Here is a 230,686-nt window from a genome sequence, read left to right as displayed (position 1 = left end):
ACATGAAGCGCAACATGGACCGTACTTTCGGTCTGATCTACTCCCAGCAAGTGATGCTCAAGCTGATCGAAAAAGGCATGAGCCGCGAGCAAGCATACGACACTGTGCAGCCGCGCGCGATGCAGGCTTGGGAAGAGCAGCGCTCCTTCCGCGCCATCGTGGAGGAGGACGCCACTGTCAGCTCCACGTTGACCAAGGAAGAGCTGGATGAGTGCTTCGATTACCGTTACCACCTGAAGCATGTGGATACGATTTTCCAACGTCTTGGTTTGTTGTAATACTGCGATTGTTTGCGTGATCCGAGAAACGCTCCCGATGAATGCGGGGGCGTTTTTTTGTTGGGGGCGAGGGCAAGGATGGTTGTTATTCCTCCTATCATTTTTCCTATATAAGTGAGACGACAAATCAGCTACTGATTGGTTGTTAACTTAAAAAGGGTGATGTTAATGGCAATGAAAGTAATTCCTACCGGAACCAGTGAAATGTGATGGAAATCGAGACACTTACGTGCAGCTTAATCCAAATTCGACTGCTCCTGATCGGGTGCAAGCATTTGTAGACACCTTTAAACGTGCAGCGGAGGATGCCAGTGACGAGTGTTATGGTCTTCCGGTTAAACTAATTCTTGCCATGGGGGGGAGAGTCCGGTTGGGCAACTGGACTACCCAGCGGGATAACCAAAACTGGTCTAACATGAAGTATGTCAGTTCTACCAATCCCCCAGGAAACCTCGGTAAAGGTAAAAATGGCTGGGCAGTATTCTGCGGCCGAACTTCACATGCAAAATCGTTTGCCAACTTTTTTATTAAGAATGCTCGTTACTCCGGCTTGATTGACTACTTGCAATTCACTAATAGTCCAAGTCCAACCAAGTGCTTGCGTTTCATTGCAGATGCAGGTTATGGTGGGGCGGATGCTCTTCTACTACGATAAGGTCATAGGTTATTTGGACACGTTGTGCAACAGAAGCGACTTTTGCTAAGCCATGTTAGCTTTAGATCAAAACGGTTGCCTTCAAAGAGGCAGTCGTTTTGATTTTGGATTGGTCATGTCGGTCGAACGCAGTAAAGAGAAGATCAATCTATAATTGAAAGGCAGTGGCAGTCTAAGACTTACCATCTTAAACTGCTACTGCCTTTATTGGATTATAGACCTGTATTAAGCGAGAGGTATAAATCAATCTCTTTTTTCAACCAAGGACCGTATCCGCTGACCTTGAGAACTCGCCATTCATCCAGCTTTTCTGGATTTTGAATGGCTACAAATGCGTCATCAGGGCTCTGTGGATCTACGTAAAGAATAATATCTTTCCTAGGAAATTCATTGACTCCAGGATCAGGTAAAAATGGGGGCTTTACTAATCGAATATAAGTTCGCTCTTTTTCAACCGTACCACTTTCTTTGGGGCTCTCTATTGGAAATCCTAGCTCTTGGCTAGTTTTTATTCCGATTTCCTCTCCGCTTTTTCGATAAGCGAGCGTGTACAATTCATTTGCACTCGTGATGATCCCCAGGTTTAAAGGCGGATGCTCCTTTGTGAAGACATCTTGTCCACGCTGAACAGTCAATTGCTCCACTGCGTTTCCTTGATTTTCTGTTTCAGAATTTGGGCTATGATTGTTGACAGACGATGTCTCATGGCTGCCAGGTATCGTTCCACAGCCCGCTAGAATGACTGAAATCAACAGGGAGAAGATCCATTTTCGCATATTTGTAAACCTCCGTTTTAAGTACATAAGGCAATTAGCTGAAATTATCGAAGAGGCGGCATGAGCCTCCGGAGACAATGCCCCCCAACTTTTCTTGATACAACATATACACCAAAAAAGGAAAAAGTTTCGCGGACATACAGTGTAAGCAAGAAATTGGGTCTTTTGTACGAGGCGGGAGAGGGATATGAGCAAAGACCAAGGTAGCGGCCCGGCTGGTAATTCCAACGATTATTATGCAAGCAAGCAGACCGAAGTGTAACCAAATGAACCGGCTTTCCGTACCTACCTGTGCGAGAGCTTACAAGCAGCCTATAAGTACCTTACAAAAGTGTAAGCTTCTTGAAATATAACTCGATGGTTCCTGCTTCTGATCCGTCTTACAATGAGAGCAACTCATACGGATGACGAAATGGGAGATCGATCATGAATACTGCAATCATTTATCCGAAACCGAATCAACGACAAATTTACGAAGATTATTCCGCCAAAATATACCGCTATTTCCGCTACCGCGTGAAAAACGTCTGGGACGTGGAAGACCTGACAACGACTGTATTCATCAAAGTGTACTCCAAGCTCGACCAGTACGATGGCCGCCATCCTTTTGGCGCCTGGATTTTCCGGATTGCGCACAACGCGTTGATCGACTACATGCGCAAAAAAAGGGAGTGCCCGGTTGACCAGGAGACGTTCAGCACGCTGACGGCTACTGACAAGCTGCCGGAGGAATGCGTTTTGACACAGGAGACGACGGAAGGGCTGTGGCAAAAGGTACACACGCTGACGAAGGACCAGCGCAACGTCATCTCTTTGCGCTATCTCGCCGATCTGCGCATGAACGAGATCGCCGAGATTTTGGGCAAGACCGAAGCGTCTGTCAAAATCCTGCATTTTCGCGGAATCAAAAAACTGCAGCAAATGATGGAAGCAAAAGCGTGAGGGTGGAGGTTTCGTTCCACCCTTTTTGTATGGGAAAAAGCCGAACGAATCCATCTGGCAACGGGCTTTGGCGCAATTGGCGCAGCCCAGTTTTCTAGTGGTATAGTAGAAGGAGGAGTAGCAGGAGACGCACGAGGAGAGGAGTATGAGCGAATGTCTACGATCATGATTGTAGAAGACGACCCGAAAATCAACCAGCTTTTGCAGGAGCAACTGGAAAAATACGGATTTCAAACGGTCAATGTAGAGCATTTTGATCGCGTCATGGAAGTGTTCGTAAGCAAGCGGCCTGATCTGGTGCTATTGGATGTGAACTTGCCCAAGTTCGATGGCTTTTACTGGTGCAGACAGATGCGGCAGGAGTCCAACTGCCCGATTTTGTTCATCTCTGCGCGGGAGAGCAAGATGGACCAGGTGATGGCGCTGGAAAACGGAGCGGACGACTACATCACTAAGCCGTTCGATTACGATGTGGTGCTGGCGAAAATTCGCAGCCAACTTCGCCGCGCCTACGGCCAATACGCGCCGCAGGAAGGGGAGCGCACCGTGGAGGTCGCGGGGCTGAAGCTGTTTTTGGAGCGGATGGAGCTTTCCATGAACGATACGAAGATCGAGCTGAGCAAAAAAGAAGCGCTGCTGCTGGAAGCGCTGATGAACCAATACCCGCGCGTCGTCAGCCGCGAGCGGCTGCTGGAAAAGCTGTGGGACGAGCAGTTCGTCGATGAAAACACGTTGAATGTCTACATCACGCGTGTGCGCGGAAAGCTGAAGGACATCGGGCTGGAAGGCGCGGTTGAGACTGTGCGCGGCTCCGGCTACCGTCTGCGGGCAACATGGGAGGACGGACAATGAGGTTGTTCCTTCGGGATCAATGGGCATTTGCTGCCTTTTTTCTCGTTCAGCTCATTTTGTTGATTCTGATTTTTGCCATGGACGGGTACTGGAACGAATCGCTGATGATTTACGTCGTGTTTCTCTCCGTTTTTTTTGCCGGGGCGTTTTTGGTTGTCCGCTATTTGACGCACCGTCTGATTTACCAGCGATTGAGCAAGCCGGTGGAGTCGCTGGAGGAGCTGACGCAGACGTACGGCAACGCGGCTTTGTGCCGGGCGATGGATGAAAAAAGTCTGGAGCAGTATCGGCTCTACAAAGAGCAGCTTCACGCCTACGAGAACAAGCAGCGCGATTATACGACGTTTATCCAGCAATGGGTGCATCAGATGAAAACGCCGATCTCGGTCATCCACCTGTTGCTGCAAAACGAGGACGATCCGAAGTCCGAGAGCATCCGCGAAGAAGTCGACCGGATCAAGCGCGGATTGGAAACGGTGCTGTACATAGCGCGACTGGACCGTTTTGAACAGGACTTTTTGATTGAGCCAGTGTCGCTTCGCACGCTTGCGCAAAACGTGCTGGCTGAAAACAAGCGGCTGTTCATTCGCAACCAGGTGTACCCGGAGCTGAAAATCGAACAAGACTGGCGGGTGGAGTCCGACGACAAATGGCTTTCGTTTGTGCTCAACCAGCTTTTGACCAACGCCGTCCGTTATTCGGCAGGCAAAAGCAACAAGGTCACGATCCGCGCCTACGAACGCGGGTCGCATCTCGTCCTCGAGGTGCAGGACTACGGCATCGGGATTCCGGCAGAAGACATCCAGCGGGTGTTCAAGCCGTACTTCACAGGGGAAAACGGCCGCAAGTATCCGGAGTCGACCGGGATGGGGCTTTATTTGGTCAAGGAAATTTGCGGGCGGCTGCACCATGGCGTGGAAATGGAATCGAAAGTGGGAGAGGGCACGACAGTCCGCATCGTCCTGTCTGCAGTGGTGCCAACCTTACAAGAACGTAAGAATGATGAAAGTTAATTCGATAGCTGGAAAACGCGCGTCCTCGTATAGTGGATAGTGGGATGTCAGAGGAAAGGGGAAAGACGTATGGAAATGCTTGCGGTGAACAGTCTGAGCAAAATTTACGGAGGCAAGATCACATACCGCGCGTTGACGGATATCGATTTTTCGATTCGCAAAGGGGAATTTGTCGGTATCATGGGCCCATCGGGCAGCGGGAAAACAACGCTATTGAACATGATTTCGACCATTGACTCCCCGACATCCGGGACTGTTCTCTTGAATGGAACGAATCCGCACTTGTTGAAAAAAGACAAGCTGGCGCTGTTCCGTCGCCGCGAACTGGGCTTTGTTTTTCAGGACTTCAATTTGCTCGATACGCTGACGATCGGGGAAAACATCGTGCTGCCGCTGACGCTGGAAAACGTGAAGGTCCAGACGATGGAGGAAAAGCTGCAAAGCGTGGCGACGAAGCTGGGAATCCAGGATATTTTGGAGAAGCGTACATACGAGGTGTCAGGCGGCCAGCGCCAAAAGACGGCCATCGCCCGCGCGATCATCCACTCCCCTTCGCTGTTGCTCGCCGATGAACCGACAGGCAATCTCGATTCCAAGTCTTCGCGGACGGTCATGGAGACGCTGGAAGCGATCAATAAAACAGACAATACGACGATGATGATGGTCACGCACGATCCGCTGGCAGCCAGCTATTGTCACCGGGTCATTTTTATCAAGGACGGACAGTTGCACAACGAAATGTATCGGGGGGAGAACCGCCAGGCGTTTTTCCAAAAGATTATTGACGCGCTGTCGTTCTTGGGAGGGAACACGTATGACCTTTCGACAATTCGCGTGTAATAATGTTTTGCGCAACAAACGCACTTATGCTGCTTTTTTCATGAGCAGCGTGTTTTCCGTCATGATCTTTTTCGTGTACGCGATGTTCATTTTTCATCCGGGAATCGTCGGCGAGGAGATTCATGAATCGGTTGCAACCGGGATGATCGTCGCCGAATACGTCATCTTTTTGTTCTCTTTCTTTTTTCTCTTCTATTGCGTCGGCGCGTTTTTGAAAAAGCGCGAGAAGGAATTCGGGATATTGTTCATGCACGGCATGACGCCGCTGCAGCGAAACCTGCTGATTTTTATGGAAAACATGCTCATCGGGATCGTCGCGATCGCTTTTGGCATCGGGCTTGGCATGGTGCTCGCCAAGCTGTTTTTCCAGTTCGCGGGCTTCCTGCTGGATGTGAAGGCGCTCGGCTTTTACCTCCCGTGGAAGGCGATCGGGCTGACAGTCGTCGCTTTTCTCATCCTGTTCGCCGCCATCTCGCTGTTCACGGTGCTGCTGCTTAGAAGCCGGAGCTTGCTGGAGCTTTTGCAGGGCAGCCGGCGCCCCAAGCGGGAGCCAAGCGCGTCGATTGCGCTGTCGATTGTGGCAGTGGCGCTGCTTTGTATGAGCTATGCGCTGGCGCTGACGGCGGACGGCATATACGTGGTGGCGCTTGTGCTGCCTGTCACGGCTTTGACTGTCGTCGGGACGTATTTACTGTTCACGCAGCTTAGCGTGATCCTGATCGAGTTTTTGAAGAAGCGGCGCTTCATCTATTGGCGGCGCACGAATCTGTTGACGCTGTCTGATCTCTCCTACCGGATGAAGGATAACGCCAGAATGTTTTTTTTGGTCTGCATCGTGTCGACGGTCGCCTTTTGCGCGATCGGGACGCTGGCGGCATTGGCCGGGTCGATCCAGGAGACGGTCGTGAAAACGAATCCGTTTGCGTTCGAATACCAGACCAAGGCGGAGAATGCCGCCAAGGACGCGCATTTGCGGCTGATTGAAAACAGCTTGCAGCAAGGAGGCTTTTCCTTCGAAAAGTACCAGGTGTCGATGCGGGTGCTTCCGGAGCAGGTGAATGACGAGACGGTCGGGGTGGTCAAGCTGTCCGACTACAACCGTTTTGCGATGGCGGCGAACTCGCGCGAGCTGCAAATGGCCGACAACGAAGTGTTTATCCTGCTCAGATGGTTCGGCGATGCGGTTGAGGAGCAGACGTTAAAGGTCGGCGGGCAGGAGCTTGTGGTCAAAACGGACACGAAAATGAATCCATTGATTCACGGCATCGAGTTTGCACGGCTGGCGGTCGTGCCGAACAAAGTGTACGATCAGCTTCGCGACTTGCGGGAGGAGCAGCGCTTTGCCTACGATGTTCCGCGCTGGAAGGACACCCAGGAGATCAGTCTCAAGCTGGGAGAGGAAATCCAGCATTACACGGACATCTACTCGTTTTCGGCGCGCGCGCCCGTCTATCACCAGATGAAGCAGATGGCGAACACGGGGCTGTTTGTCGGGCTGTTCGTCGGCGTGCTGTTTTTCGTAGCGGCGGCGAGCTTCCTGTACTTCCGTTTGTACACCGATCTGGAAAACGACAAAAGGCATTACGGAGCGATCGCGAAAATCGGACTGACGGACGCCGAGCTGACGAGAATCGTGACGACCCAGATTGCGCTGTTGTTTTTCGTGCCGATACTGGTGGCGATCATCCACAGCATGGTGGCGTTCGTGTCGCTGCAAAGCTTGCTGAAAATCTTGCTCGTCGCATCCGTCGCCAAGCCGACAGCGATCGTGCTGTGCAGCTTTGTCATCGTGCAGGCGGTCTACTTCTGGATTATCCGCAATCGGTATTTGTTCCATTTGAAGCGCTCGATGAACCGGATATGAAGGGCGTTTCGCTTTGTTTCGCTAATGCCATCAGGCAAACTGGCATAGGATAAGGGAAGAGATGCGCGAGGAGGGAAAGGGATGGATCAGGATACGTGGATGGGGCAAGCCGTCAGCATTGCGCTGGACAATGTGAAGGAGAGCCGCGGCGGGCCTTTTGGCGCGATTATCGTCAAAGACGGGCAAATCGTCGGACGGGGCCGCAATGAAGTGACAGCGATGAACGATCCGACCGCACATGCGGAGGTGCAGGCGATTCGCGAGGCGTGCCGCAAGCTGGGCACTTTTCAGTTGAGCGATTGCGAACTGTACACGAGCTGCGAGCCGTGCCCGATGTGTTTGGGAGCGATTTACTGGGCGCGGCCGCGAGCCGTCTACTACGCCTGCACGAAAGAAGACGCAGCAAGCGTCGGATTCGACGACCATTTTATTTACGAGCAAATCATGCTGCCGCACGAAGAACGCAGCATTCCTTTCCGGCAAATCGAGCTGGAAAATCGTCAGAGCCCGTTTGTAGCCTGGTCGCAAGCGGAGAAGCGAATCGAATATTGAAACGCCGTTGTTAGCTATACAGCCGCTTCATTTAATGGAGCGGCTGTTTTTTTGTTTATATAGATCAAAAATATGATAAAGAAAAATAAAAAAATGAAAATGCTTTCAAAAAGAAACTTTCTGAAAAATGCTTGCATCAGGTCGTGATTCGTATTATATTAACAACAATCGTTACGTAATTCGACTAAGATATTAAAATAACAACCGCAAATAGGTTTGTTTTCCAATAAACAAGACGAATAAAGGAGTGTTTATATGGAGGAGAAATTCCGCCGTTCCCTGTATCCGGAGCTTGACGATACGGACTACGGGATTATCCGGGCGCTGCAGCAAAATGCACGCTTGCCTTTTACCCAGATTGCCAAAGACCTCGGGGTAACCGAAAAAACGATTCGCATGCGCGTTCAGCAGTTGCAGGATGAAGGAACGCTGAGTCTCGTCGGCATCGTCAATCCGGTCAAGGCTGGCTTGCACGTCCAGGCGATCATCCAGATAGCTGTCGAGGCGGAAAAGCTCGACGAAGTCGTCGCCGCGTTGAATGAGATCGTGGAAATCCGATTGATCGTGTTGACCTCCGGCGACTATCAGTTGTTCACGCAAGTATTGGTCAGAAGCTACGAAGAATTATCGGAATTTTTGATGAAAAAGCTCTACAAAGTGCCGGGCATCGTGCGGACAAACGTCATCAACGAACTGAAAATCTTGAAATCCAAATACAACTTCGTCCGCTAAGGCGAAGCGAAAACCTCGGAAGGGGGAATGCCATCGGACGAATGAGCCGTTGGGATTGTCGTTTCATTGCTTAGAGCCAACAAAAAAAGAGAAAAGGGGTCATTCTATGTTTTCGACCAAGATGAGCAAAGCAATGCTCAGTGCCGTGCTGGGGACGGTTTTACTGGTAACAGGATGTGGAGGAGGAAGCGGGACAGGAACTGCCGATAGCGGAAGCACAGCGACGGCGCCTGCCACTGGCAAAAAAGTCATCAACATCGGGCTGAAGGCAGATCCGCCTTCGATGGACCCGAGCATCTCCACTTCTCTCTACGATCGCCAAGTTTACGCGAGCCTTTACGATAAGCTGTTTGACATCGACGCAGAGGGCAAGATCGTCCCGATGCTGGCTGAATCGTACGAGGTTACGCCAGATGGCAAAACCTACACAATGAAGCTCAAGCAAGGCGTGAAGTTCCACGATGGCACCGAGTTTGACGCCGAGGCAGTCAAATTCAACTTCGACCGCAACATTTCCGGGGAGAAGTCCCGCCGCAAAGGCGAGTTGAAGTTCGTTGAGTCTGTGACGGTCGTCGATAAAAATACTGTCAAAATCCAGTTGAAAGAGCCGTTTGCTCCGTTCCTGTCCGTATTGACAGACCGCGCGGGGATCATGGTTTCGCCAAAAGCGGTTCAGGAGCACGGCGATCAATACTTGAACCATCCAGTAGGGACAGGCCCGTTCACTTTTGTTGAACAGGTAAAAGGCGACCACGTGACGCTGAAGAAAAACGAAAACTACTGGAACGGCGAGGTAAAAGTAGACGAAGTGAACTACAAAGTGTTCACGAACGGTACAGCCAAGGTGCAAAACTTGCGCTCCGGCACGCTGGACATCATCGACGATACGCCTGTGAAGGAAATTCCGGTTGTAAAAGGCGATACCAACCTGCAACTGATATCCGAATCCGGCATGGGCTATCAAGGGTTTTATGTGAACAACTCCCGCCCGCCGTTTGACAACAAGTACTTGCGTCAAGCTGTCGACCGCGCGATTGACCGGGAAGCGGTAGTAAAAGTGCTGTTCAACGGCTATGCGGCACCTGCGCGTACCGCGTTTGCGAAAGGCAGTCTGGCGTACAACGAGCAGTTGAACACGCCGGTGCCGCCTAACGCGGCTGAGATCAAGGACTTGCTGGCGAAGGGCGGCAAGCCGAACGGTTTTGACTTTAAGTTGTACATCACGACTTCTCCGGAAAACGAACAGCTTGGCGCTGTGCTGCAAAGCATGCTGAAGCAGTACAACATCAACGCGACGCTGGAGAAGCTGGAATACGGCCAACTGATTGAAACAGGCGAAAAAGGCGAATTCGATGCCCTGCAACTGGGCTGGTCCGGTCGTCAGGACCCTGACCAAAACTTGCATGACTTCGTAGTCACTGGCACTTCCAACAACGACGGCCGCATCTCTATTCCGAAGCTGGACGAGCTGGTTGTGGCGGCGCGCGGGGAAATGGACGAAGCGAAGCGGAAGGCGCTGTACGAGGAAGCGACCAAGCTCTTGCAGGAAGAAGCGGGCTATGTGTACCTGTACCATCAATATGTTTTGATCGGCATGAACAAAAAAGTAACAGGCTTCACCTACGTACCGGACGGGTTGATCCGTACCGCCACATTGGACAAGCAATAAGGCAAGTCACACACTATAACGGCAAGAGCAAGGAGGAATTGTCATGATGTTCGTGGTCAGGCGTCTACTGCTGACAATCCCGATTCTCCTGCTGGTGTCCATTATGACTTTCTCTTTGATCCACTTGATCCCGGGCGATCCTGCCCGGGTCATTTTAGGACAGGAAGCGACACCGGAAGCCTATCAGGCACTACGAACAGAGCTGGGGTTGGACCAGCCGATCGTGGTGCAATATTTTTCCTGGCTGGGAAAAGTGCTGCAGGGCGATTTGGGAATCTCGATTACGGACCGGGTGCCGGTCTCTCAATTAATTATGCAAAGGCTGCCCGCAACGGTGGAGCTTACGATCGGAACGTTTCTCGTGGCGATCCTGATTGCTTTTCCTGCGGGAATCCTGGCGGCTGTGCGCCGCGGGACGTGGATTGACTACACGAGCACCTTTACTGCGCTGGGCGGGATGAGCATCCCGAGCTTCTGGCTGGCTATGATGATGATTATCTTTTTTGCAGTGAACAACCAATGGCTTCCCGCATCCGGCTACGTGCCGTTTCTGGAAGATCCGAAGCAAAATTTGCTGGCGATGGTTCTCCCCTGTTTGGCGACCGGCCTTCGGGAGTCTGCGGTGCTGATGAGAATGCTGCGTTCTTCCTTGCTCGATGTGGTCAGCATGGACTTCATTCGGACGGCGAAGGCAAAAGGCTTGAATGAAGCGCGCACGATTTTGGGCCATGCGCTGCGCAATGCGATGGTGCCAGTCGTGACAACCTCCGGGCTGATGATCGCGGGCCTTTTGGGCGGTCTGGTCATTACCGAGTCGATCTTCTCGATTCCCGGCTTCGGCCGTCTGATTGTCGAGTCGGTCTTCAAGCGCGACTACGTGACGGTACAGGGAGCGATCCTTGTTTCGGCGGTACTGGTCGTCTTGGTCAACCTGGCTGTCGATATGTTGTATGCGGTCATTGATCCGCGCATCAAAGCTGGGAAAGGAGCGGGTGAGTGATGAAAACCGCGCGCAAATTCCTGCGAAATGGTCTTGGCGTCATCGGAGCGGTCATTATCCTTGCGTTGATTGTGATAGCGATTTTCGCGCCGCAGATCGCTCCTTTTGACCCGAATGCACAAGATTACAACAAAGTGATGATGCCGCCAGACGGCGAGCATTTGTTTGGCACAGACGACCTCGGTCGGGATATTTTCTCCCGCGTCGTCTACGGAGCGCGAATCTCTATCCAGGCTGCTCTCATTTCGGTAGGAATCGCCATGCTGATTGGCGTGCCGATCGGGTTGTTGTCCGGATATTACCGCGGCTTTTGGGATGAGTGGGTGGTCATGCGCAGCGTCGATGCGATGCAAGCCTTTCCGTTTTTGATTTTGGCGCTGGCGATCTCGGCCGTGCTCGGTTCCGGCTTCGGCAACGCGATGTTGGCGATCGGGATCGGTTTCGCTCCTGCCTTCATCCGGATTACTCGCGGTCAGGTTCTTTCTTTGCGCAACATGGAATATATTCAAGCGGCGCGTTCGGTTGGCGTGAAGGATGCCCGCATCATTTTCCGCCATATTTTGCCCAATGCGCTCAACCCGATCGTGATTCAGGCGACACTCGCGATGGCCTCCGGCATTATCGCGGAAGCTTCGCTCTCCTATCTGGGGCTGGGCGTGCAGCCGCCGACGCCATCGTGGGGAAGCATGCTGAACCAGGCGCAGACGCTGATGTCTGTCGCGCCGTATGCGACGTTTTATCCGGGGATTGCCATCTTTTTAGTCGTGCTGGGCTTCAACTTGCTGGGGGATGGATTGCAGCAGGTACTCGACCCGCGCGCGCGCAAATAATCAATGCCCTACGCAGGGAAAGGAGTGGAGCAGATGACGACCATCTTGGAAGTGGAGCAGCTAAGAACTCGGTTTCGCACGGACAGCGGTGTCGTCAGCGTTGTTGACGGCGTCGACTTCTCCATCCGTGCTGGTGAAACACTCGGCGTCGTAGGCGAATCGGGCTGTGGAAAGAGCGTCACCAGCCTGTCGATCATGCGGCTTTTGCCGCCAAACGGAAGCACAGGCGGCACGATTCGCTTCCAGGGGAAAAACGTGCTGGAGCTGTCGGAAAAAGAAATGCAAGGGATGCGCGGTAACGAGATCGCGATGATTTTTCAGGAGCCGATGACTTCGCTCAATCCGCTGCACACGGTAGGCAGACAAATTGAGGAAGCCGTCATGCTGCACCGCAAAGTCTCCAAGGCAGAAGCAAAGGAGCGGGCGATTGCGATGCTCAAGGCCGTCGGGATGCCGCGCGCAGAAGAAATCTACGGGGAGTTCCCCCATCAACTGTCCGGCGGTATGCGGCAGCGGGTGATGATCGCCATGGCGATGTCGTGCGACCCGAAGCTGATTATCGCCGACGAGCCGACAACGGCGCTAGATGTGACGATTCAGGCGCAGATTCTCGACCTGATGCGCGATCTGAAGGAAAAGACAGGGACCTCGATCATGCTGATTACGCACGATCTGGGGGTAGTAGCCGAGATGTGCGACCGCGTCATCGTCATGTACGCTGGGCAGGTTGTCGAGGAAACCGATGTGGATACACTGTTTGAAAGTCCCAAGCATCCGTACACGATCGGCCTGATGAACTCCATCCCGGAGCTGGACGAGGAGCGCGAATATTTGGAGACGATTCCGGGCGCAGTTCCTCTGCCGCACCAAATGCCGCCGGGCTGCCGTTTTGCCCCGCGCTGCTCCAAGGCGCTGCCGATCTGCCAGGAAAAGCCGCCTGAATTGATCCAACTGGACGGACAAAAATGCCGTTGCTGGCTGTACGCAGAGGAGGGAGAGCGGAAATGACAACACCTCTATTGGAAGTAAAAGGGCTGCAGCAGCATTTTCCGATCAAAGGCGGCTTCCTGAAGCGGACGGTCGGCCATGTAAAAGCGGTCGATGGCATTGACCTGACTGTCTACCCCGGCGAGACGCTCGGGATCGTGGGGGAGTCCGGCTGCGGAAAATCGACGACGGGCCGGACGATTTTGCGGCTTTTGGAGCCGACAGCAGGAGAAGTCTGGTTCGATGGCAAAGATTTAGCGAAATTGCCCAAAGAAGAGATGCGCCGGATGCGCAAGGACCTGCAAATGATTTTTCAGGACCCGTATGCTTCGCTGAACCCGCGGATGACGATCAGGCAGATTTTGCTGGAATCGCTCATGGTGCACGACATCGGAACCAAGGAAGAGCGGGAGCGCGTCATTGAAGAAATCATTCAGATTGTCGGCCTGCGAAAAGAGCACCTGAACCGCCATCCGCACGACTTTTCCGGCGGACAGCGGCAGCGCATCGGGATTGCCCGCGCGCTCGTGGTCAAGCCGAAGCTGATTATTGCGGATGAGCCGGTATCTGCTCTGGACGTGTCGATTCAGTCGCAGGTGCTGAATCTGCTGAAAGATTTGAAAAAGGAATTCAATCTGACCTTGATGTTCATCTCGCATGACTTGTCGGTCGTCAAGCATTTGTGCGACCGGATTGCGGTGATGTATTTGGGCCGTGTAGTAGAAATTGCCGATAAAAGGACGCTGTTCGACAACCCGAGCCACCCGTACACGCGGGCGCTGCTCTCGGCTGTCCCTGTGGCGAAACCGCGGCAAAAGCGCGAACGGATTTTGTTGACCGGAGATTTGCCGAGTCCGGCCAATCCGCCAAGCGGCTGCACGTTTCACCCGCGCTGCCCGTATGCGACGGAGGTTTGCAAATCGCAGGTGCCAAGTCTGGCAGATATCGGTGGAGGCCAGCTTGTCTCCTGTCATCTGGTGCATTCGGGTGAGCTGCTCCGCTAAGGCAAGGATGGAGGTACGAACAACATGGTTTACTGGCATTTGTTTCTCGCCTTTTTCCGCATCGGGATATTTGGTTTCGGGGGAGGACCTACGATGGTTCCCCTTTTTTATACCGAGTGCGTGAAAAAGTACAAGTGGGTGACGGACGAGGATTTTTCCGACAACCTGGCGCTCGCCAATGCCTTGCCTGGGCCGATTGCGACCAAGCTGGCTGCTTTTATCGGCTATCGGGTCAAAGGCTGGATGGGGGCACTGGTAGCGAACGTCGCGGTAGTCATGCCGATCGTTCTCGTCATGATCGGCTTGCTGCAAGTGATTTATCAATGGAAGGACGCGCCCGGCGTCTACGGCATGATCCAGGCGATCGGCCCGGTGATTGCGGTCATGACAGGCGTGCTGACGTGGGAGTTTCTCGCCAAGGGCTGGAAAGGCGCGTCGAGCAAAACGGGAGTGAGCATTTCGCTTGGCCTGTCGCTCGTAGCGCTGCTCTTTCTTGACTGGCATCCTGGCATTGTAGTAGGCATTGCGCTGCTCGTTTCCTTTGCCTACTCCACCTGGTCTGTCCGCAAGCGCAAGAAAAAGGACGGCAAGGAGGGAGCGGCATGATTTATTTACAGTTGTTCTGGGCCTTTTTCATCTCGAACATTTTGGGGTACGGAGGAGGGCCGCCGAGCATCCCGCTCATTCAAAACGAGGTCGTCGATCATTACCAATGGATGTCCATGAAAGAATTCGGGGAAGTGCTGGCAGTGGGCAATGCGCTGCCGAGCCCGATTGCGACCAAGCTGGCCGGCTACATCGGCTATCAGGTGGCAGGGGTGCCGGGAGCGACAGTTGCTTTGCTGGCGACGGTTGCGCCTACGGCGATTGCGATGATTCTGCTGCTCCAATTCATCAACTTGTTCCGCAATGCTCCGCAGGTAAAAGCCATGACACAATCGGTTCGCCCGGTCGTGACGGTCCTGCTCGGAACGATGACCTATCAGTTTTTGCTCGGAGCAGTCGAAGGGATCGGATGGATTCAGACAGGCATTTTGACCGTCGCATCGTATCTGCTGCTGGAGACATGGAAAGTGCATCCGGCCTTCGTAATAGTAGCGGCGATGGCGTATGGGTTCATTTTTATCGGGTAGCAACGCCAACCAGATACAAGGAGGCCTCAATCATGGTAAACTACGACGCAATGGAATACCCGTATGCATCGAAACGTGTCACGACATTTGCCAAAAACGGCATGGTAGCGACCTCGCAGCCGCTCGCGGCGCAGGCAGGTCTCGATATTTTGAAAAAGGGCGGCAATGCAGTGGACGCGGCAATCGCGACTGCTGCGTGCCTGACGGTGGTCGAGCCGACCTCCAACGGAATTGGCGGCGATGCGTTCGCGCTCGTCTGGATCAAAGACGAGCTGCACGGACTGAACGCCAGCGGACCAGCTCCGCAAGCGATCTCTATCGAGGCGTTGAAAACAAAAGGACTGGAAGAAATGCCGACTTACGGCTGGACACCTGTGACGGTGCCGGGCGCTCCGGCTGCCTGGGCGGCTCTGTCCAAGCGCTTTGGCCGCCTGCCGCTGACAGAGGTTTTGCAGCCGGCCATCGACTACGCGGAAAACGGCTATCCGCTTTCGCCGACGCTGGCCCATTACTGGAACGCGGCGTATAAAAAGTTCTCGCAGCTTTGCAAAGGCGAAGAGTTTGCCCATTGGTTCTCCACTTTTGCGCCAGAAGGCAAGGTGCCAAAAGCGGGAGACATCTGGAAGTCGCCGGGGCACGCGGCTACGCTGCGGCAGATTGCGGAGACGAACGGGGAGAGCTTCTACCGCGGCGAGCTGGCGGAAAAAATCGACGCCTTTTCCCGCGAGTGCGGCGGCTATTTGCGCAAAGAGGACTTGGCCGCTTATGAGCCGGAGTGGGTGCAGCCGATAAGCGTCAACTACCGTGGCTACGACGTGTGGGAAATCCCGCCGAACGGCCAGGGCATGATCGGCCTGATGGCGCTGAACATTTTGAAGGGCTATGACTTTGCGGCAAAAGACACAACCGACACGTATCACAAGCAGATCGAAGCGATGAAGCTGGCTTTTGCCGACGGTTTGAAATACATCACGGAAGCAAGCAAGATGAAGGTCGCGGTAAAAGACTTGCTGTCGGAGGAATACGCCGCCGAGCGCCGCGCCTTGATCGGCGACGAGGCTTTGACGCCGGAGCCGGGCCAGCCGAAGTCGAGTGGCACAGTTTACTTGGCAACAGCGGACGGCGAGGGCAACATGGTGTCCTTCATCCAGAGCAACTACATGGGCTTTGGCTCAGGAGTAGTCGTGCCGGAAACAGGAATCGCCCTGCAAAATCGCGGACACAACTTTTCGCTCGACCCGAATCACGACAACTGCCTGGAGCCGGGCAAAAGAACGTTCCATACGATTATCCCGGGCTTTTTGACCAAAGACGGAAAAGCGGTGGGGCCGTTCGGCGTCATGGGCGGCTTCATGCAGCCGCAGGGCCATGTGCAGGTGGTCATGAACACGATCGACTTCCACCTCAATCCGCAAGCGGCGCTGGACGCACCGCGCTGGCAGTGGATGGAAGGCAAAACGGTGGAGTTGGAGCGGCACTTCCCGGAGCATCTGGCGCAGGCGCTGGAGCGCAAAGGGCACACGATCAAGTGGGCGCAGCTCGGCAATTACTTTGGCCGAGGCCAAATTATTTGGCGGGATGAAAACGGCGTCTTGAGCGGCGGGACGGATATGCGCACGGATAGTAGTATTGCGGCGTGGTAAAGAGTACAAAAATTTGCGAAAGCATAATGCTGAAGCCTGGCTTCGGCATTATGCTTTCGTTTTGTCGTAGTAAGCAAATTTAGGGGCTGTCATGATGTAACGGCATTTTTGGACTCACGTTGACAATTGCGCGGAGCTGCTAACGCTTTAGCTCTCTCTGTGCTTGTTTGTTTTACCGTTGTAGCCGCTTTGCTTCACTTTTTCATCTATTCGATAATAGTATTTGGTTTCTTTTTCATCCGATAAAATGACCTGAGCGCTGTAATCGCCGAATTTTCTGGAGTATGTGACGTCAATGCTCGCAATGTCGGTTATTTTGTAGTTTTGCTCATTCATTAAATAATCTCGCACATTGCCTTGTATAGCTGATTTTGTTTGTGGATAGCCGCCGATGATCCATTCGAAGTTGTAAGAAACAGCAACGGCCAAGAATAGTATCATGCAGATGACAAGTATTTTTCTCACCATACCCCCTCCACTGTGCCGTTTACACAGTGCTCGTATTACCATAAAATTACAGTTTTTAGCACCCCAACTTCCTCCTGCCGCCAGGTTTACGCCAACTTGGCGAAGGGAGAAGTTGCATGGATGCTGAAAGTGCCTCATCAACAACTGGAGCCTGATATCATTGGTGGTTGTTCATGCGGACTCTGAATCGTCACTGTCTCCTACGCCTCTAGGCTCCACCAACAAGGCTCGCGGTCGAGGCGAGGGGGATGACAGGGACGGCATACACCGTGGACAAGCCGGGGAAAGGCCGCTTTTTCTGGCGGGTGCTCGTGCTGGACAGCAAAGGTTTCGGGCAAACCTCTTTTGATACCGACCACGTAGAAGGGGTGCGTTACAACGGCGTAAAGGAGTTCGTGCTGAAATGAAAGGGAGAAAAGGGACAGGGATTCCAAACGGCAACAAGCGATTGCGTCACGAGCTGAAATACTACCTTCGTCTGAACGATTACGAGCCGCTGCGACAAAAGCTGCGGCTGGTGACCGAGCTGGCCCCGTACTCGGTCGATGAGGAGGGGTACCATATCCGCAGCCTGTACTTCGACGATCTGCACGACACGGCTTTGCATGAAAAAAACTACGGCGTTTTCAAACGGCGCAAATACCGAATCCGCATCTACAACAAAAGCGACGCCGCGATCAAGCTGGAGCGAAAAAGCAAGTTCGGCGGGTACATTTGCAAGGAAGCGGCGTCGATTACGCGGGCTGACTACGAGAGTATCATGGCCGGGCAAGTCGACTTTTTGCAAGAGACGCCAAACAGCCTGCTCCGCGATTTTTATTACAGATTTTCCGAACGAGAAAGCCCGCTACGGTGCGATAGCACCCCCTTTAGGGGCGGGATGAGAGTGAGGTCAAAATACGGAGTACCACGAATAAACCGAAGGTTTGTGGTACTTCAAGTATTTGAAAATTCCACTCTTTTTTGTTGTTCATCTGTTGTAGTATATAAAACAAACTGATACGATAGGTGTATGAACGAATACAGAAGAACAAGCACAACCCTTTCATTATTAAACTACCATTTTGTGTTCTGCCCTCGGTACAGAAGAAAGATTTTTCTGCAAGCAGATGTAGAACAACGCTTCAAAGAGTTGGTACATGAAGGGTGTGAGGAACTGCAAATTGTGATTGTTGCTCTTGAATGCGACAAAGACCATACGCATATGTTTCTCAACGCACTCCCATTCTACCGCAGGAAATGTATCAAGTGAAACAATAAAGCGATATGTCGAACAACAGAAAACAGTAAGCGTCAAATCCAGCACACCTACGAATCAGAAATGTCCCGTGAGATAATCTTCCTCAGAACGATACGAGGAGGTTTTTTTATGACGCAAGCGGAGCTTCGAGAGGTATGGAGCACCCGAATCAATGACTACCGGGCTAGTGGAGAGCGCGTCGCGACCTGGTGCGAACGTCATCAGGTTACGCCGCGCCAGCTTTGGTATTGGATGCGGAAATTGAAAGGGGAAGATGAGCCAAAACAAGCAACCAACAAACCGCAGTGGGTTCCCCTTCAAGTGAAAGAATCGACATCCGACACAGCATCGCCCTTGCTTGTGAAAGTTGGTTCGGCAAGCATTGAGATCAGATCCGGCTTTGATCCATCCCTGCTTGCGGATGTGGTCAAGGTGTTGAAAACCTTATGTTAAGCGAGATTCAGGCAGATCGGGTGTACCTCGCTTGCGGCAGCACGGATATGCGCAAGTCCATTGACGGACTCGCTGTCCTGGTCAAGGAGGGATTTCATCTCGATCCGTTTTCATCTGCGCTGTTTGTCTTTTGCAACAGACAGCGAGACAAACTGAAAATCCTTTATTGGGAGCATAACGGATTCTGGCTCTACTACCGTCGGTTGGAGCGTGGCAAGTTCCGCTGGCCGACAGATGCGAGCGCTGCGCCGATGAAAATGACCCGACGTGAGCTGCGCTGGCTGCTCGATGGATTGTCACTTGAACAACACCAAGCACATCCGGAGGTGACGGCCCGCACAGTCATTTGAGCCTATTTTCCAAACAAGGGCACAGGATATTCCTGCTCAGTTGTCGAATCAAACAAGTATTGAAAAAAACAAGTGAAACGCCCCACATTACAATGGAACATCTGCAGGACCGTTGCCTCGAACTGGAGCAGCAAAACGCCGAGCTCATGGCCAAACTCAAATGGTACGAGGAGCAGTTCCGACTGGCCCAGCAAAAACGTTTCGGTGCCTCCAGCGAGAAGACGCATCCGGATCAACTGGAGCTGAACCTGTTCAACGAAGCCGAAGTGCTGGCGACTCCTGCCGCTCAGGAACCGGATGTAGAAACGGTTACGTACAGCCGTAAAAAGTCTGCTGGCCGCAAATCCAAGCTGGACCAGTTCCCCGTGGAAACGGTCCTCTATGAACTGCCGGAAACGGAGCAAGTTTGCGCATGCTGCGGAGGTCCTCTCCACGAGATGAGTACCGAGACCCGTAACGAAATCACGGTCATCCCGGCAGAAGTGAAAGTCGTGCGTCATGTTCGCCAGGTGTATGCTTGCCGCCGCTGTGAACGAGAGGAAATTCGCACACCCATCGTCACGGCTCCGATGCCAGAGCCTGTCTACCCCGGAAGCCTCGCTTCTCCTTCGAGTATGGCGTATGTCATGACGCAGAAGTACGTGGACAGCCAACCGTTGTACAGACAGGAGCAGCAGTTTGCCCGCATGGGTCTGACGATCTCGCGGCAGACGCTGGCGAATTGGATGATCTACGGGGCAGAGCAGTGGCTCTCCCTGCTGACAGACCGCATGCAGGAGCATCTGCTGAACCAGGATATTCTGCACGCCGACGAAACGACGCTGCAGGTATTGCGCGAGCCTGGCCGATCCGCAGAGACGCAGTCCTATTTGTGGTTGTACCGGACAGGCCGCATGGGTCCGCCCATCGTGCTCTACGATTACCGGACAACGCGCGGCGGTGAGCATCCCCGGAACTTTCTGACGGGGTTTGGCGGCTATCTTCACGTGGACGGCTATGCCGGTTACCACAAGGTGAAGGATGTCACCCTCGTTGGATGCTGGGCACATGCGCGTCGCAAGTTTGACGAGGCGTTGAAGGCGCTGCCCGCCTCCCAAGACAAAAACGAAACAGCAGCTCAGCAAGGGCTTCAGTTCTGCAACCAGCTCTTTGCCATTGAGCGGGAACTGAAGGACGTGACACCAGAGGAACGCTATACCGTCCGAATGGAGCGAAGCAAGCCCATTTTGGACGCTTATTTGGCATGGTTGCGTCAGCAACGCCCCCGAACGCTTCCCAAAAGTCTGCTGGGGCAGGCGATTGCCTACAGCCTGAATCAGTGGGACAAGCTGACGGCGTTTTTGCAGGATGGGCGGCTCGAGATTGACAACAACCGCAGCGAGCGGTCGATGAAGCCGTTTGTGATCGGACGAAAGAATTGGCTGTTCGCCAATACGCCTCGCGGTGCAAAGGCGAGCGCAATCATCTACAGTGTCATCGAAACAGCAAAGGAGAATGGACTGAACCCGTTCAAGTACTTGACGTACCTATTCGAACAACTCCCACAGCTTCCCGATCTGAAAAATCCAGAAACCCTGGATAGTTTGCTGCCTTGGTCGCCGTCGTTACCGCTAACTTGCAACGTGTTCAACTCTTGACCCCAGCATAGACCAGCCCTCATCTTGGCAACAAGGTGGGGGCTATTTGACGCTTACCTTGATTCTGAGGAGATTATCTCAAAGTGCGGTCTGTGTTTTGAAGGTGGGATTTATTTGACGCTTACATTTGCTGCAACATGTAAGCAATCAGCGCTCGGCGATCTCCAAGTACGCCATCTGCAGAGAGGAGAGCAAAAATACGATGATTTCTAGCGCGAGGAGATCATCAGCGACAACGAAACCACCAGCGACGGGCTGAACGTCCAGTTGAAAAAACTGAAGCATGCGCAAAATCCCTTTTCGACACTCTGGTTCGGGAAGGGATTTTTTTGTGCGATGGACGGGTGACCTGTGCGCTGCCAACAACAACTGCTTTGACGGGCGTCTCCTGCGTGACGGAGAAGCGATAGCCGATCGTCGTCAAGAAGCGGTCTGCTGAACCACTCTTTTTGGCGTACAGGCATTTTGTCCCCTGCACCATTCGACAGCAACAATCTGGCGGAAAAGGTGCCGGATACAAGGAAAATGGACCTGTTTACAGCAGAAAAAAGGGAGAGAGAAAAAAAGATTTTACTAAGATAAACCAAAAATTTTCTCGTTTGCGCAACAAAATTCCCCAAATGACCGTCTGTGATGGTGAAATTTTCCTCCAAAAGAAGGGGGGAGGAGCGAGCGTGCCGACTTTGTATGTCATCGTTCCCATTCTTTTCGTAATGGCGGTGGCTGTGTACACAGACCTACGCTACCGACTGATTTACGACTGGCTGACACTGCCTGGGATCGCCTATTTTCTCATCGCGCATGCAGTGCTTCGGCCGGAAGACTGGGTGGCGCACGTCCTGGGAGTCGTCGTGCTTGTCGGACTGTCGCTCGGGATGGCCGTCATTAGCAATGGGCAGGTGGGGGGTGGCGACATCAAGCTGCTCGCAGTGGTAGGAGCAGCGCTGGGCTGGCAGGCGGGATTGTTTGCAATGGGGCTTACCTACCTGCTTGCCGGAATCATCATGCTTCCTGTGTGGCTTGTCTCCAGGCTGTCGCGAAGGGTGACTTTTGATCGGGAAATCCCGCTGGCTCCATTCATTGCGGGGGGAACCGGGCTGTTGCTGGTAATGGTTATCTATTACTAGGCGGTGATTCTTGAGGAATAGTCCGACAATAACGGTGAGTATTTTTACTTATTATGGAGGGTCAGGCGCGTGCAGCATGATTTGACATCATTCTAGCTACAGAAAAAGAGAGGGAAGCTTTTCATGTTGGAATCGAAACGACGGGCAATCATTTTTCTGGTGTTATCCTTTTTGCTTGCGGCGCTGGCGGGTTTTCTGTTTTTGAAGAAAATCAAGGACATGAACGCGCAGCTTGGGGAGATGGTGGAGATTTACGAGGCGAATGTCGATATTCCCTCTCGGGCGTTGATCCAACCCGATCAATTGACCACAAGGCAAATTCCGAAAAAGTACGCGGATGACTCGTATGTCGTCGACAAGCTCAGTCTGAAAAATCAGGTAACGGTCGTTCCTTTGTCGAAAGGCGACGTCATTACGAAAAATATTTTAAAGCCGGCGAACATGGTCCGCGATCAAAACAATCGGCTGATTACGGTGTACGCGTCGGGAAACATCATGTTTGACCAGGAACTGGAGGCGCTGGACCGCGTCGACATCATCATTTCGACGACGAAGGGCGGCCAGCCTGTAACCGAGGTGTTCATGAAAGACGTGCCCGTCGCCATGGTTGCGAAGTCGGACAACAAATTCAAAGGCGTGGCGCTGGAGCTGCCGTTCGAGGATGTGCCCAAATTCATCCATCAGCAGCACTACGCCGAACTGATGCGCATTCTAGGACGTGTCTGAAAACTAAAGAAAATGTGGTATGATTTAGGAAAAACGAATGGAGCAACGAGCATGATTCAAAGACGGTACGAAATAAACGATGAACAGTGGGAACAAATTCAGGACATGTTCCCCCCCTATCGAACAGGACGTCCGTCCAAATTAAGTAATCGTACCATGTTTAATGCCATTCTTTGGATTGCCCGAAGTGGTGCGGCTTGGCGAGATTTGCCGGAAGAACGTTATGGTTCATGGAAAACGGTCTACAGTCGCTTCTGCAAGTGGAGAGATACCGGATTACTTGTCGCCATCTTCCAAGCTCTTCACGTAGAACCTGACTTTGAAAACTTGAGCATCGATTCTACATCGGTCAAAGCTCATCAACACAGTGCGGGTGCTAAAAAAACGCAGAAGGACACGAAGTAAATCAGCACATAGGCGTCAGCCGTGGCGGAAAGACAACCAAACTTCATACCGTCGTCGATGGATTAGGGAATCCCCTCGCTTTTCTTCTCACGGGGGGGCACGTCTATGATTCCGTTCCAGCGATCAATTTGCTTCAAGGGTTTGATCTTACGGGAAGCCATATTGTTGGTGACAAAGCCTACGGCTCAGAAGGCATTCGGCATTGGATTACGGCTAAGCAGGCAGCGTACACCATCCCGCCTAAAGCGAATAATAAAAATCCTTGGAAAGTGGATTGGTACCGCTATAAAGAACGGCACTTGGTGGAGTGCTTCTTCAATAAAATCAAACATTTTCGACGAATCGCTACTCGTTACGACAAGCTGGCCAAATCATTCCTAGCGTTTGTATATGTCGCGTCCATCTTTAAACTAACTCAATAATGAGTTTTCAGACACATCCTAAAAGCAAACGTCGGCAAAGGAGAGCTGGGGATTCCCGATCCGTTTACTACAACCGAGCCGGGCAAGACGGAAACTGCGCCAAAGCCTGCCGAAGCAAAGCCGCAGACGCCGCCAGCCTCTGCGCCAGCGAAACCGCCAGCGACGGCACCAGCGGCTCAGCCAGCCGGGCAAACTCAGCCAGCACCGACCAATCAGCAGCCGCCAGCCAAACCGCCAACTTCGGTACAGCCGCCAACCAATCCAGCACCAAAAACCGGAGGGTAAGTCATGAGCAAAGAAGTGAAAATTCTTGTCGTCGCAGATCAGGATTCGGTCAAGGAGATGCTCACGGAGTTTCTGGCCGGGTATGAGCCGGTACGCTATACGACGTCCAGCGAAGTGAAAAAAGAAATCGACCGGATCGGACCCGATGTCGTGTTGCTCGTCCAGCCCGAGGAGGGGGCCGGAGTCGAGCTGGTGCAGTACATACAGAGCGAGCTGCCAGAGGGAATTGTCATTTTTCTGACGGAAAAGCAAGATTTTGTCCTGCTGCGGGATGTCGTCCGCGCCGGAGCAGTCGAGTACATCGTCATGCCCGACGAGTTGAACCTGCTGACCGACCGCCTCGAAAAAATATCCGAGCTGTCCCAAATCCAGCAGCGCAAAAAAGGCGCGGATGCTTCCGGCAAAGCGTTTGTGCGCGGGCGGGGCAAGGTGTATTCGTTTTACAGCGGCAAAGGAGGAAGCGGCTGCACACAGCTTGCCACCGGATTTGCCCAGTCGCTGAAGCTGGAATCGACGGCCAGCGTGCTGTTGATCGACCTCAACCTGCAGTACGGGGGCGTCGAGACGTTCCTGTCGTTTGACAGCAACCGCACGCTGGGGGACCTGATTCCGGTCATGAACGAGATGAACGAGTTTCACATCCGCAACGTAGCGCAGCGCGAGGCTCACTCCAAGCTGGAAGTGCTGGTCAGCCCGCGTGACGCCGAGATCGCGGAAAACATGTCCGAGGCGTTCGTCACGCGCCTGATCCGGGCGAGCCGCCGCAGCTATGACTTTGTCATCATCGACTTGCCCAGCCATATGAACGAGCTGGTGTATGCCGCCTTGTCGGAGGCCGACATGATTTACTACGTGATGAACCTGGATACGCCGTCTGTGCAAATTTATCGGCTCGTGGAAGACTTGTTCAGACGGCTGCGCATTGATACCGAGGGCAGGCTGGAAGTCGTCGTCAACCAGGTGGGCCGGGATAACGAGTTGGTCGTATCCGATCTGAAAGGGCTGTTCAACGCTCCGATTACTGCGGAAATCAGGAGAGATCACGCGGGAGTGCAGGCGGCCGTCAATCAGGGCAGGCCGTTGCAAAAAGAAGCGAACGAGAAAAAACTGACTCCTGCGGCAAAAGACATCCGAAAATGGGTCCAAAGCAAACTGTCTTGAGGGGGGAGCTAGATGGCTTTATTCAAGCGCAAGCAAGAGCAGAAGACAGCAGAAGACGAGTCGCCACGAGCGACGCTGGCAGCGACACTTGCGGCTCCCGCCTTCAACCCGTACATTGACGAGCTGGCAGAGCATTACAAGACGCGGCTTTTGCGGGAAACCAATCTGGAGAGGCTGACCAGCCTTGGCTCGCAGGAAATGCGGGTGGCGATTGAGCGGCTCGTGTCGCAGTACATGTCGGAAGAAAAAGTAGTGATCCCGCGCAGCGAAAAAGAATTGCTGCTGACTCGCCTGATTAACGAATCGGTGGGGCTGGGGCCGCTGGAGCCGCTGCTTGCGGACCCGGAGATTACGGAAATTTCGATCAACGGGCACAACCTCGTCTACATCGAAAAGCGCGGGCGGCTGGAGCTGACCGATCTGAAATTTCGCGACGAGGAGCATTTGCGGCACATCGTCGACCGGATCGTGGCGCCGCTCGGCAGGCGGATTGATGAGAGCTCGCCGATGGTCGACGCCCGCCTGAAGGACGGGAGCCGGGTGAATGCGGTCATCCCGCCGATCAGTTTGAACGGAACATTGGTGTCGATCCGCAAATTCCGCAAAGAGCCGTATTTAATGGAGGATTTGCAACAATTCGGCTCGTTTGACGAGGCGATGTCGCGCTACATCCAGGCAGTCGTGGAAGCGAAAATGAACGTCCTGATCTCCGGCGGGACCGGGAGCGGGAAAACGACGCTGCTCAACGCGGCCGCGCGAGCGATTCCCCACTACGAACGGATCATCACGATTGAGGACTCGGCGGAGTTGAAGCTGACCCATCCGAACTGCGTCGGGCTTGAGGCGCGCCCGCCGAACATGGAGGGAAAAGGCGAAATTACGATTCGCCAGCTTGTGCGCAACTCGCTGCGGATGCGGCCTGACCGGATCATCGTCGGGGAGGTGCGTGGCGCGGAGGCATTCGACATGCTGCAAGCGATGAACACGGGCCACGAAGGCTCGCTCACCACCGTTCACGCCAACTCGCCACTGGACGCTTTCAACCGGCTGGAAGGGATGGTCGTCATGGCGGGGATGGATTTGCCCTCTGCCATCGTCCGCGAGTACATCGTCAGTGCGCTCGACATCATCGTGCAGGTCATGCGGCTGTCGGACGGGACGCGCAAAATCGTCTCGATCTCCGAGGTGGCGAAGTCGGAGGACAAACGGGTAGAGGTGCAGGAAATTTTCCGCTTTCACCGGACCGGAATCGGCAGCAATGGCGAAGTACTCGGATATTTTACGCCGACCGGAATCATCCCGCGCAGCCTGGAGCGGCTCAAAGTATTCGGAATTGATCTGGACGAATCAATGTTTACGGCGAAGGGAGGGAGCAGACGTGAGCCTAGCTATTCTGTTTAGTCTGGCGGTGCTGTTCGGAATTTGGGGCATGTACGAATACCTCGGATACCGCTCGAAGAAAAACGAGTGGAAAAAGAAAGCGGAAGACTGGTACGAGGTAAAGACTCAGCGCAAAAGCTTCATCGTCGTCTGGGGCGACTGCTTCGACCAGAAGCCGTACGCTCAGGAGATCGGCAAAAAGCTGAAAAAAGCCAACATTCCGCTGACCCCTTCCGAATTTTTCGCGGGCATGTTCGTCGGCACGATGGGGCTTGGGTTTTTCCTGCACAGTGTAGTGGCGATTCCGGCTCCCTACAACTTCATGGCGGGCGGAGCTTCGATGTATGTCATCCAGAAAGCCGTCTTTTTTGCCCGGCGCCACAAATATTTGGAGAGATTGAACGATCAGCTCTCGGAGGTGTGCCGCCTGCTTGCCAACTCGTTGCGCGCAGGGCTGACGCTGACCCAGGGGATCGCGATTGTGGCCAAAGAGCTGAATGCTCCAGCCGGAGAAGAGTTCAAGCGGATGTCGCGGGAGCTGGCGCTTGGCGTCAGTTTTGACCGGGCGCTGCTGGAGATGGAAAAACGGATTCCGACGCGCGATTTCCGCATTTTCGCGGCGACGCTGCTCATCCAGCGCAGGGCAGGGGGCAACCTGAGCGAAGTGCTGCAGGAGATGGCCGAGACGATGGAGGAGCGCCGCCTCGTCTCGCAGGAAATCAAGACGATGACTGCCGAGCAGCGCTACGTCTCGTATCTTGTCCCGATCATGCCCGTCGCCCTGGTGCTGATGATGAACATGATTAACAAAGGCTTTATCGATCCGCTGTTTACGCCGATGGGGCTGGTGCTGCTCGGACTGTTTTTGATCGGAACGCTTTTGTCCTACATCCTGGTAAAAAAAGTGACCAACATAAAGGTGTGAAACGATGGATGCACTAATCATCACCTGCCTGTTTCTGTTTTTATTGTTCTTTGCCATATTTTTAAAGGAATGGTATTTGTTTTCTGTGCAAAAACGCACGCTGATCGAGCATATGTACGAAGTGACGGGTCATCGGACGTACGATGTGCGCAAGCCGGAAACCGCCTCGGAACGACTGGTCAAGCGGCTGCTGCGCTACGGGGATGACTATGCGGTCCTGGGCCAGCGCTTCAATTTTTTCAGCGAATCGCACGAAGTGGAGGACTGGCTGCTCAAGGCGGGCCGCCCGCTCGATCTGACGGTAGCCCGCTTTCAAGGGGTAAAAATCGTGCTGACGCTGCTCGGCATCATCGTCGGGGCGCTGCTGTTCGTCCTGGGCTTTCCCTTCGCCCAGTTCGGGCTGATTCTGTGGCCGCTGGCCGGCTATTTTTTGCCGATCCTCTGGCTGAAGAAAAAGGCGAGCGAGCGCCAGCAGCAAATTCGCTACGATCTGCCCGAATTTCTCGACACCGTCAGCGTGACGCTACAGGCCGGGGTCAGCCTCGATCATGCCCTGCGCGAAGTCATTCGCTTTTTCAGCGGACCGATCCAGGAAGAGTTCTCGCGCTTCAACCAGGAGATCGACCTCGGCGTGCCGCGGGAAAAAGCGTATGAGCAACTGCTGCGGCGCAACGACAACCCGGAATTTCAACTGTTGATTAAAGCGCTGATTCAAGGGATGCGCCTGGGAGTGCCGATCTCGGTGACGTTCAAGGTGCAGGCGGACAACATGCGGCGAATGCGCAAAGAGCTGGTCAAGGAAAAGGCCGCGAAAGCCTCGCCAAAAGTGACGCTGATTACCACGCTCGTCGTCGCTCCGACCGCCATGCTGATGATCGGCGGCCTGATGGTGCTGAACATTTTGGAAAATGCCAAGACGTTTACCGGAATTTTTAAATGAATGATGGATCGGATGCCTGTAAGGGAGGTGATGCAGGCAGAGGCGTCCGGGAGTCATTTTTGTACCTATTAAATACATTCCCGTTTGGAGGAAAAAACGATGATGACAACAATGATGCAAAAACTGTTTGTAAAAGCAAGCTTTTCCCTGCGCAACCAAAAAGGCGCGCAATCAATCGAATGGATCGCACTGGCTGCGGTCGTTTTGGCGGTGCTTGGCGCTGTCGCAACCTTTTTCAGCAAAGACGAGAATGTGGGTAACGCCGTTTCCAACACGCTGTCGGAAGTCATTGGGCACATTGGTGACAAGATCACAGGTGACTAATGCCAACATGTTGATGCCAGTGCCGACGGTTAGTGGTGAAAGCTGGTTTTCACCACTAACTTCCCCGTTCTTCTGCCAGGCGAACACCAAAGCAGCTCTGATATGACGGAGGTACATACAGATGAAAGCTATCAAGGTACTGATTGCAGCCCTTGGGCTGATGGTCGTCTTGCATGGTTGCTCCAGCGACGAGCCGCCGAGCACGCAGGAGCCGACTGCGCCAGCGGAAGCGCCCAACGAGCAGGTCGAACAGCCGGCCAATCAGGAGCAGAAGCCGTCGCGGGAGGAGCAGATCGCTGCCCTGAAGGCGCTGCTTCCTGACGGGGCCACGAAAATTCCGGAGACGGCCGCCGAGATTGCCAGCTTTCCCATCGGGCGCTATGCCGGAACGAACTATTCCGAGCATGAACAAGAGCTTCAGACGTTTCTGAACGATTTGCCCGCGATTGAAAACCCCGATCAGGAAGTAATCGACCTGTACTACTTGGCGCTGCTCGGGCTGTTCGCCGAGGATTATCCTGACCCGGAACGGCTGATAGAAGACATCAAGATGGCTTCGTTTGGAAGTCCCGACATCGACGATCCGCGCTTTCAGTTCAAGGAGCAGTACAACGTGGAGATCATTCTCGACGCGAGCGGCAGCATGGCTGGGCAAATGGACGGCAAAACGAAAATGGATGCGGCCAAGGAAGCGATCAAAGCGTTTGCAGAGGCGTTGCCCAAAGAGGCGAATGTCGCCCTCCGCGTTTACGGGAACAAAGGGAGCGGTAAAGAGTCCGACAAGGCGCTTTCCTGCAGCAGCAGCGAGCTGGTGTACGAGTTGCAAAAATACGACGCCGGAAAGCTTGCCGCAAGTCTGAACCAATTTCAGCCGACAGGCTGGACTCCGATAGCCTATTCCTTGCAGGAGGCAGAAAAAGACTTGAGCCAGCTTGCTGGGGACAAGAACACAAACCTGATTTTTCTCGTCAGCGACGGAATCGAGACGTGCGGTGGCGATCCGGTGGCAGCAGCCAAACAGTTGGCTGACTCCAACATTACACCTATCTTGAATGTCATCGGTTTTGACGTGGATGGAGAGGGGCAAAAGCAGCTTAAGGCAGTCGCAGAAGCAGCGCGCGGCCGCTATGTGTCTATTCGCGACAAAAAAGGGCTGCAAGATGAATTTTTCAAAGCAAAAGAAATTGCTCTCGAATGGCACAATTGGAAGAGCAAAGAGTCCAGTAAAGCGCACTCCCGGAAAGTCAAGCAGCTCCTAAACAATACGCAATACAAGCTGAAGTGGAATTTTTTGGCCGACGATGAAAAGCGAAACATCGACTGGATGATTCGTCAGATCAAAAGGGATAAACGTTTCCCGCAGCAGCTTGCCGAAGAGTTGGGCCGCCTGCAGGATGAGCATAAACGAAACGTGGATAAGCGGGCGGACGAACTGGAAGATTTGCTCGATTCCCTGGCCAAAAAATCTTACAAGGAAACCATTGAAGCCATTTCTGAGCAGTACGGCACCAAGGCAGGCGGTAACTAGCGCCGCCGATCGGCGGTTTGCCAGGGACTAATGAAATCGGGGTGAATGCTGTGAATCGTCATGTAAGACGCACGAACTGGGCAGCGATCGTGGCCCTGTTCATTCTGGTGATGAATCTCTTCCCCTTTGCAGCTTTTGTGCATGCAGAATCTTTGGCGCCTGGGGACGTGCGTCCAGGCGCAGTCCAGCCGGGAGAGATCGGGCCGGGAAATATTTCGCCAAATGACATACAGCCCGGTAGTTTTCAGTGGGAAATAGGAGAGATTTCGCCCGGCGAGATCCAGCCGGGGAGTCTGGATACAGGAAACACACGACCTGGCAATGTGCAGCCTGGCAACGTCACGCCGGGCAATGTGAACCCGGGAGCTTTCCAGCCGGGAAGCGTCAATCCCGGTGATACCCAACCGGGGAACGTCAATCCGGGAGATACCCGTCCGGGCAGCTTGACTCCTGGAAATACGCAGCCAGGCAGCGTCACACCGGGCAGCTTTTCCGGCAAAGGCGATTCCAAAGCATACGACTATGTCAACTGGTCGATCAACAGCGTGTTCGGCGGCAGCCTCGGCATGGCGGCTGATCTCGCGGAAGGAAATGTAGACCCGGCTACTTTTGCCAACATGCGCAGCCTGTTCCTCGTCGAGTTGGGCGTCAAGGCAATCGACATCCATCTCAAGGACACTTCCTTCGACTGGGTGAGCGGCTTGCCTGTCGACGGCTTCGACGCTGCTTCCGCCTGGATGAATTTCAAGTTCATCAAAGACACGGCAAGCGGCCTGCAAGTGACAGGGCTGGTCAAAGGCTTGAACGTCGCAACGGCGGGGATCAGTCTCGTGTTTGACAGCATCGACACCTTCACGAACTTCCAGGATGCGTTTGATTCAAGCAACAGCCAGGATGAACGCATCGACTATGCTATCGACGGAACAGGCAGTTTCGGCAGCACGCTCATGGATGCCGGCGTCATCGCCGCGATGATTCCCGGAGGACAGACGGTCGCTGTCGTGCTTGTCTCGGTCGGCGGCGTTCTGTGGGTAGGCAGCAAGCTGGCGAAATGGGGCCGCAAGCTGTTCAAACTGTTTGCCTAGCGCCTGACGCTGGCTGTGACTGGTCGCCAAAACGTTAGATGGGAATGAGTCAGAGTGAAGCATCCGATCAAAGAAAGCTTCCTGTTTTACACGCGCAACATCGAGTCCATGCTGCTCTTGTCAGCAGTCGTCGTTCTGCCTTTTTTGCTCATTCACAATTTTACCGTCAACTATATCCACTTTATCGCTGCCTTGACAGGCGGGCAGGTGGTGTCAGCCTTTTTCAACATGTTTTTGCTGCTCGTGTTTTTGTCGGTCGTTCAGCTTCCGTTTGCCCAGTATGTGCAAAGCGAGCTTGCGGGAGAGGAGCGGCCGATTCGCCAGGCACTGCGCACGTTTTTGGATCAAAGCTTTGCCGTGTTTGTCTTCGGGATCGTCTACGTGCTTGCAGTGTCGTTTGGCATGCTGCTGTTTGTGGTGCCAGGGGTGGTCATCCTCGTGCTGTTTTACTTGACCCCGTACTTGACTGTCATCAAAAAACAGCCGGTGCAGCAGTGCTGGAAAAAGGCGTTTGCGCTGGGGAAAAAGCACTTTTTCTCCATCCTTGGCGTGATTCTGCTGATTAGCGCCATCGAGTGGGCCATCAGCGTGATCGGGCTGTTTACGGTCACGTACATTACGACCAGCTTTGGCGCAGTTTTCTTTACGCAATTGCTCTTGAATGTCATTTTCTTTCCGCTCATGGCGGTGATGCTGACGATGTACACGCACAAATGGATGAGCGAGTCAGCGAACGCGGAGAGCGTGGATACTGGGAGGAGGGACACGGCTTGACGACAAAAGAAGCGAAGAGGCAGCGGTTTTGGAACGGGATCGCGATTGTTTTGTACGGCGTGCTCCTGCCGCTCTGCTGCCTGCTCATGATAGTGGGGGAGACGATTCCTTATCCGTTGCTGCTTTTCTGGTTTGCGCTGCCCTATATTGAACAGTCTGGCATGGAGTACGCACGCCGCAAAGAAGTGAAGCGGTAAAGCTTGGCGCCAAGCGAAAAAGCATGGAGGGGGAAATGACATGTCCAAGCAGGAGAAAAACTGGCAGCGTTTTTGGAATTTCATGCTGCTTTACTTTTACGCCTTGATTGTGCCTGCGACGATCATCGGCGCCATTTACCGGGGAGATTTTCCGATCCAGCTAGTCATTTTGGCGATCGGGCTGCCGTTCATGAAAAAAAATCATCTGGCTTTTCTCCGGAAGAAACATGCGTCTGTTTAACCGTACGCCCAGGCAGTGGGTGATGCCGGGCGCAAGACAGGGGCGCGCCGACGCGAGGGACGCAGGGAAGCTGGCGCGTGCGCTGTCTGATGAAAAAGGCTCGGTCACGATTGAGTTTCTCGGGATTTTGCCGCTGCTTTTTCTCATCATGCTCGTATGCTGGCAATTTTTGATCGGCGTGTACGGGGTAATCGCTGCACAATCGGCTGCCAATGAGGCGGCAAAAGTATTCGCCATTACGGGGAGCGAGTCCAGTGCGCTCGCTGCGGCGGAAAAAGTGCTCGCCGGAGCGGGCGGCGGTATCGGCTTCAATAAAGGGGAGTCGTACATCGAGTCGACAAGTGACGGGTATTTCAAGGTCATGATCGGCGCGAACCTGGAAATCGCCTTTTTGCCGGATATTTTGACGCGGAACATGGATGAAGCAGACAAGACGATTTCGTTTCAGCGCGAGATTACGAGCAGGGTGGTTCACTAGATGAGAGACTGGCTTGCGTTTTTGCGGAATGAACGAGGGAATGTCACGATTTTTACGCTTACGATCTTCATGCTCATCATGCTCGTCCTGTTCATGGCGCTGTTTAACCTCTCGACTGTTTTCGTCGTCAAGGAGCAGGCGTCAGACAGTGCGCAGCAAGCGGCGTTGGCGGCGGTCAAGCCGATCTACGACGAGATGGAAAAGGCGCTTGCTCGCTACGATCAATCTCCTATGCGCTTGAAGGACGAGGCTTACATCAAGCCGTTCGTGGATCAGGCGGAGGCTTCCATCCGCGCGAGCCATCCGGACTGGGCCAGGAGCGAGGTGCGGTACGAAGCGATTGACCAGGTGCTCTCAAGCTGGCTGCCGGCAAACGTGGAGCTGCTGTTCTACGTGCAGACAGGTTTGGCACAAGCGGCTCCGAAGCTGCGGGATGTCGTCGTCACGATACTGGAGGCCAATCACGCCACAGTGCCCGGCTCGCAAATTGTCGTCACCGCGGATGAGCGCATCCAGGTGCAGACCTCTGTCCGCTTCCGCTCCACTACATTTGACTTTTCCTTCATGCCTGACCCAAAGCACGAGGAGGAAGTGTACCAGACGGGATCGAGCAGACAGATTGGCTTTCTCCATGCGGCAGGGGGCCTTTTTCTCAGTTCCATCACGCTGTAAAAGCAAAAACGGTTCATCTCGTCATATCCGATGATGCAGAACATACACACGACAAGGAGGCTATGACCGAATGCACGGTACGTACAGGCGAATGCTTGGCCTGGTAAACAGCTTGATGATAGCCCTGCTGCTGTGCGGCTGCACCCTTGGCGCATCTGGAGCAGGGCCGCGAGTAGGCGAGGTGAAATGGCCGCAAAGCACGCAGGAGTTGATCGCGGAGCAGCCCGGGCAGTTGGCGGGTACGCATTTTTACCTCGCCCAACACCCGCATCGGCCTGCCATCTCGGCTATTCTCGACAAAATGCCTACCGTGGTGGACGGGATGGACGAGGCGTATTTGCAACTGTACTGGAATCAGTTGCTCGGTTTGTTCTCCGAGGACTACCTCAGTCCGCAGATGGTTGTGGATCGCTGGAAAATGGCTTCGTTCGGAAGCCCGGACATCGGGGATGCGCGGTTTCAGTTTCGGGAGCATTTTAACGTCGAAATCATTTTGGACGCGAGCGGCAGCATGGCTGGCAAAATGGGAGACAAAACCAAAATGCAACTGGCCAAGGAAGCGATCAAGGAATTTGCCGAATCACTCCCGGAGGAAGCAAACATTTCGCTGCGCGTCTATGGACATAAAGGGAGCAATGCCGATGGGGACAGACAGCTCTCCTGCTCCAGCAGCGATCTGGTCTATCCGCTGCAATCGTACGAGCCGAAGCGGCTGGATCAGGCGCTTGCGCTGTTTGAGCCGACTGGCTGGACGTCGATCGCCCATTCTCTCAAGCTTGCCCAGCAAGATTTGGCCGCGTTTTCGGCAGATAAAAACACGAACGTCATCTACCTGGTCAGCGATGGCATCGAGACTTGCGGCGGCGATCCGGTGGCCGTAGCCAAAGATCTGTCCCAGTCGCAAATCATGCCGCTCTTAAACGTGATCGGCTTTGACGTGAACGCCGAAGGGCAGAAGCAACTGAAGGCGATTGCCCAGGCATCGGAAGGCTTGTATGCCAACGTGACGAACCGCGAGCAATTCAAAAGAGAGCTGGAGCGGGCAAAAGAAATCGCCCAGAAGTGGGAGCAGTGGAAGCGGGACGCCCTGACGGAAGTAGGCGCGGTGCTGATCGACCGCCGCAAGTGGATCGACGCCTACAACCGGGACTGGTACGACAAAAGCTGGCGGGAGAGCCTGAACCTCGGGACTGCAATCGAGTATTTGGCGGCAAGCGGCAAGATCGGCCATCAGGCCAAGGAGTATTTTACGAAGCAAAGACAGGCCAGGGAAGCGTTAGCCGCGCAATCGAAAGAGGAGCTTACCGATTACTTGGTGAACCTCACCAACAAGACGTATCAGGAAATGAAAGAAGAAATCGAGGAAAAATACAGTGGGAGCTAGTGGAAAAGTCCCGTTGCCTGAGTAAAGTGTCCTCTTTGGAATGGACATTTTTTCGCTTGTAATATTGAGAAATAAAAAGGAGAAGGAATTTTCTTCCCTCTCCTTTCACGACATTTTACCAATCAGGTTCAACTCGATAAGGCTCCGACTTCGGATCACACGCTTCCGATACTACAGGCGAGGAAAAGAACACCACAAGAGCAAAAACCACTAGTAGCTTCTGCATTAAACTCTCCTCCTTCTATATGTTACAAAATATTATCACATATGTTTTCGATTAACTCCATGTGTTCAAAGGTTAAATTTTTATTGTTGGTTCGATGATGGCGCAGGAAAAGTCGGATGCCTTCGATGACCTCTGTCGTTATGCCTATGTGCTTGTAATACTTGATACTTTCGATCAGGCTATGAAAACCCTGATCATATTTCTCCATGGAGATTAGGCACAGCGCCTTGCGTCTGTAGTATTGGGCCAGTGTCTTAATTCGGTACGGATGCTGCGGCATCTTCTCTGGCAGAAACTGATCCTCCGTTTCGAGCAAGAGCATGAGATCGTCTGTCTTTCCGGCCTGCAAATACGATTCCATGAGGTCAACGACGATGGAGATACGCCCTTCTCTGTCAGTCTCGTTTAAACAGACGTTGAACAAACTGATTGCGTCCTCATGCTGCCCTTTTTTCGCAAGCAAAGTAGCGCGAAAATGATTCTTTCGGAAATCAGCATATTTGCTGTTTTCGTACTCTTTTAGGTAGATGTCAGCAATATGGAAGTCTCCAAAATAAATACACGAGTTAAACAAGGAGATATATGCAGATGCTTTAGGTCTGCTATCTGACCGATCCTCTCGTAAACCGAGCCTGCATAAATCGATACTTTCGTCGTGTAAGTCGAGTATGTTGGCGTGAACACCCATTTTATAATAGTAGTCGATTCGATCTTCAACATAGAGATGCTCGACATAGAGAAGCAGTTCCTTCCCACGTCGATATGTTTCCTCGAAACGAGCGAAGTCGTCACGCTCAATCAAATACCTTTCATACAAGGCGTTTGCCAGATATGAGGGTATTCCCCTGCTTCTTGTGAAATTAATAATCGTATCCCACAAAATGCGTTTTATTCGTTTGTTCTCCGTATCCCTGGCAGTACGGTCGATATGATCTAACGCTCTAAATGTATCGACCTTGGGTGACTCTAAATAATGCGTAGCAACTTTGGAGACAAGAGCTTCCCATCCTTCGGTGATAACCTCTGCGAGAATGAGCTCTAATGTTCTAGGATGATGAGTAGTGTCTACAAATGCGTTAATGATGACGCTAGGTGCTATATCGATTGCCTCCGCTATCTTTCTCCAAGTGGCATAGCTGGGACGCTTGGTTTCTCCTGTTTCAATTAGCGATATGGTACTTTTACTGACTCCCGACATTTCCGAAAGGTCTGCTAGTGTTAGATTGCGTCGACTACGATGACTGCTAATTAGTGCACCTAGTGAAAGCGACACCTCACTGAGTCTCCCTTCTTCCAAAAAATGTATTTTATTTCACTTTACCATAAAAATCCGGTTGGGTATATATTTCTCCCGGAAATCCAAAAACTTTTGCTTTTTTCGTTTATACATTGTTCAATGTAAGACTATTGTAACGTTAATGAAACAAGCTGGCTCCAGGTGGGTACCGTCACCAGCTTGTTGCCCAGGGTTTACTATGTCCGTTAAATAGGGTCTTGGCCAGAGACGCTGTGTCTGGCACTACATGAGAGGCGGTCGGTCGAGTCTATCAGTCATAGGTGAAAGTGACGACCTGCTTCAACGCAGTGTCTACGCCAATCGCGATGGAGTTGTGGCCGTCTGAATAGTAAAAGTAGCGCTTGAGGTCATTGTCCGTCGGCTCTGACGTCCGAATGAGCTGAAAGTTTGCCGTTGCCAGCAAGTTTTGCGAGCGAACGAAGTCGGCTGCGGCTTTTTCCAGCTCCGCTTCGGCGATTGTTTTCGTCGCTTTTTCGCCGTCCTTGCCGATCACGTCAATCGAGAGCGAGAGAAGCTGCTTCGTCTTTGGCTCGATAATCGCGTGGTAGCCGGAAATATCGCCGCTTTTCGGCTCGCCGCGAAGCAGGGCGTGAACGGGCACTCCTTTGTAGATCGGCTCGCCAGTGGCGGCATCAATCAGCTTGGCAGGGTCTTCGAGCGTAATCTCCCGGTCGGCGGTATCTACGGAAACGTGGTAATATTGACGGACAGCGGCCGCAGCGATTTGCGCCGCTTCTTCTTTTCCCAGCCCCTGCACCTGTTCGGGCGTGCTGGGCTTGGAACAGCCTATGATAAACAACGCCAGGATCGTCGTCGCGAGTAAAAATGTTGCCAGTTTTTTCATCGGTCAAGCCTCCGTGCCTGTTGCGTAATCTTTTTTTATCCTAACAGGAATCGGGATGGAGAGATATTGATTTTCCTTTCCACTACCTTACGAAGTTGTAAGCTTGCAAAGAAATAGGGCGGACAGACAGGACATAGGTATAGAAAAGACGAAAAATTCTGTGTACGGATATTTTTGCGCGAGGCGAGTTTGTTTATTCGAGGAGGAGAGCGCTATGAGTACGAGTACGATTACCGCCCTGGAGCTGAACGAGGCTATTCAGACGTATGTGCGGACGGAAACGTTTCCCGTGGGCGTTTCGATCATGCGCGAGGAAGCGGCATTGCCGTCAAAGGCAAAGCGGCCGCAGCGGGACTTGGGGTATCCGATCACGATTTGCCAGGCGGTCGGCTTTTCGCGGCGTTATGGCTGGAGTATTGCCATGAACGGGGCAGACCTGTCCTGTCCGATCGCGCAGGTGGCGTTCGGCTACGAGGAACAGCCTGCGTACTACACCGAGGGCCATCTCGCCTGCGGGATGTACACGGATTCGCTGGAGACGGGAGCGAAAAGCGAGGCGGATGTCCCGAAATTTTCGGCGGAGGAAAGCGGCTACTACGTGTCGTACCCGTTGGAGCGGGCGCAGGTCGAGCCGGATGTGGTCGTCATTTACGGAAACGCGGCACAGGTGATGCGGCTGGTGGCGGGGATGCTCTACAAGCGCGGCGGCTCGATTCCTTCCACTTTTTCCAGCCGGGCGGACTGTGCGGATATCGCGATCAAGCCGATCCAGACCGGACAGCCGCAAGTGATCGTCCCCTGTTACGGGGATCGGCTGTTTGCCCAGACGCAGGACCACGAGATGGCGTTCAGCTTTCATTTTCGCGACGCAGCCGAGCTGGTGGAGGGATTGGCCGCCACGCAAAAAGGCGGGATACGCTATCCGATCCCGTCCTTCCTGCGCTATCAGGCAGAGTTTCCGCCGACCTACCAGAAGCTCGCTGGCCTGTTCGGGGAAAAAAGCTAGCCTTTCAGCCTGTTCAATTGGTGCAGATGGTGGCGATAGTGCATCTCGACTAGCGCAAACCATTCTTTGGCAGCGAGCGGGCCGAAGCCAGGGTGCTCGACTTTGTGGTGGGCCGGGATATCGTCCACCGTCGGCGCCAGCGCGTGCATGCGCTCAAGCACAGCCTGCATGCCGTTGACCAGTTGTTCCTTGCTCGCAGGCTGGGCAGGTGTGTATTCGGGCGAGGCAGGAATTTTGATGCGAATCGGCGGCAGAGAGCCTTGGGCAAAAATTCCTTTCCCGATCTCCCCCATCTCGGAACCCGGCATGTTAACTTCCGGACCGCCTGCCTGGCATTTTTCGATGTTGGGGATTTGCATGTGCAAGGCCGTCTGGATCAGGTGCACGTACATTTGCCCCAACGACCACTCGTCCTCGCTCGGCTTTTTGTGCAGTTGCTCCATGCTGAATGCTTCCAGCTCTTGCAAGTAATGAGCAGTTACCTTTTCCAGATTGCGTACGATTTCGACTGGATTCATGAAAAAATCAGCTCCTCTTCATTTGCTTAGCCCTAGCATACAAAAACGCTACTGACAGCAGTATGTCAGTAGCGTTTGAGCATTTTTTCCGCTTCCTCGCGAATTTTTTGGCGCAGCGATTCCGGTTCCAGAACAAAGGCATTGGCCCCGAGTCCCAGTACCCAGGACGATATTTCCTCAAGCTGCCGGACGCGCAGCGTGACCAGCACGCCGTCCGGATGATCGGCCATTTCTTCTATATAAAAGGACTTTGCTTCCAGCACCTGATCGGCTATCGCTGGCGGGATGAGCAAGCGGACTTCGAGTGTGCGGTCATCGGGAGGCTTGTAATCGTCAAACGAAAAGTGCTCCGGCAGGTCAAAGCTGTCTGCGAGCATGGTCAGCCCGCCCATCCGGGACAGGCGGAACCTGCGAATGTCCTGACGCAGATCGCAAAAGGCAAGCAAAGTCCACACGCCCCGCACCAACACAAGCCCGTAGGGAGCCACGTCGCGCACGCTCTCGCGGTTTCCGTCCGCTTCCGGGATGGTTTTGCGATAGCGAAAGCGGACCTTGCGGCGATGCAGGATGGCTTCGTGGAGCAGTTAGGCGTATTGTTTTTCCTGTTCGCGCTGGTTGGCTTCTCCGATGTCGAGCAGGCGAAAGGTCGAGCGAATTCGCTCTACTTCCCGGATAAATTCCGGTGACAGAATCGCTTCGACTTTGCGCTCGACGCCGCGGGCGCTGTGACCGTAATTTTTGCCAAACGCCTGCTCGACCAGGTCTGCGCCAATCAGCAGCGCGACGGCTTCTTCGACCGTAAAGCGAACGGGCGGCAGAAAAAAGCCTTCCATCAGCGAGTAGCCTTGCCCGGGCGAGCCGACGACGGGGACCCCAGCTTCGCTCAGCGCCTGCATATCGTGGTAAATGGTCCGCACACTCGTTTCGAATGTCGCGGCCAAATCTTCCGCTCGCAAGGTGCGCTTGCGCTGAAGCTCCAGCACAATGGCCAGCAGGCGGTCTGATTTGTTCATGGATAGCCCCCATTTCCCCAAAACGTGTCTTATCCTTATTGTATTTTTTGCGTCAAGCGAGAAAAAGCTGGAGATGAACTTTCTGCCGGCCGGTCGTCACGCCGCGCCATGTCGTGTCATGCCGGCAACGTTATCCCGCAAGTATTGCCATGCCGCCAGACTGGTCTATCACACCTTAACAGGCACACATATTTCGCAATAAGGATTGGTCGTGAGATCGCCCGTATATTTTTCCAGAATGGGTTTATCGTCCATCGTGTAGCCGTTGCTGTGGAGAGCAGGAAAAATTTCTGTATACGCCCGCTGGATGTCCTCTGCTGTATGCTTCACTTCGAAAACGAGGTAATTCCCGCCGGCAAGCTCGCCTTCGCGGATAGCTGAATCGGCAGCGTCCAACTGGGCATTTTCGGAGAGCACGATGCAAGCATCAAAGCGGCAGCGCTCAGGTGCGGTTGTCTGTGGGTTGTCTTGTGGAATGGCAAACAGGATAGCCGAATCCAGAAGCTGGTTCTTCCTCGCCCATTTTTTAAGCTCCTCCATTACTTCCACATTGGCAGGACCGTATGGACCGACTCGCCGCATATACGCAATGCGATAAGGGGGGAACGTTTCGAGTTTGCATTTCATAAAAAGTCGCTTCCTTTCTTCGTAGATTTGGTTGCCGTATTGAATGTAGCATGTTATAAAAAATTTTGCATAAATTTTTAGGGATTTTTTGTAAATTTTAAAATAATGATTTTTCAATAGATATGAGCATGAAAAAATGGATAGGGTTTCAGATGCTCTCTGAAGCCTATCCATTCTTCGTGCCAGACGTGCTATACGGTATGGCCCTACACCAGATTTTCCGGGTTCAAGCCTTCCAGCTCCGGCAGGACGAAGCGGCCGTCTTTGCGGATGAGCACGTCGTCGAACCAGATTTCGCCGCCGCCGTATTCAGGGCGCTGGATTTGTACCAGATCCCAGTGGACAGAGGAACGGTTTCCGTTGTCTGCTACTGTGTAGGCGTTGCCAGGCGTGAAGTGGAAGCTGCCTGCGATCTTCTCGTCGAACAGGATGTCGAGCATCGGGTGGAGAATGTGCGGATTGAAGCCGATTGCAAACTCCCCAATGTAGCGAGCGCCTTCATCCGTGTCGAGAATGTCATTCAGCGCTTTGGTGTTGGAGCTGGTCGCTTCCACGATTTTTCCTTGCTTGAAGGTGAACTGGACATCGGTAAAGGAAATGCCGTGGTAGTTGGAAGCCGCGTTGTAGTAGATGGTGCCCTCTACAGAGTCGCGGACAGGCGCTGTGTACACTTCGCCGTCCGGAATGTTGCGTTTGCCGTCGCATTTGACCGCGTTGATGCCTTTGATGGAAAAGCGCAGGTCTGTTTTCGGTCCGACGATGCGGACGCGGTCGGTGCGCTCCATCAGCTCTTTCAGCGGAGTCATGGCCTGGGACATTTTCGCGTAGTCCAGGTTGCACACGGAGAAATAGAAGTCCTCGAAGCCTTCCAGGCTCATGTTGGACAGTTGCGCCATCGATTTGTTCGGGTAGCGCAGAACGACCCAGCGCTTGTTTGGCACGCGTTCGTTTGTATGCACAGGCTGGTACAGGATGCGGGAATAAATGCCCATCTTGTCTTCCGGAACGTCGGCGAACTCGTTGATGTTCTCGTAAGCGCGGATCGCGATGTACGCGTCCATGTCTTTCATCCGCTCGTATTCGTACTTCGCCATTAAGGCCATGTGTTCTTCACTGGTGCCCTGGTAGAGCGCGCGCAAAACTTCCTGGTCTTTCAGCGTCACGAGCGGCAGAGCGCCGACCGCAAACGATTCGCGGACGAGTGCGCGTACAAGCTCGGGTTGCAGGCCAGTGTTTTCGATCAGGACCTTTTCCCCTTTTTGCAGGTTGAGAGAGTAGCGGACGAGACGGCTGGCCAGTTCGTTGATACGTGGATCTGCCATATGTACGACCTCCATATAGTAAAAAAATTTTTATTAATCGTATTATCGCACAGGAAAGAGCGGGCTTGCCAGTATGTTCGACGTTTACAAGCACGCTCGATAGATGGCGATGACGTCATCTGCGTTCAGCTTTTTGGCGCTGGCCAGGTAGCCTGCGCCGCGTCCGCCGATGGTGACGGCTTCTTCGGCCATTTTCGGCAAGGCGTCCTCGGTCACGCCGAAGTCGGAGAGTCGTTCGGTGATGCCCATGCTTTCGTACCAGCGTGAAACAGCGGCGATAGTCGCGCGCGCTGCAGCGCCTTCGTCTTCCGCGGTGACGCCGAAGCAGTGACGGCCCATGCGCGCCAGCCGTTCCGGGCGAAGCGGCAAAATAACCTGCTCGAAGTAAGGGATGGACAAAATCGCCAGGCCGCGACCGTGGGCCATGTCGTATATTCCGCTCAGCGGGTGCTCGATGCCGTGCAGAGGCATGCCTGCGCCGCGTCCGGCGTTTGCGAACGGACTGATGCCCAGCGTGCTCGCCCATAGCAGAGTGGAGCGGGCTTCCTCGTGATCCGGCTCATGAATGGCTGTGAGGGAATGCTCGGCGACAAGCCGGATGAGCGTTTCGGTAATCCCGTCCTGCACGTTTGTTTTGTCCGCGCTGATGAGATAGGTTTCAAACAGATGGGAAAAAATATCTGCGCAAGCTTCCGCTGTGACGCGCGCAGGAACCGTAAAGGTGATGGACGGGTCGAGAATGGCGATTTTCGGGAAGAGAGCCGGGCCGTTGATGGAAGATTTTTCGTGCGTCTCCCAATGGGTCAGGACGCTGATGTTGTTCGCTTCCGATCCGGTAGCGGCTACTGTCGGAACCGTCAGGAGAGGGAGCGCCTCCTGCACAGGTACCAGCCATTTGCCTGTGCCGCTCGGATTGCCGCGCATGTAGTCGTAGATCGGACGGCCGGAAAGCGCTGCGGCTGCAATCGCTTTGGCAGCATCCATGACCGAGCCGCCGCCGAGCGCCAGCACGAAGTCGCACTGTTCTTTCCGGGCGAGCGCTGCCCCGGCATCGACGGTAGCCGTGCGCGGATTCGGTTCGATTTTGTCAAAGAGAGCAAAGGCTACTTGCGCTTCTTGCAAAAGCGTAATCGCGCGGTCGAGAAGCCCCGTGCGCTTGGCTGCGCTGCCACCCGTGACGAGAAGCGCCTTGTTGCCGAGAGTTTTCGCTGCCTGGCCCAAACGCGCAAGTTCGCCCATGCCGAAGTAGATATGGGTAGGAAAAGATACTTCAAAGGGAAACATCTGATATTCCTTCTTTCACGTGTAGGTTGTACCAAAAACAGTGTAACACAAAGACGGCAAAAGGGTCTTCCGGCAGCGGGAAAACGGGGGACAGGCTGCGGAAAAAAGCATGAGCGGCTCTTCCAGCGACGGGGAACGGCCGCATAGAACGGGATGTAAAACTGATATGAATAACGCGTAAACGAATGTTAACGAAAGTTTAACATCCGATTATGCAACAATTTCCGAACGTTTGTCGAAGTCTGTTCACGCTTTTTTCGTTGATAAATGCGTATGTTTGTGTTTTAATGTAGTTGAATCGTTCGTGAATTAATCGCAACTCAACCTTTTTATCTGGGAAGGTGACTCCTACAGTGGAAAAACAGGAACAACTCTACGAAGGTAAGGCGAAACGTATTTATCGGACATCTGAGCCTGAGCAATACTGGGTAGAGTATAAAGACGACGCAACAGCATTCAACGGAGAGAAGCGGGCGCAAATCACCGGAAAAGGTGAGCTGAACAACCGCATTACCGCTATCTTTTTCACCATGCTAAAGGAGAAAGGCATCGACAACCATTTTGTCCGCCTGCTGTCCGCAACCGAGCAGGTTGTCCGCAAAGTGGAGATCATTCCTTTGGAGGTCGTTGTTCGCAATATCGCGGCTGGCTCGCTTGCCAAACGCCTTGGCATGGAAGAAGGCACTGTTCTCCCGCAGCCGGTTGTCGAGTTTTACTACAAGGACGACGCATTGGGCGACCCGTTGGTGAACCCGTCCCATATCAAAGTGTTGGGAATTGCGAGCGAAAGTGACCTGGCTACGCTTGAGCGCATGGGGCTGGCTGTAAACGAGGTTCTCGTGCCTTACCTGGCCGAGCGCAACATCACCCTGGTCGATTTCAAACTGGAATTTGGAAGAACACCGGACGGGGAGATTCTCCTCGCCGATGAAATATCCCCGGACACATGCCGTTTCTGGGACTCGGTAACAAAAGAGAAGCTGGACAAAGACCGCTTCCGTCGCGATTTGGGCAATGTAGAAGAGGCGTACCAAGAAATGCTGAAGAGACTGGGAGGAGACGTACATGTTTAAAGCTGTTGTTTATGTAACGCTGCGCGAGAGCGTTTTGGACCCGCAAGGCCACGCTGTAAAAGGGGCTCTGCACACCCTTGGTTTTGACGAAGTAAACAATGCGCGGATCGGGAAGTACATGGAGCTTACGCTGAACTCAGCGGACCGTGCGCAGGCAGAAGAGCGTGTACGTGAGATGTGCGAAAAGCTGTTGGCCAATACGGTGGTTGAAGACTATCGCTTTGAAATCGTGGAGGGCTAAGGACATGCGAGTAGCGGTTATCGTCTTTCCAGGCTCCAATGCCGACGTAGATTTGTATAACGCAGTTGAAGACGTAATGGGAGTGCCGGTCGATTACGTATGGCATTCCGAGACAGATTTGTCCGGGTATGACGTGATTCTTTTGCCGGGCGGTTTCTCCTATGGAGACTATTTGCGCTGTGGCGCGGTCGCTCGCTTTTCGCCTGTCATGGAGCAGGTGGTCAAGGCAGCGGAGGAAGGCAAGCTGGTGATGGGAATCTGTAACGGCTTCCAAATTCTCACGGAGGTAGGGCTGTTGCCAGGAGCGCTTTTGCGCAACCGTTCCCTCAAATTCGCCTGCAAGCTGTCCGGCCTGCGCGTAGACAACAACGACACCCCGTTTACCCGCGACTACGCGGCCGGGGAAGAAATTCAGATTCCGATCGCACACGGCGAAGGAAACTACTACTGTGATGAAGAGACGCTTGCGAAGCTGAAAGCAGGCAAGCAGATCGTATTCCGCTACAGCGGCGAGAACCCGAATGGTTCGATTGACGATATTGCAGGCATTTGCAACGAGCGCGGCAATGTGCTCGGCATGATGCCTCACCCTGAGCGCGCTGTCCACAAATGGATGACTTCCGATGACGGACGCCGCATGTTTACCTCGATCCTGAAGACGTGGAGGGAACAAAACAGTGTCACAACTCACGCATAAAGAACCGACCGCAGAACAAATTGCCGATCAGAAGCTCTATCGCGAAATCGGGCTGACTGACGAAGAATACCAACGTGTTGTCAATATTTTGGGACGCCAGCCGAACTGGACAGAGACAGGTCTGTACAGCGTGATGTGGTCTGAGCACTGCTCCTACAAAAACTCCAAGCCTGTCCTGCGCAAGTTCCCGACAAAAGGTCCTCGCGTGCTGCAAGGTCCAGGCGAAGGCGCAGGGATCGTGGACATCGGCGACAATCAGGCAGTTGTTTTCAAAATCGAAAGCCACAACCACCCGTCTGCTATCGAGCCGTACCAGGGCGCAGCGACTGGCGTGGGCGGCATTATCCGCGACGTGTTTTCCATGGGCGCGCGTCCAATCGCCCTGCTCAACTCGCTTCGCTTCGGGGAGCTGAAAACGCCGCGCGTCAAATATTTGTTTGAACACGTGGTGGCTGGTATCGCCGGTTACGGAAACTGCATCGGGATTCCTACCGTGGGCGGAGAAGTGAACTTCGACCCTACGTATGAAGGCAACCCGCTCGTCAATGCGATGTGCGTGGGCCTCATCGACCACGAAAAAATTCAAAAAGGGGTAGCCTCCGGTATCGGCAACCCTGTCATCTACGTCGGCGCAAGCACAGGCCGCGACGGGATTCACGGCGCAACGTTTGCGTCCGAGGAGCTGACAGAGGAATCGGAGAAAAAGCGTCCGGCGGTACAAGTGGGCGACCCGTTCATGGAAAAACTTTTGCTTGAAGCGTGCCTGGAGTTGATCGACACAGGAATCGTCGTCGGGATTCAGGACATGGGCGCGGCTGGCTTGACCAGCTCCAGCTCCGAGATGGCGTCCAAGGCAGGAAACGGAATCGAGATGAACCTCGACCTCGTGCCACAGCGTGAAGCGGGAATGTCCGCTTACGAGATGATGCTGTCCGAGTCCCAGGAGCGCATGCTCGTCGTCGTGGAAAAAGGCAAGGAAGCAGAAGCCATTGCTATTTTTGACAAGTGGGGCTTGGCGTCCGCTGTCGTGGGCAAAGTAACGGAAGACAGCAAGCTGCGCCTGCTGCACAAAGGCGAAGTCGTGGCAGAAGTGCCAGTAAACAGCCTGGCTGATGACGCGCCTGTCTACCACCGTCCATCCGCAGTACCTGCTTACTACGAGGCAAACGCGAATGTAGACGTGCTCGCTGCCATCCAGGAGCCGAAAGATTTGAACGAGACGCTGAAAAGCATTCTGGCACAGCCGACTGTTGCCAACAAGGCGTGGGTGTACGAGCAATACGACCACATCGTGCGGGCAAACACAGCGGTCAAGCCTGGCTCTGACGCGGCGGTTGTCATGGTGCGCGGTACGCGCAAGGCGCTTGCCATGACGACAGATTGCAACGGACGCTACGTCTACCTCGATCCAAAAGTGGGCGGCGCCATCGCTGTAGCGGAATCCGCTCGCAACGTGGTCTGCTCCGGTGCCGAGCCGCTGGCGATCACCGACTGCCTCAACTTCGGCAGCCCGGAAAAGCCGGAAGTGTTCTGGCAGTTCGAGAAAGCGTGCGAAGGCATGAGCGAGGCGTGCGTGGCACTCGACGCGCCTGTGATCGGCGGCAACGTATCTTTTTACAACGAACGCAGCGGTGACGCGATCTATCCGACTCCAACCGTCGGCATGGTCGGTCTGATTACCGATGTTGACCATATTACGACCCAAGACTTCAAAAACGAAGGCGACGCGATCATCCTGCTCGGCGAAACGTTCGCAGAGCTGGGCGGCAGCGAGTATCAAAAGCTCGCAACAGGCTCCATCTCCGGCCGTCCTCCGCAAATTGATCTGAACAAGGAAGCCGCTGTACAAAAGCTCGTGCTCACAGCGATCCGCAAAGGCTTGGTCAACTCCGCTCACGACCTGTCCGAAGGCGGTCTCGGCGTGGCTCTGGCAGAGTCTTGCTTCGGCAAAGGCATCGGCGCTCAAGTCGAGCTTAGCTCCGAACTGCGAAGCGATGTACTGTTGTTCAGCGAATCCCAATCCCGCATTTTGCTCAGCGCAAGCCCTGAGCAGGCGGAAGCGATCCTCGCATTGGCAGGTGAGCATGGCGTACCGGCTGAAAAAATCGGTACGATCGGCGGCGATCGTCTGGTAGTGAACGTGAACGGTGCAGAAGCGATCAACGCTTCGATTCAAGAGGTGAAAGCAGCCTGGAAGGATGCGATTCCATGTTTGATCGGGTAATCTGGGACAAACTTAACGAAGAATGCGGCGTCTTTGGCATCTACAACCATAAGGAAGCATCCCAACTGACTTATCTCGGTCTGCACGCCCTTCAGCATCGCGGTCAGGAGAGCGCAGGTATCTGCGCCTCCGACGGCGAGAAGTGGTATAAGCACCGCGGAATGGGGCTTGTATCGGAAGCGTTTGGCAAAGGCGACCTGGAAAAATTCCGCGGTCACATCGCCATCGGCCACACCCGCTATACGACTGCCGGCTCCAGCAAGATTGAAAATGCCCAGCCGCTGTTTTTCCGCTACGCGCAAGGCAGCATGGCTGTTGCCCATAACGGTAACCTCGTCAATGCGGCCGTCCTGCGCAAAGAGCTGGAAGCAAAAGGGTCGATTTTCCAGACGACCAGCGACACCGAGGTGATCGCGCATCTGATCGCACGCTCCGAGCGCCGCGACCTGCCAGGTGCGGTAAAAGACGCGTTGCAGCACATCAAGGGCGCGTATGCGCTGCTCGTCATGAACGAGAAGCAGCTCGTGATCGCACTCGATCCGAACGGCCTGCGTCCGCTGTCGCTCGGCCGACTGGGCGACGCGGTGACAGTCGCCTCCGAAACCTGTGCGTTTGACATCATCGGTGCCGAGTATTGGCGCGACGTGCAGCCAGGGGAAATGATCGTCATCGACCAGGACGGCATCACCGAGACGAAGCACACCGAGACGACACAACGCTCGATCTGTACGTTCGAATACATTTACTTCGCCCGCCCGGACAGCGACATCGACGGCATCAACGTCCACATGGCCCGCAAACGGCTGGGCAAGCAGCTCGCTCTGGAATCGGCAATTGACGCCGATGTAGTCACAGGCGTGCCGGACTCCAGCATTTCCGCCGCGATCGGCTTTGCGGAAGCGACAGGCATTCCGTACGAGATCGGCTTAATCAAAAACCGTTATGTAGGCCGGACGTTCATCCAGCCGAGCCAGGAGCTGCGCGAGCGCGCGGTGTACCTCAAGCTGTCGGCGGTTCGCAAAGTAGTCGAAGGCAAGCGCGTCGTCATGATTGACGATTCCATCGTGCGCGGCACGACGAGCAACCGCATTGTCCGCATGCTGCGCGAGGCTGGCGCCAAGGAAGTACACGTGCGCATCAGCTCTCCGCCTGTCATGAACTCGTGCTTTTACGGCATCGACACCTCCACGCGTGACGAACTGATTGCCGCGACCAAATCGGTAGAGGAAATTCGCCAGATCATTGAAGCCGATTCCTTGGCCTTCCTGTCTGTAGAAGGCATGATCGAAGCGATTGGCCGCCAGGATTCCGCTCCGAACAAAGGGCATTGCCTCGCCTGCTTTACCGGAGAGTATCCGACCGAGATTGAATTTGAAGAGGCGCTACCAGCGTCCAAGTGCTAATACAAGCAACCTCTTGTAAGGGGGAGAAACGATGAGTGAAGCATATAAACAAGCGGGTGTCGACATCGACGCGGGGAACGAAGCCGTCGAACGCATGAAAAAACACGTGAAGCGGACATTCCGCCCCGAAGTGCTGACCGATTTGGGCGGCTTCGGAGCGTTGTTCCGTCTGGACACGAAAAAATACGAAAAGCCGATTCTGGTATCGGGTACCGATGGGGTAGGCACCAAGCTGAAGCTGGCTTTTGCCATGGACAAACACGACACGATCGGGATCGACGCCGTCGCGATGTGCGTCAACGACGTCGTGGTGCAGGGCGCGGAGCCGCTCTTTTTCCTCGACTACCTGGCAGTAGACAAGGTGATCCCGGAAAAAATCGAAGCGATCGTAAGCGGGATCGCAGAAGGCTGCGCCCAGTCCGGTTGCTCGCTGATCGGCGGGGAGACGGCGGAAATGCCAGGCATGTACGCTGAGGGCGAATACGACATCGCCGGATTTACCGTAGGGGTTGTCGACGAGAGCAAAATGATTACGGGTGCGAACGTAGCAGCAGGCGACGTGCTGATCGGGCTGGCGTCGAGCGGCGTGCACAGCAACGGCTTCTCGCTCGTGCGCAAGGTGCTTTTGGCCGACAAGGGCATGTCTTTGCACGACCATGTAGACGTCCTCGGCAAAAAGCTCGGCGAGGAACTGCTGACGCCGACCCGCATCTACGTGAAGCAAGTACTGGCTGTGCTGGAATCGCATGAAGTCAAGGCTTTGGCTCACATCACAGGCGGCGGCTTTACGGAAAACATCCCGCGCGTGCTCCCGGAAAACACGCAAGCGGTCATCAACGTCGGCTCCTGGCCTGTTCTGCCGATCTTTTCGCTCGTACAGGAAGCCGGAAACATTTCCTTCCCGGACATGTACAAAACGTTCAACATGGGCATCGGCATGATCTTGGTCGTGAAGGAAGCGGATGCGGTGAGCGTCATGGAAAAGCTGCAAGAGCTCGGCGAGCAGCCGTACCTGATCGGAAACATTCAGGCGGGTGAGCGCAAAGTCGTGTACAACGGGGTGGAATGGTGAGAAAGCTGGCCATTTTCGCCTCAGGCAGCGGCTCCAACTTCGAAGCGATCGCGCAGGCTGTTCAGGCAGGACGGCTGCCGGGCGTGGAAGTCGCCCTGCTCGTCTGCGACAAGCCGCAGGCGAAGGTGCTGGAGCGCGCCGAACGTTTGGGAATCGAAGCTTTTGTGTTCCAACCGAAGGAGTATGCCAGCAAGGCAGCGTTTGAAGCGGAGATTGTCGCAGAGCTGCAAAAGCGCGAGATTTCTCTGGTCGTGCTGGCAGGCTACATGCGGTTGGTAGGAGAGACGCTGCTGTCCGCTTACGAAGGAAAAATCATCAACCTGCATCCGTCGCTCTTGCCTGCTTTTCCAGGCAAGGACGCGATCGGCCAGGCACTCGCTTACGGGGTAAAGATAACGGGGGTAACGGTCCATCTGGTCGATGCCGGTCTCGATACGGGTCCGATCATCGCCCAGGTTCCCGTAGCAGTGCATGACAACGACACGGCCGAGACGCTGGCAGCGCGCATCCACGAGGTGGAGCACGGGCTGCTGGTGGAAGTCATCGGCATGCTGGCGGAAGGCCGGGTGCAGGTTACAGGGCGGCAAGTTCAGGTGATAGCATAGCGTCAAAAGAAAGACCGGCACAGGATAGATGTGCTGGTCTTTTTCCTTTTTCTGTTACAATTGAGAAAGGGAGGGAGAATGATGAAAGAACCGATGACAAGAGCAGTCCTGATCGTAAGTCTCGTCATGCTGGTCGGCGCGTGGATGATTGCCGACGCTACCAGAAGTATTTCTGCCTATGCTGATTCAGCCACCCACAATACGGCAGAGATTGCGACTGCCCTCACGTCCTTCGACAATCGACTGAATGATCTGAACCAGTCTGTGCATTCAGTAGAAAAGCAAATCATGAACGCGGATGAAGTCGCTGTCTATTTGGGAATAACCGATCAGGTGCTGTCCAAATTGCTGGAAGACAAGCAGCTTCCAGCGATTCAAATCAATGGGATTTACCGCTTCTCGAAGCGGGCCATAGACGAGTGGGTGTATGAGAAATCAAAGAACAAAGCCAGCTATCAAAACTGGTAGCGCTAATTGCCCGCCAGCAGCTTCTCGTTCATCCGCCGGAACGGGCTTGCTGAAAAAATAGCCCTGCACCGTCAGGCAGCCAAGCGAACGCAAAAAAGCGAGCTGCTTCGCCGTCTCGACGCCTTCGGCCACGAGCGAGAGCTGCAGGCTGTGCGCCATGGCCGCGATGGCGGTCACGATCGGCATGTGAGACGACGAGTCCGTCATGTTGCGCATAAACGACTGGTCGATCTTCAAGGAGTTGATCGGCAAAAGCTGCAAGCAACTGAGCGAGCTGTAGCCCGTGCCAAAGTCATCAATGGAAATCTGGATGCCCATTGCCTGTAGCGTTTGCAGACGCGGGATGACGGCATCGAGCCTGTGCATGGCGATGCTCTCCGTAATCTCCAACTCCAGATAGCGCGGATGCAGCCCGGTTTTTTGCAAAATTTGCTGGACCATCGGCACCAACTGCTTGTCCTGAAGCTGGCGCATGGACAAGTTGACGGCGAGGCGAACGGGCGGCAAGCCTTGCTGCTGCCACTTCACGCATTGCTGGCAGGCCATTTCCAGCACCCAGCGACCGATCGGGACGATCTGCCCTGTCTCTTCTGTCTGCTTGCGCTCCGTAATGTCCTTGGCAATGACAAAATATCCGACCACGTTTTGGCTGACCACGATGGGAACGACGGTGACGTTCAGCTCGATTTGCGTGCCGTTTTGATGAAAGGCGGAAATATCGTAGTTATCCGATGCGCCCTGCTGAATCGTGCGGGACATGGAGAGGACGCGTCGGACGCCTTCCCGGTTCAAAAGCCGCTGGAAGGACTGGTTGCGCAGATCGCTCATCGTGTAGCCCGTCACGCTCTCGAAAGCCGGATTGACGTTCAAAAACCGGCCGGACAGATCCAGCCAGCAGACGATGTCCGGGTTGTGCTCAAACAGCGACTTGTAGCGCTGCTCGCTCACCTCCAGCCGCTGCTGGGCCCACTTGCGCTCCGTAATGTCGTGCGTGACGATCAAGGCCCCGACAGGCTCCCCGCTGGAAGCGTACAGCAGCTTGCCGTTGGCGACGAGGATGGAGACAGCTTTTCCGGGCGGCTGTACCCAAATCTCCTGATTGTAGACATTTTCTTGGTGCAACACGCGAACAGACGGCAACTCCGCAAACGATACGGGAGTGCTGCCGTCGGGATGGTAAAACGAATAGGAGCCGTACGTTCGTTCATGCAAGTCTATGGGCTCGGACATGCCAAAGCGTTTGGCTGCCTCTTTGAAAAAAGGGATGCGTCCATCCAACCCGTAGACAGTCACGCCTGCCTCCATATGCTCCAGAATGGGCTGCAGCAAGGCTTCGTGCAAGGCGGAGGATGAGGAGCCTAAGAAAGCGTCAACTGGTGGAGAAAAAAGCTGATGGCGAGTTGACTTCATGTAAGCCTTCGGGCAGATGCATGTAATCGTACCATTTATGTTAATGAAAGTGAGAATCATTGTCAATAAATGGACTGCTTTTCCCTGCCAACGATTGACAGGAATGAAAGCAAACCAAATCTGCCCTCCCGACATACTGTAAAAGGAAGCAGGAAAAGAGGAGGGGCCGATTTGAGCGGAGATTTCGTTGCGGATTTGCTGGGCAAGCTAAGCAAGAGAACAGGGCGGGAATGGACGCTGAACGATATTATGAAGCTCGCGCAAAAATTCCCCAAAGGCGGGGGCAACGTCGACGAGTTGATGAATGAGCTGTCCGAGATGGGCCTTGACGTGCCGGAGGAGACAAAAGAGCGTGTCAAGGAACGGATGAAAAGTGGAAAGTCGCTCTCCATGGAAGAATTGGTGTCGAAGGTTCCGAAAGAGGTCAAGGCAAAAAGCAGCAAGCCGAAAAAGCCATCCAAGGCTGCTGGAAAAAGCAAGCACCTTTCTCTGGCGGAGCGTGTGAAAAAGCTGTCTGGAGGAAGCAAAAAAAAGCGGTAAGCTTCCCGCGTCGGGAGCGAAACAGGGCAGTCGCGAGTGCCGAACAGGCATGGGCGGCTGCGTTTGTTTTCGCTGAGGAAACTCTTGATAAAAACGTACAATTATGTTTTAATATGAAAGGAATGTTCGTGTTTTAGTGTGGCGCGAAAAGCTTTCCGTCATGTTTTCTTATTAAAAGTCAGGAGGTTCTATCCGTGAGTGTGAAAAAGGCGTTGATTAGCGTTTCTGACAAGACAGGATTGATTCCGTTTGCCCGTCGTTTGGCAGATGCCGGAGTAGAGATCATTTCCACCGGAGGTACGGCTGCTCTCTTGAAAGCAGAGGGGGTTCCCGTCATTGGCATTTCCGAGGTGACCGGATTTCCCGAAATTTTGGACGGACGTGTCAAAACGCTGCATCCGAATATCCACAGCGGCCTCTTGGCTGTGCGTGACAACGAAGCGCATCAAAAGCAGTTGAAGGACCTGAACATCGAAACAATCGATCTGGTCGTGGTCAATCTGTATCCATTCAAGGAAACGATTGCCAAGCCGGACGTGACATACGAAGATGCGATTGAGAATATTGATATTGGTGGGCCGACGATGCTGCGCTCCGCGGCGAAAAACCATGCGTTCGTGAGCGTTGTCGTGGACGCTGCCGACTATGACAAGGTAGCCGAAGAAATCGAGGCAAACGGCGATACTACGCTGGAAACGCGCCGTCGTCTGGCAGCGAAAGTATTCCGTCACACAGCGGCCTACGATGCCCTGATCTCGCGCTATTTGAGCGAGCAGGTAGGCGAGCTGTTGCCAGAGAGCTACACGGTGACCTACGAAAAAGCGCAAGACCTGCGCTACGGCGAAAATCCGCACCAGCGCGCCGCTTTTTACCGCGAACCGCTGTCCAGCCAGTTGAGCATCGGCTATGCGGAGCAACTGCACGGCAAAGAGCTTTCCTACAACAACATCAACGACGCAGACGCGGCTCTGGCGATTGTGCGTGAATTTACCGAGCCGGCTGTTGTCGCGATCAAACACTCCAACCCTTGTGGCGTGGGGATCGGCGCAGACATTCGCCAGGCGTACCAAAAAGCGTACGAAGCGGACCCCGTATCCATTTTCGGCGGCATCGTCGCGGCGAATCGCCCGATTGACAAAGACACGGCGCTCGCGATGAAAGAAATTTTCCTGGAGATCATCATTGCTCCTGATTTTACCGAAGACGCATTGGCTGTGCTGACCGAGAAAAAGAACCTGCGTCTCTTGCGCATCCCTGCCCTGAATGAGCCAGCGAAAAAAGCGGACAATCTGTTCCGCATCGCTCCGGTCGCGGGCGGCGCGCTGATTCAGGATTACGATTACAAGCAATTGGCAGAAAGCGAAATCCAGGTCGTGACAGACCGCAAGCCTACAGCCGAAGAAATGGCCCAACTGCAATTCGCCTGGAAAGTTGTCAAGCACGTGAAGTCTAACGCGATTTTGCTGGCAAAAGACAACATGACGATCGGGGTAGGCGCTGGTCAAATGAACCGTGTCGGCGCAGCGAAAATCGCCATCGAGCAGGCGGGAGAGCTGGCAAAAGGCGCTGTGCTCGCTTCCGATGCCTTCTTCCCGATGGGAGATACCGTAGAGGCGGCGGCTGCGGCCGGAATTACCGCGATCATTCAGCCGGGCGGCTCGATTCGCGATCAGGAATCCATCGACGCCTGCAACCGTGCGGGCATCGCCATGGTGTTTACTGGCACGCGCCACTTCAAGCACTGATTCATACAGATCCCTTCAATAACAGGAGGATATCCCCATGAAAGTATTGGTAATTGGCGGCGGCGGCCGCGAACACGCCATTGCCTGGAAGCTTTTGCAAAGCCCGAAGGTAGAAAAGGTGTACTGCGCTCCGGGAAACGGCGGCACAGCCGAGATTGCCCAGAACGTACCGATTGGCGTCAATGACTTTGCGGCGCTAGCCCAGTTCGTCAAAGACGAAGGCATTGATTTGACTGTCGTAGGACCAGAAGATCCACTGCTCGGCGGCATCGTGGACTTTTTCCAGGAGCGCAACCTGCCGATCTTTGGGCCGAATGGCAAAGCGGCGATGATCGAAGGCAGCAAGTCGTTCGCGAAAAGCTTGATGAAACGCTACAACATCCCGACCTCTGCCTACGAGTCGTTCATCGACTACGAATCGGCGAGCGCGTATGTGCGCCAGCAAGGGGCGCCCATCGTCGTCAAGGCTGACGGCCTCGCCGCAGGCAAAGGCGTTGTCGTGGCCGAGACCGTAGAGGAAGCGGAAGAAGCGCTCCGCCAGATCATGCAGGAGAGCGTTTTTGGCGCAGCGGGTACGCGCGTGGTCATCGAGGAGTGCATGTTTGGCGAAGAGCTGTCCCTGCTCTCCTTTGTCGACGGCGAAACCGTGAAGCCGATGATTACCTCCCAGGATCACAAGCGCATTTTCAACGACGACCGCGGCCCGAATACAGGCGGCATGGGGACGTACGCCCCGGTTCCGCACATGTCGGCCGAACTGGTCGATACGATTGTGAAAACGATCGTTCAGCCGATGGCGTCCGGGATGGCGAAGGACGGTATTCCGTTCAAAGGCATTCTCTACACTGGACTGATGATTACCGAGCAAGGACCAAAAGTGGTCGAGTTCAACGCCCGTTTTGGCGATCCGGAGACGCAAGTGATTTTGCCGCTGCTGGAGACGGATTTGCTCGACATTTTCGTGGCGACCGTTAACGGAGAGCTGGACAGCCTGGACGTGACCTGGAAAGAAGGAAGCGCCGTCTGCGTCGTCATGGCAGCTCCCGGCTATCCGGGCGATTATCCGAAGGGCAAGCGGATCGACGGCCTGGCGCAAACGACAGAAGGCGTTACCGTATTCCATGCCGGCACCAAGCAAACAGACGAAGGCATTGTGACCAGCGGCGGCCGCGTGCTCGGCGTAGTCGGAACCGGAGCCGACCTCGAACAAGCGCGTGAAGCGGCGTACGCGTCTGTGCAGGCGATTTCGTTCGAAGGAGCGCAATACCGCACGGACATTGCGGCAAAAGCGATGAAGCACCAGCAGCAAAAGTAACAACCACCGAAAAAAAGCAAAGAGGCAGTCCCGTTCGCCGATGAGGCTCGAACGAGGACTGCCTTTTCCTTATAGACCGATATGTTCGCCTGCCAGCCGTGCCTTTTTCCCTTTGGCTGCCACAAGCTGCGACAAGACGTAAACGCCGAGGAACAACAGCATGCAGGCGGCTGACCAGCGGTACATGACCGAGTAGCTGGAATGAGTCGCAAGCACGCCGAGCAGCATGGAGCCTGCGGCGATGCCGAGGTCGATGGAATTGAAGAACAGGCCGTTTGCCATGCCGCGCTGCTCTGGCGCGACGACTTTGACCATCCAGGCTTGAATCGACGGCTGGATCATGCCGTAGCCGAGTCCGTAGAAAAAGGCCGAGATCAGCAGCAGCGATTCGCTGGTCGTCACCGACAGGAGCAGCAGGCTGACGCCCACGAAGATCGCGCCTGGCGGCAGGACGGCGATATGGCCCTTGCGATCGTACAGCTTGCCGGAAAAAGGCCGAATCAAAATCATGGCGAGTGCGTTGGCGAGGAAAAACCAGCCCACGTTGGCGATGTGGGTTTCTTTTCCGTACAAGGCCAGAAAGCTCAAGATTCCGCCGTACGTAATGGACAGGCAAAAATTCAGGCTGACGGGCAGCAGCAACTTTTTGTCAAAAAAGCGGGCAAACCCTTTGACGGGCGCTGCTTTGGGCGCTGGCGCCATGCGCAGGCTGTAGGAGCGGATCATGTGCGCCAACGGGAAAATCGCAGCCACAAGCAGCACGAGCGTCAAAAGCATCGGGCCGATTCCGAACGATTGCAGGATACCAAGGCCAATCAGCGGGCCGAGCGCCATCGCCAGACTGGTGGACAGGCCGAAGTAGCCCATCCCTTCCCCGATGCGCCGGACGGGAATGACGTTGGACACGACCGTCGGAAACGCTGTGCTGCCCATGCCAAAGCCGATGCCGACGAGAACGCGCAAAAACAAAAACAGGGCGATATGCCCGGCCCAGTAGTAGCCTGCGCTGAATATCCCGACAGTGCACAGCGCCAGCATCGCGATGACTTTGCTGTTTTTCGTTCGCAACGCTTCCCCGGTCAATGCGCGTGCCACTACGGCTGCCAACGAAAACAGGCTGATGACCAGGCTGACGACGAAATCGTTTGCCTGATACGCCTGCTTCACGTAGGCCGGAAACGTCGGCGTCTGCATCTGGATGGTGAGGAACAACAGCATGTTGCATACAGTAAGCAGGACGAAATCCTTCGTCCACAGTTTCTCTCTACTCTCTCCCAACGTGTTCACTCCTATTCTTGTGTATGGCGGTTTACATTCTCATTGATCTCCAGCAGTATTTCCCGCAAAAAAGCGAGCTTCTCCGGCGAAATCCCGGCGAAGATGTCCGCTATCGCCTTGGCCTCGGCGGGAATGGCCTTTTCAATCCACTCCCTGCCATTCGGCGTGAGCGTGATGAGATAGGCGCGGCGATCGTGTTCGCTCAGCTTTTTTTCAATCCAGCCTTTTTTCGCCAGGTTGTCGAGAATGCGCGTCATGGTCGGCTGGTCTTTGGCGGAGCGCAGAGCCAGCTCTTTCTGGTTGATTCCGTCCTCTTCCCGGAGGCGGTACAAGACGGCAAACTGCTCCGTCGTCAGGTCGAATTCGCGCAAAAACAAGGACACATAATGAATCATGCGCCTGTACGTATTGCCGATCAGAAAGCCGATCGGTTCATGTTGCCAATGGTCGATCATGAGAAGAACCTTCCTTTGCTCGCGAAATTAGTTGTTTTGACAATTATATGCATAGCAATTAATTTTGTAAATGGAAAAACCGCCTGCGACGAAACGAGGCGGTTTGTATCCTTGGGAGCTGTCAGCTTATTGCCGATAGCGCCCTTTTCGCTTGGAGGCGTAAAAGGCGTAATAGCCGACTACGCCAATGACACCGACGATCATGGCAGCGACGAACAGATTGTGGGACAGCCATTCATAGAGGGGAGTTCCGACGATCATGAGCGCGTCGCCTCTTTTCTACGAGTAAGTGGGGTAGCGTGTGCTGCTGTCGTCCTTTTCCTGCGAGCGGTAGGAAATAAACTCGCGGGCAGCTTGTTCGAGCAACTGGTCTTCGGCAGACAGCTTGCCTTTTTTGGATTCGTTTTGCTGCGTCGCGGCATGCGTGTTTGCAGCAGCAGCCTGCGGTTTTGTGTTTTGCGCGTCTGCGGCGGCTGTAGCAGTAGTGCTTGACTCCTGCTTATTGTGCTCCTTGCCTTTTGCGGAAGTGCCGCTGCCGCTAAACGCACCCGTCACCTGATTCATGACGGTTTGAATCCCTTTTTGCTTCATTTGATCCATCATGCCCGACATGCCGTTTGCCTTGATCGTGTTAATGCCCAGCGCTTTGTACATCGGGCAAAAACGGGTGGCGCCTTCCGCTACCTTCATGGCGGAAAAAGCCATTAACAGCCAGGGGGCATTGTGCGGGCGACGGCTCATTTTGCCTATGCCGTAAGCCAGGCCCAAGAGGCCGCCCGTCATGCGGATGATTGCATCTGTAGTTCCAACGTTTCTTTGCATCTGTGCTCGCCTCCAGTCGCGTCTTCTACGCATTAGTCTGTGATAAAGGCAAAAGGACAACCCGTGGAAATTGCAGGTCGAAGTGTTCCGGCAAGCAGGGGAAGTCTTCGCGGGCGGCGAAGCAGTAAAGCAATGTCAATATGAACGATCATTCAGTCGATGCAGACGACGATGGACAGCGAGGGGAGAGAAAAGCATGCGAGTTCGAGCTTTATCAGAGGAAGCGTACCGGAATCTGCTCCGCGTGAGCAAAAGACAGGCGCCGGCCAGCTTGTGGATCAAGGGAGCCAGCGTCCTGAACGTATTTACAAAAGAATGGCAGGAGCATCATGTAGTCGTAGCCGGGGAGCGGATTGCCTACGTGGGGGAAAAAGAGCCGCTGACAGACGAGCATACGGTGATCGTCGAAGCGGACGGAAAGTACGTCGTGCCCGGCTACATCGAGCCGCACGCCCATCCTTTCCAATGGTACAACCCGTACACGCTGGCGGACTTTGCATTGGAGCGGGGGACGACCACGCTCGTGTCCGACACGTTGATGCTGATGAATTTGCCGCCCGAGCAGGTGGCAGCGCTGATGGAGTCTTTGTCCGGCCATCCGGTCAAACAGTTTTTCTGGGCGAGACTCGATCCGCAAACAGGTAAAGAGCACCCGCAATTCACGAAGGAAGGGCTTGCTCGCATGCTCGAGCATCCTCTCGTCGTCCAGGGCGGAGAGCTGACGAACTGGTCCGGCGTGCTGCAGGAGGACGAGACGCTGCTGTTCGGCTTGAAGCACACGCGCGATCTGGGCAAAAGAATGGAGGGGCATCATCCCGGCGCTTCCTACGAAACGCTGAACATTGCAGCGGCGGCCGGAATTACCGCCTGTCACGAAGGAATTACGGCGGAGGATTTGCTTCAGCGGCTCCGGCTTGGCATGTACGCCACCTTGCGCCATTCCTCGATTCGCCCGGATTTGCCGGAGCTAGTCAAAGGATGGCTCGCGCTCGGGTTGCCGTGGTCGCCCCGGATGATGCTGACATCAGATGGCAGCACCCCGCCGATGCACCGCAACGGCTTCCTCGACGGGACGATTCGCGTCGCGATAGAAGCGGGCATGCCGCCGGAAGAGGCGTATGTGATGGCGACGCTGAATCCGGCCGTCTACTACGGGCTAGACGCCGAACTCGGCGGAATCGCGCCGGGAAGAGTGGCAGATATGCTGCTTCTGCGAGCCAAGGACGACCCTGCGCCGCTTGTCGTCTTTGCCAACGGACAAAAGGCGGCGGAGGAAGGCAGATTGCTCATTCCCACAATCGAGCCGCGCTGGGCGGACTACTCGTTCCCAACCGTCGATTCGCTGCAGGACAAAACGCAGGCAGAATGGTTCACGCTGCGCCCTGACGAAGACGGCAAGGTGCCGGTGCTGAACATGCTGAATGCCGTTATTACCCGCATGACGCTGGAGCAGCTTCCGGTAGACGAGCACGGCTTCGTCTCGCTGGCGCACGACCCGCAGCTCGCCCTGATTGTCAGCGTCGATCCGGCAGGGAAAAGCCGCACGGTTGCAGTACTGCGCGGCTACGGCGAGCATATCGAGGGCTTGGCCAGCTCCTATACAGCGTCCGGCGACTGGCTTGTCATCGGGCGCGACCCGCAGGCGATGGCGGCAGCGCTTGCGCGAATCAGAGACATCGGCGGCGGAGTCGTGCTGATCGACGAGGGGCAGATTGCCTGCGAATGTCCGCTGCCGCTTGCCGGAAAATTTTCCCCGGCTCCGATGGAAGAAGTGATTGCCATGGCGGAGAATTTGACGGCCAAGCTGCGGGCAAAAGGCCACGCGCACCTCGATCCGCTCTATTCTCTCCTGTTTTTCACCGCCACTCACCTGCCTTATGCGAGACTTACTGCGGAAGGCATCGCAGACGTAAAAACAGGGCAAATTCTCGTCCCGGCACTCCCTCTGCAATAGAGGGAGTTTTTGTTTTGGGAGCCGTAAATATAATGGATAACATTAACGCTTTATGGCGATAAAGCAAAGATATAATTATTTGATTTCAATAGCAGGGAATGAAATCACGAGCATGTAAGCATTCGGTATATGATTGAAAAAAATATTTTACCTATTGTAAATTATCAGATTTATTTTACAATAAATAATAGCCAAGCCACATCTATCTTCCGTCCTAACAGAAAGAGTGCTCACAGTGTCGCAACCTGGTAAGTAGGGTAGATCGTCTGGCGAGGACAAAAATAAAGAATAATTAAAGGGGGATTCAATTCCGCATGAAAAAACTCTCTCACATCAGTATTTTATCTGCGGTATTGGCGACGAGTGTGGCACTCACAGGTTGCGCAGGAACCAGCAATTCATCAGGGGGAACCAACACAAGCGGAGGTGGTCAGCAGCCGGCGCAAAACCAGACGAGCACTTCCGGTAGCGGCGGCGAAGCAACAGACGGTGGTGTCATCAAAATCGCAACCCAAACCCCCCTCTCCGGGAACCAGTCCTCTCTCGGAGACGCGATCAAGACGGGTGCCGAATACGCGCTGAATCTGCGCAAGGAAGAATTCAAAAAGCTCGGCTTCGACATCCAGCTCTTCCCGCAGGATGACCAGGCGGACCCGAAGATCGGCGTATCGAACGCGGAAATGCTCATCTCCAACCCTGACGTGTACGGGGTAGTGGGCCATCTGAACTCCGGCGTAGCGATTCCTTCGTCCGTGAAGTACGAGGAAGGCAAGCTGGTCATGGTGTCTCCGGCCAATACGGCGGTGAAGCTGACCGAGGAAGGCAAGAAAACCGTACACCGGATTTGTGCTCGCGACGACGCCCAGGGACCGAAAGCGGCCATGTATGCGAAAAACACGCTCGGCGTGAAAACAGCTTTCATCATTCATGATAAGACCGCATACGGCCAGGGCTTGAGCGACCAGGTGAAGCTGCAGTTTGAAAAAGACGGCGTGCAGCTCCTCGGCTACGAAGGCATCACGCAAGGCGAAAAAGATTACAGTGCCGTACTGAACCAGGTAACGGCAAAAAACCCTGACATCATCTTTTTCGGGGGACTTTATCCGGAGGGCGGAATTTTGGTCAAGCAAGCCCGTGAAAAAGGATACAAGGGATATTTTATGGGTGGCGACGGTTTGGACTCTTCTGATATGATTAAAATAGCCGGCGATGCCGTCGAAGGTGTCGTGTTTACGTCAGTGGCAGGTGACGTGACGCAGACCGAAGAGGGCAAGAAGTGGGCCGAAGAGTACAAGAAAACGACGAACAAACCTCTTGAAACCTACTCCGTCTACGGTTTCGACTCCATGAACGTCATCCTCAACGGCGTCATGGAAGCAATCAAAGCGAATGGTGGCAAAAAACCAACACGCGAGCAAGTCCTCGAAGCAGTTCACAAAACGAAAGATTTTCAGGGGCAATTCACAAAAGTTACCTTTGATGAAAAAGGTGACAACGTAAACGCAGATGTATTCATTTACAAGTATGACAAGGACAAGTCCACTTTTGTAGGCAAGGCCGAGTAATCGCAGCCAACATCACCGTACACTCTTTCATGCCTCATACAGTCCGGGGCGGCACGCTTGTGTTCGCCCTTTTCTACTGAAACTCACGTCCAGTCATGCGAATGGATGCAGAAAATTTCTACAAGTTTATTGAGAAGTGAGGGATGGGAAAGCATGATGCTCAACATTTTGCCTCAGGTGTTGGTTGACGGATTAACACTTGGATTCATGTACGCAGTCGTGGCCTTGGGCTACACAATGGTTTACGGGATTTTGGAATTTATCAACTTTGCTCATGGAGAAATTTTCATGGTCGGGGCCTTTGTCGGTACAGAGGTATTGTTGATCTCTGACGCCCTGGGGGCTTTGGAAGGCATGAACCCTTTTGTCGCACTATTCTTGACACTGATAATCGCCATGGTGATTACGGGTGCGCTCGGAGTAGGAATCGAGCGGGTCGCCTATCGGCCGCTACGCGGAGCGCCGCGCCTCGTGCCACTGATTTCTGCCATCGGTGTATCGTTTTTGCTGCAAGACCTCGTTCGTTTTACGGAAGCGCTGGCTCGCAATGAATTTTATCTGAACAGTCCAACTCTTTTTACTGGTTCGATTTCTTTAGGCAGTTTCGCTGCGATTCCAGCCAAGGGCTTGATTGTAATTGTGCTCGCCATTGTGATGATGATTGCGCTGACGCTGTTCATTAACAAGACAAAATGGGGAATCGCCATGCGGGCCGTAGCGCAGGATCAGAGCACGGCTTCGCTGATGACCATAAATGTAGACAAAGTAATCATGCTTACGTTTTTGATCGGGTCCAGTCTCGGCGGAGCGACAGGCGTGCTGTTTGCGCAAAATTACGGGACGATCGACCCTTATATCGGCTTCATTCTCGGATTGAAGGCATTTACCGCAGCCGTTCTCGGCGGGATCGGCAACCTGCGCGGAGCCATGGTGGGCGGGGTGCTGCTCGGGCTACTGGAATCGCTGTCTGGCGCTTTCATGGGGCCGCTGACCAACGGCGCATTCGGTGCTGAGTACAAAGATGTGTTCGCGTTCAGCATTCTAATCCTCGTGCTTCTCTTCAAGCCGGAAGGGCTGTTTGGCGAAGCTGTGAAAGAGAAAGTGTAGGTGAGACCAATGGCAAATCTGGCCTGGAAAACGTTCAAAGGAATCCCGCTCGCGCTTACGTTGGTTTGGATCGCCGGCTTCGCGGCTGCTCTGCATTTTATGGACAAATCAGTCATCGCGTTTCTCGGCATTCTCTCCTCAATCGTGCTCGTCTATTACACGAATACGTCCAAGACGATCAAGATGATTGTCGGGGCCGCTGTCCTGCTGATTATCATTCCGCTGGTCGCGGGTGAAAACCGCTACTACATGGAGGTCGCTTCGCAAGTCGGCATCTACGTGGCAATGGCGCTCGGACTGAACATCGTAGTCGGGTTCGCGGGGCTGCTCGATTTGGGCTACGTCGCCTTCTTCGCTGCTGGTGCGTATGCCTACGCGATTTTCTCGACCTCGCAGGCGAATGAATTTATCGCGGGCAACCTGTTCCCGCTCTCTGGTGACTGGTTTTGGCCGTTCCTCATCGTCGGCTTGATCGTGGCCGCGATTTTCGGGATATTGCTCGGTCTGCCGGTGCTACGGGTAAAAGGGGACTACCTCGCCATCGTTACGCTTGGTTTTGGTGAGATTATTCGGATTATTTTTAATAACCTGGACAAACCGATCAACATTACAAACGGTCCGCAAGGGATTACCCCGATTCCATCGCCGGAGCTGTTCGGCATCAAGATGGGGACGCCGTTTTACTTCTACTTTATCGTCCTGTTCGTAATCGCCTTTATCGTCCTGGCGAATATCCGCTTTGAGCATTCCCGTTTGGGCCGCGCGTGGATCGCCGTGCGCGAGGATGAGCTTGCGGCGCAGTCCATGGGGATCTCGCTGTTGAATACAAAGCTGGCCGCGTTTGCGACAGGCGCTTCCTTCGCAGGGGTGGTCGGGGTTATTTTCGCAGCCAAACAGACTTTTATCGATCCGACTTCGTTTACGCTGATGGAATCAATCGGGATTCTGGTCATGGTCATTCTCGGCGGAAGCGGAAGCATCCCGGGCGTCGTGCTTGGAGCCGCTTTTGTCACCATTTTGCAGGTGCAGCTCCTGAAAGAGTTCTCCAACTTCCTGCACAGCCTGCAGCAATCCGGCATCATCAACCTGCCAAACCAGTTGGACCCGTCCAAGTTCCAGCGGCTCATCTTCGGGATCATGCTGATTCTCGTCGCCTTGTATCGTCCAAACGGACTGATTCCGGCCAAGCGGAAAAAGAACGATCTCGACGCGATCAAAGAGAGCGAGTATGGCAAACAAAAGCTGGGGATTCTCGGCAAGCTGTCCCAATTGGCTTCTGGCAAGCAGTCATAGCGGACGAGGAGGGAAAAGGGCATGGCATTGTTGGAAGCAAAAAACTTGACGAAGCGCTTTGGCGGACTGGTAGCCAACCAGGACGTTTCGATTTCCATAGACAAGGGAAGCATTACGGCAGTCATCGGGCCGAACGGGGCCGGGAAAACGACTTTTTTCAACATGATTACCGGATTTTACGTGCCGGATGAAGGCGAAATTCTCCTGGACGGCAAAAGCATCAAAGGGTTGCGCCCCGATCAGATCGCAAGCCGCGGGATTACCCGGACGTTCCAAAATATCCGGCTGTTCAAAGAAATGACGGCGCTGGAAAACGTGATGGTCGGCGTTCACACCCGCTTGTCAGCCGGGTTGCTCGGCATTTTGTTCAACACCAAGCGCGTACGGGTCGAGGAAGAAAAGGCCCGCGTAGAAGCCTATCAGCTTCTGGAGTATGTAGGCATCGCCCATATCGCCAACGAAGCGGCGGGTAGCCTGCCATACGGATTGCAGCGTCGGCTGGAAATCGCTCGGGCGATGGCGACGAATCCGCAGATTATTTTGCTCGACGAGCCGGCGGCGGGGATGAACCCGCGCGAGACAGTCGAAATGACCGACTTTATCCGCAAGCTGAAACGCGAGCTTGACCTGACGATTATCTTGATCGAGCATGACATGAAGCTGGTCATGGGACTCAGCGAATACATTCACGTACTGGATTACGGCCGGAAAATTGCGGAGGGAACACCGGAGCAAATCCGCAACAACCCGAACGTAATTGAAGCCTACCTCGGCAAAAGTGCGTCGGAAGTGTCGTAGAAGGAGGAAAAACGATGGCATTGCTAGAGCTGAATAACGTTCATACCTATTACGGCGGTATCCACGCATTGAAGGGATTGAGCATTACCGTCAACGAGGGTGAGGTCGTCACCTTGATCGGCTCCAACGGGGCGGGAAAATCGACCACCCTGAAAACGATCTGCGGCCAGACCCGCGCCAAGGAAGGCAAAGTGATCTTCAACGGCAAGGATATTACCCAGATGCGCACCCACGATATTGCCAGTGCGGGAATCGCCCATGTGCCGGAAGGCCGCCGGATTTTTCCAAAGCTGACCGTGCGCGAAAACCTGGAAATGGGAGCGTTCGGCGTATCGGATAAACAGGTGATCGAGGAAGGCATCGAGCGCGCTTTTGCTTACTTCCCGCGCCTCAAGGAACGGATCGACCAAAAAGGCGGGACGATGTCCGGCGGTGAGCAGCAAATGCTGGCGATCGCGCGCGGACTGATGATGAAGCCGAAAATTCTCATGCTCGATGAGCCGTCAATGGGCTTGGCTCCGATTCTCGTCGAACAAATTTTTGACATCGTCACAGAGCTGAACAGGGAAGGCATGACGATCCTGCTGGTAGAGCAAAACGCGAACCAGGCGCTTTCAGTGGCGCACCGCGGCTACGTGATCCAGACAGGTGAAATCATTTTGAAGGACGATGCGCAGACTCTGCTGGCAAATCCACAGGTTCGGGACGCTTATCTCGCGTAAAACATGCGATCAAAGAAGTCAGCCTGTTACGGACAATAGGGTAAGCTGGGGCCGATGGAGACTTTTCTCCGTCGGTTTTTCTTTTCCCGGAGAATAACTTTCAGGCTACGAGGCGGGTACCAGACGGTTTCCGCTGTGCCGCAAAGCCGCATGCAGGCAAGTTTTCCAACCGGGAGGAAATGTGCAAATTTTCTGATATGATTAAGCATAGACTGACTTGGCCTTCGTGAACATGGACAGATTGAAAAAAAGGAGGCAGGTCAGTTGCAGGGAGAGGAGAAAACAGAACATGCTGGACATCAGTCCCCACTTGGTTGAGGACAAAGAAGCGTTGTATTTGCAGCTCTATCGGTATTTTCGCGCAGAAATCCAAGAAGGCCGGCTGCCTTCGGGAACAAGGCTGCCATCTGTGCGGGCCTTGAGCGGATTTTTGCAGGTCAGCAAAACGACCGTGGAGTGCGCCTACCATCAGCTTTTGGCAGAAGGGTACATTGAGAGCCGGGAGCGCAGCGGTTTTTATGTCGTAGATATGGAGTGGGATGGCCCGCTACCCGAACATGCGGGGAAAAAGAGCGTACCGACCGCTGGCGCGGTTGGCGTTGCCGCTGCGGGTGGGCGTGTGCCGCATGCAGCGGAGCAGCCGGAGGACGGGCAACCAGTTTCCATTCGCTACGATTTTCACCATGCCCGGGTCGATGCGGAGCACTTCCCTTACGAGCGCTGGCGCAAATACACCAACCAGTGCATGCAAAAAGAGAACCGGAGCGTGCTGTATTACGGCGACAGGCAAGGGGAGCCGCTTTTGCGAGAGGAGCTTGCCCGCTACTTGAGCCGTGCCCGCGGGGTGCAGGCGACGCCGGAGCAGATTGTCATTGGCGCGGGTACGCAGATCATGATTAGCTTGCTCGGCTTTTTGTTCGGCCCGCGCGGACAGATTGTCGCCATGGAGGAGCCCGGCTATAACGGGGTGCGTTCCGTTTTTGCCCACCTTGGCTTTGCGGTATGTCCGATTCGGCTGGAGGAGGACGGGATCGACGTGGAAGCGCTCGGGAAAAGCGGAGCGAGATATGTGTACATTACCCCGTCCCATCAGGACCCTTCGGGGATCGTCATGCCGTACGCCAAGCGGCTGAAGCTGCTGCACTGGGCGAACCAGACAGGCGGCTATATTATCGAGGACGACTACGACGGAGAGTTTCGCTATCACGGCCGACCGATTCCTTCGCTTCAAGGGCTGGACACGCACGGGCGGGTCATTTACCTCGGGACGTTTTCCAAGGCGCTGCTGCCGTCGATACGGATCAGCTACATGGTGTTGCCACAGGAGCTGCTTGCCATCTACCACGAGCAACTGGCGGATTTCGACCAGTCTGCGTCGCGGATTCATCAGGAGACATTGGCTCTGTTCATGAAACACGGCGACTGGGAGCGCCATATTCGCAAGATGCGCACGCTCTACCGCAAAAAGCACGATGCGATGCTGCACATTTTGCAGGAGCAGCTCGGGCCTTACATTTTGCTGAAAGGACAGGATGCCGGATTGTCGATGACAGTCGAGGTGGCAAGCGACTGCACGGCTTTGCAGCTTGCGCAAATCGCGGAGGCTGCGGGTGTGCGCGTCTACCCTACCTCACACAAATGGATGGAACCGCAGCCAAAAGCGCTGCCTGCTTTCCAGTTCGGCTTTGGCGGCATGACGACGGAAGAGATGGAGGCGGGCATCCGGCTTTTGCAAAAGGTGTGGGGGCCGTACTTGCGGAAGCGCTGAGACAGCTTGCACAAGGCGGTGGCAACAGAGAAGGGAGAGCATCGAGCGTGTCGCAGGCGTTGTTTGTAAAAGGAATGAAACAAATTTTTCCCGTGGCCGCCGCCGGAATCGTGGACGGGATGGTGTTTGGCATACTAGCCAGGCAGGCTGGGCTGGGAGTGACGGAGGCGATGCTGTTTTCGCTGCTGGTCAATGCCGGCTCCTCGCAGTTTGCGGCGGTGGGCTCGCAGGGCATCGTCGGCTGGCCGATTCTCGTTTCGAACTTGCTGTTAAACGCCCGTCATCTGTTGTGAACCACTGTCAATAGATTGGACACATAAAATCGAGAGAATTACACCACACATCGGTACATATGTTCGTATTGATTGGGCGTGAAGTACCCAATGGATGCGTTTTCCATTATAAAAGCAAGTGATATACTCAAATATCGCTCTTTTCGCTTGTTCTCTCGTTTTGAATTTTTCCAGATAAACGAGTTCTTTCTTCAGTACGCTGTGGAAAGACTCGATGCAGGCGTTATCGTAACAGTTTCCTTTGCGGCTCATGCTTCCGATCATCTGGTATTTCTCCAGACGCTTCTGGTACTCAGTCGAGGCATACTGGCTGCCGCGATCAGAGTGGTGTAAAAGCCCCGGAGCTGGTCGCTGACGGTTGTAGGCTTGATCTAGCGCGGCGATCACGAGTTCTTTTGTCATCCGCTCCCCCATGTGAAAGCCTACGATCTTACGCGTATACAAGTCCATCACACTGGCTAAATACAACCAGCCTTCGTCTGTCGGGATATAAGTGATATCCGTCATCCAGACCTTCCCCGGCGCGTTTGCGGTAAACGTTTGGTTTAGCACGTTTTCGGCCACAGGCAAATGGTGCTTCGAATTCGTTGTCGCCTTGTATTCCTTCACCGTACGGGATTTCAGCCCGAGCCTTTTCATCGTACGAGCGACGGTTTTCTCGGAAACCTGAACCCCTTCCTTTTTCAGTGCTTCCAAGACCTTCTTACTGCCGTACAAACGTCTCGAATCCAGGAAGACCCGCCGGATTTGTTGCTCCAGCTTTTCTCGACGCTTCGCCCGATCGTTCTTCTTACGCCGGGTCCAATCGTAATAACCGCTTCGAGAAACTTGAAACACATCGCACATCTTCGCGACTCGGAGCTTGGAGCGGTGATCGTGGATGAAAGGGTAGATCAGCGCCGGTCTTTTGCGAAGTAGTGCATCGCCTTTTTTAAGATTTCGTTCTCCTCTTCCAGATCACGAATTCGCTTTTGAAGGTCGCGTAGGGCTTTGTCTTCCGGCTTCAGTTGTCCACTGCCTGGAAAGGCTTGATTGCCGTCTTGCTTGAATTCAGCGACCCACCGGTAGATGGTATTTTCATGAAGCCCCATTTCCCGGGCTACCTGCGCCACCGATTTCCCTTCTTCTTGGATGAGTCGTACGGTTTGAAGTTTGAATTCCCTGTCGTACTTTTTCGTCATGTTGGACACCTCGATTATGAACGCTTTTATTGTCGCACTCTCGATTCTCCGTGTCCAATGTAAAGTCTAGCATCAGAGTTCTTCTTCTATCAGCAAGCGGTAAACCTTTTTCTTGTTGATGACCAGTTGGTGGTCTCGCCGTAGGCAGACAGTAAGCTTTCGATATCCATAAGCAGATTCTTCATCGGCAATCAGCTCGGATAGCCATTCTTTGATTTGTTCGTCACTGACAGGTTGTCCGTGGTCTTCCTCCGTGATAAACGCGAGGTTTTTGGGAGGCTTTGTTTTTTCGGTAATAGTAGGTTGCTTCCAGGATGCCGACAATACGTAGCACTAGTTTGGCTGTGTACCCCAGCTGTATCCACTTGTCGGCTATCTCCATTTTGTCCGATAAGCTGGGTTCACCTTTTTTACAAGATCACGAAGGATCGCGATTTCCAAGTCCTTTTCTCCCAGTAATTTCTTCAGTTTATCATTCTCCGTTTCCAGTTCCCGAAACTCTCCTGGACTTGGGGTATAGCTTGTTACAGCTTTAGCTTCGGAAGACGTATTCTGCCAATCTGCGTGTTTGGAGTCACGTATCCATCGATACAGCATTTTAGGGTCTATCCCATGCCGTCTGGCTACTTGACTAGCGTTTCCTACTTCGTGGGCTTCCTGGATCAATTGTTGTTTGAACTCGATTGAATAGCGTCTCCGTTGCATAAAAATATCCCCCTCTGTTCTTCTGATATCAGCTTAACAAGATAAGGGGGTATGACTCAAATCCAATTTCGGGGCTTAAAAGCTGTAACTGAGGGAGGAATACCGCTTATCTCGTCTTATACCCTTATCTTCAAAAAGGAATTCTTTTTAACCTACACCGTGCCGACCGACTTTCATAGGGCACGGCGTGCGATCAACTACTTAAGAAGTGCTCATTTACTATAGGCTCTGTGAGCATGAATAACTTTGAGATGATAAGGGCTTTGAGTCGGAGCTCATCTTTTCTACCGTTTCCTTTTTTCAGAAAATTCAAAATACTAGCTCTTCCAAATTTTATGTTATTATGTATAAAACGGAAAATGGAGGTAATCAAAAATGTCATTCAAGAAGCTAACGCTCGCTACTGCACTCGTAAGCACTTTAGTATCACCTGGAGTAACTGCTTTTGCCCAATCCAAGCATTCGATTGAACCTGCCGTTACCAAGGAGAAAGTCGGCCAACTAGAGATTGTTGAAAAAGTGTGGGAGACACCAGTCAATTATGATTTTCAGGTCATCACGAAAGAAAATAGCAAATCAATCATGAAGCCTTACCGATTGGATTACAACGGAACAGACTACGAAGAAACCAAAACGCAAAAATACAAATCCAAAAGTTTCGAAGCGGAAGTAACCAATCGAAGCAATTTAACCGATACGGTTACACGGTCTGTTTCCAGGAAAACCTTCTTAACAGGCAAGGTAGGTACGTCAGGCGAAGGCAAATTCAATATGGGGCTGATCGAAGCGAAGGTAGGGTTCAACGCCGAGGTTTCCTTTGGAACAGAGACCACTACAACCACTACTTACACCTGGAACATCCCTGCCAGAAGCGTGACCACGATCGAATATGGATCAAAAGCCGTTGACACAAAAGGGTATATCACCAAATACATCGATGGGAAGGCGGTAAAGTCCACACGTGTCTATGCTGACTACTCGTATAAAGAATACGCCGACAAAGACCCACAACCGTTGTAATCAACCCGTAAAAATCAAAACTGCGCTAACCATTTGGACAACGTGCTTCCTTCTCCTCTTTGCTCTGACTGGATGTCAATCGGAGCCTACTCCAGTGAACAGCAGCGGTACCTTAAACCAAGAAACAGTACCAGCGACAACCAAGGCGACCAAGTCCTATAAATCGATTACGGATTACTCTACCGAGATCAATGGACAGCACATGAAGAACTCTGTCTTGGAAATAAAGAGAGATGGCAATTTGGCAAGCCTGAGCATCAAAATATGGTTGTCCCCTGAACTGCGAGAAAAAATGATGGATACAGAAAGTCCCGTCTATTTTACTTTCGGCGATGTGATGGGGAGTGAAAAAATCGCCCAGTTGCTTGTGGAGTCTCCTCCCGTTGTTCCGTTTGACCCAAGCAGTACGGACGGAACGTATACCCTCTCTCAGCAAATCAAGCTGAAGGAGAAACTGACAAGCGATGAAGAAAAAGCGCTTTTTTCTCCTGAGAATTATGAATTCCAGCTCTTGAACGAAGACAAATTAGCTGTGTACACGATTATTGGCTTGGAGCTATCCACGATTCAACAGCCTTAGCTCATTAGACGATTTGTCTTCTTAAGAACCAAGGCTGCCCGAGCTTATGTCGAAATACCTTAAATGAAGTTGCCTAAAAAAAACCCTTAGGTTTGTTTCTCCCTAAGGGTTTTTCCATTTTATTAGCTCTTCACCATTAAACGTGCTTGATCTTCCTCTAGCGTAGTTTTTCACTTTTTTATATGGCTGGTTTACACTCCAGCCGAATTCGAATCTTGAACCGCTCGATGTTGCGATACCCATAGGCTCGTCGCTTGATGACTTTCACTTTGTTGTGTGTCCCTTCAATCGGAGCATTTGTAACTCGAAACGAAAAATAATTCTGAACCGACTGTCGCCATTGAACGATTGTTTTTGCAATCGAACGGACGGCAGAGGTGGGAGATGTGAGGTGCTCGGTTATCCATTGTTGGAGTGCTTCTTTTCCCGACTCTTCTGTCTGAGCTGCATATACCGTTCTCATGTGCTGAAGAGCGTTGTAAAGGCGTTCCAAATGGGGATCTTGAGCGAACCAGGCTTTCAATTCCTCCTGTTCCTCAGGTTTCAGTTTATCAGGAGATGTGTGGAGCAGACGTTGTTCATGTCTACCCCGGCGATGAGTTCCCCGCGAACGGGTACGTTTACGAGCAGCTTCTAACGATTTGGAGAAGAGCTGAATGACGTGGAACTTGTCCGCTACTACCGTGGCATCCTTCCAAACACCGCGAACCGTCTCAGCCATTCCAGGAGCCAAGTCTGTCACAACAACCTGTGGAGGCGTAGCAAAGGGCCAGTTCATGAGAGCCTGACGAACCTGCTCACGTGAACGCCCTTCTGTAACCTGCCAGATATGCCCGCTTTGTGCATCCATGAGGTTGACACCGTACTTGTGTCCTTTTTGGAGAGCAAACTCGTCCAGACAGACCATAGTAGGCGTAAGATGATCTTGGGGCTTAGCGAGAAGCTGAGGAGCCAGTTGGTAATACCACCGTTCCAATGTCGTATAGCAGATTCCGAGTTGTTTGGAAACGCTAAGCAAATCCCTCTTCTGACACAACTCAACGGCCATTTGACGAAACGCAAAAGTAGCCGTTCCTCGATAGGGAATTCCATCCCATTCGAGAGTCCAGGTGATCTGGCAATCGTGGCAACGTTGTCGATATACAGGAACACGTACCCAGACAGTACCCCATGAAGGAATAAAGCGGTGACGAAGAAGACGGTGCCCTGGGCGAGCATGATTGGTGCTCTCTTTCAGGCAGAGAGGACACAGATGAGAGGCTGGATTGGGAGTGAGAGTCACTACCCAATCGGTTTCAGTCGTTTTGTCCCAATGGGAAAGTTGAAACGATGGAAGGCCGATTAAGTCTGTGGTAAACTGGTTAGACAACGTAGATTTCCTCCTATCTTGTGATGGTCAGGACAACTTTCACGATAGAGGAACATCTACGTTTTTTCAATGTCTAGCACGGGTTATGGTGATGAATCATTTTATTGATATTCAGACGATTTTTAGACAAACTCATAAAAAGTGAGCAATACCAATACCTGAAGAGTTTTCTGTCAATTCGCAAGAGAAGTTAAGGTTTGTGCTATTGAGCCTTTTGCAGATTTCTGAGCCCTTTCGTATCAAGCACTTGAAAAGCATAAAAAAGGACTTCACCCCAAGAAGGAGAAGTTTTCAAGCAACCACACACGAAAACTTTTCGAGGAAGGTGAAGTCACTTGTATATTCTCCAGCCATCACTTTTTTCCTTTGAGGAACTGCAAAAACTTGAATCGAAAGAACGTCTGCCCTTATTTTTTTCGGTTCTGGACTTACGCCCGTACGCCAAAGAATTGAGAAGCATTACGCCCCAAGGGGCAACGGGACACAGCCGCGAAGCGATTTTACGGTCTTTGTTGGCGGCTCCTTTCGAAGGAATTTCGCAATTTACTGCTCTTCATCTGAGACTCACAAGTGATTTACGCTTTCGTTACCAGTGTGGGTTTCCCATTGATCGACCCGTTCCATCCATTGCAACGTTTAGTCGCGTATTTGCTCAAATTGTCCAGAAAAGCGTTGCCGAGAAGCTGTTTTACGACCTCGTCATGCAATGCCGTGAAGAGGGAATCATTACAGGAACGACCATTGCCATCGACAGCACGGCGATTGATGCGTATGAAAAAAAGCAACCGAAATCTCGCTGCCAAGGAACAGGAAACGCCACCTGGGGAGCCAAGTTCGACTCCTTTGGCAATAAAATCACGTGGTTCGGTTACAAAATTCATCTGGCAGTAGACGCGGACAGCGAATTGCCTGTTGCTTTAGAAGTCACTCCTGCTCACGTCAACGATGGAGACATGGCTCCTCCTCTCCTGGCACAAGTGAACAACCAAGCCAAGGAAGTGTGTAAGAATTACGTGATGGATGGTGGATACGATCATCTCAAGAACTACGAAATCGCTCATCAATACAAGGCACAGGCTATCATTCCTCTAAACCTCCGAAACGAGAAAGAGCCACCTGCTGGTTATACGTCAAACGGAACGCCTCGATGCAGCATGGGATTTGAAATGGTGTACGCAGGTGCTGACGGAACCCATCTCAAATTTCGTTGCCCGCATGTGATGGGAAAAGTAGAGTGCCCACACGGCTCAGCTTGGTGCTCTTCCTCCAACTACGGAATGGTCGTAAAAGTGAACGTCCACGATGATCTCCGCAGATTTTCTTTGCCACATCGGGACACAAAGAATTGGAAGAAGATGTATCACAAACGGACGAGTGTAGAGCGATGCAATGCCCGTTTAAAGGAAAACCTGACAGCGAATGATCTACATGTCGGTGGCATTCAAAAAGTGAAAACGTATGTGTATTTGAATGCTATCGTATTATTGGTGTCTGCTCTGGCAGGAAAGAAAGCCAAGCCATCTAAAAAAACGGCCTAAGCAGAGAGCGTAAAAAGTTTTGTGTAAATGGTTAAACTTCCCATTAAGGAGATGATCATTTATGCAAGACCACTAGCGTTGCATTAATCTTTTCCCATCATTCAAAATACACATAATCTTTGGTATTTGGTTGTCTAGGGAACAAAAAAATCCTTTACACTGGAAAGGTCAGGTAGTTCCTGTCCAAATCCAACGCAAAGGATAGCTCATGGACAAGAATACCCTATTTTCTTCATTTGGTAAATGGGTTGCACCCATCAATATTATGAAACTTCAACAACGAATTGACGAAACGGATCAAGACAAGTACGTGAAGAAGCTGACGACAAAAGCGTATCTTCTCCTATTTTTACATGCCCAACTTCAGCAACGCGAAGGGCTTCGAGCCATTGCTGACGATGTTCTATCAAAGAAATTTCAGCAAGAATTAGGACTGTCATCGATCAGCCCCGCACAGCTTAGTCGAAAAAACAATCGGGTAGAACCTGCTTTGCTTGAAGAAGTTTTTGTCGACCTTGTCCAGCAAATTCAACGCGTTTCTGGAAAAGCCTGCTCTCTTCGAAAACACATAAAGATCATTGATTCCACTACAATTGGATTATGTTTGCAAAAGTATAAGTGGGCAACCTTTCGCGAAACAAAGGCAGGAATCAAAATTCATCTTCGTCTCGTTTTCGCAAGCCAGGAGGATGTCTATCCTGAAAAGATTTCCCTAACTTGTGCCAAATCCAATGACCGCACCCAAATGGAGTCGCTGATTGATGAGATCGGAGCCATGTACGTCTTTGATCGAGGGTACGTGGATTATGAAAAGTTCGATGAGTATACCGATCAGGGCATCTTTTTTGCTTCACGTCTCAAGGATAACGCGGAAACTCGTCATTTGTATACTTTCAAAGTACCACCAGAAAGCTCCGTTTTATCTGACTCCATGATCCTTCTTGGAACGCCACAAAAACGGGTGGATAATGTGTTACGACTGATTGAAACGCATGATTCGAAAGGAAATCGTATTCGAATCATCACCAATCGGTTCGACTTAGAAGCAGAAGAATTGAGCGACATCTACCGTTGGCGCTGGCAAATAGAACTGTTTTTCAAATGGATGAAACAACACGCAAAGATCAAGACGTTCTATGGAACAAGTGAAAATGCGGTCTGGAATCAAGTTTTTCTCGCTCTCATTGCTTACTGCTTGTTGCTTCTTGTAAAGCTGGAAAGAAACAGTCAGCACAGTCTGCTGCAAATCAGTAGATGGCTCAAAGTGTTTCTCTGGCAGACCTTTGAACAATGGATAGGCAGAATGGATTACCAATCCAAACGAACATCCAGAGGGCGACAGAAAAGGAAGTAAGTGTTGTTTGTTGTTGTCGATGTTGTAATAAATGTATAAAACTACCAAATGGATAGTGGCTACCTTTTGCTTGGCTGTTCTCGTTTTTGGTTGTGAAGTTGAAAATGTCATTCAGAATAATTTGACAATAGATGGATTCATTTTTTATGCAACGCTAATGAAAAGGAATGAAACAAATTTTTCCCGTGGCCGCCGCCGGAATCGTGGACGGGATGGTGTTTGGCATACTAGCCAGGCAGGCTGGGCTGGGAGTGACGGAGGCGATGCTGTTTTCGCTGCTGGTCAATGCCGGCTCCTCGCAGTTTGCGGCGGTGGGCTCGCAGGGCATCGTCGGCTGGCCGATTCTCGTTTCGAACTTGCTGTTAAACGCCCGTCATCTGTTGTAAGGGTTCCGATGCTGCTGATTAGCTCCAGGTGGGGGATTCCGGCTTGGCTCAGGCGCGGGCTGGCAATGGTTCCGATCGGGGTATTCAGCTCCATGACGATTCCGCCGATTTTGTTTCACGCGCCAAAAGGAGCGTGGAGCCCGGAATACGTGGTGGCGGGGGCTGTAGCGCTTGCCGTAGGGTTTTGGAAAAAGCAAATCGTCTGGGCGCTGCTTGCCTATACATGGAACAGCAAGGACGCGAACGAGTCGGCTGTTCGCTGGGAGCTGCTGCCCCGGATGCTTGCAGGCTGGCATGCCCATCTCGAGCTTTTGGCAAAAGTGCTTGCGGGAGAGCAGCCAGCCTGGTCGTGGAGCCGCTGGGAACAACTGCGGGAAGCGTACGCCCAAAAATGGGGTGAATGACGGCTGCCTAAACAAAAAAGACCTTTCACACAGCGAACCGGTCGTTGTGCGGAAGGTCTTCTTTCGTTGGCTGCGCGGTTACGGCAAACGGTATCCAAGCTGGGTGGACATGTCGCGCACCGTAGCCAGCGTTTCCTGGATGATCTCTTCTTTTTTGGGCATCACGCGATCCGTCGGGCCGATCACGCTGATCGAGGCGGTCACCTGTCCGGTGGAATCGAAAATCGGCGCGGCAATTCCCGTGACGCCCGTGTTGCGGCGGTTCGAGCTGATCTCGTAGCCGCGCTCCCGGATCGCCTGCAGGTCGGCTTTGACCTCTTCGATGGAAGTGTAGGAGTGAGGCGTGTACATTTTCAAAGGTTGCTCCGCCAATATCTCGTCCTGGAACGACTCCGGCTGGTAGGCGAGCAGCACCCGTGCCGCCGTCGTCGAGTAGAGCGGGAAGCGGCGAAAAGACTCGACCGTAAAGCGAATAGGATGCTTCGAATCTTCCTTCGCGACGTAGATGGCGTCCTTCGAGTCTTGCACGCACAGGACGGCCAGCTCGTTCACCCGGGAGACAAGCCCGGTCAAAAACGGTTTGGAAAAATCGACAATATCGTGGTTGGTGAGCACCTTCGTGCCCAACTCCAGCAGTGTATAGCCAAGCGTATATTGCTTGGTTTTTTCGTTTTGGCGAATAAAGCCTTCTGATTCCAGCGTGGAAAGCAGCTTGTGCACCGCTCCTTTTGATAGCTGAAGCTTTTTGCTAAGCTCGGTCACCCCAAGCTCTTTGGGAGAATCGAGAAACATTTTTAACAGTCGGCAACCGTTTCGTACAGAAGACAATACTTGGTCCATAAAAAACGTCTCCTTTATGTGCATTAGTCCTATTCTACCACAGATAGGGGGCAGGCAATCCTGAATGGAGGCAATGGTGCTTTTTGTATGACTACCTTGAATAGTCAGTCTCTTTATGATAGGATAACACTATCGTTCTTGAATAGCAAACGTTGTTCTCTATTCGTGAACAAACAAGATAAAACGGGGGTCGAACTTACGTGAAGAAAAAGGCGTTATCTGTACTGTCGATTTTTGCTTTGACTGGTTCTTTGCTTGCGGGCTGTGGCTCTTCCACACCGCAAACTGCCGCTCCGACGCCGGCTGCTGGCAATACAGACGGCGGGCAAGCACAGGTGCAACTGGAAGACACGCTGGTTGTCGCGGGGAACGGAGCTACTGTAGAGAAGTTGATGAAAGACGAAATCTTCAAGAAATTCAACGAAAAATACCCGAACGTCAAGCTGACCTACGTATCCGGGGTATCGACCGAGATCGTCGCGAAAGTAAAAGCGCAGAAAAACTCCCCGCAAATCGACTTGACGATCGTCGAGGGCGGCGAGCAGGAAAAAGGGCGCCAGGAAGGCTTGTGGGAAACGATCTCTGCCACGGACATTCCAAACGTGAAAAACGTGCCGCAAGATTTGAAAGTCACGGATGACAGCGGTGTCGTCGTCAACTTCACGCCAATGGGCATCTCGTACAACAGCGAGCTGGTCAAAGAAAAAGGACTGCCGGTTCCGGCGTCGTGGAACGACCTGACCAAGCCGGAAGTGAAGGGCAACATCACGATGACAGACGTAGCGAGCAACTTCGGACGTTCGACCATGATTATGCTGGCCTACGCCAACGGTGGATCGGAGAAAAATATCGAGCCTGGTTTTGAAAAAATGGCAACGCTTGCAGGCTACATGCCGACATTCGCGAAAAGCGCGGCGCAGTTGCAGCAAAACCTGCAAAACAAGAGCGCAGCCTACACCACCTGGACGATGGCGCGCAGCCTCACGCAAAAAGAAGCGGGAGTGCCGCTGGAATTTGTCTTCCCGGAAGAGGGCGGCAATATCGTGCCAAACATCGCCACAATCGTCAAAGGCGCGAAGCATCCGCAAGCAGCCAAAGCGTTCATCGACTTTTTGCTGACGGACGAAGTGCAGACGATGTACGCGACCAAGCTGTACTACAATCCTGCTACCGAAGTAAAGCTGCCGGACGATGTAGCGAAGACGTTGGCATTTGACCGCGCGAAGGTTGTCAACTTTGACTACGACGTCATCAGCAAGGAAACATCGGCTTGGCTGGACCGCTTTAACAAAGAAATCGCACCCAAAACAGGAAAGTAGGTATAGAAGTGACAAAGGTGATTGACGTCGAACTGCGCGGCATCATGAAAAAGTTTCAAAACAATGTCGTGGTTCAGGACTTCAACCTGCAGGTGGAGCAAGGCGAATTCATCTCGTTTTTGGGTCCATCCGGTTGCGGCAAAACCACAACCTTGAACATGATTGCCGGATTTTTGGACCCGGATGGCGGAGATTTGCTCATCAAGGGTCAACGGATGAATGGCGTCCCGCCGTACAAGCGGGAACTGGGAATGGTGTTTCAGACGTATTCGTTGTTTCCGCACATGACTGTGGCGGAAAATATCGCCTACGGCTTGAAGCTGCGCAAGATCGGAAAGCAGGAGATGCAGGAGCGCGTCAATCGTGTGCTGGAGCTGGTCAAGCTGCCAAACGTCGCGGATCGGTATCCGAAGCAGCTCTCCGGCGGACAGCGCCAACGGATTGCCATCGCGCGCGCATTGGTGATTGAGCCGTCGCTCTTGCTTTTGGATGAGCCGCTCAGCAATCTGGACGCGAAGCTGCGCGAGGAACTGCGCGACGAGCTGAAGCGTCTGCATCAGGAAATTGGCGTCACCACCATTTTCGTGACACACGACCAGGAGGAAGCGCTGGCGCTCTCCGACCGGATCGTTGTGCTGAATCACGGCTTCGTGGAGCAGATCGGCACTCCGCACGAGATCTACAACCAGCCGGCTTCCGAGTTCGTCCATACGTTCATCGGCAAGACAAACCGGATGGAAGGAGAAGTGATCGCGACCGAAGGCGACACCGTGACGCTTCGCACGACGGGCGGTTTGCTCGTGCAGGCTGCAGGGCAGAAGCACCAGTTTGCCTTGCAGCAAAAAGCGGTGATTTTCGTCCGTCCGGAAAAAATCAAGCTGACGGAGGCGGCGGACACGGCGCAGCCGAATCGGGTAAAAGGCCATCTGCAGCTTGCCTCGTTCCTCGGCTCCTATACGGAGTGCGAGGTGGCGACCGGAGCGCATACGCTGTCTGTCAAAGTCCAGATGAGCGACAAGTCGGCAGAACAAGAAGCAGGCAAAACGGTCTACTGCCAGTGGAACGCAGAAGACGTGCTGGTCATGCCCGTGGAGAGGGGATGACGGATGAACAAGCGTCTTTCCATCACACTTTTGACGGCACCAGCCATGATTGTTTTGCTCGGCGTATTTATCCTGCCGATGCTGCTCATGCTTCTGCTCAGCTTCCAGGATGAAAACCAGGCTTTTACGCTGCAAAACTACGCCTTGTTTGTGCAAGATTCGTTTTACGTAGAAATTCTTTGGCGGACGATCCGCGTCAGTCTGTGGACCGTGCTGGCTACGCTTTTGCTCGGCTTTCCGGTGGCGATGTACATGGCGCAGGCGACAGGCAAAATGCGCGGGATTGTCACGATGCTGATTTTGGCTCCGCACCTTATCAGCGTGGTCATCCGCAACTTCGGCTGGGTGGTCGTGCTCGGGGAAAAGGGCTGGATCAACGAAACGCTCATGAAGCTCGGGCTGATCGAGCAGCCGCTGCGGCTTTTGTACAACGAGCTTGGGGTGGTCATCGGCCTGACCGACTCGTTTATCGCCTACATGGTGCTGGCAATTGCGACCAGCCTGTACGCGATTGATCCGTCGCTGTCCAAGGCAGCATCCATTTTGGGCGCATCGCGCATGCGCACGTTCTTTACGGTGACGCTGCCGCTTTGCTTGCCGGGGATGATCGCCGGGACGACACTCGTTTTCAGTCTGTCGATGAGCGCGTTTGTCACTCCTGCCCTGATGGGGGGTACTTCGGTGAAGGTGATGCCTGTGATCGCGTATGAGCAGATCATGGCGACCTTGAACTGGCCGCTCGGTGCGGCGTTGGCCTTCCTGCTGTTGGGCAGTACGATTTTGCTGGTGACCTTGTACACGTGGTTGATCGAAACGAAGCGGTATAAAGAGGTGTTTGCGTCATGAAAAAGCTGAATGTGCTCGGGCTCATCACGTTCTTTGTGCTGGTGCTGGTCAATCTGCCGTTTTTGGTCATCATTCCAAGCTCCTTTACGGCTGCCGGATACTTGGCGTTTCCGCCGGAGGGCTTTTCGTTCCAATGGTACACGATGATTTTGGATCGGCCGGAGTTTATCGAATCGCTCTGGACGAGTCTCAAGCTGGCGACGGTAACGGCTGTTCTGGCTACGTTGCTCGGTACGCTGGCGGCATTTGCCTTGTCCAAGTACAAGTTTCGCGGGAGCGGCTTCATCAATGCGCTGATGCTCTCGCCGCTCACGGTGCCGTCGCTGATTATCGGGATTTCCGCGTTGCTGTTTTTTACGCGCATCGGCATTGCGGGTACGTTTACCGGGCTGCTTTTGGCGCACATCCTGATTTCCATTCCGTATGTCGTGCGGCTGGTGCTCACCGGGCTTAGCACATTTGACTACACGCTGGAAAAGGCGGGCTACATGCTGGGTGCCCATCCGTTTCGCGTGTTTTGGGACATCACGCTGCCTTTGCTTAGGCCTGCGATTGTGTCAGGCATGATTTTCTCGTTCCTGACGTCGTTTGACAATGTGACGGTTTCCCTGTTTCTGGTGGCACCGGACACGACAACGCTTCCGCTTGCGATCTTTACCTATATGCAGGAAACGCTTGACCCGCTGGTTGCTTCCATCTCCGCGGTTGTCATTCTGCTGAGTCTGGTCTTTATCGTGCTGCTGGAAAAAGTGTACGGACTAGAGCGCCTGTTCGGACTCAATTCACAATCTCATTAAGGAAGAGGCACTATGTCAATCCAGACTTATTTGCAAGACAACATGAATCACTTTTTGCAATTGCTCGAAGAGGCGGTCAACATGGACTCGCCTTCGCGGGACAAACGGCTGGGCGACCGGATGGCGGGCTGGTTCGCGCTCCAGTTTCAACGGCTGACAGGCGGCAGGGCGGAGCTGATCCCGAATGCGACATACGGCGATCAGGTGCGCTGCACATTGGGCGAAGGGGACAAGCAAATCCTCATCATCGGTCACTACGATACCGTGTGGCTGGAAGGAGAAGCGGCCCGCAGGCCATTTTCCATCCGGGACGAAAAAGCGTACGGACCAGGTGTGTATGATATGAAGGCCGGGATTTTGCAGGCGATGTTCGCGCTGCGGGCTTTGGTGAAGCTGGACCGTTTGCCGGCGGACAAAAAAATCGTGCTCTTGCTCAACAGCGACGAGGAAATCGGCAGCCCGACCTCCAGATGGCTGGTAGAGCAGGAAGCGTCCCACTCGGCCGCGAGCTTTGTGCTGGAGCCGCCGACGGAGCCTGGCGGCGCGCTGAAAACATGGCGCAAAGGCAGCGCGCATTATACGGTGGCGGTTCGCGGCATTTCCGCACACGCCGGGGTCGATCACCAAAAAGGCGTATCGGCCATCGAAGAGCTGTCGCGGCAAATCCAATTTCTCCACGCTCTGACCGATTACGAAAAAGGCACGACGATCAATGTCGGCGTAGTCAAAGGCGGGATTGGCGCCAATGTCGTCGCCGATTACGCGGAGGCAGAGGTGGATGTGCGCGTCGTTTCCATGGAAGAGGCGCAACGCATCGAAAACGTAATCCGCGAGCGCAAGCCGCTACTTTCGGGCACGAGCATCAACGTGACGGGCGGCATTCGCCGTCCGCCGATGGAGCGTACCAAGGATACAGGCGTGTTGTTTGCGCTGGCAAAATCCATCAGCCGTCATGAGCTGGGGATGGAGCTGGAGGAATCCGGGACAGGTGGCGTAAGCGACGGCAACTTCGCCGCTGCCTGCGGGGTTCCGACGCTGGACGGACTTGGGGCAAAGGGCGGATTTGCCCACTCGCCGGAGGAATGGATCGAACTGGGGGAAATATCGACACGCGCGACTTTGCTGGCGCGCCTGATCGAAGAAGTATAGAGAAAAAGCAAAGAGGCACCTGACGGCTGTGCGAAGTGCGCAGCGGTACAGGTGCCTTTACAGATTTTCCGAACGAGAAAGCCCGCTACGGTGCGATAGCACCCCCTTTAGGGGCGGGATGAGAGTGAGGTCAAAATACGGAGTACCACGAATAAACCGAAGGTTTGTGGTACTTCAAGTATTTGAAAATTCCACTCTTTTTTGTTGTTCATCTGTTGTAGTATATAAAACAAACTGATACGATAGGTGTATGAACGAATACAGAAGAACAAGCACAACCCTTTCATTATTAAACTACCATTTTGTGTTCTGCCCTCGGTACAGAAGAAAGATTTTTCTGCAAGCAGATGTAGAACAACGCTTCAAAGAGTTGGTACATGAAGGGTGTGAGGAACTGCAAATTGTGATTGTTGCTCTTGAATGCGACAAAGACCATACGCATATGTTTCTCAACGCACTCCCATTCTACCGCAGGAAATGTATCAAGTGAAACGATAAAGCGATATGTCGAACAACAGAAAACAAGGGGGTGAAAATCATGTCGCAGACCATCACAGTCAAAGTGAAATTGCTTCCAACAAAAGAACAGGCTTCTATTTTGCGTGAAATGAGTCAAACGTACCTCTCCACTATCAATACTCTCGTTTCCGAAATGGTTGCTGAAAAGAAAAGCACAAAGAAGTCGAGTAAGGATATTTCTGCTTCTTTGCCAAGTGCCGTTAAAAATCAAGCTATCAAGGACGCGAAAAGTGTGTTTAAGAAAGCGAAGAAAAGCAAATTCACTACTGTTCCTGTTTTGAAAAAACCTGTCTGCATTTGGAACAATCAAAACTATTCGTTTGATTTCACGCACATTTCCATGCCGATTATGATTGACGGCAAGGTAACTAAAACACCTATCCGTGCTTTGTTAGTTGATAAAGACAACCGTAACTTTGCTTTGCTAAAACACAAATTAGGTACGCTTCGAATCACACAGAAAGCAAATAAATGGATTGCCCAAATTTCTGTCACCATACCTACTATGGAAGGAACAGGAGTAAAAGTCATGGGGGTTGATTTGGGTTTAAAAGTTCCTGCCGTTGCTGTAACAGATGATGAAAAGGTACGTTTCTTTGGGAATGGCAGACAAAATAAGTACATGAAGCGTAAGTTTCGTTCTGAACGCAAAGCATTAGGCAAAAAGAAAAAGGTAAATGCGATTCGTAGTTCAAAAGATAAAGAACAACGTTGGATGAAAGACCAAGACCATAAGGTTAGTCGTGCTATCGTAAATTTTGCAAAAGACAATAAAATTTCTCGACCGTGATCGTGGGGGCGACTCGCGTTGACCAGCTCACGGATAACTTGCAGAGCGCTTCGCTTGCGCTCGATGCGGCGACGATGGAAAAGCTGGACCGCCTGAGCGACCCGTACCGTCACGGGGAGCCGTTTGCGGTGTACCGCCTGTCGTAGCTTGTCTGAAATAGAAAAAAACGATGCGAGAACAGCTTACGCGTCGTTTTTTTCCTGCCTGGATATTTATTATTCGGCTGCCATGGTGCTTTCTTTGAGGATGACGTCGTGCGCTCCGCCTTCGACGAGGCTGGTAGCGGAGATCAGCGTGATGCGCGCTTTTTGCTGCAGCTCGGAGATGGACAGGGAGCCGCAGTTGCACATGGTCGACTTGATTTTGCTCAGCGTGCGGTCCAAGTTTTCGCGCAGGCTACCCGCGTATGGCACGTAGGAGTCCACGCCTTCTTCAAAGACGAGGCTGCTTTTGCCGCCTGTGTCGTAGCGCTGCCAGTTGCGCGCCCGGTTGGAGCCTTCTCCCCAATATTCTTTCACGAAGTTGTTGCCGATCTTCACTTTTTTGGTCGGGCTTTCGTCGAAACGGGCGAAGTAACGGCCTAGCATGACGAAGTCTGCGCCCATTGCCAGCGCGAGCGTCACATGGTAGTCGTGCACGATGCCGCCGTCGGAGCAAATCGGTACGTAAATGCCGGTTTCCTTGAAGTATTCGTCGCGCGCTGCCGCCACTTCGATTACAGCGGAAGCCTGGCCGCGTCCGATCCCTTTTTGCTCGCGGGTGATGCAGATGGAGCCGCCGCCGATGCCGACTTTTACGAAGTCTGCGCCCGCTTCTACGAGGTAGCGGAAGCCTTCCTTGTCGACGACGTTACCAGCGCCGATTGGCACGTTGAAGTTTTGTTTGACAAACTGAACCGTGTCGCGCTGCCATTCGGAGAAGCCGTCGGAGGAGTCGATCACGAGGATGTCGACGCCTGCTTCCACCAAGGCAGGAACGCGCTCCTGATAGTCTTTCGTATTGATGCCCGCTCCTACGATATAGCTTTTATTGGCGTCCAAAAGCGACAGCGGGTTGTTTTTGCGGGAGTCGTAGTCCTTGCGGAAAACGAGGAAGTCGAGATTTTGGTTGTCGTCCACGATCGGGAGGCAGTTGAGCTTGTGCTCCCAGATCAGGTCGTTTGCTTCGGAGAGCGTGATGCCGGATTTGCCGTAGATCAGGGAGGAGAACGGCGTCATGATATCGCTCACAGGCTTGTCCAGCGAGTCGCGGCTGATGCGGTAGTCGCGTCCGGTAACGATTCCGAGCAGCTTGCCTTTGGCGGAGCCGTCTTCGGTCACCGCTACTGTGGAGTGGCCTGTCTGTTCTTTCAGTTCCAAAATATCTTTCAATGTGTGGCTTGGCGTCAGGTTGGAGCGGCTCACGACGAAGCCTGCCTTGTGGTTTTTCGCTTTGCGAACCATGGTCGCCTGGCTCTCGATCGACTGGGAGCCAAAAATAAAGGAAATACCGCCACATCTAGCCAATGCGACCGCCATATGATGGTCGGAAACTGCTTGCATGACTGCGGATGAGAACGGTATGTTGAGTTTGATCGCTGGTTTTTCGCCTTTTTTAAACTTGGTAATCGGAGTGGATAAGTCCACATTGTTTGGGGTGCATTCTTTTGTGGTCAGGTTCGGAAGCAGCAAAAACTCGTTAAACGTCCGAGATGGTTCTGTGTAATAAAAAGCCACAAGTCTCTCCTCCTGTATGATCTTTATTAGAGAAATTTTTATCATGGTAACCGCCAAGCGTAAGAACGTCAATAGGGAATCGAAAGAAGGGGTGTTTTTGCCGTGATTTTGCCGATGAATCGTGAACAAGTTCGTTCGCTCGCGCCCATTTCGCTGGAGCAGTCGTACATATTGTACGGCAATGTGGCGTTGCGGGCGGAGCGGAGCTTATTTGCGGCAGATGTGGAGGAGGGAGAGCTGCGGGCGGTTGGCTCGTATTTGCAGGGGATGCCGTTCCATGCGTTTTCCTTGCAGCTTTTTGCCGCTGAAAGAGACTACGAGGTGACGGAGATGCTGAATTATTTTCGCGAGCATCCTGCTGTCGATCTGGCTGCCGGGCAGACAGGGGTGTTCGCTGTGCCTCACGCTTGCCTCAAGCGGGTGACGATTCCAGGGACGCTGTCGCAAAGGGAAATGCAACTGATGAAGCTGGTCCGGCCGGAGAAGTTGCTTGCGCCGGGGGATTCTCGCCTGCTCGCATCGGCTGAGGCCGAGGTCGCCGTGGAGCTGGCGCAAAGAATCGGCATGATTAGCTTTCGCGCCGAGGAAGTGGTCGAGATGCCGCACATCGCGCTTTTTTCCGAGCAGGACGAGCCGATGGCCTTGGCAGGCTTTCACGTGTACGAAGAGGCGTTTGTGGAGATCGGGAACATCGGAACGAGCGAAAAGCATCGGCAAAAAGGGCTGGGGACGCAGATTACGTCCGACGTCAGCCGACTGGGCCTGGAAAAGTCGCCAAACGTCTATTTGATGGTGTTTGCCGACAATCCGCAAGCGATTCGGGTCTATGAAAAGCTCGGCTACGAGACAGTGTCTAGCTATGCTTTTGTCGAATTTGCTCTATAGGCAAGCGCGCAAAAAAAGAGCGATTTGGCCTCGATGGTTGGTTGCATCGGGCGAATCGCTCTTTTTGCTACTGGCTCTGTCAGCCTTTGAACGAGACGGGAATCGTCATGGTGAAGCAAGGCCCGTCCGCGTCATTGCGGGCATCAATCGTGCCTTTGTGGGCTTCGAAGACGGCGCGGGCAATCGCCAGTCCAAGGCCGTGCTTGCCGGATTTGCCTTTGCGGAAGCGCTGGAACAAGTTCGGCAGCAGCGCCTCCTCGATAGGCGGACCGTCGTTGGAGATGCTCACGACTACGTTTTGCCCAAGCTGTCGGCCGGTGATGGTCAGCCGGCTTTTGGCATAGCGCAGTTGGTTTTCCATGATGTTGACAAAAGCGGTGCTGAGCTGCTCGCCGTCGCCTTCCACGATCAAGTCGGGGGGCACGTTCACTTGCCACTCTACTTGCGGATTGAGCACGGAGAGCCGTTGTCGCAGCAAATGCATCATCTCCGACAGGTCGACGCGTCCTACCTGCATTATTTGGGAGACGGATTCGATTTTGGTCAAATACAACAACTGGCCGACGACCTTTTCCAGCCGTTTGCTCTCTTCCATGATGATCGCCAGCCCTTTTTCCGCTTGCGGTCCCTGGAAGACGCCCTCGATCAAGCCTTGGGTATAGCCTTGAATGGCCATGATCGGCGTTTTCAGCTCATGGGAAATGTTTTGCACAAAATGGCGCTGTGATTCGTCGTATTCCTTCAACTGGTTTTTCATCGTATCAAATGAGCGGGCGAGCTGGCCGATCTCGTCGCCGCGATCCATCACGAGCGGAATGTCGAACTGGCGGCGGGCGATCTTTTTGCACAGCTCGTCCAGACTGCGCAGCGGCCTGCTCAAATATCCGCTGAACCAGACAGCGAGCAGCCAGCTAACGAGCAAAAGCAGGCTGAAAATCAGCAAAAACTGCCGGGTGAGGATCGCGTTGATCTGATTCAGCTCTTTTTCCTTGGAGAACAGCACCATGTAGTACGGAAAGCCGTGATAGTCCATGCGCTTGCTGACGAACAGGTAGTTTTCGTCGCCGCGACTCAACGTGCCGTGTTGCAGTTGGCCGTTCGGGTGCGCGGCAGCCTTGAGGAACAATTCCCGCGCTTCCTCATACGGAATCCGCCCGCTGCTGCTGCGGCTGCCTAGCTCTCGTCCGTTTTCGGCGTAGACGATCATGTCAAACGAGTATTCGTAGCGGGAAAGCAGCAATTGCAAAAAGTAAGGAGCCGCAGCCGGAACGGGCAAAAGCTCGTTGTGTTCATTGAAGGAAATATGCTCGGACAACGTGTAAAACTCGTCCTCCAGCAGCGCGTACGTGTTGGAGACGAGGTATTGTTTGACGGCCAGCGGATAGCCGATGCCAAGTCCAATGCCCAGTACACTCGTCAACAGCATGAACAAAATGAGAATTTGCCGGGAGAGCGGCAAGTTTTTCAGCCGAAATTTGCTCATACGCGCGTCATCCGGTAGCCGAAGCCATAGACCGTTTCGAGTGGAAACTTGGGCATTTTTTTGCGGATTCGCTTGACCAGGTCATCGACGGCACGGTCGGAGCCGATGTAATCCTCGCCCCAGATCGAGGTCAGGATTTGCTCGCGATTCAGCGCCAGTCCCTGGTTGTGCAAAAGGTAGACGATCAGCTCGAACTCTTTGGTCGTCAAATCAATCAGTTCGTCGCCTTCTTTTACTTGCCGTCCTTTTTCTGAGATCATATAAGGACCGACCGTTACCCAATCCTGGAAAGTCTGCGGCGACACGACGGCAACACCTGGCTTTTCATAGGTGCGCTGCAAAAGCTTTTTCGCGCGAATGACCAGCTCGCGAGGCAAAAACGGCTTGGCGAGATAGTCGTCGCTGCCCAACTCCAGACCGATGATTTTATCCACGTCCTGGTCGCGGGCCGAGATGAAAATGATCGGGACGTTCGATTTTTGGCGGATGAGCCGGAGCAGCTCGTAGCCGTCGATATCCGGCATCATGATGTCCAATATCCACAAATGGGGCTGAGTTTCTTCATCAAGCAGCGGCAGCACCTCGGTGCCGCTGGAAAATGCCTTGACCTGCAATCCGGCGCTTTGCAAGTACGATTGCAGCAATTCTAGCAGGTTGGTTTCATCGTCCACCAGATAGACAAGGTAGGGGGTGTTCATGGTTTTGCCCTCGCTTTGCATCTGTTTTCCATTATTATAGCATAGCCAAAAAACGAGATGTGTGGGAGGCGCGTAAGAGAATCGTGGAAAACGTGTGGAAGCAGGAATCCCCTCCGCTCTCGCGAAAAATGAAGAAGGGAAAAAACGGCACCGACAGATGGAAAGGAGCGATTTCATGAAACGACAGACGAAAACGTCACTCATGCTACTATCCTTGCTGCTATTTGTTACGGCTTGCGCCACGCAGCCGGTGGATACGCAGCCTACTCCGGCTCCAGAGCAGCCGACCGCTCCTACCGTGCAAACGCCGCCGGAGGCGAACCAACCGATCCAATACCCGTACACTGCCCCGTTGACAGGACTCGGCAGTCAGGAACGACTGGACAGCAAGCGCCCGATCATGGTCATGATTAACAACGCGCCGCCAGCGCGGCCGCAGACAGGGCTGAACAAGGCGGACATTATCTACGAAGTGCTGGCCGAGGGCGAGATGACTCGCTTTTTGACGATTTACCAAAGCCAGCAGCCGGACGTCATCGGGCCTGTTCGCAGCATTCGCCCGTATTTCATTCAGCTCGGCATCGGCTTTGACGCTGTGCTCGTCCATGCAGGCGGCAGCCAGGAAGCGCTGGAAACGCTGGCGCGGTCCGACTACAGCCATCTGGACGAAATCCCGAACGGCCGCTACTTCTGGAGGGAGAACTTCCGCAAAATGCCGCACAACCTCTACACCAAGCCAGAGCTGATCCAGCAGGCGATGGAGGACAAAGGCATGCGCTCAACCGCTGAAGTGCCTCACTTCACGTTCCTGCCCGCAGATGCAAAGATCAAGGAAGGCGAGCCGGCGACACAGGTGGATTTGACGTTTCACTCGTTGAACAAGGCTGCCTTTACATACGATGCCGAACAAAAGAAATACATGCGCTTCACGGCTGGCAAGCCGCATGTCGATCTGAGCGACAACAAGCAGCTTTCGACGACGAATTTGCTGGTCATCTCGGCCAAGCACCGCGTCCTCGACAGCGAGGGCCGCAGACAGGTCGATGTAGTCGGCCCGGGAGACGGTTATTTGTTCCAGCAGGGCAAAGCCCGCAAAATCAAGTGGAAGCGCAGCAACGGCGTCATTCGTGCCTACGAGGACGTTGCGCTGACGCAGGAGGCGCCGCTTTTGCCGGGAAATACATGGGTGGAAATCCTCCCGACTACCCCGGATCTGTCGCAATCGTTGAAGTTCCAGTAGGGATTGGGGCTTGCGGATGAAGGCGGTTTCTTCTAAGATTAATTGTAAGGCTTTAGTGCTTAAAAATTGTACAGCGAGAAACCGTCCGGAAGACGGAGACCATAATCGGGGTGACGAACATGCAACTGGAAAAACTGAAGGGGAAAGGGATTGAACAGCTTTTTGAAGCGATTCTGTCTCTGGAAACAATGGAAGAGTGCTATCAATTTTTTGACGATTTGTGCACGGTAAACGAAATGCAGTCGCTGGCGCAGCGGCTGGAAGTAGCGCGCATGCTTCGCAAAGGCTTTACCTACAACCAGATCGAAGCGGAGACCGGGGCCAGCACAGCCACCATCTCCCGCGTCAAACGCTGCCTGAACTACGGCAACGACGGATATCAGATGGCGCTGGAGCGCATTGGAAAATAGCTAGGAGGCAGGCAACGTTGATTGACTATCGCAGTTGGCGCCATACGTTTAAACTGGACCCGGACAAAACGATCGACGACGAGGCGCTGGAACTGATTTGCGAGTCCGGTACCGATGCGATTATTGTCGGCGGCACGTACGGCGTGACATTCGACAACACGCTCGATCTGATGTCCCGCATTCGCCGCTACGCGGTTCCGGCTGTGCTGGAGATTTCTTCGCTCGATGCGGTTGTGCCCGGATTTGATTCGTATTTGATCCCGCTCGTGCTGAATGCGGGTGATCCTGACTGGACGTTTACGCCGCACGTCACCGGGCTGAAAGCATATGGCGCCTATATTCACTGGGACGAGATCATTACGGAAGGGTATCTCATCGCCAATCCCGCAGCAGGAGTGGCCGAGCTGACGCGCGCGCGGCCGATCGCAGACGCCGCAGAAGCGAAGGCATACGCGCAAGTCGCGACCAAAATCTGCCGTTTGCCTGTCGTCTATTTGGAGTACAGCGGCACCTACGGCGATCCTGCTATCGTCAAGGCGTGCAAGGCAGGGGCCGACGAAGCCCACGTCTTTTACGGGGGCGGCATTCGCACTCCGCAGCAAGCGGCGGAAATGGCGGCGATTGCCGACACGGTAGTCGTGGGCAACGTGATTTATGACGACCTGCAAGCAGCTTTGGCGACAGTGGCTGCCGTGAAGGGTGAACAATAGCAGACAGAAGACGAGAGCCAGAATGATGGAAGGCTCTCTTTTTTTTGCGAAAGCATATATTTTGGAAGAAAATGGGTTGGGGCGCAGCCGCGTGACAGATCGTGCAGGCTGCTTTTTTGTTGCCTTGTTTAGCTGGAAGCGAGCAAGGTTCGGGTAGTCTGACATAAGAAAAAATGAGCAGCCGTGCATGATTAGCAGCAGGTGGACCGGTTCGTTTAATTTTGGAAACGGCGGGGAAACTAACCGAAAATCTGGTAAGGGGCAGAATATAGATGATATCCGATTTCAAGCGCTTCCTGATCGGAAGACCGATGAAAACAAACGAGCTTGCAGCAGAAAAATTAAGCAAAGTAAAAGCGTTAGCGGTCCTTTCATCTGATGCGCTATCTTCCGTAGCTTACGGAACCGAGCAGATTCTTCTCGTATTAATAACGGTGGGCGCTGCAGCGCTATGGTATTCCATCCCGATCTCGATTGCCGTTGTCGGCCTGTTAACTATCCTGATTTTGTCCTACCGCCAAACGATATTCGCTTATACGACAGGCGGCGGAGCATACATTGTGGCAAAGGACAATTTGGGAACCACGACAGGGCTGGTTGCAGGCGGTTCCTTGCTCGTGGATTACATTTTGACTGTGGCGGTGAGTACGTCCGCTTCCACAGACGCGATTACATCGGCATTTCCGGCTCTGCATGAACATCGCGTGCTGGTTGCCCTTCTGATGATTTTCATTGTCACGCTCTTGAATTTACGGGGCATCACGGAGTCGGCTACGATTTTAATGTACCCCGTGTATTTTTTTGTCGTAGCCATTCTCGCCTTAATCATTGGCGGCGTGTATCAATGGATAGCCGGGAACGTTCACACGCCATCTCCCGAATACGGCGCAGTTGTTCCAGGCATTACGTTATTCCTGCTTTTGCGGGCTTTTAGTTCAGGCTGCTCGGCATTGACAGGGGTAGAAGCTGTCTCCAACGCCATTCCGAATTTCAGGGAGCCAGCACCGAAAAACGCAGCTTTGACGCTTATCACCATGGGATTGATCCTTGGCATTATGTTCATGGGAATCAGCCTGCTGGCTTACGCGTACGGGATTGCGCCGAGTCCAAAGGAAACAGTAGTGTCGCAAATCGCTTCAACGGTTTTTGGGCGCGGAATCCTGTACTACTTCATTCAGGCTGTTACAGCGCTTATTTTGTTCCTTGCAGCCAATACGGCTTTTGCGGCCTTTCCTTTGCTTGCCTTTATGCTGTCGAAGGACAGATTCATGCCCAACATGTTTATGGTCCGGGGAGATCGTCTGGGGTTTTCGAACGGAATCATTTTTTTGGCGATTCTTTCAGGAATCTTAATTATTGCGTTTCAAGGAGAAACAGAAAATCTGATCCCGTTATACGCGCTTGGTGTGTTTATCCCGTTTACGCTGTCACAGGCAGGGATGATGAAGCGATGGATCACGAAAAAACCGCCAGGCTGGCTCACGCCTTTTCTGATTAATACGTTGGGCATGCTCACGACCTTGACGATTTGCCTGATCTTCTTGCTTACCAAGTTCACGCAGGTGTGGTCGATTTTTATTTTCCTGCCCATCGTCATTTTTATCTTCCGCAAAATTAACAGGCACTACAGAGATTTGGCCGATGAGCTGCGGCTGGATGTTGAAACCGATAAGCCGGAGCCAAAAGGCAGTGTCATTGTGATCCCGGTGGCGGGCATATCGCAGGTGGTAAAAAACACGATCAGTTATGCGCAATCATTGACGGACGACATCGTGGCTGTCTATGTAGGATTCAGTGATGAGGACATGAAAAAAATGGAGGAAAAATGGGCGCAGTGGAATCCGGGAGTGCGCTTGATTGTTTTGCGTTCGCACTACCGTAGTATCATCAGGCCGTTGTTTAAGTTTATTGACACGGTGGAATGGAAAAAGGCCGAAACCGACCATGTTACGGTCATGATTCCACAGTTTATTACAAAGCGCTGGTGGCATAACCTGCTGCATAACCAGACGAGTTTGCTGATTCGGGCGTATTTATTTGCCAGGCAGGATGTGAAAATCGCTACGGTGCCGTATCGGTTGAAGAAGTGAGGCGTTGCATTTTTGTTGCAGTTGTCCAAACACCTTCCGCACTAGAATGGCAGTCGCGATCAGCGTGAAACCTCCAACGAAAGGCTTAATTCGATTGTCGAAAAGAAACCGCCGAATTTGTACATTCTGGCGGTTTTTAGGCTGCTATCTTTATTTTTTTAATTCCTCTAGCAACTTTATGATTTTGTCGTTTTGTTTGGCTATGCTCCTTAAATTAAACGCAGCAGCTAACAGAAGAGTCACTATTTCAGGCATGTAGAAGACTTCCAAAATAGTCATCATCTTCATCTCAATAAGTAGGATATCGGGTATAGGTGAAACGAGCAATCCATCAAAAGAACGGATTGCTCATTTTTTCCAAATTCACTTCGAAGAGGAAGGGCCAGAAGGGTCAATACTGTTAAATGCAAGCCCTAGCAAGCTATCAGGCGCGCCCCCGCTCCTTGCTGCCCTTCAAAAGAGGCGTCACCCGCATATACGTGCATACGCGCCACACCCATTCCAGCGGCCCCATGCGAAAGACCGACAGCCACAGCATGCTGCACGCCATTTGCAGCGCGTAAATGCCGAGACAAATGAGCGTGGACTGCCAGTAGCTGAGCGTGCCGTACCAGCCAAACAAATAGCCGCCAGCCAAAATCAGCACCGTCTGTCCCACGTAGTTCGTCAGCGCCATCCGCCCGTAGCTGGTCAGCGGCGCCAGCGCCTTTTGCACGCTGCGGTGCTCCAACAGCCGGATCAGCGTCGTTGTGTAAAACGCCGACATGACAAAGCCTGTCGAGGTCAGGGCGATCGTGTAATACGTAAGCTCCAGCAGTTGTTGCTCCGAGATATCGTCCACGACGATCGTCTGGGCCGACATGAACGGATCGGATGGCAGGAATTGATACTGGGCGTACAAGCCGAGCAGCGTGAGCGCGAAGGCGATTCCTTGCACCTTTTTGATCGCGGGCAGGAAGCGGGGAATGTCCTGAAAAACCCCGAATTGCCCGACGGACAGGCCGAGAATGAACAGCGGCAGCACGAGAAACGGCTTCACGCCTGTGGCGCAAACCAGGATGGAGAGAATAAGACCGATTGCCAGATTTGTTTTAGCGCGCAGGCGGTAAAAAGGCATCAGCATAAAGCCGAAGATGGCGTAAATGAACAACGCTTCTCCCGGATGAAACATTTTGTGCACGAAGCCGAAGGCCAGAAGCGCAATCAATCGGCGAATGAACAGGGCGGTGCTGTTTGCGCCTTTTTCTTTTGCCCGGCTGACAAACAGATGGAAGCCGACGCCAAACAAAAACGAGAAAATCACGAAAAAGCGCGATTCCACGGCAAAGTTGAAAAACTGGAACAGCCAGGCGTCAACGCTGCCGGGAGCAGGTGTCTGCACGGAGAGAAGCGGCAATATGTTGACCAGGACGATGCCGAGCAGGGCGAACCCGCGCACGGTGTCCAATGTGTTGATCCGTTGGTTCCCGATGGGAGCAAAGGCTGACAAGCCGATCACTTCCTTTTTTCCATAGATGAATGTCCAAACAAAAACAGACACCTCTTCATCCTACCGCACAGGGAGGGGCGAGGAAAGAGAATTGGCTTACGACGCCCTTACAAAATCGGAAGGAGCCTTTTTCGCAACTAACGGGCCTGACGCGTCGTCTACATGTTATAAATCAGGAAAAAAGAGGAGGCGCGAGGATGAAGCCGATTGCGCGGGGAAGGTGGAGGCTCGCGGCAGGCATCGTCTATTACCGCGGGAAAAGACGGATTCAGTGGCTGGTGGGACGAACGAGATTCGCCCGCGAGAAAAAAAGCGAGCTGCTTTCGCATGTGCATTTTTCCCACCAGACGATATTGCTGCGGCGGTTGCAAAACGTCGAGATGTGGATGCAGCACAACAAAGTCATCAATTTGCGACTGGCGACAGCTCGCCTGGACAAAGTAATGCTGCGGCCGGGTGAAACCTTTTCCTATTGGAAGCTGATTGGCAAGCCGACAAAAGGAAAAGGCTACGTGGAGGGGATGCTGCTCTCGCACGGGCGCGTCACAGCCGGAATCGGCGGCGGGTTGTGTCAGCTCTCGAATTTGCTGTACTGGATGACGCTGCATACGCCCTTGACGGTCACCGAGCGCCACCGCCACAGCTACGACGTTTTTCCCGACGCCAACCGGACGCAGCCGTTCGGAAGCGGTGCGACCTGTTTTTACAACTACCTCGACTTGCAGATCGAAAACCGGACGAAGCAAACGTTCCAGCTTCACGTCTACCTGACCGACACGCATCTGGTCGGAGAGTGGCGCTCCGACATGCCCCCGACACGAACGTATGAGATTATCGAAAAAGAACACGCCATCACCCCGTCGATCTGGGGCGGCTACGAACGGAGCAATCAGCTTTACCGCAATGTGTATGCGCAGGACGGGACCTGGCTGGAACAGGAGTGGCTGACGGAGAATCGCGCCTATATGATGTACGAGCCGCTTTTGCCAAAAGGATGATCTTTCCTCGCCCGTTTACGAACTGGAACTCAAGTGCGATCTGTGCGAAAATAGGAACATATGCACTCGTCTAGGGAACGTGGAAAGGTGGACTTATACATATGGTTTTAGCAGAACGAATTACAGCAGGCTTGAACCCGCAGCAGCGGGAAGCCGTACTGACTACAGAAGGCCCTGTCCTGATTTTGGCCGGTGCGGGCAGCGGCAAGACCAAAGTGCTGACGCAGCGCATCGCGTACCTCATCAGCGTGAAACAGGTGGCGCCGTGGAGCATTCTCGCCATCACCTTCACCAACAAGGCGGCGCGGGAGATGCAAAACCGCGTGGCGGCGATCATTGGCGGCGCGGCGGCGCAGGATACGTGGCTGTCGACGTTTCACTCCCTGTGTGTGCGAATTTTGCGCAGAGACATTGACCGACTCGGCATCAGCCGCAGCTTTACGATTCTCGACGCGGGCGATCAGTTGTCGGTCGTCAAGCAATGCCTGAAGGAGCTAAACATTGATCCCAAGCAGTATGAGCCGCGCTCGATTTTGGCTGCCATCAGCGGAGCGAAAAACGAACTGACAGACCCGGACACTTTCGCCAGACTTGCCGGAGATCCGTTTGCGCAGGTCGCCGCGAAGGTGTACGAGGCGTACCAGAAAAAGCTGAAAAGCAACCAGTCGTTGGACTTCGACGACTTGATTATGACGACTGTTCGCCTGTTCAAAGAAGTGCCGGAAGTGCTCGAGTTTTACCAGAAAAAATTCCGCTACATTCACGTGGACGAGTACCAGGATACGAACCGGGCCCAGTACCTGTTGATCTCCATGCTCGCGGACAAATACCGCAACGTATGCTGCGTGGGGGACGCCGACCAAAGTATTTACAAATGGCGGGGCGCGGATATTTCCATCATCCTCAACTTTGAAAAAGACTATCCGGAAGCGAAGCTCATCAAGCTGGAGCAAAACTACCGCTCGACAAAAACGATTTTGCAGGCAGCCAACGAGGTGATCGCCAACAACAAGCTGCGCAAGGAAAAGAAGCTGTGGACGGAAAATCCGGGCGGCGACAAAATCATGTGTTTTCAGGGCGACTCCGAGCACGACGAGGCGTACTTCATCGTCGATACGATCCGCAAGCAACTGCCGCAGTACAAGCGCTACGACAAGTTTGCCGTCCTGTACCGGACAAACGCCCAGTCCCGTGTGGTGGAGGATGTGTTCATCAAGTCGAACATTCCGTACACGATCGTCGGCGGAACGAAGTTCTACGACCGCAAAGAGATCAAGGACATCCTGGCTTACCTGCGCCTCATTTCCAACCCGGACGACGACATCAGCCTGCAGCGCATCATCAACGTGCCCAAGCGCAATATCGGGGACACGACGGTTGAAAAGCTGCAAGCGTACGCCAATGCAAACGGCCAGTCGCTGTATCAGGCGATTCAGGAGGCCGCCTACATGGGGCTGCCGTCGCGCACGACGAATGCGATTTTGTCGTTTAACGACCTGATTACCAACCTGATGCAGATGACCGACTACTTGAGCGTGACCGAGTTGGTAGAGGAAGTGCTGAAGCGCTCCGGCTACCGCGAATCGCTCAAAGAGGATAAAACGATCGAAGCGCAGGCCAGACTGGAGAACATCGAGGAGTTTCTGTCTGTGACGCAGGAGTTTGAGCGCAAAAACGAAGACAAGAGCTTGCTCGCGTTTTTGACCGATCTGGCACTGGTCGCGGACATCGACTCGCTCGGAGAAGACGGGGAAAAAGAAGAGGTAGCGGAAAATGGGCAGGTTGTCCTGATGACGCTGCACAGCGCCAAAGGTTTGGAGTTTCCTGTCGTGTTCCTCGTCGGCCTGGAGGAAGGCGTGTTCCCGCACAGCCGTTCGTTGTTTGACGATGCCGAGATGGAGGAGGAGCGCCGCCTCGCGTATGTAGGCATTACCCGGGCAGAGGAGCGGCTGTACATGACGTGCGCACGGATGCGGACGCTGTTCGGCCGGACGAATGTGAGCGTGCCATCGCGCTTTTTGCAGGAAATCCCGCCAGAGCTGTTGGAAGGAAACCCTGCTGCTGCGGAGCGGAGCTTTGGCGGCAGTCGCGGCGGAGCATTCGGCCAGCGCGATCCGGGGGCGAGAGCGTTTGGCGCCACGACTTCGCAAGCAGGCGGCGGTGGCTTCGGCGCGACAAAGCCGGGCATGGCGCAGCGCTTTGCCGGAGGCTCTCAGGCAACGTTTTCCCGCCCAGGCATGCAGGCTGGCGACAAGCTACCCGGACACGGCCAGGGAGCCGGAGTGGATTGGAAAGTCGGGGACAGGGTGCAGCATGGCAAGTGGGGCACAGGCACTGTCGTCAAGGTCAAAGGCACGGGAGACGACATGGAGCTTGATATCGCGTTTCCAAGCCCGACAGGCATCAAGAAGCTGCTCGCGAAATTCGCACCGATACAGCGGACATAAGCAGAACTATCGCTAAAGTAAAGGATGAACGAGATGGATCGATTGACGGCGGAAACAAAAATCAAGGAATTGGCGAAACGAATTGAGCGGCATAATCGTCTTTACTACGAAGAAGATCGGCCTGAGATTACCGACCAGGAATACGATCAATTGATGCGGGAGCTTATCGAGCTGGAAACCCAGTTTCCAGAGCTGGCTTCCCCGGATTCTCCTACTCAGCGCGTTGGGGGGGAACCTTTGCCATTCTTTGAAAAGGTCGTGCACAAGACGCCGATGCTCAGCCTTGGCAACGCCTTTGGCGAAGCGGACATCAGAGATTTTGACCGCCGCGTCCGCCAGGCAGTGGGCAGCCAGGCCGTGCGTTACGTGGCAGAGCTGAAAATCGACGGGCTGGCCGTTTCCCTTCACTACGAAAACGGGGTGTTTGTCCGCGGAGCGACGCGCGGGGACGGAACGATCGGCGAGGATATTACGCAAAACCTGAAAACCATCCGCTCGATTCCGCTCAGGTTGACCAGGCCGCTGACATTGGAAGTGCGCGGCGAGGCATACATGCCAAAGGCTGCCTTTGAAAAGCTGAACCGGGAGCGGGAAGAACGCGGGGAACCGTTGTTTGCCAATCCGCGCAACTCGGCGGCAGGCTCGCTGCGCCAGCTCGATCCGAAAATTGCCGCCTCCCGTCAGCTCGACATCTTCATCTACGGCATCGGCGAGCTGCACGGCGAGACTGTCGAGTCCCACAGCGAGGGGCTGGACCTGCTCGAATCGCTCGGGTTCAAGGTGAATAAGGAGCGCCGCGTCTTCGAGGACGTCGGGGAACTGCTCGCTTTTATCGAAAGCTGGACGCAAAAACGCCCGAGCCTGCCTTACGAAATCGACGGCATGGTCATCAAGGTAGACAGCTACGCGCAGCAGGAAGAGCTGGGCTATACAGCCAAAAGCCCGCGCTGGGCCATCGCCTACAAGTTTCCTGCGGAGGAAGCGATCACGATTCTCGAAGGCATTGAGGTGTCGGTAGGACGAACCGGGAGCGTGACGCCAACGGCCCTCTTGAAGCCGGTCAGCCTGGCGGGCACGACGGTCAAGCGCGCTTCCTTGCACAACGAAGACATTATCCGGGAAAAAGGCTTGCTGATTGGCGACCACGTCGTCGTGAAAAAAGCGGGCGACATCATTCCCGAGATCATTGCGGTACTGCCGGAGCGCCGCACCGGGAACGAGACGCCGTTTGCCATGCCGACGCATTGTCCGGAGTGCGGCAGCGAGCTGGTGCGGCTGGAGGAAGAAGTCGCCCTGCGCTGCATCAATCCGATGTGTCCGGCGCTGATTCGCGAAGGCATGATTCACTTTGTGTCCCGCACAGCGATGAACATCGACGGACTGGGTGAAAAAGTGGTGGCGCAACTGTACCGCGACGGCATCATTCACAGCGTGGCAGACCTGTACTACCTGCACCAGCAGCGCGATGTGTTGCTCGGCATGGAGCGCATGGGCGAGAAGTCTGTAGACAACCTGCTGGCAGCGATTGAAGCGAGCAAGGAAAACTCGCTGGAGCGCGTGCTGTTCGGCCTTGGCATTCGCCTGGTCGGAGCCAAGGCAGCGCGTGTGCTGGCGGAGCATTTTGGCCATATGGACGCGATCATGCAAGCTTCCGAGGAAGAGCTGACGCAAATTAACGAGATCGGGCCGAAAATGGCAGCGAGTCTCATCAACTACTTCGCCCAGCCGCAGGCACAGGCCGTCATCGAGCGGCTGAAGGCGGCCGGTGTGAACATGGAGTACAAAGGCGTTCGCGTCGAAGCGGGGGCAGATTTGCCGTTTTCCGGCAAGACGATTGTACTCACGGGGACGCTGACGCAAATGTCCCGCCAGGAGGCAGAGGAAGCGATTGTCCGCCTGGGCGGCAAGGTGACGAGCAGCGTCAGCAAAAAGACCGATCTGGTCATTGCGGGAGAAAAAGCCGGCTCCAAGCTGGAAAAGGCCGAAAAACTGGGCGTAGCTGTCATGGACGAAGCCGGATTTTTGGAGATTCTCAAATAACAGCGCCGAAAGAGAAAACAGCGGCGACAGACGGATGAGCAAGGGAAGGGACGTGAAGAGCATGGGTAGCTTTAAGCGATGGGGAATAGGAGCAATGGCAGTGCTGCTCTTGGGCGGTTGCAGCGATGGCGGCGACGTACAGGAGAAGCCAGCTCCCTCTTCGGTTATGGCGGCTGCTCTGCAAGGTGACTTGACCTATCAGGACGTTTTGGAAAAGGGAGAGACGATTCATACGCTGGCGATGACGCCGGATGCTGCACATGTATGGGTGGGCACGCATGCGGGACTGTACAGCTCCACTGGCGGAGGCTTGTGGGGGCTGTTGTCGACGCAGTTGGAGCAGTTTGACACCGTCGGCTGGTTTGTGGACCCGGAAGATACCGCACACATTTATGTCGGTGGAAGCGAAGGGGTGCGACGCTCTGCGGACGGCGGGAAAAACTGGACCCCGGCGAGCAACGGATTGCCTGAGCCTGCTCAGATTCGCAGCTTTGCAGGTACGCGCCAGGGGGAAAAGGTTCGCTTGTTCGCCTTCGTGTCGGGCGAAGGCATCTACCAGTCGACAGACAAGGGAGGGTCGTGGACTCTCTGGCAGCCGATGGACCAGGAAGTATATGCCATGGATTTTGACCCGAACGAGAACCGTCTCTATGTAGCGGCACAATTCAGCTTGCTCTATAATGAAGAGGGGCAGTGGAAGACAGAGGAGATTCCGGAAGCAGAACAAATCTATTCTCTCTCCGTCAACAGGCGTACTGGCGTTCTCGCTGTCGCAACTGAAAAAGGCGTCTATGAAAAAATTGAGGGAGAGTGGCGTTTGCTCGATGCGCGCTCACCGGAAAAGCTGATCGTCATCGCCTCGGGCGACGGCGATACAAAATGGGTGGGAATCGGCGAATCGGCGCTGATCTACAAGCTCAGCGACAATCGCTGGACCAAATGGAATTAGTCCCATTTTTTCAAGACAAAAGGAGTAGCGTATGAAAGCGAAGTTTTTGACAGGATGCAGGTACGCAGCCGCGATTGTGCTCGCGATTGCAACCGCTGGCTGCTCGTTGCTGCCAGGGGGCAAGGATCAAGCGCCCGAGCCTACCGCGCCATCCTTGTCTGAAGTAGTGGAAGTGTCCGAGGATTACTACGGCAGCATCACGCCGTACAAGCCGAATTTGACGCGCGGCATGCTCAGCAGCACGAGATACCGGATTGATTTCAGCCACCTGGAGCTGGGCTTGATGGAGTTTGCCCGCGATACGTTCCCGACCTCCGAGTATTATTTCCAGGAAGGTCAAGTGGTGAAAAAAGAACAGGTAGCCCAATGGATTGCCCAGGAAAAGGCGAGCGGAACGAACGGGCAGCAGAAAAACGGCATTCTGGTGCACGTACTGGAGCATGACTACCTGAACAAAAAAGACAAACAGCTCGCCGGGATGGTGCTGGGCTTGTCTGTTTCGCCGAACTATCAGGATGCAACGGGCAAGGAAATGGTCTACACCCGGCAGGAGCTGCAAGCAAAAGGCCAGCAACTTGCCGCCACCATCGTTTCGACGTTGCGGGTGAGCACGCCGAACGTGCCGATGCTGATTTTGCTGTATCAGGTCCCAGAGGCAAATTCTTCGCTCGTGCCGGGCCATTTCATCATGTCCGGCACAGTGGCGGCCAACGATTCGGCCGTTTCGAAGTGGCAGCCGATCGACGAGGAGTTTTTCCTCTTCCCGAGCGCGGACGTCGAGAAAAAATACGCCCAGCAGTCGTTGCAGTACGACAAGCTGATGCGGCAAGCGCAGGCTTACTTCGGGGAGTACGTCGGCATGACAGGCGTGGGACGCTTTATGGATGGCAGGCTGACCGAGCTGACGATCACGGCAACAGCGGAGTACGACTCGCGGACAGAGGTTCTGCAGTTTACCCAGTATGCCGCCGGAAGCATCAACCAACTGTTCGACAAAAGTGTTCACGTCAACCTGTACGTCCAGTCGATGAACAAACCGCTGGCGATTTATATTCGCCCGACATCCGGCGAACCGTACATGCATCTTTATCGTCAATAAACGGACAGAAGCCCGATTTGCACCAGCCAAGGTGTGAATCGGGCTTTTTGTGCAGTGAATGAACAAAAGTGTATATCATTGAGCAGTTTATAAACATAAGTGTCAGATTTCGTTTTTTGAACTTGGCTGTTGTTTTTCGCGAAAAATGCAAACACTATCGTGGTCGAGCAACTCAGTATTAGTTGGTATGATCCTTGCATATATTTTATGAGTGATCTCAGGAAGAAATCGATAAGGAGGCGTCACCGAATGCAAGTTGAATTCAAAAACGAGGCGTTTACCAATTTTAGCCTGCCGGAAAATAAAAAGGCATTTGAAGAAGCACTCGCCAAAGTAGAAAGCGAGCTTGGCCGCGAGTACCCTCTCATCATTGGTGGAGAGCGCATTACAACCGAGAAAAAATCCCGCTCCATCAACCCTTCCAACAAAGAACAAGTAGTGGGCGTCGTTTCCCAAGCAGACCAGGCGCTGGCTGAAAAAGCAATCCAGACAGCAGCGAGCACTTTCGAAACATGGAAAAAGGTACCTGCACAGGCGCGCTCCCGTTATCTCTATAAAGCAGCAGCGATTCTGCGCCGCCGCAAGCATGAATTTTCCGCTTGGCTCGTAAAAGAAGCAGGAAAAAGCTGGCCAGAAGCGGACGCTGACACAGCAGAAGCAATCGACTTCATGGAATACTACGGCCGTCAAATGGATAAGCTGTCCCAGCGCCATGACCTGCCGCGCATTCCGGATGAAGACAACGAGCTGTACTACATCCCGCTCGGCGTAGGCGTAGTAATCCCGCCATGGAACTTCCCTCTGGCAATCATGGTCGGTATGACAACAGCAGCTCTCGTAGCGGGTAACACCGTTGTGCTGAAGCCTGCTTCCACTACACCAGTAATCGCAGCGAAATTCATGGAAATTCTCGAAGACGCTGGCGTACCAGCAGGCGTAGTAAACTTCGTGCCAGGTTCCGGCAGCGAAATCGGCGACTTCCTCGTAGAACATACGCTGACTCGCTTCATCAGCTTCACAGGCTCCCGTGACGTAGGTCTGCGCATCAACGAGCTGGCTGCGAAACATCGCCCAGGCCAAAAATGGATGAAGCGCCTGGTAGCAGAAATGGGCGGGAAAGACTCCATCGTGGTTGACAGCGATTGCGACATCGAGTTGGCTGCACAATCCATCGTTGCTTCCGCATTCGGCTTCTCCGGTCAAAAATGTTCCGCTTGCTCCCGTGCGATCGTTCACCAAGACGTGTACGATCAAGTGCTGGACCGCGTAGTCGAGCTGACCAACCAACTGACTGTAGGCGACGTAAGATCCAACGAGTTCTACACAGGTCCGGTTGTCGATGAAAAAGCTTACAACAAAATCCTCGAATACATCGAGATCGGTAAAACAGAAGGCAAACTGGTTGCAGGTGGCGAAAAAGGCCCAGAAACCGGCTACTTCATCAAGCCAACCGTATTTGCTGACGTAGATCCGCAAGCTCGCATCATGCAGGAAGAAATCTTTGGTCCAGTCGTAGCGTTCTGCAAAGCCAACGATTTTGACCATGCACTGGAAATCGCAAACAACACTGAGTACGGCTTGACTGGCGCTGTTATCAGCCGCAACCGTGCACACCTGGAGCGCGCTCGCGAAGAGTTCCACGTGGGCAACCTGTACTTCAACCGCAAGTGCACAGGCGCACTGGTTGGCGTGCATCCGTTCGGCGGCTTCAACATGTCCGGTACGGACTCCAAAGCGGGCGGACCAGACTACCTGCTCCTGTTCACTCAAGCAAAAATGGTTTCCGAAAAAATGTAAGAAAACGCACGACAAAGCTGCCTCCAAACGGGGGCGGCTTTTTTGCGCTCCTTTTGTCCACACTAATGGGTAAGAAAATGATGTGCGGGCAGGTGAGGGTAGCTGTTTACTTACATTGCTTCAGGACTCTCGACGTTTTTTCTCGTCTACTTGCTGATGCCGTTAGCGTACCGTCTGGCCTGGAAAACGAAGCTGCTGGACATGCCCAGAGGAAGAAAAGGACACAGCAGACCGATGCCTTTGTCCGGCGGGCTGGCGATGTTTGTCGGGCTGCTGTTGGTGACAACTTTTTTTGCAGGGGCGCAAAAAACGGTGGCAGTTTTGGCAGTCGGCGGTTTGCTGCTGGTGGTGATCGGCTGGGTGGACGACACCTTCAAAGCCCGGCAAAAAGATTTTCCGGCATTCCCAAAGCTGCTGGTGCAACTGGTGGTGGCCGTTCTCGCTTTTCTTTTGGATATCCGGTTTCGCGGCATCAGCTTGACGTGGCTCGGGGCGGAGGAAGGCGCGTACGTATCGTTTCCGTTGCTCGTTTCGTTGCTGGCGACGGTGCTGTGGATTGTCGGACTTATCAACATGGTGAATTTTTTGGATGGAGTGGACGGGCTGGCGGCTGGGGCGACATCGTTTTCCGCGATCACCTTGTTTTTTCTGTCCATGGCCCGGGGCCAGGAGGTGACCGCTCTGCTTGCGGTGGCGCTGGCAGGTGCTGCGCTTGCGTTTTTGCGCTTTAATTTTTATCCCGCAAAAATTTTCATGGGGGATGCCGGGTCGATGTTTCTGGGGTTTGCGCTCGGGGTAATCTCGTTAGAGGGCACAATGAAAGGGGCGACGCTCATTTCGTTGGTCGTGACGGTGCTGGCGCTGGGCTTGCCCGTCGTGGACACGATACAGGTGATGATTAGTCGGCTGTTGGCCGGATCACCCATGTACCAGGCAGATCGCAGGCACGTTCACCATCGGCTGATGTCGTTCGGGCTGTCGGCCAAGCAGACAGTCGTCGTCCTGTACTTGGTGAGCTTGCTGTTTTCCGTCCTGTCTGTGTTCCTGTTTTTATACGGGTGAGATCGTTATTGCCTTAACGTGGTGAAGCCATTGACAAAAGAGCGGCCGCCAAATGAGTTGGCGCAGCCGAAATCTATCCATAGAACGGCGAACGGCTCAGTTTTGAGCGGGATCGAAGAAAAAGAACTGGTTGCGTCCCGTCGCTTTCGCTTTGTACAGAGCCTTGTCCGCATTGCTCAACAACTGGTCCGCCTCGCTTGCGGAAACAGGGTAAAGCGCGATGCCGATGCTGGACGTAAATGAAAAAGTCTGGCCCTGAAAGCTCCACGGTTGCTGCAGCGAATGCAAAATCCGGGTCGCGACTTTTTCCGCCTGACGCTCGTTCTGGATGCCAGTGAGAATGACGACGAACTCGTCTCCCCCCAGACGCGCGACCGTATCCTGTTCGCGGACACAAGCCTGGAGGCGCTGGGCGAGCATTTGCAAAAAAACGTCGCCGGCGTCATGGCCCCAAGTATCGTTTATTTGCTTGAAATGGTCGCAATCGAGATAGAGGGCCGCGACCATTTCGCCGGACGCTTTAGCCTTTTCCAAAGCTTGCTGGAGATTGGCGTAAAGCAGGCGTCTGTTCGGCAAGCCTGTGAGCACATCGTGGTAGGCCATGTATTCGAGCTGCCTTTCCAGCTTTTTGCGCTCGGTAATGTCCCGGGTCACGGAAAAAACATGGGTGCAAACCCCTTCACAGTTGAAGACGGGAGAGAGGATCGACTCTCCGATCATGTTGCCGTTTGTCGTGAAGTGAGTGGGGCTTGCGTCTTCCACCGTCTGTCTGTACATGCTGTTGAGCAGGTCTGCTTTTTCCGGCGGATACACTTCCTCAATCAGCTTTCCGTAAGTGTCCTCAGTAAGACCTGCTCCTTTCATAGCGGCAGGATTCATCAGGACATACCGGAACTGGTAGGCCCCGTCGGCGTTTTTTTCCACAGCCATAAGGAAAAACATGTCCGACATGTGATGAAATAAGCTGGTCAAGATGTCGCCGTGCTGACTGATGAGAGTTGTGATATCAAGCTTCGCCATATCTGTAGTCTCCTGATTGTAGGCTTGTCCCATTATTATAGTATAGCAAGTCCGGGCAAGAAAATGATGAGACGTTGGTAATAGTGCAGGGTTTACTGGCTGTAAGTGGAGGTGGTAAAGTAAGGGTATTCGCTACTTGCTGTCTAATCGAAAACGATTAAGGAGTTCCACTTATGCGCAAAAAGCTGCTGCCAGGTCTGATTCATCGACTGCCGCAAAACGCAATGTCACGGACCATGGGCAAAATTACCGCTTCTCGCTTCAGTCGATTAGCGATCCAACACTACATCCGTCACTATAAAATTGATGCCTCCATCATAGAAAAGCCGGTAACGGAATACCGGACGCTCAAGGAATTTTTTACGCGCCGTCTGAAGCCGGGAGCAAGGCCGATCGCTCCCGGCAACGACGTTATCGTCAGCCCGGTAGACGGGACCGTCTCCCAGCTCGGCGACATATGCGAGGGCACGCTGATTCAGGCAAAAGGCAAGGAGTTCAGCGTGACAGAGCTGCTGGGCGGCTCCGAAGAAGAAGCAAAGCGCTACTACGGCGGAAAGTTCATCACGATCTACTTGAGCCCGCGCGACTATCACCGCATCCATATGCCGGTGGCAGGCGAGCTGGTGCGCTACAGCTATTTGCCGGGCCGTCTCTATCCGGTGAACCGGCTCGGGATTGAAAATGTGGACAGACTGTTTGCCCGCAACGAACGGCTTGTCACCTACATCGAGTCGGATGGCCTGGGCGAGATCGCACTGGTAAAAGTCGGCGCCCTGTTCGTCGGCAGCGTCAAAGTCGTGTACAATACCGCCACGACCAATATCAAGCACGGCCGGCAAACAGACGAGCCGATCGAAGGCAAGCCGCACTACGCAAAGGGCGACGAGCTCGGCTGGTTCGAGTTTGGCTCGACCGTCATCCTGCTCCTGGAATCTTCGCAGCTAACATGGGCGGCAGGCGTGGAAAAAGGGAAGTCGCTGCTCATGGGGCAGTTGCTGGCGACGTTGCAAAAGGAACAAGCATAGCGGCTTGTTGCCTGAAAAATAGAAGCCGAATGAAAAAGGAGTCCGCTTTTGGAGAAAAGGGACTCCTTTTTGCTATATATAGATGTTCCGCTGATTGCAGACAAAAAGCTGATTTTAACACTGGGACCGCGTCCCGCCTACTGTCTCGCCTGTATAGGCATCTATGATATGTGTCCCGCTCTCGCAGTTGGTTTCGCGAATGTAACGGATATAATACTGCCCGTTTGCGTATGTGACAGAGGTGATTTTTACCGGGCCAAGAGCGGGGTTTTTGCTCAAAATGGCGGTCAGTACTTGCGTGGCTTCCTCCGGGGTAAGCATTTGCTGCCGGGGGACTGAAAGCAGCAGGTTGGACATGGGAAGCGCATGATGCGTAGAAAGGATGGCAGCCAGCAGCAGCACGATCATTGAGTTCAAGGGCATCCTCCTTATTTTTAGAAATATCCATTTTTTAGGTGCTTGTCTTTCATTATACGCTTCACGCGGTACCGTTCCAAGTCAAGACATTGCCAGGACGATGCCCGGCTCCGAGACATGCCAGGCCGCATGCCAGAGCTGGAGCGATCGGATTCGCTCTTGTTTTCGAAACAGCTTCGCCTCTCAAATCATCCAGCCAATCATTTTTACTCGAAAAAATTTTGTTTCTATGCTGCCGAATCCGCGCGAAAATTGACTGAACCTGCTGTTTTCAAGTAAGATCAAAGTTATGTGATACGATTCGGAGGTGGAAGAGATGAGTGCCATCACTCGCAAAGAAGTAGAGCATGTAGCCAATCTGGCCCGTTTGCAACTGACGGAGGACGAGGCTTTGCAATACACAAAGGACCTGAACGCCATTCTGGAGTTTGCCGCGAAGCTGAACGAGCTCGATACGTCCAACATTGAGCCGACCAGCCACGCGACCGATGTGAAAAACGTGATGCGCGAAGACGTGAACAGACCGTCGCTGCCGCGCGAAGAAGTGCTGAAAAACGCACCGGATCACGAAGACGGGCAATTCAAGGTACCGGCTGTATTCGAATAATCTGTCAGGAGAACGAGAAAGGAGGAACCCACTGTGTCGCTGTTTGACAAGCGATTGTCGGAAATACATAGCGCCTTGCGCGCAAAAGAGCTTTCGGTCACAGACCTGGTGCAGGCTTCCATCGCAAGCATCAAGGAGCACGATGAAAAAATCAAGTCCGTCCTGCACGTGGATGAGGAGGGAGCGCTCGCCCATGCTCGCCAGTTGGACGAGCGTCTGGTTAAGGAGAACGGGGAGCTTGGCCTTCTCTTCGGTCTGCCGGCGGGGCTCAAGGACAACCTGATTACAAAAGACGTACGGACGACCTGCGCCAGCAAATTTTTGGCGAACTACGATCCTGTCCATGACGGAACTGCTTCGAAAAAGGTGAAGGAAGCGGACGCCGTGATCGTGGCGAAGCTGAACATGGACGAGTTCGCCATGGGCGGCTCCAATGAAAACTCCGGTTTCTTCCCGGCCAAAAACCCGTGGAACACCGATTACGTGCCAGGCGGCTCGTCCGGCGGTTCTGCCGCAGCGATGGCTGCCCGTCACTTCTATTTCACGCTCGGCTCGGATACGGGCGGCTCCATTCGCCAGCCTGCCGCTTTTTGCGGTGTCGTCGGTCTGAAGCCTACGTACGGCCGCGTGTCCCGCTTCGGTCTGGTGGCTTTCGCTTCTTCTCTCGACCAGATCGGACCTGTGACCAAGAGCGTAGAAGACGCAGCATACGTGCTGCAAGCGATTGCCGGACATGACGAGTTCGACTCCACCTCTGCCAATGTGGAAGTGCCGGATTACCTCTCCGCGCTCACTGGCGATGTCAAAGGTCTGCGCATTGGAGTGCCAAAAGAGCTGATCGGCGAAGGCATTGATGCCGAGGTGCGCGAGGCTGTGCTCGCCGCCTTGAAGCAGCTTGAGAGCATGGGCGCAACTTGGAGCGAAGTCTCCATGCCGCATACCGAATACGCGGTTCCCGCCTACTACCTGCTGTCTTCCTCGGAAGCATCGTCCAACCTGGCCCGCTTCGACGGCGTGCGCTACGGCGTGCGCGCAGACAATGCGTCCAACTTGATCGAGCTGTACAAGGAATCGCGCAGCCAAGGCTTCGGACCGGAAGTGAAACGCCGGATCATGCTCGGAACCTATGCGCTTTCGTCCGGCTACTACGACGCCTACTACAAAAAAGCGCAGCAGGTGCGCACGCTGATTATCCAGGACTTCAACAACATTTTCGCCGACTTCGATGTCATTTTGCATCCGACTACGCCGTCGACCGCGTTCAAGATCGGCGAAAACGTCAACGATCCGGTCAAAATGTATCTGGAAGATATTTGCACCGTGCCTGTCAACCTGGCAGGGCTGCCAGCGATCAGCGTACCGTGCGGCTTCGCCCAAAACGGTTTGCCGATCGGCTTGCAGATCGTCGGGCGCGCGTTTGACGAATCCACCGTATTGCGCGTAGCACATGCCTACGAGCAGGCAACAGGCTACAGCAAGCGCAAGCCGGAATGGGTGAGGGGGTAAGAGGCATGAGCAAGTACGAAACCGTCATCGGCCTGGAGGTCCACGCCGAGCTTTCGACCAAGAGCAAAATTTTCTGCGGCTGCCCGACTGAGTTCGGCGCGCCACCGAATACACATACATGCCCGATTTGTCTGGGACATCCGGGCGTGCTTCCCGTAACGAACAAGCAAGCGGTAGAGTTTGCGATGAAAGCAGCGCTCGCGCTCAACTGCGAGATTTCCCGCGAGACGAAATTCGACCGCAAAAACTACTTTTACCCGGATTCGCCAAAAGCGTACCAAATCTCCCAGTACGACCAGCCGATCGGCTACAACGGCTGGATCGACATTGAGGTCAACGGGGAGACGAAGCGCATCGGGATCACCCGCCTCCACCTGGAGGAAGACGCGGGCAAGCTGACGCACAGCGACTTCGGTGGAGAATCGCTCGTAGACTTCAACCGCGTGGGCGTACCGCTCATCGAGATCGTGTCCGAGCCGGACATCCGCTCGCCGGAAGAAGCACGCGCCTATCTGGAAAAGCTGAAAGCGATCATCCAGTACACCGAAGTATCCGACGTGCGCATGGAGCAAGGCTCGCTGCGCTGCGATGCCAACGTGTCGATTCGTCCATATGGGCAAAAAGAGTTCGGCACCAAGACCGAGCTGAAAAATATGAACTCTTTCCGCAACGTGCAAATGGGGCTGGAATACGAAGTTCAGCGCCAGACAGAGGTGTTGAACTCCGGCGGTACGATCGTGCAGGAAACCCGCCGCTGGGATGAGGCGAACAAAAAGACGGTCAGCATGCGCTCCAAAGAAGAGGCGCACGACTATCGGTACTTCCCGGACCCTGACCTGGTGCGTATGCAAATCTCCGAAGAGTGGATTGAAGCGGTCCGCGCCACGATTCCGGAGCTGCCGGATGCCCGCAAGGCTCGCTACGTCAACGAGTTCGGCCTGTCGCAGGCAGATGCGGAGGTCATCACCATTTCCAAGGAAACGGCGGATTTCTTCGACGAAACCGTCAAGACAGGCGCAGATGCGAAAGCAGTCGCCAACTGGCTGATGGTAGACCTGCTCGCCCATCTGAACGCCAACAACCTGACGTTTGCCGATGTGAAAATGACGCCGCAGGGCTTGGGTGACATGATTAAGCTGATCGCAGACGGCACGATCTCCTCGAAAATCGCCAAAACCGTCTTCAAGGAGATGGTGGAGACCGGAAAAGATCCGAAGAAGATCGTCGAGGAAAAAGGACTGGTGCAAATCAGCGACGAGGGCGCCCTGCGCCAAATCGTCATCGACGCCGTCAATGCCAACCCGCAGGCAGTAGCGGACTACAAGGCCGGAAACGAAAAAGCAGCCGCTTTCTTCGTCGGCCAGGTCATGAAGCAAACCAAAGGCAAAGCAAACCCGCCGTTGGTGAACAAGCTGATTCAGGAAGTATTGAGCAGCCTGTAAGGCACAACAACAAGCAGCACTTTCCGACCAGGGAAAGTGCTGTTTCTTTTGGCAAGAGAGAGGCACAAAGCAGAAGAGGGGGACATGGCGAGGAACGGCATTGGCAGCAAGTGCCAATGGCTTTGAAGCGGTTTGACGCGCATCTAGTTGGCGGCGAGAGCAGTTTGCAGTTTTTTCAGCAAGGAGACAGCCTGAATTTCGTTTTGCTCGATGGCCTGCAAAAGCTGTACAGCTTTTTTGCCTGGCTCGTCTGCATTTGGTTCGCCGCCAGCCGGGAAAGGAAACAGTCTGGTCAGCTTGCCGAAGTCGTCCGCGATAGCGGCGTAAAGCGCGGCTGCTTCCTTGAGCAGCGGGCGCGCTTCATCCAGCGAAGGGTCAGTCCACGTGTCGGCGATTTCCGTAAAGAACCGGTAGGCGTTGCAGCGGGCGTCGTGTGCGACCGCTGTGGTGTAGGCGTTTCCGTTTGGCTCGATGGTTCCTTTGGCAAAAGCCGCCTGCCAGGCAGGATAGGCAGCCAGGCCGTAGATGAAGTTGGCGTTTTGCCCTTCCTGGCCGCGGTAATGCGCCAGGGCTGAATCCAGAGCGTTAGCCAGCATCGTGCGCTGGTCGATGGGGAGCGTCTCTTCGATGGCGAGTACAAACAGCTCTGCCACCAGTCCGCGCCCCAGATGCTCATACGGCACCGTGCCGTCGTTACCGCAGTTGTCTCCGGCGTGCAGCAGCTTGGCTTCATCCTCGTAACCGTAGATCAGGCCAAATTCAGGCATGAACAAGTCCCAGGCGAGCACCGGATTTCCTTTGTCAACCGCGTGGTGAATCAGCTCCAGTGCCTGAGGCAGCAGGGCAGGAAGCTGCCGCTTTTCGCGCGCGGCAGGGCTGAGCAGCGCGGGATCGACCTGGTTCGCATTCGGGCCAGGCGTGCCGTCCAACTGCTCCTGGCAGACGGAACGAGGCTTGAAGCCCATGTTCCGCAAGCCTTGCTCCAGAACGGGCTGGAAGTAAAACATGGTTGGCCCCGCAATATGAATGCTCTCTGGAACGATCGTCAGGCGGAAGGCGTGCCCGCTCAAACCGAGAACCAGCGGCAGGGACAGCTTTCGTTCCGTACACTCGACTAATCCGTGCAACGCTGCCCCGCATGTAATCCATGTTTTCAGCTTCATGGCTTCCGGCTTTTTCAAAACGACTTTTTTCATAATTCCCGCATCCTTTCGCATTTGCACATAGTGGTCAACAACGAGGCGAATTTTTTCCTGCACGAGCTTTTTGCGTGAGCGAGACAGCACCTGGTACACATTTGCCTGGGTCATCTCGAACATGCGCGCAATCTCGTGAGGGGCCAGATGGTCAAAAAAGTGAGATTCGACGATCCGCCGTTCGCGCGGGCTGAGGCAGTGCAGCAAGCTTTTGATCGTCGTAAACAGCTCGCGGCGCATCAAGACCTCCTCGGGGTTGCCGTTGCTCTCGGCTGCGGTCGACCAGCTACGGCCAAGCCTGTGCAAAATGCTGTCGAGATCCTCCCAGTCGGTCGGCTCTGCCTCACCCGTTTGCCTGGTTAGCCCGGAAAAGACCTGCTCCCGTGCTTGCGGTCCCTTTTTCAGACGCGTGTACGCCTGATTGCGCACAATCCGGTGCAGCCAGGGCAGGAAGCGGCGGCTGTCGACCAGCGTACCCAGGTGGAGGAAGGCGCGAATGAGCGCGTCCTGGACGATGTCTTCCGCGAGATAGGCTTCCTGGGTGTACGAACGGGCGTAGCCGTACACTTTGGAGCGGTGGCGTCTGACCAGCTCGCCAAACGCCTCCTGATCTCCGGCTTTTGCCCGTTCTACCAAAGTCTCGTCCTGCTCCTCTTCTCTTTGACTGGCAGGCTTGATAACCAAATGATCCATTGCCAAAACTCCTCGTTGTTAGTTGACTTACTGCATAGACTACCGGGCGCAGGATTTTCTGACAGATGCGTAAAAACTTTTTGTAAAAAATTTATTTGCAAGCGGCGGACATAGACTCCGGCCTGATTTGCTGCGGGTTGGCCGGATTTGTAAGAAATTCCACTCTACCCTATAATGAACATACACGAACAAAAAGGGGGAAGGAAAGTACATGAAGCTGATTTCTGTCACAGGAGAGAGTGTAGCGCCGGGCAAGGGCGGCTCGCCATCCGATACATTTGACCGTTCGATTGCGACGTGGGAAGACAATGGGCAGCAAAAAACGGTGACCGTGACCTACTGTCGCTACTTCGGCAAAGTGTTGGCCGAGCGGGGCATCTACGACCAGGAGGCGGAAGGGATTCCGGTCACGCATCTGGTCGCTCCGCTGTTTGAAGAAAAGTACCCCGGGCAAAAAGAAACGCGTCACTACATTAACGATACGGAAAGCTTTGTGGCCCTGTTTGAAGGCTTTTCCCTGCCCAAATGGAAGGAACGCTACGCGAGTGCCCTGACCTCGACATGAGGAGAGCGCAGCTATAGCGCCCGTGTGTAAAAGTCAAAAGATTCTGAGCCAGCATCAGACACATAGCTCAAACTTTGCGGAGGGCATGCTAAGGACAACCATTTACTGGAGATGATTAGCATGCTTTCTGTATGGATGACGCTTCTGCTCATGGCTTCCGCCAGCCCGGCAGGCTCGCTTGGCGCAGCATCGCCGCAGGCCACTGTGATCGCTTCGCCTGCGGCGGTTCAGGAGTTCGACGCTTTTTTGCAAGATTGGAGGGGCGGGCTTGCGCTTGCTTCGCTGCGCCATCCGCTGTTTGACCTGACAAGGGTATCCGGCGGCGTCAGCGGAGCTGTGAATACGATCGTGTTTTCCGGGGAGGCGCACGGTGCCGCAGGGGAAATCTCGCTCGTGTTTTATTCGCTGGACGGAGACAGGATATACTCTCCGCCGGGCACAGTGACTGTCGCGCGCGTCGATGACAGGCACAGGCAGTTCCACGTGGCGGCGGCGATACCGCGAGTGCTGCAAGGCCGCACAGGGGTTGTACAGGTGACGTTTTCCGGGGAGAAAAGAGCTTCCTATTTGCTGAAAGTCCGATTTTGACGGCGGGACGCCAGGCGTCATCTGCTGTGGGGCGGCTGGCCGTTCGGTTCGAAGGGAGAAGGAGAGGAGGGCTGCTGTTGATTGAGGTAAAAGCAGTCAGCAAACAGTTCGGGACGATCACAGCGGTCCGCGATTTGACGTTTCGCGTGGAAGAGGGCGAGGTGTACGGCCTGTTGGGCGAAAACGGCGCCGGGAAGACGACGACGATGCGCATGATGGCGACGATTCTCGCGCCGACTGCGGGAGACATCGAGATCAGCGGATTTTCGGTGCGGCACGAGCCTTTGGAGGTGCGGCGCAGAATCGGCATCCTGTTTGGCGGGGAAGTCGGCTTGTACAGTCGGCTGACAGCCAGGGAAAACATCGCCTACTTCGGTAGCCTCTATGGCTTGCCGCCGTCGCGGGTGCAGGAGCGGATCGACAGCCTGAGCCGCATTTTGGAGATGGAGCCGTTTATCGACAGGCGCGTCGGCGCTTTTTCCCGGGGAATGAAGCAAAAAGTGGCAATCGCCCGCACGCTTGTCCACGATCCTGACGTCATTTTGCTGGATGAGCCGACGACAGGGCTCGACGTGACGGCTGCTACCATTTTTCGCCGGATGGTGACAAGGCTGCAGGAGGAAGGCAAGACGATCCTGTTTTCCAGCCACAACATGGGCGAAATCAACAAGCTGTGCAAGCGGGTGGCTCTGATCCACAAAGGCCGGCTGCGCTTTTCCGGGGGATTGGACGCCTTGCGCAAGCAGTTTGGGACTGACGATCTGGACGACATCTTCATGGCGGTTGTGGAAGGGGGCGAGCACTGATGGACTGGCAAATCATCTGGACCGTTTTCAAAAAGGAGCTGCTCGACCTGTTTCGCGACCGGAAGGCGTGGCTGGGGACGTTTCTCGTGCCCTTGGTGATTATCCCGTTTGTGTTTTTTTTATTGGGCAACTCCTACAGCAACGTGGAAAAGGAAGCGCGGGAATACGTGCCGCTGGCTGTTCACGGCTCCTCCAAGCTGATTAAGTCCCTGCAAGAAAACCAAGGGGTCAAAATTCTTCAGCCGCCTGATCCCGAGCAAGCGCTGCAGGCGGGGCAACTGCGCGCGATCATTACGATCCCGGAATCGTTTGACGAGCAGATTCAGGCGGGGAAAACGGCCACACTGCACGTCGCTTTTGACTCGACCAATTCCAAGTCAGTCTACGCCCGCGATCTGATCGAGCGGACCGTAGAGGCGTACAGCAAGGAGATTGTGGCGAAGCGGCTCAAGCAGGCAGGCTTGTCCGAGCAGACGATTCAGCCGATCGCGCCTGACTTTCAAAACGTAGCGTCGGAAGAAAGGCAGTCGGGCGGGATGCTCGCAGGCATCATTCCGCTCATGCTCGTCGTGTCGCTCGCCTCTGGAGGAATCGCCTCCGCCAACGACCTCGTCGCGGGGGAAAAAGAGCGAGGGACGCTGGAGTCGCTTCTGACGGCGCCGATTGCCGCCAACCACATTCTGACGGCGAAGCTTTTGGCGGTCATGGTGATGAGTATCATGAGTGCGGGAGCCTCGCTCATCTCGGTATCGCTGGTGATGAGCATGGGGCCGTTTGGAGGGGCAGGCGACCATTTTTCGCTCGCGTTTTTCTCGCCTGTTACCTTGCTCGTGCTGATCGTCGTCATCCTGCTCATGGCGGCGACGTTTGCCGGACTGGAGCTGATGCTCAGCACGATTGCAAAGTCTTTTAAAGAAGGACAGACGTACATGAGCGGAGTCATTTTCCTGGCGATGGTGCCGTCGTACATGCTGATGCCGCAAAGCCCGGTGGACATCGCGGAGCATTACTACGCGCTGCCCGTGTTCAATGGCGTGGCGCTGTGCAAGGAAGTGTTTTACGGCAAGGTCGACCCGCTGCATGCGCTGGTCGGCATCGGTTCTTCGCTGGTGTACGTGGCGATCACGATTTTTTTCGCCTCGCGACTGTTCCGCAGAGAAGGGGCTGGATTGAAAAACTGATCGGGAGGGAGTAAATCCAGGCTGTCTGTTGCCCATGTCGCTGCCATTGTGAGAAGGCTGGTGAATGTCGTGAATCCGCTGTACATCGGTGTGCTGTACGTGCTTGCTTCGGCTGCGGGCTTTGGCGTCATGTCCATTTTTGCCGTGTATGCCTATGGAGCAGGCGTTTCGGTATCTACGCTCTTGTTTTTGCGCTTTTTGTTTGCTGCTGTGCTGTTTTTCGGCCTCTTGGCCTGGCGCAAGGATTCGCTGCGGCTCAATCGTCGCCAGGTGCTCGCCCTGTTTTTTCTGGGCGGCATTTTGTACACGCTGCAATCACTCAGCTTTTTTTCCGCAGTTCAGTACATTCCGACCTCGATGGCGGCGTTGCTGCTGTACACGTTTCCCGTGTTTGTGGCGGTCCTGAGCTATTTTGTGGAAAAAGAGCCGCTGACGAAAAAGACCGTTTTCGCCATGCTGCTGTCTTTGCTGGGCCTGGGGCTGGTGCTTGGGCTGTCGTTTGGCGGCATTCAGCCGCTCGGAGTCGTGTTGGCGCTCGCGGCAGCGCTGTTTTACTCGGTGTACATCATCGTGGGCAACCGGGTCGTAAAAGGTTTGTCCCCGTATGTGACGTCGGGTTACATCTCGTTGTTTGCAGCCGCGTCGACCTTTTTGATCGCGCAAAAAGAAGGAGGCGTCGACCTGGCCTTTGCTCTGGCGGGCTGGTGGGCCTTGGGCGGGATCGTCGTTTTTTCTACAGTCATGGCGATCAGCTTTTTCTTCCGCGGCCTACAGTTGACCGGCTCGACCAAAGCTTCCGTACTGAGTACGTTCGAGCCAGTCGTGACGATTGTGTTCTCAGCCCTGCTGTTTGGCGAAGCGTTCAGCCTGCTCCAACTGCTCGGCGGCTGCGCGGTGCTGGCGGGCGCGGCCCTGATCGTCGCGGGCAAGGAGCCGAAGCCAGGTCGGGCGGAGGAAGGGGAAGCGTCTGCGGCGCGGGTGATTGAATCGTAGAGGAAAAAGCGCTTCTGGGCGGCGGTAGTGACGGTGCTGGCAGGAGCGGAGTTGATCGTCGCGGGCAAGGAACCGAAGCCAGATCGGGCGGAGGAAGGGAAGCGTATGTGGCGCGGGTGATTGAATCGTAGAGAAAAAGCGCTTCTGTGCGGCGGCATTGAGGCTGCTGGCAGGAGCGCTTTTTTGTATCGTTTATCGTATCGGAAAAGAACTGGGCCGTAGCTTATGGATTTCTTAGCGTGAGCGAATGAAAAAGCAGAAGTTCCGTTGCCCTTGCCGTCGGCAGCAAGCTTTTTGCAAGCAAACAGCCTGCCAAAACGCGCTCATTTTGCCGTTCCTGTCTCGGTAAATGTGTTTCTCCGCTTGTTTGGAGAAGCCCTCAAATCGCGAGGCGGCAACAGAAAAATGACGGCTACTCTTCCATCTGCGAGCGGATCAGCCAGCCCGCTCCGTACACGCCTGCGTCGTTGCCCAGTGTGGCAGCCACAATCTTGGTTGTTTCCACGACGTAAGCGAACGGAACAAACCGGGCAAACGCATCGCGAATGCGGGAAAAGAGGAAGTCGCCTGCCGCCGCCACGCCGCCCCCGATGACAAACTTGGCCGGGTTCAGCACAATCGCCAGATGCGAGAGGGCAAGGCCCAGGTAGAGCGCCACCTGGTCGGCGATGGCAAGAGCAGCGACGTCGCCTGCTACGGCTGCTTCGAACACGTCCTTTGCCCCGAGCTTGCCTTTTTCGGCCAGCACGGAAGCGAGGTACGGGCTCGTTCCGTTTTCGGCAGCGAGGTGCCCTTCGCGGATAATGGCGGTGGCGGAGGTGTACGTTTCCAGACAGCCTGTTTTGCCGCAATTGCAGAGAGCGCCGCTGTCTGGCGTCATGGTGATGTGCCCGATTTCGCCGCCGACTCCGTTCATGCCGTGAACGACTTTTCCGTTCAGGATGACGCCGCCGCCGACTCCTGTGCCAATCGTAATCAGCACGAGGTCTTGTGCGCCTTGGCCTGCGCCCTGCCACATTTCGCCCAGTGCCGCCGCATTGGCGTCGTTGTCGACTGCGACTGGCCGCCCTGTAAGTGCTTCCAGCTTTTGCTTCAATAAGACAGGCTTGGTCCAGTGCAGGTTGACGGCTTGCATGACGATTCCGTTTTGGGCATCAATAGGTCCGGGGATTCCTACGCCGATTCCGCTCACTTGCTCCGGCGCATAGCCGTGTTTGTGCAGAAGAACGCGGGTCATCTCCGCGATTTTTCGCAGTACGCCATCTTCTCCATCTGCGACAGGTGTCGGCTCGTGCGTTTTCGCTACCAGCTCACCATCCGGGGTAATCAACGCCATTTTGATTGCCGTTCCGCCCACGTCAACACCAACGATGATTTTGTTCACAACTGTCCCCTCGCTCTCCTTTTTGCCATCTTTTTCTATATTATCACGCTGTTACCCGCATAGCGATTCCCAAAAATGGCTATACAGGATATGATGGAAGGAAGTACACCCGTGAGCGAGGGAAGGAAGAAGGGATCTGCCTTGAAACGAGCCAGATTGATCTACAATCCGAGCTCCGGCCGGGAAATCGTGCGGCGACGATTGCCGGATATTCTCGATTTGATGGAATCGGCCGGATACGAAACCTCCTGCCATGCAACCAGAGGGGAAGATGATGCGACCGAGGAAGCTGCCCGCGCCGTGGCCCGCGGCTTCGACGTCATCCTGGCTGCTGGCGGAGACGGAACCATATACGAAGTTGTGAACGGGATGGCGGAGCAAAAAGCACGCCCCACCCTTGGAATTATTCCCTGCGGAACCAGCAACGATTTTGCCCGGGCGGTAGGCATACCGAAGTCGATCACGCGCGCCACGGAAATCATCGCCAAAGGCAAGAAGAAGCGCATCGACCTGGGCCGGATCAACAACCGTTATTTCATGAATATTGCGGGAGGCGGCTCCCTCACCAACCTGACCTATGAGGTCCCGAGCAAGCTGAAAACGCTGCTGGGCCAGATGGCGTACTACGTCAAAGGGTTGGAGAAGCTGCCCTCCCTGCACCCGATCCGGGTCCGCCTGGAAAATCGCAAGGAAGTGCTGCTGGACGAGGAGATCATGGTGTTTCTCATCGCCAACAGCCATGCGGTCGGCGGCTTCGACAAGCTCGCCCCGGAGGCCGATTTGTCAGACGGCAAGCTGGATGTCATCGTCGTGAAAAAGACGAACATCGCCGAATTTATCCGACTCGCGACACAAGCGGTTCGCGGCGAGCATTTGCGCGACCCTAACATCCTGTATTTCCAGGCAGACTACATCAAAGCGACCTCTCCCACAGGCGAGGTGGTCCAGCTCAATCTGGACGGCGAGCTCGGCGGACAGTTGCCGTGCGTCGTGGAAGCTTTGCCAGGACATATCGAGTTGTTCGTCCCGTAGGAAGATAGTAAAATGAATAGCAATAGCCGTAGGGATGCCGCGTTCGCTGTGCATCCCTGCCTGCTTCCTTGAGCAAAAAGCAGCCGGGAAGCCAGAGCGCAAGACAAAAGGAGCAAACGAAACGTGGCAAAAACAACAAAAAAGCGGCGCGGACCGCAGCAGACCGCCAAGGTGGAGCTGGACGTCCCGGTACGTGTCGGCCAAACCGTGGAAGTGGAGATAACCGGACTGAACCACGAGGGCGCTGGAGTCGGCCGGATTGAAGGATATACGCTGTTCGTAGACGGCGCACTCGCAGGCGAGCGAGTCCACGCGCGCGTCGACCATGTCAAAAAGAACTTCGGCTTCGCCAAGCTGACGAAAGTGGTGGAAGCCAGCACATACCGCGCGCACCCACCCTGTCCGCTGTACGACCGCTGCGGCGGCTGTTCGCTGCAGCACCTCGCCTACGAGGAACAACTGCGGCACAAACAGCAAATCGTCCGCGACAACCTGCGCCGCATCGGCGGCTTTCAGGTGGAGGGAGAAGGAGCAATCACGGTGCACCCGACGCTCGGCATGAGCGATCCATGGCGCTACCGCAACAAGGCACAGGTGCCAATCGGCGAGGAAAACGGCGCCTTGGTTGGCGGCTTTTACGCGGAAAAATCCCACTCCATCATCGACATGAACGAATGCCTCATCCAGCACCAAAAGAACGACGAGGCGGTCGCCACCGTGAAGAGAGCCGCTGCTGCTCTCGGCATCAAGCCGTACGACGAAGTGCGCGGCACAGGCTTGCTGCGCCACGTAGTCGTCAAGGTGGGGGTAAAGACGGGCGAAGTCATGGTCGTGCTCGTGACGACCGCGGAGGCGATTCCGCAGCGAGACAAGCTCGTGGAAGCGATCCGCACCGAGGTGGCGGGCGTCGCTAGCATCGTGCAAAACATCAACCCGGACAAGACCAACGTCATTTTCGGCAAAAAGACTGTGACACTCTGGGGCAGCGACGTCATTTACGATTACATCGGCCCGATCAAATTCGCGATCTCGGCGCGGTCGTTCTACCAGGTCAACCCGGCACAGACGGAAGTGCTGTACAACAAAACGTTGGAGTACGCCGGCGCGACAGGGACGGAAACGGTCATCGACGCCTATTGCGGCATCGGCACGATCTCGCTGTTTTTGGCGCAGAAGTCGAAGCATGTGTACGGCGTGGAGATCGTCCCGGAAGCGATCGCGGATGCGAACCGCAACGCCCGGTTGAACGGCGTGAAAAACGCGACATTCGAGGCAGGCCCGGCAGAGGTCGTAATTCCGGCGTGGAAGGAGCAGGGGATCCGCGCCGATGTGATCGTGGTCGACCCGCCGCGCAAGGGCTGCGATGAGGCGCTGTTGACGACAATTTTGGAAATGCAGCCGGAGCGCGTGGTGTACGTGTCGTGTAACCCGTCGACGCTGGCAAGGGATTTGAAGGTATTGGCGGAGCGGTATGAGGTGAAGGAAGTGCAGCCGGTGGATATGTTTCCGCATACGGGGCATGTGGAGTGTGTAATATTGATGAATCTAAAGGGTTGTAACAAGCAATTTCAGTGATCTCAAAGCATAAACAGTCGTACGAAAGCTTAAATAGTCGTGCCACCAGCCGAGCGAGATGCGGGTATCCACTCCTGTTTTTCCTCGGCTTTTTTCGTAAATCAGGGGAGAGGATTTATTATGAGGGGAGAAGAAGGAAAGCCTTGTGGGGCAAGGACTTCGAACATTTTTCTCCTGTTTTTTCTCGATCATTTTCTCCGATAATCTTTGGTCCTATCCCCAGGCTCTTCCTGTTTTTTCCCCTGCTCTTCGTTCGACTTTAATTGCTTTTTTGCCCCCGATTTTGCTCGTCCTGAACTCGATTTTTACTCGTTTCTTATCACGACATTAATTGCAGGAAAAAATTGGGATGATGGAGGAGAAAAGGCTGAGAAGCCTTGGGGCTGTAAGCGGGAGTGGCAGTGGGGGAGATGGGCGGGGCGTAAGATGACTATTTTTGCTTTTGACATAGTAGGGATTGTAAAAGCAAATTTTGGACTTGAACGAGTCTGGTTGCAATGGGGAAAGGGTTGCTTCCTTACGGAAGCAGAGAGGGCGAAGTGAACAATTATGCTCCTCTTCAGCGAGTGTAGCCTCAATAAAGTAAACTGATAAGCGAGCGGCGGATCGAGACACTACATAGCTCCACTTATAAAACTCTCACTACGCCCGTCATTTGCTCCTGTATGCCTCTCAAGTAACTCGGAAAGGCACACAACAATCGCTTTTCTCAAGCCGCCACAATGCCCTTTTCAATCGTTTCTCGATTATTCAAGCCTCAATGCTTGACTCTATATTTCCCCTGCTCTGAACACATTGGTGATGCCGCAAAATCACTGGTCTGATGAAGAAGGCTCATGATGGTGTTTCAGCAACTTTCGGAATACATAATTCCTTTATATAGCGATAAAAGTGTTGCTCGGTGGAATCCGCTTGACATCGCACAAAGCAGTGCCACAATATCGCTGGGGTTCATCATCATTGAAGATATTGATCCAAAATCTAATCGGTTGCAATGTCGCCAGATGGGATTGCAAAACCATTGCGTAATGGAATTCACTAAACGCCTTCGCTGAAAATCATTGGTGATACAGCAGAATCACTGGTCTATTGAAAAAACATAAAGGGGAGTTTGCAACTTTCGGAATACATATACCTTTATATTAGCGATCAAAAGTTTCGCTTGGTGGAATCGCATCACAAATCGCAAAGGAATGTCGCAATATCGCTGAGTTTTAGCAACCTGGAGAGTATTGATCCAGTAACTAATGGGCTTCAATGTCGTAAAGTGAAGTTGGCAATATCATTGCGAAAAGGAATTCACTAAACGCCTTCGCTAAAGAAATTCGGGTAATACAGCAATATTAACTGGTTGAAACCGCAAAAAAATGGCTATAAACATTCAAAAACCTGCAAAACGAGGTGTTCAGGTCTATCTGAACTGTTTGAACACAAAACATGCTGGAGATTGTTCATATTTCGAAGAAGTATAATCACTTTGTTAATGTTTGTTGATTGACTTTAATTAATTATCGTATTAAAGTGCAGGATTATTCGCTCTCTGTATTCGGTGTAATCCCATTTGTCATATTGCTCAGAATGCTTGTGCTATACTCAAATGTTTTTAGAGGTAGCACACCAGGCTGATTTTGTTAAATTTCAAAAGCGTAGGCGTTAAGTGAATGCGTCTTTCGTACACCATATAAAATTGGATACATACTGTCTTGCGAAGACTATGTATAATCTACAGATTGCCTGTCGTCAATGCGAATTGCAATATTGCCAAGTAAATCAAAAAGAGCGAAGAAACAAAGAGGTTTTTTAGACAATCTTTTTAAAGTAACTTATCTATGCAATTGGAACAAATGTTACGAGCCGAGCGAAATCAGGTATCCACTCCTATTTTTCCTCGGTTTTTCAATTGAGTAGGGGTGTGGAATTGTCTCGGTATCGAAGATCTTGAAAAAAAGTGTAAAATAAGCAGAAAAGAATAACATGAGGAGAATGTTCAGTGAAAACCTTAAAAGATAAAATCATTGATATATTAAGCGACCGAGAGGGCTTAACAGATAGAGAAATTACCGATTTACTGTTAGGGAAAGGAATGCCACAACAGTCTGTCAATCAGGCATGCAGATCTTTGGAAGCGAAAGGGATAATCAAAAGAATTAATAGAAATGACGGATTATTGGGAAATTACATCGTTTCTGACAGACCAAAAACTGAACCGATTATGAGTCATAAGCCTGAGAACTTGGAAAAGGATGCTTCTGTTTTTGCAGAGGATAACTTAAAAGAGATACTGAAAAAACATCTACAATCGAATGATTGGGAGACGCAGATAGCATGGGGGAAAACTCCTGGAATTGACATCAATGCGTATAGAGGTACGGAAAGGTGGATCATTGAAGTTAAAGGCTTAGGGTCTTCTAATCCAATGAACGTAAACTACTTCTTGGGGGTCTTGGCAGAAACACTTCAAAGAATGGATGATCCAAATGCAAAATACAGCATAGCATTACCCGATGTAAAGCAGTTTCGTAATCTATGGGGCAAGTTTCCTCTATTGGCTAAGAAGAGGACAAGAATTACAGCGGTATTCATAGACGAGAATGGGGGAATAGAAGAGGTTTCATAGAAGATTAATATGTAAGGATGATGATGGTGGATAACTTAATCATAGAACCAGGTGCAATTGGTACGATTAAAATCGGTATGAGCAAGGATGAAGTGGAAGCCTGCATTCAAGAATACGCAAGGAAATACCAAAAGGAATACCATACTCGAAATTATTTTAAGAATGTATTCAGGGTAGAGTATGATGCGAATAGAAGAGTTGACTTTATTGAAATTCCATCGTCCTTAAAGGATGAATTCAACTGCTTATTTTATGATATCGATGTATTCAATACAAAAGCAGATGACTTGGTAACCCGCATTGATCGTATTTCAGAATATGATCGGAATCATTGGGAGTTAGGTTACACATACTTTTTTCCAGAACTCGGATTATCACTCTGGAGACCCATTATATTTAAAGAAGAGTACATGGAAGAAGATTGGTTTAAAGAAATGTGTCCAGAGAATCAAGAGGATGAGATGAGGCATTTATATTTCGAAGCCGTAAGTATCGCAAAGCGAGACGTTGATCAAAAGTGATGATTAGGATCCGTGAATAATAGTATGTCTCAGTTTGAAAGGAAAAAGCTGAATATTGTACTGAATTATTGAATGACCTTTTCCCAATACCTTAATTGGTGAGCCTCGATTTTTGGAGCAACTGTTTCCCAAATCAGCTTTTTGAACTCAGGATGAATGTAGAGGGGGCGTAATCTAAACCAAAAACGCCCCAATAGTGTGAATACTTGATCCAAACCAGTTACAAAGCTTGATTGTTGATGGACAAGTAGAGACAAATCTTCATCATCGAAAAAGTCAGCTAAAGCAGTTTCGTCAGTTTGCTTTTTGAAAATCCATGATCCGTTTGATGTTTTTGAACCGATTAAAGTGATTCTGCCACCTTCACCAGAAAGCACGATAATATCTTCCCAATACTGTCGCATTCCATCATCCCCATTAAAAAGCGATCGGTTCTAAATCGTCAAAACTTTCCTCGCCAAAATCTTCCCAACTTGAAACAGACGGATCATTTGCCAAATCTGCATGAAACCAAAACAAATCTTCACATCGACCTGGTGTAAACAAGCTTTGTTTTGCCTTCCAATTATCCCTGACGATAAAGATGGCATCAGCTCCATATTCCCCATTCCACTTCAGTAGGGTGTACCTCTTTTTGAATTCTTGACTATCAACTTTATGCTTGATCATGATATCAAATTGGGGATAGTGCTCCTGAAACGATTTAAGTAGAGTAAGGAGATCCTCTGTCCTCTCGATCTTCCTATACCCTCTCATTTTCCCAGGTATACCTTTCTGTTGAAATGCCTTTAATGAAGGAATGCCTTTCGAAAACTCTAATTGTAACGTCTGGAGAAGATGATCATCTCCCATCATATTAAATCGAACGCTTCCATCCTCAATTAGCTCAATTTGACCGTGCCCGCTCTTATGGGTAAATTCAATCATACGTTCACCTCTTTAGAAGATAATTCCACCACCTGCGGTTGCGATACAGGTTCGTTCAACATGTGCTGTATAGTCATTTTTACTAAAGGTATGAACATAACGATTAAAGGTTGTGGTTCCGATATCATTTATGGTGTGGAAGACAATGACAGGATTACCTTCAACATCGTAATAAAAGTGAGGCTCAATGATTTCGGGTTCATCCTCAATCATTTCCCATTCATAATGGCCATAATGTGATTTTTGATCATCCGTCAGTGGTAAGATTATATCTCTCCCCCATGAGGTTCCGTGCCACATCGCACCAAACTCATGAAGTTCATGAAACACGATGGATGCTTGCAAATATGATAAAGGGGTTCGGTCGCCATCGATGGCTTGCATGAAATCGGCTAATGCAAAGGAGGGTTTCGGTGCAGATAGGAAATGCTCTTCTAAACGTTGGCACTCATTTGGGTCTGGAAGTTCAGTATCGACTGGTAAAGCCCAAACGATTCCGTTTCCATTTGCTCCGTCCGTATACTGATAAGCCCTTAATTTATATCCCTCTTTGATCCGAAGATGGGAAAATGCCCTTACTATGGATTCTGGATTGGCGGCAGTTCTGAACCAGCCAAAATCAAAATCATCACATTCTTCAACAGGTTGAGAATCTACAAACAGGTTTGGTTTCGTTGCGTAGACTGGAAAACGTTGCTTGCCGAATTTTTGTTTATATAACGAGAGCAGTTCGTTCAACATTGTTGGTCGGTGAGTAGGGATAAGAGGGCAAGGATGATAATAATTATTGGAATCCTTATGTTTTTTTCCGAAAGTAGGAACCTTTGATTGACCGATTAAGCTTAGCCATTTTTCCTTAATACGTTTAAGGTTCTTCCAACCTGCTTTGTGATCAACGCCCCAACCGAGAAGTAGCCAGGGATGCATTTGTAATTCTTGTAGTGAAATCAATGATGCAGTGATGTCATACTCTCCTGAAGTGACGAGAGATTCAAACTGATCGACGGCGTTCGTAGACTTGGAGTTTTGAAGATTGAAAAGGTTGTAAATATGGAACCTTCCCGACACGGGCTTATCTTTGCCATAGATTTCTTCAACCAAAAGGATTAATTGATCCATTGTCGGATCAGGAGTTATTTCACCTTCCGCTTTGAATGATATATTCAGCTTTTCTATCAAGTCAGGATTGATTTTATTGAAATCGGCTGATCCTGGGTTAAGCAAAAGACATGCCCCAATAGACATCTCAGACTGCCCCCACTGGATGTAAGCTGTTGTTCGATAAGTATGATCTCCACGTTTGATGAATGTTCCATATGCTCTTGGTTGGTTCATATACATTCTCCATTCAAATTTTTATTGATATCTACCCCGACGAGATCTGAAACGGTAACATTGCCAAATGCGGTATAGTAAATAGTTAAAACCGATACGGCTATCTCTGCTTCTCGTTTGTCATCGCAATCCATGAAATCAATTGCGTTTTTTGGAGATTCATCGTTAATGAGAATTTTATAACCTCCATCTTCTTCAAGGACACTCACATACAAGGATATCTTATTGGTTTCTGGCCCCCACCATGCCCATTCTTCATCTAAATCCGTACCCTTATTAACCCAATGTCCGTTTGGATTTGGTACATAGGAGGATTTATCAACTGCTTGATTTCCTTGCCTCAACAAAAGGTATAAGAACAGAATAAATAGGAATAGGATCCAAATCATAAGCCACCCCCACCCTTTCCGTTTTATGTCTTCCACCAAAAAGTATCAAGGGACCCGATCAAATAATTAATCACCAAGTTGGGTTTTTTAGTTCAGTGACAACTCCTCGGTAATGAGTCTCAATACTTCACCGATATTTCGGTTGTTTATTACAGCATCAGCGATAGAGTCTAAGGGAGTCGGATCGTGATTGATAATTACCACTCTTGCACCGTGTTCTTTTGCGATCATTGGAAATGAGTTAGCAGGAGAGACAACCAGTGAAGAGCCAAGAACAATAAACAAATCGGATTGTTTTGTCTCTTTCTCTGCCGCCGCTAACATGTGGGGGTCTAATGACTCTCCAAACAACACGACAGAGGGGCGGATAAACCCACCACACGTACAGTACAAATGATTTTCAACGTATCGGTCTGTTGAGTACATAGTCCCGCATGAATGGCAGTGCAATTTTTGAATTGTCTGTGAACGCTCACCAAAATGTTGACCACTTTGCTCATCATAAAGTTACCCACCTGACAGTTTGAGCACACGTCATCATTTTCACACCTAATTGCAAATGTTTTTACTGAGCCAAGGATCGTCAAGGGCTTGCGTAGCAAGGGGTTTACCCTTTATCCTTGACGATCCTTGGTGCAGGAAATAAAATGCTACTTTGTGTGAAAAAAAGCATCGTAGGTGGTCAACTCGAAGATGAGCGTTTGCTCCAAAAATGGTCAACTTTTTGATTAGCATTCACAATTGTCCCGTGCAGGGGGATGACATTAATGTTTCCTGCTTGTTCATGCAATCCATCCGTGTTTTGCGTAATGATGGATTTTACTTGAAACTGTTGTCCCCAGGATGACAAAATACGATATCCAATGTGAGGTTTGACGTTTTGCAATGTTTGAATCCTCATGCGATAAAAATCAATGAATTCTTTCTGGTTATATTTCATCGCTTCCACACTGGCTAAGGATTGAGGGTCTTTTCCATGCCAAAGTCCACTTTGGGATCGAAAGTCGGGAACCCCACTTTCCGTACTCATGCCTGCACCCGAAAAAATTACGGTATATCTTGATTCCTTCAGCCATTTTGCAATCATTCATGACACCTCCGCTACATGTTCTTTATGGTTTCATATTACCAGAACAGTGGTAAAAAATTTGATCGCTTCTTTTTATAAGAAAAATGAGGCATCTGCAAAGATCCCTCAAGAATAGAGTTTGTTCATTTTTTCAGCTTCAGCCTTTATTTTTTCAACAAGGTGCTGAGGTGAGATTACTTTCGCATCACTTCCCCACATAAGTAACCAGCGAATAAAGCCTTCGCTAATAGCGGCTTTAATCTTGATCGAAAAAGTCCGATCATCGACACTTCGAATGGAGACATCTTTTCCAAAACGGTCAATTACCACATTAACAAGGTGATTGTCGAACAGAATTTCAACATATTCGACATTTCCAGGATACATATTAAATGTTTGTTTCATATGGTCGGAGATTGAAAAGTCTGTTCCGATAAATCTCTCTTCAGAGACAGACACATTTTTCATTCGGTCAACCCGATAATGTTTGATTTTATTCTCCTGGGGATTCTTTGCTACGAGATAGTAGTAGTCGTGATTCCATACCAATCCCAATGGAATAACTGTATAAAGTTTACCGTGATGCCGAAGCACAAATTCCTTTTTGATATTGAAATTTCCATATTGGAAATGAAGCATTTTTTGCTCGATGATGGATGTATGGATTTTGTCGATATGATATCGTACTTCTTTATTTTGTGCTCTGATTGCTGGATCGACTGAAATCTGATGATGAAGCTTTTTTGCCAGATGTTTGCTTGATAAAGTTTTTATTTTTTCGATGAGCTGTTTTGACTCATCAGAAGTGATGAATCTGGCAGATGATACCGCATCAATTAGCATTCTAAGCTCATGAGTTTCAAATTTTCGATACTGGTGACTATAGAAAACGGTGTTATTGTCCTTAACGCTTTCCTCGATGCTGAATCCGCATTCTCGTAGTTCTTGAATTGTACTTCTTACAGTATTTTTCGAGACTTTGTAATCGCTTCCGAAGTGAATTTTTAGATGGTCTATGATTTCCAAGATAGATAGTTCGTGATTTTCATCCGTATGGTTAAATAAGATTTCTCTTATTTTCATGATTCGTCCTGTGTTGCTTACGTTATTCATTAAGGTTCCAACTCCTTTCATGATGGGTTCTTCAAGGATGTGAATGCTTCCTTTTCCAGCATACGCAGTTTCCTTCAAAGTACATGATTTATTTTTCCCTGCCCTTCCGCATAAGACATAGAAGTTCAAAAAAACAGGAGGGGACTTCTATGATCTTTTTGTTTCCAGAGCATCAAGAGAGGTATGAACAGTTCATAAGGCAGGATGGGACTCATCCAAAAGACAGGGAGCGGCAGGCGTTATTATACGTCTTTGCGGGCTTCAGAGATTTGGGAGATAGAATTGAGCACTTCTACGATTTTGAAGGGCGTATGATCCGATCAGAAGCATTTGAAGAGGTTAATTTGACGAGCAGTTCGAGAGCGATGGTGGAGCTTGCATTCAACTTGTACAATAACTATCCGTGTGGTACGGTAGTCGATCTGTTTGCAAATTTGGATGAGAGGAATAGGCAGTTGGCGATAAAGGCGATAAAGATCAGATTTGGAGTGAATGAGTCAGGGGATGGGATTATCTAATCCTCTGGCTTTTTGTATTCGTCCCATTCCCATATGATGTCGTGATATAATTGGAGTATTTGATGGTACGGAAAAAATGAAAGGGAAAGTCGGAATGAAGGTAAAGGAAGATTTCTTTGTCCGCAAGAGCCGTGAATTAAGTGTTATCTTAAACGAGGTTCAGAGAAAGGCTGTACTTCAGACGGAAGGTCCCTTGCTCTTGCTGGCATCGCCAGGATCGGGTAAGACAACGACGATCATTATGAGGATTGGGTATTTGATCGAAGAAAAGGGGATAAACCCTGCAAGGATAAAGGCAGTTACGTTTAGCCGAGCATCGGCGAGTGATATGAAGGAGCGGTTCAAACGCTTCTTTCCTTCTCTTCCACCAATTGATTTTTCTACGATTCATAGCCTTGCCTTTGAAGTGGTACGGGATCATTTCCGTAAAACGGGGACTGCTTACCAGATTATTGAGGGTGATCTTGATTCAGAGGAACAGAACGCATTAGATTCAAATCATCTGCCGCTACATAAAAAGATCATTTTGCGAAACTTGTTCAAGTCAATTATCGGTGAGAACATTACCGATGATCAAATGGATGAGCTGACGACTTATATCAGTTTTATAAAGAACAAAATGATTCCACAAGAGAAATGGTCATCGGTCAAAGTGGGTGTTCCTGAAGCTGAGCGGATATTGCGGGAATACGAGGCGTTTAAGAAGTCGGGACATAGTAAGCTCTTGCTCGATTATGACGATATGCTGACCATTGGGAATGTGGTTTTGGAGAGGGATAGGGAGCTTCTTCGGAAGTATCAAGATCGTTATGATTATGTGTTAACGGACGAGAGCCAGGATACTTCTACGGTGCAACATGCCATTATCGAAAAACTGGTTCAGAAACACGGCAACCTTTGTGTAGTTGCCGACGACGATCAGTCCATCTATAGTTGGCGAGGTGCAGAGCCTTCCTACCTTCTGAATTTTAAGGAGGTTTACCCTGATTCCCTGACCCTATTTATGGAGCAGAATTATCGATCAACCAAGGATATCGTGAGCGTTGCAAACCAATTCATTAAGCGAAACAAGAATCGGTACGACAAGAATATGTTTACCAAGAATCCAGCAGGTAAGCCGATCAAAATCAGGAGCTTTGCGGATTACATTTATCAGTCGAAGTATCTGGTGCAGGAAATTCAAAAGATCGAGAATTTGTCTGAAGTAGCGGTACTGTATCGAAACAATTCATCTTCTATCGCATTAATGAATGAGTTCGATAGGGCGGGCATCCCATTTTACATGAAAGATGCCGATAATCGTTTCTTTTCGCATTGGGTAGTCGAAGATATTCTGAACTTTATGCGCATGACATTTACCGACAAGAGAGCCGACATATTTGAAAAAATCCATTTAAAACTAAATGGGTATATAAGCAAACAGCAAATGGCGGCATTGAAGGAAATCCATAATAATGAATCGGTCTTTGATAACTTGCTGAAATATGTTGAGTTGCAGGATTATCAAGTCAAACTGGTAAAGGCAAACAAAGAGACGTTCCAACAAATGAGGGGGATGCCACCGCTACATGCCATTCGTGTTATTCGTGATCGGTTAGGCTACGAAAAGGCTATTGAAAAGATGTGTGAGCGTCTTGGATTCCGAAAAGAATACTTGCTTGGCATCCTTAACACGCTGGAAGAGATTGCGGTTGGGTTGGAGACAATGGAGGAATTTGCGAGTCGTCTCAAGCATCTGGCATCGGTGTTAAAGACGGCAAAATCCAGAAAGGGTCAAAATGTTGTAACGTTCTCCACTTTTCATAGTGCAAAAGGGCTGGAGTTTGAGCGAGTATACATGATTGACCTAATCGATGGGATTATTCCATCCTCGGAGGATTACAAAATAGGAGCGGCCGAGGGCAATGCCATGGAAGAGGCAACCCGTCTGTTCTATGTTGGAATGACACGAGCAAAAAAGCACCTGGAGCTGATTGTCTATAGGAAAAGAGATGGGGAAGAGGTTTCAGAATCAGAATTTGTGGCGGCTGTTCGAAACATCATGAATCCGCCTGAAAAACAGGGGGAAGATGAGCGAAAGTCATCAGACACACTTAGCAAGCTGGGACAAGGGAAAAGTAAGAGACAGGTTGATAGACAAAAGCAGAGAACGGCTGAGATAGCATTTAATCCGAATGCGATCCGTAATAGGTCGGAGCTGATTGTTGGAAGGACGGTAAAACATAGAGTTTTCGGAACGGGATCGATCGTTCGTGTAAACGAGGAACAGATCCAGATTCAGTTTGGGTCAAATGGAAAAACACTTTCGGTTATGGCTTGTTTGGAGCGGGGCTTGTTAGAGCCAGTTTAGACTCGGGATCAGAGGGAAGACATTATTATTCGAACCCATGATCCCTGTTTTTATTAAACCCAGCCTCTAAAGTTATTTCTCCCTCGCATCGACATATAATACAAAGTTACCAATAAAACAGGATGAGAGGTAAATGCTCAATATGTAGGAGGTGGAAGAACAGGGGATTCAGGTCTGAAGTTGAAAAAAGGTTGGATTGAAATGAATAGTTGCGGGAGGAAAGTAAAGGGGGATTTGGCTACATGAGTAGTAGCTCAGTTATTCAAGCATTCGGTAATGATTTTCTTTCGGCGTTTGGCATTCAATTGGGGCGAATTGTTGAGCATGTTCCGACTGAGATTGTAAATCTTCGAAAAGAGAGAGTCATGATTGAGGAACTATTCCGATTAGAAGATGATAGCCTGCTTTATTTTGTGCTTCACGCCTCGCCGAATCCAAAAGATTTGGATGAATTGATGGTTCAATTAATGGAACATAATTTGAAGATCTATGAAAAGTACGAGAAATTGATAAATACCGTTGTCGTATTTGGACCAGCGATATCCAATGCAAAAACTTCCATAGATCTCGGTGCTATCAAATACAGGATCTCGGATGCTATATGGATGAGCCGAATTGATGGTGATGAAATTTCCGAAGATCTCGCCAGAAAAGTGAGACATACTGGTGAACTTACGGACGAGGAATTGTCCAGGTTTGTTCTTCTTCCCTTTTTACAGACAAATCTTTCTCGTTATGAGAGGGTGGTGGAGGCAATAGAGATCGCCAATCAGTTGGTTGATCACGGAAAAAGGGATTTGGTATTAAAGCTCATGAAGGCGATGACTGGGAAGTTGCTTATAGGCGATGACTTTGAACAAATTGTACAATCCTTTGAGAAAATTTAGATGATATGTAGGGGATCGGAAAAATCGGTTGAATGCCAAAATCCGATCCCTTTGTGTTTAAAAAGGGAACGTTGGTGCAGTTATTGTTCAATTGAGACAACATAGTTGGAACTTAGGCAATTGAAATTCATTGAAAGTGAGAGGATATATGGAAATATACGGGATATCCAATCATAATGGAAATAAGGGAAATGGCAAAGAAGTGGGGGAAGACAAAATGAACATTGAGATTCTCGGTGAGGAAGATTTTAAGCATTATAAAGCGATCCGAGATGGATATTTCGTCATAATCGACACAACGAGAAGGCTGATACATACTACAGGATGTTCAGATGTGAATATCTCAAGCTTCCGAGTGAAGGTGTTGGAGAATACAGGAAAAAATGGGCGTTATTATTTTACTGATGATCTTGTAGAAGGAAGAGAAACATTTCGAGCGGAAAAATGTAAGAATTGTCGTCCAAAATAGGTGTGATGTTGAAAAGTGGGATATTGGTAAGCAGAAGGGGATGAAGAGTTGAAATATTTCATTACGGATATCCATGGCGATCTAAAAGGAATGAGATTATTACTGAAGCATGTCGGAGTCGATTTGACGAAAGACCAGCTTGTGATTGGCGGGGACATGATAAACAGAGGCAAGGACAGTGCAGGAGTAGTTAAGGAAGTAAAAGCATTAATGGAAAAGCATCCTGATAACGTTCAAGCGATCATCGGCAATCACGAGGAGATGATGAGTTGGTATTTTGAACGTGGCGACAGGTTGTGGCTCAGCCATGGAGGAAACGAAACAGTACAAAGCTTCCAAAAGGCGTTTCCAGATGAGAAGCGTAGGCAAGAGCATATATCCTGGGCTTGTTCCCTACCCCTGTTTTTCGAAGACGATGAGTTTGTTTACACCCATGCAGGGTTTAACCCATACGAACCGTTAGACGGCCAGAATAGGGAAATTCTTTGGATGGAGGAGATGGATTTTTACAGCATCTCTAAAGACCTGCTTTTATCTGCTACCAAAGGCAAACCAATTGTCCATGGACATACTCCAGTTGAAAGAATCTACTTCGATGGAGTCCGCATAAACTGTGACCTTGGATCTAACACCTACTCAATCGTAGAGGAAAGGGGATTGGCTTTGGTCAATCTGACCGAAATGATCTATTGGGTTTACAAGTCTGCTCAGAAGAAGATCGAGAAGCGGAAAGTCGGGAAAATATAGGAATGAGGTTGGAGTAAATGAAAGATGGCTTTCTGTCAGATCGAAAAGTTGAGGAGCTTGAAGATGAGGCAAATGGTATTTTCGTTGTTTCTCCAGATGAAATTTCAGACTCCGAGCGAAAGGCGTATGATAAAATGACCGAGCAGTACATTCAAGAGCAGAAAAAGCAATAATCAAAAAACTATCGAGATGAAATCTTAGCCGCTGTGCGTGAGATCATAAAGCGAAAAGGCATTAATGAGTTTGAAGTTGGTGAGATCGTGGAATACATGCTCGGCAAGAATCCCAATTTGAACGTTTCGACCATTTGCACGCATATCACTTCAAGATGTTGTATAAATGCCGTCGCTAACCATGCTGTTACGTATAATGATTTTGAGCGAATTGGACGAGGGATTTATCGTTTATTCCAAACAGGATCCAAGGTCGAGGAAAGGGGAGAGTCGTCTTATGATTGCTCAAGGAATCATCATTCGAGATGATCGAGTATTAATGGTCAAGCAGTATGTCGAACGAGGGGATATTGTTTGGAATTTCCCAGGTGGAAAAATGGAAGAAAACGAAACTCCAGAGCAAGCTTGTATCAGGGAAGTGAAAGAAGAAACTGGATACGACATTCGAATCACAAAGCAATTACATGAAGAAAGTGGAAAATTCACCTTTGTAGCCGAACTCTTAGGCGGGGAACTCTATCTTGATAACCAAAATGAGTCGAACCAAGATATTATAGAAGTTGCATGGATTCGATTAGACGATCATGAAAAATTTGATTCGTATACATTGCCATTGTTGCGTATACTTTTGGAAGTGTAGATAAGGGAAAATGCTACTGTTAGTTATTAATCCCTTCTTGATAGATCACTTTAGCTTTTCAATCTCCTCTATAATTTTAATTGCGTCTGAATGGAAATACTCTTCTCCACATTGAGAACATTTGAACCCATTAACTTTCACACTTATAATGTGTTTGGATTCCACGGCGATTTCCAGTTCGGCAGGAGGGACATTTGTACAGCCGCAAAAAACACATTGCTTAATACTCGTCAAAACAGTTCACTCCTCAAGTTTTGTTTTCTAATGAATTCCTGCTCCTCATTTTCCCTTAGCCGTTCTCATGATAGCAATAAGGTCAACATACTCATTTAGTTTGGCAGATCCAGCAAGTCGAGCAAGACTGATTGCCTTCTCTTGGTTAGATTGCTGTTTGGTAGTATGATTGGTAGCCGAGCTGTCTTGACGTGCATCATTCATAATAATATACCTCCCTTACGAGCTTGAGTTGCTTTGCCCTTTTTGAACTAATCACCTATCTCAATTTGTTTTGTCTCGTAATAATGTCTACGAAGTGTTGAACGAACTATTCATTTCCTCGCACTTGTCGGCAAATTTCAAGGGAATTAATTTGATGCTTGGTTTTAACAGAGCCACCAGCCAATAGAGCCGCTCGTTTTTTCTCAGGGTCCATATGCTTATTTTTCGTTTGACCAATAAGTTTGTTATGCATTGCTATTGTTTGCACCCAACGGGAACCTTCATGGTGGACGAATTCAGGGTCAGAATAAAGCATTGGCAGTAAGTTAGAATTCTGAATGCATTCTTGGGCTTTCTCTAAGGAAATGTTGAAATGTTCTTGTAATTCGCTGGTGATTTCATTTATGAGCCATAAATCTGCTTGATTCAGCTTTCTTTTCATGAAGTACCACCTACCTTTCGTGTAACAGAGCTGAGGAAATATCCCCTTATCGAAATCCTACTCCGTTCTGTTTTCTGCCTTCCAATCCCTGCTTTCCTCCTGATCACCGTATTTTATCCGCTCACGGATCGAGTCAAGATCAAAAGGAGATGTAACAGACCCTTTCATCTGCTTCATGATCTCCTTTTCCTCTCTTGTCAGCCCTGTTTTCCCTGCCTTATTGATTAGCTTTACATCACGGATGTTCTGATTTTGATTCATCCTCCATACCTCCATTTTGGTGGTTAAATAGAAAGGGACAAGCGAACTATTTTTCACTTGACCCCCGTTTTCTTCTGTTCCTTATACATGTACATATTTTGGTCGGCTGATTTGATTAGTTCGTCTAATTCCCGACTTTGATCAGGGAAGATCGCTGAACCAATCGAAACTTTAACTTCTATGCTGACTTGATTCGAAAGATTTTCTAAATCATTATGCAGCCTCATGATAAGAGTTTGTAGTCCAGCCTCATCTTTGTAATGACCAATTACCAGGAATTCGTCCCCTCCCCAGCGAGCGGAGATATCGCTTTTTCGTGTTGATCTAACCAGTGTTTCAGCTATCTGAGTTAGAATCAAATCACCTTTATCATGACCATAGTCGTCGTTAATATGTTTGAAATTGTCACAATCAATAACCAATAAAAATAGCTTGCTATTTGCTCGTTCAGCTAATGATGCGATCTTTTCAAAACTTTTTATCACGAATCTTCGATTGAACAGCCCTGTCAATTCATCTTTCTCAGAAAAAAATTTGACCTTATCATACTGTTTGCCAGTCCAATATCCCCAAATTATCAAGAGAGGATAGGTATATACATCGAATGGTTCAACTTTTCCGTCTCGACAAAAATAATAGACGATATACATCGAATGTAATAAAAAAGCAAAAATAGTCAAAACGATTCTACCAGTATATTTCATGCTGAATCCCGCCTATTTTACTAAAGAAGGTATAATTTAGCATTGCTATAAAGCATAATAGCACAAATGGATGGGGATTTCATGAAATAAATTGGTTTTGTAGGCTATAGCCTATAGAGTTGTGGTGTAGTTTATCTTCTAATGTTCTCAAAAAGGAGTAAAACCTTGATTGAGAACATTTTTGGTGAGATATTACGCAACCATAGAAAGAATCGGAAACTGTCACAGGAAGACTTGGCACTAAACGCTGATATTGACAGAAGCTTTCTATCGGAAGTAGAGCGTGGAATTAGGAAGCCCACCATAAACACCGTCTTTGCTTTATGCTATGCACTTCAAATAAAGCCATCAGATTTGATACGAGAAGTGGAAGAAGAATATGAACATAACCGTGAAACGCATCATTTATCTGATGACTAATTCCTGGGCAAAGTAGATCAGTGGAGTGACTCCTCTGGTCTTTTGTTTTTATTGAGTAATGGAAACATGACAAGTAAAATAGTGGTAATCGTAGATGTTGTGGGAAAGAGCAGTTTGGAATTGGGGGACTTTTCTTGAAAAGCATTGGAATTGTCAGACAAGTGGACGAACTTGGAAGGGTCGTTATACCAAAGGAACTTCGTGATGTACTCGATGTCCAGATCAAAGATCCTTTAGAAATTTTCATTGATACAGAAAACGAAACGATCATCCTGAAAAAATATCAAGGGAACACTTGTATATTTTGTGGTCAGTTTAGCGATGAAATGGTGTACTTCAAAAAATATTTGGTTTGCCATACATGCATAGGAGAAATAGTGCCATCATCGGAGGTGGACGCAGGGGATAGGAGCATTATTACCGAACATAATGAGATTATAATCTCTGAGCCCGTCATGGATACAAAGAAGAGGAAAAAACATAAAGGAAACAAATCTGCCGAGTTACTGAATCAGCTACATGAGGCGTTCCTGGTAAATCCGAAAGCATCTCAAGTGGAATTGGCAAAAGAATTGGGTATTTCACAAGGATACGTTTGTATTTTGATGAAAAAGTTACGGGAGTCAGGGCTTATTACCAATAAAAAGCAGATGTAAGGGAAGGATGAGTCTGTCAAGATTTTTGTGTAAACGTGAAAACGATGCTTCATATGTCGGGCTTGACATGGAGCCACTGGCGGGCATGAGTTCTTGCGATTGGGCGATGGAGAAGTTCACACCATCGCAAGGCAAAGTAGCCTATCATGCCCGCCCCTCCATGTAAAGCCCTTCATCGAATCTGTACCCGTTCTGGGAAATGTACAGTCAACTGGAGAAGGATTTGCCCCCAATTTTGGACCCGCCCTGTCCACTTCCGAATGACATCCATCGTCGCCAAATATAGCATTTTGAGTAGCGATTCATCCGTCGGAAAGATACTTTTTCCCTTTGTCACCTTCCGGAGTTGTCGATGGTAGCTTTCGATCATATTCGTTGTATAGATGAGCTTGCGCAACTCAGGGGAGTACTTGAAAAAGGTCGCCAGTTCATCCCAGTTACTCCGCCACGACCGGACAATCAGGGGATACTGTTTTCCCCAGGTCTCCTCAAATTGATCCAATTCCAGGAGAGCCGCCTCTTCCGTTGGGGCCGTATAGATCGGACGCAAGGCCGTAGTAATCTTCTTCAAATCCTTGTACGACACATATTTGATGGAATTGCGGATCTGGTGGATGATACATTTTTGAACCTCCGTTTGCGGATAGCTGGCTGCAATGGCTTCGCTGAAGCCTTTTAAATTGTCTACACAGATAATCAAAATGTCCTGAACGCCACGATTTTTCAGATCCGTCAACACATGTAGCCAGAACTTGGCTGACTCGTTTTCTCCGATCCAGATGCCAAGAACGTCCTTATAGCCTTCCAAATCAATGCCAATGACCATATAGGCGGCTTTGCTGATAATTTGCCCGTCCTGTTTTACCTTAAAATGAATGGCATCCATGAAAACAACGGAATACACGCTTTGCAGCGGGCGATTTTGCCATTCCTTGATAAGAGGTAACAGTTTAGCTGTTACGTTGGAGATAAGGGTCGGGGATACCTCAAGTCCATACAGATTGTGCAAATGATCCTGAATATCCCGTGTGCTCATGCCTTTGGCGTACATAGAGACGATTTGATCTTCAATACCCGTTACATGTCTCTGGTGTTTCTTGACAATCGCAGGTTCAAATTCTCCAAGACGATCACGGGGAATCGTGAGATCCAACTCCCCATACTCAGACGTAACCGTTTTTTTGCTATAGCCGTTCCGACTGTTTTTCGTCTGCTTCTGCTTGCTGTCATGCTTGGCATAGCCCAATTCGGTATCCAATTCGGCCTCCAACATTTCTTGCAGTGTTTCTGCAAAAATGTCCTTCAGGGCTTTTTGAACATCCTCCATGGTTTGCAAGTTGTGTTCTTTGATAAGTTGGCGCAGCTGGTCTTTTGGAATGAGTCCCATGTGTTCTCTCAACCTCACTTTGTTTCATTGTAATGGAATGTGGAATGAGAGTTTACACAAAATATTTTACAGTCCCGTTTAGAGGGTACTTTTTTGTCTGCGTTTAGGTTTGTGTAATTTGAGATGGGACTATTTAAGAAAATATAAATCTCCTGAAATTCTCCAATAACTAAGTTGCACACAAAACAAGGTTCTATCGTTGCTTGTAGTAGGAATTACCAGTCGATGATGGCCAATGCCAGTAACCACACCCCTGAGCGATAATCAATCTATCTAACCATAACTCAAAATTCATGTGCAAATCCAGTGCATCATCGAATGGACAGCAACTATCAAGATACCATAGATAACTTGTTTTATTTCCTTCCTGATATCTATTGGTGTCAATAATGACTTGGCATCCATCGAAAAGATAAGCAATGATAAAACATCCATCAGGCAAATAGTCAAATCTATACTCTAACATTTGTTCTAAACTCAGTAATTCCACTCCGCCTCCGTAATAGGGATGAACAAAGAGCCGTGCTCCATTGTGAAGCAATAAAAATGATTGGTAATCGGCAGGGAGGATTAGGCCAGTTTCATCTTTAAAACGCTTAATTTGAGATAGAGAAGCAGGAGGGTTAAAAGAGAACTTGTTCGGTTCGACGTACCCTTCTTCGTTTTGGATTAATAAAATTCCATCATTTTCGAGGCGACTTTTCAATCCATTTAATGATTTCTCAACGATATTCCCTACTTTAATGTTTTTTTCTTTGTGAAAGCTCATTCTGTGCCTCCTCAGAAAGTTATCATCTTTACAAAATAATTCGAAAAGCTATATGCAGGTAGTCTTTATTTGGGAGAGATCGTTACGGTTACATGATACAATATCTGGAAAAACAACGGAATAGGAATTTAGAAAAAGGTTCTTAAAAGGGATGGAGAACCTTTTGAATTATCGGCTCAGAATGGGGCTTTACAACTCGATCAAAGAATTGGCGAACGCCTCATCACTATGAACAATAGTGTTGAAGGCTGTACATTGGAAGGAAGGTGCGTATTAATATTCGGATGCATTTAATATGTTTGTTAGGAGTGATCATCGGATTAAGAAAAGTAAACGTGGTATTAGGAGATAAGGACAGATTCTTTGTTTTCTGTGTATACGGCAAAATAAAAGTGCATAGTTTGGCAACCGTTTTTGATACAGTTGCCATTCATTTGGTTTTACATGGAGAGGCGGGCATAATAGGCTCCCATGTCTTGTAAAATACTGTTGTCTCGCTCTTTTGCAAGAAATTGTGCCTGTAGAGGCTCCATGTCAAACCATGTATATCCGTGAATGTCGTTCGTTGCCAAACTCTGCATTTTCCGTTTGCCAAATACAGTTCTACTACTGTTGGAGAGATCTCTAAATAGTATTTCTATTGAAGTAACTATAATAGCATGGGATTGTAGTGAAAAAATGATGGAATAGAGGCAATGTAAATGACTAATCAACAACAAAAAATAGAGGTAATCCGTCAAATGCTTCAGGAGAAAGTTAGAGAGAGGGATTTACTAAAGGATAAATTAGAAGCAATCCAGATCGAAATAAAGCAAATAGATATTTCAATCAATGCATTTCAAAACGAGTTGGAAAAATTTACTGGCGATAAAGTTATTGTAAGGCAAGTTCCGCTTAGGGGGGCAGAGATTAGAGATGCGGCGATAGAAGCTCTTCGACGTTTGGGAAGGAAAACCCATTACATGGAAGTTAAGGAGGAAATTGAGAAGTATCAAACGATAAATGGTGTGAATGAAAAGAGTAAAGCGGATTCAGTCTGGAATCAATTAAACAAAAGTGAGCAGGCAGATAAATTGGGGTGTGGGGAGTTTCAATTTAAAACAGAAAAGTAAGTAAAGCACCAAACGCGAACGTATGTGCTATAATGTGGTTATGCTTATAAGTTACCATTAAGGTGAGAAGAGGTGGAGTGAACCTGATTTTTTATTACCATTCCTTTTTGAAAGGTATCTAATCGATTCGAATACTATTTCAAATTAGTTGGTAATAAGATAAATAAGATAATTGTTTATTTACTGACGGAGGGGAGCTTATATGAGCGTAACAATGATTTTTTCAATTGTTTCAGTTCTAATATTTATTGTGGGGCTATTTTTTGCAATAAATAACTTTGTGAAGAAAAGAAGAGAAGAAGCTGTTTCAGGTCTTCTCATTACAATGGGTATCGAGTTAATATTTGGATCATTTGGGACGTTCGATGATAAATTGTTTGCATTTTTGTCTAATCAACAAGTGGATACCAACTATCTTCAACTTATTACTGGGTTCATTCTGCTTATTGGAGGAATATACTTTCATTTCTACATTAAAAACAAAATGTATATCCTTAACATCAATGGATATTTTGACAAACGAATTGAACATCATCAAAATGATTTGAATTTGAGTCCATTTGAATTTAAGGAAAAAGAAATAGATTTTATCAGACTGTATCGAAAAGGTATCAATGAAGCAATAGCTCAGGAGATACAAGAAGAGCTATCTGATAAAATCGAAGCTTTTAAAGTGGAGAGTAGAGACAAAAAAAGAGCTTACACGGGGATTGCACCGATTCCATTCATCATGTTGGCAGGTAAATTTTTTGAAAGACATGTATTAGATGAGTATTTTGAATACAACAAACTAAATGATGTCTACTATGAATTGACAAACTGTAAAACAGGTTGGACAAGCAGACCATATCCTCAATTAGTGCAAAATCCTCCCTTGGATTCATTAGGAGGAACGCAGGAAGAAGAAATTGTTATCGCAGTTAGCGTAACTTCTCAAATTACAGACGAGGACACCGCTCAGTTTTCATGTCCAAAAATTTACCTATCACTACCACAGCCGATGGATTATGCAATCAAGTACAAGGAACAGCTAAAGGATTATTGCAATGCGGTGTATATGGTGTTGATGGATACACAGCAAGCTTACCCTAATATAAAGAAGATACACCTTCTTTACTCTGGACAAAGTTGCTTGGCTTTTGAATTAGGGAAACTGATGGATGACAATCGTATGGTACAGATCATATCGTACCAATATGATCGTCAACGAACAATTAAATATCCTTGGGGGATCGTATTAAACGGAACTCAAAAAGGTTCATTAGTAACAAGGGATACATTTTTAGTTTCGGCATAGAAAGAGAGGGGAAATGATCATGTATAATTTAAGCTCTAAATTTAACACCTTTTACAACGATCATGTTGTTCTTTCAAGAGATGAGCAGAACAACCTTAGAGACAAGAAAGACTTAAATATAAGCCGATTAAAGTCTGGATTGCAGGAATACAATACTGAAAATGAAACCAGCTATTCCGTTGTTGAAATAATTGAGCAAGGAAGCATGGCTATGAGTACCATTACTCAGAATGATCAAAGCGAGTATGATATTGACGTTGCCATCGTCTTTGATAAAGATAGCATTCCAGAGAGAACTACTTCAGTAAAAAATATCGTAGTAGATGCTTTGAAAAGAAAATGTAAGCAATTCAAAACTGAACCTGAAGCGTTGACCAACGCAGTTCGTGTTGAATATGCAGACGGCTATCATGTCGATTTTGCGATTTACCGAAGATATAAAAACGAAGAAGATGAATATGAGTATGAACATTGCGGAAGCCAGTGGCGTTTAAGAAATCCTCGATCCATCACGGATTGGTTCAACACAAAAAATACCGAATCTGATGGCAACATCCGAAAAGTTGTTCGATTGTTAAAGATGTTCTGCAAATCAAGAAGCGGCTGGCTAATGCCAGGAGGGTTGGTGCAATCGGTCTTGGTAGAAGAATGCATCCAATCTAAAGACCGTCTCGACGAAACATTTTACTACACAATCAAAGAGATTCGTGATCGGTTGAATACAGATAAATCAGTAAATAATCCAACTGACACCAGCACAAGTTTATTGCTAACAGCAAAAGATGAACAAAAGGTTAAAAATTTAAGTGTTCGGCTCACGAACTACATAAAGAAGTTAGATGTACTTTTTGAAGATGAATGCACGGAAGACCAAGCCATATCAGCTTGGAATGACTTTTTTGATCATTCCTATTGGGGAGGGCTTGTTACGGAAACCGCCGAAAATCGTTCTCTTGCAAAAAGTGCAAGCTCTCAATATCGTGTTGACATCGTAGCTGTTGTCGAGTGGAAACCAAGCATTCGAATCAATCTAAAGACCATTGGGGGTAGAGTCCCGAAAAACAGAACGATTTATTTTAACGCTGTTCCAAATTTCCATGACTTTGATGCCGTATTATGGGAAGTAGTAAACACTGGTGATGAATGTGGATTAGATAAGGGGCATACGCAAACTGGGCTTAACGTACAGGAAACAACACTTTATCGGGGAACTCACAAAATGATTTGTCGTGTGTATCGGCGAGGCACGCTATTGTGTAGTGATGAGGTAAAGGTCGTAATAAAATAATTGGGAAGTTCCTATACCCTTACAGAATATTTTCCTACTATGTAACAAGCAATTTCAGTGATCTCAAAGCATAAACAGTCGTACGAAAGCTTAAATAGTCGTGCCACCAGCCGAGCGAGATGCGGGTATCCACTCCTGTTTTTCCTCGGCTTTTTTCGTAAATCAGGGGAGAGGATTTATTATGAGGGGAGAAGAAGGAAAGCCTTGTGGGGCAAGGACTTCGAACATTTTTCTCCTGTTTTTTCTCGATCATTTTCTCCGATAATCTTTGGTCCTATCCCCAGGCTCTTCCTGTTTTTTCCCCTGCTCTTCGTTCGACTTTAATTGCTTTTTTGCCCCCGATTTTGCTCGTCCTGAACTCGATTTTTACTCGTTTCTTATCACGACATTAATTGCAGGAAAAAATTGGGATGATGGAGGAGAAAAGGCTGAGAAGCCTTGGGGCTGTAAGCGGGAGTGGCAGTGGGGGAGATGGGCGGGGCGTAAGATGACTATTTTTGCTTTTGACAAGGGTGTAGATAAGCAATAAACCTTTGACATTCACAATAAACACCTGACAAAATCAGAATAAACCTTTGCCAGAACACCAGAGCAAAAAATCGGGGGAAAAGCAGAATCCAATCGGATCAAGCCTTTCCCCTGTTTTTGTATCAATATTTTATTCTCACAACAATAATGTTTTGGTTGAAAAAATGGAGTCAAAAATGGAGAAAATGGGGGAGTTGAACCAGGACTTTATTTTTACGGACAACGGTGGAATGCGGGTTGGAGTGGGGTAAAATGTCAGAGGTTTATTTTGTCTGTACAAAGGGAGCCAGTAACTAGGCTCCCTTCATCATTATTAGGTTTTTGAAGGTATACTGTATGGTAATGCTACCATCCTTAGAGACAATAACCTTGTCAATTAACCTGTGTAATGGGGACTATTTTACGATTACCTCTAATCGAGGGAGGGGAATTTACACACAAATATGGACTTGAACAAAAAATTAGATTTACACTTCATTTAAATTCCAATAAAATGAATTTAGATAAATATTTTACAAATATACAAGTCATCTATAAACCGTTTGGTACAGGATTGCAGCTATTCCGAAAATGGCAGTCAACTTCCGAAAACTTGTATGACTGGCAACTAGTGCGACAGAAGTGCTGGAAGAGAGTGGAGAAAATTCTGCATGAACCATAAAAGGAGGAAAGGAGTGAGGTGGAACGTTTGCTGATCGACGCTGCGACTTTACCATTTTGTCTACTCAAGCAGCAGTAAGTGCGGATTTTTTTAGAAAGGGGATCATTTTATGAAAAGAAAGTTACCTGCATTTTTAGTTGTTGCCATGTCGGCTGAGTTATTTTTGAGTTCGGTTGAAGTATCTGCTCGTGAGGACAATACGATTCCGCAGTACATGTTACCCCTGGCACAGTATTGATTTATGATGATAATCTTCAGATTGTCGTAGAAAAAGGCGGGTATCCCAATTTCGATGTTAGACAAGTTTCCAGGAATTTGGATGGACCGCATATTGCGAAAATTCCTGAAGATGCGACAGAAGAAGAAGCCAGGCAGATTGAGCTTGAGAATGAATTGGCAATAAAAGCGTTTCAAATGAGTGTGGCGGGCGATTATATTCAAGCACCTCTACCTGAAATTTATCCGGGAATGAAAGTAGTTTACGATGAAGTTACGGGCGAACTAAACAACATTTATTATGCGGATGAAAACGATCCTTCTGGTTATTCCCTTCATAATGAGCCGGTTTCAGCACTGAATCGTAATGCCAATTCGAAAAAAGCGGTTCCCAGTGCTGCTAGCAATGTTCAGTGGAAATGGGGGAAGGATGATCGAAACGTATTGACGTATCAGGCTGGTGACGACAGTTTTCTAGGAACAGGCAGAGCGACTTATTTTACTGGTTCAATCGGCAATAGAGATAATAAGCTGAAAAACTATGATTGTGCTACTCATAAAGAGTATGATTATTCTAAAAAGGGAGATAAGGATATTACAATAAGAAATTTAGGATGTGTCTGAAAACTCATTATTGAGTTAGTTTAAAGATGGACGCGACATATACAAACGCTAGGAATGATTTGGCCAGCTTGTCGTAACGAGTAGCGATTCGTCGAAAATGTTTGATTTTATTGAAGAAGCACTCCACCAAGTGCCGTTCTTTATAGCGGTACCAATCCACTTTCCAAGGATTTTTATTATTCGCTTTAGGCGGGATGGTGTACGCTGCCTGCTTAGCCGTAATCCAATGCCGAATGCCTTCTGAGCCGTAGGCTTTGTCACCAACAATATGGCTTCCCGTAAGATCAAACCCTTGAAGCAAATTGATCGCTGGAACGGAATCATAGACGTGCCCCCCCGTGAGAAGAAAAGCGAGGGGATTCCCTAATCCATCGACGACGGTATGAAGTTTGGTTGTCTTTCCGCCACGGCTGACGCCTATGTGCTGATTTACTTCGTGTCCTTCTGCGTTTTTTTAGCACCCGCACTGTGTTGATGAGCTTTGACCGATGTAGAATCGATGCTCAAGTTTTCAAAGTCAGGTTCTACGTGAAGAGCTTGGAAGATGGCGACAAGTAATCCGGTATCTCTCCACTTGCAGAAGCGACTGTAGACCGTTTTCCATGAACCATAACGTTCTTCCGGCAAATCTCGCCAAGCCGCACCACTTCGGGCAATCCAAAGAATGGCATTAAACATGGTACGATTACTTAATTTGGACGGACGTCCTGTTCGATAGGGGGGGAACATGTCCTGAATTTGTTCCCACTGTTCATCGTTTATTTCGTACCGTCTTTGAATCATGCTCGTTGCTCCATTCGTTTTTCCTAAATCATACCACATTTTCTTTAGTTTTCAGACACGTCCTAGATACAGATAAAGCCTTTACTTTTTATCAGGCATCTGTAGGGACTTTGCCTGATGCTATTATCGATATTTGGGGATTAAGCAATTTGCAAACGGTTGCGGGGAATACAAGAGATACTTCAGTGCCTAATGTACGGTATTACCATAAGAGATTTTCGGATCAGAGCATACCTAGATAGTCTTTTATTAACCGCGAGCCGACATGCCCATTAATGTTGTTAAGATTTAATTTTTTTCATTGGTATACGCTGTTCTTTTAGAAGTAATGGCGTATACCACTCCAACAAGATATCATTCAAAATCTTTAGCTTAGGAGTAACGTTTGAATATGAAAAAGAGAATGATAACGCTTGGCAGCATCATCGTTGTTATTATTTTAGCTATCATTGCTATAAATCAACATACACTTGAGGGTAATGCAAAAAGAGAATTAAAGGAATATTTGCACATAACAGCTACAGTTTATAATAATGGAAAAAATGATGCTGACGGGGTTTCTTTAGTGTTGTACCTTTATTCGATTCAGGATCAAAAAATGTCGGAAATCTTGAGGGTTCCTGTAGATCCTGGGTATCCGGTGGCTTTTGCAGATCTTCGGAACAATAAAGTGTATTTTAGCGATAGCGTTACAGGTGACGAAGTTGATAATTTGTATGAATATAATCTAAAAACGAAAGAAAGAAAACAATTAACCTTTGGCAAGTTTCTTTTCAATGATTTGTTTATAGTAGATAACAAAATGATTACAAACGTTGCACCGCAATTCGTTACCGTTACTCAACCGGCTATTTTTGATCGGACGACGAGAGAATTTACTTATCTAAATCCAGACGACGATGACACCTGGTGTTTCTCGTTGTCCTATAATTATACGACGAAGAAGTTATTAAGCCTTACTGCTTCCGATTCCGAAATGAGAACACGTAAAGTTACGGAAGTTACACATATTCGACCAAAAACACTCTATTTGATGGATTTGGATTTTGGACATTATCAGCCGATCTACCATACGGACCAATTTGAAATCAGACTCACCAGGCAGCTTGATCGAAATAGAATCTTAATGACATACGATCCATTTATGGGTTCGTCCAAACCCAGGACGCTAAAAATATTGTATATCGACAGTCAAAAGGTCGAAGATTTTGATGTTCCGGGTATTAAGGAAGTGAAAACTTTTTACCCGAGGGATAATACGGAAGGCTTGTTTGTTCTAGGAAGGGATGCCAATAACCAGTATGGACTTTTTTATTATGATATGGCTACAAAGAATCTAAGCAATGTATTTGAAAATTACCCGCTTCCTAAGGATCATCACAGTTTGGTCGATTTTGTATACAGTATGGATTGAATCGAGAATTGCGCGCAGGCTTCTTTATCGGCAAAACTTCGAGCGTGGTCCGTACACGTTCATGGGGGGAATTGTAGAGTGACCTAGCCGTTCAGAAAAGGATGTAGCATCGACTCCTTGAGTAATCAGAACAGTCGTGCTAATCTGAGCGGAGAATGGAAGGGTGTGTAACGTAGTCCGCCATTTTGCAGAGTGACCGGAAGTGCAGGTCATCGCCCATCAATCTTGGTCCAACTATGCGTTGGCTTTCGTATCCAATGGGCAACGCAGCAAGTAAAAAGCTTGTCCATCTTTACTGTGTATTTTGTTTACCGTAATTTGATATTCGGGGAAAAAGGAGAGGAAAATGGACGATTTAACTTTTTTCCAACAAACTGGCGCAGATGTGCGCTTTGATTGGGGGTATGAAGGAGTAAGGACACTAGCGGCTCTATCGGATATCGTGGTGATTATTGATGTTCTTTCCTTTACGACATGTGTAGATGTTGTATTGAATCGAGGAGGAACAGTCTTTCCATACCCGTCAAAAGGAAAGGCAGCTGGTGAGTACGCAGATCAAGTCAATGCGATAGTAGCAGGCAAACGCGGCGAACCGATCTCGCTTTCACCGTATGAGCTTTCAACGATACCGTTTGGGAGTCGGATTGTACTGCCTTCTCCAAATGGAGCGACGTGTTCATTCCTTGCGAGAGAGTCAAAAGCAACAGTCGTGGCGGGATGCTTTAGGAATGTATCGGCAGTAGCCAGTTTTGCAAGGCAAAGTGAGGGGGTTGTGTCGGTAATTGCTTGTGGCGAAAGATGGCCAGACGGGAGCTTGCGCCCGGCATTTGAGGATTTGATGGCAGCAGGAGCAATTTTAAGCCAATTGGAAGAGCAGCGATTGTCTCCAGAAGCCTTAACTGCTGTCGTAGTATTTGATGCAAATGAAAGACAAGCTTCCACAGTGGCTTGTTAAAACGGGCTCTGGTCAGGAATTGATTGCAATGGGCTACCAGGATGATGTAACGATCGCATCTGAATTTGACGTAAGCAAAATAGTCCCCATTCTTAATCAAGATGGGGCGTTTACACCTTATCCAAATAAAGATGAATAAGCATAGATTCGGAGGCTGACCTAGCTAGCGGCACGTTATTTGCCAATGAAGGGTTATGTTTTTCCTGAAAAGGAATCCATGGTTATGATTGGTTTTGGGCAAGGAGGAGTAATTGAAGCTGCTGATGAAGTTTCTACATCTGTAGCCTATGATCTCCCGGTTATGACCAATAGTTACGAGAGTGGATGCCCTTATCGGCTGTCGCTTCCGTGCCTTTGAACCAACGCAAAAAAGGCCGCAGCGCCCCCTCACGGCAAACGCCACAGCCTTTTCCCTACTACCTCCTACATCCCAATTTCTCTATCTCCCCAACGCCTCAAGCACCGCTTTAACCCCATACATATTCCCGATCGGGCCGTACCCAAGGGCAAGCTCGCCGTTGATTCCGTACACATGCTTGTTTTGCACGGCTTTTAACTTGCTCCACACTGCTGTGTCGTCCCATTCATCCGTCAGGGCGGGGATGGTCTTGTCGTTGTAATTGAAATAGCCGAGGAACAAATAGTCGGGATTCAGCACACTCAAACCTTCGAGGGTGATTTGCGCCCCTTCCTGCATATCCAGATTGGCAGAGGTCGGAGGCTTCAGGCCCATGCCTTCATAATAAGGCTTCAAATAATTCGTGCCCTGCAGCCACACCGCTTTGTCGCGAACTTGCACGAAGGCCACCGTGCCGTCCAGGGCTGTCAGCTTCTCCTTGGCGCTTTGCAACTGTGCCTGATAGTCGGCAATATAGCGCTTCGCTGTCTCTTCCTGGCCCAAAATTTCACCGAACTTGGTGACAACTGACTGCCAGTCCGCCCAGACGCTGGTCGTCTGCTCGTCGATCACGACGGTTTGCGCGATTTGCGGCAGGGAGGCCAAAATCTCCTTGTTGACGGTATTTCCGGCGATAATCAGGTCGGGACCGTAGTCGAGCAGCGCCTCCATGTTCACCTGGGTGTTCTCGCCGACGATTTTCAGCTCCTGCACTTTCTCCACGTACGGCTTGTAGCTTTCCGAATGCAGCACGGACTGTTTTTCGGTAAACGGCAGCGCGAGCGCGACCGACGGCACGTCGAACAGCAGCAAGGAATCCGCATACCCCCAATGGACGACGGCAACCTTTTTCGGCTGCTTTTCAATCGTCACGTCTCCGTTCGCGTCCTTGATCGTACGGGGGAACGCAGCGGACTCCGGGGAGGTCGACCCAGACGTCGCTGCCGGGGCTTGCTGCTCCTGAGACGGGCTCGTTTTCGCGCTCTGGTCGCCGCCCGATGCGTTCTGATTCGGGGTGTTCGCGCCGGAACAAGCTCCAAGCAGCAAAATCAAACATAACAGACTGACCATCATAGCCCATGACTTTATTCGCATTCCTCGTCAGGCATCCTTTCTGTGTGCATCACATTTGATAATGATTCTCATTGACAAATATGAATGTACCACGTTCCTTGCCCCATGAAAATGGAGGAATTCCCGACTTTACGATGGACGATTTCTTCTGAGGTACAGCCCTATGCGGCCTGGTGAAACGCCTTTGTGCTTCTTGAACAGCCTGCTGAAGTAGTAAGCGTCGAGGTAGCCAACGCTTTTGGCGACGGCGGATACGGAAAATTGTCCTGTCAATAGCAACTCGTGCGCCCGATTCATCCGGTACTGGATCAAATAGTCAATCGGGCCAATTCCCACGTACTTGTGAAACAGGTAGGAAAAGTATTTCGCCTTCATGCCGTAGCGGTTGGCCAGATGGCCGAGCGAAAGCGGCTGCGCATAATTTTCCTGAATGTATAAAATCGCCTCGTCGATCAACGCATGGCTGTCTTTGTTTTGATGAAGGCGTTCGGACTGCAACACCTTGTTCAGCAGGTGGTAGAACAGCGCTTTTTTACCCAGCAGCCCCATGCTGTCCGGGGCAGAAGCCGTCTTCAGCAGTTGCTCCAGCAGTTGATGCAACTCGGGGTCAAGCGGGGCATGGAGCAAGGACACGTCTGTCAATCGCCGCGTATCTTCCCCATGCGGACTGACGGGCAAGTAGTGCACGAGGCAGTATTCGAATCCGTCCGGGGCAGTCTGAATTTCCAGCCGCTTGTGCTGCCCGCCGAGCAGCACCTTGCCCGGCTCCAGCGTGTAGCGTTCGGTTTCATCGAAGCGAAATTCGGCCTGTCCCCGCAAGCAGACGATAACAGCGCACTTGGTTGTCGGCTGGTTGACATGGCCGTCGTAGATCAGCCCGCCCGCAAGCTTCGTCCGGTAGACGCCGTGTACCTCCAAGGGTACTTTCGCGAGGTCTTGCGCCAGCTCTTCGTAGAAATTCGCCATGCCATCATTCACCACCATTCTTCAACGCGATCGGCCTTGTACCGTCGCTTTCCAATATACATTTTCGCAAGTCGGGCGTAAAGCAAGCTCATGATCCCCGTTTGTCTGCGAGGCAACAGCAAGCCTGTCTTTGAACGATAAAGAACCCAGGCGCCTGTATTCAGGTCATAGAGATGGCTGGTTGTTGCTTGCCGTCACTGGTTGGTTGCCAGAAGTCAGAGAGGAGAGCAACAACAGATTTTATATAATTTATAATTTTCTAAAAATATTGACGAGGTAAAACGGGCGTGATATTATCTTGTCAAAACCACATGAATAATCAACATACAACATTGAAGTGCAGGAAATACTGAACGATTTTTGTGGAATCATCATCTTCTAGAGTGGAATCATGCGAAAAAACGGAAAAGGAGTCGTGAGGATGATCCGTGGCGGATGAGGCAGTTGTTGTTGCAGACTGGAACGGCAGCGCAGCTACACGCGTTGGGGACAGCAAGAGCGAGAGACGTTGACTGTAATAAATAGACAATGTTATCATCAATGCAATTCCACATTAATCAACAAAGAATAAAGCGGATGCTCCAACTGTGGCCGTGTGGAAAAAAACGTAGCAGGTGATGAAGTCATGTCTCTATCATTTGAGGATCGTAAAAAAACAATTTTAAAAACATTGGAAAGAGACGGGAAAGTACAGGTCCGTGAACTGGCGGAAATCCTTCAAGTCTCTGGCGAAACGATTCGGCGCGATCTGGATAAGCTCGAAAAAGAAGGCATGCTGAGAAAAGTGTATGGCGGCGCTGTAAAAGAGAAAACTTCTTCCTGGGATAAACCTTTTGAACAGCGAGCGGCCATGAACGAAAAAGAGAAACGCTCCCTTTGCAAAGCGGCAGCAGAGCTTGTCGAGGACGGCGACAGTATCATGATTGGCTATGGAACGACCACGCTGGAGATCGTGCGTTTTTTGGCGGATAAACAGAACGTCACCATCATTACCCAATCCATCCCGGTCTTGCTTCTGGCTCTCGAAGTGTTCAAGGGAAGAATTATTTTCATCGGCGGGGAAGTGGAGCGCGTTCAAAAATCGGCTGTCGGCCCTCTCGCGGAAAGGATGCTGGAGCGTCTGAAGACCAACAAAGTATTTATTTCTGCAAGCGGGATCTCGATGAGCGACGGCATTACGGACTACGACCTGGACGGGGCCAACATTTCCCGCAAAATGATGGAGCGTGCGGAAGAGGTCATTGTTTTGGCTGACCATACGAAGTTTGGAAAAACCGATTTCGCCTACATTTGTCCTCTCGTGGATGCGTCCATGATTATCACTGACAAAAGCTGCTCGGAAGAATGGAAAAAAATATTGGCCGAGAAAGAGATCGAGCTTTTGATTGCCGAGGATATGTAAAGAGGCCAGCTTTTGGCCGTAAAAAATTGCTGAAAATGGGGAGAAGACGAATGCTTAGATTCGGTGATAAAGACGCTGTGCTCAAAAAGTCCGTCCAGTGGTGGAACCCGGGAAAAACAAGGCAATGGCAAAAAGACGGGATCGATCTGGTCATCGGAAAGCGGGAAGGTTACTACCTGTACGATATGAACGGGAAGCAACTGATGGACCTTCATTTAAATGGCGGAACATTTAACCTTGGGCACCGGAATCCCGAAATTATTTCTACCTTAAAAAATGCTTTGGATGAATTTGATATCGGGAATCATCATTTTCCCGCGATCACGCGTGCGCAGCTCGCCGAAGAACTCGGAGGGTGCACGCCAAATAGTCTGAAGTATTCGATTTTTTCCAGCGGAGGAGGGGAAGCGATTGATGTAGCTTTGAAATGCGCCCGGTACGCGACGAAACGAAAAAAAATCGTCTCCGTCAAATTTGCTTATCACGGTCATACCGGATTGGCTGTGTCGCTGGGGAATGAGCGTTATTCCCGGCCGTTTTTGGGAGAAGGAGCGCCGGGGGAATTTATCCATGTGCCGTTTAATGATGTCCAGGCTATGGAAGCCGCGCTTTCCCGTGAAGATGTCGCCTGCGTCATTATGGAAACCATTCCGGCCACATACGGCTTCCCGCTGCCGGAAAAAGGCTATCTGTATGCGGTGAAGCAGCTCTGCGAAAAGTACGGCTCCTTGTACATAGCCGACGAGGTGCAGACAGGCTTGCTGCGTACAGGAAAGCTGTGGGGGATCGAGCACTATGGCGTAGAGCCGGATATTTTGGTCACGGCAAAAGGGTTTGGCGGCGGGATTTATCCGATTGCAGCTACGATCGTGAGCGAGAGAGCAGGACAATGGATGAACGAAGACGGCTTTGCCCACATCTCGACATTCGGCGGTTCCGAGCTGGGCTGTATCGTAGCGATGAAAGTATTGGAAATCTCCCAACGAAAAGAAGTCATCGAAAACGTCGACTACGTATCCCGGTATTTGCGCGCAGGGCTGGAAACGATCAAAAAGCAAAACGCCGACTTTTTTGTCGGGATTCGTCAGTTGGGCGTAGTGATGGGGCTGGAGTTTGCGCAGCCTGAGGGAGCAAAACAGGTCATGCGCGCGCTCTATAACAATGGCGTATGGGCGATCTACTCGATGCTCGACACGAAAGTGCTGCAATTCAAGCCAGGGCTGCTGTGCGACCAGAACTATTGCGATGAATTATTGTCCCGTTGCGAGTTGAGCATCAGACAAGCTGCGCGTGCTTTGGTGTAAAAGGTTTGGTTTGTCCGTTATCATCCCATTTTAGGAAGGGGCAGTGCAGGAAGATGAGCCATTCAAGTGCAGAGCTGTGGAAAGAGCATGTGGAAGTTTTTCATCAGGTTGCCAAACATGCTATTCATTCCTATCCGAACTTGTCGCAAGCGACGGTCGATCTGTTGAATTACTCAGAGAACGCTACCTATTTGGTAAAAAACGTCCCCACTGCCGAAAAATACGTATTGCGCGTATGTCGCCCCGGCTACCACACGAAAGCAGAGATCGAGGGGGAGGTTCACTGGATCAGCTCGATCTATCAGGATACTTCCGTCGAGGTATCTCTGCCGATCGCAGGAAAAAACGGCGAATACATTCAGACGGTGCAACTGGACAGCGACTCCCAGGAATATTGCTGCGTGCTGTTTACCTTTCTGGAAGGCGAGGCGCCGGACGCGCATAACGAGACAGAGCTGGTCAAACAATTTGAGCTGATCGGTGAAATTTCAGCGCATTTTCATCAGCATGCGATCGACAACTGGGCTGCATTTCGCGAGATCAAGCGTCCTACGTGGGATTACGAAACAATTCTGGGAGAACGGCCGATCTGGGGCAGATGGCAGGATGGGGTAGCGATTACGCCAGAAAGACTGCACCTGTTTCAACAAGTAGCGGATATCATCAAGCCCCGGCTGGACCGTTTTGGAAAAGACGCAAACCGTTTCGGCCTGATTCATGCCGATTTGCGCAACACGAACCTGCTTGTCCTGGACGAACAAGTGAAAGTGATTGATTTTGACGACAGCGGGTTCGGGTGGTATCTTTTTGATTTGGCATCGTCCTTGACTTTTATCGAGCATAAACCGTACGTGCCTGACCTGATTCAAGCCTGGCTCAAAGGATATCGCAAAGTTCGAGCGCTGTCGAAAGAAGAAGAGCTGGAAATCCCTACGTTTATCATGATGCGCAGACTGCAACTGATCGCCTGGATCGGCAGTCGGGAAAATGAAACGACGAGGGAGCTGGGGGGTGAATACACGGAGCAGACGGACGCTTTGGCGAGACAATATTTGGAATATTCAAAAAGATTCTTTTGATTTTCGAGTCACATTAACCTTGCAACAACTTCTTGAACAAGAATGTGAGGGAGATGACGGTATGAGCAATCAATTGGAACTGAAAAAGACGTTGTCCGCTTTTCATCTGTGGGTAATCGGGGTCGGCATCGTCATTTCCGGAAACTATTTCGGCTGGAATTTCGGTTTGGCGGCTTCGGGGTACATCGGAATGCTGATCGCGATTGGCGTGATGGCTGTGATGTATTTGTTCATGTGCTTTGGCATCTCCGAGCTGTCCACGGCTTTGCCGTATGCAGGCGGGCCTTACTCGTTTGCCAGGCGGGCCATGGGGCCATTCGCCGGCTTTTTGACAGGCATCGGTGTGATTTTGGAGTATTTTATTGCCGCGCCCGTAGTGGCGATCGGGATTGGGGCTTATATCAACTTCCTGTTTCCGACGATCAATCCGATTTTGGCAGCCGCCTTCATGTACTTATTTTTTATGATCGTCCACATTATCGGAGTAAAGGAATATGCGAGTCTGGAAACGATCCTCGTCTTTATTGCGCTGGGCTTGATTGTCCTGATGTATTTTGTCGGCCTGCCGCAGATTTCTATGGAAAACTTGTTCGGCGCCGAAGGAACGCCGCTGATTCCGGGCGGGATCGAGGGAATCTGGGCGGCTTTGCCGTATGCGATGTGGCTGTTTCTCGCCATCGAAATGTTGCCGATGCTGTCTGAAGAATGCCGCGATGCCAAAAGGGATATGCCAAAAGGAATTTTGTCAGGAATCGTGACTTTGCTGATTTTGTCGGTTTTGACGACTACGGTTGCGATCGGCTTGAGCGGAATCGACCAGTTGAGCACCGCGAGTGATCCGTTGCCGACTGCTGTTGCCGCGACCTTTGGCAATACGTATTGGTTAGCGCAAATTTTAGCCTCGATTGGTTTGGTTGGATTGATCGCAAGCTTTTCCGGTGTCATTCTCGCTTATTCCCGTCAAATTTTCGCCTTATCCAGAGCAGGATATCTTCCGGCTTTTCTCTCCCACCTGCATCCTACACGCAGGACTCCGTATGCAGCGATCATTTTGCCAGGGATCATCGGTTTGCTGCTGGTCGTCTTGTTCAACCCGAATGATCTGATTCTGATTTCTACCTTCGGAGCGCTTGTGTCTTACATTTCCATGAACTTGTCTGTCATCATCCTGCGCAAAAAAGAGCCGGATCTCGTTCGTCCGTACAAAACCCCGTTGTATCCATTCATTCCGATCGTCTCGCTTGTATTGGCTGTCATTGCCTTGTTTGCCAGCTTCTTTGCGAATTTGACGTTCTTCTGGGTCAGTATCTCGGTGTTTGGCGTAGCGATCATTTACTATTTTGCCTGGGCGAAAAATCATATTAACGTCAACGCGCCGGAAGAACAGTTCAGTCAGGAGAGCAGACAACATCCGGCGAATGTGGAGCTGCAAAAATGAATAAAGAGATCGAACTCGTTTCAATCAAGGAAGGGAGGGGAGCACCGATGCCCGTTTTCGGGGAAGATATCCAGACGTTTTTGTTCGATAAAGACGGAACCTTGATCGACCTGCCGTCGATTTGGATTCCTTGGGCTTACGATATTCACCGACATCTCGCCGAGGTCATGCCCAATTGCCCGTTCAGTCTGGCGGAATTTGGAGATGCCGTAGGGATTTGGGGAGAGGATGAGGTCGACCCGAAAAGTCCGTTAGCGATTGCGAGCCTGGGGGAAATGCAGGCGGTGATCGCGTTCTTCCTGTATGAAAAGGGAGTGGCTTGGGATTCGGCCGTGCTTTTCGCCCGGGACAGCATCCAGTATGCGGACGAAAAGCAGAACAGCTCGGCGGCGATCCGACCCGTCCACGGCGTACGCGAGCTTTTGACAGAGTTGAAGAAAGCAGAGCGGATGCTTGGTGTCGTGACGGCGGATGATACGGAAAAAGCACGGGTGCAGCTAGAACGAGTGGGCCTGGCAGAATACTTCGATTTTGTGATCGGCAGCGATCAGGTTCAGAACGGAAAGCCGTATCCGGACATGGCGTATCTGGCGAGAGATCGTCATGGCATCGCGCTTGGCCAGACGGTAATCGTAGGCGATACGAATGCCGACATGCAACTGGGCAAGAGCGCAGGCTTAAAGGCGACGATCGGAATTGCTGCGAACAGCAGAAACGAAACCGCTCATTTGGCAGAGGCGGATTTGATTGTTACCAGCTATAGCGAATTGCTGGACATGATGAGGACGAGGAGGTGAGAAGATGGATTCGGTTTTGGTAGAAAAGATCACCAGGCTCGTTCTTGCCAAGCTGGAAGAGCGCCCGACTACGCAGCCACTTACGCCGGAAGAGCTCAGACGCTGGCAGGACATCTCGGCTTCCATACAGGGAACAAAAGCGGCAAACCCTGCTGCCGACGCTGCGCCTCGTCCGCTTTCGCGGGAAGAGCTCAAACGCTGGAACGAGATTACAGCATCCATGCAAGGGACAAAAGCGGGAGGACAGGTCACTTTTTACAGATACAATCAGTAGACGGATTCGCAGGTGGAAAGAAGGGAGGGTTTCCTATTCGCGCATTTGATCGTGATTTGGCGTCGATACAAGAGATGCGGGAAGCGGTGAGCCGGGCAAAGGAAGCGCACGCCAGGTTTCGCGCGTTTTCCCAGGAACAGGTTGATCGCATTGTGAAAAGCATTGCGGAGGCCGCCTACAAAGAAGCCGCGTCTTTGGCCCGGCTCGCGGTGGAAGAAACGGGAATAGGCGTTGTCGAGCATAAAAAGCTCAAAAACGAGTTAGGCTCCATGGGCGTGTACGAATCGATCAAGGATGAGAAGACGGTGGGAATCATCCGCAAAAACAGCAAAGACAAAATCGTGGAAATCGCCTATCCGTTTGGCGTCATTGCCGCGATTTGCCCGACGACCAATCCTACCTCGACCGCGATTTTTAAAACGTTGATTGCCTTAAAAGCGCAAAACGCAATCGTGGCGAGTCCCCATCCTTCAGCGGTAACGTGTACGATTGCCGCGTTGAAAATTTGTCATGACGCGGCTGTCGAGGCCGGCGCCCCGGAAGGGCTGATCGGCTGGATTCCCCAGCCATCGATTGAAACGACGCTCCAACTGATGAAGCATCGGGATGTCAGTCTGATTTTGGCAACAGGGGGAGGGGCGTTGGTCAAGGCCGCCTATAGCTCCGGTAAGCCGGCATACGGGGTAGGACCGGGAAACGGCCCCGTCTACCTGGAGAAGACGGCGAATGTGAAGCAGGCAGTCAAGCTGATTGTCGATTCCAAAACATTCGATAACGGCACGCTCTGCTCGTCGGAACAAGCCATGGTCGTTCATCGGAACATCAAGGAAATGACGATCCGGGAGCTTTTGCACAACGGCGGGTATATGTTGAACCCGGCAGAAAAAGCGAGGGTGGAGAGCGTCATTTCGCCGACAAAGGGGAAGCTGAATCCGGCGATTGTAGGGCGCTCCGCGGACGCGATCGCGGAAATGGCCGGTATTCACGTGCCGGCGGGAACCCGGCTGCTGGTCGCAGAGGAAGATCGGGTCGGAAAGGATGTTCCCTTTTCGATTGAGAAGCTCGCCCCGATCTTGCCTCTCTATACGGCAAACAGCGAGGAAGAAGCGAAGCAGATTTGCATCCAACTGTTGAATCTGGGCGGGCGGGGCCACAGTTGTTCGATCCACACAAGCGATGAAGAGGCCAGTTACCGGTTTGGGCTGGATATGCCCGTGTCCCGTATTTTGGTGAACACGCTCGCTTCCATCGGGGCGGCAGGGGCGACGACTGGTTTGCGCCCGTCGCTGACCTTGGGATGCGGATCGTACGGCGGAAATATTTCCTCCGACAACATTACGGCTCATCATTTGTACAACATCAAACGAATTGCGCACGGAATCAGAGAGGTTGCCATCCCCGTGCCACAGCAAGCGCATAGGGGACGCACGGAGCAAGCCGACAGTAACGATGTGGAAAAGCTGGTGCGCCAGGTGCTCAAGGAAGTCGAAAAGACGGCTCATTCCTGGAATCCTGCTGACGTTTCCAAAATCGTAGAAAACATGGTCGGCCAAATCTTGACCAAACAATGAACAGGGGGAGTAGCACATGGCTGGAGCGATTAATGGCGCGCTCGGAATGATCGAAACGAGAGGATTGGTAGCTTCCCTGGAAGCGGCAGATGCGATGGTAAAGGCAGCGAGCGTTACTCTGGTAGGAAAAGTCCATGTCGGTGGCGGCATTGTCACGGTTTTGGTCACGGGCGACGTCGGTGCTGTCAAGGCGGCGACAGAAGCAGGCAGCGCAGCCGCCCAACGCGTAGGCGAGCTGCTTTCCGCCCATGTCATTCCGCGCCCCCACAATGAACTGGAAATCATTTTGCCATAGGAAATCGCGCGTTCGCAAAAACATCCGGGAGGGCATGTGAATGCTGGTTGGCAAAGTGATTGGGAGCGTTTGGGCGACGCGTAAAGAAGACGGGTTGACAGGATTGAAGCTTCTGATCGTGCAACCAGGATTAACAGAAACGGATCGGCCAGGTCAGCCAGCTTTTGTTGCCGTTGATCGAATCGGGGCAGGGGTCGGCGATCACGTCATGGTGACGACGGGAAGTTCTGCCGCTTCTATCCTGGAAGGGAAGCGACTGCCGATTGATGCGTTGATTATCGGCATTATTGATTCGGTCGATACAGGAAGTGGGTAATGCACGTGACCAAATCATTGGGGATGATTGAAACGCGGGGGCTGGCGACCTCGGTTGCAGTCGTGGATGCCATGCTGAAGGCGGCGGATGTTCGGCTGGTCAATCAGGAAACAGTCGATATGGCGCTGGTGACGGTTTTCATCGAAGGAGACAGCAGCGCCGTCCGCATCGCAGTCGAATCTGGCGCACAGGTGGCGAAACAAACGGGAGCGTTGATCGCGTGTGCTGTCGTTCCCCGTCCGGATAGCGGCACAAGGAAGCTGGCGGAGACACAAGTGAAAAATTGGCGGATGTCCTGATGGCAAGTGCGGCGTCAGGACATGCAAAAATGGCAGGGAGGAATAGCAGATGGCAATGGAGCTGACTGCTTTAGGAATGATTGAAACTAGGGGACTGGTCGCTTCGGTCGAGGCGGCGGATGCGATGGTCAAGGCGGCAAATGTGCATCTGGTGGGCAAAGTTCACGTCGGAGGCGGCATTGTCACGGTGTTGGTTCGCGGTGACGTGGGAGCGGTCAAGGCGGCGACAGATGCCGGAGCAGCCGCCGCCCAGCGCGTAGGGGAGCTGCTTTCCGTACACGTCATCCCGCGCCCGCATGCGGAAATCGAAAGCATTTTGCCGCAAATAAAACCGCAGCTTTAATCCGCGGTTTTTCAAGTGAGGGATGACAAAATGAATGAAAACGTGATCCAATCCATCGTGGAAGAAGTGGTCAGCCAGTTTTCGAAACAGCCGCCAGCGGAAAAAGGGATTCCGCTTGCCGTTTCTGCGCGGCATTGTCATTTGAGCAGACGCGATCTGGAAGCGCTGTTTGGAAGCGGGTATGAATTAACCCCGATAAAAGCGCTCTCCCAGCCAGGGCAATTTGCCGCTCAGGAAACCGTCATGATTGCCGGGCCAAGGGGAGGCATCGAAAACGTGCGGGTGCTTGGTCCGGCAAGAAACTTGACGCAGGTGGAAGTCAGCAAAACCGATTCCATCAAATTGGGCTTGCAGCCTCCCCTGCGGAAGTCAGGCGATATTAAAGGGTCTTCTCCGGTTACGATCATCGGCCCAAAAGGAAGTATTTATTTGCAGGAGGGACTGATTATCGCACAAGCCCATGTGCACATGAGCCCGGCGGATGCGGCTGCTTTTCATGTGAGTGACGGGGAATACGTGCGCATAACAGTGGAGAGTGGACGCGCGCTTTCTTTTGAAAATGTGCTGATCCGCGTTTCGCCTGACTATCGGCTGGAGATGCATCTGGATACCGATGAGGCAAACGCCGGTTTCATCGCAACCGGAGCAACGGGAAAATTGATAAAGTACGCGGGTCTAGCATGATAAACTATGCCACAATCGAAGCGATCGTCAGAGAGATTTTGCGCAAATGGGAGCCGGAGTCTGCCAATAGACCAGATCTTCTCGTGCTGAATGCTTCCGCTGACGGCAGGCTGGACCAACTGGAAAAGCACTGGAATCTCATCAAACTGCCGTTGACGCCGACCCCGATTCCGGAAAATGTGCGCGATGCGGTCTTCCTGGATGCAACACAAGATTTGCTTGTCAAAGGCGCATTGGGCATTGCCGATACGCCGGAGAGCCAAATGTTGTCGACACTCCTTTTACGAGGCTTGCGCATCACGCTCATCCCGTCCGCTGAGTTGGAATGGATGCTGGATGTTTCCGCGGACAAGGCCGCGAATCCAGCGTATGCCCATCACCTTGGCAGCTATAAAAAGACGCTGGAGGGCTTTGGGGTGCGAATCGCTCCATTGGCTGCTCTCGCCGCGAGCGCCTCCCGCGAGCGGATCACTTTTCGGGGAAAACTGTTGACGCAAAGAGATATCGAGCAGATCAAGGAAGAAAAAATCTGGATTCGCAAAACGACGATTGTCACGCCGTTGGCCCGTGATGCCGCACGCGAAAAAGGAAAGAGCATCTGTGTGATCGATGGAACTGACGAAAAATGAGGTGAAAAGCTTGGCCAAGGCATTGGGAATGATTGAGACACGGGGACTGATCGGTTCGGTCGAAGCGGCGGATGCCATGCTGAAAGCCGCAGATGTCCGTTTGGTGAAACAGGAGAAAGCAGATGCGGCGCTGGTCACGATCTATGTGGAAGGCGATGTCGGCGCTGTGCAGGCAGCCGTCGAATCCGGGCGGGAGGCAGCAGCGCGAGTAGGGGAACTGATCGCCTCCCATGTGATTCCGCACCCGGATGACGGAATAAAAAAACTTTTGCAAACGGAAGAAAGCAAGACAAGCGCGAAACCGTCGGGCAATCCGGCCAAAGGGGAAGCCAGGGAGAAAGCCGCAGGAAAAAAGGCAACGGGCAACCAGCAAGCGGTAAAGGAGCAGGAAGAGCCGCCGCCGGAGTCGGGGGCATAAACCATTTCCGGCCAGAGCGGTAAGCGGGAGGAAACGGCATGGCTTTTACACGCAGAAAAATAGCGGTCATCGGGGCAGGCTTTACCGGCGCGACGACTGCTCTGATGCTGGCGCAAAAGGAGCTTGGCGATATCGTATTGGTGGATATCCCCTCCATGGAAAAGGCGACAAAAGGAAAAGCGCTTGATATGCTGCAAGCAAGTCCGGTGCAGGCGCTCAATGTCCGTATAACAGGCACCTCTGATTATGAAGAGATACGCGGCTGCGATCTGGTCATCATCACAGCCGGAATTGCCAGAAAGCCCGGCATGACAAGAGACGATTTGGTCGCGACAAACGCGGGGATCATCCGCGACGTATCCGAAAAAATCGCCCGTTATGCAGCGGATAGTTACGTCATTGTGTTGAGCAACCCGGTGGATGCCATGACGTACGTCTGCTATCAGACGACCGGTTTTCCGAAAAATCGCGTGCTCGGCCAGTCGGGAGTTTTGGATACGGCGCGCTTCCAGACGTTTGTGGCCCAGGAGCTGAACGTATCGGTTGAAGACATTTCCGCATTTGTCCTCGGGGGACACGGGGATGAGATGGTTCCGCTGATCCAGTATTCCTCGGCAGGCGGCATTCCGCTGGACAAAATCATCCCTGCCGACCGGCTGGAGGCCATCGTCGAGCGCACGCGAAAAGGCGGAGGCGAAATCGTCGAACTGCTTGGAACCGGAAGCGCCTACTACGCCCCTGCGGCTTCCGTCGTGCAAATGGCAGAAGCGATCCTCAAGGACAAAAAACGCATCCTGCCATCCATCGCCTACCTGGAAGGCGAATACGGCTATCGGGACATGTATTTGGGCGTGCCGACCATTCTCGGCGGCAATGGCGTCGAATGCGTGATCGAGTTGCCGCTTTCTGCCACAGAAAAAGCGGCTTTGGATCGCTCGGCCCGGTCGGTGAAACGGACGCTGGGCATGCTGGCGGGGGTGTGAAATAGAAGAAGCTTTGCTCAAGGCGTTGTCCTTATTTTTTAGGGCGGCGTCTTTTTTGTATTAATAAGTATTGATAAGATTCTTATCCAGTATAAGTTATCATGAACGAGGACAGCCTCTGTACGTAACTTCGTAGGTTACTCTGGCTACACGAAAGACGTGTGTACTACACCTATAGAGCGCTGTCGTCGCGGTCTGCCTTTTCTTTGCCGGCCTCAAATGGCTGCAGCTATCTTTTGAATGAAGTTTTGCTATAAAAATACATCCCGTCGACTAGACAGATAAGCGGCCTTGGTCCTGAAATGCATAGATCAAGCGTTATACACTATTTACCAAAAGTGTTATATGATTAATTTTGACATCGTTCTACAAAAAACTAGGTACAGGATGCGTTTCGGTATGGATAATCGCTGAATGATGAAGAGGAGGCGGTAATCATGAAATTCATCGCGCATATTCGTGAAAGCGACAAACAGATACAAAGTGTCGCGGAGCATTTGCTGGGAGTAAAAGCATTGGCGGAATCGATCGGCGAGAAGATAGGCGTCAAGCATATCGCAGGTCTGGCGGGTATGCTCCATGACATGGGAAAGTACACCGAGGAGTTTAAAGACTACATCATAAAAGCTGTGGAAAATCCAGGAGAACCGCCGAAAAGAGGGAGTGTCGATCATTCGACTGCGGGGGGCAGACTATTATACCAGAAATTTCATACCGGGAATCCTTCCAGGGGAAGCTGGATTTTAGCTGAGGTTGTCGGAAATGCGATCATTTCGCACCACTCCTACCTCCATGACTTTTTAAATAAGGATTTGGAATCTCCCTACTTGCATCGTGTCCGGGATAAACCGTTGAAGGAATACGACAAGTCGATCCAGCGTTTTTTTGACGAAGTAATCAGCGAGCAAGCATTTCATCAATATGTGTTACGTGCAATCGATGAACTGGAAGCTTATCTTGGCAAGCCTTCTGTAGAGAATAGCGAAAGCAAATTGATGTTTCTGACCAAGTTTGTGTTTAGTGCATTAATTGATGCAGATCGTACGAACACCAGGTTGTTTGAGGAAAACAAGCACGAGGAATCCAGTCCACGTCGCCAAGACCTGTTTCATACATACTATGAGAGGCTGATGAAAAAGCTTCATTCTTACCAAGAGAAGGAAGAGGCAAAAACACGGATCAACGAACTGAGAAAGGAATTGTCAGACCAGTGCGACAAGTTTGCGGAGAAGCCGTCTGGTATCTATACGCTGTCCATTCCGACTGGTGGCGGAAAGACTTTGGCGAGTTTGCGGTATGCGCTCAAGCATGCCATTCGAGAAAACAAAAAGCACATTATTTATGTAGTACCGTTTACAACGATTATCGAACAGAACGCAGAGGAAGTCCGTAAAATCCTTATGGACGACGAACATATTCTGGAGCACCATTCCAACGTCATAGACGACATGAGCGATGACGATGAGGCCCAGGATGGCATGATTAATGCACGGCAAAAATTGAAGCTGGCCAAGGATAACTGGGATTCACCCATTATTTTTACAACGATGGTTCAGTTTCTGAATGTGTTCTATGCCAGGGGAAGCAGAAATATACGAAGGCTTCACAACTTATGCGAGTCGGTCATTATTTTTGACGAGGTACAGAAAATTCCGGTTTCATGTGTATCGTTGTTTAATCATGCGCTGAACTTTTTGAAATCGCATGGTCATTCCAGCCTTATTCTTTGCACGGCTACCCAGCCGGCCCTTGATTTTGTAGAGCGCCGGTTGGAAATCAGTGCTGACTCTGAAATGATTCAAAACGTGGATCACGTCATTGAAGCTTTCAAACGGGTGGAAATTGTCGATAAAGCTACGGATGAAACTTTTGACACGAACAAGCTGGCTGATTTTATTACCGAGAAAACGGAAGAAGTCCAAAGTATTCTGGTTGTCTTAAACACAAAAACGGTTGTTAAGAGATTGTATCGGCGAGTGGAGACGCTCGATATTCCGCTCTACCACCTGAGTACGTCGATGTGTGCGGCGCATCGAAACCACATCCTTGGGCAAGTGCGGGATCATTTGCAGCGTGAGGAAAAAGTGATATGCATTAGTACGCAGTTAATTGAAGCGGGTGTGGATGTCAGTTTTGATTGTGTGATTCGCTCGTTGGCCGGACTGGATTCGATCGCGCAGGCTGCCGGCAGATGCAATCGCCACGGGGAGAAGGAAATACAGCAAGTGTATGTCATCGATCATGCAGAGGAGAATTTGAATCATTTGCAGGAAATCAAGGCAGGCAAAAACCTGGCGAAACGAATGCTTCTCGACCTCAAAGCAGATCCCAGCCTGCATGGCGGCAATCTCTTGTCCGTTCAGGCGATGGACAAGTATTTTCAAGAGTTTTATACGGAGTTTGCTTCCCGTTTAGATTATTTTATTCGCGGGCTGGAGAAGCACATGACAGAGTTGTTGATGGCAAACAGGAACAACAGCTCCTATAACCTCGCGTACACACAATCCAAAAGGGAGAGTTTGCCGCTATTTATCGTGAACAGCTACAGGACGGCAGCCGATTTCTTTCAGGTGATCGATGACCAGACAACAACCGTTCTTGTTCCGTACGGAGAGGAAGGAAAAGAGATGATTGCACGACTAAATGGCGATGAAACTATTGAGAACCTGTCCAGGCTGCTGCGAAGGGCACAACAGTATACGATCAGCCTGTTTTCGTATGAACGAGAGCAACTGGTCAAGAATGATGGGCTAGTAAGCTTGCTGGATGGAAAAATACTGGCGTTGAAAGAATCAGCCTACAGCGGGGAGTATGGCTTGGATGTTGAGAATGACAGCCGGTTTGAAATGAGTATGTTTTGAATGGGAGTAGAACCTATCTGCCTGTAGAGATAGGTTCTCGTATCATAAAATATATATTTCAATCCACGCCTTTGGGCGACAACATATTATAACATAAAGAAAATGGGATATTAAACGTTCATATAATTTATTATACTATTGACTGTGTAGTAATAAATTGGTATTATTGGACTATCAAGTCAGGACAAGAAAGGAGGTGATGCTATGCGAAACGCTATAGAATTTGAAGTATTTGGGCCTTATGCGCTATTTACAGACCCGTTAACAAAACTTGGCGGAGAAAAGCTGTCCTACCAAGTGCCTACCTACCAGGCCCTAAAGGGCGTAGTCGAGTCCATTTACTGGAAGCCTACTTTGGTGATGATTGTAGATGAAGTGCGGATTATGAACCCGATTCGCATGGAGTCCAAAGGCGTTCGTCCGATTGAATACGGCGGAGGGAACACGCTTGCCAACTATACGTATTTGCGAGATGTGCGCTACCAGGTGCGGGCCCATTTCGAGTTCAATCTGAACCGCCCGGAACTGGAGTATGATCGCAACGAGCATAAGCATCACAATATTTTGAAACGCTCGCTTCGGGCTGGAGGGCGAAGGGACATCTTCCTTGGCACGCGGGAATGTCAGGCATATGTCGAGCCATGCGTGTTTGGCGAGGGAGAAGGATTCTATGACAACTACGGAGAGATTCATCTGGGAACGATGGTGCATGGCATCAATTATCCGGACGAAACCGGACGGAATCAGATGGAAGTTCGCCTATGGAATCCTGTCATGAAGAACGGGTTTATCCGCTTTTCTCGACCAGAGGAGTGTACGCAAATCCGGACGGTTGCCAGCATGAAGCCAAAGCATTTCGACTCTGCTAACCTACTCTCCGTGGATGATCTGTTTGCCGAACTGGAAGAGGTGGATAATCGATGAGCTGGCTTTTGAATTTGTACGAGACATACGAAGCGAATCTGAATGTTGTCGGCAAGGTCGAGAGAAAGTATAACGACCAGGAGTACATGCTGCTGCCCGTTTCGCATACGACACAAAACGCCCATATCGAAGTGGACATAACGGAAGACGGACACTTTCATTCAGCGACAGTCGTTGAGAAAAGCGATGCGAGTACAGTGATCCCGTGTACAGAAGATTCTGCCAGTCGATCAGGTACAAAGATCGCTCCTTATCCCTTGCATGACAAATTAAGCTACGTAGCGGGAGATTACAGAGCCTATGGTGGAGAAATCAAAAAGGAAGAGGCTTTTCCGCACTATATCAAGCAATTGGAAGAGTGGGCAAGCTCTCCATACGCTGTCGACAAAGTGAAAAGCATCTACCACTACCTACGCAAAGGGCGGTTGATTCAAGATTTAGTCGAGCATGGAATTTTATATGTAGACGAAGATCAGCGACTGCTTAGCAAATGGGATAAAAATGCCGAAGCGCGATACGGAGCGAAGCCACCGATTTTTTCGGTAGTGGCTGGCGAGCAAACAAGCGCATTTGTCAGATTTAACGTCTACTCGCCCACGAAGGTACTGACGAAGGTGTGGAACGATCAGCAGGTATACGATTCTTTCATTCAATTTTACAGCAGCAAGCTAGGTGGCGAAGATTTCTGCTATGTAACGGGTAAGAAGCTGCCTGCAACAGACAAGCATGCCAACAAAATCAGGAATGCAGCAGACAAAGCCAAGCTGATCTCGGCGAATGATAACAGCGGCTTTACATTCAGAGGGCGGTTTACGCAAAGCAATGAGGCGGCAAGCATCAGCTACGAGGTATCCCAGAAAGCGCATAATGCTCTGAAGTGGCTAATCAATCGCCAAGGGAAAATGATCGATCAAAGAGTGTTTCTTATCTGGAGCAATCGTGAACTGGATATTCCCGATATTACTGAGGATTTATTTTCGATTGATTCTACTTCTTCGGACTCTATCAAAGACAAAATTGCATATACCAATAAAGAATTGGCTGTAGAGGTAGCGAAAGCATTAGAAGGATATCGCAACAAATTGGCAGGTTTGCCCGACAGAAAAGAAAATGTAAATATTTTGGTTCTCGATTCGGCAACAACGGGGCGCATGGCGGTGTTGTATTACCGTAATATGGATAAAGAGCAGTATTTGGACAAGCTGGTGAACTGGCATTCGACTTGCACATGGTTGCATAAATACCGCAAAAATGACAACGGAGACTTTGTGCAGTTTATTGGAGCACCTGACTGGAAGGATATTGCATTTGCCGCATACGGACCACGGGCAAGCAAGGAAGTGGTCAAAGGTGTCAAGGAGCGAATGTTGCCTTGTGTGCTGGATGGCCGAAACATTCCATTGGATATCATAATGAGCTCCTGCCGGCGTGCAGCCAATCCCGTTTCCATGGAAAAATGGGAGTGGGAGAAGACGTTGAGCATCGCGTGTGCCCTGGTTAACAAACAGGAAGAACAGGAGGGATTAAGAGTGGCGTTGGATGAAAGCATCAATGACCGGGATTATTTGTTTGGTCGTCTGTTGGCCGTGGCTGATGTTTTGGAACGACGAGCGTTGGGGGCTGACGACCGCGCCAGCAATGCGGTTCGCTATATGAATGAGTTTGCAAGGCATCCCGAGCGAACCTGGCGGACGATTCAGGCGTGCTTGCAGCCTTATCAGGCAAGGCTGGGCAGACAAGCGTTCTATTTCAACCGTCTGATTGACGAAATAGGATCGCGTATTCCCATTGAACAATTCAATAACAAACCATTGTCCGGCAAATTTTTGCTCGGATTCTACAGTCAAAGGCACGACCTGTATACGAAAAAAAGCACGACCGATACAGAGGAAACGGAAGCAACTCATTAAAAAGGAGAGAATCATATGACAACGCTCGATCATAAAATCGATTTTGCCGTCGTTTTATCGGTGACGAAAGCCAATCCGAACGGGGACCCGCTGAATGGCAATCGGCCACGGCAAAACTATGATGGCCATGGAGAAATTTCTGATGTCGCATTGAAACGGAAGATTCGAAATCGTCTGCAAGATATGGGCGAATCCATATTTGTACAGTCCAATGATCGCAAATCAGATTCTTATGGAAGCCTTCGAGAGCGGGCAGATGCGAATGCCGAGCTGGAGAAGGTATTAAAGTCCAAAAACGTATCCAGCGATGAGTTTGCCAGAATTGCTTGCCAGGAATGGATCGATGTTCGAAGCTTTGGTCAAGTATTTGCATTCAAAGCGGAAAAAGGAGCGGGTGTATCTGTCGGCGTAAGAGGGCCTGTTTCCATTCATACGGCGACCAGTTTAGATCCGATTGACATCTCCAGCGTCCAGATTACCAAAAGCGTGAACTCGGAGCCTGGAGCCTCTCGCGGCTCAGATACGATGGGAATGAAGCATCGAGTCGACTCAGGGGTGTATGTCTTTTACGGTAGTATCAATACGCAGCTCGCCGAAAAAACGGGATTTACGAACGAAGACGCCGAGAAAATCAAGAGGGCGTTAGTGACCTTGTTTGAGAACGATGCGTCTTCTGCCCGTCCGGAAGGAAGTATGGAAGTTCACAGGGTGTATTGGTGGGAGCATCCATCCAAGTTGGGCCACTATTCCTCTGCAAAGGTACATCGATCGTTATTGATTGAAAGACTTGTAGAAGAACCCAAGAAATTTGACGACTACATGTTCTCGGTGCAACCATTGGATGGGTTGAAAGTAGAGATTTTGGATGGAATTTAGTGAAGACGATCATTATTTACTTTTGTCCGGCATTCAGCATTTTCAGTTTTGCAAACGGCAGTGGGCATTGATTCACATTGAACAGCAGTGGGAGGAGAATGTCAGAACGATAGAGGGCGTACATCTTCATCGGAAGGCAGATCAACCGTTTGCCAGAGAAAAGCGAGGAGACAAACTGATCGTTCGAGCCATGCCTGTAAAATCGGAAAGCCTCAAGATCACAGGCGTTTGTGATGTGGTAGAGTTTGTGAAAAGCGATAACGGCGTTGAAATCAATGGGGCTTCCGGCAAATACACTGCGTATCCCATTGAATATAAACGCGGAAAGCCGAAAAGCGGAGAAGAGGATGTCGTACAATTAGTTGCCCAAGCCATTTGTTTGGAGGAAATGCTGTTGTGCGACATAGACCTCGGCTATATTTTTTACCATGAGATCAAGCATCGAGTCGAGGTCCCGCTAACGGCTGATTTGAAAGATAAGGTGAAGCTGATTGTGGCTGAAATGCAAGACTACTATCATCGCAGACATACTCCTAGAGTGAAGACGGGGTCCTTCTGTCGAAGTTGTTCCCTTCAAAATATTTGTTTGCCGGAGCTCATGAACAAACGAACCGTAAAAAGTTACGTTGAAGGGAAAATCAACGAATGAAGAAACTGCTAAATACGTTGTTTATTACACAGCCCGATGTGTATTTATCGCTTGATGGCGATAATATTGTTCTCCTCAAGGATCAGGAGAAGTTGGGGAGGCTGCCATTACACAATTTGGAATCGATCATCTCATTTGGCTACACCGGCGCCAGTCCAGCTTTGATGGGATATTGCGCTGAGCGAAACATTTCATTGACATTCTTCACCATGAACGGGCGATTTCTTGCCAGAGTGATTGGGGAAAGCAAGGGGAATGTCGTCCTGAGAAAAAAACAGTATGTGGTGTCAGAGGATGAGGCTCTTTCCGCAAGAATTGCTCGTAATTTTATAGTAGGCAAGATTTACAACCATAAATGGATGATTGAAAGAATGACCAGAGACTATCCTTTGCGGATCGATGTAGACCGATTTAAGGATGCATCCAAGCAGCTATCTTCTTTACTTTTGGACGTGAGGGATTGCGAAAATCTGGAGAGGCTAAGGGGGCTAGAAGGTCAGGCAGCTATTTGCTACAATAGGCTATTTGACTCCATGATTTTACAACAAAAGGAAAGTTTTTACTTTCGTGCACGCTCACGAAGACCGCCGCTGGATAACGTGAATGCGATGCTGTCATTCGCATATTCTCTATTGGCGATTGATATGGCAGCGGCACTGGAAGGTGTTGGATTAGACGCCTATGTTGGTTTTTTGCATCGAGATCGGCCGGGGCGCGCTTCCCTGGCCCTAGATGTGATGGAGGAGCTGCGAGGAGTTTTTGCAGATAGATTTGTGCTGTCGTTAATTAACAAAAAGATTGTGAGCAAGGAAGATTTTTTCCAAAAAGAGAATGGTGCCGTCATTATGGGAGATGAAGCGAGAAAGAAGTTCCTAATGGCATGGCAAAATAAAAAACAGGAGAAAATTACTCATCCATTTCTTGGGGAGAAAATTTCCTGGGGCCTAGTTCCGCACGTACAAGCTTTATTGTTAGCCCGTTTTTTACGTAATGATTTGGATGAGTATCCTCCTTTTTTGTGGAAGTAGGTGAATGGTGTGCTGGTATTGATCACGTATGATGTGAGCACAGTTAGCAGTGCAGGGCAAAAAAGACTTCGCCGCGTCTCGAAAATATGCCAAAATTACGGTCAACGTGTCCAAAATTCCGTGTTTGAATGCATTGTCGATTCCACACAGCTTACTTCATTGAAGCTGGAATTGCTCTCGATCATCGATCTGGATCAGGATAGCCTCCGTATTTATCAATTAGGCAATCATTACAAGAATAAGGTAGAGCATTTGGGTGTGAAAGAATCAATTGATTTAGAGGGGCCATTGATTTTCTAGTGCGAATGTGAAGCGCACACGAATTCCCTGGGGGATTCGCACCCGAAAAACGGGTTAAAATGCCGTTTTTTGTCTGCTTTCTCTAAATTATCTTAACGTATGAATGAATTTGAGCGTATTTTGATTACAAATATGAAAATGAAAGCATATTTGGGGTGAAAATTCGCTGTCGCATCCTACGCGGATGCGTGGATTGAAATCCCGTCCGCCCGTAAAAACAAGAGGTTGGACGTGTGTCGCATCCTACGCGGATGCGTGGATTGAAATACGCCAAGATAGCGTTTGACATACTGGTCAACGTCGCATCCTACGCGGATGCGTGGATTGAAATGGGTGTGTTCGTGTTGATTTTAACCTTATAAGGGTCGCATCCTACGCGGATGCGTGGATTGAAATTATACGGGATGTCCTCGATCAATTCTTCGTTGACACGTCGCATCCTACGCGGATGCGTGGATTGAAATGTCTTTGCGTCAAAACAAAAACACCTCCGTGACCACGTCGCATCCTACGCGGATGCGTGGATTGAAATCGCCAGCAGTTGCTTCGCGCGCTGCTCGACTTGGGTCGCATCCTACGCGGATGCGTGGATTGAAATATCGTTGATTAGCTGCACGTTCACTGTCCCGCCAGTCGCATCCTACGCGGATGCGTGGATTGAAATAGATGCAGACCCCTCAACCGGCAGCGTGTTTCCTTCGTCGCATCCTACGCGGATGCGTGGATTGAAATTCAATCGTTGTCCGTCGCGGTGCGTAATCGCGAGTCGCATCCTACGCGGATGCGTGGATTGAAATCGCGACCAACACGTCATCCGCTTCGAGTTCGAGCGTCGCATCCTACGCGGATGCGTGGATTGAAATTTGCGCAGTCAACACGCGCTCCCCTTTGTGCAGTCGTCGCATCCTACGCGGATGCGTGGATTGAAATAACGAAGGTGCCGAGGGCGTACGGAAGTTCCAGCGGTCGCATCCTACGCGGATGCGTGGATTGAAATTCTTGACGATTAACGTTTAAACGTAAAGGACGGTGTCGCATCCTACGCGGATGCGTGGATTGAAATGACCCGATTGTCCAGTTGGTGCAGGGCGTGTCGGTCGCATCCTACGCGGATGCGTGGATTGAAATGACGCGAGTCATTAGCGGGCACACCGGGCAGGTCGTCGCATCCTACGCGGATGCGTGGATTGAAATCTCGACATACCGGCAGAGAAGCACGGGAACAAGTGGTCGCATCCTACGCGGATGCGTGGATTGAAATACTTTCGAGGGATACGAAATCCTCGACCGAATTGCGTCGCATCCTACGCGGATGCGTGGATTGAAATGCGAATAACGGACTCAAAGGGTCTGACGCAGGTACGTCGCATCCTACGCGGATGCGTGGATTGAAATCTTAGACTCGATTATGTTACGACGGATTTTTGCAGTCGCATCCTACGCGGATGCGTGGATTGAAATTCCACTGTCTCTACTATCGTAAAAAAAAGACTCTCAGTCGCATCCTACGCGGATGCGTGGATTGAAATATTTCGCTCACTCCTTTGTTTTGTTGACTTTATAAGTCGCATCCTACGCGGATGCGTGGATTGAAATAATGTTAGCTGGGGTAATTGTGCTGGCGGCGGGGAGTCGCATCCTACGCGGATGCGTGGATTGAAATCGCCTGACCAGGCGGCGTCGCCCTTGCAAAAGCTGGTCGCATCCTACGCGGATGCGTGGATTGAAATTATACTTAACCGTTTGTGGCGGGAGTCTTGAGGGGGTCGCATCCTACGCGGATGCGTGGATTGAAATGACAGGCATTGTCTAATTTTGTCGAATTGGCTTTGTCGCATCCTACGCGGATGCGTGGATTGAAATCCGGATAGCCCGTTTCGCACCGCCCCTACGGCGCCGTCGCATCCTACGCGGATGCGTGGATTGAAATCCTACAACGTGACTTAGTAAGTAAAACTGCAAAAGGGTCGCATCCTACGCGGATGCGTGGATTGAAATATTAGGCACGTGATGCGATCCCCCTATAACCATTTGTCGCATCCTACGCGGATGCGTGGATTGAAATAAAAATAAAAAGCCCGCGCTTGGCGGACTTTTTGGTCGCATCCTACGCGGATGCGTGGATTGAAATACGCGGCGGCTGGACGAGATGTTTGGTTGCTGCGCGTCGCATCCTACGCGGATGCGTGGATTGAAATCCCGTCCGCCCGTAAGAACAAGAGGTTGGACGTGTAGTCGCATCCTACGCGGATGCGTGGATTGAAATCCCGACCCCCGGCGGCAGCCTGTGGCTGCCGCAACGTCGCATCCTACGCGGATGCGTGGATTGAAATCTCCCCGCCGCCGCCAGCAGCACAATTACCCCAACTAGTCGCATCCTACGCGGATGCGTGGATTGAAATCCGATGTGGTAGTTCTCCCAAAGACAAAAATAGCGTCGCATCCTACGCGGATGCGTGGATTGAAATGCCATTGCAAAAACTTTGGAATAAGTTTTTTACGTCGCATCCTACGCGGATGCGTGGATTGAAATTCCCCTTTATAAAAATAAAAAGCCCGCGCTTGGCGGTCGCATCCTACGCGGATGCGTGGATTGAAATATAGACTCGGACTTGTAGCCTGCTTTGAGGCGAGTCGCATCCTACGCGGATGCGTGGATTGAAATTGACCAGCCCGTCGAAGGGTACTTCTGCACATTGTCGCATCCTACGCGGATGCGTGGATTGAAATAGATTCCCACTCAATACCTACTCCGTAGATGTGACGTCGCATCCTACGCGGATGCGTGGATTGAAATACCGGAGTTTACGGCTACGATGGAGTACCAACTAGTCGCATCCTACGCGGATGCGTGGATTGAAATACCTTTTCAAAAGAGGACGACGCACTAATCATGAGTCGCATCCTACGCGGATGCGTGGATTGAAATTACGGCTGCAGCAACCATCCGAATTGTGATTTTAGTCGCATCCTACGCGGATGCGTGGATTGAAATAGAGACAATCGGCGCTCCATCTGCATCGTATCGGCGTCGCATCCTACGCGGATGCGTGGATTGAAATACCGGAGAGAACCTGGGGATGGCCGGGAAAACCAGTCGCATCCTACGCGGATGCGTGGATTGAAATATTTGGGTGAGGAGGAAAAAGGTGATGAGTTAGATGGTCGCATCCTACGCGGATGCGTGGATTGAAATGCATGAGGGCGGCAGCTCGCGCTCGATCCGCGCGTCGCATCCTACGCGGATGCGTGGATTGAAATAACGACTGGTACGAGAGTGGAGGTAAGGACATGATGTCGCATCCTACGCGGATGCGTGGATTGAAATTATAATTATGTTTTTTAAAGGCTTATTTGTTGCTGTCGCATCCTACGCGGATGCGTGGATTGAAATCATGTCTCGTAAGCATGCTGCTTGATCTCGTCGCTGTCGCATCCTACGCGGATGCGTGGATTGAAATCTCCTGATAATGGTCGGGCAGCGGTCGAAGGGCCTCGTCGCATCCTACGCGGATGCGTGGATTGAAATCGTCAAATCCGCGCACAACCGTAATGACGTCGCCGTGTCGCATCCTACGCGGATGCGTGGATTGAAATGCCGACCATCCGCTTGATCGCGCCCTGCTCCATCGTCGCATCCTACGCGGATGCGTGGATTGAAATCGGGAGCTGGCGGAGGAGTTGGCGCCGTTTACCGTCGCATCCTACGCGGATGCGTGGATTGAAATGATCGGTGTTTACCGGGTAAAGGCGATCCTTCGCAGTCGCATCCTACGCGGATGCGTGGATTGAAATTGAAAAACTCCATGGTTAGAGCCTCCCTTTGATTAGTCGCATCCTACGCGGATGCGTGGATTGAAATGCGGATACGGCAACGACACAGAGAGCACGACAAGCGTCGCATCCTACGCGGATGCGTGGATTGAAATCCTCTTTGCCATGTAACCTCATCCCCCTTTATAGTCGCATCCTACGCGGATGCGTGGATTGAAATGCACTGTGTCTTTGTTTATTGGAGATGGCGGCAAGAGTCGCATCCTACGCGGATGCGTGGATTGAAATCCGGAAGAGACGCTGGAGATCATGGAGCAGATTGAGTCGCATCCTACGCGGATGCGTGGATTGAAATCATAGCCATTGCCGAGGGAGAGCGATGGTTGGGCGTCGCATCCTACGCGGATGCGTGGATTGAAATCCCCAGCAAGTTAAAATTCGCGTCGATTATTCGGTCGCATCCTACGCGGATGCGTGGATTGAAATTCCGGGGACAATCAAACAACTGTTCAACTTTTCCGTCGCATCCTACGCGGATGCGTGGATTGAAATATCGAAACTGTAGGGCATCGCTCGCTCATCTTGTGGTCGCATCCTACGCGGATGCGTGGATTGAAATCAATATGGTTGCCAGCTTGGCGGATGGCGCAAAAAGTCGCATCCTACGCGGATGCGTGGATTGAAATAACCGTCGTTTCTTCGAGCTGGCAAGCACGAGCGAGTCGCATCCTACGCGGATGCGTGGATTGAAATTAAAATACTCGGCGAACTCGTCCGCCGTGTAAAAAGTCGCATCCTACGCGGATGCGTGGATTGAAATACTCGGCGTCAGAGCCTGTGGGCTGTTAAACGTGTGTCGCATCCTACGCGGATGCGTGGATTGAAATTACCAGTTTTACACCGGCGAGATCGTGAACGGTAGTCGCATCCTACGCGGATGCGTGGATTGAAATTGTAGGCGATATGAAGAAGTGAATGGTGAACTAGCGTCGCATCCTACGCGGATGCGTGGATTGAAATTGTTTTTCGGACTGTTTCTTTGTTTATTGGTGATGGGTCGCATCCTACGCGGATGCGTGGATTGAAATACATAACCGTGATCGCGATAAGTTCCGCACCCACGTCGCATCCTACGCGGATGCGTGGATTGAAATAAATTGCGCCTGGTAAACTGGTGCAATAACGCCGTCGCATCCTACGCGGATGCGTGGATTGAAATTGCTCCAAGTACGCAAAGTCGCATCCTACGCGGATGCGTGGATTGAAATCTGATCGTTCGACGTTCACGGGATACCGCAATTACGTCGCATCCTACGCGGATGCGTGGATTGAAATTTTTGAGGTTTTTGTGTGTACTGGTGATAGTAAAAGTCGCATCCTACGCGGATGCGTGGATTGAAATAGGTAAAACGCCCCGTCGTCGTGTGGAACCTCCAGTCGCATCCTACGCGGATGCGTGGATTGAAATCATCTGCTGCATCAATCGTTTTATGTGCTCGATGTAGTCGCATCCTACGCGGATGCGTGGATTGAAATTTATCGATCTGTGGGGGGATCATCTTGAAGTTGGCGTCGCATCCTACGCGGATGCGTGGATTGAAATTGCGGGGCGACGGGAAACAAAGGTCCAGACGGAGTCGCATCCTACGCGGATGCGTGGATTGAGTAAGCGTCAAATAGCCCCCACCTTGTTGCCAAGATGAGGGCTGGTCTATGCTGGGGTCAAGAGTTGAACACGTTGCAAGTTAGCGGTAACCACGGCGACCAAGGCAGCAAACTATCCAGGGTTTCTGGATTTTTCAGATCGGGAAGCTGTGGGAGTTGTTCGAATAGGTACGTCAAGTACTTGAACGGGTTCAGTCCATTCTCCTTTGCTGTTTCGATGACACTGTAGATGATTGCGCTCGCCTTTGCACCGCGAGGCGTATTGGCGAACAGCCAATTCTTTCGTCCGATCACAAACGGCTTCATCGACCGCTCGCTGCGGTTGTTGTCAATCTCGAGCCGCCCATCCTGCAAAAACGCCGTCAGCTTGTCCCACTGATTCAGGCTGTAGGCAATCGCCTGCCCCAGCAGACTTTTGGGAAGCGTTCGGGGGCGTTGCTGACGCAACCATGCCAAATAAGCGTCCAAAATGGGCTTGCTTCGCTCCATTCGGACGGTATAGCGTTCCTCTGGTGTCACGTCCTTCAGTTCCCGTTCAATGGCAAAGAGCTGGTTGCAGAACTGAAGCCCTTGCTGAGCTGCTGTTTCGTTTTTGTCTTGGGAGGCGGGCAGCGCCTTCAACGCCTCGTCAAACTTGCGACGCGCATGTGCCCAGCATCCAACGAGGGTGACATCCTTCACCTTGTGGTAACCGGCATAGCCGTCCACGTGAAGATAGCCGCCAAACCCCGTCAGAAAGTTCCGGGGATGCTCACCGCCGCGCGTTGTCCGGTAATCGTAGAGCACGATGGGCGGACCCATGCGGCCTGTCCGGTACAACCACAAATAGGACTGCGTCTCTGCGGATCGGCCAGGCTCGCGCAATACCTGCAGCGTCGTTTCGTCGGCGTGCAGAATATCCTGGTTCAGCAGATGCTCCCGCATGCGGTCTGTCAGCAGGGAGAGCCACTGCTCTGCCCCGTAGATCATCCAATTCGCCAGCGTCTGCCGCGAGATCGTCAGACCCATGCGGGCAAACTGTTGCTCCTGTCTGTACAACGGTTGGCTGTCCACGTACTTCTGCGTCATGACATACGCCATACTCGAAGGAGAAGAGAGGCTTCCGGGGTAGACAGGCTCTGGCATCGGAGCCGTGACGATGGGTGTGCGAATTTCCTCTCGTTCACAGCGGCGGCAAGCATACACCTGGCGAACATGACGCACGACTTTCACTTCTGCCGGGATGACCGTGATTTCGTTACGGGTCTCGGTACTCATCTCGTGGAGAGGACCTCCGCAGCATGCGCAAACTTGCTCCGTTTTCGGCAGTTCATAGAGGACCGTTTCCACGGGGAACTGGTCCAGCTTGGATTTGCGGCCAGCAGACTTTTTACGGCTGTACGTAACCGTTTCTACATCCGGTTCCTGAGCGGCAGGAGTCGCCAGCATCTCGGCTTCGTTGAACAGGTTCAGCTCCAGTTGATCCGGATGCGTCTTCTCGCTGGAGGCACCGAAACGTTTTTGCTGGGCCAGTCGGAACTGCTCCTCGTACCATTTGAGTTTGGCCATGAGCTCGGCGTTTTGCTGCTCCAGTTCGAGGCAACGGTCCTGCAGATGTTCCATTGTAATGTGGGGCGTTTCACTTGTTTTTTTCATACTTGTTTGATTCGACAACTGAGCAGGAATATCCTGTGCCCTTGTTTGGAAAATAGGCTCAAATGACTGTGCGGGCCGTCACCTCCGGATGTTCTTGGTGTTGTTCAAGTGACAACCCATCGAGCAGCCAGCGCAGCTCACGTCGGGTCATTTTCATCGGCGCAGCGCTCGCATCTGTCGGCCAGCGGAACTTGCCACGCTCCAACCGACGGTAGTAGAGCCAGAATCCGTTATGCTCCCAATAAAGGATTTTCAGTTTGTCTCGCTGTCTGTTGCAAAAGACAAACAGCGCAGATGAAAACGGATCGAGATGAAATCCCTCCTTGACCAGGACAGCGAGTCCGTCAATGGACTTGCGCATATCCGTGCTGCCGCAAGCGAGGTACACCCGATCTGCCTGAATCTCGCTTAACATAAGGTTTTCAACACCTTGACCACATCCGCAAGCAGGGATGGATCAAAGCCGGATCTGATCTCAATGCTTGCCGAACCAACTTTCACAAGCAAGGGCGATGCTGTGTCGGATGTCGATTCTTTCACTTGAAGGGGAACCCACTGCGGTTTGTTGGTTGCTTGTTTTGGCTCATCTTCCCCTTTCAATTTCCGCATCCAATACCAAAGCTGGCGCGGCGTAACCTGATGACGTTCGCACCAGGTCGCGACGCGCTCTCCACTAGCCCGGTAGTCATTGATTCGGGTGCTCCATACCTCTCGAAGCTCCGCTTGCGTCATAAAAAAACCTCCCACTATAAAGTAATGTTTTCTCCTGTTTTCTCGCTCATTCTCTGTTTTTTAACTTTGACATCTTAAAGCTCTTGTCGGAAGATTGAAGGAGATACAAATATTTCTGTAAGGGCTGTGGCGGGAATAGAGCCTGCAATCACCAGTTTCCAGACTGTGGATAAAAAGGTATGATCGCACAGTGGATCTCCACATCCGCCCTCGGGGTTTACCCTCCCATGTCACGCTGGGTCTATGCCCTTACATTCCTTCGTTCTACCTCTCAAGGGGTGGAGGCCGATTCTAGCTCCTCGACTGGGTCGTTGCCCTTATGGATTATAATTCTTCGGCTTCTCCGGTGCTTCCGTTGTCATGGTTGTACACATGTGAATAAGCGAGATGACAGGTTTGTTGATAAGCTTTATGCAGCACTTTGTTGTAGCTGGGCTTGTCGAATCGGCCCCAATACTTCGTTTGCGTTATACTCTTTCTGCTTTGTCCCCAGTGCATAGAGGACGCGAACCAGTTTTCCACATAAGGCGATAATCGATTGCTTCTTCTTGAGCGGATTTTGACTACGCGTTGTATAATACTCGTGGAGCGCTTTAAACTCTTTGTTTTTGGCTACCATCGGCAGCATGCAGCGGAACAAGATGCCTCTTAGGCGAGAGCGCCCCCGCTTGCTGATTCCGGTCTTTCCCTTACGTTTTCCAGAGCTGTTCTCCGTCAGATTCAGCCCAGCCAGACGGATGATCTGCTGTCCATGGTCGTAGTTGTTCAGATCGCCAACCTCCGCCAAGAAGCCGGCGACGGTCAGAATGCCAATCCCTGGGATGCTCAGCATTTGCTTCGTTCCGGGGATCTTCTCCAGAATCTGCAGGACTTCCGTCATAATGCTTTCTTCTTGCTTGCAGTACAGATCGTACTGCTGCAGCAAGGCGGCAAGCTCGATTCGGGCAGCTGTCAGCCCCTCGGTAAGCCCGATAGAGACCGTAGCGGCAGCATAGAGCTGCTCCGCTCTCTTGATGCCCACCCCACGCTTGATTTCCGTCTTCCAATGTGTGAGAACGCCTCTGGCGCCTATCGAGACAATCTCCTCTGGAGTGGGAAACTGGCGCATGGTCATCAGTGATGCCTTGCCTTCCCAGTCCTTAAACACTTGTGGATACTCCGGAAAGTAGCGGTCAAACCAGTTTGTAATCCGAGCTTTCACTTGATTCAAGCTCACCATGACCTTCTCCCGAAAATTCATCAGAATGCGTAGCTCTGCATATTCCTTGGTCGGCAAATTGGGCTCTGAATATTTCCCGCTCCGAATCAGGTCGGCAATGACCTTCGCATCCTTGTAGTCGCTCTTGGTCTGCGAGTTGTCCTCAAGTTCTTTGCTCTTGTTCACATGGTGCGGATTCACGACGACGCCCCTGATGTCTTGCTCCTTCAAAAATGCCGCTAACGGGAACCAGTAGTGTCCGGTAGGCTCGATGCCAAATACGATGTCGGTTTTCTCATGTATCCGGCCAAGCTCCTTCATCCACGCAGCCAGTTTCGTTAGCCCCTCCTGATCGTTGTGGAACACACATTCTTTCCCAAGCTCAATGCCTCGGAAATCCACGGCTCGAGCTACATGAATCTTTTTGGCGATGTCCGCGCCAACAACCAGTGTTTTTTCGGTAATTCGTGTAATCCGTTGATTCTGTTTCTGTTTCAGCTTATACTTCATGTAGAGCGTCCTCCTTTTCATTAGGGCAGTGTGAATGTGACCATTCCAAGACCCAGCATACAGGAGGCGCTTTTTTCTTTCAAAGCTCAAATTTCTTCATTACAGGAATGGCTCCTCGTATCGTTCTGAGGAAGATTATCTCACGGGACATTTCTGATTCGTAGGTGTGCTGGATTTGACGCTTACCTGAATTCAAGCAAGACGGCAATCAAGCCTTTCCAGGCAGTGGACAACTGAAGCCGGAAGACAAAGCCCTACGCGACCTTCAAAAGCGAATTCGTGATCTGGAAGAGGAGAACGAAATCTTAAAAAAGGCGATGCACTACTTCGCAAAAGACCGGCGCTGATCTACCCTTTCATCCACGATCACCGCTCCAAGCTCCGAGTCGCGAAGATGTGCGAGGTGTTTCAAGTTTCTCGAAGCGGTTATTACGATTGGACCCGGCGTAAGAAGAACGATCGGGCGAAGCGTCGAGAAAAGCTGGAGCAACAAATCCGGCGGGTCTTCCTGGATTCGAGACGTTTGTACGGCAGTAAGAAGGTCTTGGAAGCACTGAAAAAGGAAGGGGGTTCAGGTTTCCGAGAAAACCGTCGCTCGTACGATGAAAAGGCTCGGGCTGAAATCCCGTACGGTGAAGAAATACAAGGCGACAACGAATTCGAAGCACCATTTGCCTGTGGCCGAAAACGTGCTAAACCAAACGTTCACCGCAAACGCGCCGGGGAAGGCCTGGATGACGGATATCACTTATATCCCGACAGACGAAGGCTGGTTGTATTTAGCCAGTGTGATGGACTTGTATACGCGTAAGATCGTAGGCTTTCACATGGGGGAGCGGATGACAAAAGAACTCGTGATCGCCGCGCTAGATCAAGCCTACAACCGCCAGCGACCAGCTCCGGGGCTTTTACACCACTCTGATCGCGGCAGCCAGTATGCCTCGACTGAGTACCAGAAGCGTCTGGAGAAATACCAGATGATCGGAAGCATGAGCCGCAAAGGAAACTGTTACGATAACGCCTGCATCGAGTCTTTCCACAGCGTACTGAAGAAAGAACTCGTTTATCTGGAAAAATTCAAAACGAGAGAACAAGCGAAAAGAGCGATATTTGAGTATATCACTTGCTTTTATAATGGAAAACGCATCCATTCATCCATTGGGTACTTCACGCCCAATCAATACGAACATATGTACCGATGTGTGGTGTAATTCTCTCGATTTTATGTGTCCAATCTATTGACAGTGGTTCATTTCGTTAGGAAACGAGGGAGCAATCTTACAAAAATGAGGCAAATGATTTATTATAGTCGTGAGAGCACATGATTATACTCTTGAAAGTGAATACTAATGGTAGGATACAGCCGGAAAGCAAGTGGAGAAAAAGTGTTTTCGAGGATGAAGCCTGTTTTTGGACAAAAAGATAATCCTCGAAAAAAGAGAGGAATGTTGAAGGCTTTGACTACAAGCAAAGCCTTGGCATGACTGGGTTTGTTCACGCCGACCAAGGTCGGTTACATTGAGGACCCGAGGAACGAGGGGACTGAAACGGTTGCTGTTGATACGTCATTGTCGATAGCAGCTCATAGTTACATTGAGGACCCGAGAAAAGAGGGACTGAAACAACCGCATTCTTGATGATCGGGCCAATTTTACGTATCATTACCTTCATTTTTTAACGAAAACCTAATTTTGCAAAAGGCTCAATGATACATCCACTGCTTTTTTCTCGAACGCAGCGTCAAGAGTTCCCCAGACCTTTTCTATAAGAAAACCCCTCATAGTAGACAGAAAAAGCAAGCATGTACTCTGTCTACTATGAGGGAGCATATCATGGACGGGTGGTTATGAATTTATAGTATGTTTATCAGTCGAGAAGGAATTTTTTGGAAACCAAGGTTTTGGTGCAGAGACTCGCATAATTCTGTATTTACTTTTTTACAATATGATGACGGAATAACTCATCTCGGGCAGGCACTTCCCGATTCGCTCGGCGATAAGCGTCAGCGATCATTTCACAATAGTGGTCAAACCACTCGCGGTTTATTTGGCAACGGGTAAGCCCCTGATAGATTGGATGATTTGTGATGTCAGGGTTTATCTTCTTTAACTCTTCCAAATAGGCATGGAGTGAGGCTACCAATTCTTTTTTGAAAGTATGATAAGGAACCGGTGCTTCATAATGGGCCACCAAATCCTCAAAAATAAAGTAATCAAGGACGAATTGCTCATCTTTCAATTCAAAATAGTAGGTGCCAACCGAATCTGGATTCTCCATCTTGATCTTGACACCCCTTGATTCCATGAGATAAAGCAGACTAAAAAACTCATCCAAGGCATCAACTGCCCGAAAGAAGGAAAACACAAACTCGTTTCCATTCCATGTGCACGTAATATCTACTTTTCCTTTAAAAAACTCAAAAAATTTCCCTTGTTCAAGCCGTTCCTGCTTCTCGATTTGAAAATGCATCTTCAAGTTAAAGCAGCCTCCTTTACAATCTTCCTTCTCGCACTTTCGATCCACTCAATGGATATGCAGTCGTTATCGTTCCTAAATTATGATTGACGACAATTCTCAATGATTTAATACCGTGCTTTTCTTGTGAAAATGTAATATCGTAGACATCATTCAAGTCGTAAGTTCCAGCATTATTTCTCATAAATTCCTGTGCGGTAGGTTTGTTCACCTTATTCAGTTGATCCATAATCAAATTCATGATGTCTCTCTCAGACATGGCGGAAGGGAAGATGGTTTTGCCTCTAGGGAGACGATTTGGGTCGCCTACGTGTAAATCCTTAATATGTTTCCAACCCCAGTTGCTATTCCCTTCAAACAAGACAGCTTTTTTGGATTCAGCCAAAGCTTCCCCGACATTGCTACCGAGATTGGCCATTCGAAGTACATGTTCCCCATCACCGCCAAATCTCGTCAAAAGGGCTGCGACAGCAGGGATTTTTAAAGCTTTACCAGTTGGAAGCAAAGAGGCGGCAGCTACTGTTTTCTCTGTGTTGCTGGCTTTGGGATCGAATAGGGTTTTCACATCGGAAAAGGCAAATTCAACCGCCATTTCACCCAAAGCGGCAAAGATAAAGCTTCCCGTTCGATTTTCCCAATCATCGAATGTAGATGTATTAATTTCTAACGTTCCTTTCCTCTGATCCCATTCTACATCCGTATCAGGCAATTTGTTTAGGAAAGAAGAAACGCGCACCACATCTTTGTGATCGAAGTTTTCCAGTTTGACGTCATATTTTTTCACCTTATGATTTTCATTAATCTCTAAGGAGCCTCTTTGAAGGTTGTATTTTACCCGTGTATCTCCTTTAGTCCCAATCAAGGTGGTTCCTTCATATTTGGTCTGATAGCCAGCCGCCCAAAGCAATTCTTGTGGCGTCGCATATAAATTATGGTCCCGAACCATTAAACTGTTAATTTTGACCTGATTTCCGTTTACCTCTGTTTGATTAATCGAGCTGTTAATAACTACCGAGTTTCCCTTTGGGTTTGAAGTGACTTTGACCGCATACAATCGACTAATTACATCATCCGAAACATAGGTCGTTCCATTTTTAATTTCAGCAGCACCGATTGTAATACTCCTTTCACTGTCACCGTCCTTCGAATATGTACCAGCGTAGGTGGTTTGTCCACTGCTAATTCTGAGTTTAACATAACTACCACCTTCCCCTTTTAAGGTGATTTTTGCAAACCCATTCCCCTGTTCATAAGAGACTCGCCCGCCAAGCTCCTCTAGCACAGCCTTGATTGCCACCATGTTCATTCCGTCTTTTTTATATCCATCGACGTTAGAATTACCAGCGGATATGTTTCTGCCGTTCACTGTAACATCTATACTATTAGAACTTGCACTGTACGCCGTAACTCCTGCTACTTTACTTCCAGAAGCGGATGAAATGGACGGGCTATAGGATGTTGTAGACGTTGTTGAGCGGTTTGCAAAAGAACACTGTTCGTAAGCCTGTTGTGCAGCCAGACTAATTTGAACGGAGTCACTTTTTGGTTTGGGTGTCGCAGTGGCTAATTCTTTAGGAGGAGGGGATGTTTTGGGTGGAGTAGTAACTTTTGCAGTTTGATCCGTATTGCTTCTACTAGGTGTGTAATCGCGAATAGAGATGTTCTTTACCATTATGTTCACTCCTGAAATAACTTGTTAAACACATATAGAATATAGGAATGAATACCATAATTGTAAATTATTTTTTGTTTACAAATTTCGACAATTCTTGTCGCAGTAAATTCGTATATAGTTGCATGTTTTACTTAATGTTCACGATATGAGCATAAGTTCCGTCTTGAGTGCGAGTAACATGAGAAGGCAACTACAAAGAGCCGTAGAGCAGCAGAACGATATCCAGAGCATCTGCTTGGGCATCGACGTTCAGACGACAAAGCGCACTTTATGGCCGCTGGAGATCGCGTGTGATTGATTGAAGGCATATTGCCTCGTAAGGCGGACGCCGCGTGTGTTCCTACCCGCCTCTACATGTAAAGCCGCTCATGTTGCCATCCGCCTGTTAAAAACCCATTTACTCAAAAAAATTTACATTCCCGAGAAATCGTGTAACCGCTATCATTTTGGATTCATACTGCTTTGAAACTGGACAATATATTCATCCAGACGCTGGCTCAGAATTACAACCTCTATATGGTCCAATCCTTTTTCCTGAACGAGTTTAACAAGTTGTCTTCGTAATTCTTCGATGATATTCAATAGGTCTTCTGTGAACGCTCACCAAAATGTTGACCACTTTGCTCATCATAAAGTTACCCACCTGACAGTTTGAGCACACGTCATCATTTTCACACCTAATTGCAAATGTTTTTACTGAGCCAAGGATCGTCAAGGGCTTGCGTAGCAAGGGGTTTACCCTTTATCCTTGACGATCCTTGGTGCAGGAAATAAAATGCTACTTTGTGTGAAAAAAAGCATCGTAGGTGGTCAACTCGAAGATGAGCGTTTGCTCCAAAAATGGTCAACTTTTTGATTAGCATTCACAGTCTTCTTCATTTTTCCTTTTTTTGTTCACTTGAATCATACACCTGTCTTTATGGAGAGATTAAAAGTGATTTGTTCCAGTTTAATCGGGAAAAGATCTGGTTAATCGGAAATTTCTCGGTGATACCTTCCTTTTTGTGTAAGGGAAGGGCAATTCTACTATACAGCACTCTCCAAAAAATTCGGTTTAGAGAAAATAAGGAAATATAAAAGCCAGCACGTTTACACAAATGCTGGCTTTTATCTCAGGCTATTTCGTTTTTGAACTGCCAAGCAAAGCAAGTACTGCTTTGCGGAGTGGTTTGGACACGTCGCAGAGGACCGATACATTAACCAAAATCTAGCACAAGTCGGCAAGGTCCATGCAGCATAAAATTTCGTCGAGTGCTTTGTTCATGCGGCCGCGCTTCAATTCATATGCGATTTTAAAATACCGGAAGTTATAATGTCTTCCCTTATTAATCTGATCCTGATGTTCATAAAAGCGTTCGATTTCCGCAGAATACCGCTCTAAAACATGATCGATAGAAAGGTCGAATTTGCTGGCAGCTTCCATGATCGTCAAAAGTCCGGCTGGTATTTCCGCAGGGTGTTTGTCTAAAAAATCCAAATACTCGGGCAAGACTTGGGTATCCCCCATCAGTAAATCATACGTGTACATATTGGCTTTTGCCCACGTCTTGAACTTCTCTACCTCCATTCGCCCTGTATCATCAAGGAGTTCAAACCAGTCAAGGTCAGCATAGCCCTGCACATACTTTTTCGCTTCACCATACAGCCCTTGCATCTGCAAGGCAGCTCCTTTCAGCAGAAAGCCTTGACCGTAATACACAACCAGATGACGCTCGGTCTTGAGCGGCTCACACGTCTTGGCGTTTTTCCGTTTGCGCCATTCATGCTCGTAAACCTTCGAGGCCAGTAAGCGGAGCTCGTCTGCATACTTTTCCATATCGCTCCACCTTTGCAAAACAAAAGATACATTCGCCAACTGAAGCAACCCGTCCAACTGATAATTTTCTGGCAGGCGATTTCGATAAGGTTCAAATCGGATGACGGCTTTCCAGTTGTCTTCGGCATTCGCTCCTAGCGTTGCACGAAACAATCTGTACTGACTGAGCGAAAAGCGTTCTGAATGGCTATCCTTTTCATTTTCAATCACGAGCTGGTAAAAAGGAATGGATTCCTTGCGCTTCCCCGCTTCAAAGAGGCGTTCTCCTACTGAAAAGAGGATATCCACATTTTTTGCTCATCCAGCAGTTTAGAAACGATCGGTTGAATGCAATCCTGCCGCCCAATCTCAGCACACCGGATCAAATACGGGATCACCCTCGGCCGCGAGACTCTTTCTTTGGCAAAGCACTCGTCGGGGTACAATTCATACAGCCATCCGGGAGGCTGTTCAAATGCGGTAGCCAAGGCATCCAACTGTCTTATCGTCATCGCGCGATTGCCCCGTAAAATATCGCTGAGATGCCCGTGATTGATTCCCGACAGCGCACTGAGTTTGCTTAGGGTGTAGCCGTATTGCTTTTGGATTTTTTCTATCTCTGACCGCAACGAACGTTGCAACGGTTCTTGCAGCCTCATAGAATACCTCCTAATCGAAAAAGTTTTGCGTGGGCGAATTTTGTTTCTGGTAAATATTGAGAAATCCAAATTCCACTTTAGTTTACTGTACAGTGCTGGTCAAGGGAAACTGGCATCTCGGTAACGAGAAGTTTTTTAACCAGGCTGCGAGTGGTATGGCACTGAGCTTGAGGGGAAAAGTCCCGATGGGGTCTTGTTTCTCCAAGAGCAATAGATACGCAGATGAGAGTGAGCAAGAAAGAATCTGAGGAAACAGGAAGAACCTTCGGCGCCATGCTGGGCGATGGGGATGTCTGCCGAAAGGGAAGATGAGAAGTGAGGTGCGTCTTTTTGTGGACAAAAGATATTTTGTCGTGATTTCGGCAGGAAACGAGGGAGAGGTATTATAAAAATGTGGCAAATGATTTATTATAGTCGTGAGAGCACATGATTATACCCCTGCAAGTGAATACTAATGATAGGACTCAGCCGGAAAATAAATGGAGAGAAAGTGTTTTCGAGGATGGGGCCTGTTTTTGGACAGAAAGGTAATCCTCGAAAAAAGTGCGGAATGTTGAGGACTTTGACTACAAGCAAAGCCTTGGCATTACTGAGTTTGTTCATGCCGACCAAGGTCGGTTACATTGAGGACCCGAGGAACGAGGGGACTGAAACGGATCAGAGAAATACGTATTGTTATCACGAACCGGAGTTACATTGAGGACCCGAGGAACGAGGGGACTGAAACACGCTGCAAACTCAGGGTAAAAACCGATGAGGTCACGTTACATTAAGACCCCGAGAAACAAAGGGACTGAAACCGCTCTAACACAGACTGTTCTGCTTTTTTCGTTTCTGTACATTACGAACCCGAACACGAGTGAACTGCCACAACGAACCAAGTTCTTGCGACAAAATGGCAACTGCCTAGAACACCCTAAACCCACAAAATAAGCCTACGAAAAAATTAAACTCATACTGAACAAACCGCAAAGCCCAACATTAAAAAATCCGCCCAACCAAAACCCCAGTCCCGAAACGAGGTGACCAAATGTTCGGCACGTTTGCCCTTAACTTTATAGTGGCTTACTTTATTTACGACGACCCCAGCATCCTGAAGCCTTTCGTGCACTCCGTTTTGATTCTGGCTTTGATCGTCCTCGTGGATCTATTTAAGAAAAAACAAAGAGCCACGCGCTGACTTTCAAGAAGGCAGTATGGAGCGCTAAAACAACTGGAAAGTAAGCAAAATGCCCTAATTCACACTTTTACAATTGTCGTATTTTGGGAAATATCCCGGACTGATCCAAATATAGGGAGCGAACCGTTACTATCCGTAAGACCATCCCCCATACACCCCACCCTCATTCCTACAACTACGCTATATCTATCTGTAATGACAAACGTACGTTCCTATGCTACTATAAAAATAAAAAGCAGGTGCTCCCCCAATGAACAAACCCGTCCACGTTAAATTGACGCACTATTCTCCCGCTCACTTGCCAGCGCTGCGCTCGTTTGAACTCCCCGAAGAACAGGGACAGTTTACATCATTGCCTGTCGAGACTCTCGCGGTAACAGAAGGCCAATACCCGATTGTGATTGTAAGCGAAAAGGAACCCGTAGGCTTCTTCTTGCTCCATTCGACGGAGCGGGTAAAGGAGTATTCCGCGAACCCCGACGCGATGCTGCTCACTTCCTTTTCCATTAACCATGCACAACAAGGCAAAGGCTATGCAAAGCAAGGAATGCTTCTCTTGCCGACATTTATCCGTACCGAGTTTCCTGCCTGTACGGAAATTGTTTTGGCAGTGAACCATAAAAACATCCCTGCCCAGCGGCTGTATGTGGCAGCGGGCTTTGCAGATACCGGGCGCAGAAGAATGGGGCCGCTCGGCGAGCAATTTGTTTTCTGTTTGCCGCTGCCAAATGACCCGCAATAATCGCTAGCTACGCTATACGCTACTACAGCGCCAGCAGACAGCGGAGCTGCACACGAAAAACAAGCCGGAAACCCGCATTGGTAAAGGGCTCCCGGCTCTTTTCACACTCTGTTTGTTCCTGCAACTCGCAGTTCTCCTTCTTCGACAGCACTCATCTCAGCTCCGGCATGCTTGCTACGCATTCACACGAATACAACCGCCAGCCTGGACACTAGCCATCACACCGGAAACAATCGACTAAAAGCCAAGCCCGGCCCTAAAAGCGCAATCCATTCAGTTTTGCCTCTCTACCATACAAAATCCGCTTGCTAAGCCGAGCTACAACGACTTTCACTCGCTCTATACACGACAACCGCAACGAAAACAAACCGACAACACAACCGACAAAAAAACCGAAAACAAAAACAAGGCCCCACCCCAAAAAGGGACAAGACCTCGCTTTTCCAAACTCATTCACATTCAGCAACAATCGCGCCTGACACAGCGTAATGCTCCAACTGAATATCCATGTCCAGTCCTAGGGCAAGCTTGGCCATCTGATAACCGACGTAAGGCCCCATTGTCAGGCCGGACGCGCCGAGGCCATTGGCGACGAAAATGCCTTCCCAGCCGGGGAGCGGGCCGAGGACGGGAAGAAATCCCGGCGTGAACGGGCGAAAGCCTACCCGCGCTTCCACGAACGTGCTGTCGGCAAGCCTGGGGGCGATGTCCAGCGCTTTTGTGAACACTTCATGCAAGCCGCCTGGCGTTACGCGCGTGTCGAAGCCTGCGACGTCGTTTTCGTGCGTGGCTCCGACGACCATTTTTTGCTGATCGAAGGCGAGCAAATATTGATCGTTGGGCGGAATCACCACAGGCCAGTTGCCCGTATTCGCGTCTGGATAGTCCAGATGGACAATTTGCCCCTTTTGGAAAGTAACCTGAAACTGGACGCCCAGAGGCTGGAAAATTTCGTTCGCCCACGCTCCGGCACAGACGATGACGGAATCGGCGGTGATCGTTTCAGAGCCTGCACGCACTCCGGTTACCCGCGTTCCGTTGTGTACCAGGGTAGCTTCCTCGTATAGAAGCACAGCTCCATTTTTTTGCGCAGCCCGCAGCAAAGCATCCCGCAGGGCGCGGCCATCCACGCGAGCGGCTCCTGTGACATGCACCGCGGCGTAGTCCTCGTCGAGCGGAGGAAAAAGCGCTTTTGTCTCTTCGGAGGAAAGCATGGTGACGTCGCCCAGCTCCGGCGCATCTTCCTTGCGCGTGAGAGCCCGCTTTTCCAGCGCCTGCAGCTTGTCTGTATCCTTGTGAATGCTAAGAGCGCCGACACGTGCATACCCGGTGCTCGTCTCGCCGCTCTGCTCAAGCTCGGCGATCAGCGAGGGGTAAAAGCGCGCGCCTTCCTTCGCCAGTTTGTACCACGCCTGATTGCGCCTTTGCGACAGCCACGGGCAAATGATCCCTGCGGCTGCATCGGTGGCCTGGCCTTTATGTTTTCGGTCCACAATGATTACTTCTGCGCCTCTTTTTGATAGCTGATACGCCGTCGAAGCACCCAAAATTCCGGCACCTACAACAATGATTTTTTGCATGGTTCGCATCCTTTTTCATGAGGGGTGTACAATGGCTTCCTTATTACTATAAACTAACGGAGCAAGAAAAGGTACGTCTGCCATGGACCCAAGCTTGTGAACAGATGAAGGCGTAATTGTCGAAAAGATAATTAGTGCAAAAGTACCAATATTGGCGTAATCTGATAGTAATATAGTCGTTGGCGGATTGCTAGACAGCTAAAGGGCAAAACCATCATGATTTTGCTTCTGGCGCTTATACGAAGCCAAGCCAAAAAGGAAAAAGGAGCCATTCCTGTAATGAATGAATTTGGGGTTTGAATAAAAAAAGCACCTTCTGTAAACTGGGAAACGTTCCGTCCAAAGAACAATTACCCGTACAGGAGGTACTCCACAATGAAGTATAAGCAATCGAAAAAGCAGAATCAACGTATTCAACAAATTACCGAATTAACCCTTGTTGTCGGTGCAGATATTGCCAAGAAAACGCATGTTGCCAGAGCTGTCGATTTCCGCGGAATCGAGATTGGTAAGGACTGTGTGTTCGGCAATGACCATTCTGGCCTGACGAAACTCGTTTCGTGGATGAAGGAGCTTCAGCGGCAATACGCCAAGACGGATATCATCTTGGGCATTGAGCCAACCGGACACTACTGGTTTCCACTGGCCGAATTTCTGCATCGAGAAAACATCAAAGTCGTTATCGTGAATCCTCATCACGTCAATAAAAGCAAAGAACTTGAAGACAATTCACCGACGAAGAATGATTACAAGGATGCTAGGTTAATCGCTGATTTAGTTCGCAATGGCAAGTACAGCGAGCCCAAATTGCCTACGAGCGTTTATGCCGATCTTCGTATTCTCATGAACCTTCGAGAGAAGGTGATGGTGAACTTCGGTCAAGTCCAACGGCGTATCCAGAACTGGCTTGATCGCTTCTTTCCGGAGTACAGCCTTGTGTTTAAAGATTGGGAAGGAAAGGCCTCGCTCATCACGCTTCGTGAATTTCCGACGCCACAGGAGATTGTATCGCTTGGCGCGAGTACAATCGTGAACCGATGGAAGGAAGACGTGAAGCGAGCGGTTGGCTCCAAACGTGCAGCGCAACTCCTACAAGCTGCCACAAACTCAATTGGACTTACCGAAGGGCTGACGGCGGCGAAAATCGAGCTCAAGGCCTTACTGGAACAATATGAACTATTCTCAAGGCAACTTGAAGAAATCATGGCGCAAGTGGAAGCATTGCTTGCACAAATTCCAGGTACAAATGAAATGCTGACAGTACCAGGAATCGGCGTTGTTACGCTGGCGGGCTTCTTGGCTGAAGTTGGTGATCTTAGCGGTTATGACCATGGGCAGCAGATCATCCGTCTTGCTGGATTTAACCTCAAAGAGAACAGTTCCGGCAAGAAGAAGGGCAAGTCCACGATTACCAAGCGTGGACGATCCCGACTAAGAGCCTTGCTATTTCGGGCGATGATGCCGATGGTCGCCAAAAACGCCGAATTCAAGGCGTTGCACCATTACTTTACGAAGCGAAGTCATAATCCGCTCAAGAAGAAGCAGTCTATAGTGGCACTCTGCGGGAAGCTCATTCGCGTACTGTACACACTAGGCACGAAGTGCATTCCGTACAATGCGTCCGACGTATTAGGACCTGTACGCCAGTCCCAAATACAGATGGTAGCTTAAATTCAAACGATAATTCTCGTTTCTCACAAGAGCTTGGAAGTAAACCAATGACAACAGAAGCACGGAGCAGCCGCAGGATCTATTCCGTAAGGGCAACGACCCAGTAAAGGAGCAAGAAGCGGCGTCCACACCTTGAGAGGCAGAACGAAGGAATGTAAGGGCGAAGACCCAGCGTGACATGGGAGGGTAAGCCGTCAGGGGAATGGAGTGGATATCCAAATGTGCGGTCATACGATTTACCAATAGATTGGAAAAAAGATTCGAATCTTTATTCCCGCCACCGGCTCATCCAGAAAAATATTCCATAATTACATGCTTCGCCCACTTCTCTGGAATGTTGATGGTTGAAAATCTAAGAATGAGTGAGCAAACGCGAGAAAACATTAATTTATAGTGGGAGGAGAGGGAAAAAGTGAGAGTATGGAGGCTTTTGCTATTGTTCCTGCTCATGGTTCAACTGACGTTGGGGACTTGGGGGCCGCAGGCGATTAGCCATGCGAATAGCGGGAACGACTTGAAAAAGCAGATTTTGGAGATTACGGATTCCGGCAGTTCGGAGCTTTCCTTGTCCAGTTCCGACTATGCGATCACGACGATGAGCATGAAAAAATTCGTCGCGATTCGCGAAGAGCTGGACGGGAAATACGATGCGATCTACATCGGCTCCGGGAAGTACAGCACGGATCCGGTAAGCTATCGCAACATGGAAAACTCCAGTTCCCCGACGGATCGGGCCAACGCGCACGATACAAAAAACAAAATGAACGACATCACCGACCTGAAGGCCGAAGCGATCAAAAAGGAGTTTATCAGCAAAGGCCAACTGGTAGTCTTGCACAACGATACCGTTACCAAAAATACAGGCAAGTTGAAAGCGCATTTTAACCCATATAAAAGTGGCAGCCAGAAAAATGTCCTTTTTGCCAGCAGCGCCTCAGATGCAGCGAAAAAAATTGCGCAAAACATAGCGACAAGACCGCGCTTGACCATTCTTTCCCAGCCGAGCGATTACACGCTTTCCTCGCATGCCATTTACGGTCCGGGAGATAAGATCACCTACACGTTCAAGTTGGCGAACTACTCTTCTTTTGTCGGCCGCGGGCTGAGCGCCAATCTGTACATTGACGCTGACTTCGACAGAGTATATGAGCCGGAAGAGCTGGTCAGCACGACTTCGCTTACGGCCAACAGCGCAGTCAACGAGCTTTCCTTCGTCCTGCCAAAAGGCTTGTCCACGCTGTACTACTGGAAGCTGGAGCTGGTAGACGAAGCGACCAAGCTGAAAGATTACGAGACAGGCATTTTTCAGTTCCGCGATCAAAAAGTGAACGTCAGGGTGCTGCAAGTAACCGTCAGCTCCAATGACGAGAGCGATTTGAACAAGCGGATTCAGAAGGCGTATCTGGACAACGGCACCGATTACGCCCTCCAGATCAATACGGTTTCGATGAGTGATTTCAACAAAACGTACTACAAGACCTTGAACGGCAACTACGACATGCTGGTGTTTGGCTTCCGGGATACATACAACGAAGGCGCGTCGATCAGTACAGCAGCAGCCGAAGCGGTGCAATCTTTTATCCGCACAGGCCAGGGCGTCATGTTTTCCCACGATACGATCTACCGCAGCAGCAACAACTGGCTCACGTATTTCAAAGACATTAGCGGACAAATCGACCCGATGCACAACCTGGGCTTCGGAGCGCCGAACCGTTCGAAAACGACCAAGCAAGTCAACAGCGGCTTGCTGACGCAGTACCCGTTTGCTTTGGGAGAATCCGTCACGGTGGCGGAAACGCACGACCAGTACTATACGCTTGACCTGGAAGATCCGACTGTCATTCCGTGGTACAACATGACAGGCAGCAACCGGGACGTCGACGATAGCTGGAACCATTACTACACCTACTCCAAGGGAGGCGTCACCTACTCGGGTACGGGACACACCTCCAGCAGCTTTCCGGATTCCGAGCAAAAGCTGTTCGTCAACACGCTGTACCGCGCCTTCATCGGTGCCAACCATGCGCCGATCATTACGATGATTGCGCCAAATGACAAGGAGCGCATTCGCAGCACCGACAAGGCGTTCGATATCGTCTACCGCGTGGACGACTACGATTTGAAAGACTTCATGCTGAAAACGAAAATCTACGTCGACGGCAAGCAGGTCTACTCCAATGATCGGACAGGTAACGGCTCGATCGTCATTTATCAGGCGGCCAATACCAAGCCGAACGGCGGCGAGATCGAGATCAGGGTAGAGGTGGAAGACAGCAAGGGAGCCAAGCAAACCGTTACGCGAAAAGTCATCGTAGACAAAGTGACACCTGCGCTCGCCCTGTCTCGAAAAGTGCTCAATGAAAATCCGGGACGGATCAAGAAAAGCGATCCGATCGCGATCGAGTACACCATCGAGCCTAGGGATATTCCCGTCAGCGAGCTGGCGTTGACAGGTCTGCGTCCAATCTGGATGCCGCAGGAGAGCTATGTGGTCGGCCAGGCGTATTCGTTCCAGGACCCGACAAAAGGGGATTTTGGACCGATTGCGTGGGCAAGTCCAAACACTGGCACGGCATACCTGAATCTGTTGAAGACAGGCTACACCCAATCCGTTTCACTCGGTGCGACCGTCAATACGCTGCCAGGCAGCAATCTGAAAAACGAACTGAATGAAGGCTTGAAATATTTGTACGACCGAAAGGCGGTCATTACGCTGCCGATCGTCGACGATACGAAGCTGACCAGCAGTTCCACAGCGGCGCCGATCCTCAACTTTGGCCGCTTTGAAGTGAAAAAGGATGCGGCTGGCAACTACACAGGCGTCTTCCAGGGATACGTGTATCAGGTTACTGGCAATCAGCTTACCTTGAAAAATATCAGCTTCAACGAAATTTACCCGGAGGGCATTGAAGTGAGCAGCAATTCCGAAGGGTGGCAACAGTCTACGTCAGGAGGCAAAAAGCAACTGGCTGGACAGTTGCAGGATGTGACGTACAACCTCGTGAATACGCCTGCCGGCAAGGTGTACCGTGCGGAGAAACAGCAATTCACCGTAGAGCTGAAAGCAACGAAAAGCGGTCTGTACACGCTCAACCAAGCTCAGATGAATTACACCGATTTTACGGAAGCGGAGATTACGGACAAGTTCAACAGCGTGAACTTCAATGTGTACACGGCTGTGGAAGGCGTCACCCTCAATAAAGAGCAAATTACACTCGTCGCGGAAGATCCGGCTCGCAATACCGAGAAGCTGGTGGCAACCGTCTTCCCGGCTGATGCAGAAAACAAAGACGTGAAATGGACCTTCAGCAACGAAAAAGTAGCGACCGTCGACTCGGTAGGGCGTGTCGTCGCTGTCGGCAGCGGTCAGGCAACGATCACGGTGACGACAGTGGACGGCGGATATACGGACACGTGCCTGGTCATCGTTTCGTCCCAGCCGCAGTTGACCATGACACCTAACGATGGCTGGAACAGCTTGTATCCAAAAGAAGTAGTCATTACGGCAGAAGTCATCCACTTCAGTAAAACCGAAGTGCTGCAACCGGATTTCCGCATCAACGGTACTTCTGTAGACCCTGGCACACCGAAGGCTCCGGTTGAAGTCGGAAACGGCCTGTTCAAAACGACGTACCAGTTTACGATTGAGCAAAATCAGACCTCGTTGGGCGGACCTTTTGTCGGGCCTGCGGTGATTACAGGTCAGGTGAAAAACGGGCTGGGACAGCTTTCCAACGAAGCAGAAGGGAAAGTGTACTTTAACCCGCCAATCGAAATTACGGCGACGGGCGAGCGAGAGGGCAGTTCGCAGACGGCCAAGCTTGTCGCTACGCCGTCTGGAACGATCATGCCAAATGCAACCTTTGGCTGGGTTTACGAGAGCGATAACAAGAATGTCAACCACCAGACGCAACTGACCGATTTCAACAACGGCACCACTGCCCAAGGCGTACCGTTGAAGCCAGGCGTGAACCACTTTGTAGTCGCCATGCGCCAAGACTTTAACGAGGACGGAGATACGACGGATGTTAATGAAATGAGCGTGTCGAAGGTCATCACGATCGGCGGTAGCGAGTATCCGGTATTTACGGCAGAGGCGGAGAAGGTTTTGGAGCTGGAAAGCATAGGGACTGTGAAGGTGACCCCTCAAGAGCATGTCACCGAGGATACCGTCTGGAAGTACAGCACAACGCCTAACCCTACGGAAAGCGACTTTACGCCTATTCCCAACATGGACAGCAAAAACGATAACTACCTGGACATTCCGCTGCGCACGGAAGGCGGAAAGTACGTGGAAACCACGGTTATCATCAAGGCAGATAATGGCGACGGCTATGTGACGACTCGCCAGGTTGTCCTGACACCGCCGAAAGAAAGAACTTCGCCGTATGCCTTTGTCATCTCGACTGGAAGCGTGCAGGAAAACAGGGCGGTAAACGTGCGCCTGGGCTACTCTTTTAAAGACGTAGATGTCGATGGCAGAGTCAAGGTCAACGTAAAAAATGCAAAATATACGATTGTGCAGGTCGGAAGCGGTGAACCTGGCACAACGGTTGCTCTCCCGCATAGCGATATTTTTGCAGAGAAGTTCCTCAATCTGAAAACGGACAATTCGAAGACGAAAACATACAAGATTACCGTAGAAGTCGAATACACCGTTACGACCATTCGCAAGGGAGGAAAGAAAATAGAATCCCCAATCAAGCATACGCAAGATGAGTTGACCATCACCGTTCTGGCAACGGGGACACGTCAATAACCGCTTCCTGACATGAAAAATAGAAAGTGCCAATGCGAACTGGTTTGTCTCGCATTGGCACTTTTGCTTTTACTCCAGGATCGGATCTCCTACTTCGGGATACTCTTTGTCGTACATGTCGATGTGAAAACGGTCGCCAGGCGGGAGGCCCGGTGTCTTCTCTTCGAAAATGTTGCGGTCAAAAGAAATCGACATGTGCGTCGGTGGCTTTTCCGCACGGTCTTCGCGCACGGAGTTCAATTCGATGTAGCTGGTTCCTTCTTCTACAGCATCACGCACGCTGCGGCCTGTGGCGATTCCGCCAATCAGCCGGTTGTGGGAGTTGATCGAGTAAATCTCCATGGCGCTCTCCGAGTACAGGAAGGCCGAGAGTGGATAAATGTCCTTGCTGTCGATCGAGCTTTCGTCTTTGTACCTGTCTGTGAGGCTGATCGTGCCGGACGCGATAATGACCAGGTTGTTTTTCCGACCGGGCTGCGTAATATTTTGGATCTCGCGAATGACCACGTTGCCATCGACATAAACCGTGCCGTTGATGGACACGTCTCCGACAATGTCCAGGTTGCCCTTGATGTAGATCGTGCCCGTGTAAGTGAAAGGCTTGCCTTCATGGTCCGGCTCCGCCTTGAACGAGCCGCTTCTGCCCATCTCTACCGCTGCCATTCCTTCGCCGTCCGGACCGCTGATGTACAGATGGCGAATGTTTTCCAGCGAATCTCCCGTGAAGCGGGCCGTCAGGTTCAGGAAATCCGGGTTGGCATCGCGATAAGGCGATTCGATGACGAGCAACTCACCGCTCGGCGCGTAGGCATCGATAAAGCCAGGAGGCACTGCGCCATCCGCTTCGTCAGGGTCTCTGAACCATCTGGCCGATTCGACAGGCGGCATTTGCTGTGCGCTGGTCGCGAGTGCTTTTCCTTCGCGGATGCGGTCGGAGACGTATTTCGCCGTGCTTCCCACTTGTTCATCTATGAACAGCGAATCTGTCGGACGGTTTCTTTCGGTCACGATAGGCGGCTCATATCCGGGGATGTACGGCGTGGCCGGATCAGCACTGAGCGTAACCGCATTTTCCTCCGTGTCTGGCAGCGGGCTGGGGACGAAGGCAGATTCCAGATCAGCAATTCGCGGGCCGGAAAAAGCGGTGCTGCTCGGCTCCTCCGCAGGAAAAGCGGCAATTTCCATCAGGCGGCTGCGGCTCGGCAGGAAAATTTCGCCCTCCACGTAGTTGGGACCGCTTGTGCCGACCTCCCAGACTACCTCATCGTTTGCCGGATCGCTGTCCTCCGTATTTTTCAACGAGCTGTAACGATAGCGCGAGCTGGTCACAACCGAGTCGGCTGCGATGTTGCCAATCACGTTGCTCCCGCCGAAAAGCCGCAGTTGGCCGGGAGTGCTGATCGCATAGTGAAAAGGCGCAGGCACGGTATTCACGTAGACAGTCGAGGTGAGCTTGACCTTCCGCAAGTTTTCCGCCCGGTCGGGAATGCCGATCACGGACACTTTGAGCTTCAGCACATACGGCTGGCTGGTGCTGCCGGTGTCGCGGGGAATCCGCGACTCGATGGCGGTATGGATGGCGAAGCTGCCGTTCAAGCCCGGCAAGCGGATTTCCTTGTATGTATTCGGTTCCGTAGCGGAGATGCTCTCGACCAGGTCGATGACCTTGTCGCTGGATTGGGTCACTGGCACCTCAGTGGGACGCGACAAAGAATCCCGCACCTCGCTGATCGTCCCATTCCCGTTCAGGAAGGAATGAGGCATCTGCAACTGCGTCTCCAAATACTCCTGGAAATAGGCCAGTCCCGCGTCTGCCAGCAGTTTGCCCTGCACCTCATCCTCGGCAAAGGTGCGCTGCTTTACGCTCTGCATGGTGTAGCTGGCGAGCGAGAGGGCCAGGACCGTAAACAGGACAATGATAAAAAAGACGATGACAAGGGCGCCGCCCCTCTCTTCTTTGACGATCTGCATGGACTCACCCCTTCTGCTCGCTGCCCAGCTCGATTTCCGTACGGACGACACGTACATACTGGGCTTTTTCCGTGTTTTGTGTGACGGCGTTCTCCACCTCGGTCCAATTGGCAAAAAGCTGGTGGTTTTGCCTGTCCTCCTCTGTGGAAGGAAGCGGGAAAGAACCGTAGCGCAGGGCAACGACGAGATAGAGAACTACCTGTTTTTGGGCTGCATCGTCGTTTTCTTGCTGAGGCATGGTGAAAAAGCCTTTTACCATATACTGGTTACGATCTGCCGGAAAGGGAATGTGGCTGCATGGATTGATCTCTGACCCGTGTGTTTCACAGGCGGCAAAAGCATACGTTTCCCTGGTGAGCAGCGACACTGTTTGCGTGCTCGTGGAGGCTCGATCAATTTTGACGGAGCGCTTGTGCAAATAGACCTGGCTGGAGCTGGTGGCATCGGCAAACTCGGGAAAAGAGGCGCTGACGATATGCCGTGCTGCCGTATCGTCCGCTGATCCTTGCTCGGGGTCGGCCGAGGCAGAAGGCAGCTTGACGTAGTCCGCCTCCTGGATCGTGCGCATCACGTCGCCAATGACAAAATCTGTATCGTTTCGCAACGTGTTTTTTAAGGAAGTAGTTTGATAGATTTCTACTCCTTTGACGTACACACCGATCAGCGGGATCAAGATGGCAAAGAAAATGAGCGACGTGGTGAGCACCTCAACGAGCGTAAGCCCGCGTTCATCCTTGAGGTATTTGGTTAGCGGTAGTTTGCGCGATCTGATTATCATGCGTCATTCTCCTGCCCAATCTCTGGATTGGCTATCAATGTTTCCAGCTCCGCGACTTTCACATCGTTTGAAAAGACTGTGACGACGACTCTGATGAGCGACTGGGATGCTGTTTGCTCTGTTGTGATAAACCGGGGGAGCACGTAAGTCTGGTAGACGCGATCGTTGATGGTCATGTCAGCGAGCTTGATCCCCTTGAAGTCGTTGGGCCAATTCGGTGCCTCGTTGGAGCAGATGCTTGCGAGCAGGTGAAAAGGAAGCGGTTTGCCCAAGTATTGATCTGCCAGCGAAATTCCTTGCTGCTGATCGGCTGGGATCACGCCATTTCCGGCCCGCCACTCTTCCACAGTCTGCCTGGCCAAGTTCATGGCGACTTGCCGACTGTCCTGATTGCCGGAGATTTCAAAGCTTCTGACGAGAAAATGGCTCAAAAACAGGAGGGCGATGGAAAAAATCAGAAGCGATGCGACCACTTCGACCAAGGACAAGCCTTTTTCGTTATCTAGTACTTTCATCCTGGTTATCCTCCTGGAAAGGTTCGTGACCTTATTGTACACGAAATGAGAAAAATAGGATATTATACAGGAATGTCAAAATTTCGAACAGGAATTTGCACATCAAAGTCGAATCGGGTTAGAGAGAAAGGAATGGGTCTAATGGCATATTTTTTGAGAGGATAGGGTGAAATAAAGATGGATACAACAGGTGTCCTGATATTTATTGGCTGCTATTTTCTATTGTCTGCCCTATTTGGAGTGATGCTCTATCGGAGGGCGAAGCGCACTTTTGCGCGAAAAGGCTGGCTGGTAGCAGCGGGGGCGGTCCTGATCGGCGCCGTTTCTCCTTTCTTTATTGCTTACACAAGCTTGTGGCTGTGGCTGTCCGTTTTTCTTTTGCTCGCGGTTTGCCTGGCGTGGGGCGCATGGAAGCTGTCCGCAGTGCCTGTAAGGAGAGGCGGATTTGCTCCTGTTTTTTCTGTGCCGGCGACAGCGGAGCTGGGTCGGCAGCATCCGTGGAGTTTGGAAGAGGCAGCGGATGAGCAGCAAGACGAAGGCGTGCCAGCGGTGAGTGAGCTTGAGCAGCAGCATGAGAGTGAGCAGCAGCATGAGAGTGAGCAGCAGCATGAGAGTGAGCAGCAGCATGAGCTTGAGCATGACCTTGAGTTGGAACTGGAGCTGGAGGAAGAAGTCGAACAGGCGGCTTTGGCTGAAGTGGCCGTGAGCCAGGAGGAAGGCAGCTTGCCGGAAATCCGCGACGAGGATGAGGCGATCAGCTACGACTTTTTGCAGGAGGAAGAAGCGGAGACGATTCCGTTCATGCCTGCACTGGATCCTCCTTCGGCAAAAATAGAGGCCGAGGAAGCAGACGAGGATCGGATCATCTACTTTTTCGAGGAAGAGTCTCCTGCCGAAAAGAAAACCATGCCTGACACAACGGAACGGACAGATGTCGGGAAAGCAGATGAGCATGAATGGAATTTCATCCACGATGACAAGCAGACAAATGAATAACCGATAAAGAAAGGCGTTGACGTATGTACGCAACCCAAATCTCGCCTCGACGGCGCTATTCGTTTTCTTGGTTCTTTGCCATATTTTTCGTCCAGCTCATCCTGATCCCGGCGCTTTCGCTTTTTTCGATGATCGAGTGGGGAGGCGCCACTTTTGGCGAGAAGATTTTCCAGGAAGAGATCAGGATCGCATCGCTTCCCGTAGGCGGCCAGACATATGAGGAAGCAAGGCAGAAGCTGCTTGAGGCCGTACAGGCCAGCCGAAATACAGAAATTCGCTTTGTACTGGATGGACAAGCGTACCCGATTGACAAAAGCAAGCTGCAACTCAGCTTTGATGTAGAAGCGACCTTGCAGGAGGCGTATGCCCGCTCCCGAGAAAAGACCGGGTTTTTCTCCCGCTTGTGGGGGGATTCTGCGCCTGTCAATGTGCCGATCAAGATTGCCTTTGATCGCGCGGAGATGTCCAGGCAGCTTGACGCCATCGGACAACAGATCGAGCGCCCGGCTGTGTCTGCGACAGGAGCTGTTTCGGGGAATACGATCTCGATCGTGCCAGAGGTGGTCGGTTACCGGATCAATCTGGAGCAGTCTTTGTCCGCCTTTGAGCAAGTCATCTCGTCCAATCTCGCAGATTGGTCGGGAGAGCTTCGTCTGGCTGTACAGGAAGACGTTCCACAAATCCGCACAGCAGATTTGGAGTCGATCAAAAACATGCTGGCTGAGCAGTCTTTGCCGATGGCTGTTTCCGGGAGCAGCGGGCTTGCCAATTTGCAGCAGCTCGTCTCCCGCCTGAACGGCACGGTCGTTTTGCCTGGCGAGACGTTTTCCTTCCTGAAGGCGACAGGGCCGTACACGCAGGAAAACGGCTATGTGCTGCAGCCGATTCTCGCCGACGAACAAGTCGTTCCGGACCAGCTCGGTGGAGCCGCGACACAGGCAGCGACTGCTCTCTACCAAACCATTTTGCAGAACCGTCTGACCGTGATCGAGCGGCATGCGGCTCAGCGGCCTGTTTCCTATACAAGTGCAGGGCTGGAAGCGCGGGTCGATGGGGAAGAACTCGATCTGCGCTTTTCCAACCAGACGGAGAAGCCGCTGTTTATCCATGCGGCACTGCAGAGCAATCAGGTGCGAGTGGCGCTTTTCGGGGCAAAGCAGGACGTGCCTGTGGCGACGCTTGTTACGGAAAAAGGCGCGACGGTGTTGCCGAATACGATTGTTCGCGTAGACCAAACGCTGGGGCCAAACGAGGAGTTCATCGAGCGCAAAGGCAGCGAGGGCTTCACGGTCGCCGTTTACCAGAGCTGGCAGGAGAACGGGATATTCCGGAAGCAAAAGGTTTCCGAGGATTACTACAAGCCGCTGCACAACGTCGTTGCGGTTGGCCCCGTTTATGAAAAAGACAAGAAGGCGCGGGCGACAACTGTGCCAGGGGCGCAACAGGAAGGCGATGCGGCTCCGGCCGAAACGGCTGATGACGGCGGCGGAACACCTGCCGCTGCACCGCCTCCAGACATACCGATGCCAAGCGCCCCTTCCACTGACGCAAACAGCGGAAGCACTGGCGGGACGGAAGTGGTAAACGGCATTATTTATCAAAACTAGGCAAAGCAACCGTACGTAAGAGGGGGGAGTCTCTTGTCCCGCAAAAGGCTTGGCGACATCTTGGTCGAGAGCGGCATCGTTACCGCCGACCAGTTGCAGGAAGCGCTGGTCGAACAAAAAAAATCGAAGCTGAAGCTCGGTGACCACCTGCTGCAAAGCGGCTACATCACCGAGCAGCAACTGATTGAAATTCTGGAATACCAGTTGGGGATTCCCCATGTCAGCCTGTTCCGCATGCGTCTGGATCCGTCTTTGTCAGCGATTGTGCCAGAGGAGCTGGCTCGCCGCCACTCGCTGGTTCCGTTGAAAAAAGAAGAGAACAAGCTGACTGTCGCGATGGTTGACCCGCTTGATTACTACGCAATTGACGAGCTGAGGATGAGCACGGGTTTTGTCATTAACGTGGTGATCGCGACCCGCGACGAGATTCAGCGCGCCATCTCGCGAATGTACAGCATGCAAGGCTCTGTGCAGGAGCTGATGGAAGGCATCGAAGTGCCGGAGGATTTGGAAGAAGCGCGGATTTTTGACGACAATTCGCCGATTGTTCGCCTGGTCAACCAAATGTTTGAGCAGGCTGTCCAGCTTCGGGCGAGCGACATCCATATCGAGCCGATGGAAGACGGCATCCGCGTCCGTTTCCGCATCGATGGTCTGATGCGAACGGAGCGGGTCTTGCCGCGGCACATGCAGGGGATGCTGACGGCCCGGCTGAAAATCATGGCGAATCTGAACATCGCCGAACGCAGGATGCCGCAGGATGGCCGGGTGCAGATGAATGTAGACTTCAAGGAAATTGATATCCGGATGTCGACTTTGCCTACCATCTACGGGGAAAAAATCGTCATGCGTCTGCTTGACCTGACCAACGCTCTGGTGGAGATGAGCCAGCTCGGCCTGTCGAAGCGCAATCTGGCGATGTTTCAAGAGCTGGTTACCATGTCCAACGGGATCGTACTGGTGACGGGCCCGACGGGAAGCGGGAAATCGACGACGTTGTACTCGGCGCTCAACCATTTGAACTCAGAGCATGTCAACATCATTACCGTCGAGGACCCTGTCGAGTATCAGCTTGACGGGATCAACCAGGTGCAGGTCAACGAAAATATCGGGATGAGCTTCGCTTCCGCGCTGCGCTCGATTTTGCGCCAGGACCCGGACATCATCATGGTCGGGGAGATTCGCGACAGGGAGACGGCCGAAATCGCCATCCGCGCCGCGCTCACCGGGCACTCGGTGTTCAGCACGCTGCATACCAACGACGCGGTCAGCAGCATTACCCGTCTCGTGGACATGGGCATTCCGTCGTTTTTGATCGCTTCTTCGGTGCACGGCGTACTCGCGCAGCGGCTCGTCCGCCGCATCTGCAAGGACTGCAAGCAGGAATACCAGGCGTCCGAACAGGAGAAGAAGTTGTTTGCCCAAAAAGGGTTGAACGTGGAAACATTATGGAGGGGAAAAGGCTGCGCAAGCTGTCAAATGACCGGATACCGAGGCAGGATCGCCGTTCACGAGGTGTTCAAGATCGACGACACGATCCGCTCGATGCTGATCCAAAACCTCCCGTCCCACGAGTACAAAAAGTATGCGATGAAAAACGGGATGGTCCTGTTGTTCGACGATGGCCTGCTCAAAGTAAAGCAGGGCATCACCACCATGGAAGAAATTTATCGGATATCGGTCAGCCAGTGACGGCCGACGTCAGGAAGAGGGAGGATGAAGCGTGTCTAGTGTCGATATTAACAAGCTGCTGAAGTACGCCTTTGAAAAAAGAGCATCCGACCTGCACATATCGGTAGGGACGTCGCCTGTCTTTCGGATTGACGGCGAGCTGAAGCGGCTGGATTTGCCGCCGCTCACTCCGGAAGACACCGAGTCGATGGCGCGGACCTTGATCCAGGAGCACATGTACCACAAGTTCCAGGAAAAAGGCGAGCTGGATTTCTCTTACGGCCTGGCAGGGGTGTCCCGTTTTCGGGTGAACGCGTATCAGCAGCGCGGCTGCACAGGGATCGTGGCTCGGGTCATTCCGACATCGGTGCCGACCATTGAATCGCTCTGTATGCCGGAGATTTTGCGGAAATTCTCGCAAAAGCCCCAGGGACTGCTGCTGGTAACAGGTCCGACAGGCAGCGGGAAATCGACCACGCTTGCCGCGATGATCGACTATATCAACCGCACGATGAGAAAGCACGTGATTACGTTGGAGGACCCGATCGAGTATTTGCACAAGCATCAGCTCTCCATCGTGAACCAGCGCGAGATCGGCTTTGATACAAAAGATTTTGCCAGCGGGCTACGGGCCGCGCTGCGCCAGGACCCTGACGTGATTCTCGTCGGCGAGATGCGCGATCTGGAGACGATCAGCACCGCGATTACGGCGGCGGAGACCGGACATTTGGTGCTCGCGACGCTGCATACGTCAGACGCACCGCAGACCATCGACCGGATTATTGACGTTTTCCCCGGCAGCCAACAGCCGCAAATGCGGACACAGCTCGCTTCCGTCCTGGTCGGCATCATCTCGCAGCGCCTTTTTCCGAAGGTAGGCGGTGGCAGGACGGTGGCGACGGAGATTCTCGTCAATACCCCTGCGGTCGCCAACCTGATTCGCAGCGAAAAGGTGCATCAGATCAAGAGCATTCTCCAGACAAGCAGGGAGATGGGCATGCATACGCTGGAGATGTCGATCAAGGAGCTGATCGCAAGCGGCACGATCACGATGGAGGCGGCCCAGTATTTCCTGAATGAGAGGGTGCTGGAGTAATGCCTACTTTTCAATACGAAGGCCGCGAGCGGACGGGGAAAAAGGTCAGGGGCAAAATCGAAGCCAATACAAGAAACTCTGCCATCATGGAATTGAAGCAGCAAGGCGTCCTCGTGCTGAACATGCAGGAGCCGATCAAAGGCGTGCTCGACCGCAACATCGAGCTCACCCGACCGGTAAAAGGCAGGGACATCGTCATTTTCTTGCGCCAGTTTGCCACGCTGATTCGCGCGGGCATCGGGATCGTAGAATCGGTACATATCCTCGCTGCACAGACCGAGAGCAAAAAGCTGCGCAAATACTTGGTGGATATCGAGGTAGATTTGCAGCAAGGGACACAACTGTCCGAGGCGTGCGCCAAGTTTCCGAAGGTGTTTGAGCCGCTATTCATCAGCATGGTGCGCGCGGGCGAGGCGTCGGGGAATATGGAGCTTGTACTGGACAGGCTGGCTACGTTTTACGAAAAGTCCTACTACACAAAGGAAAAGATCAAGTCGGCGATGGCGTACCCGGTGACCGTAGGCTTGATGTCCGTCACCGTCACGGTCTTTTTGCTGGTCAGCATTGTGCCGACGTTTGTCGATATGTTTGCAGGCTTTCAAGCGGAATTGCCGGCGATTACGAAAGCGGTCATGGGCTTTAGCAACAGCCTGGTTGAAGTGTGGTATCTCTATTTTCTAGGACTTTTGGCACTGTTTATCGGTTTTCGAATTTTTGTCAACACTTCTTATGGACGATATTACACTGACTATGGTATGTTAAAACTACCAATATTCGGCAAGCTGCTGCAAAAAGGCGCGGTAGCAAGAATGACCAGAACGCTTGCTACGTTATTTGCCAGCTCGGTTCCGATTCTGCAATCTCTCAACATCGTCGAGGGAGTGGTAGGGAACCAGCTTATCAGCAAATCCATTGGCGAGGCGAAAGAAAGCCTGCGCCAAGGTCGACCTCTGTCAGAGCCGTTCAAAAAATCGTGGGTAATCCCTCCGATGGTGTCCCATATGATTGCGGTTGGCGAAGAGACAGGTTCGCTTGATTCGATGCTGGACAAGGTTGCAGATTTCTACGAAAAGGAAGTGGAGAACTCTGTTGACAAAATCAAGTCGCTAATCGAACCAATTATGATCGTCTGTTTGTCCGGAATTGTGGGAACTATCGTGCTATCCATCATGGTGCCGATGTTTGAGATTTTCAGTCAAGTTAAATAATGGTCGGGGGAGGACATATTGTATGTTGAAAAAGATTTTAAAAAATGAGCGTGGCCTTACACTGATCGAGCTGTTGGCCGTGATTGTGATTATTGGGATTATTGCTGCAATCGCAGTGCCTGCTATCGGAAATATTATTGAAAATTCCCGCCGCGATGCTCATGTGGCCAACGCCAGAATGTTAATTGATGCAACAAAAATGAGGATAACAACCAATCAATTAGGGACTACTTACGATGATCGTAAATTCACGTTAGCTGAACTTCGGGATTGGGGGCTCATTCAAGATATTCGTGTGCCGGGTGACAATGGAAACTATGCAGATACTAGCAATGTGGTGGTAGCACGAAATGCTACAAATAATACACTGACATACCACGTGACTTTGACTGCTCCAGGGCGTACTCATCCATTTATTAACAATGAGGAGTCACAAGACTTAACGAGAGCAGTAGTGGATTTGGATGGAGATGGCACTGAAGACGGAGCACAGTAATTCATTAGACAACTTCCTTCTCAAATATCGAGAAGGAAGTTTTTTGCAGCTTAGAAGCAGTTGGCAGCTTGCTCGCTAACACATGCCCGACACGACTTCCAACCTAGAGGTGAAGAAATGCTCCAACTACCACTCTCCATAAGCTTCTTCCTCCTCGGCCTCCTCTTTGGCTCCTTCTACAACGTAGTTGGGCTGCGAGTGCCAAAAAAACAGTCCATCATTTACCCGCCGTCGCATTGTCCGACCTGTAAGCGGCGGTTATTGCCCGGAGAATTAATCCCGGTTATTTCCTATCTTCTCGCAAAAGGAAGATGCAAGGGCTGCAAGACGGCGATTTCTCCGCTCTATCCGGTGATGGAGGGCTTGACGGGGCTTGGTTTTGTCCTTGTCTATTTGCGGTACGATCTGACCTGGGAGACGTTGCTCGGGATGTTGTTTGTCTCCCTGCTGTCGATCATCACGGTGGCGGATTTGACGTATCGGCTGATCCCGAATAAAGTGCTGCTGCTGTTCTTTTTGCTTTTTCTCGTCATGCGCTTTTTTTGGCCCTATGGCGATGCCAGCTATGTAGCGCATTTGATCGGGATGGCGGCAGGGTTTTTGTTCTTTTTTCTGCTTGCAGTCATCACGCGTGGCGGGATGGGGGGCGGCGATACCAAGCTGTTTGCTGTGATCGGGATGTTTCTGTCGCCGACGCTGTTGTTTTTGACCGTGTTTCTCTCCTCGGCCTTTGGCGCCTTGTATGGACTGTTTCTGCTGGCGATTCGCAGGGCGACGCGCAAGTCGATGATTCCGTTTGGGCCGTTTATTGCGCTGGGAGCCGTCACCGCCTATTTATACGGTTCGGCTATCGTGGACTGGTATTTATCTTTTTATTAAGCCATCGGTCTGCCACTATTTACGGCAGGGTGGAGGCGAGCTTTGTCTAATTTAGTAGAAAACAAGAAATGCATTTCCTAGCATCAATAGAAAGGGTGGAGTCGAATGGGGGTCCATCTGCCGTTTCTCCCGTCCAAAAAGAGAATTGGCATTACGATAGAAGATGACGGGATTCGCGTCGTCGAAACGTCGCAGAACGCAGGAGCTGTCCAGGTCCACCAGATGGGCATGATTCCGTTGGAGCGAGGTTTGCTTGTCGGCGGGAAGATTATGAACCAGCAGGCGCTGGAGCAGCAACTGTCCGCAGCCAAAAATCAGTTACTATTGAGCGGGAACAAGGTGTGCCTTGCCGTACCGAGCTCGTTTGTCGTCATCAGGAAGATCGCTTTGCCGCGAGTGCCGGATAAGGAAGTTCGCCCCTTGATCGAGATCGAGCTGGAATCATCCGTTCACTTGCCGTTTTCCCGTCCTTATTTTGACTATTACAAGCTGCCGAAAAACAATGTGTGGGCGCTTCCCAACCAATTCTCCGCCGAAAAGCTCGGCTCGGGAGAGGAGGAGCAGTATCTGGTCATTGCGGCGCCGGGTGAACTGATTGACCAGTATTTGTCGCTTTTGAAGGTGCTCCGTTTGGAGGCGACTTCGGTTGATATCGAGCCGTTGGCGTTGCATCGGCTTCTGACCAGTGGCGGGATGGAGCTGAGCCGGAACATGCTCGTGGTGCAGCTCGGGGTACGCTCCATCAATGTCGGCATTTTTGAAGGAGATATTCCGGAGTTTTTGCGCAATATTCCACTTGACCTGGAAAATTACAAGAACAGTGCAGACGAGAACGAGCCGTCGACCAAAGAGCTGCTGCAATTCCTTGAACGCCGCAGCGCCTTTTCCAACTTTGCGGAGGAGTTGGCACGAGAGCTGGAACGGGTAATTAACTTTTACCAGTTCTCCTTGAAAAACGGGATAGTCAAGCTGGACACGATGTACCTCACAGGTGACTTTCCCGACCTGGATAAAATGGTCAGGTTTTTGCGCGAGCGACTTCCTCAGTTGAAGATCGCGCCGCTGCCGCTAGAGCACATTGAGCACGTAGGGGCAAACCAGGCAATGCTGCAAGCCTTCTCTGTGGCGCTGGGATTATCTTTGAGAGGTTGAGGGCTATTGGTTACGATAAATCTGCTTCCGCGAAAGAAGCGGTTATTTACCGCCTCGCATATCGTATTGTCAGGAATCGGCTTGACGTGGGTAGCTGCTGCCAGCTTTCTCTGGCTCACGTATGGCTCAACGAATGAGTCGGTCACTCTCTTGAAACAGGAAATCAAAATGAAGGAAACGGCGATTGCTGCCCTGCAAAAACAGGCGGTAGCCGTGCAAGCGGACGACTCGCTGGATCAGTATGTGCTTTTTTCCGAGCGGATGCAGCAGTTGTTTTTGCCGACGAACCTGCTCATGGACGAGATAGCGCACGCTTTGCCCGAGCATGGCCGCCTGGACAGCATCAAGTATAGCTTGAGTGGCAGCATTGAACTGGAAGGCAGCTTTGAGCAGTACGAAGATGTTGCTGCGTACCTCCACAATTTGCAAGCCTCTCCCTACGTCGTGAAAGCGGAAGTTACCAGCATCAAGGCGAGAGAAATCAAATGGCAAGGCCCTGTAGATGACCAGGGAAAACCGCTGTCGGCCATTTTGAGCACCGTTGGCGGAAAGCTGCTCCCTCGCTATACTGCTTCCCTGAAAATAAAGGCGATTACTGTTGATTTGCAAGAGCTGGTTGCCAAGGAGCAAGCTGCCGCAACAGGAAAAGCCGAAGTGAAGAAGTAAGAGGAGGGGAACCGTTGCATGGGAGAAAAGACGCGTCAGATTGCACTCTTCATCTTTGCGTTATTGTTCGCTGCCTTGGCAGGAGCTTACTATTTATACATCGTACCTGTTACGGACCAAAAGACGAGCTTGCAGGTGCAGCTTGAGAAATTGAAACAAACCTTTGACCAGTTGCAAAGCGCACAGGCGACGGAGCCGACAACCCCAATGGTGATCTCCAATAAAATCCTGGAAGCGATCCCGGTTAGGCCGTATGCGGATCAGCTTATCAAGGACCTGGAGAGGCTGCAATCCGTCAGCCAGATTTCGATTGAAGAAGCCTCCTTTTCCGAGCGGGAAAAACTGTCTGCAAAAGAATTGGCTAATCAGCTCACCTACATGGATCAAGCTGAGGGGGGAGAAGCGCAGGCAACACTCGAAGGAGAGGTACAAAAGCTTGATGAAAAAGCGCAGAAGATCGCCAAGTCCGCGCAAAATGCGGGTTCATCGGCCGGACAACCAAAGCCGGCTGCCGGGAAAGAAGAGCGCCAGGTGAAGGCGGAAATGATTGAAAAATACTTGCCGCCAATTCCTTTTCATAGCGTGGAAATTTCCCTCAAGATCAAAGGCGATTACAAGGAAATTTATCGCTTTGTGAGCGAAATGCAAAAGATGTCGCGTTATTTGCGTGTCGATCAGCTCGACTTCAAATCGAACCAAAAAGACGAGTTTGTCATTCCGGAAGACACGAAAATGGTCGCAACCGTCAAGCTTACGAGCTACTTTGCGCCCCAGTTTGAAAAGGATCTGGAAAAGCTGCCAGCCGTGCAGGTGGAAGGGCCTGCGGGCAAGTGGGACCCGATGCAGTACGAAACGGTCAAAAAAGAAGAAGCATCTGTCGGGACCACTGCGAACGAAGCGAACTAGCCGTACAAACCGCAACTGATAAGAGTGAAGCCTCCCAGCCTGTTAGGGAGGTTTGTTTTCGATAGAAAAAGGCTGACAGCTCAAGTTGCTGCCAGCCTTTTTCCGCTTGATTTATTTCCCTGGCCGTTCGACCGGAGTTTTGTTAATGATGTAATAGCTAATAATCAAAATCAGAATCACGCCGGAGTAAATCAGCGTGTTGAGCGGGCTGTGGTGATCCACGATAATCAGACGAACCATAGCCGTTATGCCGATGTAAAGAAAATAGCGCAGGGGAAAATGGTAGTTCTCGCGAAAGTACTTGACGATCATGGCAATAAATTCGAAGTAGAGAAAAAAGGCAATGATGGCTTCGAGAAATTCGTTCAGCGAGGAATCGCTCGAGATCATCATTTTCCCGAAGTGGATCAGCTCCTTGCCGAGCAGCACGACGAGGATGACGGCCAGGATAATCAGGGCGAGGTTGAGGATCAGTTGGAGCAGGGACGGAACGGAGAAATGCTTGATAACGGCTTTGACATGGTTCATGACGGTGGCCTCCTGTGGAAAAAATAATCGGACAAACACAACCGTTACAATATGTTATACAAATATAATTAAAATTCAGAATATAATCAACGCATCTAGCGAAAGTGACATACTATTTACACAATCAAAAGTGAAGTCTCCCTTCGCACAAAATGGCTGGCTCATAAAGGCGAGGGGCGGTATCATTTGTGACAAGACTGTCTGAAAGGAGCGAGCCTTTTTGAATCAGCATCAAAACCAGAACCATGCCATCGCCGTCATTTCTGACATACATAGCAATGTCTTCGCGCTCGAGGCGGTTTTGCAGGACATTGACGCGCGGGGGATTCAGACGATTGTGAACCTCGGAGACGCGCTGTTTGGCCCGATTGCCCCGGTGCAAACCGCGGAGCTGCTGATGCGGCGCACGGATGTCGTCCACATTATGGGCAACTGCGACCGCTATTTGCTAGAGGGGGTGCTGGCTTCCCCCACTTTTCAGCATGTGAAGCCGCTGCTGCGCGAAGACGTGCTCGACTGGCTCCGCACGTTTCGCAAGCAGTGGGTTTACGAGGACCTTTTGTTCTGCCATGGAACGCCTTTTGCGGACGATGAGTATCTCATGGAGCGGGTCGCTCCGTACGGGACTGACGCGAAAAGCGTCACCGAACTGATGATTGAGCTGGCGAATGTACCGCAGAACGTCATTTTTTGCGGACATACGCACGTGCACAGATCGGTGTGGCTGCCGGATGGAAAATGGATCGTCAATCCGGGGAGTGTCGGGCTGCCCGCTTACTTTGAAGAGAAGCCCCATCCGCATTTCATGGAGTCGTTGACCCCGCACGCGAAGTATGCGACGGCCACGCGCCAAGGAGACTCCTGGAAAGTGGAGCACATCCTGCTTCCGTATGATTATGAAAAAGCGGCCAAACTCGCAGAGGAAGCCGGGCGCATGGACTATGCCCATGCGATCCGGACGGGCAGAGCGCGGTTGTAAAACGAGCATAGCGGCCGAGGGCCGGGCAACAAAAAAGGGGGGCACGTCGATGTGCTCCCCTTTTTCTTCTATATGTCATGGAGTCATTGACGCCGTACGCCAAGTATGCGACGTCCACAAGGTGAAATTCTCCCTTTACCAAAAAAAGAGAAAGTACCTTGGATTTCACACCTAAAAGTAGTTCTCCAAGATACTTTCGAAATTTGGATTAATTACTTGTAAAATTCTAAATCTGAGTCACTCGTATAATACGGGCAATCATCGGCCATATGTTCTACTAATCCTAATTGCCCCCATTTGGATTTAACTTTAATCATACTTGCTTGATCTTTTCCAGGTGCAGGTGGGCCAGAATAAACTGTCGTAACTATCCCAGTGTGTTCATTACCTCTTACATCGTAGTAAATTTTGCTATCTCCAGAAGCAGAACTCCTTTTTTTATAACTCCCATCTGTCATATAGGCGCCAGGGTCATTCATCCAATATTTGTTGCTAGAAGAAGTACTGTACCAAGCATAGGAATGACAATTGTAATTTGTTGTAGCTGATCTTAGGAGAGTAGTACGAGGATATGCCCTTTCAACCTCCCGATCCAGAGCTTTAATCTCCGCAGAAGATAAACGTTCCCCTAGTTGCAACACTTCCACCTTAGTGCCCTTTGGTGTCTTTACATATATAGCAGCCGCTGCCCGTTTTGGTTCTTCCGTAAGCTCTTCCACTTCTTCTACTTCGTTTGGAGATAACTTCTCTTTAATCTCACTTTGTTCTAAAATAATTTCAAGATTCTTCAAGTCTAACATTTCATCTGAAGATGCTTTCTTAACTCCCTTCGATTCTTTTGTCACTTTGTATTTCTCAAGTAGCTTCGAAGCAGCATCTTCTCTTTTCAGCAGTTCCTTTAGACCGTTGAAATTGGATGAAACAGCAGAAAAACCTTGTTCAAAAGAATCGTATGCATACATGTCGATCAGGAACGGATAGTCTAAAACAGTTTCAACAAGCTCTTCGGTTGACAATTGTTCCAAAACATCCTCAGGTATTTGGCTTACCTTTTGGCGTTCCATTTTGCTTTCAAGTGCTTTCCACTCAGTTGTTCCGGGTTTCACGGGGTACTCATATCCGCCAACTTTTTCTGCACTAGCAGGTGCGACTAAGCTTATCGCTAATAAAAACACGGGCAAAGCTCTCTTAAATAATTTCATACCTTTCCTTCCTTTTCATACGATTTGGAAAAAATAAAGAAATGGTCAATCTTGAAAGTTGTTCTAAAATCTAACCTCCCATCGCATTAGATTTCATATATGGTTTGATTCTTTGATGAGCAAAAATGATTATCTGTTTCCTTAGTTCAAATGAGCAACTTTGTTTCAATTCGAAAGCATTAGTAAGCATCTGTTTTTATTACAAATCCAAATGGATATTCCTTATCATCTTTATAAGCATTGATTCGAAAACCTCTATAAACCGTTTGACACGGTTCATCGTTCGAATTTAAAGCAGAAGCGAAGTGCTTCTCTAATTTGAATTGATATTTATTGTCTATCCGGGTAAAGGCAACATTCTTGATTTCTTTATCCGTATATAATTGTTCACCTTTAGAATTTAGGAGAATGTCCAAAATAGTTATGTTATCATATACTGTTTCACCAAAATCGATGGTAACTGTCTCACCGTTTTTGTAGTATTTAATCTCTTGGGGAACTGTTGGGTCAAACGCAAATTTGAATTGGTCTTTGAGATTTTGATTACCGCTTAATTCATATAATTTAATAGTGTCTGCTCCAATCATTGCACTTCCCTGCTTGCTAATTGGATTTTCAGTGACACTACTATTCTCTTCCTTATTGTCAGTGGCCCCCCCACATCCGCTAATTCCCACTAAGATCAACAATAATAATAGAAAGTTTTTTAACAGGTTCATCTTCGTCACCCCATTTAGGAATTGTCATGTTTCTATTTGTGAATTCTATTGTGAAACAAAATCCATAAAAAATATATCATAATTGGAATTAACAGGGAACAGGACCTGCGTTCTATTTCAAAATAATGTAAAAAATCCTTTATTCAAGAGAGTTCTCGAAATCGTATTGAACTAAAACAAGCAGCTTTGTACAGTTCCCATACGAGTTCCCTTGCCCGCGAGTGCTCCTGGAAAGTGGAGTACGTCCTGCTTCCCTGCTTCCGTATGATTATGAAAAAGCGGCCAAACTCGCAGAGGAAGCCGGGCGCATGGACTATGCCCATGCGATCCGGACGGGCAGAGCGCGGCTGTAAAACGAGCATAGCGACCGGAGTGTCGGGCAACAAAAAAGGGGTGCACGTCAGTGTGCTCCCCTTTTTCTTCTATAATAAATATGTCTTACTCTCAAGCTTTTCCTGCAGCCTGCGCACCGTCCCATTCGGCGGTACTTGTCGCCCGCTTTTCGTTTTCGGACGATTTTTTTTGCTCCGGGGTGTTTTGGCTGCGCAGCGGGATTTCTTTCAGGAACAGCGCGATCACGACCGCAAAGCCAGCGACAATTGCTCCGGTCAAAAAGGTGGTCGTAATGCCGTAGCTCATCGCTTCGCGGATCGTGTCCAGCATGTGGGCAAACACGGTCTGCGACTCAGGCGGCAAGCTGTGCAGCGCCGCTTCGATTTTGGGCTGATCGAGCAAATTTTGTGGATTGGTGAACAGCGACAGCTTTTCAGCCAACGCCGGATCAGCAGGCATCGAGGCAGCGCCCTGGCTCATGGTAGCCGAGAGCTGGTTCATTTTTGCAGACATGCTGGCGCTCATGACGCTGCCCATGACGGCAATCCCGATCGTACCGCCCAGGTTGCGGAACAACTGGGAGGTAGCGGTGGCGACACCCAGCTCCTGCGGTGCGACTGCGTTTTGCACAGTCAAGGAGAAGACGGGCATCGCGATGCCCATGCCCAGGCCGAGCACGATCATGTACAGCACGAGCAAATAAATCGGCGTGGTCGGCACCATGAAGTACATCAGCACCATGCCGAGCGTCATGACGAGCAGCCCGCTGATCGCCATCTTTTTGTATTTGCCTGTTTTGGTCATCAATTGTCCGGCGAGCGCAGACGTCACGAGCATGGCAATCGACATCGGCATGGCGACGTAGCCTGCCATGGTAGGCGAGATTCCTTTTACGCCCTGGACAAAAAACGGAACGTAGATGATCGCTCCCATCATCCCGGCATTCAGGAAAAAGCCGACCAGATTGGAGACGGTGAAAATGCTGTTTTTAAACAAGCCAAGCGGCAGCACAGGTGTTTTTACCCGCGTCTCGACCCACAGGAACACGAGCAAGGACACGACGGTGACAGCCAGGAGGCCGAGAATTTGCCAGGAGCCCCAGGCGTATTTGTGCAGGCCTTCTCCTGCCCAGGAAAAAGCAAGCAGCATCGGAACGATGGTCGTCGTCAAGAACAGGGAGCCGAAGTAGTCGACGGATTCGCCCTGGCGTTTTTCCACCTGCGGAAAATGAAGCAAAATCAAGGTGAAGGCGATCAGCCCGATCGGCAGGAAAATCCAGAATACCCAATGCCAGTCGAGATGATCGACAATATATCCGCCGAGGAGCGGACCCGCGACGCTGGAAACGCCGAATACCGCGCTCATGACTCCGGTCCATTTGGCTCGCTCGCGAGGCTCATACAGGTCGCCCATGGCGGTGAAGGCGGTGGACATGATGATACCGGCACCTGCCCCTTGAATGGCGCGATAGGCGATCAACTGAAAGATCGTGGCGGAAAAGCCGGATAGCAAAGCGCCGATGCTGAACAGCCCGATCCCGGCCAAAATAAACGGCTTGCGCCCGTAAATGTCCGACAGCTTGCCGACCAGGACGGAAGCGACGGTGGAAGTCAGCAAGTAAATGGTGATGGCCCAAGAGTAATAATCCATGCCGCCCAGCTTGGCGATAATGCGCGGCATGGCGACGCCGATGATCGTTTGGTTGATCGCGGAAAAGAACATCGCCGTGATGATCGCGATCATGATCGTCACTTTCTTTTTTTCGGTTAACCCGTTCATGCGTGATTCTCCTCTCTTCGCTGTTCGATGTTAAGCAAGACTTGCCTGTAGATGCGGTTCAGGTGCTGAAGGTCTTCTTCCGACAGCCCGGCAAACAAGTCTCCGATCGTTTTTTTCAGTTCCACTCTGTATTGCTGCAAAATCGCTTTTCCCTTCTCGGTAATTTCCAGGTAGACTACCCGGCGATCGTGGCTGACCCGGCTGCGGCTGGCGTAACCGCAGGCGATCAGTTTATCGGAAAGGCTGGTCACTGCTCCGGGAGTGATCTGCAAAAGCTCGGCCAGAGCCGACGCTTTTTGCGGACCGTTTTTATCCAGCATCCGCAGAAGCATGGCTTGCGACGCGGAGACGAGCGGGTCCAGCCGCTTGTGCCATTTTGCTGAGACACTTCGCTGCACCTGGATGTAGAGCTGTTCAAAATCAGTAAGACCGGATTGGCTCGGCATGCTAATCGCTCCTGTTTTAAATGTAAAATAATATACATAGTTAATAATTAAATGCTTGAAACATTAATCAGTGTAAATGTTCTGCTCGGGGATGTCAAATCTACCTTTTACCAAATGAACAAGTTCATTCGATGAAAATCGAGGTGTTTCGCCAAAAATCGGGAAAAAGTCGAGTTTGCCGGAGGGATTTCATGGAATTTTCTGAGTTGTGGTGCTACAATCAAGTTTGTCGTGTTTGGCATCATGGAAAAAGAGATAGGTGGGGATTTTTTTGTTCGGAAAAAAATGGACCAGCGCATTGCTGGCAACGGCGCTGATGATTCCGCTGCCCGCATTCGCTGCGCAAGGAACGAGCCAGGCGGCGGGACAAGCCTCTGGTCAGGCGACTGCGGATGCTGCGAAGCAGGCAGTCGTGCAGCCGGCCGATGTCGTGTTGTCGGGCGGCGCCGTGTACACCGTGGACAGAAACAGAAACTGGGCACAGGCTGTCGCGATTCGCGGCGGCGAGATCGTCTACGTAGGCACGGATGAGGGCGCAAAGGCGTACATCGGGAAAAGTACGAAGGTAACCGACTTGAAAGGGCAAATGGTGCTGCCAGGCTTCATCGACAGCCATACCCATGCGAGCAAAACAACCGGGCTGATCTATTCCATCGACCTGTTTGACGCGGGCTCGATGGAGGAGTACACAGAGGTGGTTTCCGCGTTTGTCAAGGCGCATCCACAAGAAGTAGCCTTGCAAGGACGCGGCTGGAGCAATCCGGTAGCGCCGGGGATCGGTCCGCGCAAAGAAGTGCTGGACGCCATCTTGCCAAACATTCCGATCGCTCTGACCTCGGATGACGGACATTCTCTGTGGGTCAATTCCGCCGCGCTGAAACTGGCGGGCATTACAAAGGAAACGAAAAATCCGGAAGGCGGCATTATCGAGCGCGATCCAGAGACAGGCGAACCGTCGGGAACGCTGCGCGAAAAAGCAATGGATCTCGTGCTGTCCAAAATCGGCGGCTACACCGTGCAGCAGTACAAAGCGGGAATCGAGGAGTATCAGCATAAAGCGGTTGAGCGCGGCGTGACGACTGTCCGCGACCCAGACATGCTACGCTATCCGAACGTGCTGGAAGCGTATGAGGAGCTGGCTCGCGAAAACAGGCTGACTATCCGTTTTCGCAATGCCATCACCGCCAACCCGGACAAAGGACCTGAGCAGATTGCCGAGTTTGTGAAAATTCGCGAGCGCAACCAAAACCCGCTGTTCCAGGTGAACGCCGTCAAAATTTTCATGGACGGAGTCGTCGAAGGTGCTACTGCATACCTGGAAAAGCCGTATGAGCACAAGCACACGAACGGCGAATTGATCTGGAAGCCAGAGGTGTACAACAAGACGGCAGCGGCCGCTGACAAGGCGGGCTTCCAACTGCACGTTCACTCCATCGGCGACGCTTCCACCCGGATCGCGCTGGATGGCATGGAGTACGCGGAACAGCAAAACGGCAAACACGATGCCCGTCACTCGCTCGTTCATTTGCAACTGGTCAACCAGGAGGACATCGCCCGCTTCAAAAAGCTCGGAGCTGTCGGCATCGTGCAGCCGTTCTGGTTCATGCAGGAGGACGGCTACTACGACGAGATCGAGGTGCCGTATCTCGGCCAGGAGCGCGCAGAAAAAGAATACCCGATGAAAAGCTTCCTGAATCAAGGCGTGCATGTAGCGTCCTCTTCGGACTACATCGTGACGCCTGAGTTCAATCCGCTCCACGGCATCCAGCAGGGCATTACGCGCATCGAAGACGGCGTGACCGATCCGGCGAAAATCGCCAATCCGAATGAGCGCGCCACCCTGCCTGACATGATCGCCAGCTTCACGATTGACGGCGCGTACGCCAACCACGTTGACGACATCACCGGATCGATCGAGGTGGGCAAAAAAGCGGACCTGATCGTGCTGGACAAAAATCTGTTTGCGATCCCGGCTACAGAGATCAAGAATGCGAAAGTCGTGCTGACCTTGGTAGAAGGAAAAGAAGTGTACAGCCTGAAAGCTGCTGCTGCAAAATAAACCAGACCCCCAAAAATGGCCATCCGTGCTGCGATGGCCATTTTTCTTTTGGCGATGCGTTGGCTTTTTTTACAAATTCAGAGGGATTTTGTATGTTGGTCGGAGAATCGGTCAGTACATGCCAAAAGCTGAATGGGAAAAGAAAGGGAGAGAGAAAATGCTGCAAATACGCAGAGCACACGTGGACGAGGCAGGCGCACTGAGCGACCTCTGTTTTCGTTCCAAAGCCTATTGGGGCTACAGTGACGCATTCATGGAGGCATGCCGCGAAGATTTGACGGTGACGCCAGATTACATAGAGACGGGGCTTGTGATTGTGCTGGAAGACGAGAATCGTCTCTTAGGGTTTATGGGACTGGAACAACTTGAGGAAAGCGGCCGCTGGTTGCTGAAGGATTTGTTTGTCGAACCAGACGCAATCGGAAAAGGCTATGGAAAAACATTGTGGGAGCACATGCGGAAGCTAGCGAAGGAGTTGCGGATTGGCAGCCTATTGATCCATAGCGCCCGCATGCGGAAGCGTTTTATTTGGCGAGGGGAGCAAAGCGCATCGGGGAGAGAGACAACAGCGACAAAGCCATCCCGTTACGGATAACGGATGGCTTTTTTGCGTTCCCAAGCGCTTGGCGCCCCACGGAACCAGCCAACCTTTCTTTTCCCCTCCCACGACCTTACAAAAACGAAAGCGAACTGTAAGGTAGATCAATAGCTCCCTATATGGAAACGAGTTACAGTAAATAGCGAAGAGAACCACGGTAGGCAGCCGAATGCCAAAAAAACGAATGGAGGAACAACGAGTGAGTACAGCCGTACTGGAAGTCAAAAACGTCCAAAAAATATACGGGACAAAGGGCGAGAGCCAGTCCCACGCCTTGAAGGGCGTATCGCTGACGATCGAAAAAGGAGAGTTCGTAGGAATCATGGGCCCGTCCGGCTCGGGGAAAACGACGCTCCTGAACGTCATCTCCACGCTGGATCGGCCATCGGAGGGCTTCATCCAGATAGCCGGAACGAACATTACACAAATGAAACAAAACCAGTTGGCCGATTTCCGCTCGCAAAAGCTCGGTTTCATTTTTCAAGATTTCAACCTGCTGGAAAATTTGACGGTGTACGAAAACATCGCGCTGCCGCTGTCGCTGCAGGGTGTGCCTTCCAAAGAGATCAGCGCCAAAGTGAACAAGGTCGCGCAAACGCTTGGCATCAGCGAGATTTTGCAAAAGTATCCGGTGCAAATTTCCGGGGGACAAAAGCAACGCGCTGCGGCGGCGCGCGCACTGGTGCATGAGCCGGCGATTTTGCTTGCGGACGAGCCGACGGGTGCGCTCGATTCGAAAAACGCGAAAAGCTTGCTGGAAACGATGTCCGACCTGAACGAAAACCACCAGGTGTCGATCATGATGGTCACGCACGACGCTTTTAGCGCGAGCTACTGCAAACGCATCCTGTTCATCCAGGACGGCAGCTTGTACACCGAAATTCACCGCGAAACGGACCGTCAGCAATTTTTTAAACAAATTTTGGATGTACTGGCTGAGCTGGGTGCAGCTCATGATGGGCGCTAGGAGGAAGTTGTCATGTTGTGGAAGCTGTCGTTATCGAGTATGCGCAAGATGATGAAGGACTACCTGGTGCTCCTGGTCGGACTCGTCATTTCCATTTCGATTTTTTACATGTTCCAGACGTTAGGCATGAATAGTGAGTACGTGAAAGCGAACTCGATGATCCGCTCGATCGGGATCGTTTTCAATGTAGGGGCCTTTCTGCTGGCGTTCATTACGATCTTCTACATCTTTTACGCGAACTCGTTTTTGCTCTCGCTAAGACGCAAAGAGCTGGGGATGTACATGGTGCTCGGGGCGAAGAAAGCCAGGATCAGCCAGATGTTGTTCGGGGAAACTTTGCTGATGGGAGTTGTCTCCCTTGTGATCGGCAGCCTTGTCGGAATCGTGTTGTCCAGCGGAATCGGGCAATTGCTGATGAGCTTGCTGGACATTTCCACTGAAGGGTACCATCCGTTTTACTTGCCGTCTTTGCTGATGACGTGGGGCTTTTTCCTCGTGCTGTTCCTGATTACGTCGACGATCAACGCCATTCGGCTGGCGCGGGCGACAGAGCTGGATCTTATACGCGCCGAGCAGCAAAATGACAAAGTCAAGGCAAAAGGCGTCGGCACGATTGTCGTGGCTATCCTTGGGATATCGCTGGTAGCTTTTGGCTACTACTTGTTGACTCACCTCAGAGAATACGTCGCACTTGGCTTCATCGTCGGGGCTGTCGTGACGACGATTGGGACCTATCTGATCTTTATCTCGCTCTTGCCTGTATTCGTCCAGATGTTGAAGAACAACAAAAAGCTGAACGACTGTCAATTGAATGCCTTCACCTTTGCCCAGCTTCGTTTTCGGGTCAACAACCTGACGAAAATATTGGGAACCGTCGCGATGCTGATCGCCTTGGGCGTCGGCGCGATGGCGGGCGGGCTGGCTTTCCAGCAAAACGTAGAGCTGGTGGCGAGCATCGGGCGCATCTACGACATCACCTTGCACGATCCGGTCGAGGAAGATTATCAGGCGCTTGCCAACATGCAAGTGCTGGAGCAAAATACGTATCGCTACAAAAAGGACGAGAAAGCCTACTACTTTACCAAAGAAGACTTGCTGGCGCATCCTCCGCTCATCTCGACCAATACGATGGAGCAGTATTCGCCGGATAACGAGCCAAAGCGGGTGACGCAGCCGCTGCCGGAAAAGGCGTACATCATGTATAACGATCCGGCCGAAGATCCGCAGCTTGCCTCGGTGCCGGATGAGTGGAGCCAAGCGATTTCCCGCGAGTTCATCAGCAGTTACGAGATGCTCTCGGACCATGCCGTGCAAATCGTCGACCAGGAGACGTATGCGGCAATCAAGGGCAGCGAGCACAAAGTTCTCGTGGCGCAAGTGGATGACTACCTCAAGTACAAAGCCGACTTGAAAGCGATGGACGAGCGCCAAATGAAGCTGCTCAAACCTGAGCATGTTGACGAGGACCATGAAGTCTCCATCAACTCCAAATACAGCACGTACCAGCAAGTGTACGCTTTTACCAGCGGCACGATGTTTATGGGCTTTTTCCTCGGGATTGCGTTCCTGGCGATGATGGCAAGTTGCCTGATGTTCAAAATTTTGTCCGGGGCCACCCGCGACAAAGACCGCTACAGCATGTTGCGAAAAATCGGCGTGCGCAAGGAGCTGCTGGTCGGCTCGATCTACAAGGAGCTGTTTGTCGTGTTCGTCTTCCCGGCTTTGCTGGGCCTGCTGCACGTGCTCGTTGGGATGGAAATGTTTTCGATCATCCTGCTGGACCCATATGTAAACATCTGGATTCCAACGGTCATTTTCGTAGCCGTGTACGCGATCTACTACCTCGTCACAGTTCAGCTCTACCGGGGGATTGTGTTGCCGAAAGAAGTGTAGCAGAAGGAAGTAAAAAGGAAAAATCCTCCTCGCATGAGGGGGATTTTTGGTTGTTGGGCGAGCGCTTATCGTTAGCCAAAGACAGTGGAGTCTATTGCGAGGTGGAATCTGAGGAAGCCCAGGGCTAATGCTTGTCCCAATGTACACAACTCAGTTTGAGACGAGGGCAAGTCGATTAGAACTGTCAAACCAGAAAATGTTAGGTATAATAAAGGCACTCTCCAATGATTGACATTTAAGTATTATAAATGGTGTTTTTTATGCGAAAAAGGAGTTGAGTTTGATGAAGGGGAGAAAAATACTAAAAATTTCGACGTGTATTGTTCTACTCATGACAGTGGTTGCGGGTAACTTTGGTGTTGAAGCTCAAGAAGTAGAGATTACTACCTCAAAAATAAAACAAGGCCCTTTTAAAATTGGCGTAATTGGCTATGAGCAAAATAGCGCTGTCGGTAAAACAATTGAAGAAGCTACCCGTGAACAGAGAAGTCTTGGTAAAGTAGAGGAATCCATCCAAATACTAGAAGAGGATATTCAAGAAATTCCAGATGAGATCGATGCGCTTTGGATCGCTGAATCGAATCTAAAGGACACGAAGGTGAAAAAATGGTATAAACAAGCTAAAAAAGAACACAAGCCTTTTTATATTTTCGGCGAAAAACTTGATGCGGAAAATATCATAAACACTTTTGAACCGGATTTGGGTTTGTCCCCTGAGTATCCGAAAGATTCAACATACTCGCTTGATCTGTTTGGTTACAAATTTGAAAATAACCAGGTGAAATTGTCATCTGTTATCTCGATTAATCGAGAAAATCAAGGCTATAATCTGGAAGATCTCGAGAATATCACAAAGAGATACAATATTAAAATAAATAAGATCGCTAACCCTCGAAAATCCCAAATTAGCTTTCTAAGTCCAAATATAGCCAAAGCAGCGGGAATAGACGTGAACCTTCCAGATTCATTTTCAAATATATACACTTGGGAAACGGAAATGAATAACTTTATTGATATTAATTCTACCCAACAGAGACTAGCAAAATCATACCATGTCTGGGAAGTTTATAAAGATGACACTCCCTCTAACCCTGATACAAAAAGCTATGTCTATTTCCGTGCAGACCAGCCGCTTAGTGAAATTGAAGTTTTTGAATCGAGAGAATTTGTGGACAGACTTGATGCGGATAAAACAAGTAATATCATTACAAAGGGGTGGCTTCCTGATGATTCCAGTATTTCTGGTAGTGTAGATTTTGATCTTACATGGCCTCCCGGCGCGAGAGTATCTTGGGATACATCTGGAGACATAGAGATTTTTGATTCAAATGGAAGTCTTTCCGGCGATTGGCATGAATTTAAGGTAGAGGACAATGAGTATTTTGATGATGTTCTAAGGGAATCTGATGTTTGGGTATCTTCACAGTCGTACACGATTAGTCAGAATGCAAAGGGACATAAAATAGGTCATGACTTCGAGGCAACAATCGATGGCCATTCAGGCCGAGCAGAGCCAGCAGAGGTTGATAACGGGGATACTTCCGGTAACTTGTACTTCTGTTGGGTTGTAAGAAGGTAAACCCTTTTTAAATCTTATTCCTATTTTCTAGGCACTCGGAATGAACGGAGTGTCTTTTTTTATGCCAAAAAGACCGTCAAAACCCTCGCAAAATCCGGGACAAAACGGTACTTGGGGCGAATGACTACTTCATTTCGCCTCGATCAGCAAGGCACGAAAATCGAACATATCTGCATATTCTAATATTGACAAAGAAAATGATAATCATTATCATTGCATAGTGGAAGACATGACCATCGCCAGTAATCATCCTTAGAATGCTTGCAACGTAAAAAAGGGGGAGTCATCGCATGCGTATCACGAAGTTACCAATCCTGCTCGTCTTTTTGTCTGCCATGCTTCTGTTGGCAGCGTGCGGGAACGGAGGGACTGCTACTCAAAACGCCCAATCCGGTTCCGGGCAGGCACAGCCGGCAGCATCTGCGCAGCCAGAGGCAGACAAGGCGGCGGAAGAACAAGTGCGCACTGTCAAGCACTTGATGGGAGAAACGACAATCAAAGGCGTTCCTAAGCGCGTTGTTGCTCTGGAATGGAGCAGCGCTGAGCATGTTCTGGCTCTCGGCATGCAGCCTGTAGGAATTGCCGATATTCCAAATATGAAAAAGTGGGTCAAGCTCCCTGTGGAAATTGCCCCGGATGTAGTGGACGTGGGAAGCCGCGTCGCGCCAAACTTGGAATCTATCATGCTCCTCAAGCCTGACCTCATTATCGGCATGAAGCGCAACGTGGAAGCGAACTACGACGAGTTGAGCAAAATTGCGCCAACCATCGCGTTTGAATCCAACCCGGCAGAAGGCCAGGGCGATCAATATACCCAAATGATTGCCACTTTTAAGGAAATTGCCGATATTTTGGGCAAAAATGCGGAAGCAGAAAATGTGCTGAAAGAGCTCGACAAAACTTATGCAGAGGCAAAAGAGCGAATTGTCAAAGCTGGCATGGACAAAACGCCAATCGTACTCGCCATGGGTTACAGCAACCAGAACGCAGTAGAATTCCGTCTGTCCACGGACAACTCTACCGCGATCCAAATTCTGAACCGCGTCGGACTGACCAACGCATACAAACCTAAGAAATTTGAGATGAACGGAATGACGACGACAGACGTGGAAGCACTTCCTGCGCTCCAGGATGCCAACTTCCTGCACATCATTCAGGACGATGACAACGTCATCGAGAACCAGTTGAAAAACAACCCGGTTTGGAACGGCCTCAAATTTGTCAAAGAAAATCGCATTTACGCATTGGGCGGCGACATGTGGCCATACGGCGGTCCATTGTCCGCACAAATCATGGCGAAAAAAGCTGCTGATCTGCTGGCGAAATGAGTCTGGCCAAGCGTGAAAGCGATGCCCCAAGCGGCATCCATCAAGCCCCTTCTTCTTCAAGAGAAGGCTTGAGGCCGTTATGGATGCTGCTTGGCGGCCTCGTGCTTCTGGTGTTGCTCACATTTGTCAGCCTGACACAAGGACTGGCTGACATCTCGGTACGTACCGTGATCGAAGCGATCCTCTCCCCACAAGATATTGCCGACCATCAGATGATTCACGGCGTCCGTCTGCCGAGAACGGTGATGGGGCTCTTATCCGGCGCGGCTTTGGCGGTTGCGGGAGCGATGATGCAGACCGTGACGCGAAATCCGCTTGCTTCGGAAACGACGCTGGGCGTAAATGCCGGAGCCTATTTGTTTGTCGTTTTCGGAATGGTTTTTTGGCCGGCGATCCTGCACCAGTACCCGCTGCCATTTGCCATGGCGGGAGGGATACTGGCTGCTGCTGCCGTTTACTACATGGCGGGTGGGCGAAAAGGAACGCCCGTGCGCGTAGCTTTGTCCGGGATGATCGTTACCCTGGTGTTTTCTTCGCTGACCAGTGCCATTATTTTGTTTAATGAAGAAACGACACAGGGCATCTTCATCTGGGGTTCAGGCTCGTTGAAGCAAAACGACTGGACAGGGGTGCAGTTCAGTTGGCCGCTGATATTGCTCGGGGTGGCAGCGAGCTGCCTGATGGCCAGACAGCTTGACGTGCTCAGCTTTAACGAAGAAACAGCGCAGTCGCTTGGGCAAAAGGTCGGCAAAACGCGCCTGATCGCCATGCTCATCGCGATTTTGATTACGTGTGTCAGCGTCAGCGTAGTCGGGCCGATCGGCTTTATCGGGCTGGTGGCACCGCATCTGGTGCGGCTCAGCGGGCTGACAAGACACATCTGGCTTTTGCCGATCAGTGCGATCTGGGGGGCGGCGCTGCTCGTTGTCTCTGACACGATCTCACGCACGTTTATCAATGCGTACGGCGAGCTGCCTGCAGGTGCGATTACGGCGGCGATTGGCGGGCCGTGGCTGATCTGGCTGGCGATGCGGGTATCCCGCAAGCTGAGCGGAGGCACAGGCTCCGGGGCGCAGACCTCGATGAGCGTAGGCGGCTGGCAGCGCAAAGTTCCGTATCCGATCGTCGTCGTCATCTTGTGCGTGCTGCTCGTCCTCGTCTGGATGTCCGGCCTGGCAATCGGGAATCTGTATTTGCCTTGGGCGGAAATCATCGCCGTTTTCATGGGACAAGGAAACGAGATGTACAGCCAGCTTCTGTTCGAGCTGCGGATGCCGCGGCTTTTGACCGCGATGCTGGCGGGAGTGGCCTTGGCGATCAGCGGTAGCCTCATGCAAAGCGCCGTGCGCAACCCGCTCGCTGATCCGCAAATCGTCGGGGTGACCAGCGGTGCGAGCGTGGGAGCCATCCTGCTGCTGCTCGTGTTCCCGCAGTTTTCCGCGTGGATGCCGCTGGGAGCCATGCTCGGAGGGATTGTCTCTGCCACGATTGTGTACGCCGTTTCGTGGCGGAGGGGCTTGAACCCGATCATTCTCACTCTGGTCGGGATCGCGGTTGCCGCAGCAGGCGCCGCTTTTATCAATATTTTGATCGTAAAAGCACAGCTTTTGGCTGCACCGGCGCTCGCCTGGATGGCAGGCAGCACATACGGACGCGGCTGGACGGAAATAAGCCGACTGCTGCCCGCGATCCTCGTGCTGACTCCGCTCGCCTGGTGGCTGGGACGCCGCGTGGACCTGCTCGCCTTTAACGATGAAAGCTCGATTGGCTTGGGCTTGCAAGTTCGCCGGACGCGACTCGCTGTAGCGGTCATTGCGGTGCTGCTCGCTTCGGCGGCTGTTGCCAGCGTCGGGGCTGTAGGGTTTATCGGCTTGCTCGCGCCGCATGCGGCACGCTTGCTGGTCGGGGCTCACCACCGCAGGGCAGTCGTCGTCTCCGCGCTGTTGGGCGCGGTCTTGCTGGCCGCCTCCGACTTGCTCGGGAGAGTCGTGATGATTCCAAAAGACATCCCGTCAGGCATCGTGGTTGCGCTGTTGGGTGCGCCGTATTTGTTCCTGCTGATGTTCCGTGCGGCAAAAGTACGACAATCGTAGACAGAGATGCGATCCAGCATGATCGAACAAAAAAGGAGTAGTACAGGCGGCTGCACCGACGCTTGGCTACTTTTTTCTTGTACAGATAATGACGAAAGCAAGGATGTGAGTCTGATGAGGAACAGCCGGGGTTGTCATGCTTATGTATGGACTGCTTTTCGCAAGCAGCGGTTGAAAAGAGGCTTTCGTCTGCGGCAACTGCGACTGGAAGAATACGTCCTCTGCTATGTGGCAGAAGGCAGCGGAGAGATTACCGTCAATGGCAAAAAGCATGGAATCGAGGCGGGCACGCTCATCATGCTGACTCCTGCGATGCGCATTGACGAGCTGTCCGTTCCCTCGGGACCGCTGCAGATGTATCGGCTGCACTATACGCGGATCGACGCGGCATCGCCAGCAGGCGGCAAGCAAGCGGCAGCACCCGGCGCACAGAAGCGGCTGGCGGGGGAAGCGGCGGGAGCAGAAGTGTTTCCTGTCGCGTCCGCATCCGCTTTTGTGACGAAGCTGGAGGAGTTGTACCGCTTGGGGCAAGAAGCGGACGAATGCCTGCATCTGCGCGCCCAGTCGTTGTTTTACGACTTGCTCGCCACGGCTTGCGAGGAGCGAAGCGCTCGGGCAAAAGGCGGGGACAGCTCCGTTGCCGCGACGATTGACTACATGAAAAAGCATTTTCGCGAGGCTTTGGACCTCGGGGCCTTGCCCAAGCTGGCCGGGTTGACGCCAAGCTCCTACTGCCGGGCGTTCAAGCGGGCAGTCGGGATGACGCCGGGGGAGTATTTGACGCAGCTTAGGATGGAGGAGGCGAAGGCGATGCTGTCCTCGTCTTCTTCCGCCAATCGCGTCAAAGACGTGGCCCGCAGTGTCGGCTTTTCGGATGAGCTTTATTTCAGCCGTCTATTCAAAAAGCGGGAAGGCTTGTCGCCGCAAATTTACATGAAGCAGGCGGGCCAGCGCGTGGCGATCGCGAGCAAGCTGTTTTTGCAAGATCACTTCCTCGCGATCGGGATTCAGCCGATTGCCGCCCCGTCGTTTCCCAACTATTTCCCGACGCGAACCGGGTTTCCGGTTTATTTGCAGCAGCGCCTGCGCGGAACGAAGGCGTTGAATGCGGAGCGCAGCATCACGCCGCAGGAGGTTTTGCCTTTGTCGCCTGACGTGATTGTGCAGATCGACACGGGACAGGAGCAGGGGCAGGGAGAGTGGAAAAAGCTCGGGGAGACGTTCATGTTCAACGGCTACTTGAGTTGGCACGAGTATCAACGGCAGATCGGCACGGTTTTCAATAAGGAGAACCAGGCCCAGCGGATTATCGACCACGTGCAAAAAGTGGAGAAAGCGGCAAGAGAGGCGCTTCTCCCCGTCACGCGCCAAGGCGAATGGACGATCGTCCGGGTGCTGGAGAATGAGGTGCGGCTGTACGGGACGGAAGGGCACGCCTTGACCGACCTGTATTATGACAAGCTCGGCTTCCAGCCCGATCCGCATGTGACACACGCCTCCTACAAGCCTGACGCGTTGATGGAGCTGGTCAGGATCGACCCTGAGCGCATCATCCTGTTCTGGAGCGAAAAAGAGGACGTGGAGCGCCTGTGGCCGAACCCGCTGTGGCAAAGCTTGCGGGCTGTTCGGGAAAACAAGGTGTACTATCCGGAGAGCAAAAATTGGGACCCGTGGGGGCCGCTGGGCAGGGAGTACATGATCGAGCAGTGCACGGCGTACTTTTTGCGGGCAATCCCGTCCATATAAAACAGGCAATGGCGTGCATGGAAAAGCGGGAGCAGTCTCTATATACTATCAATTGATAATGGTTATCAATCAAGCGACTGATAGAAGTGGGGGCATATCTCGATATGAAAAGAAAGACCAGCGCACGAACCATGCGCCACATCATGACCAGCTTTTTCTCCCTTTGCATGCTGTTTGTTCTGGCAGGCTGCGGAGGAGGCGCCAATCAGGCACAGCAGACACAGCAGCCAGCCCAGCAACAAGCGACGACGGAGCAAAGCACAACGGCCGCCCAGCCAGCTCCAGCGGAAGCAGGCGAAGTGCGCGAGATCAAGCACGCCATGGGTACGACCCAGATCAAAGGAACGCCGCAACGCGTCATCATCCTGACCAACGAAGGAACGGAAGCGCTGCTCGCTCTCGGCGTGAAGCCAATCGCTGCCGTGCAATCGTGGGAAGGCGAACCTTGGTACGACCATATCAAGGACGAGATGGCAGGGGTAGAGTCTCTCGGCTTTGAAACCGAGCCGAACCTCGAAAAGATTGTATCGCTTTCCCCAGACCTGATTATCGGAAACAAAGTCCGTCATGAAAAAGTGTACGACCAACTGTCCAAGGTCGCGCCAACCGTGTTCGCGGAAGAGCTGTCGGGCAGATGGAAAACCAACTTCGCTCTCTATGCCGAAGCGGTGAACAAAAAAGCGGAAGGCGAGAAGGTGCTCAAGGAGTTTGACGAGCGCGTAGCCGCAGCCAAAGAAAAGCTTGGCTCGAAGACGGCTACCAAAGTATCCGTAGCGAAATTCTCGAAAAAAGGCGTGCAGATTTACCAAAAGGATACCTTCAGCGGTGTCTTGCTCGAACAACTGGGCATCGCGCGTCCAGCTTCGCAAGACGTGAACAACTTCGCGGAGTTCGTGTCCGAAGAAGGCATGTCCGTCATG

General features: G+C 51.1%; 220 protein-coding genes, 5 pseudogenes and 2 CRISPR repeat arrays (2 of these 227 cut by a window edge). Of the genes and pseudogenes, 161 read left to right on the top strand and 64 right to left on the bottom strand.

The window, feature by feature from the left end; all coding sequences use genetic code 11:
* Positions 1–278, top strand: partial view of an adenylosuccinate lyase gene (gene purB, locus BA6348_RS25890; RefSeq protein ID WP_007777155.1) — the 3' portion only. Its footprint begins 1,018 nt before the window's first position; the window shows 278 of its 1,296 coding nt (coding positions 1,019–1,296); its start codon lies beyond the left edge, outside the window; the stop codon is at positions 276–278.
* Between the two features lie 229 nt (positions 279–507).
* Positions 508–933: a hypothetical protein gene (locus BA6348_RS25885; RefSeq protein WP_129552259.1), complete on the top strand. Its 426-nt coding sequence runs from the start codon at positions 508–510 to the stop codon at positions 931–933.
* A gap of 212 nt (positions 934–1,145) precedes the next feature.
* Here the strand turns inward: BA6348_RS25885 and BA6348_RS25880 are convergent, their stop codons facing one another.
* Positions 1,146–1,709: a hypothetical protein gene (locus BA6348_RS25880; protein ID WP_005834714.1), complete on the bottom strand. Its 564-nt coding sequence runs from the start codon at positions 1,707–1,709 to the stop codon at positions 1,146–1,148.
* A gap of 426 nt (positions 1,710–2,135) precedes the next feature.
* Between BA6348_RS25880 and BA6348_RS25875 the strand changes: the two genes are divergently transcribed.
* From BA6348_RS25875 to ggt, 15 genes are all read left to right on the top strand, one after another.
* Positions 2,136–2,651 carry a sigma-70 family RNA polymerase sigma factor gene (locus BA6348_RS25875; RefSeq protein WP_007787472.1) on the top strand — a complete coding sequence of 172 codons (516 nt, stop codon included), beginning with the start codon at positions 2,136–2,138 and terminating at the stop codon, positions 2,649–2,651.
* Positions 2,652–2,804: 153 nt separating this feature from the next.
* Positions 2,805–3,503, top strand: a complete 699-nt coding sequence (locus tag BA6348_RS25870) for a response regulator transcription factor (protein ID WP_005834718.1) — start codon at positions 2,805–2,807, stop codon at positions 3,501–3,503.
* Positions 3,500–4,516 carry a sensor histidine kinase gene (locus BA6348_RS25865; RefSeq protein WP_005834719.1) on the top strand — a complete coding sequence of 339 codons (1,017 nt, stop codon included), beginning with the start codon at positions 3,500–3,502 and terminating at the stop codon, positions 4,514–4,516. Before BA6348_RS25870 ends, BA6348_RS25865 begins: the two co-directional genes overlap by 4 nt.
* A gap of 69 nt (positions 4,517–4,585) precedes the next feature.
* The gene (locus tag BA6348_RS25860; protein ID WP_005834720.1) at positions 4,586–5,356 is read left to right on the top strand and encodes an ABC transporter ATP-binding protein; all 771 of its coding nucleotides are present in this window, start codon (positions 4,586–4,588) and stop codon (positions 5,354–5,356) included.
* A complete protein-coding gene (locus BA6348_RS25855; RefSeq protein WP_007787479.1) occupies positions 5,331–7,220 on the top strand; it encodes an FtsX-like permease family protein in 1,890 nt (629 codons plus the stop codon). Before BA6348_RS25860 ends, BA6348_RS25855 begins: the two co-directional genes overlap by 26 nt.
* Positions 7,221–7,301: 81 nt before the next feature.
* A complete protein-coding gene (locus tag BA6348_RS25850; RefSeq protein WP_005834722.1) occupies positions 7,302–7,772 on the top strand; it encodes a nucleoside deaminase in 471 nt (156 codons plus the stop codon).
* Positions 7,773–8,027: 255 nt separating this feature from the next.
* A complete protein-coding gene (locus BA6348_RS25845) occupies positions 8,028–8,504 on the top strand; it encodes an Lrp/AsnC family transcriptional regulator (RefSeq protein WP_005834724.1) in 477 nt (158 codons plus the stop codon).
* A gap of 106 nt (positions 8,505–8,610) precedes the next feature.
* Complete coding sequence (locus tag BA6348_RS25840; RefSeq protein WP_005834725.1) at positions 8,611–10,173, top strand: ABC transporter substrate-binding protein; 1,563 nt, start codon at positions 8,611–8,613, stop codon at positions 10,171–10,173.
* Positions 10,174–10,216: 43 nt separating this feature from the next.
* Positions 10,217–11,173 carry an ABC transporter permease gene (locus tag BA6348_RS25835; protein ID WP_005834727.1) on the top strand — a complete coding sequence of 319 codons (957 nt, stop codon included), beginning with the start codon at positions 10,217–10,219 and terminating at the stop codon, positions 11,171–11,173.
* Positions 11,173–12,003, top strand: a complete 831-nt coding sequence (locus BA6348_RS25830; protein WP_005834729.1) for an ABC transporter permease — start codon at positions 11,173–11,175, stop codon at positions 12,001–12,003. Before BA6348_RS25835 ends, BA6348_RS25830 begins: the two co-directional genes overlap by 1 nt.
* Positions 12,004–12,036: 33 nt before the next feature.
* A complete protein-coding gene (locus BA6348_RS25825; protein ID WP_122953375.1) occupies positions 12,037–13,011 on the top strand; it encodes an ABC transporter ATP-binding protein in 975 nt (324 codons plus the stop codon).
* Positions 13,008–13,994, top strand: a complete 987-nt coding sequence (locus BA6348_RS25820) for an ABC transporter ATP-binding protein (protein ID WP_005834733.1) — start codon at positions 13,008–13,010, stop codon at positions 13,992–13,994. The genes BA6348_RS25825 and BA6348_RS25820 overlap by 4 nt, the downstream gene beginning before the upstream one ends.
* A 24-nt stretch (positions 13,995–14,018) precedes the next feature.
* Positions 14,019–14,600: a chromate transporter gene (locus tag BA6348_RS25815; RefSeq protein ID WP_005834735.1), complete on the top strand. Its 582-nt coding sequence runs from the start codon at positions 14,019–14,021 to the stop codon at positions 14,598–14,600.
* Positions 14,597–15,127, top strand: coding sequence for a chromate transporter (locus BA6348_RS25810; protein ID WP_005834736.1), 531 nt, complete (start codon positions 14,597–14,599; stop codon positions 15,125–15,127). The genes BA6348_RS25815 and BA6348_RS25810 overlap by 4 nt, the downstream gene beginning before the upstream one ends.
* Positions 15,128–15,159: 32 nt before the next feature.
* On the top strand, positions 15,160–16,770 hold the full coding sequence (ggt, locus tag BA6348_RS25805) for a gamma-glutamyltransferase (protein ID WP_005834738.1): 1,611 nt from the start codon (positions 15,160–15,162) through the stop codon (positions 16,768–16,770).
* 147 nt (positions 16,771–16,917) lie between these two features.
* Here ggt and BA6348_RS25800 read toward each other — a convergent pair whose 3' ends face one another.
* Entirely contained in the window at positions 16,918–17,235 is a 318-nt protein-coding gene (locus tag BA6348_RS25800; RefSeq protein WP_165329019.1) for a DUF3139 domain-containing protein, read from the bottom strand.
* 251 nt (positions 17,236–17,486) lie between these two features.
* Between BA6348_RS25800 and BA6348_RS26970 the strand changes: the two genes are divergently transcribed.
* The 6 genes and pseudogenes from BA6348_RS26970 to tnpC (BA6348_RS25775) all read left to right on the top strand — a co-directional run bounded on the left by BA6348_RS26970 (position 17,487) and on the right by tnpC (BA6348_RS25775) (position 20,918).
* Positions 17,487–17,645, top strand: a complete 159-nt coding sequence (locus BA6348_RS26970; protein WP_007787489.1) for a hypothetical protein — start codon at positions 17,487–17,489, stop codon at positions 17,643–17,645.
* Positions 17,642–18,238 carry a polyphosphate polymerase domain-containing protein gene (locus BA6348_RS25795; RefSeq protein WP_242507416.1) on the top strand — a complete coding sequence of 199 codons (597 nt, stop codon included), beginning with the start codon at positions 17,642–17,644 and terminating at the stop codon, positions 18,236–18,238. The genes BA6348_RS26970 and BA6348_RS25795 overlap by 4 nt, the downstream gene beginning before the upstream one ends.
* Positions 18,239–18,250: 12 nt before the next feature.
* Positions 18,251–18,575 (top strand): annotated as a pseudogene (gene tnpA, locus BA6348_RS25790) (IS200/IS605 family transposase).
* 32 nt (positions 18,576–18,607) lie between these two features.
* A complete protein-coding gene (gene tnpA / locus BA6348_RS25785) occupies positions 18,608–18,931 on the top strand; it encodes an IS66 family insertion sequence element accessory protein TnpA (RefSeq protein ID WP_005837493.1) in 324 nt (107 codons plus the stop codon).
* Positions 18,925–19,281, top strand: coding sequence for an IS66 family insertion sequence element accessory protein TnpB (gene tnpB / locus BA6348_RS25780; RefSeq protein WP_007787650.1), 357 nt, complete (start codon positions 18,925–18,927; stop codon positions 19,279–19,281). Before tnpA (BA6348_RS25785) ends, tnpB (BA6348_RS25780) begins: the two co-directional genes overlap by 7 nt.
* 92 nt (positions 19,282–19,373) lie before the next feature.
* Positions 19,374–20,918 (top strand): IS66 family transposase, encoded by a 1,545-nt coding sequence (gene tnpC / locus BA6348_RS25775; protein ID WP_129552258.1) that lies wholly within the window; start codon positions 19,374–19,376, stop codon positions 20,916–20,918.
* A gap of 147 nt (positions 20,919–21,065) precedes the next feature.
* Here the strand turns inward: tnpC (BA6348_RS25775) and BA6348_RS26965 are convergent, their stop codons facing one another.
* Entirely contained in the window at positions 21,066–21,203 is a 138-nt protein-coding gene (locus BA6348_RS26965) for a hypothetical protein (RefSeq protein WP_165329018.1), read from the bottom strand.
* Positions 21,204–21,592: 389 nt separating this feature from the next.
* Here BA6348_RS26965 and BA6348_RS25765 point away from each other — a divergent pair, with 389 nt between their 5' ends.
* The 3 genes from BA6348_RS25765 (at position 21,593) to BA6348_RS25755 (ending at position 23,598) form a co-directional block, all read left to right on the top strand.
* Positions 21,593–22,045 carry a prepilin peptidase gene (locus BA6348_RS25765; protein ID WP_025844339.1) on the top strand — a complete coding sequence of 151 codons (453 nt, stop codon included), beginning with the start codon at positions 21,593–21,595 and terminating at the stop codon, positions 22,043–22,045.
* A 123-nt stretch (positions 22,046–22,168) separates the two neighbouring features.
* Positions 22,169–22,771, top strand: a complete 603-nt coding sequence (locus tag BA6348_RS25760) for a CpaB family protein (RefSeq protein ID WP_242507415.1) — start codon at positions 22,169–22,171, stop codon at positions 22,769–22,771.
* 51 nt (positions 22,772–22,822) lie between these two features.
* Positions 22,823–23,598 (top strand): IS5 family transposase gene (locus BA6348_RS25755; protein ID WP_170206163.1). Its coding sequence is split into 2 segments (ribosomal slippage): positions 22,823–23,150 and positions 23,150–23,598, totalling 777 coding nucleotides; the frame shifts between segments, so codons are not numbered across the junction.
* Between the two features lie 67 nt (positions 23,599–23,665).
* Here BA6348_RS25755 and BA6348_RS26960 read toward each other — a convergent pair.
* On the bottom strand, positions 23,666–23,854 hold the full coding sequence (locus BA6348_RS26960; RefSeq protein ID WP_165329017.1) for a hypothetical protein: 189 nt from the start codon (positions 23,852–23,854) through the stop codon (positions 23,666–23,668).
* A gap of 32 nt (positions 23,855–23,886) precedes the next feature.
* Between BA6348_RS26960 and BA6348_RS25745 the strand changes: the two genes are divergently transcribed.
* From BA6348_RS25745 to BA6348_RS25685, 13 genes are all read left to right on the top strand, one after another.
* A complete protein-coding gene (locus tag BA6348_RS25745) occupies positions 23,887–25,044 on the top strand; it encodes a CpaE/TadZ family protein (RefSeq protein ID WP_005826717.1) in 1,158 nt (385 codons plus the stop codon).
* Between the two features lie 12 nt (positions 25,045–25,056).
* A complete protein-coding gene (locus tag BA6348_RS25740) occupies positions 25,057–26,445 on the top strand; it encodes a TadA family conjugal transfer-associated ATPase (protein WP_005826720.1) in 1,389 nt (462 codons plus the stop codon).
* Positions 26,423–27,349, top strand: coding sequence for a type II secretion system F family protein (locus BA6348_RS25735; protein WP_122953200.1), 927 nt, complete (start codon positions 26,423–26,425; stop codon positions 27,347–27,349). The genes BA6348_RS25740 and BA6348_RS25735 overlap by 23 nt, the downstream gene beginning before the upstream one ends.
* A 4-nt stretch (positions 27,350–27,353) precedes the next feature.
* Entirely contained in the window at positions 27,354–28,289 is a 936-nt protein-coding gene (locus BA6348_RS25730; RefSeq protein ID WP_007787113.1) for a type II secretion system F family protein, read from the top strand.
* Between the two features lie 99 nt (positions 28,290–28,388).
* Entirely contained in the window at positions 28,389–28,613 is a 225-nt protein-coding gene (locus BA6348_RS25725) for a hypothetical protein (protein WP_005826725.1), read from the top strand.
* Positions 28,614–28,734: 121 nt separating this feature from the next.
* Positions 28,735–30,141: a VWA domain-containing protein gene (locus BA6348_RS25720; protein WP_122953201.1), complete on the top strand. Its 1,407-nt coding sequence runs from the start codon at positions 28,735–28,737 to the stop codon at positions 30,139–30,141.
* 50 nt (positions 30,142–30,191) lie between these two features.
* Positions 30,192–31,226 (top strand): hypothetical protein, encoded by a 1,035-nt coding sequence (locus tag BA6348_RS25715; RefSeq protein ID WP_005826728.1) that lies wholly within the window; start codon positions 30,192–30,194, stop codon positions 31,224–31,226.
* A gap of 54 nt (positions 31,227–31,280) precedes the next feature.
* The gene (locus BA6348_RS25710; protein ID WP_005826730.1) at positions 31,281–32,000 is read left to right on the top strand and encodes a hypothetical protein; all 720 of its coding nucleotides are present in this window, start codon (positions 31,281–31,283) and stop codon (positions 31,998–32,000) included.
* Positions 31,997–32,197, top strand: coding sequence for a hypothetical protein (locus BA6348_RS25705; RefSeq protein ID WP_005826732.1), 201 nt, complete (start codon positions 31,997–31,999; stop codon positions 32,195–32,197). Before BA6348_RS25710 ends, BA6348_RS25705 begins: the two co-directional genes overlap by 4 nt.
* A 40-nt stretch (positions 32,198–32,237) precedes the next feature.
* Positions 32,238–32,438, top strand: a complete 201-nt coding sequence (locus BA6348_RS25700; protein ID WP_005826733.1) for a hypothetical protein — start codon at positions 32,238–32,240, stop codon at positions 32,436–32,438.
* Positions 32,425–32,916, top strand: coding sequence for a TadE/TadG family type IV pilus assembly protein (locus BA6348_RS25695; RefSeq protein WP_007787123.1), 492 nt, complete (start codon positions 32,425–32,427; stop codon positions 32,914–32,916). Before BA6348_RS25700 ends, BA6348_RS25695 begins: the two co-directional genes overlap by 14 nt.
* Complete coding sequence (locus tag BA6348_RS25690) at positions 32,917–33,588, top strand: TadE/TadG family type IV pilus assembly protein (RefSeq protein WP_005826737.1); 672 nt, start codon at positions 32,917–32,919, stop codon at positions 33,586–33,588.
* Positions 33,589–33,658: 70 nt separating this feature from the next.
* Entirely contained in the window at positions 33,659–34,972 is a 1,314-nt protein-coding gene (locus BA6348_RS25685) for a VWA domain-containing protein (RefSeq protein ID WP_026558328.1), read from the top strand.
* A gap of 248 nt (positions 34,973–35,220) precedes the next feature.
* On the opposite strand, the gene BA6348_RS25680 is transcribed toward BA6348_RS25685, so the two are convergent.
* Both BA6348_RS25680 and BA6348_RS25675 read right to left on the bottom strand, forming a co-directional pair.
* Positions 35,221–36,471 carry a helix-turn-helix domain-containing protein gene (locus tag BA6348_RS25680; RefSeq protein ID WP_007787131.1) on the bottom strand — a complete coding sequence of 417 codons (1,251 nt, stop codon included), beginning with the start codon at positions 36,469–36,471 and terminating at the stop codon, positions 35,221–35,223.
* Between the two features lie 274 nt (positions 36,472–36,745).
* Entirely contained in the window at positions 36,746–37,339 is a 594-nt protein-coding gene (locus BA6348_RS25675; RefSeq protein WP_005826742.1) for a hypothetical protein, read from the bottom strand.
* A 214-nt stretch (positions 37,340–37,553) separates the two neighbouring features.
* Between BA6348_RS25675 and BA6348_RS25670 the strand changes: the two genes are divergently transcribed.
* On the top strand, positions 37,554–38,345 hold the full coding sequence (locus tag BA6348_RS25670; RefSeq protein ID WP_005826744.1) for a DUF169 domain-containing protein: 792 nt from the start codon (positions 37,554–37,556) through the stop codon (positions 38,343–38,345).
* Here the strand turns inward: BA6348_RS25670 and BA6348_RS25665 are convergent.
* The 5 genes and pseudogenes from BA6348_RS25665 to BA6348_RS25645 form a co-directional block, all read right to left on the bottom strand.
* Positions 38,342–38,863, bottom strand: a complete 522-nt coding sequence (locus tag BA6348_RS25665; RefSeq protein ID WP_122953202.1) for a DinB family protein — start codon at positions 38,861–38,863, stop codon at positions 38,342–38,344. The genes BA6348_RS25670 and BA6348_RS25665 overlap by 4 nt on opposite strands.
* Before the next feature lie 65 nt (positions 38,864–38,928).
* Positions 38,929–39,876: pseudogene (locus BA6348_RS25660) on the bottom strand (helix-turn-helix transcriptional regulator).
* 168 nt (positions 39,877–40,044) lie between these two features.
* Positions 40,045–40,503 (bottom strand): AraC family transcriptional regulator, encoded by a 459-nt coding sequence (locus tag BA6348_RS25655; protein ID WP_026558325.1) that lies wholly within the window; start codon positions 40,501–40,503, stop codon positions 40,045–40,047.
* Positions 40,504–40,709: 206 nt separating this feature from the next.
* Complete coding sequence (locus BA6348_RS25650) at positions 40,710–41,825, bottom strand: aminopeptidase (RefSeq protein ID WP_122953203.1); 1,116 nt, start codon at positions 41,823–41,825, stop codon at positions 40,710–40,712.
* Positions 41,826–41,909: 84 nt separating this feature from the next.
* On the bottom strand, positions 41,910–43,109 hold the full coding sequence (locus tag BA6348_RS25645; RefSeq protein ID WP_007787141.1) for an iron-containing alcohol dehydrogenase: 1,200 nt from the start codon (positions 43,107–43,109) through the stop codon (positions 41,910–41,912).
* Between the two features lie 353 nt (positions 43,110–43,462).
* On the opposite strand from BA6348_RS25645, the gene purC reads away from it, so the two are divergent.
* From purC to BA6348_RS25605, 8 genes are all read left to right on the top strand, one after another.
* Complete coding sequence (gene purC, locus BA6348_RS25640) at positions 43,463–44,182, top strand: phosphoribosylaminoimidazolesuccinocarboxamide synthase (protein ID WP_005826753.1); 720 nt, start codon at positions 43,463–43,465, stop codon at positions 44,180–44,182.
* Positions 44,175–44,423 (top strand): phosphoribosylformylglycinamidine synthase subunit PurS, encoded by a 249-nt coding sequence (gene purS, locus BA6348_RS25635; RefSeq protein WP_026558323.1) that lies wholly within the window; start codon positions 44,175–44,177, stop codon positions 44,421–44,423. The genes purC and purS overlap by 8 nt, the downstream gene beginning before the upstream one ends.
* Positions 44,424–44,427: 4 nt before the next feature.
* Positions 44,428–45,120 carry a phosphoribosylformylglycinamidine synthase subunit PurQ gene (purQ, locus tag BA6348_RS25630; RefSeq protein WP_005826757.1) on the top strand — a complete coding sequence of 231 codons (693 nt, stop codon included), beginning with the start codon at positions 44,428–44,430 and terminating at the stop codon, positions 45,118–45,120.
* Positions 45,101–47,344 (top strand): phosphoribosylformylglycinamidine synthase subunit PurL, encoded by a 2,244-nt coding sequence (purL, locus tag BA6348_RS25625; RefSeq protein ID WP_026558322.1) that lies wholly within the window; start codon positions 45,101–45,103, stop codon positions 47,342–47,344. Before purQ ends, purL begins: the two co-directional genes overlap by 20 nt.
* Complete coding sequence (purF, locus tag BA6348_RS25620; RefSeq protein ID WP_005826760.1) at positions 47,329–48,747, top strand: amidophosphoribosyltransferase; 1,419 nt, start codon at positions 47,329–47,331, stop codon at positions 48,745–48,747. Before purL ends, purF begins: the two co-directional genes overlap by 16 nt.
* A gap of 31 nt (positions 48,748–48,778) precedes the next feature.
* Positions 48,779–49,819 (top strand): phosphoribosylformylglycinamidine cyclo-ligase, encoded by a 1,041-nt coding sequence (gene purM, locus BA6348_RS25615; protein ID WP_005826762.1) that lies wholly within the window; start codon positions 48,779–48,781, stop codon positions 49,817–49,819.
* Positions 49,813–50,424 carry a phosphoribosylglycinamide formyltransferase gene (gene purN, locus BA6348_RS25610; protein WP_005826763.1) on the top strand — a complete coding sequence of 204 codons (612 nt, stop codon included), beginning with the start codon at positions 49,813–49,815 and terminating at the stop codon, positions 50,422–50,424. The genes purM and purN overlap by 7 nt, the downstream gene beginning before the upstream one ends.
* A gap of 81 nt (positions 50,425–50,505) precedes the next feature.
* A complete protein-coding gene (locus BA6348_RS25605) occupies positions 50,506–50,892 on the top strand; it encodes a helix-turn-helix domain-containing protein (protein ID WP_005826765.1) in 387 nt (128 codons plus the stop codon).
* Here the strand turns inward: BA6348_RS25605 and BA6348_RS25600 are convergent.
* On the bottom strand, positions 50,860–52,185 hold the full coding sequence (locus tag BA6348_RS25600) for a sensor domain-containing protein (RefSeq protein ID WP_242507414.1): 1,326 nt from the start codon (positions 52,183–52,185) through the stop codon (positions 50,860–50,862). The genes BA6348_RS25605 and BA6348_RS25600 overlap by 33 nt on opposite strands.
* 288 nt (positions 52,186–52,473) lie before the next feature.
* Between BA6348_RS25600 and BA6348_RS25590 the strand changes: the two genes are divergently transcribed.
* From BA6348_RS25590 to purD, 3 genes are all read left to right on the top strand, one after another.
* Positions 52,474–52,842, top strand: coding sequence for a hypothetical protein (locus BA6348_RS25590; protein WP_005826769.1), 369 nt, complete (start codon positions 52,474–52,476; stop codon positions 52,840–52,842).
* A 194-nt stretch (positions 52,843–53,036) separates the two neighbouring features.
* Complete coding sequence (gene purH / locus BA6348_RS25585) at positions 53,037–54,587, top strand: bifunctional phosphoribosylaminoimidazolecarboxamide formyltransferase/IMP cyclohydrolase (protein WP_005826771.1); 1,551 nt, start codon at positions 53,037–53,039, stop codon at positions 54,585–54,587.
* Between the two features lie 37 nt (positions 54,588–54,624).
* Entirely contained in the window at positions 54,625–55,902 is a 1,278-nt protein-coding gene (gene purD, locus BA6348_RS25580) for a phosphoribosylamine--glycine ligase (protein ID WP_005826773.1), read from the top strand.
* Positions 55,903–55,971: 69 nt separating this feature from the next.
* Here purD and BA6348_RS25575 read toward each other — a convergent pair whose 3' ends face one another.
* From BA6348_RS25575 to BA6348_RS25565, 4 genes are all read right to left on the bottom strand, one after another.
* Positions 55,972–57,180 carry an MFS transporter gene (locus BA6348_RS25575; RefSeq protein WP_007787151.1) on the bottom strand — a complete coding sequence of 403 codons (1,209 nt, stop codon included), beginning with the start codon at positions 57,178–57,180 and terminating at the stop codon, positions 55,972–55,974.
* An 11-nt stretch (positions 57,181–57,191) separates the two neighbouring features.
* Complete coding sequence (locus tag BA6348_RS25570) at positions 57,192–57,635, bottom strand: MarR family winged helix-turn-helix transcriptional regulator (RefSeq protein WP_005826776.1); 444 nt, start codon at positions 57,633–57,635, stop codon at positions 57,192–57,194.
* A 126-nt stretch (positions 57,636–57,761) separates the two neighbouring features.
* Positions 57,762–57,896, bottom strand: a complete 135-nt coding sequence (locus tag BA6348_RS27760) for an EYxxD motif small membrane protein (RefSeq protein ID WP_005826778.1) — start codon at positions 57,894–57,896, stop codon at positions 57,762–57,764.
* Between the two features lie 18 nt (positions 57,897–57,914).
* Positions 57,915–58,457 (bottom strand): YgaP family membrane protein, encoded by a 543-nt coding sequence (locus BA6348_RS25565; protein WP_122953204.1) that lies wholly within the window; start codon positions 58,455–58,457, stop codon positions 57,915–57,917.
* A gap of 196 nt (positions 58,458–58,653) precedes the next feature.
* Between BA6348_RS25565 and BA6348_RS25560 the strand changes: the two genes are divergently transcribed.
* The 8 genes from BA6348_RS25560 (at position 58,654) to BA6348_RS25525 (ending at position 67,957) form a co-directional block, all read left to right on the top strand.
* Positions 58,654–60,411, top strand: a complete 1,758-nt coding sequence (locus tag BA6348_RS25560; protein ID WP_005826782.1) for an adenine deaminase C-terminal domain-containing protein — start codon at positions 58,654–58,656, stop codon at positions 60,409–60,411.
* Between the two features lie 314 nt (positions 60,412–60,725).
* The gene (locus tag BA6348_RS25555; RefSeq protein ID WP_122953205.1) at positions 60,726–61,976 is read left to right on the top strand and encodes a branched-chain amino acid ABC transporter substrate-binding protein; all 1,251 of its coding nucleotides are present in this window, start codon (positions 60,726–60,728) and stop codon (positions 61,974–61,976) included.
* Between the two features lie 156 nt (positions 61,977–62,132).
* Complete coding sequence (locus BA6348_RS25550; protein WP_025844394.1) at positions 62,133–63,083, top strand: branched-chain amino acid ABC transporter permease; 951 nt, start codon at positions 62,133–62,135, stop codon at positions 63,081–63,083.
* Positions 63,084–63,092: 9 nt separating this feature from the next.
* Positions 63,093–64,376 carry a branched-chain amino acid ABC transporter permease gene (locus BA6348_RS25545; protein WP_007787158.1) on the top strand — a complete coding sequence of 428 codons (1,284 nt, stop codon included), beginning with the start codon at positions 63,093–63,095 and terminating at the stop codon, positions 64,374–64,376.
* Between the two features lie 21 nt (positions 64,377–64,397).
* Entirely contained in the window at positions 64,398–65,174 is a 777-nt protein-coding gene (locus BA6348_RS25540) for an ABC transporter ATP-binding protein (protein ID WP_122953206.1), read from the top strand.
* 14 nt (positions 65,175–65,188) lie between these two features.
* Entirely contained in the window at positions 65,189–65,896 is a 708-nt protein-coding gene (locus BA6348_RS25535; protein WP_007787160.1) for an ABC transporter ATP-binding protein, read from the top strand.
* Between the two features lie 289 nt (positions 65,897–66,185).
* A complete protein-coding gene (gene pdxR, locus BA6348_RS25530; protein ID WP_005826797.1) occupies positions 66,186–67,664 on the top strand; it encodes a MocR-like pyridoxine biosynthesis transcription factor PdxR in 1,479 nt (492 codons plus the stop codon).
* A 47-nt stretch (positions 67,665–67,711) separates the two neighbouring features.
* Positions 67,712–67,957, top strand: coding sequence for an AzlC family ABC transporter permease (locus BA6348_RS25525; RefSeq protein ID WP_026558318.1), 246 nt, complete (start codon positions 67,712–67,714; stop codon positions 67,955–67,957).
* On the opposite strand, the gene BA6348_RS25520 is transcribed toward BA6348_RS25525, so the two are convergent.
* The 3 genes from BA6348_RS25520 to BA6348_RS25510 form a co-directional block, all read right to left on the bottom strand.
* A protein-coding gene (locus BA6348_RS25520) for an IS3 family transposase (protein ID WP_423734671.1) occupies positions 67,934–69,138 on the bottom strand; the annotation gives its coding sequence in 2 pieces (ribosomal slippage) (positions 67,934–68,883 and positions 68,883–69,138; 1,206 coding nt in all). The two genes, BA6348_RS25525 and BA6348_RS25520, sit on opposite strands and share 24 nt — an antisense overlap.
* 72 nt (positions 69,139–69,210) lie before the next feature.
* Positions 69,211–69,462, bottom strand: a complete 252-nt coding sequence (locus tag BA6348_RS28165; RefSeq protein ID WP_122953207.1) for a helix-turn-helix domain-containing protein — start codon at positions 69,460–69,462, stop codon at positions 69,211–69,213.
* A 48-nt stretch (positions 69,463–69,510) separates the two neighbouring features.
* Positions 69,511–69,843 (bottom strand): transposase, encoded by a 333-nt coding sequence (locus BA6348_RS25510; RefSeq protein WP_005837502.1) that lies wholly within the window; start codon positions 69,841–69,843, stop codon positions 69,511–69,513.
* Positions 69,844–70,218: 375 nt separating this feature from the next.
* Between BA6348_RS25510 and BA6348_RS25505 the strand changes: the two genes are divergently transcribed.
* Positions 70,219–70,863, top strand: a complete 645-nt coding sequence (locus BA6348_RS25505; RefSeq protein ID WP_122953476.1) for a hypothetical protein — start codon at positions 70,219–70,221, stop codon at positions 70,861–70,863.
* A gap of 94 nt (positions 70,864–70,957) precedes the next feature.
* Complete coding sequence (locus tag BA6348_RS25500; RefSeq protein WP_005830360.1) at positions 70,958–71,443, top strand: hypothetical protein; 486 nt, start codon at positions 70,958–70,960, stop codon at positions 71,441–71,443.
* A gap of 178 nt (positions 71,444–71,621) precedes the next feature.
* On the opposite strand, the gene BA6348_RS25495 is transcribed toward BA6348_RS25500, so the two are convergent.
* Positions 71,622–72,812, bottom strand: a complete 1,191-nt coding sequence (locus BA6348_RS25495; RefSeq protein WP_129552256.1) for an ISL3 family transposase — start codon at positions 72,810–72,812, stop codon at positions 71,622–71,624.
* A gap of 335 nt (positions 72,813–73,147) precedes the next feature.
* On the opposite strand from BA6348_RS25495, the gene BA6348_RS25490 reads away from it, so the two are divergent.
* The 4 genes from BA6348_RS25490 to BA6348_RS25475 all read left to right on the top strand — a co-directional run bounded on the left by BA6348_RS25490 (position 73,148) and on the right by BA6348_RS25475 (position 76,494).
* Complete coding sequence (locus BA6348_RS25490; RefSeq protein WP_129552163.1) at positions 73,148–74,350, top strand: transposase; 1,203 nt, start codon at positions 73,148–73,150, stop codon at positions 74,348–74,350.
* 208 nt (positions 74,351–74,558) lie between these two features.
* A complete protein-coding gene (locus BA6348_RS25485; RefSeq protein ID WP_025845287.1) occupies positions 74,559–75,704 on the top strand; it encodes an IS4 family transposase in 1,146 nt (381 codons plus the stop codon).
* Between the two features lie 167 nt (positions 75,705–75,871).
* Positions 75,872–76,090, top strand: coding sequence for an AzlC family ABC transporter permease (locus tag BA6348_RS25480; protein ID WP_026558492.1), 219 nt, complete (start codon positions 75,872–75,874; stop codon positions 76,088–76,090).
* An 8-nt stretch (positions 76,091–76,098) separates the two neighbouring features.
* Positions 76,099–76,494 carry an AzlD domain-containing protein gene (locus tag BA6348_RS25475; RefSeq protein ID WP_081414804.1) on the top strand — a complete coding sequence of 132 codons (396 nt, stop codon included), beginning with the start codon at positions 76,099–76,101 and terminating at the stop codon, positions 76,492–76,494.
* A 78-nt stretch (positions 76,495–76,572) separates the two neighbouring features.
* Here the strand turns inward: BA6348_RS25475 and BA6348_RS25470 are convergent, their stop codons facing one another.
* Positions 76,573–77,334: an IclR family transcriptional regulator gene (locus BA6348_RS25470; protein WP_007787167.1), complete on the bottom strand. Its 762-nt coding sequence runs from the start codon at positions 77,332–77,334 to the stop codon at positions 76,573–76,575.
* A 200-nt stretch (positions 77,335–77,534) separates the two neighbouring features.
* Between BA6348_RS25470 and BA6348_RS25465 the strand changes: the two genes are divergently transcribed.
* From BA6348_RS25465 to BA6348_RS25430, 8 genes and pseudogenes are all read left to right on the top strand, one after another.
* Positions 77,535–78,653: an ABC transporter substrate-binding protein gene (locus tag BA6348_RS25465; RefSeq protein ID WP_005836112.1), complete on the top strand. Its 1,119-nt coding sequence runs from the start codon at positions 77,535–77,537 to the stop codon at positions 78,651–78,653.
* An 8-nt stretch (positions 78,654–78,661) separates the two neighbouring features.
* Positions 78,662–79,756 (top strand): ABC transporter ATP-binding protein, encoded by a 1,095-nt coding sequence (locus BA6348_RS25460; protein ID WP_005836114.1) that lies wholly within the window; start codon positions 78,662–78,664, stop codon positions 79,754–79,756.
* Between the two features lie 3 nt (positions 79,757–79,759).
* Positions 79,760–80,602 (top strand): ABC transporter permease, encoded by an 843-nt coding sequence (locus BA6348_RS25455; protein WP_005836116.1) that lies wholly within the window; start codon positions 79,760–79,762, stop codon positions 80,600–80,602.
* Complete coding sequence (locus BA6348_RS25450; protein ID WP_005836118.1) at positions 80,599–81,399, top strand: ABC transporter permease; 801 nt, start codon at positions 80,599–80,601, stop codon at positions 81,397–81,399. Before BA6348_RS25455 ends, BA6348_RS25450 begins: the two co-directional genes overlap by 4 nt.
* A gap of 12 nt (positions 81,400–81,411) precedes the next feature.
* On the top strand, positions 81,412–82,548 hold the full coding sequence (locus BA6348_RS25445; RefSeq protein ID WP_005836120.1) for a M20 family metallopeptidase: 1,137 nt from the start codon (positions 81,412–81,414) through the stop codon (positions 82,546–82,548).
* 250 nt (positions 82,549–82,798) lie between these two features.
* Positions 82,799–83,081, top strand: a pseudogene (gene tnpA, locus BA6348_RS25440) (IS200/IS605 family transposase).
* A gap of 5 nt (positions 83,082–83,086) precedes the next feature.
* A pseudogene (locus tag BA6348_RS25435) lies at positions 83,087–83,848 on the top strand (nuclease/transposase family protein); the annotation flags it as partial.
* Positions 83,849–83,859: 11 nt separating this feature from the next.
* Positions 83,860–84,003, top strand: coding sequence for a hypothetical protein (locus BA6348_RS25430; protein WP_237716586.1), 144 nt, complete (start codon positions 83,860–83,862; stop codon positions 84,001–84,003).
* A gap of 69 nt (positions 84,004–84,072) precedes the next feature.
* Here the strand turns inward: BA6348_RS25430 and BA6348_RS25425 are convergent, their stop codons facing one another.
* Entirely contained in the window at positions 84,073–85,572 is a 1,500-nt protein-coding gene (locus BA6348_RS25425; RefSeq protein ID WP_005833458.1) for an IMP dehydrogenase, read from the bottom strand.
* Between the two features lie 102 nt (positions 85,573–85,674).
* Between BA6348_RS25425 and BA6348_RS25420 the strand changes: the two genes are divergently transcribed.
* On the top strand, positions 85,675–86,457 hold the full coding sequence (locus tag BA6348_RS25420) for a GNAT family N-acetyltransferase (RefSeq protein WP_005833459.1): 783 nt from the start codon (positions 85,675–85,677) through the stop codon (positions 86,455–86,457).
* Positions 86,458–86,536: 79 nt separating this feature from the next.
* Here BA6348_RS25420 and BA6348_RS25415 read toward each other — a convergent pair whose 3' ends face one another.
* Together BA6348_RS25415 and BA6348_RS25410 are read right to left on the bottom strand one after the other, a co-directional pair.
* Entirely contained in the window at positions 86,537–87,940 is a 1,404-nt protein-coding gene (locus BA6348_RS25415) for a sensor histidine kinase (protein WP_005833460.1), read from the bottom strand.
* Positions 87,937–88,638: a response regulator transcription factor gene (locus BA6348_RS25410; protein ID WP_005833461.1), complete on the bottom strand. Its 702-nt coding sequence runs from the start codon at positions 88,636–88,638 to the stop codon at positions 87,937–87,939. The genes BA6348_RS25415 and BA6348_RS25410 overlap by 4 nt, the downstream gene beginning before the upstream one ends.
* A 175-nt stretch (positions 88,639–88,813) precedes the next feature.
* Between BA6348_RS25410 and BA6348_RS25405 the strand changes: the two genes are divergently transcribed.
* From BA6348_RS25405 to BA6348_RS25390, 4 genes are all read left to right on the top strand, one after another.
* Positions 88,814–89,878, top strand: a complete 1,065-nt coding sequence (locus tag BA6348_RS25405; RefSeq protein ID WP_007778655.1) for a DUF3048 domain-containing protein — start codon at positions 88,814–88,816, stop codon at positions 89,876–89,878.
* A gap of 119 nt (positions 89,879–89,997) precedes the next feature.
* Positions 89,998–90,288: a YerC/YecD family TrpR-related protein gene (locus tag BA6348_RS25400; protein ID WP_005833464.1), complete on the top strand. Its 291-nt coding sequence runs from the start codon at positions 89,998–90,000 to the stop codon at positions 90,286–90,288.
* A 17-nt stretch (positions 90,289–90,305) separates the two neighbouring features.
* A complete protein-coding gene (gene pcrB, locus BA6348_RS25395; RefSeq protein ID WP_005833465.1) occupies positions 90,306–90,998 on the top strand; it encodes a heptaprenylglyceryl phosphate synthase in 693 nt (230 codons plus the stop codon).
* Positions 90,999–91,270: 272 nt separating this feature from the next.
* Positions 91,271–93,088 (top strand): APC family permease, encoded by a 1,818-nt coding sequence (locus tag BA6348_RS25390; protein WP_007778646.1) that lies wholly within the window; start codon positions 91,271–91,273, stop codon positions 93,086–93,088.
* Between the two features lie 424 nt (positions 93,089–93,512).
* Here the strand turns inward: BA6348_RS25390 and BA6348_RS25385 are convergent, their stop codons facing one another.
* Positions 93,513–94,583, bottom strand: a complete 1,071-nt coding sequence (locus BA6348_RS25385) for a DUF418 domain-containing protein (protein ID WP_026558487.1) — start codon at positions 94,581–94,583, stop codon at positions 93,513–93,515.
* Between the two features lie 191 nt (positions 94,584–94,774).
* Between BA6348_RS25385 and BA6348_RS25380 the strand changes: the two genes are divergently transcribed.
* The 7 genes from BA6348_RS25380 (at position 94,775) to BA6348_RS25350 (ending at position 104,969) form a co-directional block, all read left to right on the top strand.
* Positions 94,775–95,575, top strand: a complete 801-nt coding sequence (locus BA6348_RS25380; RefSeq protein ID WP_005836495.1) for a VanW family protein — start codon at positions 94,775–94,777, stop codon at positions 95,573–95,575.
* 101 nt (positions 95,576–95,676) lie between these two features.
* The gene (gene pcrA, locus BA6348_RS25375; protein ID WP_122953193.1) at positions 95,677–98,022 is read left to right on the top strand and encodes a DNA helicase PcrA; all 2,346 of its coding nucleotides are present in this window, start codon (positions 95,677–95,679) and stop codon (positions 98,020–98,022) included.
* A gap of 33 nt (positions 98,023–98,055) precedes the next feature.
* On the top strand, positions 98,056–100,062 hold the full coding sequence (gene ligA / locus BA6348_RS25370) for an NAD-dependent DNA ligase LigA (protein ID WP_005836487.1): 2,007 nt from the start codon (positions 98,056–98,058) through the stop codon (positions 100,060–100,062).
* 94 nt (positions 100,063–100,156) lie between these two features.
* A complete protein-coding gene (locus BA6348_RS25365) occupies positions 100,157–101,011 on the top strand; it encodes a WD40/YVTN/BNR-like repeat-containing protein (RefSeq protein WP_005836485.1) in 855 nt (284 codons plus the stop codon).
* 31 nt (positions 101,012–101,042) lie between these two features.
* Positions 101,043–102,110, top strand: coding sequence for a CamS family sex pheromone protein (locus tag BA6348_RS25360; protein ID WP_005836483.1), 1,068 nt, complete (start codon positions 101,043–101,045; stop codon positions 102,108–102,110).
* A gap of 249 nt (positions 102,111–102,359) precedes the next feature.
* Complete coding sequence (gene pruA, locus BA6348_RS25355; RefSeq protein ID WP_026558486.1) at positions 102,360–103,907, top strand: L-glutamate gamma-semialdehyde dehydrogenase; 1,548 nt, start codon at positions 102,360–102,362, stop codon at positions 103,905–103,907.
* A 201-nt stretch (positions 103,908–104,108) separates the two neighbouring features.
* The gene (locus tag BA6348_RS25350; RefSeq protein WP_235694734.1) at positions 104,109–104,969 is read left to right on the top strand and encodes an MraY family glycosyltransferase; all 861 of its coding nucleotides are present in this window, start codon (positions 104,109–104,111) and stop codon (positions 104,967–104,969) included.
* A 96-nt stretch (positions 104,970–105,065) separates the two neighbouring features.
* Here BA6348_RS25350 and BA6348_RS25345 read toward each other — a convergent pair whose 3' ends face one another.
* Positions 105,066–105,989: a sensor domain-containing diguanylate cyclase gene (locus tag BA6348_RS25345; protein ID WP_005836474.1), complete on the bottom strand. Its 924-nt coding sequence runs from the start codon at positions 105,987–105,989 to the stop codon at positions 105,066–105,068.
* A 173-nt stretch (positions 105,990–106,162) separates the two neighbouring features.
* Between BA6348_RS25345 and asd the strand changes: the two genes are divergently transcribed.
* Complete coding sequence (gene asd, locus BA6348_RS25340) at positions 106,163–107,014, top strand: archaetidylserine decarboxylase (RefSeq protein WP_005836472.1); 852 nt, start codon at positions 106,163–106,165, stop codon at positions 107,012–107,014.
* A gap of 114 nt (positions 107,015–107,128) precedes the next feature.
* Here the strand turns inward: asd and BA6348_RS25335 are convergent, their stop codons facing one another.
* The gene (locus tag BA6348_RS25335; RefSeq protein ID WP_005836470.1) at positions 107,129–107,422 is read right to left on the bottom strand and encodes a hypothetical protein; all 294 of its coding nucleotides are present in this window, start codon (positions 107,420–107,422) and stop codon (positions 107,129–107,131) included.
* Between the two features lie 325 nt (positions 107,423–107,747).
* Between BA6348_RS25335 and gatC the strand changes: the two genes are divergently transcribed.
* Genes gatC through gatB form a run of 3 tightly spaced genes read left to right on the top strand, consistent with a single transcriptional unit; the run spans position 107,748 to position 110,986 of the window.
* Positions 107,748–108,038 (top strand): Asp-tRNA(Asn)/Glu-tRNA(Gln) amidotransferase subunit GatC, encoded by a 291-nt coding sequence (gene gatC / locus BA6348_RS25330; protein ID WP_005836468.1) that lies wholly within the window; start codon positions 107,748–107,750, stop codon positions 108,036–108,038.
* Between the two features lie 33 nt (positions 108,039–108,071).
* Positions 108,072–109,544, top strand: a complete 1,473-nt coding sequence (gatA, locus tag BA6348_RS25325; RefSeq protein ID WP_007778616.1) for an Asp-tRNA(Asn)/Glu-tRNA(Gln) amidotransferase subunit GatA — start codon at positions 108,072–108,074, stop codon at positions 109,542–109,544.
* 5 nt (positions 109,545–109,549) lie between these two features.
* Positions 109,550–110,986: an Asp-tRNA(Asn)/Glu-tRNA(Gln) amidotransferase subunit GatB gene (gatB, locus tag BA6348_RS25320; protein ID WP_005832547.1), complete on the top strand. Its 1,437-nt coding sequence runs from the start codon at positions 109,550–109,552 to the stop codon at positions 110,984–110,986.
* A 143-nt stretch (positions 110,987–111,129) separates the two neighbouring features.
* On the opposite strand, the gene BA6348_RS25315 is transcribed toward gatB, so the two are convergent.
* A complete protein-coding gene (locus BA6348_RS25315) occupies positions 111,130–112,875 on the bottom strand; it encodes an RNA polymerase sigma factor (RefSeq protein ID WP_122953192.1) in 1,746 nt (581 codons plus the stop codon).
* A 211-nt stretch (positions 112,876–113,086) separates the two neighbouring features.
* Here BA6348_RS25315 and BA6348_RS25310 point away from each other — a divergent pair, with 211 nt between their 5' ends.
* The 5 genes from BA6348_RS25310 (at position 113,087) to BA6348_RS25290 (ending at position 117,008) form a co-directional block, all read left to right on the top strand.
* Positions 113,087–113,440 carry a hypothetical protein gene (locus tag BA6348_RS25310; RefSeq protein ID WP_122953191.1) on the top strand — a complete coding sequence of 118 codons (354 nt, stop codon included), beginning with the start codon at positions 113,087–113,089 and terminating at the stop codon, positions 113,438–113,440.
* A gap of 120 nt (positions 113,441–113,560) precedes the next feature.
* Positions 113,561–114,028, top strand: a complete 468-nt coding sequence (locus tag BA6348_RS25305) for a hypothetical protein (RefSeq protein ID WP_122953190.1) — start codon at positions 113,561–113,563, stop codon at positions 114,026–114,028.
* 77 nt (positions 114,029–114,105) lie between these two features.
* The gene (locus BA6348_RS25300; protein ID WP_122953189.1) at positions 114,106–114,834 is read left to right on the top strand and encodes an ABC transporter ATP-binding protein; all 729 of its coding nucleotides are present in this window, start codon (positions 114,106–114,108) and stop codon (positions 114,832–114,834) included.
* Complete coding sequence (locus BA6348_RS25295; protein ID WP_005832536.1) at positions 114,834–116,015, top strand: ABC transporter permease; 1,182 nt, start codon at positions 114,834–114,836, stop codon at positions 116,013–116,015. The genes BA6348_RS25300 and BA6348_RS25295 overlap by 1 nt, the downstream gene beginning before the upstream one ends.
* 69 nt (positions 116,016–116,084) lie before the next feature.
* A complete protein-coding gene (locus BA6348_RS25290; RefSeq protein WP_025847328.1) occupies positions 116,085–117,008 on the top strand; it encodes a DMT family transporter in 924 nt (307 codons plus the stop codon).
* Between the two features lie 412 nt (positions 117,009–117,420).
* Here the strand turns inward: BA6348_RS25290 and BA6348_RS25285 are convergent, their stop codons facing one another.
* Positions 117,421–118,392 (bottom strand): ROK family glucokinase, encoded by a 972-nt coding sequence (locus tag BA6348_RS25285; RefSeq protein ID WP_122953188.1) that lies wholly within the window; start codon positions 118,390–118,392, stop codon positions 117,421–117,423.
* A 141-nt stretch (positions 118,393–118,533) separates the two neighbouring features.
* On the opposite strand from BA6348_RS25285, the gene BA6348_RS25280 reads away from it, so the two are divergent.
* From BA6348_RS25280 to BA6348_RS25265, 4 genes are all read left to right on the top strand, one after another.
* Positions 118,534–119,424, top strand: a complete 891-nt coding sequence (locus BA6348_RS25280) for a diacylglycerol kinase (RefSeq protein ID WP_005832529.1) — start codon at positions 118,534–118,536, stop codon at positions 119,422–119,424.
* A gap of 123 nt (positions 119,425–119,547) precedes the next feature.
* Positions 119,548–120,999 (top strand): 23S rRNA (uracil(1939)-C(5))-methyltransferase RlmD, encoded by a 1,452-nt coding sequence (gene rlmD / locus BA6348_RS25275; protein WP_122953187.1) that lies wholly within the window; start codon positions 119,548–119,550, stop codon positions 120,997–120,999.
* Positions 121,000–122,989: 1,990 nt separating this feature from the next.
* Positions 122,990–123,616, top strand: coding sequence for a MarR family transcriptional regulator (locus tag BA6348_RS25270; protein WP_005837026.1), 627 nt, complete (start codon positions 122,990–122,992; stop codon positions 123,614–123,616).
* Between the two features lie 23 nt (positions 123,617–123,639).
* Positions 123,640–124,137 carry a hypothetical protein gene (locus BA6348_RS25265; protein ID WP_371861804.1) on the top strand — a complete coding sequence of 166 codons (498 nt, stop codon included), beginning with the start codon at positions 123,640–123,642 and terminating at the stop codon, positions 124,135–124,137.
* 65 nt (positions 124,138–124,202) lie between these two features.
* On the opposite strand, the gene BA6348_RS25260 is transcribed toward BA6348_RS25265, so the two are convergent.
* The 7 genes from BA6348_RS25260 to BA6348_RS25230 all read right to left on the bottom strand — a co-directional run bounded on the left by BA6348_RS25260 (position 124,203) and on the right by BA6348_RS25230 (position 128,970).
* The gene (locus tag BA6348_RS25260; protein WP_026558480.1) at positions 124,203–124,541 is read right to left on the bottom strand and encodes a hypothetical protein; all 339 of its coding nucleotides are present in this window, start codon (positions 124,539–124,541) and stop codon (positions 124,203–124,205) included.
* Between the two features lie 13 nt (positions 124,542–124,554).
* Positions 124,555–125,064 (bottom strand): hypothetical protein, encoded by a 510-nt coding sequence (locus BA6348_RS25255; RefSeq protein ID WP_026558479.1) that lies wholly within the window; start codon positions 125,062–125,064, stop codon positions 124,555–124,557.
* A 12-nt stretch (positions 125,065–125,076) separates the two neighbouring features.
* Positions 125,077–126,399, bottom strand: a complete 1,323-nt coding sequence (locus tag BA6348_RS27575) for a hypothetical protein (RefSeq protein ID WP_242507413.1) — start codon at positions 126,397–126,399, stop codon at positions 125,077–125,079.
* Positions 126,396–126,788: a hypothetical protein gene (locus BA6348_RS25245; protein WP_026558478.1), complete on the bottom strand. Its 393-nt coding sequence runs from the start codon at positions 126,786–126,788 to the stop codon at positions 126,396–126,398. Before BA6348_RS25245 ends, BA6348_RS27575 begins: the two co-directional genes overlap by 4 nt.
* A gap of 87 nt (positions 126,789–126,875) precedes the next feature.
* The gene (locus BA6348_RS25240) at positions 126,876–127,214 is read right to left on the bottom strand and encodes a Sir2 family NAD-dependent protein deacetylase (RefSeq protein ID WP_081414803.1); all 339 of its coding nucleotides are present in this window, start codon (positions 127,212–127,214) and stop codon (positions 126,876–126,878) included.
* Positions 127,215–127,470: 256 nt separating this feature from the next.
* Positions 127,471–127,875, bottom strand: a complete 405-nt coding sequence (locus BA6348_RS25235; protein WP_026558476.1) for an SIR2 family NAD-dependent protein deacylase — start codon at positions 127,873–127,875, stop codon at positions 127,471–127,473.
* A gap of 108 nt (positions 127,876–127,983) precedes the next feature.
* Positions 127,984–128,970: a helix-turn-helix transcriptional regulator gene (locus BA6348_RS25230; protein WP_165329016.1), complete on the bottom strand. Its 987-nt coding sequence runs from the start codon at positions 128,968–128,970 to the stop codon at positions 127,984–127,986.
* A 149-nt stretch (positions 128,971–129,119) separates the two neighbouring features.
* Here BA6348_RS25230 and BA6348_RS25225 point away from each other — a divergent pair, with 149 nt between their 5' ends.
* The 8 genes from BA6348_RS25225 (at position 129,120) to BA6348_RS25200 (ending at position 134,754) form a co-directional block, all read left to right on the top strand.
* On the top strand, positions 129,120–129,488 hold the full coding sequence (locus tag BA6348_RS25225; protein ID WP_051353989.1) for a DUF6075 family protein: 369 nt from the start codon (positions 129,120–129,122) through the stop codon (positions 129,486–129,488).
* A gap of 94 nt (positions 129,489–129,582) precedes the next feature.
* Positions 129,583–131,838, top strand: coding sequence for an ATP-dependent helicase (locus tag BA6348_RS25220; RefSeq protein WP_026558474.1), 2,256 nt, complete (start codon positions 129,583–129,585; stop codon positions 131,836–131,838).
* Between the two features lie 242 nt (positions 131,839–132,080).
* A complete protein-coding gene (locus BA6348_RS25215) occupies positions 132,081–132,725 on the top strand; it encodes a hypothetical protein (RefSeq protein ID WP_005832245.1) in 645 nt (214 codons plus the stop codon).
* A 217-nt stretch (positions 132,726–132,942) separates the two neighbouring features.
* Entirely contained in the window at positions 132,943–133,194 is a 252-nt protein-coding gene (locus BA6348_RS25210; protein ID WP_100228563.1) for a hypothetical protein, read from the top strand.
* 48 nt (positions 133,195–133,242) lie between these two features.
* Complete coding sequence (locus BA6348_RS25205; RefSeq protein WP_026558473.1) at positions 133,243–133,941, top strand: metallophosphoesterase; 699 nt, start codon at positions 133,243–133,245, stop codon at positions 133,939–133,941.
* A gap of 17 nt (positions 133,942–133,958) precedes the next feature.
* Entirely contained in the window at positions 133,959–134,114 is a 156-nt protein-coding gene (locus BA6348_RS26955) for a hypothetical protein (protein WP_165329015.1), read from the top strand.
* Between the two features lie 33 nt (positions 134,115–134,147).
* Complete coding sequence (locus BA6348_RS28160) at positions 134,148–134,423, top strand: DUF7669 domain-containing protein (protein WP_420796657.1); 276 nt, start codon at positions 134,148–134,150, stop codon at positions 134,421–134,423.
* Positions 134,392–134,754, top strand: a complete 363-nt coding sequence (locus tag BA6348_RS25200) for an NUDIX hydrolase (protein ID WP_005834415.1) — start codon at positions 134,392–134,394, stop codon at positions 134,752–134,754. The genes BA6348_RS28160 and BA6348_RS25200 overlap by 32 nt, the downstream gene beginning before the upstream one ends.
* A 45-nt stretch (positions 134,755–134,799) precedes the next feature.
* On the opposite strand, the gene BA6348_RS28155 is transcribed toward BA6348_RS25200, so the two are convergent.
* The 5 genes from BA6348_RS28155 to BA6348_RS25180 all read right to left on the bottom strand — a co-directional run bounded on the left by BA6348_RS28155 (position 134,800) and on the right by BA6348_RS25180 (position 136,599).
* A complete protein-coding gene (locus BA6348_RS28155) occupies positions 134,800–134,919 on the bottom strand; it encodes a YgiT-type zinc finger protein (RefSeq protein WP_353505646.1) in 120 nt (39 codons plus the stop codon).
* 114 nt (positions 134,920–135,033) lie between these two features.
* Positions 135,034–135,192 carry a hypothetical protein gene (locus tag BA6348_RS26950; protein ID WP_165329014.1) on the bottom strand — a complete coding sequence of 53 codons (159 nt, stop codon included), beginning with the start codon at positions 135,190–135,192 and terminating at the stop codon, positions 135,034–135,036.
* A gap of 106 nt (positions 135,193–135,298) precedes the next feature.
* Positions 135,299–135,634, bottom strand: a complete 336-nt coding sequence (locus BA6348_RS25190) for a hypothetical protein (RefSeq protein WP_005834419.1) — start codon at positions 135,632–135,634, stop codon at positions 135,299–135,301.
* A 57-nt stretch (positions 135,635–135,691) separates the two neighbouring features.
* Positions 135,692–135,895 (bottom strand): hypothetical protein, encoded by a 204-nt coding sequence (locus BA6348_RS25185; protein WP_026558472.1) that lies wholly within the window; start codon positions 135,893–135,895, stop codon positions 135,692–135,694.
* Between the two features lie 53 nt (positions 135,896–135,948).
* Positions 135,949–136,599, bottom strand: coding sequence for a GGDEF domain-containing protein (locus tag BA6348_RS25180; protein ID WP_026558471.1), 651 nt, complete (start codon positions 136,597–136,599; stop codon positions 135,949–135,951).
* A gap of 165 nt (positions 136,600–136,764) precedes the next feature.
* Here BA6348_RS25180 and BA6348_RS25175 point away from each other — a divergent pair, with 165 nt between their 5' ends.
* Positions 136,765–137,019 (top strand): helix-turn-helix domain-containing protein, encoded by a 255-nt coding sequence (locus tag BA6348_RS25175; RefSeq protein ID WP_026558470.1) that lies wholly within the window; start codon positions 136,765–136,767, stop codon positions 137,017–137,019.
* A 134-nt stretch (positions 137,020–137,153) separates the two neighbouring features.
* A complete protein-coding gene (locus tag BA6348_RS27755; protein WP_081414801.1) occupies positions 137,154–137,675 on the top strand; it encodes an AbrB/MazE/SpoVT family DNA-binding domain-containing protein in 522 nt (173 codons plus the stop codon).
* 172 nt (positions 137,676–137,847) lie between these two features.
* On the opposite strand, the gene BA6348_RS25165 is transcribed toward BA6348_RS27755, so the two are convergent.
* A complete protein-coding gene (locus BA6348_RS25165; RefSeq protein ID WP_122953491.1) occupies positions 137,848–139,062 on the bottom strand; it encodes an IS256 family transposase in 1,215 nt (404 codons plus the stop codon).
* 193 nt (positions 139,063–139,255) lie between these two features.
* Positions 139,256–139,831, bottom strand: coding sequence for an SMI1/KNR4 family protein (locus BA6348_RS25160; RefSeq protein WP_005837034.1), 576 nt, complete (start codon positions 139,829–139,831; stop codon positions 139,256–139,258).
* A 701-nt stretch (positions 139,832–140,532) separates the two neighbouring features.
* Between BA6348_RS25160 and BA6348_RS25155 the strand changes: the two genes are divergently transcribed.
* From BA6348_RS25155 to BA6348_RS25140, 5 genes are all read left to right on the top strand, one after another.
* Positions 140,533–140,943: a hypothetical protein gene (locus BA6348_RS25155; protein ID WP_005837032.1), complete on the top strand. Its 411-nt coding sequence runs from the start codon at positions 140,533–140,535 to the stop codon at positions 140,941–140,943.
* A 202-nt stretch (positions 140,944–141,145) separates the two neighbouring features.
* A complete protein-coding gene (locus BA6348_RS25150; protein ID WP_026558525.1) occupies positions 141,146–142,240 on the top strand; it encodes an SAVED domain-containing protein in 1,095 nt (364 codons plus the stop codon).
* Positions 142,241–142,259: 19 nt separating this feature from the next.
* Positions 142,260–143,528 carry a cyclic GMP-AMP synthase DncV-like nucleotidyltransferase gene (locus BA6348_RS25145; protein WP_165329013.1) on the top strand — a complete coding sequence of 423 codons (1,269 nt, stop codon included), beginning with the start codon at positions 142,260–142,262 and terminating at the stop codon, positions 143,526–143,528.
* A gap of 1,298 nt (positions 143,529–144,826) precedes the next feature.
* Positions 144,827–144,955 (top strand): hypothetical protein, encoded by a 129-nt coding sequence (locus BA6348_RS27750; protein WP_255320498.1) that lies wholly within the window; start codon positions 144,827–144,829, stop codon positions 144,953–144,955.
* Positions 144,952–145,557: a hypothetical protein gene (locus tag BA6348_RS25140; protein WP_242507412.1), complete on the top strand. Its 606-nt coding sequence runs from the start codon at positions 144,952–144,954 to the stop codon at positions 145,555–145,557. Before BA6348_RS27750 ends, BA6348_RS25140 begins: the two co-directional genes overlap by 4 nt.
* A 7-nt stretch (positions 145,558–145,564) precedes the next feature.
* On the opposite strand, the gene BA6348_RS25135 is transcribed toward BA6348_RS25140, so the two are convergent.
* A protein-coding gene (locus BA6348_RS25135) for an IS5 family transposase (RefSeq protein WP_170206163.1) occupies positions 145,565–146,340 on the bottom strand; the annotation gives its coding sequence in 2 pieces (ribosomal slippage) (positions 145,565–146,013 and positions 146,013–146,340; 777 coding nt in all).
* Between the two features lie 391 nt (positions 146,341–146,731).
* Here BA6348_RS25135 and BA6348_RS25125 point away from each other — a divergent pair.
* Positions 146,732–147,754 (top strand): hypothetical protein, encoded by a 1,023-nt coding sequence (locus tag BA6348_RS25125; protein ID WP_005836871.1) that lies wholly within the window; start codon positions 146,732–146,734, stop codon positions 147,752–147,754.
* 346 nt (positions 147,755–148,100) lie between these two features.
* Positions 148,101–148,709: a 2-phosphosulfolactate phosphatase gene (locus tag BA6348_RS25120; RefSeq protein ID WP_007786244.1), complete on the top strand. Its 609-nt coding sequence runs from the start codon at positions 148,101–148,103 to the stop codon at positions 148,707–148,709.
* 439 nt (positions 148,710–149,148) lie between these two features.
* Here BA6348_RS25120 and BA6348_RS25115 read toward each other — a convergent pair whose 3' ends face one another.
* A complete protein-coding gene (locus tag BA6348_RS25115) occupies positions 149,149–150,201 on the bottom strand; it encodes an ABC transporter substrate-binding protein (protein WP_122953004.1) in 1,053 nt (350 codons plus the stop codon).
* A gap of 108 nt (positions 150,202–150,309) precedes the next feature.
* Positions 150,310–151,146, bottom strand: a complete 837-nt coding sequence (locus BA6348_RS25110) for a helix-turn-helix domain-containing protein (protein WP_122953005.1) — start codon at positions 151,144–151,146, stop codon at positions 150,310–150,312.
* 625 nt (positions 151,147–151,771) lie between these two features.
* On the opposite strand from BA6348_RS25110, the gene BA6348_RS25105 reads away from it, so the two are divergent.
* The 22 genes from BA6348_RS25105 to cas2 all read left to right on the top strand — a co-directional run bounded on the left by BA6348_RS25105 (position 151,772) and on the right by cas2 (position 171,526).
* Positions 151,772–152,548: a DeoR/GlpR family DNA-binding transcription regulator gene (locus BA6348_RS25105; protein WP_005829019.1), complete on the top strand. Its 777-nt coding sequence runs from the start codon at positions 151,772–151,774 to the stop codon at positions 152,546–152,548.
* Positions 152,549–152,598: 50 nt separating this feature from the next.
* Positions 152,599–153,852: a class-III pyridoxal-phosphate-dependent aminotransferase gene (locus tag BA6348_RS25100; RefSeq protein ID WP_122953006.1), complete on the top strand. Its 1,254-nt coding sequence runs from the start codon at positions 152,599–152,601 to the stop codon at positions 153,850–153,852.
* Between the two features lie 53 nt (positions 153,853–153,905).
* Positions 153,906–154,931 carry a phosphotransferase enzyme family protein gene (locus tag BA6348_RS25095; RefSeq protein WP_007786252.1) on the top strand — a complete coding sequence of 342 codons (1,026 nt, stop codon included), beginning with the start codon at positions 153,906–153,908 and terminating at the stop codon, positions 154,929–154,931.
* A 61-nt stretch (positions 154,932–154,992) separates the two neighbouring features.
* Positions 154,993–156,369 carry an ethanolamine permease gene (gene eat / locus BA6348_RS25090; RefSeq protein ID WP_122953007.1) on the top strand — a complete coding sequence of 459 codons (1,377 nt, stop codon included), beginning with the start codon at positions 154,993–154,995 and terminating at the stop codon, positions 156,367–156,369.
* A complete protein-coding gene (locus tag BA6348_RS25085; protein WP_237716690.1) occupies positions 156,366–157,166 on the top strand; it encodes an HAD family hydrolase in 801 nt (266 codons plus the stop codon). Before eat ends, BA6348_RS25085 begins: the two co-directional genes overlap by 4 nt.
* A 4-nt stretch (positions 157,167–157,170) precedes the next feature.
* Positions 157,171–157,440, top strand: a complete 270-nt coding sequence (locus BA6348_RS25080) for a hypothetical protein (protein ID WP_007786257.1) — start codon at positions 157,171–157,173, stop codon at positions 157,438–157,440.
* Positions 157,441–157,514: 74 nt separating this feature from the next.
* Positions 157,515–159,011, top strand: a complete 1,497-nt coding sequence (locus tag BA6348_RS25075) for an aldehyde dehydrogenase family protein (RefSeq protein WP_081494726.1) — start codon at positions 157,515–157,517, stop codon at positions 159,009–159,011.
* A 16-nt stretch (positions 159,012–159,027) separates the two neighbouring features.
* Positions 159,028–159,306, top strand: a complete 279-nt coding sequence (locus BA6348_RS25070) for a BMC domain-containing protein (RefSeq protein WP_005829009.1) — start codon at positions 159,028–159,030, stop codon at positions 159,304–159,306.
* A gap of 40 nt (positions 159,307–159,346) precedes the next feature.
* Positions 159,347–159,622 (top strand): EutN/CcmL family microcompartment protein, encoded by a 276-nt coding sequence (locus BA6348_RS25065; protein WP_122953008.1) that lies wholly within the window; start codon positions 159,347–159,349, stop codon positions 159,620–159,622.
* A complete protein-coding gene (locus tag BA6348_RS25060; RefSeq protein WP_005829005.1) occupies positions 159,622–159,921 on the top strand; it encodes a BMC domain-containing protein in 300 nt (99 codons plus the stop codon). The genes BA6348_RS25065 and BA6348_RS25060 overlap by 1 nt, the downstream gene beginning before the upstream one ends.
* 49 nt (positions 159,922–159,970) lie before the next feature.
* Positions 159,971–160,264 carry an ethanolamine utilization microcompartment protein EutM gene (eutM, locus tag BA6348_RS25055; RefSeq protein WP_007786265.1) on the top strand — a complete coding sequence of 98 codons (294 nt, stop codon included), beginning with the start codon at positions 159,971–159,973 and terminating at the stop codon, positions 160,262–160,264.
* A gap of 30 nt (positions 160,265–160,294) precedes the next feature.
* Positions 160,295–160,948 carry a phosphate propanoyltransferase gene (locus BA6348_RS25050; protein ID WP_005829001.1) on the top strand — a complete coding sequence of 218 codons (654 nt, stop codon included), beginning with the start codon at positions 160,295–160,297 and terminating at the stop codon, positions 160,946–160,948.
* Entirely contained in the window at positions 160,945–161,577 is a 633-nt protein-coding gene (locus BA6348_RS25045) for a hypothetical protein (protein ID WP_005828997.1), read from the top strand. The genes BA6348_RS25050 and BA6348_RS25045 overlap by 4 nt, the downstream gene beginning before the upstream one ends.
* A gap of 10 nt (positions 161,578–161,587) precedes the next feature.
* Entirely contained in the window at positions 161,588–161,995 is a 408-nt protein-coding gene (locus BA6348_RS25040; RefSeq protein ID WP_242507411.1) for a BMC domain-containing protein, read from the top strand.
* Positions 161,996–162,033: 38 nt separating this feature from the next.
* On the top strand, positions 162,034–162,978 hold the full coding sequence (mdh, locus tag BA6348_RS25035) for a malate dehydrogenase (RefSeq protein WP_122953010.1): 945 nt from the start codon (positions 162,034–162,036) through the stop codon (positions 162,976–162,978).
* Positions 162,979–163,415: 437 nt separating this feature from the next.
* Complete coding sequence (gene cas3, locus BA6348_RS25030) at positions 163,416–165,839, top strand: CRISPR-associated helicase Cas3' (RefSeq protein WP_122953011.1); 2,424 nt, start codon at positions 163,416–163,418, stop codon at positions 165,837–165,839.
* A 204-nt stretch (positions 165,840–166,043) separates the two neighbouring features.
* A complete protein-coding gene (gene cas5c, locus BA6348_RS25025; RefSeq protein ID WP_122953012.1) occupies positions 166,044–166,763 on the top strand; it encodes a type I-C CRISPR-associated protein Cas5c in 720 nt (239 codons plus the stop codon).
* A complete protein-coding gene (gene cas8c, locus BA6348_RS25020; protein WP_122953013.1) occupies positions 166,760–168,673 on the top strand; it encodes a type I-C CRISPR-associated protein Cas8c/Csd1 in 1,914 nt (637 codons plus the stop codon). Before cas5c ends, cas8c begins: the two co-directional genes overlap by 4 nt.
* Positions 168,674–168,688: 15 nt before the next feature.
* Positions 168,689–169,549, top strand: coding sequence for a type I-C CRISPR-associated protein Cas7/Csd2 (gene cas7c / locus BA6348_RS25015; protein ID WP_005835706.1), 861 nt, complete (start codon positions 168,689–168,691; stop codon positions 169,547–169,549).
* Complete coding sequence (gene cas4, locus BA6348_RS25010) at positions 169,539–170,198, top strand: CRISPR-associated protein Cas4 (protein ID WP_005835707.1); 660 nt, start codon at positions 169,539–169,541, stop codon at positions 170,196–170,198. Before cas7c ends, cas4 begins: the two co-directional genes overlap by 11 nt.
* On the top strand, positions 170,195–171,226 hold the full coding sequence (gene cas1c, locus BA6348_RS25005) for a type I-C CRISPR-associated endonuclease Cas1c (protein WP_122953014.1): 1,032 nt from the start codon (positions 170,195–170,197) through the stop codon (positions 171,224–171,226). The genes cas4 and cas1c overlap by 4 nt, the downstream gene beginning before the upstream one ends.
* 9 nt (positions 171,227–171,235) lie before the next feature.
* Complete coding sequence (gene cas2, locus BA6348_RS25000; RefSeq protein ID WP_005835709.1) at positions 171,236–171,526, top strand: CRISPR-associated endonuclease Cas2; 291 nt, start codon at positions 171,236–171,238, stop codon at positions 171,524–171,526.
* A gap of 168 nt (positions 171,527–171,694) precedes the next feature.
* Positions 171,695–176,454: a CRISPR direct-repeat array (repeat unit 32 nt; unit sequence GTCGCATCCTACGCGGATGCGTGGATTGAAAT).
* An 81-nt stretch (positions 176,455–176,535) separates the two neighbouring features.
* Positions 176,536–176,968: direct repeats of the CRISPR family, unit length 32 nt; unit sequence GTCGCATCCTACGCGGATGCGTGGATTGAAAT.
* 54 nt (positions 176,969–177,022) lie between these two features.
* On the opposite strand, the gene tnpC (BA6348_RS24995) is transcribed toward cas2, so the two are convergent.
* From tnpC (BA6348_RS24995) to BA6348_RS24975, 4 genes are all read right to left on the bottom strand, one after another.
* The gene (tnpC, locus tag BA6348_RS24995) at positions 177,023–178,600 is read right to left on the bottom strand and encodes an IS66 family transposase (RefSeq protein ID WP_129552146.1); all 1,578 of its coding nucleotides are present in this window, start codon (positions 178,598–178,600) and stop codon (positions 177,023–177,025) included.
* Positions 178,601–178,658: 58 nt separating this feature from the next.
* On the bottom strand, positions 178,659–179,015 hold the full coding sequence (gene tnpB / locus BA6348_RS24990; RefSeq protein WP_122953521.1) for an IS66 family insertion sequence element accessory protein TnpB: 357 nt from the start codon (positions 179,013–179,015) through the stop codon (positions 178,659–178,661).
* Positions 179,009–179,332: an IS66 family insertion sequence element accessory protein TnpA gene (gene tnpA / locus BA6348_RS24985; RefSeq protein ID WP_005837493.1), complete on the bottom strand. Its 324-nt coding sequence runs from the start codon at positions 179,330–179,332 to the stop codon at positions 179,009–179,011. Before tnpA (BA6348_RS24985) ends, tnpB (BA6348_RS24990) begins: the two co-directional genes overlap by 7 nt.
* A gap of 409 nt (positions 179,333–179,741) precedes the next feature.
* Positions 179,742–181,028 carry an IS110 family RNA-guided transposase gene (locus BA6348_RS24975; RefSeq protein ID WP_174768841.1) on the bottom strand — a complete coding sequence of 429 codons (1,287 nt, stop codon included), beginning with the start codon at positions 181,026–181,028 and terminating at the stop codon, positions 179,742–179,744.
* A gap of 200 nt (positions 181,029–181,228) precedes the next feature.
* Here BA6348_RS24975 and BA6348_RS28150 point away from each other — a divergent pair.
* Positions 181,229–182,251: pseudogene (locus BA6348_RS28150) on the top strand (IS3 family transposase); the annotation flags it as partial.
* 718 nt (positions 182,252–182,969) lie between these two features.
* On the opposite strand, the gene BA6348_RS24965 reads toward BA6348_RS28150, so the two are convergent.
* From BA6348_RS24965 to BA6348_RS27560, 5 genes are all read right to left on the bottom strand, one after another.
* Positions 182,970–183,509, bottom strand: a complete 540-nt coding sequence (locus BA6348_RS24965; RefSeq protein WP_235694662.1) for a hypothetical protein — start codon at positions 183,507–183,509, stop codon at positions 182,970–182,972.
* Positions 183,510–183,531: 22 nt separating this feature from the next.
* Positions 183,532–185,187 (bottom strand): stalk domain-containing protein, encoded by a 1,656-nt coding sequence (locus BA6348_RS24960; RefSeq protein WP_241752972.1) that lies wholly within the window; start codon positions 185,185–185,187, stop codon positions 183,532–183,534.
* Positions 185,188–185,631: 444 nt separating this feature from the next.
* The gene (locus BA6348_RS24955) at positions 185,632–185,772 is read right to left on the bottom strand and encodes an aspartyl-phosphate phosphatase Spo0E family protein (RefSeq protein WP_081414809.1); all 141 of its coding nucleotides are present in this window, start codon (positions 185,770–185,772) and stop codon (positions 185,632–185,634) included.
* Positions 185,773–186,397: 625 nt separating this feature from the next.
* Entirely contained in the window at positions 186,398–187,294 is an 897-nt protein-coding gene (locus BA6348_RS24950; RefSeq protein ID WP_241752898.1) for a DNA-binding protein, read from the bottom strand.
* Positions 187,273–187,644, bottom strand: coding sequence for a helix-turn-helix domain-containing protein (locus BA6348_RS27560; RefSeq protein WP_241752897.1), 372 nt, complete (start codon positions 187,642–187,644; stop codon positions 187,273–187,275). The genes BA6348_RS24950 and BA6348_RS27560 overlap by 22 nt, the downstream gene beginning before the upstream one ends.
* Before the next feature lie 1,430 nt (positions 187,645–189,074).
* Here BA6348_RS27560 and BA6348_RS24945 point away from each other — a divergent pair.
* Complete coding sequence (locus BA6348_RS24945) at positions 189,075–189,566, top strand: GNAT family N-acetyltransferase (RefSeq protein WP_025845192.1); 492 nt, start codon at positions 189,075–189,077, stop codon at positions 189,564–189,566.
* Positions 189,567–190,015: 449 nt separating this feature from the next.
* Here the strand turns inward: BA6348_RS24945 and BA6348_RS24940 are convergent, their stop codons facing one another.
* Entirely contained in the window at positions 190,016–191,146 is a 1,131-nt protein-coding gene (locus BA6348_RS24940; protein WP_122953240.1) for an NAD(P)/FAD-dependent oxidoreductase, read from the bottom strand.
* A gap of 375 nt (positions 191,147–191,521) precedes the next feature.
* Between BA6348_RS24940 and BA6348_RS24935 the strand changes: the two genes are divergently transcribed.
* Together BA6348_RS24935 and BA6348_RS24930 are read left to right on the top strand one after the other, a co-directional pair.
* Positions 191,522–192,817: an IS110 family RNA-guided transposase gene (locus tag BA6348_RS24935; protein WP_023555147.1), complete on the top strand. Its 1,296-nt coding sequence runs from the start codon at positions 191,522–191,524 to the stop codon at positions 192,815–192,817.
* Between the two features lie 412 nt (positions 192,818–193,229).
* Complete coding sequence (locus tag BA6348_RS24930; protein ID WP_122952938.1) at positions 193,230–197,576, top strand: Ig-like domain-containing protein; 4,347 nt, start codon at positions 193,230–193,232, stop codon at positions 197,574–197,576.
* Positions 197,577–197,645: 69 nt separating this feature from the next.
* Here the strand turns inward: BA6348_RS24930 and BA6348_RS24925 are convergent, their stop codons facing one another.
* From BA6348_RS24925 to BA6348_RS24915, 3 genes are read right to left on the bottom strand one after another with little or no spacing between them, the layout of a single operon-like run.
* Complete coding sequence (locus BA6348_RS24925) at positions 197,646–199,547, bottom strand: hypothetical protein (RefSeq protein ID WP_129552253.1); 1,902 nt, start codon at positions 199,545–199,547, stop codon at positions 197,646–197,648.
* A gap of 4 nt (positions 199,548–199,551) precedes the next feature.
* The gene (locus BA6348_RS24920; RefSeq protein ID WP_007778834.1) at positions 199,552–200,325 is read right to left on the bottom strand and encodes a PilW family protein; all 774 of its coding nucleotides are present in this window, start codon (positions 200,323–200,325) and stop codon (positions 199,552–199,554) included.
* On the bottom strand, positions 200,322–200,840 hold the full coding sequence (locus tag BA6348_RS24915) for a type IV pilus modification PilV family protein (protein ID WP_005830893.1): 519 nt from the start codon (positions 200,838–200,840) through the stop codon (positions 200,322–200,324). The genes BA6348_RS24920 and BA6348_RS24915 overlap by 4 nt, the downstream gene beginning before the upstream one ends.
* Positions 200,841–201,017: 177 nt before the next feature.
* Here BA6348_RS24915 and BA6348_RS24910 point away from each other — a divergent pair, with 177 nt between their 5' ends.
* The 10 genes from BA6348_RS24910 (at position 201,018) to pilO (ending at position 211,517) form a co-directional block, all read left to right on the top strand.
* Entirely contained in the window at positions 201,018–201,836 is an 819-nt protein-coding gene (locus BA6348_RS24910) for a YwiC-like family protein (protein ID WP_122952939.1), read from the top strand.
* 23 nt (positions 201,837–201,859) lie between these two features.
* Positions 201,860–203,443, top strand: a complete 1,584-nt coding sequence (locus BA6348_RS24905) for a VanW family protein (RefSeq protein ID WP_122952940.1) — start codon at positions 201,860–201,862, stop codon at positions 203,441–203,443.
* A 33-nt stretch (positions 203,444–203,476) separates the two neighbouring features.
* Entirely contained in the window at positions 203,477–205,135 is a 1,659-nt protein-coding gene (locus BA6348_RS24900; protein ID WP_025845181.1) for a GspE/PulE family protein, read from the top strand.
* 31 nt (positions 205,136–205,166) lie between these two features.
* Positions 205,167–206,210, top strand: a complete 1,044-nt coding sequence (locus BA6348_RS24895) for a type IV pilus twitching motility protein PilT (RefSeq protein WP_005830885.1) — start codon at positions 205,167–205,169, stop codon at positions 206,208–206,210.
* On the top strand, positions 206,210–207,418 hold the full coding sequence (locus tag BA6348_RS24890) for a type II secretion system F family protein (RefSeq protein ID WP_005830883.1): 1,209 nt from the start codon (positions 206,210–206,212) through the stop codon (positions 207,416–207,418). The genes BA6348_RS24895 and BA6348_RS24890 overlap by 1 nt, the downstream gene beginning before the upstream one ends.
* A gap of 22 nt (positions 207,419–207,440) precedes the next feature.
* Entirely contained in the window at positions 207,441–207,914 is a 474-nt protein-coding gene (locus tag BA6348_RS24885) for a prepilin-type N-terminal cleavage/methylation domain-containing protein (RefSeq protein WP_122952941.1), read from the top strand.
* 117 nt (positions 207,915–208,031) lie between these two features.
* Positions 208,032–208,793: a prepilin peptidase gene (locus BA6348_RS24880; protein WP_007780131.1), complete on the top strand. Its 762-nt coding sequence runs from the start codon at positions 208,032–208,034 to the stop codon at positions 208,791–208,793.
* Between the two features lie 105 nt (positions 208,794–208,898).
* Positions 208,899–209,945 carry a type IV pilus biogenesis protein PilM gene (pilM, locus tag BA6348_RS24875; RefSeq protein WP_005830877.1) on the top strand — a complete coding sequence of 349 codons (1,047 nt, stop codon included), beginning with the start codon at positions 208,899–208,901 and terminating at the stop codon, positions 209,943–209,945.
* Positions 209,946–209,951: 6 nt separating this feature from the next.
* Positions 209,952–210,611, top strand: a complete 660-nt coding sequence (locus tag BA6348_RS24870) for a PilN domain-containing protein (protein WP_005830874.1) — start codon at positions 209,952–209,954, stop codon at positions 210,609–210,611.
* A gap of 18 nt (positions 210,612–210,629) precedes the next feature.
* Positions 210,630–211,517 (top strand): type 4a pilus biogenesis protein PilO, encoded by an 888-nt coding sequence (pilO, locus tag BA6348_RS24865; protein WP_005830872.1) that lies wholly within the window; start codon positions 210,630–210,632, stop codon positions 211,515–211,517.
* 111 nt (positions 211,518–211,628) lie between these two features.
* Here pilO and psiE read toward each other — a convergent pair whose 3' ends face one another.
* Entirely contained in the window at positions 211,629–212,045 is a 417-nt protein-coding gene (gene psiE, locus BA6348_RS24860) for a phosphate-starvation-inducible protein PsiE (protein ID WP_005830870.1), read from the bottom strand.
* Between the two features lie 220 nt (positions 212,046–212,265).
* On the opposite strand from psiE, the gene BA6348_RS24855 reads away from it, so the two are divergent.
* Entirely contained in the window at positions 212,266–213,024 is a 759-nt protein-coding gene (locus BA6348_RS24855) for a metallophosphoesterase family protein (RefSeq protein WP_007780123.1), read from the top strand.
* A gap of 212 nt (positions 213,025–213,236) precedes the next feature.
* On the opposite strand, the gene BA6348_RS24850 is transcribed toward BA6348_RS24855, so the two are convergent.
* The 4 genes from BA6348_RS24850 to BA6348_RS24830 all read right to left on the bottom strand — a co-directional run bounded on the left by BA6348_RS24850 (position 213,237) and on the right by BA6348_RS24830 (position 217,503).
* Positions 213,237–214,226, bottom strand: a complete 990-nt coding sequence (locus tag BA6348_RS24850; RefSeq protein WP_005830866.1) for a hypothetical protein — start codon at positions 214,224–214,226, stop codon at positions 213,237–213,239.
* A 179-nt stretch (positions 214,227–214,405) separates the two neighbouring features.
* Positions 214,406–214,945: a hypothetical protein gene (locus BA6348_RS24845; RefSeq protein WP_242507410.1), complete on the bottom strand. Its 540-nt coding sequence runs from the start codon at positions 214,943–214,945 to the stop codon at positions 214,406–214,408.
* A gap of 444 nt (positions 214,946–215,389) precedes the next feature.
* Positions 215,390–217,057: an MDR family MFS transporter gene (locus BA6348_RS24835; protein ID WP_026558195.1), complete on the bottom strand. Its 1,668-nt coding sequence runs from the start codon at positions 217,055–217,057 to the stop codon at positions 215,390–215,392.
* A complete protein-coding gene (locus BA6348_RS24830; RefSeq protein WP_005830858.1) occupies positions 217,054–217,503 on the bottom strand; it encodes a MarR family winged helix-turn-helix transcriptional regulator in 450 nt (149 codons plus the stop codon). The genes BA6348_RS24835 and BA6348_RS24830 overlap by 4 nt, the downstream gene beginning before the upstream one ends.
* 271 nt (positions 217,504–217,774) lie before the next feature.
* Here BA6348_RS24830 and BA6348_RS24825 point away from each other — a divergent pair, with 271 nt between their 5' ends.
* The 9 genes from BA6348_RS24825 to BA6348_RS24785 form a co-directional block, all read left to right on the top strand.
* Positions 217,775–219,562 (top strand): amidohydrolase, encoded by a 1,788-nt coding sequence (locus BA6348_RS24825; RefSeq protein ID WP_122952961.1) that lies wholly within the window; start codon positions 217,775–217,777, stop codon positions 219,560–219,562.
* A 157-nt stretch (positions 219,563–219,719) separates the two neighbouring features.
* A complete protein-coding gene (locus BA6348_RS24820; protein ID WP_241752896.1) occupies positions 219,720–220,157 on the top strand; it encodes a GNAT family N-acetyltransferase in 438 nt (145 codons plus the stop codon).
* Positions 220,158–220,344: 187 nt separating this feature from the next.
* Positions 220,345–221,127, top strand: a complete 783-nt coding sequence (locus BA6348_RS24815; RefSeq protein WP_174435214.1) for an ABC transporter ATP-binding protein — start codon at positions 220,345–220,347, stop codon at positions 221,125–221,127.
* A gap of 12 nt (positions 221,128–221,139) precedes the next feature.
* On the top strand, positions 221,140–223,020 hold the full coding sequence (locus BA6348_RS24810) for an ABC transporter permease (RefSeq protein WP_122952942.1): 1,881 nt from the start codon (positions 221,140–221,142) through the stop codon (positions 223,018–223,020).
* A 283-nt stretch (positions 223,021–223,303) separates the two neighbouring features.
* Positions 223,304–224,599 (top strand): hypothetical protein, encoded by a 1,296-nt coding sequence (locus BA6348_RS24805; RefSeq protein WP_122952943.1) that lies wholly within the window; start codon positions 223,304–223,306, stop codon positions 224,597–224,599.
* A 290-nt stretch (positions 224,600–224,889) separates the two neighbouring features.
* Positions 224,890–225,927: an ABC transporter substrate-binding protein gene (locus tag BA6348_RS24800; RefSeq protein WP_005830841.1), complete on the top strand. Its 1,038-nt coding sequence runs from the start codon at positions 224,890–224,892 to the stop codon at positions 225,925–225,927.
* The gene (fhuB, locus tag BA6348_RS24795; protein ID WP_081414779.1) at positions 225,924–228,020 is read left to right on the top strand and encodes a Fe(3+)-hydroxamate ABC transporter permease FhuB; all 2,097 of its coding nucleotides are present in this window, start codon (positions 225,924–225,926) and stop codon (positions 228,018–228,020) included. The genes BA6348_RS24800 and fhuB overlap by 4 nt, the downstream gene beginning before the upstream one ends.
* A 114-nt stretch (positions 228,021–228,134) precedes the next feature.
* Complete coding sequence (locus BA6348_RS24790; protein WP_122952944.1) at positions 228,135–229,766, top strand: helix-turn-helix domain-containing protein; 1,632 nt, start codon at positions 228,135–228,137, stop codon at positions 229,764–229,766.
* A 104-nt stretch (positions 229,767–229,870) separates the two neighbouring features.
* Positions 229,871–230,686 carry the 5' portion of an ABC transporter substrate-binding protein gene (locus BA6348_RS24785; protein ID WP_007780089.1) on the top strand. 222 nt of this gene lie beyond the right edge of the window, so the window shows 816 of its 1,038 coding nt (coding positions 1–816); it begins with the start codon at positions 229,871–229,873; the stop codon falls past the right edge of the window.

The organism is Brevibacillus agri, from assembly GCF_004117055.1.
Lineage (GTDB): Bacteria > Bacillota > Bacilli > Brevibacillales > Brevibacillaceae > Brevibacillus > Brevibacillus agri.
Note: the sequence above shows the minus strand (reverse complement) of the source record. Positions and strands in the feature narration are given on the sequence as shown.

Excerpts from the sequence above, each read along its gene's own strand:
- BA6348_RS25880 (WP_005834714.1), bottom strand. The coding sequence starts at position 1,709 with ATGCGAAAATGGATCTTCTCCCTGTTGATTTCAGTCATTCTAGCGGGC.
- BA6348_RS25875 (WP_007787472.1), top strand. The coding sequence starts at position 2,136 with ATGAATACTGCAATCATTTATCCGAAACCGAATCAACGACAAATTTAC.
- BA6348_RS25870 (WP_005834718.1), top strand. The coding sequence starts at position 2,805 with ATGTCTACGATCATGATTGTAGAAGACGACCCGAAAATCAACCAGCTT.
- BA6348_RS25865 (WP_005834719.1), top strand. The coding sequence starts at position 3,500 with ATGAGGTTGTTCCTTCGGGATCAATGGGCATTTGCTGCCTTTTTTCTC.
- BA6348_RS25860 (WP_005834720.1), top strand. The coding sequence starts at position 4,586 with ATGGAAATGCTTGCGGTGAACAGTCTGAGCAAAATTTACGGAGGCAAG.
- BA6348_RS25855 (WP_007787479.1), top strand. The coding sequence starts at position 5,331 with ATGACCTTTCGACAATTCGCGTGTAATAATGTTTTGCGCAACAAACGC.
- BA6348_RS25850 (WP_005834722.1), top strand. The coding sequence starts at position 7,302 with ATGGATCAGGATACGTGGATGGGGCAAGCCGTCAGCATTGCGCTGGAC.
- BA6348_RS25845 (WP_005834724.1), top strand. The coding sequence starts at position 8,028 with ATGGAGGAGAAATTCCGCCGTTCCCTGTATCCGGAGCTTGACGATACG.
- BA6348_RS25840 (WP_005834725.1), top strand. The coding sequence starts at position 8,611 with ATGTTTTCGACCAAGATGAGCAAAGCAATGCTCAGTGCCGTGCTGGGG.
- BA6348_RS25835 (WP_005834727.1), top strand. The coding sequence starts at position 10,217 with ATGATGTTCGTGGTCAGGCGTCTACTGCTGACAATCCCGATTCTCCTG.
- BA6348_RS25830 (WP_005834729.1), top strand. The coding sequence starts at position 11,173 with ATGAAAACCGCGCGCAAATTCCTGCGAAATGGTCTTGGCGTCATCGGA.
- BA6348_RS25825 (WP_122953375.1), top strand. The coding sequence starts at position 12,037 with ATGACGACCATCTTGGAAGTGGAGCAGCTAAGAACTCGGTTTCGCACG.
- BA6348_RS25820 (WP_005834733.1), top strand. The coding sequence starts at position 13,008 with ATGACAACACCTCTATTGGAAGTAAAAGGGCTGCAGCAGCATTTTCCG.
- BA6348_RS25815 (WP_005834735.1), top strand. The coding sequence starts at position 14,019 with ATGGTTTACTGGCATTTGTTTCTCGCCTTTTTCCGCATCGGGATATTT.
- BA6348_RS25810 (WP_005834736.1), top strand. The coding sequence starts at position 14,597 with ATGATTTATTTACAGTTGTTCTGGGCCTTTTTCATCTCGAACATTTTG.
- ggt (WP_005834738.1), top strand. The coding sequence starts at position 15,160 with ATGGTAAACTACGACGCAATGGAATACCCGTATGCATCGAAACGTGTC.
- BA6348_RS26970 (WP_007787489.1), top strand. The coding sequence starts at position 17,487 with ATGACAGGGACGGCATACACCGTGGACAAGCCGGGGAAAGGCCGCTTT.
- BA6348_RS25795 (WP_242507416.1), top strand. The coding sequence starts at position 17,642 with ATGAAAGGGAGAAAAGGGACAGGGATTCCAAACGGCAACAAGCGATTG.
- tnpA (WP_005837493.1), top strand. The coding sequence starts at position 18,608 with ATGACGCAAGCGGAGCTTCGAGAGGTATGGAGCACCCGAATCAATGAC.
- tnpB (WP_007787650.1), top strand. The coding sequence starts at position 18,925 with ATGTTAAGCGAGATTCAGGCAGATCGGGTGTACCTCGCTTGCGGCAGC.
- tnpC (WP_129552258.1), top strand. The coding sequence starts at position 19,374 with ATGGAACATCTGCAGGACCGTTGCCTCGAACTGGAGCAGCAAAACGCC.
- BA6348_RS26965 (WP_165329018.1), bottom strand. The coding sequence starts at position 21,203 with ATGCTTCAGTTTTTTCAACTGGACGTTCAGCCCGTCGCTGGTGGTTTC.
- BA6348_RS25760 (WP_242507415.1), top strand. The coding sequence starts at position 22,169 with ATGTTGGAATCGAAACGACGGGCAATCATTTTTCTGGTGTTATCCTTT.
- BA6348_RS25745 (WP_005826717.1), top strand. The coding sequence starts at position 23,887 with ATGAGCAAAGAAGTGAAAATTCTTGTCGTCGCAGATCAGGATTCGGTC.
- BA6348_RS25740 (WP_005826720.1), top strand. The coding sequence starts at position 25,057 with ATGGCTTTATTCAAGCGCAAGCAAGAGCAGAAGACAGCAGAAGACGAG.
- BA6348_RS25730 (WP_007787113.1), top strand. The coding sequence starts at position 27,354 with ATGGATGCACTAATCATCACCTGCCTGTTTCTGTTTTTATTGTTCTTT.
- BA6348_RS25725 (WP_005826725.1), top strand. The coding sequence starts at position 28,389 with ATGATGACAACAATGATGCAAAAACTGTTTGTAAAAGCAAGCTTTTCC.
- BA6348_RS25720 (WP_122953201.1), top strand. The coding sequence starts at position 28,735 with ATGAAAGCTATCAAGGTACTGATTGCAGCCCTTGGGCTGATGGTCGTC.
- BA6348_RS25700 (WP_005826733.1), top strand. The coding sequence starts at position 32,238 with ATGTCCAAGCAGGAGAAAAACTGGCAGCGTTTTTGGAATTTCATGCTG.
- BA6348_RS25695 (WP_007787123.1), top strand. The coding sequence starts at position 32,425 with ATGCGTCTGTTTAACCGTACGCCCAGGCAGTGGGTGATGCCGGGCGCA.
- BA6348_RS25690 (WP_005826737.1), top strand. The coding sequence starts at position 32,917 with ATGAGAGACTGGCTTGCGTTTTTGCGGAATGAACGAGGGAATGTCACG.
- BA6348_RS25685 (WP_026558328.1), top strand. The coding sequence starts at position 33,659 with ATGCACGGTACGTACAGGCGAATGCTTGGCCTGGTAAACAGCTTGATG.
- BA6348_RS25675 (WP_005826742.1), bottom strand. The coding sequence starts at position 37,339 with ATGAAAAAACTGGCAACATTTTTACTCGCGACGACGATCCTGGCGTTG.
- BA6348_RS25670 (WP_005826744.1), top strand. The coding sequence starts at position 37,554 with ATGAGTACGAGTACGATTACCGCCCTGGAGCTGAACGAGGCTATTCAG.
- BA6348_RS25665 (WP_122953202.1), bottom strand. The coding sequence starts at position 38,863 with ATGAATCCAGTCGAAATCGTACGCAATCTGGAAAAGGTAACTGCTCAT.
- BA6348_RS25655 (WP_026558325.1), bottom strand. The coding sequence starts at position 40,503 with ATGAAATGCAAACTCGAAACGTTCCCCCCTTATCGCATTGCGTATATG.
- BA6348_RS25650 (WP_122953203.1), bottom strand. The coding sequence starts at position 41,825 with ATGGCAGATCCACGTATCAACGAACTGGCCAGCCGTCTCGTCCGCTAC.
- BA6348_RS25645 (WP_007787141.1), bottom strand. The coding sequence starts at position 43,109 with ATGTTTCCCTTTGAAGTATCTTTTCCTACCCATATCTACTTCGGCATG.
- purS (WP_026558323.1), top strand. The coding sequence starts at position 44,175 with ATGTTTAAAGCTGTTGTTTATGTAACGCTGCGCGAGAGCGTTTTGGAC.
- purQ (WP_005826757.1), top strand. The coding sequence starts at position 44,428 with ATGCGAGTAGCGGTTATCGTCTTTCCAGGCTCCAATGCCGACGTAGAT.
- purF (WP_005826760.1), top strand. The coding sequence starts at position 47,329 with ATGTTTGATCGGGTAATCTGGGACAAACTTAACGAAGAATGCGGCGTC.
- purM (WP_005826762.1), top strand. The coding sequence starts at position 48,779 with ATGAGTGAAGCATATAAACAAGCGGGTGTCGACATCGACGCGGGGAAC.
- purN (WP_005826763.1), top strand. The coding sequence starts at position 49,813 with ATGGTGAGAAAGCTGGCCATTTTCGCCTCAGGCAGCGGCTCCAACTTC.
- BA6348_RS25605 (WP_005826765.1), top strand. The coding sequence starts at position 50,506 with ATGAAAGAACCGATGACAAGAGCAGTCCTGATCGTAAGTCTCGTCATG.
- purD (WP_005826773.1), top strand. The coding sequence starts at position 54,625 with ATGAAAGTATTGGTAATTGGCGGCGGCGGCCGCGAACACGCCATTGCC.
- BA6348_RS25570 (WP_005826776.1), bottom strand. The coding sequence starts at position 57,635 with ATGATCGACCATTGGCAACATGAACCGATCGGCTTTCTGATCGGCAAT.
- BA6348_RS27760 (WP_005826778.1), bottom strand. The coding sequence starts at position 57,896 with ATGATCGTCGGAACTCCCCTCTATGAATGGCTGTCCCACAATCTGTTC.
- BA6348_RS25565 (WP_122953204.1), bottom strand. The coding sequence starts at position 58,457 with ATGCAAAGAAACGTTGGAACTACAGATGCAATCATCCGCATGACGGGC.
- BA6348_RS25560 (WP_005826782.1), top strand. The coding sequence starts at position 58,654 with ATGCGAGTTCGAGCTTTATCAGAGGAAGCGTACCGGAATCTGCTCCGC.
- BA6348_RS25555 (WP_122953205.1), top strand. The coding sequence starts at position 60,726 with ATGAAAAAACTCTCTCACATCAGTATTTTATCTGCGGTATTGGCGACG.
- BA6348_RS25550 (WP_025844394.1), top strand. The coding sequence starts at position 62,133 with ATGCTCAACATTTTGCCTCAGGTGTTGGTTGACGGATTAACACTTGGA.
- BA6348_RS25545 (WP_007787158.1), top strand. The coding sequence starts at position 63,093 with ATGGCAAATCTGGCCTGGAAAACGTTCAAAGGAATCCCGCTCGCGCTT.
- BA6348_RS25540 (WP_122953206.1), top strand. The coding sequence starts at position 64,398 with ATGGCATTGTTGGAAGCAAAAAACTTGACGAAGCGCTTTGGCGGACTG.
- BA6348_RS25535 (WP_007787160.1), top strand. The coding sequence starts at position 65,189 with ATGGCATTGCTAGAGCTGAATAACGTTCATACCTATTACGGCGGTATC.
- pdxR (WP_005826797.1), top strand. The coding sequence starts at position 66,186 with ATGCTGGACATCAGTCCCCACTTGGTTGAGGACAAAGAAGCGTTGTAT.
- BA6348_RS25510 (WP_005837502.1), bottom strand. The coding sequence starts at position 69,843 with ATGCAACGGAGACGCTATTCAATCGAGTTCAAACAACAATTGATCCAG.
- BA6348_RS25505 (WP_122953476.1), top strand. The coding sequence starts at position 70,219 with ATGTCATTCAAGAAGCTAACGCTCGCTACTGCACTCGTAAGCACTTTA.
- BA6348_RS25485 (WP_025845287.1), top strand. The coding sequence starts at position 74,559 with ATGGACAAGAATACCCTATTTTCTTCATTTGGTAAATGGGTTGCACCC.
- BA6348_RS25480 (WP_026558492.1), top strand. The coding sequence starts at position 75,872 with ATGAAACAAATTTTTCCCGTGGCCGCCGCCGGAATCGTGGACGGGATG.
- BA6348_RS25475 (WP_081414804.1), top strand. The coding sequence starts at position 76,099 with ATGCTGCTGATTAGCTCCAGGTGGGGGATTCCGGCTTGGCTCAGGCGC.
- BA6348_RS25470 (WP_007787167.1), bottom strand. The coding sequence starts at position 77,334 with ATGGACCAAGTATTGTCTTCTGTACGAAACGGTTGCCGACTGTTAAAA.
- BA6348_RS25455 (WP_005836116.1), top strand. The coding sequence starts at position 79,760 with ATGAACAAGCGTCTTTCCATCACACTTTTGACGGCACCAGCCATGATT.
- BA6348_RS25450 (WP_005836118.1), top strand. The coding sequence starts at position 80,599 with ATGAAAAAGCTGAATGTGCTCGGGCTCATCACGTTCTTTGTGCTGGTG.
- BA6348_RS25445 (WP_005836120.1), top strand. The coding sequence starts at position 81,412 with ATGTCAATCCAGACTTATTTGCAAGACAACATGAATCACTTTTTGCAA.
- BA6348_RS25415 (WP_005833460.1), bottom strand. The coding sequence starts at position 87,940 with ATGAGCAAATTTCGGCTGAAAAACTTGCCGCTCTCCCGGCAAATTCTC.
- BA6348_RS25410 (WP_005833461.1), bottom strand. The coding sequence starts at position 88,638 with ATGAACACCCCCTACCTTGTCTATCTGGTGGACGATGAAACCAACCTG.
- BA6348_RS25405 (WP_007778655.1), top strand. The coding sequence starts at position 88,814 with ATGAAACGACAGACGAAAACGTCACTCATGCTACTATCCTTGCTGCTA.
- BA6348_RS25400 (WP_005833464.1), top strand. The coding sequence starts at position 89,998 with ATGCAACTGGAAAAACTGAAGGGGAAAGGGATTGAACAGCTTTTTGAA.
- BA6348_RS25390 (WP_007778646.1), top strand. The coding sequence starts at position 91,271 with ATGATATCCGATTTCAAGCGCTTCCTGATCGGAAGACCGATGAAAACA.
- BA6348_RS25380 (WP_005836495.1), top strand. The coding sequence starts at position 94,775 with ATGAAGCCGATTGCGCGGGGAAGGTGGAGGCTCGCGGCAGGCATCGTC.
- pcrA (WP_122953193.1), top strand. The coding sequence starts at position 95,677 with ATGGTTTTAGCAGAACGAATTACAGCAGGCTTGAACCCGCAGCAGCGG.
- ligA (WP_005836487.1), top strand. The coding sequence starts at position 98,056 with ATGGATCGATTGACGGCGGAAACAAAAATCAAGGAATTGGCGAAACGA.
- BA6348_RS25365 (WP_005836485.1), top strand. The coding sequence starts at position 100,157 with ATGGCAGTGCTGCTCTTGGGCGGTTGCAGCGATGGCGGCGACGTACAG.
- BA6348_RS25360 (WP_005836483.1), top strand. The coding sequence starts at position 101,043 with ATGAAAGCGAAGTTTTTGACAGGATGCAGGTACGCAGCCGCGATTGTG.
- pruA (WP_026558486.1), top strand. The coding sequence starts at position 102,360 with ATGCAAGTTGAATTCAAAAACGAGGCGTTTACCAATTTTAGCCTGCCG.
- BA6348_RS25350 (WP_235694734.1), top strand. The coding sequence starts at position 104,109 with ATGCCCAGAGGAAGAAAAGGACACAGCAGACCGATGCCTTTGTCCGGC.
- BA6348_RS25345 (WP_005836474.1), bottom strand. The coding sequence starts at position 105,989 with ATGGCGAAGCTTGATATCACAACTCTCATCAGTCAGCACGGCGACATC.
- asd (WP_005836472.1), top strand. The coding sequence starts at position 106,163 with ATGCGCAAAAAGCTGCTGCCAGGTCTGATTCATCGACTGCCGCAAAAC.
- BA6348_RS25335 (WP_005836470.1), bottom strand. The coding sequence starts at position 107,422 with ATGATCGTGCTGCTGCTGGCTGCCATCCTTTCTACGCATCATGCGCTT.
- gatC (WP_005836468.1), top strand. The coding sequence starts at position 107,748 with ATGAGTGCCATCACTCGCAAAGAAGTAGAGCATGTAGCCAATCTGGCC.
- gatB (WP_005832547.1), top strand. The coding sequence starts at position 109,550 with ATGAGCAAGTACGAAACCGTCATCGGCCTGGAGGTCCACGCCGAGCTT.
- BA6348_RS25315 (WP_122953192.1), bottom strand. The coding sequence starts at position 112,875 with ATGGATCATTTGGTTATCAAGCCTGCCAGTCAAAGAGAAGAGGAGCAG.
- BA6348_RS25310 (WP_122953191.1), top strand. The coding sequence starts at position 113,087 with ATGAAGCTGATTTCTGTCACAGGAGAGAGTGTAGCGCCGGGCAAGGGC.
- BA6348_RS25305 (WP_122953190.1), top strand. The coding sequence starts at position 113,561 with ATGCTTTCTGTATGGATGACGCTTCTGCTCATGGCTTCCGCCAGCCCG.
- BA6348_RS25295 (WP_005832536.1), top strand. The coding sequence starts at position 114,834 with ATGGACTGGCAAATCATCTGGACCGTTTTCAAAAAGGAGCTGCTCGAC.
- BA6348_RS25265 (WP_371861804.1), top strand. The coding sequence starts at position 123,640 with ATGGTGGATAACTTAATCATAGAACCAGGTGCAATTGGTACGATTAAA.
- BA6348_RS25260 (WP_026558480.1), bottom strand. The coding sequence starts at position 124,541 with ATGCGACAGTATTGGGAAGATATTATCGTGCTTTCTGGTGAAGGTGGC.
- BA6348_RS25255 (WP_026558479.1), bottom strand. The coding sequence starts at position 125,064 with ATGATTGAATTTACCCATAAGAGCGGGCACGGTCAAATTGAGCTAATT.
- BA6348_RS27575 (WP_242507413.1), bottom strand. The coding sequence starts at position 126,399 with ATGAACCAACCAAGAGCATATGGAACATTCATCAAACGTGGAGATCAT.
- BA6348_RS25245 (WP_026558478.1), bottom strand. The coding sequence starts at position 126,788 with ATGATTTGGATCCTATTCCTATTTATTCTGTTCTTATACCTTTTGTTG.
- BA6348_RS25240 (WP_081414803.1), bottom strand. The coding sequence starts at position 127,214 with ATGTACTCAACAGACCGATACGTTGAAAATCATTTGTACTGTACGTGT.
- BA6348_RS25235 (WP_026558476.1), bottom strand. The coding sequence starts at position 127,875 with ATGATTGCAAAATGGCTGAAGGAATCAAGATATACCGTAATTTTTTCG.
- BA6348_RS25230 (WP_165329016.1), bottom strand. The coding sequence starts at position 128,970 with ATGAATAACGTAAGCAACACAGGACGAATCATGAAAATAAGAGAAATC.
- BA6348_RS25225 (WP_051353989.1), top strand. The coding sequence starts at position 129,120 with ATGATCTTTTTGTTTCCAGAGCATCAAGAGAGGTATGAACAGTTCATA.
- BA6348_RS25220 (WP_026558474.1), top strand. The coding sequence starts at position 129,583 with ATGAAGGTAAAGGAAGATTTCTTTGTCCGCAAGAGCCGTGAATTAAGT.
- BA6348_RS25215 (WP_005832245.1), top strand. The coding sequence starts at position 132,081 with ATGAGTAGTAGCTCAGTTATTCAAGCATTCGGTAATGATTTTCTTTCG.
- BA6348_RS25210 (WP_100228563.1), top strand. The coding sequence starts at position 132,943 with ATGAACATTGAGATTCTCGGTGAGGAAGATTTTAAGCATTATAAAGCG.
- BA6348_RS26955 (WP_165329015.1), top strand. The coding sequence starts at position 133,959 with ATGAAAGATGGCTTTCTGTCAGATCGAAAAGTTGAGGAGCTTGAAGAT.
- BA6348_RS25200 (WP_005834415.1), top strand. The coding sequence starts at position 134,392 with ATGATTGCTCAAGGAATCATCATTCGAGATGATCGAGTATTAATGGTC.
- BA6348_RS26950 (WP_165329014.1), bottom strand. The coding sequence starts at position 135,192 with ATGAATGATGCACGTCAAGACAGCTCGGCTACCAATCATACTACCAAA.
- BA6348_RS25190 (WP_005834419.1), bottom strand. The coding sequence starts at position 135,634 with ATGAAAAGAAAGCTGAATCAAGCAGATTTATGGCTCATAAATGAAATC.
- BA6348_RS25185 (WP_026558472.1), bottom strand. The coding sequence starts at position 135,895 with ATGAATCAAAATCAGAACATCCGTGATGTAAAGCTAATCAATAAGGCA.
- BA6348_RS25180 (WP_026558471.1), bottom strand. The coding sequence starts at position 136,599 with ATGAAATATACTGGTAGAATCGTTTTGACTATTTTTGCTTTTTTATTA.
- BA6348_RS25165 (WP_122953491.1), bottom strand. The coding sequence starts at position 139,062 with ATGGGACTCATTCCAAAAGACCAGCTGCGCCAACTTATCAAAGAACAC.
- BA6348_RS25160 (WP_005837034.1), bottom strand. The coding sequence starts at position 139,831 with ATGAGCTTTCACAAAGAAAAAAACATTAAAGTAGGGAATATCGTTGAG.
- BA6348_RS25155 (WP_005837032.1), top strand. The coding sequence starts at position 140,533 with ATGACTAATCAACAACAAAAAATAGAGGTAATCCGTCAAATGCTTCAG.
- BA6348_RS25150 (WP_026558525.1), top strand. The coding sequence starts at position 141,146 with ATGAGCGTAACAATGATTTTTTCAATTGTTTCAGTTCTAATATTTATT.
- BA6348_RS25145 (WP_165329013.1), top strand. The coding sequence starts at position 142,260 with ATGTATAATTTAAGCTCTAAATTTAACACCTTTTACAACGATCATGTT.
- BA6348_RS27750 (WP_255320498.1), top strand. The coding sequence starts at position 144,827 with ATGAAAAGAAAGTTACCTGCATTTTTAGTTGTTGCCATGTCGGCTGAG.
- BA6348_RS25125 (WP_005836871.1), top strand. The coding sequence starts at position 146,732 with ATGAAAAAGAGAATGATAACGCTTGGCAGCATCATCGTTGTTATTATT.
- BA6348_RS25120 (WP_007786244.1), top strand. The coding sequence starts at position 148,101 with ATGGACGATTTAACTTTTTTCCAACAAACTGGCGCAGATGTGCGCTTT.
- BA6348_RS25115 (WP_122953004.1), bottom strand. The coding sequence starts at position 150,201 with ATGCGAATAAAGTCATGGGCTATGATGGTCAGTCTGTTATGTTTGATT.
- BA6348_RS25110 (WP_122953005.1), bottom strand. The coding sequence starts at position 151,146 with ATGGCGAATTTCTACGAAGAGCTGGCGCAAGACCTCGCGAAAGTACCC.
- BA6348_RS25105 (WP_005829019.1), top strand. The coding sequence starts at position 151,772 with ATGTCTCTATCATTTGAGGATCGTAAAAAAACAATTTTAAAAACATTG.
- BA6348_RS25100 (WP_122953006.1), top strand. The coding sequence starts at position 152,599 with ATGCTTAGATTCGGTGATAAAGACGCTGTGCTCAAAAAGTCCGTCCAG.
- BA6348_RS25095 (WP_007786252.1), top strand. The coding sequence starts at position 153,906 with ATGAGCCATTCAAGTGCAGAGCTGTGGAAAGAGCATGTGGAAGTTTTT.
- eat (WP_122953007.1), top strand. The coding sequence starts at position 154,993 with ATGAGCAATCAATTGGAACTGAAAAAGACGTTGTCCGCTTTTCATCTG.
- BA6348_RS25085 (WP_237716690.1), top strand. The coding sequence starts at position 156,366 with ATGAATAAAGAGATCGAACTCGTTTCAATCAAGGAAGGGAGGGGAGCA.
- BA6348_RS25080 (WP_007786257.1), top strand. The coding sequence starts at position 157,171 with ATGGATTCGGTTTTGGTAGAAAAGATCACCAGGCTCGTTCTTGCCAAG.
- BA6348_RS25075 (WP_081494726.1), top strand. The coding sequence starts at position 157,515 with ATGCGGGAAGCGGTGAGCCGGGCAAAGGAAGCGCACGCCAGGTTTCGC.
- BA6348_RS25070 (WP_005829009.1), top strand. The coding sequence starts at position 159,028 with ATGGCTGGAGCGATTAATGGCGCGCTCGGAATGATCGAAACGAGAGGA.
- BA6348_RS25065 (WP_122953008.1), top strand. The coding sequence starts at position 159,347 with ATGCTGGTTGGCAAAGTGATTGGGAGCGTTTGGGCGACGCGTAAAGAA.
- BA6348_RS25060 (WP_005829005.1), top strand. The coding sequence starts at position 159,622 with ATGCACGTGACCAAATCATTGGGGATGATTGAAACGCGGGGGCTGGCG.
- eutM (WP_007786265.1), top strand. The coding sequence starts at position 159,971 with ATGGCAATGGAGCTGACTGCTTTAGGAATGATTGAAACTAGGGGACTG.
- BA6348_RS25050 (WP_005829001.1), top strand. The coding sequence starts at position 160,295 with ATGAATGAAAACGTGATCCAATCCATCGTGGAAGAAGTGGTCAGCCAG.
- BA6348_RS25045 (WP_005828997.1), top strand. The coding sequence starts at position 160,945 with ATGATAAACTATGCCACAATCGAAGCGATCGTCAGAGAGATTTTGCGC.
- mdh (WP_122953010.1), top strand. The coding sequence starts at position 162,034 with ATGGCTTTTACACGCAGAAAAATAGCGGTCATCGGGGCAGGCTTTACC.
- cas3 (WP_122953011.1), top strand. The coding sequence starts at position 163,416 with ATGAAATTCATCGCGCATATTCGTGAAAGCGACAAACAGATACAAAGT.
- cas5c (WP_122953012.1), top strand. The coding sequence starts at position 166,044 with ATGCGAAACGCTATAGAATTTGAAGTATTTGGGCCTTATGCGCTATTT.
- cas8c (WP_122953013.1), top strand. The coding sequence starts at position 166,760 with ATGAGCTGGCTTTTGAATTTGTACGAGACATACGAAGCGAATCTGAAT.
- cas7c (WP_005835706.1), top strand. The coding sequence starts at position 168,689 with ATGACAACGCTCGATCATAAAATCGATTTTGCCGTCGTTTTATCGGTG.
- cas4 (WP_005835707.1), top strand. The coding sequence starts at position 169,539 with ATGGAATTTAGTGAAGACGATCATTATTTACTTTTGTCCGGCATTCAG.
- cas1c (WP_122953014.1), top strand. The coding sequence starts at position 170,195 with ATGAAGAAACTGCTAAATACGTTGTTTATTACACAGCCCGATGTGTAT.
- tnpC (WP_129552146.1), bottom strand. The coding sequence starts at position 178,600 with ATGAAAAAAACAAGTGAAACGCCCCACATTACAATGGAACATCTGCAG.
- tnpB (WP_122953521.1), bottom strand. The coding sequence starts at position 179,015 with ATGTTAAGCGAGATTCAGGCAGATCGGGTGTACCTCGCTTGCGGCAGC.
- tnpA (WP_005837493.1), bottom strand. The coding sequence starts at position 179,332 with ATGACGCAAGCGGAGCTTCGAGAGGTATGGAGCACCCGAATCAATGAC.
- BA6348_RS24965 (WP_235694662.1), bottom strand. The coding sequence starts at position 183,509 with ATGCATTTTCAAATCGAGAAGCAGGAACGGCTTGAACAAGGGAAATTT.
- BA6348_RS24960 (WP_241752972.1), bottom strand. The coding sequence starts at position 185,187 with ATGGTAAAGAACATCTCTATTCGCGATTACACACCTAGTAGAAGCAAT.
- BA6348_RS27560 (WP_241752897.1), bottom strand. The coding sequence starts at position 187,644 with ATGAGGCTGCAAGAACCGTTGCAACGTTCGTTGCGGTCAGAGATAGAA.
- BA6348_RS24945 (WP_025845192.1), top strand. The coding sequence starts at position 189,075 with ATGAACAAACCCGTCCACGTTAAATTGACGCACTATTCTCCCGCTCAC.
- BA6348_RS24940 (WP_122953240.1), bottom strand. The coding sequence starts at position 191,146 with ATGCAAAAAATCATTGTTGTAGGTGCCGGAATTTTGGGTGCTTCGACG.
- BA6348_RS24935 (WP_023555147.1), top strand. The coding sequence starts at position 191,522 with ATGAAGTATAAGCAATCGAAAAAGCAGAATCAACGTATTCAACAAATT.
- BA6348_RS24925 (WP_129552253.1), bottom strand. The coding sequence starts at position 199,547 with ATGCAGATCGTCAAAGAAGAGAGGGGCGGCGCCCTTGTCATCGTCTTT.
- BA6348_RS24920 (WP_007778834.1), bottom strand. The coding sequence starts at position 200,325 with ATGATAATCAGATCGCGCAAACTACCGCTAACCAAATACCTCAAGGAT.
- BA6348_RS24915 (WP_005830893.1), bottom strand. The coding sequence starts at position 200,840 with ATGAAAGTACTAGATAACGAAAAAGGCTTGTCCTTGGTCGAAGTGGTC.
- BA6348_RS24910 (WP_122952939.1), top strand. The coding sequence starts at position 201,018 with ATGGATACAACAGGTGTCCTGATATTTATTGGCTGCTATTTTCTATTG.
- BA6348_RS24905 (WP_122952940.1), top strand. The coding sequence starts at position 201,860 with ATGTACGCAACCCAAATCTCGCCTCGACGGCGCTATTCGTTTTCTTGG.
- BA6348_RS24890 (WP_005830883.1), top strand. The coding sequence starts at position 206,210 with ATGCCTACTTTTCAATACGAAGGCCGCGAGCGGACGGGGAAAAAGGTC.
- BA6348_RS24885 (WP_122952941.1), top strand. The coding sequence starts at position 207,441 with ATGTTGAAAAAGATTTTAAAAAATGAGCGTGGCCTTACACTGATCGAG.
- BA6348_RS24880 (WP_007780131.1), top strand. The coding sequence starts at position 208,032 with ATGCTCCAACTACCACTCTCCATAAGCTTCTTCCTCCTCGGCCTCCTC.
- pilM (WP_005830877.1), top strand. The coding sequence starts at position 208,899 with ATGGGGGTCCATCTGCCGTTTCTCCCGTCCAAAAAGAGAATTGGCATT.
- pilO (WP_005830872.1), top strand. The coding sequence starts at position 210,630 with ATGGGAGAAAAGACGCGTCAGATTGCACTCTTCATCTTTGCGTTATTG.
- psiE (WP_005830870.1), bottom strand. The coding sequence starts at position 212,045 with ATGAACCATGTCAAAGCCGTTATCAAGCATTTCTCCGTTCCGTCCCTG.
- BA6348_RS24850 (WP_005830866.1), bottom strand. The coding sequence starts at position 214,226 with ATGAAATTATTTAAGAGAGCTTTGCCCGTGTTTTTATTAGCGATAAGC.
- BA6348_RS24845 (WP_242507410.1), bottom strand. The coding sequence starts at position 214,945 with ATGAACCTGTTAAAAAACTTTCTATTATTATTGTTGATCTTAGTGGGA.
- BA6348_RS24835 (WP_026558195.1), bottom strand. The coding sequence starts at position 217,057 with ATGAACGGGTTAACCGAAAAAAAGAAAGTGACGATCATGATCGCGATC.
- BA6348_RS24830 (WP_005830858.1), bottom strand. The coding sequence starts at position 217,503 with ATGCCGAGCCAATCCGGTCTTACTGATTTTGAACAGCTCTACATCCAG.
- BA6348_RS24820 (WP_241752896.1), top strand. The coding sequence starts at position 219,720 with ATGCTGCAAATACGCAGAGCACACGTGGACGAGGCAGGCGCACTGAGC.
- BA6348_RS24815 (WP_174435214.1), top strand. The coding sequence starts at position 220,345 with ATGGAGGAACAACGAGTGAGTACAGCCGTACTGGAAGTCAAAAACGTC.
- BA6348_RS24810 (WP_122952942.1), top strand. The coding sequence starts at position 221,140 with ATGTTGTGGAAGCTGTCGTTATCGAGTATGCGCAAGATGATGAAGGAC.
- BA6348_RS24805 (WP_122952943.1), top strand. The coding sequence starts at position 223,304 with ATGAAGGGGAGAAAAATACTAAAAATTTCGACGTGTATTGTTCTACTC.
- BA6348_RS24800 (WP_005830841.1), top strand. The coding sequence starts at position 224,890 with ATGCGTATCACGAAGTTACCAATCCTGCTCGTCTTTTTGTCTGCCATG.
- fhuB (WP_081414779.1), top strand. The coding sequence starts at position 225,924 with ATGAGTCTGGCCAAGCGTGAAAGCGATGCCCCAAGCGGCATCCATCAA.
- BA6348_RS24790 (WP_122952944.1), top strand. The coding sequence starts at position 228,135 with ATGAGGAACAGCCGGGGTTGTCATGCTTATGTATGGACTGCTTTTCGC.